Source organism: Halomonas sp. PA16-9, from assembly GCF_009728585.1.
GTDB classification, from domain to species: domain Bacteria; phylum Pseudomonadota; class Gammaproteobacteria; order Pseudomonadales; family Halomonadaceae; genus Vreelandella; species Vreelandella titanicae.
This window is the reverse complement of record NZ_CP040452.1, coordinates 173,015-403,700: the sequence shown is the minus strand read 5'-3', so window position 1 is coordinate 403,700 and position 230,686 is coordinate 173,015. Positions and strand designations below refer to the sequence as shown.

The window sequence follows — 230,686 nt, the reverse complement described above, 5'->3', positions numbered from 1 at the left end:
GGTTGAATGTTCAATTAATGAAAATTGGGATGAGTTTCGTTTAACATGTGTACCAATATTCATTTTAACTAAACGCTATTGTGGCACACTATCGTCGTACTCAAAGGTAGTATTAGGCTTCTGATGTTCATTGATGATACATGAAAGCCACAAGTAACCGGGTGCGGCATTGAGGGCGAGTAATGATCAATGACACGCTGCTGACAGCGGTGGAAGATGAGTTGCGTAGAGGGTCTTGGCGGTTACGTTTTGCTGATGAAGTGGAAGCAAGGTTTGAAGAAGATACTCAGCGCCAACGTAGCCGTAGCATGGTCATGGCAGGGTTGATATCGGCGATCATCTACTGCTTGTTTTTGATCAACGACCACAGCTTTCGACCGGATACTTTCGCCACCGCGCTAGCGTTAAGGGTGGGGTAATGCTGCCTTTTGGTATGCCAATTCTGTGGTGGGTTTACCGTGGTGTGTCTCCAGCCCAACGTGAAACGTTAATGGCGAGTACGGTGATCGTTGCTACGGTGATTTCATGTTTGATCTTGGTGGAATCCACCGTTCCTTACTCTTACCTGGATGTTTTCTCTTTCGGCCTTATTTTGCTGGTGGGTAATATTGTTTACTCACTACGGTTTAACTATGCCTGCGTCTCATCTGCCATTTGTATATTTATAATACTGCTTTTTGTTCTATCTTATGACCCCATGCCGCCAGAGGCGAAGCGGCTAGCAATATTTACTATTATCGCTCAGACGCTGTTTACGTTAGTGGCCAACTATCGCTTCGAGCAAAGCGAGCGAACCTCCTACTTGCATGTATTGAAAGAAAAGCTCCGCGCTGGCTATTACTTAAAAGATAACCAGGAACTGTCGCGCATGTCGGTGACTGATCCTTTAACCAATCTTGCCAACCGGCGCCAGTTCGATACGGTTTTTCCTGTGCGCTGGCAGGAAGCTACCGATAAAGGCCTTTGTTTAGGGCTAATGGTGATCGATATCGACCATTTCAAAGCTTACAACGACTACTATGGGCATCCTCAGGGTGACGAGTGCTTGCGCCAAGTCGCTACTGCCATGCAGGCCAATAGCCGTGATGCCGATTTAGTGGTGCGTTTTGGCGGTGAAGAGTTTGTAGTGCTAATAGCCAATGCATCGCCTGAGGCGGCAAAACCGGCGGCCGAGCGCATTCGGTGCAACGTGGAGGCCTTGGAAATTCCTAATCACGGTGTTTCGGCGCAAAGCGTTGTTACCGTTAGCGTTGGCGTTGCAGTACTCTACCCGAAAGTTAGCCTTGCCCCAGCCGAACTATTATCTCAGGCAGATGAAGCGCTTTATGAAGCCAAGCGGCAAGGCCGCAACCGTGTATGGGTGGCTAGTGCGATTGATTCATCATCTGGCGATAATGCTATTGATGGCTTAAGCGTATCAGCCTAATCGCGGAGATTAACGGGCCCTAGCCAAACACGTAAACGTTTGTGAGGAGAGAACTGTGGAGATTGATCAACATTACCGCGCGCTAAGCGTTGACACTCTATCCCAGCGGCTTGGTGATGTTGAGGCGGTGGTTAGACGCGTGGGCGGAGAACCCGCGAGCTGGGACATTCGCGAGGTGGGTGACGGCAACCTCAACCTAGTGTTTATCGTCTCCGGTGACGTGGGCAGTGTAGTGGTTAAGCAGGCGCTTCCCTATGTACGTATGGTTGGCGAGAGTTGGCCGCTGCCGGTCTATCGCGCCCACTTTGAGTACTACGCCTTGGTGCGTCAGGCCAAGCATGCACCGGGCATTGCCCCTGAAGTCTACTACTTCGACAAGCCCCAGGCGCTGTTTGTGATGGAGTATCTGTACCCCCACACTATCTTGCGCCGTAAGTTGATCAACGGTGAGCGAGTCGCTCGACTTGGCGAAACTATCGGCAAATTTTGCGCCCGCACGGCGTTTCGTGGCTCAGAGCTTTCGCTGAGTAGCCCAGAGAAAAAGGCGGACGTGGGGCTGTTTTCCGGCAATGTGGAGATTCCTGCCATCACCGAGTCACTGGTATTTACCGATCCTTATTACGGCGCTGAAATGAATCACCACACCCCGGAGCTTTCACCGGTGGTGGACGAATTGCGTCGTAACGCGCGTTTAAAGGCCAAAGTACAGCGGCTGTTGATGAAGTTCACTGCGAACACCGAAACCATGCTTCACGGTGATTTGCACTCCGGCTCGATTATGGCCACTGATACCGACGTGCGGGTCATTGATCCCGAGTTTTCCCAGTACGGGCCGATGGCTTTTGACCTGGGTATGGCGGTGGCCAACTTCCTGATGGCCTACTTCAGCCAGCCCGCTCACCGTCAAGAAGGTGAGCTTGATGAGTATCAGGCGTGGATCCTTGATGTGATCGAGGCGTGCTTTAGCCACTTTGATGCCGAGTTCCGCCACCTGTGGCAAACCGAGCGGACTGGCATTCTATTTCCCAAATCGCTGTTTGAAGAGCAGGGCAATAGCGCCGACGATGCTTGTGACGCGCTACTGGAAGAGATTCGCCTGGATGCGCTGGCCTACTGCGGCATCGAAATGCACCGCCGGGTTTTATCGCTGGCCCACAACGCCGATTTCGAAGAGATTGAAGACACCGCGCTGCGCGCCAAGCTTGAAGCGCGCAATGTGCTGATGGGCCAAACGCTGATTATGGAGCCGGAAGCCTATAGTGACCTTACCGCGCTGGTGGATTTAGCCAGGGCGTATAACCAGCAAGAGGTGCTGTAAGCGGTTTACAGGGGAGTTAGAACGAGCAGGCAGGGCCGGAACAAACCGTAGCGGGGGTCTTTCGCCATGGATGGCGAAAGTAGCGCCCAGGGATGGGTTTACAGCGCCCCCGCGTAGGTTTGTTCCGGCCCTGCCTAGGCTTACAGCAGAACTATTTAAAGCTGATCCAGGCGATCGAACTTCCCGGCGATATCGCTTTCGGTCCAGTGGGGTACCCAGCCTTCCACATTATCGAAGAAGCGCAGCGCAGTGAATTCTGGCGCAGGGCCCATATCGAACCAATGGGGCGTGTTGGTGGGTACGCTGATCAGGTCATTGCGGGTGCACAGCACCTGATACACCTTGTCATCGATGTGCAGACAAAATAGCCCTTGTCCTTTGACGAAGAAACGCACTTCATCTTCATGATGGCGGTGCTCGTTTAGGAACTTCTGCCGCATGGCGTCTTTGTCTGGGTGCGTGGGTACCATATGCAACACATCGACGGTTTGATAGCCGCCTATGGCTTTGACGCGGTCGATATCGTCTTGATAAAGCGCCAAAATATCTTCCTGGGTGGCGTCGTCGGAAATTTCGCCCGGCGCTGCCCACCGCTCAAACAGCACGCCCACCTTGTTTAGCTCAGCGGTAATCTGCTCGCCGTCGGTGGTGTCGATCAGGGCATCGTTAGGGTTCTGATCAGCAAAAACTTTCAGTTGCGACATCGTCGGTTCTCCTAAAGCGCAATTTCATCAAAGCGAGTAACGCAAGCATGGGTGTTGCCCGCCTGTGTGCCTTCGCGCACCAACTGCAGGGTTTGCATGCCTGCCTGTTTGGCGGCGTCCAGTTCTTCGACCACGTCCGACAAGAACAGCACCGCTGCTGGCGGCAGGTCAAGCTCGGTGACAATGCGATGGTAAGCGGCAGCCTCACGTTTATGACCAATATGGGTATCAAAGTAGCCGCTAAAGAGCGGGGTTAGGTCGCCCGCATCGCTATAGCCAAACAGCAGCTTCTGCGCCTGCACCGAGCCGGACGAGTAGACGTACAGCGCCTTGCCCGAGTCTTTCCACTGGCGCAGGGCAGGGGCTACATCGCTATAGAGATGGCCTTTAAAGTCGCCGCGCTGGTAGCCATCGGCCCACACCATACCTTGCAGTGCTTTCAGCGGAGTAACTTTTTGGTCAGTCTCGATCCAGTGCAGCAATTGGTCGATCACTGCCTCAAGGGGGCGTTAGGGGAGCCCATTTCGCTGCGTACGGCATCAATTTGCTCGGCAACTGCAGGTGTATCTGCATTCGCAAGTAGAAAGTCGGGCAGCTTGGCGTGGGCGTAGGGAAAAAGCACCTTATGGACGAAGTTAATGTCCGTGGTGGTGCCTTCAATATCGGTCACAATGGCGTGAACAGTTGAATTACTCATTTAAGACCACCGACTCTCTTCAAGAACACAGGCAAGTAAAAACTCAATCGCTTCCAGGTGGCGGCGGCAACTGGCAATGCTATCGCCCACGGCATATATGCCATGCCCCGCGACCAAAAAGCCCCAGGGCATCGGCCAGCCGCTGCGTACGTGCTCGGCCAGTTCTTCCATATCCTGGGAGTTGGGCACTACCGGCAAGCGGATGGTAGCCTCGTGGGTCACGTTGCCCGCTAAGGCTTTTTGCATTTCAAAGCCGCTGAGCTCTATGCCCTTAGGAAATCGCCGCGACAGCACCGTGCTGGCCACGGTGTGAGTGTGCAGCACGCAGTTAATCGATGCGTCTAAGCGATAGAGCGCGGCATGTAGATCGCTTTCTGCGCTAGGTTTCCCATCGCCGGATAGCACCTTGCCATCCAGGTTGCAGAGCAAGAGGTCATCGGCCTGAATGCGGGTTTTATCGCGGCCAGAAGCGGTGACAAGATAGCCCGCCTCGGTACGGGTGGAAAAATTACCTCCGGTGGCTGGCGTCCAGCCTTGCTGCGCCGCCCATGAAATGGCGGCCAGCAGTTCAGTTTGTAGCGTCATCATAGGATCTGCGTCGCCTCTTCTAGTGGCAGCCATTCTATATGATAAGCTTCGCGCCTGATAAGCCGCGCCGTTGTTACGCTAGTTAAGTGCTCAAGGAGTCCATCAATGCCCCACTTACAGTCACGCAGTTTACGGGTCTATGCCGACCACCTTGAGTATTTGGATCAAACCCAACTGCCCCAGGTGGAGCAGTGGGTGCGTTGTGACTCGCCAGAAGAGTGGCAGCATGCGGTGAAAACCCTGGCGATTCGCGGGGCGCCGCTGATTGGTTTGAGCGCCGCCTTTGTGCTGGCCCAATACGCCGCTCGCCATCCACAAAGTGATTGGCAGTTGGTAAGTGATCGCTTACGCGCCACACGCCCCACTGCAGTCAACTTAATGTACTGCCTGGATGCCATGGAAGCCTGCTTTGAGCAAGGCGCCAACGCCCTGGCCGAACGTGCCGCTGAGCTGTTTTCAGAAGACCGCGCGCTATGCCAACGCATGGCTGAGCGGGGTGCTGACTTGCTGAAAACGGGTGACCGTGTGCTGACCCACTGCAATACTGGCGCGCTGGCGACCGCCGGGGTGGGGACGGCCATTGGCGCGTTGGCAGTGGCCAAACAGCGCGGTGTAGAGCTGCATGTGTTTGTGGATGAAACCCGCCCGCTGCTGCAAGGCGGCCGCTTAACCGCCTGGGAAATGGCCGACCTGGGTATTCCCTACCAGCTAATTACCGACAGCATGGCCGCCAGTCTAATGGCAGCAGGGAAAGTCGACAAAGTGATGGTGGGCGCCGACCGTGTCTGCGCCAACGGCGACTTCGCCAATAAAGTGGGTACTTACATGCTGGCGGTGATCGCTCACTACCACCAGGTGCCGTTCTATGTGGTGGCTCCCTACACCACGGTTGATCCCGCTTGTGCCACTGGTGCGGACATTCCTATTGAACAGCGCGACCCCGCCGAGATCCGCGGCGTCACTGGTGCCTTTGGTGAGGTTACCTGGGCACCCGATAATGCACCGGTGTGGAACCCCGCCTTTGACGTCACTCCCGCCAAACTCGTGACGGCTTGGGTATTGGATACCGGTGTATTTGATGCCGCCGCCATTGCCCGGGGTGAACACTGCCAGGGCGGCGCTAACCCAATAGCGTTAACTCATAAACATGGCGGATATGCTGTTCATTCCAATCATTAGCACTGTTATTGAAAAAACAATCAGTGGGAAACGAGATAGAGATAATACGGTAGCTGGGTTGCCACGTGACGTTGCTTAGCGGGAATGTCATGCATGGCCCCAAGCAAGTGCTGCCTCTAAATGCTGGCGAACAGCGTAGAGGTCGGAGACTTGTCCGTTTAACAGACGTTCTATTGGTGTATGACCGGCAAAAAGAGGGTTGCGGTTGGCTCGCTGCAACCAACTGTTAGCCGCTTCTTTGTTGGGCAATAGTATATGCAGTGCTTTGTAGATGCCGAGAATCAACGACATCCGCTCTAGATGATTGGCATCCAGGCGGGCATTCTCTGGTGCTTGCTTCCAACGCCGATAGGTGGAATTAGGCACCCCTAGCAGCAGAGCGGCTTCGCTCTCTTTCAAACCCCATGCGTGTGAAATGTCGGGGTAGGTGCGCATCGCAGCAACCCCCATTTCGCAGCGTTTGTCGGCGGTTTTGTGCTGAACAGCCATATGTCTTCCTCATCACTTATATATAAATTACGTCAAGTGAGCGAGTTTTTAAATATCGATTATTTGAGCTGTTTGCCATGCAGTCGTCTGGAGAATTAATCAGATTTAACGAATCCTTGCCCTGTGATTGATTGCGTATTACAACTTTAACGAGTGTGCTTTGTCCTGGTGTTGTAATGGAACGATTGTTTGCGACAAGCGCCTATACCTATTAAGAATAATACAAATCCCGTTATCTGAATAAGAGATTACCTAGTTTCAGTAGACAATATGTTTTTCTATGCTTCTTAATTGATGTATTAACTTGAGGGTTCGGTCAGAAAATACGCTAATGCAATAAGTCCAAAAGCAGTACCTACTACTGAAGTGCCGAGCCATCCATAGTGAGCAAATGACCACCCTCCTAAGGCAGACCCTATAGCGCCGCCACAAAAGAACGTGGACATGTACAATCCATTCAAGCGACCTCGTATCTCTGGAGCCAAAGAAAAAATAATTCTTTGACCAAGTACTAAATTCGCTGATACGGCGAAATCAAGCACGATTCCAGCCACAACGAACAACGCCAGTGAAAGAGACGTACCCTGTGTGCTGATATGTGTCATGGCGAAGGCCGCGATGGCCATGATCATTGCTAATGCTGTCGCAGGTCTTGTCCAGCCGCGATCGGCTATCCGACCTGCGATAGGTGCTGCAATGGCACCAGCGACGCCCGCAAGAGCGAATAGTGCAATGCCTTTTTGACTTAATCCGAAGGTAGGGCTTGCCAGCAATAGCGGAGTAGTTGTCCAAAACAGGCTGAACGCGCCAAACATGCAAGCATGATATAGAGCCCTGCGGCGGAGGGTGGGTGTTGCTCGAACCAGTTGCAGCATGGACATCAGCATTTGCTGGTAACCAATTTTGGCTGTCACAGTCCGCTTAGGTAACGCTAGGTGCAAGGTTAGCATTAGGGCTAGCATGGCAACAAAAGATACTAAAAATACCGTCCGCCATGTCGCAAAGTGAGTGATCAAGCTCGCTACCGGCCTGGCTAACATGATACCTAGCATTAGCCCGCTCATTACATTGCCTACAACTTGGCCACGGGTAGCCTCTGGTGACAGGTGCGCTGCATAAGGTACGAGGATTTGAACGGTGACTGAGCCCAGACCTACAAGCAATGCGGCCGCCAGAAATGGTGTGGTTGAAGTGACTAGACCGGCTGCGAGTAGGCCAGCAGCACCAATAGCAAGAATGGTTATCGCCAGCCGGCGATTTTCAAATAGGTCAGCCAAGGGAACCACCAGCAATAGGCCTGCGCCATAGCCGATTTGCGTTAGTGTTACGATCAAGCCGGAGGACTGCTCCGACAGCCTAAGCTCCTGACTTATCGGGCCGACTAAGGGTTGTGCGTAGTAAATATTGGCGGCGATTAATCCACAGGCACAAGCAAGCAGCAGTGTCAGCCAAGGTGATATTTCATGCTCAGGGGCACTGGAAACTGCACTGAAATTTGATGAATTTTTAATTTGGGTCATTTTGTTTCCTAAATAGTTTTAAAAAAAGCCGTGCGTAATCACGGCTATATCAAATAGCAGACGCTATTTCAGTTCAGTTGAGAAGTTGCATCGCTGCATCAACCACCGCCATCATGTCTTCGCGCTTCTGCCCAGTTTTGCCCAGGACACGCATACCCTGGGCGAGAGATAGCATTAACCTTGCCGTTGTCTCAGCATCGACTTTTTTTGAGATTGATCCATCATTTTGCCCTTGAAGAATGATGTCCTTAAGACGTTTTTCTGATTTCCTTCGAGTGCGGGAAGATACCTTAGCGGCAATTTCTTCGTCTGTGCTGGCCAGCTCTACTGCCCCAACGATAACAAGACAGCCATACCGGCCCTCTGAGGCATGAGAGGACTCAGCGTAAAAAACTAACAGGCGGCGTAATTTCTCTCGCCCTGACTCCTCGCTGTTAATGATATCCAATAGTTTGGCACCACGCAGGGCCATGTATCGGTCTAGTGCAGCAGAAAACAAGTTGTGCTTATTCAGGAACGCTTTATAGATACTGCCGGATGACAGTTTAAGAGCGCCTGAAAGATCGGCAATCGACACCCCATTATAACCGTGCTTCCTGAAGTGCAGGATCGCGCGGTCTAATGCTTCGTCAATGTCAAACTCCCTGGGACGACCTCTGCCTCTAGAAGAATCGTTTATAGAAGACATTCCTGAAATATTATCTGATATGCTCATTTTTCGATATTAGGACATAAGTTCATCCAAACAAGTCCGAGTCTTTGAAAGCCTATCTAAAGAGGTTAGACGACCGAGTGGTGTCTTATATATCCACCTTGTCAAATCCGAAGCGCCCGATGCTCGCCTCTTTTCAGCTAGCTCCTTTACGAATTCCGGCCCGTAAAAAAGCCTGCACAAGTGGGTGCTAGAAGAGCCGGGCGGTGGCACTATTGCCCTCTCCGGCGCGCAGGTTTAGCTACTTTGCTCGGTTTCCTGATGCGCCAGAATGACATCCAGAAAGCCCTCGCCGTAATCCGCCAGCTTGCGCGCGCCGATGCCGGAATATGGCGCCTAGTGCCGCTAGGCTTTGGGGTTTCTGCTCGACCATTTCAGCCAGGGTGGCGTCGTGGAAGATAACATAGGCAGGCACGCCCTGTGCTTCGGCCAGTTCCCGACGGTGCTGTCGCAGGGCTTCCCACAGCGGGCCGTGGCCCTGCGGAGCAGAGGCTCTTTTGCTTCCTCGTCGAGCGGTTTTTGGCTTTGCTGGGTTTGTTGCTTGGCTTGCGCAGAGTGAGGTTCTGCTCGCCGCGCAGCACCGGTTTGGCATTGGCAGTGAGCTTGATGCCGCCGTGGCCCTCCATATCCACACTCAAAAAGCCGCTGGCAATCATCTGGCGAAAGAGCGCCTTCCATTCGTTGGCGGAGAGGTCTTTGCCTATGCCGTAGGTGCTGAGCCTTCGTGACCAAAGCGGGTGATGCGCTCGTTGCTTTTACCTAGCAGCACATCCACAAGGTAGGTCACGCCGAAGCGCTGCTCAGTGCGGTAGACACAGGAGAGCGCCTTTTGTGCCGCCACGGTGGCCTCCCAGGTCTCGGGCGGGGTCAGGCAGTTGTCGCAGTTGCCGCAGGGGGCGTCCAGATGATCGCCAAAGTAGTGCAACAGCGCCTGGCGGCGGCAGCTGATGATTTCACACAGCCCGAGCATGGCGTCGAGCTTCTGTTGTTCGATGCGCTTTTGATGGTCGGCGGCACTGGAGTCCTGCTGCATCTGGCGCAGCGTGATCACATCCTGAAGTCCATAGGCCATCCAGGCATCGGCGGGCAGGCCGTCACGCCCGGCGCGGCCGGTCTCTTGGTAGTAGGCTTCGATACTCTTGGGCAGATTGAGATGTGCCACAAAACGCACATCGGGCTTGTCGATGCCCATGCCAAAGGCGATGGTGGCCACTACCACCACGCCATCTTCACGCAGAAAGCGGGTCTGGTGGTGCTGGCGCTGCTCGGGGGAAGCCCCGCGTGGTAGGGCAGTGCCGTCAGCCCCTGGCGTTCCAGCCAGGCGGCGGTCTCCTCCACCTTGCGCCGGGAAAGGCAGTAGACGATACCCGCCTCGCCGTCGTGGTGCTCGCGAATAAAGCGCAGCAGCTGTTCCTTGGCGTTACCCTGATTTTCGGCGATATGGTAGCGAATGTTGGGCCGGTCAAAGCCGCTGTTGTAAAGTGCCGCCTCCTGGAGCTGCAGATGCTCCATGATATCGCCCCGGTGGGCACATCGGCAGTGGCGGTGAGGGCGATGCGGGGCACCTGGGGAAAGCGCTGATGAAGCTGGGAGAGCTGGCGATACTCGGGCGAAAATCGTGGCCCCACTGGGAGACGCAGTGGGCTTCATCAATGGCGAACAGCGCAATTTTGGTCTGCTCCAGCAGCATCTGCATACGCGCCGTGGCCAGCCGTTCCGGCGCGACATACAAAGATCCAACTCGCCCGCCCGCAGGCGGTTTTCCACATCGACCGCCTCGTGATAATCGAGGCTGGAGTTCAGGTAGGCCGCCTTGACCCCGTTCTGCTGAAGTGCCGCCACCTGATCCTGCATCAGCGCGATCAGCGGTGAGATCACAATCGCGGTGCCTTCGCGCAGTAGCGCTGGGATCTGATAGCACAGCGACTTGCCGCCGCCGGTGGGCATCAATACCAGCGCATCGCCACCAGCAATTACATGCTCAATGATAGCCTGCTGCGGGCCGCGAAAGCTGTCGTAGCCAAATACCTCCTGCAGCACCTTCAGGGCTGTTGGGTGGGCGTCGCCGTGCATCAATGCTCTCCTTATCTCGTGCTTGAGGAAGAATTGTCGCACGAAAACTCAAGGGATTTTGCCTAGCGAATCCCAGCGCGTAGATAACGACTGCACAAACTGGCGCTGGAAGAGCAAAATCTCTACCGAGTTGGTGACCTATAATGGCCGGATAAGGTTGTTCCAGTGGTGGCTGATCGAGACCGCCCGTAAGCAAGGTAGGTGGGCTTGGCAAGCGGTACATACACCTTCCACAAAATTTCCAGCCAGTACGAGAGGGAATCGCGCTCGCCAGCAGGCGAGCGCGCGGATAGCCAAGACTCAGGCCAGGAACTGGCTGCTCTCGACCAGTTCGCGATGCCGATGCTCTCCACCGTGACATAGAGGCCGTCCCGGGCGATGACCACGTCATTGTCCATCTGATTGGCGCTGCCGAGCAGATCTTCCTGATCCGCGAACAACTCACCCATGAACACCAACCAGTCCTGATCCCCCGCATGCTGGTTGAAGTCCTTGATCACGGCACTGCCTTGATACCCCTCGTCGAACATGAACAGGTCGTCGCCCACTCCTCCATAGAGTACATCGTTGCCGCCGCACAATCAAGGTATCGTCGCCCTCACCACCATAGAGTTGATCATCGCCCAGGCCGCCTACCAGCGTATCATCTCCCTCGCCGCCATGTAGCAAACTACCGCTCTCCAGCGCCGTTAGGGTGTCGTTTCCTACACCGCCGAAGGCCACTTTTCCAGTGAGTTCGTCGTCGCCAGCGCTGCCTTCTACATGCTCGCCATACTCCAGGTCTTGGCTGAATAGGCCGAATGGGTCGAAGCGTTCGTCCTCGAGTCCGCGCTCGCCGACACTGTAGCGCTGCTGGGTCAATGAAATGTCGAGTAGCGACAGGCCCTCGAACTCCACGTAACTGACATTGTCCACTTGCTTCAATCCAAGATCCTGCTTGGAATTGAGGAACAGCGTGCCGTCCGAGAGTTGATAGGCATACCAATCCGCCCCATCGCCTTTGAGGCGCAGAGTGTTGATCCCTGAGCCGCCATCGACGCGATCGGCACCGCTGGATAGCCGAATCAAGTCATCTCCCCACCAGTGTAGATGTAGTCGCTATTCTCACCGCTGCGAACCTTGTCAGCATGTTCGGTGCCAATTAGAAACGCGGGTTGGCCGAAATGGTTCGAGCTCGAGGTCGGCTTGTCCTCTACCCAGACTGTCGAGCGTGATAGCGCCGAGAGACTGGAAACAACCACCACGCTGTCACGGTCGGTGTATTCATAGAAGGGCGAATCAGCGATACGCTGAATGGCATCCGTGAATATGCCATCGATATGGGCATACCAGCTCACGGGAATGTTCAGCAGTGAGAAAGCTGGTAATGGCCACAATGGTGAACCATACATATCGTTGAACATACGACATTGTCCCCTCGACTCGTAAGAAGTGTTTGGGTGGGTCAGCAGTGGCCCTTCTTGTTCCTGCAGCGCCTCAAGAAAGGTATCCGCGTCTCCTGCTATTCGATGCACTGCATCATTCTCGTAGCCGAAGTTGTACACCACTTCCGGATCGTCATAGATCAGTGGCGACTCGTGACCGATATAGTTGGCCTCAGCGAAGAAGCCGTCGGCAACTCCTCGCGAAAGCGCGCCATAATGTTCACCATCCCGCCCCCCAGGCTGTAGCCGGTGATCAGTGTATCCTCAGCCTCCAGGCCGTTGGCCTGACTGTAATTCTTAAGCGCAACGAGCAGCGGCTCAAGGTTGGGTGCGATGGTGCCAGCATTGAGTTGCAGGTAGTCGACAATATCCACCGGCGAGTTGGTGCCGGTGTAGGTCAGCGATACCCGGGTCAGTTGCCCCTGCTCATCGAACTCGCCCAGCAGCTTGGCCTGGGGGCCAGTGGGCAGGGTACCGGTAATTGGACTCTCGATGATGTAGTGGCCGGCCCCATCGAGGGCGCTCGCGGGTAGGCCAAGCTCGGCCGGCGTCAGTTCCCGCCACCCCCCGGCAGTTCGGTATCTATCTCATTGGGGTAGGCACCATCGGGGAACAGGTCTGTGAATCCTTGTACTATTTCCCGAGTCTGCGGAATGCCAAGGGCGCCCGACAGGCTGGCGTAGGTGGCGAGCTTGTGGGATGTCAGCAGCAATTCGATGGATGCTTCACTGGTATAGTTTTTGTAGTCGAGCATTGCCATTAAGATACCTCCGTATCTCGTGCTATATGGTTGTTATTGTTGATCCATGATGCTGAAGTCACTGCATCTACGGGTGTGCCAAGGGCAACTCGAGGTATGAAATGACTGATTAAAACACTCGTATCATTCGAGTGTTTTAATAGCACAAGATATCCCCGTAGGAGGCAATGCGACATTAGTGGCGAGACCTTGGTCGAATGAGGCAGGCCACCTTACTGGGTAAGTTGTGGAGGGGCGGTAAAACAGGGAGTGCAAGGCGCCCCCATCCTTCGTTGTTGGCTTGCCGTCTTGAATAAGCGGGTTTACCTAATCCCCGCCCGTAAAAACGACTGCACAAACTGGCGCTGAAAGAGCAGGAAGGCGACCAGCAGCGGGGCGATACTGAGCAGTGTTGCGGCGCTGACGGTGGCCCAGTTAACCCCGGTTTCGGGCGCGGAGAAAACGCCTAGTCCTACCGTTAGCGGGCGGCTCTCTACCGAGTTGGTGACCACTAATGGCCAGATAAAGTTGTTCCAGTGGTGGCTAATCGAGACCAGCCCGTAAGCAAGGTAGGTAGGCTTGGCGAGCGGTACATACACCTTCCACAAAATTTCTAGCCAGTTGCAGCCTTCGATGCGGGCGGCGTCTTCCAGCTCACGAGGGATGGTTTTAAAGGTTTGGCGGAGCAGAAAAATACCCAAGGCGCTGGCCACATAGGGCAGGCCAATCCCGGTGATGGTGTTGATCAGCCCCAGCTCACTGGCAATACGATAGTTCTCGACAATCAGCACCTCGGGAACACAAAGAGCTGAATCAGCACCAGCATAAACAGAACGTTTTTGCCGGGAATCGGAAAGCGCGCAAAGGCAAACGCCGCCAGGTACAGACTACAAATTGACCGATCACCACCCCTGTCACCAGCGCAAAGGTGTTCAGGTAGTAGCGGGCAAAGGGCGCTTGAGACCAGGCGTTAGTGAAGTTCTCCAGCGTCAGCGGGCGAAGAGCTCAAAGTTCACCATAAACTCGCTGGGGTGAAAGGCAGCCCAAAAAGCATACAGCAGCGGAAAATCCAAATAATCGCCAGTAGCCACGCGGCCACTGTTTCCAGTGCTGGAATTGAGACGAAACGGGAGCGGGCGCATAGGTAGTGGTCGTATTCATTGATAGTGCGTCCTGCGATCTAAAATCGTGAACTTAAGCGTGGCCACTACCGCGAGCACCTGCAGAATAACCACCGTAATGGTGGCTGCCGTGGTGCGGTCAAAGAACGAGAACGCATTTTCGTAAACGTAGTAGAGCAGCAGGTTGGTGGCGTTGTTGGGCCCACCCTTGGTCAAGATAAATAGGTGATCCACGACCCGCACCGAGTTAATCAGCGCATTGATTAGCACAAACAGCGTGGTGGGCATGAGTAGCGGAAAGGTGACGCGCCAAAAGAAGCTCCAGCGACTAGTGCCTTCTAAGTCAGCCGCCTCTTTTAACTCGGGTGGCATGCTCTGTAGCGCCGCCAGGTAGAAGATCATAAAAAAGCCGGCTTCTTTCCACACCGACATCACGATCACCGAGCTTAACGCAACGCTTGGATCGCCCAGCCAGTTCACCCCGGACAAGCCCAGCATGCCGAGCAGTTTATTGAATAGGCCGATCTGCGGCGCGTAAAAAAACATCCAGATATTGGCCGCGGCGATCATGGGTAGAATCGTCGGCGTAAAGTAGGCCATGCGCACAAAGCCCCGCCCGCGAAGCTTGCCATTGACGAACAGCGCCATACCCAAGGCCAGCGCGATCGAGGTAGGAATCGTACCGACGGCGTAGATTAAGTTGTTACGGGCTACTTTCCAAAACGTCGTGTCATCGAACAACACCTGATAATTTTCAAGGCCTACGAATTCAGTGGGTGCACCGCGAAAGCCGGGTAAAAACAGGCTGTTAATGACCGTTGTTACGGTCGGTAAATAAGCAAAAGTCGTCAGCAGTACCGCAGCGGGCAGCAGCAGAAGCGCGCCGTAGAGCTGCATTTTGCGGTGGTTGGTGAATGACATAGAGACGTACCGCACGTTGGAAAAGCCGGGGCATGCCCCGGCGAAGAGTAAAATTCTAACGATTAGCGGGCGTAGCGGCGCAACACGCTGTCGGCCTCTTGCTGCGCCTGACTAAGCGCTTCTTGCGGCGTCATTTGACCGGTCAGCGCCGCTTGCACGGCGTTATCTAAGGCGCGGCGAATACGGCCACCTTGATAGGTGGAAAGCTCCGCCGTGCCGTGTTCAAGCTGGTCGCGGGCGACCGCGGCGGGTGGGAACTCTTCCACATAGCCTTGCAGCGCGTCGGTCTCATAAGCGGCGGGGCTAACGCCCATATAGCCAGTCTCAATCGACCAGGCAGCGGCGCGCTCAGGAGCGGTCATCCAGCGAATGAAGGTCATCGCCGCGCGCTGTTCTTCTTCCGTCGCATCTTTAAAAATGTAGAAGTTGCCGCCGCCGGTGGGGCTACCACGCTGGGTTTTCATCGGCAGCATGGCGACGCCAAAATCAAAATTGGCTTCGCTGCGTACGGCGGTCAGGTTGCCCGTGGTGTGCCACATCATTGCCGTGGACTCTTCAAGGAAGTTCTGGCGCAGGGTGCCCCACTCGATGGTGCCGTCGGGCATGGCATTGTGCTCGCTGGCCAGTGATACCCAGTACTCCAGCGCTTCAACCGCTGCGGGGTCGTCGAAGTAGACCTCGGTGCCATCTTCGCTCATTAGCCGGTGGCCGTTCTGAAAGGCAAAGGCTTGGAACATCCAGTAGGGGTAGCCAGTCGACGGCACCATCACGCCCCACTGCTCGCCGTTGGAGGCTTCGCGAACGGTCGCGGCCATCTCGGCCATCTCTTCCCAGTTTTCCGGGGTGTTTCGGGGTCTAGGCCAGCGGCTTCAAAGGCGTCTTTGTTCCAAAACAGTACGATGGTGGAGCGCTGGAAGGGGATGCCGTAGGTTTTGCCATCCAGTTGGCCATTTTCCATCAGCCCTGGATAGAAGCCATCGAGCCATTCGCGCTCTTCATCGGTTTCGACCAGGTCGTCAAAGGCGACGATGGCGTTCTGCTCAATCAGCTCGTACAGGTCGATGGAGAACATGACCGATAGTTGGGGCGTATCATCCGCTTCCATCGCCGACATGGCGCGCACGCGGGTGTCGTCGTAGTTGCCGGCGTAGATCGCTTCCACGTTGATATCGGGGTATTCGCTTTCAAACTCTTCCACCAGATTATCAACGACGTCGGTGAGTGCACCACCCACCGCGACCGGGTAATACATGGTCAGATCGACGCTATCCGCGTTTACCTGGGCGGCGCTTAACAAGCCCGCTGCCAGGGCGGTCATTGCAAAAGGGGTACGCAAACGCATAAGAGACTCCGCAAGTGTCAATACTGCTGTCAGTGTTGGAAAGAGCCCACCGCCGGTGGACGAGGAATGCTTCGAGATGAGCTGGGTAAGGGGGTCGGTGTCAGGTCGTCCCGCCGCAGGCCGTCGGCATCGAAAAGGTGTGTATTCTCTGAGGTCCAGTAGAGGCTGCATGGCTGGCCTGTCAGTGCCTGCTTACCGCTAAGCCGCACGCGTAGGGTGTGCGACCCCACCGCGACATAAGCAATGGTGTCCGCTCCCAGGTACTCTTCACTTAATACGTTAGCGGGCACGCCGGAACCGGGTGCGATTCGCAGCTCGATATCTTCCGGGCGGATTCCCAAGTGGCCACCAGCGGCTTCTATGGGAGCAACTGGCGTACTCGGTTCGCCTTCGATAACGGCACCCTGTTCACCTTTAACGAGTGGTAGCAAGTTCATCGCGGGGCTGCCAATAAAACTGGCGGCAAAGGCGCTAGCGGGGCGGTTATAGAGCTCGTCTGGGGTGCCGTCCTGCACGATTTTGCCGTGCTGCATCAGAATCACACGATCACCCATGCTCATGGCTTCAACCTGATCGTGGGTAACGTAGATAACCGTCATGTTTAGGCGGCTTTGTAGCGCTTTGATTTCCCGGCGCATGTCGCTGCGCAACCGAGCGTCCAGGTTGGATAGCGGTTCATCCATCAGGCAGATCGGGTGTTCGGAAATAACCGAGCGCGCCAAAGCAACCCGCTGGCGTTGGCCGCCGGAAAGCTGGGCAGGTTTGCGGTTCAGATAATCGGTTAAATCAACCAGTTCGGCCACTTTGGCTAGCCGCTCGCGCTGCTCGGCTTTGGGTACCTTGCGGCTGCGCAGGCCAAACACGATATTGTCAGCCACACTCAAATGCGGAAACAGCGCGTAGGACTGAAACACCATGCTCAGCCCACGGTCGCCGGGCGGCAGGCGTGTGACGTCGCGCTCGCCGATATGAATACGTCCGTTGCTGGCCTCTTCCAGGCCCGCGATCATGCGTAGCGTGGTGGATTTACCGCAGCCTGAAGGGCCGAGCAAAATGACAAATTGCCCAGGCGTGACGTCGAAGGAGATTTCATCGACGGCAGTGGTCGCGTCCCAACGTTTAGTGACGCGTTCCAGGCGAATACGCGATTGGTTTGACATAGCACACACATCACCGGCTGTTGGTTGTTATTGGTTCAGCTTGTGTTGAAGGTGTTGCCGTTTCATGACACTTACATGGATGGTTTATGACAGCCGCTGTGTCAAGCAGAAAATCACTTGGCGACTTTAATGCCATAGCGCTGCAACCGACGCACCACGCTGGATTGACTAATGCCCAGCCGCTTGGCAATGGCATAGGTGCTGGGGAGCGTGTTGCACAGCTCTTCAAGCGTTTCACGCTCCAGCCGCGCTAGGTACTGCTTGAGGGTTTCCTGGGGCTCGAGTGCTACTGCCGACGCTGCTGGCGAGGCGCTCGGCAAACTGGCTGGGTGCTGCTCGGCGTGAGGAAGCGCAGTAGGTACTTCGATTTGATCGGTGGGGCTGGAAAGCCAGGCTCTCTCTAGCCAGTTCTCCAGCTCGCGGACGTTACCCGGCCATTCGCCGCCCATCAGGGTCGACCAAACGCGGGTATCAAGGATTTTTTGCCGCCCATAGCGCTGGTTGAGCCGGTTTAAACACGCTTCAACCAGGTCGGGGATATCCTCCCGGCGGTCACGCAGCGGCGGCAGGGTGACCGGGATCACATTGAGGCGGTAGTAAAGATCCAGACGGAAAAGTCCGGCCTCTACTTGCTTGCCCAAATCCTGGTTGGTCGCCACGACCAAGCGAAAATTGACCTTGCGTGATCGGGTGTCACCCAGCCGGGTCAAGCTGCCGTCCTGAATCACCTTGAGCAGTTTGGTTTGCATCAACAGCGGCAGCTCGCCGATTTCATCCAAAAATAGCGTCCCACCCTCGGCCTGCTCTAACAGCCCGGCTTTGCCCTGGCGAGCGGCACCGCTGAAAGCGCCGGGCTGGTAGCCAAACATCTCGGATTCAAACAGATTCTCTGGAATCGCCGCACAGTTAACGTCAATAAAGGGGCCGTCACAGCGCTGGCTCCAGCGGTGTAGCTGCTTGGCAAAGGCGGTTTTACCCACACCTGATTCACCCAGCATCAGCACATTGGCATCCGAAGGGGCGACCCGCTTAAGCAGTAGCGCAATTTCACGCATCACGCTGCTACGTACCTGCAAATTGTCCAGGGCGTCATCCAACGCCTGCTCTTCCGCGTCTGGCGCTGCCTGACTGCGCTTTAAGTGTTCGCTAAAGCGTTTTTGTAGTAGGGCATATTCGTCCTGCAGTAACTGCAAGTCAGTTAAATCCCGCGAGCGGCTGATAATACGTTCCAGCTTGCCGTCGACGAACACCGGGTAGGCTTCAGCAATCACCCGGCGGCCCGTGCCGGTGACCTGCATAAGCTGTGCGGGCCGGCGGGTGCGCATCACTTCCATGGTGATGGAGGGCTTGAGAACCCCGGCCGCTTGTAGTTGCTGCACACTGCTGGAAAGCAGCTCTTCCCGTGAAACGCCGTAAACCGCTTCGGCTCCCGGGCTAATATCGACTATTTGTCCATCACCACTGACGATAAAGAAGTGGTCGTTTGCGGTCTCCACAATGGTTTGCAGCACGCGTTTATCTATTTCACTCATCGCAGCTGACTCCTCCGAGTGATTCATTTATGAATCTTTGATTCAATAATGAATTGAAAAGGCATTTGTTTGATTCATTTTTGCATCGTTTGGCCACTAATCCCACCACTTTATAGGCATCTTCGACTTGGCATGGTCTGTGCAGTGTCTTTAGAAGATTAGTGAAAAGAGCTAGGCCAATACCTACACCGTGCTCACCGCCAAAAATATAAGGAGATGTGTATGTCGGAGTTTAATCAGCCCCTGAGCGGAAACACCATGCCGCGCTTTGCAGGCCCTGCCACCATGATGCGCCTGCCTACCCAAGAGACAGCCGAGGGATTAGACGCTGCGTTCATTGGCATTCCCATGGATATCGGCACTTCAAACCGCCCCGGCACGCGGCTTGGGCCACGCCAGATTCGCGACGAGTCGCGTATGCTGCGCCCCTAAACATGGCGACCCGCGCAGCGCCCTTTGAAAGTCTGCAGGTGGCCGATATCGGCGACGTGCCTATCAACACCTTTCACCTGCCGAAAAGCGTCGACATCATCACCGCCTTTTACGATGGCGTACTGAAACATGACTGCATTCCGCTGACCCTGGGCGGTGAGCACACCCTAACGCTGCCTATCCTTCGCGCCATGGCCAAAAAACACGGCCCGGTGGGGTTGATTCATATCGATGCTCATGCCGATGTCAACGAGCACATGTTCGGTGAGCCAATTGCCCACGGTACGCCGTTTCGTCGTGCCCAGGAGGAGGGGTTGCTGGCCCATGGCAAGGTAGTGCAAATCGGCCTGCGCGGTACCGGCTATGCCGCTGAAGATTTTGACTGGTGTCGCGACCAGGGCTTTCGTGTCGTGCCCGCCGAAGAGTGCTGGTATCGCTCGCTAGCGCCCTTGATGGCCGAGGTGCGTGAGCAGATGGGCGATATTCCGGTGTACATCAGTTTCGACATCGACGGCCTGGATCCTTCTGTTGCCCCCGGCACCGGCACGGTGGAAATGGGCGGGCTGACCTCTAGCCAAGGATTGGAGCTGGTTCGCGGTGCCGCTGGGCTGAATATTGTCGGCGGCGACCTGGTGGAAGTGTCACCACCTTATGACCCCAGCGGCAACACCGCGCTGATGGGCGCCACGCTGCTGTATGAAATGCTTTGCGTACTGCCGGGCGTTAAACACAGCGAGTGACGCCGACCAAATAGCTAACAAAGAAATAGCGACTAAATAAAAAAGTACTGACCTAGCTACGCCGCCAGCCACCTCCAATAATCACTTCCAATGGGTGACCCCTATGTCGTATAGCAACGTTAAATCGGAACAGCCGACCTCGTCGGCACCGATACCCCGCGCGCACTTACTGAAATTTATCATTCCATCGCTAATTGGGGTGCTGCTGTTTCTCGTCCCTTTTCAAGTGGGCGATACCATTAACATCGGCATGGGCCTAATGGCCGATAGCCTGCAAACCTTGCTAGGCTCGGCGCTGCCAGCTATTGCGGTAGTGGTACTCTGCCTGTCGGTGGTAGCGACGATTTACGCCAAGCTAGCTAACCCTGCCTGGGCCAAAAAAGGCATGCTGCACGAAATGTTTCATGTCGGGCCAGTGTGGTTAGTGATGCGCGTTTTAGGCGCGCTGTTTGCTGTGATGACCTATTTTCAGTTTGGGCCAGAGTTCGTCACTGCGTCCTTTACCGGTGGGGTGATGCTCAATGATCTGGCGCCGGTACTATTAACGTTCTTCTTCTTTGCTGCGCTGCTGCTGCCGTTTCTAGTCGAGTTTGGCTTTATGGAGTTCATCGGCAGTATGGTACGTAAGCCGTTTCGGGTGATTTTTAATTTGCCGGGACGCAGCGCTATTGATGCCACCGCCTCATGGATGGGATCGGGCACCGTCGGTGTGCTGATCACCACTCAGCAGTACGAGCAGGGCTTCTATAACCGCCGCGAAGCCTCGGTCATTGCCACCAACTTCTCCGTGGTGTCGATTGCGTTTGCGCTGCTCGTCACCAGTTTTGTCGATATCAACCACCTGTTTGTGCAGTTCTACTTTACGGTGGTGGTTTCCGGGTGATCGCTGCAGTGATTGTGCCGCGCCTGCCGCCGCTGTCGCGCAAATCCAATGACTATTACGAGCCCGTGGGCTGCCAGTTGAGCGAAGAGCGCACTGAAAAAGTGGGTCTGTTCCGTTACAGCTTGATTCAGGCCACCAATCGCGCCGCTGGAGCTCCCGGGCCCCGTGAGCTGGCACGTTTGGCGCTCCTCAACGTGATGGATATTTTCCTTGGTCTACTTCCCTTGGTGTTTGCCATTGGCACGGTGGCGCTGATTCTGGCGGAATTTACTCCGCTGTTTACCTGGCTCTCTTACCCCATGGTACCGGTGCTAGAGCTGCTGCGGATTCCCGAGGCAGAAGCGGCGGCGCCCGCCACCCTGGTGGGCTTCGCCGATATGTTCCTGCCCGCGGTGCTGGCGACCAATATCGAAAGCGAACTCACCCGCTTTGTGATTGCCTGCCTGTCGCTCACCCAGTTGATCTACATGTCGGAAATCGGCGCACTGCTGCTCAAGTCGAAAATCCCCATCAAGCTCTGGGAGTTGGTCGCCATCTTCCTGCTGCGTACTGCCATTACGCTGCCGATCATTGCCTTCATGGCCCATACGTTTTTCTTCTAAGGGGCCTGCAATGAACGCTGATGCAACGAATACTGATGCAACGAGCAATCAAGCGGCCATGACCTGTGCCGAGTTATTGATCCGCCTACTGCGCGATACTTACGGGGTACGTGCCCTGTTCGGCATCCCGGGCGTGCATACGGTGGAGCTTTACCGCGGCCTGGAAGGCAGCGATGTGAGGCACGTTACGCCACGCCATGAGCAGGGCGCCGGGTTTATGGCCGACGGCTATGCCCGCGCCAGCGGCCAGCCGGGAGTGTGCCTGATTATCACCGGGCGGGGATGACCAATATAGCGACCGCCATGGGCCAGGCCCTGGCGGACTCGATCCCCATGCTGGTGATCTCCAGCGTTAACCGCCGCGACACCTTAGGGTTAGGCCAAGGGCGACTGCACGAGCTGCCCAGCCAGCAGCAGATGATCAGCGGCGTGGCGCGATTCAGCCACACGCTGTTGGACGCCAATGCACTACCCGAGGTGCTGGCCCAGGCCTTTGCCGTGTTCAACGGCGCGCGACCGGGACCGGTGCACATCGAAATCCCCATCGACCTGTTCAATGCACTGGTGAGCGTGCCGGTGAGTTGGCAGGCGCCTAGGCTCTATCGGGCCGCACCTGATCCAGAAGGACTTACCGAAGCCGCCCGTTTGTTACATGCAGCGAAACAGCCCCTGGTGCTATTAGGCGGTGGCTGCGTTTCAGCCCCAGAAGCAGCGCGAGCATTAGTAGAAAATCTTGATGCCCCCACGGTAACGACCATTAACGCCAAAGGGTTGCTAGGCCGCGACCATCCGCTGGATTTGGGTGCTAACGCGGCGTTGCCCGCAGTGCGTGAACTAGCCGCCAATGCCGATGTGATTCTGGCGGTGGGCACCGAGCTTGGCGAGACCGACTACGATGTGGTGTTTGATGGCGGCTTTCACCTTAACGGCACGCTGATTCGTATTGACCTCGACCCAGAGCAGTTGGTGCGCAATCAGCGCGTAACGCTGGGGCTAGTCGGCGATGCCGGGCGTAGCCTTGAACTTCTTCTTGGCTACTTCCCCGAGCCGCTATACCGCCACGGAAAGGCGCGAACCGCGGCCGTATTGAGCGCGCTGAGCCTTCACAACGACCCGCCCTTTAGCGACTTTGTGCCGCTGTATGCAACGCTTGCCGAGCATCTACCCGAGGCCATTCTGGTAGGCGATTCCACCGCGCCGGTGTATGCCGGTAACCACCTGGTCAGCCAGCCGGCCCCCAGGCGCTACTTCAATGCCTCTACCGGCTACGGCACCCTGGGCTATGGGCTACCGGCGGCACTGGGTGCACAGTTGGCGCGAGCGGATCTGCCGGTGGTGGCACTGGTGGGCGATGGCGGGGTGATGTTTACGCTCTCGGAAATCGCAACCGCCGTAGAAGAACGCCTGCCAGTGGTGATTGTGCTCTGGCACAACGCCGGTTACGAAGAGATTCGTCGCTATATGGATGCCAACGGTGTGGCGCGCCTGGGCGTAGATATTCAGGCACCCAACTTCCTCACCCTGGCCGAAGGCTTTGGCTGCCCCGGCGTGCTGGTAGAAAGCCCCGCCGAGTTTGCTAAGGCGCTCGCCAACCGGGAAACCAACGGGCCTCTATTGATCGAAATTGACGCTGCTGCCTGGCAGCGTGCGTGCGCATTTTCTGACTAGGATATTTCCATGCAGTCACTCAGCCAGCAACTTATCAATCAACAATTCATCGACAACCAGTGGGTGCCCTCGGCGGGCACCCGACTGCTCGACGTGATGAATCCTTACCGCGAAGAGCGGATTGCCCAGGTTACGGCAGGTGACGCCGCCGATGTCGACGCCGCCGTCAAAGCCGCAAAGCAGGCGCAGCCCGCCTGGCAGGCGCTGGACGGCAGCGCACGGGCAAAATACCTTGAGGGGTTTGCCGATGCACTGGAAGCCCGTCGGGAAGCGCTCATGGCGCTTTCGGCCACCAACAACGGCAAGCCGCTGGCAGAAGCAGGGATCGATCTGGACGATGCCATTGCCTGCTATCGCTACTACGCTGGGCAGGCCAGGGCGCTGGATGCCCGCCAGGGCGAATTGGTCAGCGTGGAAATGGAGGGCGTTGAAGCGCGCACTTATCACGACCCCGTGGGCGTCGTGGGGTTGATTGCACCGTGGAATTTTCCCGCTGGTGACCAGCGCCTGGAAGCTGGCGCCCGCCTTGGCGGCCGGTTGCACCGCGGTGCTCAAGCCCTCCGAAGTCACGCCGCTCCCCGAGCGGGTGCTGGCAGAAATAGCCCTGGAGATTGGTCTGCCTGCTGGGGTGCTCAACCTGCTCAACGGCGACGGTGAGGGCATCGGTGCACCACTAACCCACCATCCGGATGTGGATAAAATTTCCTTTACCGGCAGCAACCGCGTCGGTGAAGCGGTGATGCAAGCGGCAAGCGCCCGTACCGCCAGCGTCTCCCTGGAGTTGGGCGGAAAGTCTCCGATCCTGGTGATGGAAGATGCCGACCCCGAACAGGCCGCCGACTGGGTAATGGCGGGTATCTACTTCAACGCCGGGCAAATCTGCTCCGCAACTTCGCGTTTATTGGTGCACGAAAACGTGGCCGAAGCCCTTTATGCCGCGCTTGCCGAACGTATGGATGCGCTGACGCTGGGCGACCCGCTTGCTGAAGGTACCGATCTGGGGCCGTTAACCAGCGCCAAGCAGCGCGACGCCGTGCAGCGCTATTTGGATATTGCCGAACAGGAAGGGCTAGCGGCAGTGCGCGACAAGCGACACCGCACGCTGCCAGAGAAGGGCTACTTCCTTGCGCCTACACTCTACCGTGATGTGCCGCTAGAGAGCCGCCTGTGGCAGGAAGAGATTTTTGGCCCTGTGCTCTGCGGCCGCAGCGTGGCAAGTGAAGCCGAAGCCATCCAGCTTGCCAATGACAGCGTGTATGGATTGGCTGCTACGGTTATCAGCGGCGATCCAGAGCGGGCCAAGCGCATTGGCCGACAGCTCAAGGCGGGCAGCATCTGGTACAACAGCGAGCAGCTAGTGCTACCAGAAACCGGCTGGGGTGGCTTCAAGCGCAGCGGTATTGGGCGTGAACTAGGCCCTTGGGGGCTAAGTGCTTATCTGGAAGTGAAGCATGTGATTGGGCCTGGCTAACGCTTAGGCGTGAGCTTTAGGCATGAACTTATGGCATCGCATAACGCCGAGTCGATTTCCCGGCTTTTACCACCTGCCCCGACACATCATGGCCGATAAGGTCGGGAAGGGTGGCGGCGACTTCAAGCAGTGCATCCAGATCGACACCGGTATCGACGCCCATGGCTTCAAACATATGCACCAGGTCTTCGGTGCATACATTACCGCTAGCGCCGGGAGCGAAGGGGCAGCCACCCAGCCCACCTAGTGAGGCATCAAATCGGCTAATACCTGCTTGCCACGCCGCTAGGGCGTTGGCCAGCCCCATTCCGCGGGTGTTGTGGAAGTGCAGCGTGAACGGCGTTTCCGGCCAGCGCTCCAGTGCTGCTTCGCATAGGTATTTGACCTGGGCGGGGTTGGCCATGCCGGTGGTATCGCAGAGCGTGACGCCCTGAATGCCAAGGCCAATAAGCTTCTCAACCAGTTCCAGCACCCGCGCTGCGGGGATGTCGCCCTCAAACGGGCAGCCAAAGGCCGTGGATAGAGAAGCGTTGATAAACACGCCGCTACCCTGTGTCGCTTCTAAGATAGCCGCGAACTGCTCAAGGGATTGTTCCGGCGTCATGCGCAGGTTGGCCAGCCCGTGGCTGTTGCTAGCGGACATCACCAGATTGATTTCATCCACCTGGCAGGCAAGCGCCCGCTCGGTGCCCTTTACATTGGGCACCAGCACGGTGATATCGACCCCTTCCCGACGCTGAATGCCGGTTACTACGTCGGCGGCATCGCGTAGGTTGGGAATCGCTTTAGGTGAAGTGAACGAGGTTGCTTCGATGCGTCTTAGGCCAGTGGTGGAGAGCACATCGATCCAGCGGATTTTCTCTTCGGTGGGCACAAAGCGTGCCTCAATCTGCAGGCCATCACGGGGGGCGACTTCGTTGATTTCGATCTTAGTGGGGCATGGGCTTGGCTGGTTCATGATGCGTTCCTTAAATAATGCCCGCTTGGCGAAGCTTGGCGCGGGTTTCGTGGTCAATGCCCAGCTCATCCAAAACATCGTCGGTATGCTGGCCAAGCGTCGGGCCGCCGTCGCCGATTTGCCCAGGGGTAGCGCTCAGCTTGGGCAGTACGCCGGGTACTTTTAGCGGTTTACCGTTGGGGCGGGTAAAGGTTTGAATCATCTCCCGCGCCAAATAGTGGGGATCAAAGGCGATATCTTCCGCCGTGTAGGGGTAGCCTGCGGGCACACGGGCTTCATCCAGTGCCTGTAAAATGGCATCCCGTGGGCGCTCTTCCGTCCAGGACTGAATGGCGGCATCAATCATATCGGCTTGCTGGCTGCGCCCATCGTTGTGGGCCAGTGCCGGGTCGTTGGCGAGATCATCACGACCAATCACGCCCATTAAGCGTTTGAAAATGCTGTCGCCGTTACCGGCAATCAGCACGTAATCGCCACCCTGGCAGCGGTAGGCGTTTGAGGGGGTAATGCCGGGCAGGGCGCTGCCGCTAGGTTCGCGAACCTGGCCGCTGGCATCGAACTCCGGTAGCAGGCTCTCCATCATGGCAAATACCGACTCATATAGCGCGACGTCGATTTCTTGGCCCAGGCCGCTACGGTTGCGCTCCTGGAGCGCCAGTAGCGTGCCAATCACCGCGTAGAGCGCGGAAAGCGAGTCGCCGATGCTCACCCCCACGCGTACCGAAGGCTCTCCCGGCTGGCCGGTGAGGTAACGCAGCCCGCCCATGGCTTCGCCAATCACCCCAAAGCCGGGCTTGTCCCGGTAAGGCCCTGTCTGACCGTAGCCGGAAATATGCACCATGATCAGCCGTGGGTTGAGTTGGGAGAGCGCTTCCCAGCCTAGCCCCCAGTTATCTAAGGTGCCCGGGCGGAAGTTTTCCACCACTACATCGGCTTCGGCTGCGAGCTGGCGCACCAGGCCTTGCCCCTCTTCACTGCGCAAATCTAGCGCCACCGAGCGCTTGTTGCGGGTCTGAACGTGCCACCAGAGCGAGGTGCCCTCTTCAAGCATTCGCCATTTGCGAAGTGGATCACCGGTGCCCGGCGGTTCGATTTTAATCACGTCGGCACCGAATTCGCCCAGCAGTTTGGTGGCGAAAGGCCCCGCAATCAGTTGGCCAAGCTCAAGTACTTTTAAGCCCTGTAGCGGAAGCTGGCGCGCTTCGGAAGCATTCATTAAGGCTCTCTCTTATCATTGGATTATCACTATTAGCCAGCATGCGTGAGCTAAATAGGGGCGACAATTAGGCAATGGATAACAAAGGGTTCGTGGCTGGCGAAGGTGTGGGCTACCATAGGGAGCTTGCTTTCAAGGAGTTCGTAGGATGCGCCGCTTTGATTTTGTCACCCTTAAACTGTTTATCTCCGTGGCGGATGAGGGGCGTCTGACGGCGGCGGCGGAGCGTGAACACTTAGCTCTCGCCGCGGTGAGCAAACGCATAAGTGACCTGGAAACGTTGGTCGGCACCACGCTGCTCTATCGTCGCCCCAGAGGTGTAGAACTGACTCCCGCAGGTCAGGCGTTTTTGCATCATGCCCGACGTATTATGGATAACATTGAACGCCTGCAGGCCGAGCTCAGCGAGTATGGCGAAGGCGTCCGCGGCCATGTGCGTATCCACTCCAATACTTCGGCGATCATTGCCTTTCTTCCCCAGGATCTCAGCGCCTTCTCACGCCTCTACCCGGAAATCAAAATTGATCTTCAGGAGCGGGTCAGCAGCGAAATTATCGCTGCCGTTCGCGACGGGCTGACCGATATCGGTATCTTTGCTGGCCATGTAGCGGCGCCCGACCTTCAACAGCTCTCCTATCGACAAGATCGACTCGTGTTAATGACCCCTATCGATCATCCTTTGGCTGGGCGTGAAAGCATCGCTTTTAATGAAGCGCTGGCTTTCGATTTTATCGGCTTGCAGCAGGATGCCTCGCTGCAGTCGCTGTTGAACGAACAGGCTAACCTGGCGGGTAAAGCGTTGCGCATGCGCATTCAGGTACGCAGCTTCGATGCCATTTGCCGCATGATCCACCATGGTATGGGCGTTGGCGTACTGCCTGAGCAAACCATCTATCGTGATCTGGGGGACTTACAGCTTAAAAGTATCCCGCTTAGCGATCCGTGGGCTCAGCGCGAACTGGTGATTGGCATGCGGCGCTATGCCTCGCTGCATGTGACTGCCCGGCATTTGGTGGATCATCTTACCCAGAATGAGGATGACTAATAGCCTCTTTATGGCTTCGTACTTTGAGAAAGCTAAGCGCCACTTCCTAACCCTTCACTTGCCTAACACGTGCGAGATAGTAGGTTAATCACTGCCGTCAGGTGTTCATCTTTGGTCGTACAGCGGTGAGGGGCGAGGTTAAAAAGCCTGCTATAGCGGCGTTTCTAGCCATCGTATTTGACGAAGTCAGCCTTCTTAAACGTCGATTTGAGCCCATTGGCAGCTTGTTTCAATATCAAACAAGCATTACACCCAATAACGACAACCGTAGAGAGTCTATCCCATGCGGAAACAACTGCTTGCCACGCTGGCTACCCTAGGCATGCTAACGACGGCGCCGTTCGTCTTGGCGAATCCTATCGAAATCCAAGTTAACAACACCATGAGTGAGGGCGGTTCGGAAAGCGCAGCGGTGGAGCGCTTTGCTGAGTACTTAGAAGAACAGGCACCGGGTCGCTTCGATGTTCGTCCCTTCCTGGCGGGTTCATTGGGCGGCGAAAATGCCGTTTTGGAACTACTGAACCTTGGTCAAACCCAGCTCTCTATCACTGGCGGTAACTGGCGCCAGCAGTACGCGCCTGAATACGATGCCATTACTGTGCCCTTTGTGTTCTCAACCTGGGACGAAGTCGATGCCTATATGGAGAGCCCCTCCGGCCAGGCGCTGATTGAAAAGGCGGAGAGTCAGGGCGGCCTCAAATACTTCGGCACCCAGCACCGCGGCCCGCGCCACATGACCGCCAATAAAGCCATCGAAACGCCGGAAGATCTTGATGGTTTCCGCATGCGCCTTCCTGCGCTGCCAGTATGGATGGAAGTGTGGGAAGAGATCGGCGCCCAGGTCGTCAATGTGCCCGCTCCCGAAATTTACCTTGCCATGCAAACGGGGCAGGTTGATGGTCACGAGAACTCGCTCTCATCGCCCTATACCCGCCGCCTGTGGGAAGTGCAGGATCATCTCATCATGACCAGCCACGTGCAGTTCCCGTGGAACTGGGTGGCGAGTGCGCGCTGGTGGGAAGGTCTTGAAGCCGAGGATCAGGAACTGATCGAAGAGGCCATTCATGTGGCGCGTCAGCACGGTACCGAGCGTGAGCGCGAACTCGATGAGTACTACCTGGAAGCACTGCAGGACGAAGGCATGACGGTTATTGAGCCTGATATTGCCGCTTTCCGCGAAGCCGCATTACCGGCGATTGATCGTGTCATGGCCGAAATGGCCGACGGTGTTCGTGAAGATGCCCTGGGTAACCAGAGCGAGTAACACACCTTTGGCAAAAACAGCGGCGGCCCATTGGGCCGTCGCTGTTTTACAAGACAAGCCAGTTTTTCATGACAAATAAGTTTTCATAACCAAAAAAAGACGTCAGGGTAAGGAGTTCTGCTGTGGAAGACGCTGTAGCGCCCAGCCAAGGGCCGGATCGAATCGCTTTCTATACGCTGCGTGGTGTCATCCGCCTGTGCGATGGGGTAGGCGTGGCGTTAATGGCGGCCATCCTGCTATTGATCGTGGCGGCGGTCATTGCCCGCGACTTGTTGGGGCTGGGCATGCCCTGGACCGAAGAAGTAGCGTCTATGTTGGCCATCTACGCGATTGGCTTTGGCTCGCTATCGGCGTGGGTGCGCAGTGAACACCTGGTGGTCGATCTGTTTAGCCACAAGCTTTCCGGGCTGGGTAAGAATATTCAGTATCGGTTTACTGCACTGGTTTCCTGCGGTTTTTTTGCGCTTGCTGCTTGGGGGCATGGATCATGTCGGACATGAGCGCCAACAATAAAACCGTCTCGTTAAGTATCAGCTTCAGCTATCTCTATTACGGCATCTTTTTCAGCTTTGTGGGCATGGCGCTGATTGCCCTTTGGCAAACTTTGCGCGGCCCGGTGGCGTGGTTGGAAACGTCCCATGAAGAGGAGGCTTCTCAACCATGACCGAACTACTGATTTTCGTCGGTGGCCTGTTAGTACTGATGGCCATTGGTTTGCCTGTGGTGGTCGCCATTGGCGTGACCTCCTTTATCGCCCTGGTGGCTACTGGTACCGGTGGGCTGCCCGTTGAGTTACTGCCGCTGCGCATGGTGCAAACGCTCAATAACTTTACCCTGCTGGCGATACCGTTGTTTATTCTGGCCGCCAACATCATGAATATTGGCTCCACCACCACGCGTATTTTCGACTTCGCCACCGCGCTGGTGGGCTTTACCAAGGGCGGCCTGGGTCACGCGAATGTGGTGGCTAGCTCCATTTTTGCCACTATGTCGGGCACTGCCGTTGCCGATGCCGCAGGGCTTGGCAGCATTGAAATCAAAGCCATGAAAGAGCGTGGCTATGCGCTGGATTACTCCACCGGTGTTACCGCTGCTTCCAGCGTTATTGGGCCGATTCTGCCGCCCAGTATTGCCTTGGTTGTGTACGGCTGGTTAGCCAATGTGAGCATTGGCGGGCTGTTTATGGCGGGGCTACTGCCGGGTATTTTGATGGCGCTGCTGCTGATGGGGATGACCGTGCTACTGGCTGCCAGTGGCAAGGTAGTGATGCCCAAGCCCACACCCTTTGATGCCTGCGAAGTCGCCCGCACCGGTAGGCGTGCCATCTTGCCATTAATGATGCCGGCGATTATCGTCGGTGGTATTTGGGGTGGTTTCTTCACACCCACCGAGGCGGGTGCTATTGCCTCGCTCTACGCGGTAATTCTAGGCGGGCTGATCTACCGTGACTTGAACTGGCGAGACCTCTATAACGCTTTCCGCCGTACCCTGATGTTCAGTGCAGTGATCCTGCTGATTATTGCGGTCTCCAGCTTTTATGGCTGGATCCTGGTGCGTATGGGAATTCCTCAGGCGTTGGCGGGGCAGGTGGCCAGCATCGATATGCCAACGATCCTGCTGTTGCTCTGCTTTGCGCTGTTCTTCCTGCTTATCGGCTGCTTTATGTCGGTGATTGAAAGCATCCTGATTTTTACCCCGATTGTGGTTCCCGCGGCGCTAAGTGCCGGATTAGACCCCGTGCATTTCGGTATTGTGATGGTGATCACGCTTTCAGTAGGGGTTATTACCCCGCCCTTTGGCACCGTGTTGTTCCTGATGGTGGGCATCACACGGTTGCGCTACGGCCAGGTCGTCACAGCGATCATGCCGTTCTTACTGCCGATTATCGCTACCATTCTACTGCTCATCGCTGTGCCGGGGCTGGCTACTTGGCTGCCAGACGTTATGGGGTATTGATGAAAAGGAAAGCGAATGAAAATGCCGCACAACGCGTTTAAGCAGCAGCTGCTGGCGGGACAGCCCCAAACGGGGATTTGGCTCGGCTTGGCGAGCGCCTACACCGCGGAGATTGCCGCCACGGCAGGCTTTGACTGGCTGCTGCTTGATGCCGAGCATGCTCCCAACGATGTATCGAGCCTGCTTGCCCAACTACAGGTACTGGCCCCCTATGGTAGCCACCCGGTGGTGCGCCCGCCCACCGGGGATACGGTGCTGATCAAGCGCTACCTGGATATTGGCGTTCAGAACCTGTTAATCCCCATGGTGGAAACGGCTGAGCAGGCTGCCCAACTGGTGGCGGCCACACGCTATCCACCCCGCGGTAGTCGCGGCGTTGGTCATGTGCTGGCACGCGCCTCGCGCTGGGGGCAGGCAGAAGACTACCTCTCCCGCGCCGATGACGAAATCTGCCTAATGCTGCAGGTAGAGAGCCCCCAGGCACTTGCCAATCTGGAGGCAATCGCCGCAGTAGAAGGTGTCGATGGGGTGTTCATTGGCCCGGCGGATTTATCGGCCTCAATGGGGCACCTGGGCAACGCCAGTCATCCTGACGTCACCGCGGCGATTAACGATGCCATCACCACAATACGTGCGGCAGGAAAGGCCGCAGGTATCGTGACGGTGGATGAGCAGGCAGCCCGCGGCTATCTTGCTGCGGGCTGCACCTTTGTTGGGTGGGTATCGATGCCCTGCTCTATGCCAATGCCCTGCGCGGTCTGGCGGAGCGGTTCAGGCACGAATGAACAAAGCGTCGGGGTTACTCTACGGTAGGCAAGATCCTGCCTGGATTCATCAACCCCTTGGGGTCGAACAGCGCCTTAACGCCGCTGACCAGTTCCCGCTCAACAGGCGATAGCCGTGCCAGGTAGGGTGCCTGCTTGGTGCGGCCAATGCCGTGCTCGGCGCTGATGCTGCCGTTGAAACCGTCAAGTACCTCAAACAGCCGCTCCTCCAGGTCGTGCAGGTGGGCTTTCTTATCGCTATCCGTCATTGCCGTGGGCGGTAGAATGTTGAAGTGCAGATTGCCGTCGCCCACATGCCCGTAGGCAATAATTTCGCACTCGGGTGATGCTACCATCACCACCTCGCTTGCCCGGGTAACGAAGTCGGGTATCGCCGAGATGGGCACCGAGATATCGGTACGCAGGTGCTCACCGCGCCGCCGCTGGCCTTCCAGCATGCTTTCACGGAACTGCCATAGCTGGGCGGATTGGGTGTCGCTGGAAGCCAGCGCGCCATCCAGCACCAGCTCGCGCTCCATGCCGGTTTCCAGCAGCGCTTCCAACATCGAACCCAGATCCACTGGCCCCGTGGCCGCGACCTCCATCAGCACGTACCAGGGGTACGCGTCTTCAAGCGGGTCACGCAGCTCTGGCGTCGCTTCAATCGCCAGTTCGATACAGCGGCGAGGAATCAGCTCAAAAGCCGTCAGCAGGTCGCAGCACTCCCGGCGCGCCAGACCATACAGGTCGATGACCGCCTGGACGGAGGGTAGGCCCAGTAGAGCAGTCCGGTTCTGGGTAGTGCGTGGTGAAAGCTTTAACACTGCGCCCGTAACAATACCCAGCGTACCTTCACTACCCAGAAACAATTGCTGAAGGTCGTAACCGCGGTTGTCCTTGTGCAGCGCATTCAGGCTTTCCCAGACGCGCCCATCGGGCAGCACCACTTCAAGCCCCAGCACCAGCTCGCGCATCATGCCGTAGCGGAGTACGTTAAGTCCGCCCGCATTGGTGGCAATATTCCCACCAATCTGACAACTGCCTTGGGCGCCCAGCGAGAGCGGAAAGTCACAGTCATGATCAAAAGCCGCCAGCTTGACGTTCTCAAGGATGCAGCCAGCGTCTACGGTAATGGTGAAGTTAATCGGATCAATGGCACGCACGCTATTTAAGCGCTCAAGACTGATCACCAACTCCTGACCGTTGGCGGCGGGCAAGGCGCCCGCCACCAGACCGCTATGGCCGCCCTGGGGCGTCATCGCGATTCCTTGGGCGTAGCAGCGCTTTACCACCTCGCCGACTTCTTCCGTGTTAGCCGGACGGGCCACCGCCAGCGGTGTGCCCAGCGTATCCCCCGCCCAGTCGCTAACGTAGCGCGCTATGGCGTCTGGTTCGCGCAGCAGGCCTCGCTCGCCGAGCAGGCTGGTTAGCTCATTTAGAAAGGAGGTGGTGTCTGTCATTCATTCTCTTCCTGCCAGGCCGCGCCCTCGGGGAAGCGGTGCTGTACTTGGGATTCTGCGTGCATGGCGATACTGTAACCTGGCGCTTCAGGCACTTGGTAGCGGCCACGGTTGATGACTACCGGGTCGATAAAGTGTTCGTGCAAGTGATCCACATACTCAAGCACGCGACCTTCAAGGCTGCCGGATACCGCGATATAGTCGAACAGGGAGATATGCTGGGTGTACTCGCACAGCCCGACGCCACCGCCGTGGGGGCAAATCGGCACGCCGAACTTGGCGGCCATCAGCGTTACTAAAATCACTTCGTTAAGCCCGCCCAAACGTGCCGCATCGAGCTGGCAATAGTCGATGGCATCCGCCTGGAAGAACTGCTTGAACATCACTTTATTGTGACAGTGCTCGCCAGTGGCGACGCCGATAGGCGCAACCCGGTGGCGGATTTCGGCGTGGCCGAGAATGTCGTCAGGGCTGGTGGGCTCTTCTATCCATAGCGGGTCAAATTCGGCCAGCCGACGCATCTTGGTGATCGTCTCGTCGACTTCCCACACCTGGTTGGCGTCCATCATCAGCACGTTGTCCCAACCGATCTCTTCGCGTAGCAGCGCCGCTCGGCGGGCATCCTCTTCAATGTCGCCGCCAATCTTCTGTTTGAAATGAGTCCAGCCTTCAGCCAGCGCTTCACGCGCCAGACCGCGCACTTTCTCGTCGCTGTAACCCAGCCAGCCCGCTGAAGTAGTGTAGGGGGGTAGCCATCGTGGCGCATTTCGGCTTCGCGGGTTTCTTTGCCGGAGGCCTGACGGCGCAGCAGACAGATCGCTTCTTCCGGCGTTAGCGCGTCGGTGACGAAACGGAAATCAAGGCAGCGCACCAGCTGTTCCGGGGTCATATCCACCAGCAGCTTCCACACCGGCTTACCTTCGTTTTTCGCCCACATATCCCACACGGCGTTGACGATGGCGGCGGTGGCTAGGTGAATTGCGCCTTTATCGGGGCCAATCCAACGCAACTGGCTGTCGCCGGTAATTTCCCGCCAGAAGGTGCCCATATTGTCGGTAATAGAGGCCAGCGAGCGACCTTCAATCAGCGGCGCTAGTGAGTGCAAAGCGGTAACCACAATCTCGTTGCCGCGGCCAATGGTAAAAGTTAAGCCGTGCCCCTCGGGGCTGCTGTCATCGGTGTGCAGGATGACGTAGGCGGCGGAGTAGTCCGGCGCGGCATTCATGGCATCCGAGCCATCCAGAGAACGCGAGGTGGGAAAACGAATATCCTGGATCTCGACGCGAGTGATGGTTGTCATTGTGCGCTCCTAGGCTGTGATATGAGTGGCGTATTGATTGTTAGAATCAGCGGCGCGCTAAGTGGCGCATCAGTTCGCGAATACCGTAGGTCCAGGGCGGCAATTGATCGCTTCTGCCTACCTGGTTGACCAGGGCGCCCAGGGCGGGGGTGGCGATGGTGACGCGATCACCCTGATGATGGGTAAAACCCTGGCCTTCCCCGTCGCGATCCTGAATGGGAGAAAACATGGTGCCGAGGAACAGCATAAAACCATCCGGATATTGGTGGTGGTCGCCGATGGTTTGGCTTACCAAGTCCAGCGGGTCGCGGCTGATCTCGCGCATATCGCTCTCGCCCTGGAGCAAGAAGTCGTCATCCTCACCCTCAATGCGCAGCGATACCTGACAGTTGCGAACGCTGTCGATATCGAAGTGGTCATCAAACAGGCGAATGAAGGGACCAATGGAGCAGGAGGCGTTGTTATCTTTTGCCTTGCCGAGCAGCAGGGCGCTGCGCCCTTCCACATCGCGCAGGTTAACGTCGTTGCCCAGAGTCGCACCGCGCACCTGGCCGCGGCTGTCTACTGCCAGGACAATTTCCGGCTCGGGGTTATTCCATTGAGATGATGGGTGTAAACCTACCGGGGTGCCAAAACCTACCGAGGAGAGCGGCTGGGCTTTGGTAAATACCTCCGCGTCGGGGCCGATGCCAACTTCCATATATTGCGACCAGCCGCCGCGGGCCTGTAGCGCTTTTTTAAGCGACATCGCCTCTTCAGAACCCGGCGCAATCTTGGAAAGGTCGGTGCCGATCAGTGCCTGCAGGTCGTTGCGCAGCTCCACCGCTCGTGCAGGGTCGCCGCCCGCTTGCTCTTCGATCACTCGCTCTAACAAACTCACAGCGAAGGTGACGCCGCAGGCTTTAACGGCCTGAACATCGCAGGGGCTAGCAGGTAGGGCGCTTGTGGTAGGGGTAACTGAGAGTTTTCCAGCAGTGCCTCGACACTACCTAGGTTGGGGCCTTCCGCTCGCTGCACTACCGCTTGTAGGTCGTCGCGTTCCAGCAGGTCAGCCATGGTGGGCCCATAGGCGGTAATGTCGATCACCTGACCGTTGTTGACGGTCACTAGCGCGGGGCCAGGATGACTGCCCTCCAGCCAAACGCGGCCAACCAGCAGCGCGTTACCCAGGTCGGCGGGAAGTGTGTCCGTCGATGAAAGTGGATTCATGTACTTCTCCATTCGCTCTTAGAATTAGTTTTAATCGTTGGCAGTGGTAGGAGACTGGCGCTAAACACGCCATCGCCTATCATGTTATAGATGTCGCTTTGTATGACAGGTATGCCAGTTCATTGCTTACTTTAGCGCACCGCTCCATTTCGGGTCGATAGTTAAATCTATCTAGAGGACGACGGTTTCGCTAAGTGTGGCTCTCACAATAAAAGCAAAAGTGTTAAGGAGAATTTCATGTTAGACGAGTGGAACGGTAAGCGAGCACTTATCACCGGTGCTAGCCGTGGCATTGGCGCGGCGGTTGCGAAACAGCTGGGGGCGTTGGGAGCGCACGTAGCGGTGCACTATCACAACAGTGAAGCGCCCGCTGAAGCGGTGGCTAAGGCGATTCGAGATGCGGGTGGGGACGCCTTTACCGTTAAAGCAGACGTCAGCCACACCAGCGAGACCCAAAAACTCGTCGACGATGCCGCCGAGCGTCTGGGCGGTTTAGACCTGTTGATCAATAACGCGGGGGACATGATGGGCCGGGTTGGCTTAGATGAGATGGACGATGACCAATATGACCGGGTCATGGATCTCAATGTCCGTTCAGTGATTATGGCTAGTCGGGCGGCGCTACCGCATTTTCGTCGCGCAGGTGGCGGCAATATTATTCACACTACCTCGATTGCCGCACGTAATGGCGGCGGGGGAGGCGCTGGCCTATACGCCTCAGCAAAAGGTTTTGTGAGCACGATAACGCGAAATATGGCCAAGGAACTTGCCGGGGATAATATCCGCGTGAATGCTGTGGCCCCCGGTACGATTGCGACCGATTTTCATGAGCGCCACTCAAGCGATGCTCATCTAAACGCAGCTCGGGCATCGATTCCCATGGGGCGTTTGGGCACGGCGGAAGAGTGCGTGGGTGCGTACGTTTTTCTGGCGACCGATACGCTCAGTAGCTATGTCACTGGTCAAATCATTGAGGTCAACGGCGGGCAGTTAATGCCATGAATAGCTCCCCACGCTGTTATGAAATTGCGATCACCATGGGCGACCCTGCTGGCATCGGCCCTGAGATTATTTGCCGCGCGCTGAGTGCTATGTCCGCCACCGAACGTGCCACGGCGATGGTCATCGGTGACCCGGCTATTTATCGCCGTGCGGCGGCAAGTGTTGGTGTTGTGCTTGAGTTCGTGCCATTGGAGCAGGTAGAGAGCGATAAGGATTGTGTGGCGGTCGGTGTGGTCGAGGTGCCGAAAGGCGTTGAGATTGCTGATGGTCAAATTAGCGCCGGTGCGGGTGATATGGCGTTTCGCTGCGTTCATAAAGCCGTGGAATTGGTGCAGGCGGGGCGGGCGCAGGTGATTGTCACCGCCCCGCTGAACAAGGCGGCGTTGCATGAAGCCGGGCACCATTACGATGGCCACACCGGGATGCTGGCATCGCTGACCGGTGCGCCCTCGTCGTTTATGCTGCTGGCATCTGAGACGCTCTCGACGCTACATGTATCCACCCACGTGTCGCTACGTGATGCGATCGACCGAGTGACCCCTGAACGCATCATTGCCACCGTTGAAGCAGGACACGCGCACTTGCTCGCGTTGGGCATGAAGGCTCCGCGCATTGCCGTGGCAGGCCTTAATCCGCACTGCGGTGAAGGAGGGATTTTTGGCGACGAAGATAGTCGCTGTATCGCCCCAGCGGTGGAACGCTTGCGGGAACGGGGTTTTGATGTGAGCGGGCCGATCTCTGCGGATACGGTGTTTTACCGCGCTTCGAAAGGCGAGTTCGATTTGGTTATTGCCCAGTATCACGACCAGGGCCATATCCCCGTCAAACTGATTGCTTTTGATACCACGGTCAATGTCAGCCTTGGCTTGCCGCTTCAGCGCACCTCGGTGGATCACGGCACTGCCTTTGATATTGCCTGGCAGGGCAAAGCCGATGCCACCAACATGGGATCAGCGATTGCCTATGCGCGACGGTTAGCCAGTGGCGCCAAGGCATGAGCGGCTGCCGATTGGCGATTATTGCCGATGATCTTTCGGGCGCGCTGGACACTTCAGCACCCTTTGCCGCGCGAGGCGCAGATGTCCGCGTGGTGATTAGCCTGGAGGCATTAGCGACAACGCTAGAGGCATGGCAAGGTCAGTGGCCAGAGGTCATCGCCGTGAATACCCAGTCTCGCCATCTGCAATCTGAGGAGGCGGCGCTTCGGGTAAGCGAAGCAGTGCGTTTGCTCACGCGAGTCGCGCCGCAGGAGTGGTTCAAGAAAGTCGATTCAACCCTGCGTGGCCAAGTAGTCGCAGAGTGCACGGCACTGCGGGAAGCGCTTGGCTTTCCCCTGCTGCTGGCTCCCGCGGTACCGGCCCAGGGGCGAACAGTGCGTAATGCCGAAGTGTGGGTGGACGGCATTCCACTGGCTGATACCACCTACCAACAGGATGCCCTCTCAACGCCCCTGATCGGCCCCATTGATCAGGCATTTTCCGTCAGCGGACAACCGCTGCAGCGCTATCGCTCTGGTCAGGGCGTTCAACTCCCTAACGGGGACTGTATCGCCGATGCCCAAAGCGACGAGGAGCTTGCTGCGCTCTATCAGCTCGTGTCGAGTGCTGGCTGCCGCCGAGCAATGGCGGGGGCTGCGGGGCTGGCAACGGCTATCGCCCAGCGTTTTTTCGGGCGGCCTGATGCACCATTTCGAGCGTTGAATAGCGTAAATACAGTGCTTTATGCCATCGGTTCTAGAAGCCCTCGTGCTGCCGAACAGCTCCAACAGTTGCGACAATACGTGCCCGGTTTGGCCGTGATTAAAGCGTGTACCGAGCCCTCTGCTACACCTTGTAATAGTAGCCCGGCCTTAGGGACCTATGTGGTCGTGCCCGGAGAGAGTGAGGAATGCACGGCAAACCAAGTCGCCGAGTCGATGGCTTCCAAAGTGGCCGACCTTACGTCTGCCTGGCGGGACGATGATCCGTGTTTGCTATTTTTAACCGGCGGGGATATCGCCATGGCCGTATTGACCCAACTGGGGGTGAGTTATATCTCTGTCGAGACGGAGTGGTCACCCGGGGTGGCACTAGGGAGTATGGATGGCGATAGGCGAAAGCGAGTGATGACTAAAGCAGGTGGCTTTGGCGATCCTCAACTGCTGGTGCGCTTATACCATCAGTTCGCTCCACGGCTTGAATCATCATAGGCACTACTAAAATCGTTACCTGGATAGTTGCGCGATTGCGGGCAGCCAACTAAGTTTGAAGCTGGTGGTATGACACGTATATAGCACTATGATCGGTTACGTTGGTTGCCGCCGCTTAAAAAATAACCAAATACATCACAATAAATAGCAGCAAATCACACTATCCAACAACAAATCCAATGGTTGTGAGGAGTACACGATGAGTCACAAACGCCAACACTCGCTTAAGATGGCCCGCCTGCTGACCGCTACGCTTATCGCCGGTGGTCTCTCAGTGACCGGTGCTGTGCATGCGCAAGAAGAACTCACCTTTGCTCACGTCTATGAGACATCCGAGCCCTACCACGAGTGGGCACTGTGGGCGGCAGATGAAATCGAGGAGCGTACTGATGGCCGTTATTCGATCAGTGTCCACCCGGCGTCGTCACTGGGTAAGGAGTCGGACATCAACGAAGGCCTACAGCTTGGCACGGTTGATCTGATCTACACCGGCAACCAATTTGCCGGTCGTTTCTATGGCCCGGTGGGTATCGCTGGCGCGCCCTATATGTTCCGCGATTTTGACCATTGGCAGGCCTATGCCGATAGCGACCTGTTCAAAGAAATCGCCCAGGGCTACCAGGATGAAACCGGTAACGTACCGCTGGCCATGAACTACTACGGGCGTCGCCATGTAACCTCCAACAAACCGATCAATACGCCGGAGGACATGCAAGACCTGAAAATTCGTACGCCCAATGCGCCAATGTACATGATGTTCCCCGAAGCGGTGGGCGCCAACCCCACTCCGATCGCATTCTCCGAGGTTTATCTGGCGCTGCAGCAAGGTGTGGTGGATGCTCAAGAAAACCCACTGCCGACCATTCGCGCCAAAGCGTTTCATGAGGTGCAGGACTATATCAATCTGACCGGGCATATCACCGATTCGCTAATCACCATCGCCGGTGGCCCATTGTGGAATCGCCTCTCCGAGGAGGATCGTGAGGTTTTCCGTGAGGTCTACACCGAAGCCGGCGAGCGCATCACTCAAGATATCTTGAAATCCGAGGAAGAGCTGGTGGCTTGGTTCGAAGAGCAGGGTGTGACCGTCAACGAAGTCGATATAGAACCCTTCCGCGAAGCCACGATTCCTGCCCATAACGGTGAAGCGGCGACTTGGGATCAGGAAACCTATGATCGTCTGCAGGCTATCGGCCAGTAATCAGACTATCGGACGGTAATGCCGTGAGGCCTGAGTTTTCCAGAATCCGTACGTTTCCGGGATCGTTTTTTTCGTAGACCAAGACTCGCCCCGCCCAAGCCTCGGGTGGGGCGAAGCGGGAGCCTTCCATGAGCCAAACTGACTCTACTGACGAGACCAGCCTTGCAGGTCTCGACGATGATTCCTTCAACATTCACGACTATGCCCTGGAGGATTTCCTGACGCTTGGGATCTTCTGGCTACTGGCACTGGATGTCTTTATGCAGTTTTTCAGCCGCTATGTGCTGGGTAATTCCATCGCCTGGACGGAGGAGATGGCGCGCTATCTATTGGTTATGGTGGGCTTTATGGGCAGCACCATGGCCGTGCGAAAGGGATCGCATATCGCAGTGGAATTTTTCTATCGCTACATGCCGGGGTGGCTGGGGCGCGTGATGTCGACGCTGGTAGACCTGATCAATATTGCCTTCTTCGCCAGCATGGCCTGGATCACCTTCAAACTGGCTGATCGTACCAGTGCCATGATGACCTCGGTGGATATCCCTAAAAGCTGGCTTTACTACTTGGTGATGGTGGGCTTTATCATCATGCTGGTGAGAGGGGTGGAGGTGGCTATTCGTCACTGGCGCTCGGGCACCAGTGAACTGCTCAATACCCAATAACAACACGCCAACACGCTACTCTCTCGGAGATCACCCCAATGCCCAACATTCTGGCTGTGAGGCGCGGCGGTGCGATAGTACCGCCATTGGTCGCGGCTGTCGCGATACTCGGCTGTATCGCATTGGCCGCCACCCAGCACTATTTACTGTTCCTGTTTGCGGCGCTCTTTACCCTGCTGGTGATGGGGGTGCCGATCGCCATTAGTCTTGCCGGCTCGTGCCTGCTATATGTGCTGCTGACCGGCAGAGTACCCGATGTTGTCGTGATGCATCGCATGATCAACGGCGTCGACAGCTTTCCCCTGTTGGCGATTCCGTTTTTTATACTCGCCGGTAACCTAATGAACAATGGTGGTATTACCGTGCGGATATTTGACTTTGCCAAGGCATTGATGGGCTGGATGCGTGGCGGTCTGGGGCACGTCAATGTAGGCGCCAGCATTGTTTTTTCCGGCATGTCAGGAGCCGCAGTCGCCGATGCAGGGGGGCTAGGTACCATTGAAATCAAGGCCATGAAAGATGCCGGTTACGACGAGGAGTTCTCGGTGGGTATCACCGCGGCATCTTCGACCATTGGCCCGATTATTCCGCCGAGTCTGCCGATGGTTATCTACGGTGTAATGGCCTCGGTGTCGGTCGGCCAGTTGTTCGTCGCCGGCCTGGTACCGGGCCTGTTAATGGGGCTGGTACTCATGGTCATGATCACGATCATTTCACGGCGGCGCGGCTATACCCGCGATGCGGTGTTCTCGTTTCCGGTGCTTGGTCATACGTTCAAGCGCGCCTTCCTGTCACTCTTAACACCGGTCATCATCGTCGGCGGCATAATGTCGGGGGCCTTCACTCCTACCGAAGCGGCGATTGCTGCGGTGGTCTACGCCTTGGTGCTGGGGGGAGTGGTTTATCGTAGCCTGACCTGGCGCCGCCTGCTCAAGGTGAGCATGGAAACTATTGAAACCACTGCCGTGATCCTGCTGATCGTCGCTGGTGCCTCGATATTTGCCTGGATCCTGACCAGCAACCAAGTCACGCAGCATGTCGTGACCCTGCTCGGGCCATTTGCCGATAACCCCATAGCCACGCTGATCATCATCAACCTGGTGCTGATTCTGGTGGGCTGTTTTATGGAGACCATCGCGGCGATCACCATCCTGGTGCCGGTATTGTTGCCGGTGGCCATTACTGCGGGTGTCGATCCGGTGCACTTTGGCGTGATCATGGTGCTAAACCTGATGATCGGCTTGTTAACGCCGCCGGTAGGCATGGTGCTGTATGTACTGTCGCGAGTGTCCGGAATTTCCTTCGAGAAATGCATGCGTGGCACGCTGCCGTTCCTGGTGCCGCTGGTCATCGCATTGCTATTGGTTACCTTCATTCCAGCTATCTCGCTGTGGCTGCCAACACTGATTTATCGTTAAGCATTACCGGGGCTGGCCAATGGTCAGCCAGTAGCCCGACTGAAACCAGGAGCTATCGATTAATGAGAGATACGTCGTCAAATTTTCGCGTCGCTCGCGAAGACCTTGCCCGCTTCATGCAAGCCGTTCTGAAGGCGGCAGGTGCTGATCAGGCATCAGCAAACGCGGTCACTCGCGCGCTGATTACCGCCTCACGTATGGGCACCGACAGCCATGGCCTGCGTCTGCTGCCCCACTATCTGCAGGCGCTCAAGGGCGGGCGGATCAACGGCGCGCCCGACATGCAGTTCCACCAGCGCCTGGCGGCGACCGGTTTTCTGGATGCTGACGACGGGTTGGGGCACCTTGCAGGTTATACCGCCATGGAGCACGCCATGGCGATGGCCGAGACGGTGGGGATGGGCGCCGTCGCGGTGGGCAACTCGTCGCACTTCGGTGCGGCGGGGTGCTATGCGTTGGCAGCGGCTGAGCGCGGTTATCTCGGCATGGCGTTCTGCAATTCGGATCCTTTCGTGCTGTTGCATGAGGGCGCCAAACCCTTTCACGGTACCAACCCCATCGCCTTTGCGGCGCCGGTGGCGGGCGAGTCGCCTTACCTGCTGGATATGGCGACCAGCTCGGTGCCCTGGAATCGCGTGCAGCAGTACGGGGCGATTGGGCGTGAACTGCCAGACCAGGTCGCGGCGGATGCTGCCGGGCAGGTAAGCCGCGTTCCTGGTGAAGTGGCCGCACTGTTACCACTGGGTGGTAGCGGCTTCGGCTTCAAGGGCGCGGGGTTGGGTGGCATGGTTGAGGTTCTGAGTTCGATGCTGTCGGGTATGCAGCATGGCTTTAAGCTGCTGCCCATGGGTGGGCCAGACATGGCGACGCCACGCGGTGTAGGGCACTTCTTCCTGGTCATGCAACCGGATGCGTTTGTGGATGCAGGCACTTTTGCGCAAGGAATGGCCGAGTATCTAGCCGACCTACGCGCCCAGCCTGCTGCACCCAATACCCAGGTAATGGCACCTGGGGATCGCGAATGGCGCTGCCAGGCCCAGCGCGACGCCGAAGGCATTCCGCTCGATTCTGCCAATCAAATCGCCTATGCCGAGATTGCCGAGCAGTACCAAATAGCGCCGCTCTCTCGGCTGGTTTGAAGGATAATGACCAGAAATGCAGTAAAATGGCGGAAAATTCCAGGTTAACCAGGGGTGACTGCCTATGAGCAGATACCGGATCGAGCGTAAAACGCTATCGGAACAGGTCGCTGAGCAGCTTGAGGCGGAGATTCTCGAGGGGCGGCTGAGTGAAAACGATCAACTGCCTTCAGAGAGGGAGTTGATGGAGCAGTTTGGTGTTGGCAGACCCGCGGTGCGTGAAGCACTGTTCCACCTGCAACAGCTAGGACTTATCGCCATCAACAGCGGTACCCGCGCCAGGGTAATTCGTCCCACCGCTGAGGCGGTGATGGCCAGGCTTTCTGGGGTAACCCGACAGCTGCTTTCTAAGCCCGATGGTCAACAGTATTTCCAGGAAGCGCGGGCCATGTTCGAGATATCTTTGGCTCGCTACGCGGCGCGTAATGCCAGTGAAGAGGATCTAGCGAGGCTGCGCGATGCATTAGCGGATAATCGCGATGCAATAGGTGATGAAGCACGCTTTAAACGTTCTGATAATGACTTCCATGGCGTGTTGGCCAGCATTGGTCGTAACCCCATTTTCGATGCTATCCATGTGGCGCTCTCTGAGTGGTTGGACGATCGCCGCGCGCTGGTACTGCAACAGAAGGACGAAGACAAAGCGGCTACCGCTGCGCATACCGAAATCATCGCAGCGATAGAGTCTCGTGACCCAGATGCGGCCGAGGCAGCCATGCGGCGCCACCTCGACCGTCACTACGGCACCTATATGCAGCTTAAAAAGCGCCTCTCGGACGCTTCTTAATTCTCATGCTACCCAATTAATCCTGCCGCCTTTTTTATTCGGCGGCAGGGATGGGATCACTCGGTCATTGTCGATTCAGCAATCTCTTGGAATTCAGTCACGAGATCTTCGCCGATGCGTGGTGCCCACTCTTCGTAAACCGGCTGCACGGCTTCCTGGAAAGCGGCAATCTGCTCGTCATTAAGACGGGTAATTTGCATGCCGCGTTCTTCAAGCTGATCCCGTGCCCAGTCGTCGTACTCGCTGGAAAGCTGGATTTCGTAATCCGCTGCTTGCAGCGCGGCTTCCTGAACAAGTTCCTGATACTCTGGATCGAGGCGATCCCAGGTACGCTGAGAGATCATCTTGATGAAGGGCGTATAAACGTGACGGGTTTCGGAGCCGTAATCCTGCACCTCATAGAAGTTGGAGGTCAGGATGGTGCTCCAAGGGTTTTCCTGGCCATCGACAACGCCTTGTTCCATGGCGGAGAAGAGTTCACCAAATGCCATCGGGGTCGGGTTGGCGCCCAGCGCTTCCCAAATAGCCAGGTGCACTGGGTTCTCCATGGTGCGAATAGACAAGCCACGAACGTCCAGGCCCGCCACATCTTCTGGTGAAGCGACTTCACGAGCACTATTGGAGAGCTGGCGGAAGCCGTTTTCAGAGAATGCCAGGGCTTTTAGACCAGTGCCATCGAAGGCATCAAGCATCTCCTGGGCAGCATCGCTACGCATGGCCTTTATAGCCGCTTCCCGAGTAGGCAGTAGGAAAGGAAGGTCAAAGACTGCCAGCTCCTCGACATAACCTGTGGCGGGTGAAGAGGAAGGGTAGGTCATATCCAGCGTACCGGTTTGCAGCATTTCCATCATCTGCACGTCATCGCCAAGCTGGCTGTTGGGAAAGATATTAACGCTGATACGCCCTTCGCTGCGCTGGTCGAGAATATCCGCAAAGTATTGGCTAGAGATATATTGAGGCGAGCTTTCCGCCAAGCCCAATCCCATGCGCAGAGTGACGCTGCCGTGGTCACCCACGGTGCCGCCCTCTATCTCTGGCGGATCGGAAAGGTCAGGCGTTTGCGCGTAGGCAATGCCTGAGCTGAGCAGTGTAGCGCCGGTCATTAATAGGGTGCGTTTCCAAAGATGGTGCATAGTCGTCACTCTCCTGGCGTGCTGCAGGTCGCTACGCTAAGGGGATATTCCTAGCGAGCTGCAGCGTGGTTGATTGTTGTTGTGTGTAAGCGGCACTCGCTTATAGAGGTGTAAGTGCCGCTCCCTTAGGTGAATGTCTAACGTTTTTGGTATATGTTCAACATATACTTTTGTATGTATCGACGCCGCGGGTAAGAACGCGTACCGTCATGGCAACTCTTCCCTACATTTTAGGAAGCTTTCTTCATCGTTAGTGTTGGTGGGCAGTTTGAGTGCCTAAAGCGCGCCTGCCGACTTGTATATTTACTTTAGGCGTGGAGCGGAACCATGGCCAATTTTCAGCGAATAACTCCTGAGCAGTTGCGTTCACGCTACTGGTTCGATAACCCTGATCACCCCGGAACCACGGCGCTATGTATTGAGCGCTACCTCAATTACGGTATTACTCTGGATGAGCTGACCAGCGGTAAGCCGATCATTGGTATTTGCCAGTCGGGCTCTGATTTAACCCCGTGCAACCGCCACCACATTGACTTGGTCAAGCGGGTTAAAGACGGAATTCGCGCCGCAGGTGGCGTGCCGTTTGAATTTCCCATGCATCCTATTCATGAGAACGTGCGCCGACCCACTGCTGCGCTGGATCGGAACCTCGCTTACTTGGGCATCGTGGAAGTGCTCCATGGCTACCCGCTAGATGGCGTGGTATTGACCACCGGCTGTGATAAAACCACCCCGGCTGCGCTGATGGCCGCGGCAACGGTGAATATTCCGGCCATTGTGCTCTCCGGTGGTCCGATGCTTAACGGCTGGCGTGGCGCCGAGCGGGTGGGCTCAGGCACGATTATCTGGGAGCTTCGCAAGCGGCTGGCAGCTGGGGATATCGACTACGCAGAGTTCCTTTCCCGCGCCAGCGATTCAGCGCCTTCGATAGGCCACTGCAACACCATGGGCACCGCCTCTACCATGAATTCCATGGCGGAAGTCCTGGGCATGAGCCTGCCGGGGTCGGCGGTGATTCCTGCGCCCTATAAAGAGCGCGCAATGGTGGCCTACGACACGGGTACGCGGATTGTCGATATGGTGTGGGAAGACCTGCGCCCGCTGGATATTCTGACCCGGGAAGCGTTTGAGAACGCCATCGTGGCGTGCTCGGCACTGGGCGGTTCATCCAATGCGCCGGTACATATCAATGCGATTGCCCGCCATGCAGGCATTGAGCTGGATAACGATGACTGGCAGCGCCTGGGCCATGAAATTCCACTGCTGGCCAACGTAATGCCTGCCGGTGCTTTCCTGTGCGAAGAGTTCTACCGCGCCGGTGGTGTGCCCGCGATCCTCCATGAGCTACACACTGCCGGTAAGCTGCACGGCGAGGCGCTAACGGTCAATGGCCGCTCCATCGGCGATAATTTGCAGGGCCGTGAAACTCAAGACACTGACGTGATTTGTCGCTATAGCGACCCGTTGGTGGATCATGCGGGCTTCCTCAATCTCAAGGGCAATCTATTCGACTCGGCGCTGATGAAAACCAGCGTGATCTCGCGGGATTTCCGCGAACGCTTCCTGAATGACCCCAATGACCCGGAAGCCTTTGAGGGCAAGGTGGTGGTATTCGATGGCTCCGAGGATTACCACGCCCGCATTGATGATCCAGCGCTCAACATCGACGCTCGTACCATTCTGGTAATGCGCGGTGCTGGCCCGGTAGGCCACCCTGGCGGTGCCGAAGTGGTTAACATGCAGCCGCCGGAGGCGCTGATCAAACAGGGCATCGAATCGCTGCCGTGCCTGGGCGATGGTCGCCAGTCGGGTACTTCCGGCTCACCGTCGATTCTCAATGCCTCCCCGGAAGCCGCTACCGGGGGTGGCTTGGCGCTGCTGGAGAGTGGCGACCGTCTGCGGGTCGATCTCAAGCGCGGTGAGGTGCAGCTGCTGATCGAACCCAGTGAACTGGAAGCCCGCCGGGAGCGTTTAGCCCAGCAGGGCGGTTACCGCTACCCTGGCCACCAGACGCCCTGGCAGGAGATCCAGCGCAGCATGGTCGAACCGCTGGACCGCGGTATGACATTGGAACCCGCCACCAAGTACCGCGATGTGGCTCGCCAGCATCCGCCCAGGGATAATCACTGAAGAGGCGAATACTAAAGATGATTCGTTGGAGTACCTTATCGCATCGCCAGCAGGGACTACTATTGACCGCTGGCGGGGCGCTGATCATGGCCCCGGATGCCCTGCTGATTAAAGTGGCCGATCTGCCCGATGCCGAGATATTGATGTGGCGTGGCTTTCTTTCGGGCTTAGGTTTTCTACTGATCGCCCTGATGCGCTATGGCCGTGGCACGCTGGCAGCCTACCGTCGCTGCGGCTGGACGGGTATCGCCGTGGCGCTGCTGTTCAGCCTGACCACCTGCGGTTTCGTGCTGGGCAACCAGTACACCAAGGCGGGCAACGTACTGATGATACTGGCCAGTTCGCCGTTAATCGCTGCCGTGCTCTCCTGGATCATCCTCAAGGAGCGTCTGCCAAGGCGTACCTGGTTAGCGATATTGCTGTGCATGGTGGGTGTCGCCATGATCGCCCTCGATGACGCGGGCGCAGGTTCTTGGGTCGGAAACGCTTTCGCTTTGATGGCGGCAACGACCCTGGCGATTAACTTTACCCTCTGCCGTACGCGGCCGGGGGTGGATATGAGCCCGATGCTGGTGTTCAACGGCCTTATTGTGGGTAGCACCGCAGGGCTGTTTTGGCTGGCGGGCAGCGAACCAACCCTGCCTGCAGCCAACCAGCTTGCTGTCGTTATCCTGCTCTGCCTGATTATTGTGCCTTGCGGCGTGACGCTACTGCAGCGTGGGCCGCTCTATCTGCCCTCCGCCGAAGTGGGCCTGCTAATACTGCTGGAAGTGGTGATAGGCACGCTGTTGGCCTGGTGGATTCTGGCCGAACAGCCCGCGCCAATGGCCATGGTTGGCGGCGTTCTGGTGCTGGGCACACTGGGTGCTAAAGGCCTCTATGAACGGCGGCTGGAACTGAAACAGCGGGCGGGGCTCGATGCTACGCCGTCGATAACAGTCGACCGGTCAAGTACGGTATGATTGACAGGAATCGAAATAGGGCCTTATCGCAGTGACGTCATCTCCTAGTAAGCCAGTAGCTCGCCCCAGTATTGCCGAACATCTCGCCGAGGAGATCTTTGGTGGGCGCTATCACCCCGGTGACTTAGTACCCCGAGAAATGGATCTATGCGAACGCTTTGCGATCAATCGCTCAGCGGTGCGTAGCGATCTTCGCCAACTGGTCGATGCCGGGATTATTGAGCGGATTTCTGGTCATGGTTCCAAGGTGCGCGAATACTCAGAGTGGCATATTCTTGATGCCCAGGTGACTGACTGGCTGACCCGCTACGCTGCCCCCAACCCGGATATTCAGCGCGAGATTCTTGCCTTCCGTCTGGACGTTGAGCCCTATGTGGCGATGACCGCCGCCAAGCGGGCCAAGGCGCGTGATTTAGTCGCCATCGAAGAAGCCTTTGAAGGGCTAGGGCAGAATCTACGCAATGCCACCTGCGAAGAGGAGCGGCGGCTGCACAGTGAGTGTGATGTCGCTTTTCACGAGGCGATCTTCAAGGCGACCCACAATATTGTCTGGGCGCAGCTATCGCATATCCTGCGACCCTCCATCTACATGCTGATTTCCATGTCCAACGAGAACGCCCCAGATCCTGAAGAGAGCCTGGAGCGTCACCGTCAACTGATGGAGAGCATCCGGCTGCGCCGCCCCCGGGAGGCGTTTTTAGCGTCCCAAGCGGTGTTGGCAGGTACCGCCGCAGCGCTAGGGCTTGAGCACAGCGTTAGCTCATTAGGGCGCAGCGTTGAGCTGCCCCACACCACCCCCTGAACCCATTTTCAATGGTTAAAAACAAAGGCAAGCGTATGTCTGACTTCAACTCTGGCTTTAGCTCTGGCTTTAAGTTCGGCCTAGTGGGCGTGGGTAAAATTGTCCGAGACCAGCACCTTCCTGCCATAGCCGCCACCCCAAACTGCCATCTTGTCGCCACGGCGGATCCTCATGCCTCGCTGCCGGAACTACCCGCCTATCAAGACCTGGAAGCGATGCTAGACGCCCACCCTGAAATCACCGCCGTCTCAATCTGCACGCCGACGCACCTGCGCTACTCCCAGGCGCGGGCAGCGCTGATGCGTGGCAAGCACGTGCTGCTTGAGAAGCCGCCAGGGGCGACGTTAAGCGAAGTGGAGGATTTGATTGCCTGCGCTCAGAAGCAGGGCGTTAGCCTATTTGCCGCCTGGCATTCGCGGTTTGCCCCCGGCGTGGCTCAGGCCCAGCAGTGGTTAGCCGATCGCCAGGTTCAGCGGGTTGAGATCGAGTGGAAAGAGGACGTGCGGGTATGGCATCCAGGCCAGGCGTGGATCTGGCAGCCCGGTGGCATGGGGGTTTTTGACCCCGGTATTAACGCGCTGTCGATTGCGACTGAAATCCTGCCCCAACCGTTCTTTCTGCAACGGGCGCGGCTGCTGGTACCGAGTAACGCGCAAACTCCGATTGCGGCAAAGTTATCCTTTATTGATCCAGAAGGCGCGGCGATCGAGGCCGATTTCGACTTCCTCCAGAGCGGCCCGCCAACCTGGGATATGCATATCGACAGCGATGGCAACCGTCTGAGTCTCACCCAGGGCGGCTGTCGATTGGTCATCGACGATGAACTGATCATTGAAGAGGAGGAGCGCGAGTATCAAGGTTTATATGCGCGCTTTGCCGAGCTGATCGCCAACGGGCACAGCGAGGTGGATGTGGCCCCGCTGCGCCAGGTCGCCGATGCGTTTCTATACGGTCATCGTGAGGCTACCGAAGCGTTTATCGAGTGAAGGCTTTATCTGGAAATATGAGGTAGCCAAGAAGCTATCTTAGTGGCCTTAATCGGATACGATCTTATTGCGTTTTATACAGCTGTCATACGCTTGGGGAACGAAACTATCTTCCCCCACGTCGTCTCGAGCTAACGTAAGAAACTCGCAAAGCGGTGGCAGCATATGGGGGGCTAGCTGATAGGCGTTTAACGTTTCAGTCAGGTAGCGCATATCTTTTTCAGCATTACCAAGACTGAACTGTAACTTTGTGCACTCCTTCTGCAGTACCCACTCCATAACGGGAGCGAGCATCGCGCTGTTGGCTCCCCCTTGTGAGCAAATTTCCAGGAGTTTGTCTTGTGAAACGTCCATGCCAGCCGCCATAGTGGCCGCCTCACTGACTAGGGCAGCAGCCCCTAACGAGAGAAAATTATTAATCAGTTTCAGTTTATGCGCTGAACCAACCTTACCCACATGAAAGATGTTTTCTGCGAAACTTTCCATGACCGGCGTAATACGCGCCACTGTGGAGGCATCGCCACCCACCATGACATTTAGTCGTCCATCTCTGGCTTCACGAGGCGTGCGTGCTAAAGGCGCGTCAACGAGTACCCCCCCTTGATGTTCTACGTTTTTCGCAAGGCGCTCAGTTGATTCGGGATGAGCTGTAGAGCAGTCGACGATAATAAGCCCTTCGTGGCTTCCGGCCATTAAACCGTCAGCCCCGCTGACGATTTCGTTGACCTGTTCGGATGTCTTTACGCAGATAAAAACAATATCACTATTTCTTGCCATCTCTGCGGGAGTGCTAACTTCTGTCGCGCCTTCCTTGCATAGCGCTTCAAGGGGGGATCGATTCCTATGGGCCATCACCGTTAGCGGATAACCGTTACGTACGATATGTCGGCCATTTCCTTGCCCATTAAGCCGAGCCCAATGAATCCGATGCGTTCTTGTTTCATAGTCGCCTCTGATGAGTTGGTTCACCACACCTGAATATCGCCCACTAGACCTTTGCATGAGCGGCTGTTATTGCAGTGCCCGAGGGAAAGTAACCCCCAGACGTTCCGACCAATCGGCTAGAGCTTCGGGAACACCGTCTGGAAGAGGCACGCCCTCCTGCGCATAACGCTTATGGAGGGCAAGTCCGCGCTCGCCAGGAATCCGTACTGGAGGGCTACCTTCCGCAACAGGATTGTTACGGCAAGCATCCACCAAAGCGCCAGTTTCGCGTTTGAAGGCGTCAAGCCCACCAAAGGCTTCGGGATCCATGATCTGTACCATGACCGAGGCACCCCATTGTGCAGGCGCCTGCACACGGCCAAATCCAGCGAGCCCAGACGTTAAGGCTTCCACCATTAGCCCAGCGCATATCCCTTGTGGCCGTGGTCAAGCCCACCAATTGGCATGATGCTCCCCTTAGGCTCATCGAACAGCACGCTAGGTTGATCGGTCGCATTGCCCTGGTGATCCTTAAGCCACGGATACGGCAGTTGGCTGTTTTGTTTGTGAAGTCGGCCGACCATGCCATTAGTGGTAATGGATGTGCTGACATCTAACAGAACCGGGCCTGAAGCCGTCGGATAGCCCACAGCGATAGGGTTAGGGGTGTGGGTCGCTTGCAAACCGCCATACGGGGCAACCGACTTAGTCGCCGGATCGGATGATTCGATCACCACCACGAGGTCTTGATCAGTGGCACGTTTCAGATAGGCTGCCAAGCAGGCGATATGATTTGAGCATCGAATCACGACTGTCCCTGTGCCGCAGGAGCGAGCCATCAATTCGGCGGTTTCCATCGCTTTAATGATCAACCAGGGGCCGGGAAGATAACGACCATCCCATGTCTGCACGGCAGCGCGTTTGGAGATTACCTCATACTCACCTGACACAGGCATCCGGCCAGACTGAATCTCGCCAAGGTAAGGGGATAGTAGCTGAAGCCCGTGAGTCGTGTGTCCCATTAAATCGCCTTCGACGAGTATCTCGGCAACTGCTTGAGCCTTTTCTTCTTCGAGCCCGGCTGCCACAAGTAAAGCGGTGCTGAATTGAGTAATGTCCTGCACGTCGTAATGGTGGCTCATTGTATTTATTCTCCTAAATTTGTTGTTGTCAGGCTCTCTTAATCATTGCGCCGTCTGAGTTGATTGATTAAGGCGCTATGGTCTAACTCGCCATCCCCTTGATCGACGAGCTCTTCAAAAAGTGTGTTGACCAATGACGAAATCGGTAGCTTAAGATGTAGCGTGTCGGCAAAAGCCATCGCGGTCTGGGTATCTTTCAATTGCCATTTCGCTGGCCCACCCGGGGTAAAGTTTTCCTGAATCATACGCTGCCCGTGTATACGCAAAATGGTCGAGTCAGCAAACCCACCTTCAAGCGCACTGAGCATTCGCTCGGGGTTTGCCCCGCCCTGTTCTGCCAATAGTATGGCTTCTGCCACGGTAGCAATGGTGTTGGCCACAATCATTTGATTGGCGAGCTTAGCAAGTTCCCCGCTACCTGCAGGGCCAACATGAACGGGCCTGCCGAGAGATAAGAGAATGGGTTCTACTGCTTTAAAACTTACGGCATCGCCACCCACCATAATGGCCAGCGTGCCGTCGATCGCTCCCTGCTCACCGCCGGAAACCGGCGCATCAAGGTAATTAATCTGGCTCTTGGCGGCTTCTCCTGCTTGACGGCGAGCGGTTTCGACAGGTATTGAACTCATGACAATAAGTGTGGCGTCACGCTGCATGGCATTGAGTAGGCCGCTAGGGCCCAACAGCATTTCATCACACACAGGCCCAGAGCTAAGCATAACGATAACGACATCGCTTTCGGCAACGGCTTCTTCGGGCTTTTCTACGATGGTGGCACCCACCGACTCTAAACGGTTGGCTTTGCTTTTTGTTCGATTCCAGACAAGCACTTGGTGTCCTGCATGTGCCAAGCGTGCTGCCATCGGCGCACCCATAATGCCCGTGCCAATAAATCCGATAGTACGTGACGTTGTCATTATTAGTTCCTCTATCTAGATGAGCCATTGAAGAGAAGGGGCGGTGCGTTTCTATATCTCATGCAAGATTTCAGCTACGTTTCTCAGCTACGTTCCAGCGTGATGGGGCATCCACGTTCGTTATTTGGTTGTTAGCGCAGGTAAAGCGGTATATCGATATCACCTGATTCTCGGAAGTTAATCAGCCGGTCGAGTACCTTGGATTCTGAACGCTCTAAATGGGTTGCCAAGGCTTTGCCTGCTTGCGCAGGTTGTTGCAGGCGCATTTTTTCAAATATCCATAAATGTTCATCGAAGAAAGGATCTTGATCGGGAAGCTTTAATACTCGTCCAAGCAGGTGTTTACTGACTAATAAGATAGGATGCGTGCGCCGGAGCATATTCATGACCTCCTGGTTATCACCTAAACTAACGGCGGCATGATGGAGGTCATTTTCTAACTCATCCAGTAGCTCCCCCTTTATATCAGGATAGCTCTCAGCAGCGTGTTTGAGTTTGGTAATATAGCCTTTAATGGCACTTTCTGGCATATGTTTTGTGGATCGCGCAATCATATAAGGTTCTAATTGGCGACGTGCTTCATAAAGATTATGTAACCGCTGATCATTCAGAGGCACCACGCTCCAGCTATTATATTTAATCTTCTCGACTAAACCGATAGACTGTAAATAGAGCAAGATTTGGTGAGTGACTGTGCGGCTGACATTAAGCGTTTTGGAAAGCTGCAGCTCATTGAGTTCAAACGCACCCTTAATCGAACATAAAACGATGTCATGCTCAACGCTGTCGATATGCGCCCGCCAAGAAACGATACGGTCTACTTTTGGGGCATGGCCAAGTTGTTTGAAATCATGCTCACTGAGCGCACGTCGCACTACCTCACCTGGCGATGCGCCTACTAAATAGCCGCGCCCCTCAAAACGGCAGATATACTGCTCTTCGTGCAACCGGCTTAATGTTTGCCGAACGGGCGAGCGGCTAATACCAAACAGCTCCGCTATATTTCCCTCAAGCAGTACTAAACCGGGTTCAAGACGTTTCCCAACAATACTCTGCTTAAGAGCCGTGTAGAGTTGGTCGCGCAGCGTTTTTGTCATAGTCAGTTAATGGCTCTCTAATGGAAATTTAGGTGACGGCACCTACCAGCCAGGGAACGAATTCATTATTACCGTAACCCAATGATTCGCTGGCGCTCATATCACCTGAAGCGATGGCAATAATGCGCTCAAAAATCTGCTCTCCAACACTTTCTACACTGTCAGTGCCATCAACAATAACGCCACAGTTTATATCCATGTCTTCATGCATTTTCTCATACATGGAGGTATTCGTTGCGAGCTTAAGGCAGGGGGCGGGTTTGAAGCCTGAGACTGAACCTCGCCCAGTGGTAAAGCAGACTACGTTAGAACCGGAGGCGATTTGACCCGTGACCGAAATCGGGTCATAGCCAGGGCTATCCATAAAGTTAAAACCGCGCGTGGTCATCTTCTCAGCATACAGCAGCACGTCGTTAAGGCTCGACGTTCCGCCTTTAGCTACTGCGCCCAATGATTTCTCAAGGATAGTTGATAGCCCACCCGCTTTATTGCCTGGGGAAGGGTTGTTGTTTAGCTCAGCGCCATTTATCTCAGTGTAATGTTTCCACCAGGTAATCCGGTCGAGTAGTTTCTGGGCGACGTTCTCATTAATGGAGCGGTCTATCAGGAGGTTTTCAGCGCCATAGATTTCGGGGGTTTCGGCGAGTATAACGCTGCCACCATGTTGCACGATAAGGTCGGCGGCATGGCCCAAAGCTGGGTTCGCGGTAATACCTGAGTAGCCGTCTGACCCGCCACACTGCAATGCAACCACTAAGTGCTCAAGGGGCGCAGGTGCACGCTGCTGTTGGCCGTGTTGGGTGGCCATTTGCATGATGTGATCACAGGCCGTTTTGATGCTAGTGCGTGTCCCTCCCGCGTCTTGAATATTAAAGTAAGCCAGCCGCGAGGCATCTTCCAACCCCTTTCTTTTGACTAATGTTTTGACCTGGTTGGTCTCACAACCCAGGCCAATGATGAGTACAAAAGCAAAGTTGGGGTGCTGGGCATACCCTGCGATAACACGCTCAAGAAAGGCAAAACCTTCTGAGTCAGTATTCATGGCGCAACCAGAACCATGGGTAATGGCCACTACACCATCGAACCCCATTTGGCTTAATTCCCAGACTGATTGAGCGCGTCCGCAGCGGCTTTAGCCACCGTGGCAGAACAGTTCACGGTAGAGAGAATACCAATATAGTTACGCGTTCCCACGCTACCATCAGCCCGTTGGTAGCCTTGAAACGTCCGTGAATGGCTAACGGTGACGGTTTTTTGATGGGGCTGAAAATCTTCCAATGAAGAACTAAGTTCAATCATGGTGAGGTTGTGGGTGTGCACATGCTCACCAGGATTAATATCCCGTGCAGCCAGCCCAATCAGTTGGCCATATTTAAAAACGGCCTCACCATTTTTGATAGGCGTGAGCGCAACTTTATGCCCGCATCAATATTTTCTTGAGCAAGCGTGCCCTTTTTATCAATGGGTATATCTTTTGGAACTGCTTTTGAGGCAACGCCTACGTTATCCCGCGGATTGAGATGAATAATAACTGACGGGGAATTAATGAGATTCATCGTTTACCTCAAGCTGATTATTGGGCTTTTGTTGCAAGGGTCAGGCGCAAGCTTAAAAGCGATCATTGTGGGTGCACTCTAGCAAGCCGGCCGCGTACGTCGATTAGACTATTGTTCTATATAATGTTCATTGAGCGCAATGGTCATCTAGTCTAGATTGCTTTCATACACGCGGCGCACAAAGCTAATTGCCGATTGCGGCTCAGTTGGAAGGCCAGCTCACGATTACGCCGCAGATGGATGATGTGATTTGGATACGGCGCGGCCATCCATCGCTTCTTACGGCCTGTGTGTTACCAAGATCTCCCCATGGCCTTGCTGCCGGAGGCGCTGAAGGAGAGCAATCCCCTGAAGGTAATCCGCTTGGTGGATGGGCAGCGTGAACATGCCCATATTTGAGCCGCCGTTCACAGTTTTGCTAGGCGTTTTTTGTAAAGGCCTTGGCAGCTGCAAAATACATTACTAGACTGTTATCACGCAGTCATACTGTATGACACCTTGAGTGAAGAGATTGCTGGGTTCACGAGCAAAACAATAATGAGAAATGACAATGCCCCACATAATCAATTATTTAACAAAAATTCAGTTCGGTGAAAGCGCTATTGCTGAATTAGCCAATGAGCTGCAATTGCTGAAGATAAAACGACCGTTGTTTTGTGACTGATAAGGGGCTCAGTGCTACCCCTCTTATCACACACGTTATTGAGTCTGCTCAGCTTGATGATGGCGCATGTGTTTTCGATGATACGCCGTCCAACCCTACGGAAGTAGCGGTAGAGCAAGCGCTTACTTACCTGCGTGAAAGCAAATGTGATGGCATTATTGCCATTGGCGGTGGTTCCAGCATTGATTTAGCTAAAGCGGTCGCCTTACTTTTTAATCATCCTGGGCCGTTACGCCAATACGCTGCGATTGAAGGCGGCGTGACAAAAATTAAAGCCGATGTGCTGCCATTAATAGCAATACCGACAACGGCGGGAACCGGTAGTGAGGTGGGAAGAGCCTCATTGATTACCATGAAAGACAATCGCAAACTTGGCTTTCTTTCTCCTTATCTGATTCCTTCGGTCGCTATTTGTGATCCTCGTTTGACGCTAGGTCTACCACCTTTTTTGACTGCCGCCACGGGTATGGATGCGATTGCTCACTGCGTTGAAACCTTTTTAAGCCCCAAAGTGAATCCTCCGGCTGAAGCGATTGCTTTAGATGGGCTGACGCGCGCTAGCAAATATCTAGTAGAGGCAGTTGAAAACGGAGAAAACTTAACGGCTAGAAATGAAATGATGATGGCGGCCCTTGAAGGCGCCATGGCTTTTCAGAAGGGGCTGGGAGCGGTGCACTCCTTATCCCATGCATCAGGCGGCCTGCACGAGTTAAAACTTCATCACGGTACGCTCAATGCTGTGTTGATGCCGACTGTGCTTAGATTTAACCAGCCCGGCTGTGAGGAAAAGTTTGCTCGTCTCAAAGAGGCGATGGGCCTCAACCCTAGTGACGATTTAGCTGAAGCATTTGAAAAGCTCAATGTGAAATTGGGGATGCCTGCTGGCTTGAGCGAAATGGGCGTCATGGAAGAGCACTTGGATCAACTGGCTCAGTGGGCATTGGAAGATCATTCCACGGCGACCAATCCGCGCGCGCCCTCTAAGGCAGACTTTTATGACATGCTCAAAGAAGCTTTCTGATAAATAGAGTTCTGTCCACTTAATAGTCCGTAAAGGAGGTCTTTGACAAGAAAAACGTAAAGTAATAAAGCATGCAGTTCCAAAAATGATAATTAATTGTAAGCAATACATTACTAAAGGAAAATGAATATGATAATTACAAACCATTCCCTTAAAACTATTTTTGCTTCAAGTATAGCCGCAGCTGTTATGACAGCGTCTGGCTCTGCCCTTGCGGATTACCCCGAACGCCCCCTTACGTTGATTGTGCCTTGGGCTGCTGGTGGTGGCACTGATGCGACGGCGCGAACTATCGCCCGTGCTCTGGAAGAAGAGCTGGGGCAGAACGTCAATGTTGTCAACCGAACAGGGGGCAGTGGCGTTGTTGGTCATACCGCCATGATTAATGCTGAGCCGGATGGTTATACGATTGGCTTGGCTACTGGCGAAGTTAACATGATGCATTGGTTGGGTTTAACTAACCTTACGTATGAAGATTTTACGCCTATTGCTCAAATCAACTACGACTTTCCAGGCATACAGGTAGCAGCCGACTCTCCTTATGAAACCCTTGAAGAGCTCCTTGAAGCGATACGCTCTGAACCTAAAGGCACGTTTACTGCTTCGGGTACTGGCCAAGGCGGTGTGTGGCATCTAGCCTTTGCTGGCTTTTTGATGGATCAAGGTATTCCCGCCGACCAAGTGATTTGGATTCCTAGTGAAGGAGCAGCACCAGCGATGACTGAGCTGGTGTCTGGGGGGATTGATATCGTACCAAGCTCGGTGCCTGAAGCCCGCTCAATGATCGAGGCCGGTCGCGTTAAGAGCTTTGCGGTAATGTCTCCAGAGCGTATACCCAGCTTCCCTGATGTTCCCACCACTAATGAGTTAATCGGTAGTAGCTATCAAGTGGGCGAGTGGCGTGGAATTGCAGGGCCTAAAGGCATGGATCCAGAAGTAGTAGCAACACTTGAATCAGCACTAGAGACTGCTTACAACAGTGATACTTATCAAGGGTTTATGAGTCAGCAAGGTTTTGGTACCGAGTGGCGTAACGCGGAAGAGTTTGGCCAACTCATGGAAGATATGGATAGCGTATTCGGTGAAATTGTTGAACAAGTTGGCTTAGCTAACTGAGGAATGACAATGCGGGATTTTTTCGCCGGAATAGCGTTCGTTATTGCTGGGATTGTTACGATCATTACTGCCCAGCAGTTTCCTACTCTACCAAGCCTGCAGTATGGACCTTCGCTTTTCCCCTCCCTCATAGGGGGGGGATTTTGCCTCGGTGGGGCTGTACTTGCCTTGAATGCATTATGGCTTAGAAAAAAAGCTGTCGCGCAAGAAGCACACGGTAGTCCATCCCTAGCTGGCTCACTGCCTGAGAAAAAGAATTGGGCAATGTTGTTGCCACCAGTATCGATTGTCTTTTATATCCTGGCAAGCGACTACCTTGGTGCAATGTTGACGATAATGATCATTATGTTTTTGCTGATGTTATTAAGAAAACATCACCCTACATAGCATTGGCAACATCTCTAGCAGTGTCGTCAGCTATTTATTTTATCTTCTCGCGCTACTTGCTCGTTCCATTGCCGCAAGGTCTTCTATTAGGGGGTAGCCTGCCATGGATATCTTAATGAATGGGGTTGGGCTGGTTTTAAACTTTGAAACCTTGCTGGTTATTTTAGCGGCTTCACTGTTTGGTATATTTGTAGGTGCAGTCCCCGGCCTTACTGCGACAATGGCAGTAGCGCTATTAGTACCTTTAACTTTCTACATGGATACCATCCCGGCTATTGCTGCCATTGTAACGACATCGGCGATGGCGATCTTGCGGGTGATATTCCGGGTACCTATCTAAATATACCGGGCACGCCTGCATCGGCTGCTTATGTAGGGGAGTCCTACGCATTAGCGAAAAAAGGCAGGGCAAGAGAGGCCTTAGGTATTAATTTAGTATGTTCTGTTTTTGGCGGTATTTTTGGCACCATCGTTTTAATTGTTGTGGCTCAATCCCTTGCTGAGGTAGCGCTGCAGTTCAGTGCATTTGAGTACTTTTGGCTTGCGGTGCTCGGGTTAAGCTGTTCAATTTTTATTTCAGTTGGTTCTAGAACAAAAGCATTCCTCTCACTTCTTTTTGGCATTCTGCTTTCAACCGTAGGGCTTGATATGATGAGTGGTGCTCCACGTTTTACATTTGGAGTGCCCGACCTTATGGCCGGTATTAACTTTATACCCGTTATGATTGGTATGTTTGCTCTAAATGAACTGATGAGCTATTACGCTTCAAAATCTGAGAAGAAAACAATCAGTATCGTCGATAACGATAGTGTCTTCCACAATGTACCTGGGCATATTAAACGTTACTGGCGTAACATGATACGTGGTAGCTCAATCGGCACGTTGATTGGTGCACTGCCGGGCGCGGGTGCAGATATTGCGGCCTGGATCTCGTATGGTGTGGGAAAGGGTAGGTCAAAAGAGAGTGCCAAATATGGCACCGGTAATATAGAGGGCATCATGGATGCAAGCTCCGCTAATAATTCCGGTATCAGTGGTGCATGGGTGCCCGCTTTAGTCTTTGGGATTCCAGGTGACTCTATTACTGCCATCGTCATTGGCGTTTTATACATGAAAGGGATGAATCCTGGGCCCACTATTTTTATGGATGGGAGTGGATTGATCTATGCGCTGTTTATGGTGTTTATTTTAGCTAATTTGATGATGCTACCTATTGGCTATATGGCTATCCGACTTTCAAAGTTTTTCATCCTAACACCCAGCCGGGTACTAATGCCCATAATATTATGCTTTTGCATTGTGGGGGCTTTCGCTATCAATAATAGCGTTGTGGATATTTGGTTAATGCTTATTGTAGGGCTAGTGGCTTATGTATTGGCTGTGAATGACTTTCCAATGGCGCCAGCCATTCTTGGGTTAGTGTTGGGTTCCGTTGTTGAGAATAATTTCATGAGCGCAATGTTGCGTACCGGTGGTGACTTAACGAGCTTCTTTGCAAGACCAATCAGTGCGGGGCTTGGCATTGCGGTGATTTTACTATGGTGCTCACCGCTTTTGATTAAAGCTTATCGCTATCAGCAGCATAAATCAGGAAGTGTATTAGGGCCTGTTGACGTTTCATCGCGAACCGCGTTGCCCCACAAAGCACGTCAGACAAGGCGCAAAACGCTGGGAAGGGTGGTTCCCTTTTCAAGTTTTGCAACGCCGTATGGCGCGCTTTGTGGGCAACCCGAAGGGCTGGGCCCGTTTTTATCCGCGGCGGCGTTAGTCGTCGTTCATTTGGAACCACCAAACGTCTCTCCTCCTGCCTTGCCGCGAATAAAAACGGGCTCCAGCGCGGCCGCGAGTGAAACGTCAACAGGCCCTAGTCTGTCAGTTACTATGAAATAAGCGCAGCGAGGCAAATATGGCCTCGCTGCGCTAGTTCGTAAGTCTGTTTTATAAGACTATCGTGAAGCCATCGCTGGCTTTATTACGTTATTCACGCTTGCCATCGACCAGGCGCGATACTCCTGCAGGATTGCCATCACGAATAGCGTCGGGCAGTAGCCCTTCCGGCAGCGCCTGATAGCACACTGGGCGCAGGAAGCGGAAAATCGCAGCGCTACCTACTGAGGTCGTGCGTGAATCCGAGGTGGCAGGATAAGGGCCGCCATGCACCATGGCGTGGCACACTTCTACACCCGTCGGCCAGCCGTTGGCCAGGATACGTCCGGCCTTGCGCTCCAGCGTCGGCAGCAGTTGCTTGGCAGTCGCCAAGTCACCGTCATCCATCTGCAGCGTAATGGTGAGCTGGCCTTCTAACTGAGCCGCAACGCGGGCCACTTCCTGGGTGTCAGCACAGGCGATCACCAATGAAGTCGAACCGAACACCTCTTCCTGTAACGCGGGGTCGCTCAGAAACGCCTCGGCTTGGGTAACGAACAGCCCGGCCTGGCAGGGGTGAGCTGTCTCACCTGCCTGGCCGCGTGCCACCTCGGTCACCTTGGCGTGGCTGGCGAGTCGGCCTACGCCCTGTTGGTAGGCATCATGGATACCCGGCGTCAGCATGGTCTGGGCAGCACTGCCCTTAACTGCTTCACCGGCCGCCGCAACAAAGGCGTCCAGTTCAGGGCCCTGAACCGCAATGACTAGCCCCGGGTTGGTGCAGAACTGCCCGGCACCCATGTTGAGTGAACCGACAAATCCCTCCGCAATCGCTTTACCGCGTGCCTTGAGGGCTTCCGGAAGTAGAAACACCGGGTTAATGGAGCTCATCTCGGCGTAAACCGGGATCGGCTGCGGCCGCGCCTGGGCGGTAGCCATGAGCGCCGTGCCGCCGTTACGTGAACCGGTAAAGCCTACTGCCTGGATGCGAGGGTCGGCAACCAGCGCCTGACCGATTTCGCGGCCCGAGCCAAACAGCAGCGAGAAAACGCCCTCAGGGAGTTCGCACTTGGCAACGGCGCGTTGAATGGCGCGACCTACCAGCTCAGAAGTGCCGGGGTGGGCAGAGTGGCCCTTGACCACTACCGGGCAGCCGGCGGCCAGTGCGGAGGCGGTATCGCCACCGGCAACGCTAAAGGCGAGCGGGAAGTTGCTGGCGCCAAACACTGCCACCGGGCCCAGGCCGATATGGCGCTGACGCAGGTCGGCGCGGGGCAGCGGCTGACGATCGGGCATGGCCGGATCGATACGTACATCCAGCCATTCACCTGCGCGCACTACCGAGGCGAACAGCCGCAACTGGCCACAGGTACGTCCACGTTCGCCCTCTAAACGCGGGCGGGGCAGGCCGGTTTCGGCCATGGCACGTTCGATCAGCTCATCGCCGATCCCTTCGATCTCGGCGGCAATGGCTTCAAGAAAGCTGGCCCGCGCCTCTAAGGAGGTCTCGCAATAGCTATCGAAAGCCGCCTCGGCTAATGCGCAGGCCTGTTCGACCTCGGTCTTGCTGCCGCCGGGGTAGGCGGGCGCCAGCGTTTCGCCGGTGGCGGGATTTACCGCATGAATGTCAGCCTGTTGGCCGCTAATGGCCTGCTGACCGATCAGTAGTTTACCTTCCAGAGTCATACTTCCTCCTGCTGGGGTGGTTAGAGTACGTTAAAGCGACTTTACGCTGATGGGCGGTGCGTCTGCTTCCACCCGTAGAGGGTTGCGCAGGGCGCGACCAAACTCATTGATTTTGATCTCGAAGCGATCGCCCTCGCGCACCTTGATGCCGTCGGCGAAGCTCAGTGTCGCGGTACCGAAAAAGTGCACATGCACATCGCCGGGGCGGCGGAAGCCCGGGTATTTAAAGTGGTGATATTCCAGGTTGGCCAGGCTATGGGCCATGTTGGCCTCGCCGGTGAGAAAGGGCTTCTCCCACACTGTTTCACCACTGCGATGAATAGCGCTGGTGCCTTCCAGATGATCAGGTAGTTCGCCGATCAACAGTTCGGGACCAAAGCTGCAGGCGCGTAGCTTGGAGTGAGCTAACCACAAGTAGTTGAAGCGCTCGGTCACGTGATCAGAAAATTCGTTACCGAGGGCGTAGCCGACCCGCCAGGGCTGGCCGTCATCACCAATCACATAGAGGCCCGCCAACTCAGGCTCCTCGCCTGCATCTTCGGCGAAGGCGGGGGATGGAATCTCCGCTTCTGGCGCCACCACGCACTGGCCATCGCCCTTGTAGAACCACTCCGGCTGTGCACCTACCTGGCCTGCATCGGGTTTGCCGCCCTCCACGCCCAGCTTGAACATGCGCATGGAGTCGGTCATATCCTCCTCCGCGGCCTGGGCTTTGGCATGCATTGCCGAGCGGGTATCGGCACTTCCCAGGTGGGTAAGGCCGGTGCCGGTGACCAGGCAGTGGGCCGGGTCGGTATGGGTCAGCGGGGGTAGCAACTGTTTAGTGTCGACCAGCGCTTGATAATCCAGGCGTGTGTCGGTCAATGCTTCCGTCAGCATGTCGCTAAGTGGCTTGCCGGCGGCAATGGCCCGATTGGCCAGGGTGTAGGTGTCGCAGTCGAGCAGTCTGACCTGCTCTTCGCTTTCGACCAGGGCGGCGCGAACCTGGCCCTGGTGGTCACACTGAATCAGTCGCATGGCGGTCTCCTTATGCAGAGTCAGTCAATAGTGTAGCGGTCATCATAGTGGCCAAATGGCCAGTTGCGGCCACATCAATAGCGCCGCGAGTACGCACAGCTGAATGGCCATAAAGGGTAGTACGGACAGGTAAATATCCTTGAGGCTGATATCCGGCGGTGCCACGCTTTTAAGGTAGAAGGCGGCGGGCCCAAAGGGTGGCGACAGGAACGATACCTGCATATTCACGGCGAATAGAATGCCGAACCAGATCGGATCGAAACCGAGCTGAATAACGATGGGTAGAAAGATCGGCAGAGCCAGCATGGCGATCCCGATCCAGTCTAGGAATAGCCCCAGCACGAGCATAATCGCCATCATCACCAGAATGATCACAATGGGCGCTACATCGAGTCCCAGGATCAAGCTCGAAACAAAACGGTTGCCTCCCATTAAATTATAGACGCCCACCAGGGCGGCGGCGCCGATGCCGATCCAGATGATCATGCCGCAGGTATTCATGGTCTGCCCAAGGCTATGGTGCAGCATACCCGGGGTGAATTCGCCGCGAACAATAGTGGCGAGCAGTACACCGAAAACACCCATGGCCGCGGCTTCGGTGACCGAGGCGATACCACCGTAGATAGTGCCCAGCACTAAAAAAGCGATCAGCCCTGGTAACAGAATGGCCTTGACCGCGTCCAGCTTAGTGGCGAAAGGGTTATCCTGGGTATCTCTATCTAACGGCGGGCCCAGTGCGGGATTTCTCAGGCAGCGCACCAGCACATAGGCAATGTAGCAACCCATCAAAATCACCGCTGGCGTCACGGCTGCGGCGAACAGGTCAGCAATCGATACGCTGGCGATCAGACCGTAGATAATCAGCACGATTGAGGGCGGCATCATGGTGCCCAGGGCGCCCCGGCACACACCACCCCAATAGAGAGGTGTTTGTCGTAGCCCAGGCGGAGCATTTGGGGCAGCGCCAGAATCCCAAGCAGCACGATCTCACCACCGATAATGCCCGAAAGAGCGGCCAGGAAGAACGCTACCACGATGGTCTGCACCGCCACGCCACCTGGCAGGCGACCGGCGAAGACGCGCATGGCGTTGAACAGGTCTTTGGCGATTCCGGAGCGATCCAGCAGTGATGCCATCAACACGAACATGGGCACCGCCACCAGCGAATACTCGGTGATAAACCCATAAACGCGGCTGGTGACCAGGGGCAGCGCCGCCTCGCCGAACCAGCCGAAGGTGAACGCCATCGCTACCAAGCCGGTGATAAACGCCAGCGGCAGACCGGTGACCAGTAGCGCGAAAATGGCCCCGACCATGAGGATCGTTGCGGTTGAAATATCCATCAGCGCGCCTCCTCGATGTTGGCAGCGGGTTTCGCTTTAATCGATTCCCACAGATGCAGGCAGGCCTGTAGCGTCATCAACACCAGAGCAAACAGAATCATGCCCTTGACCATAGCGGGAAAGGGCGGATTCCAAGAGGTGCCGGAGCGCTCCAGCGACCACTCACCGAGCGGGTTATGCGAAGCTCCCCAGAACATATGAAAGGCGGCATAGCTCATCGTCAGGCAGAAAATCAGAGTGAGCAGGTCGTTGAAACGATCCATCCAGCATTTCAACCTGGGCCCGGCGCTGTCGTAAAGCACCTTGACGCGGATATGGCTATTGCGCGCCATGGCCGCTGGGCCGCCCAGTACAAAGATAACGGCGATCAGAAACACGACGGTTTCGTGTACCCAGGAGGTGGGGTTGTTGAAACCGTAGCGCATAAAGACTTCGACGACGCTGATGCCCATCGCGACCAGCACGAGCCAGGAAACGGCACGGCCGCCCCGTGCAATTAAGCGGTCTAAAGCATTACGTTCGGGAGACACCTCCTCCACCGTTTCGAGGATCTCGGGGAGATCCTGGGTATTCGGCGAAGGAGTTTGATTGTCAGGCGTTTTTTGGGACATGGCGCGACTCTACGCGCAGCGCTCGGGTGTTTGCCCGAGCGCTGCGTTGGTTAGATTAATGAGGCCGGTTGTGAGCAGAGAGTTGAGAGCACAGAGTTAGAGCAGATTGCGCGAGCGCAAAAAGGCGGTCGCCGAGTCATAAATCTTCTGAGTCATCTCATTTTCACCCGCCCACTCTTGCCACTCCTGCTCAGCCGCGGTGCGGAATTTCTGACGCTCTTCTTCGGGCAAGTTGAAGGGGTGAACGTCTGGGTCATCCTGAAGCCGCTGCAGGGTCTCAATATCCTGCTCCTTGAGGCGGGCAATCAGGTCGTAGGCCATGCCATCAAAGGCGGTATTGAGGGTCGTCTGTAGCTCCTCGGGCAAGCCATCCCAGATGTCTTTATTGATCGACACAGCGATCATGGGCATGGAGTGAAAGCCAGGGTAGAGCGGGTAGGGGCGAAAGCGTGCAGACCCATGGCGTCGTTATTCGAGAGCACCGTGGAGTCTGCGGCGTCGATTACGCCTTTTTCCAGGCCGGTATACACCTCAGAGCCCGGCAGATTAACGGGTGTGGCGCCAATGCGCTCGAAGATGTTGTACACCATGCCTTGAGGGGCACGGATTTTTAGCCCTTCAAAGTCAGCGATGGATTCGATGGGCACCGTGGAGGGTACCGACTCCAACGGAAAGGTCGCTGCGCTGATCAAATGGGCGCCATAGGGTTCGACCAGTTCGTTGTAAAGCTCTTCACCGCCGCCGTATTTCATGTACTCCAGGAAATCGTAGGGGTTCTGCCAAGCACCAACAAGATTGCCGAGCATACCAAAAGCCGGATCCTGGCCAGAGAAGTAGCTGGGGTCGGTCATATGACCCTGCAGAATCCCTGAGCTAACGGCGGTCAATGTCTCAGTAGGGCCAACCACGGAATTAATCGGCATTACCTCGATTTCAACACGGCCATCGGTCATTGCCGTAATTCGCTCGGCCCACTCTTGTTTGATCTTAAAGCTGGGTTCGCCCGAGGTTTCTGACGCCTGAAATTTCCATTCGTACTCGGCTGCCTGGGCCGCAGAGAGGCCCAGCAGTAGCACGGAACCAGTGAGTAGCGAGCTGTATTTCGATTTGAGCATAGCACTATTCCTCAAGTTTTTTGTTGTGGAGAGCGTGGTGGTTAACGCTGTAATGCAACGGGCCAATGACCCACGTGGGAGGGTAATGTTGAACATTAAGAGCAATTGTTCAACATATACTTTTGTATGGTCGACTAGATTGACGGGGTAGTTTAGTGTCTTGCGCATTCGGCACCCACTCTCGACGCCAACTCTCAGGTCGTCAGCCGTCACCGAACTAAAACAAGGAGTTAACCTCATGGCCAACGTCAACGTCCGCTGCGCAGTGCTGAATGGTTTGGCACGGCTGATAAGAACGGTTTTATGTACCGCAGTTGGATGAAAAACCAGGGCATTCCCGACCATGAGTTTCAGGGCAAACCGATCATCGGGATCTGCAACACCTGGTCGGAGCTCACACCTTGCAATGCGCACTTTCGTAAGTTGGCGGAGCACGTGAAGCAGGGCGTGCTGGAGGCGGGTGGCTACCCGGTGGAGTTTCCGGTGTTCTCCAACGGCGAATCCAACCTACGGCCTACCGCGATGTTTACCCGCAACCTGGCCAGCATGGACGTGGAGGAAGCGATTCGCGGTAATCCCATCGATGCGGTGGTGCTGCTGGTGGGCTGCGACAAAACCACCCCGGCGCTACTGATGGGTGCGGCAAGCTGCGACATTCCCACCATCGTGGTCACCGGCGGGCCAATGCTCAACGGCAAGCACAAAGGTAAGGATATTGGCTCCGGCACCGTGGTCTGGAAGCTCTCCGAGCAGGTCAAGGCGGGTGAGATTTCACTCCACGACTTTATGGCCGCCGAAGCGGGCATGTCCCGTTCTGCGGGCACCTGCAACACCATGGGCACCGCCTCCACCATGGCCTGCATGGCGGAATCCCTGGGCACCTCGCTACCCCACAATGCGGCGATCCCTGCGGTAGACTCTCGCCGCTACGTGCTGGCACACCTTTCGGGTAACCGGATTGTCGAGATGGTCAACGAAGACCTGCGGCTCTCCAAGATCCTTACCAAGGAAGCTTTCGACAACGCCATCCGTACCAACGCCGCCATTGGCGGCTCCACCAATGCGGTGATTCACCTCAAGGCGATTGCCGGACGGATTGGTGTGGATCTGACCCTGGACGACTGGAGCCGAGTGGGGCGCGGCACGCCCACGGTGGTCGATCTACAGCCCTCGGGGCGGTTCTTGATGGAGGAGTTCTACTACGCCGGTGGCCTGCCCGCGGTGCTTAGACGCCTGGGCGAGGCCAACCGGCTGCCCTTCAAGGACGCCTTGACCGTCAACGGCAAAACCCTGTGGGAGAACGTCCAGGATGCCCCGCTGTACAACGACGAAGTGATTCGCCCGCTGGATAATCCGCTCACCGCGGACGGCGGCATCTGCGTGGTGCGCGGCAACCTCGCCCCTAATGGCGCGGTGTTAAAGCCCTCGGCAGCCACGGCCGAACTCATGCAGCACCGCGGTCGTGCGGTAGTGTTCGAGGACTTCGATGACTACAAGGCGCGCATCAACGACCCGGACTTGGACGTGGAAGCCAATGACATACTGGTCATGAAGCACTGCGGCCCCCGGGGTTATCACGGCATGGCCGAGGTGGGCAATATGGGCCTGCCGCCCAAGATCCTCGCCCAAGGCATCACCGATATGGTGCGTATTTCGGATGCCCGCATGAGCGGCACCGCCTACGGCACCGTGGTACTGCACGTAGCGCCCGAAGCCGCTGCCGGTGGCCCGCTGGCAGCGGTACGCAACGGTGACTGGATCGAGCTCGACTGCGCAAGTGGCCGGCTGCATCTGGAACTCAGCGACGAAGAACTGGCCTCGCGCCTGGCCGAAAGTGACCCCACCGCCGCCTCAACGCTGATTGCCAGCCAGGGCGGGTACCGCCAGCTGTATATCGAGCGGGTGCTCCAGGCGGACGAAGGCTGCGACTTTGACTTCCTGGTGGGTTGCCGCGGGTCTGACGTGCCGCGGCACTCGCATTAATTGGACTGAGCAATCACTTCCCGCAGAGTGCTCATTAATGCGGCGGCACCGGGGGAGAGTCGCTGGTGGCGTAAGCTCACCAGCCCATAGGGCTGAACGCTTAGCGCCTCGCTAAATGGCAGTAGATGAAAACGCTGCGGTGGGCAGAGCAGGTCAGCGGCTTCCCGTGTAGTCACCGTGATGGTATCGGATTTGTCGACGAGGGCCAGCGACAGCAGCAGGTCAGCGGTATCGACGATCTGGCGGGGCGGCGCGACCTGATGGTGCAGAAATAGGCTATCCACCCGCTGGCGCATCAACGCGCCAGCGGGCTGCAGCGACCAAGGGAAGCACGCCATATCAGCAAGGCTCAGCGTTTGTTTATCGGCTAATGGATGCCCTTGGCGGCACACAAAGCAGAGTTCCTCCTCGCCAATCTCCTCGAAGACAAAGCGCTCGGCATCGACGCCTGCGGGTATGCGAGTAATCGCGAAATCCAGTTCGCCTTCCAGTAGGCGTGGTACCAGCACTTTGCTGACATCCACATCTACGCTGATTTTTAGCCCTGGCCGGTCGCGGTGCACCCGTTCGATGGCGCTGGTGAGCAGCGTAACCGCTGGCGCCATTACCGTGCCGACGGCTACCGTGCCGGCACTGCCCTCGCCGAGAGCGTTTAGCTCCTCACCGGTGTGGCGTAGCGCTGAGAGCATGCTGTGGGCGTGGCGAATCATAATTTCGCCATACCAGTTAGGCGTTAGCCCACGGGGGTGGCGATCGAACAGCCGAATACCCAGGTTGGCTTCCAGGTCGCTGAGCAGTTTTGAGGCGGCGGGCTGGCTCATATTGAGCTGAGCCGCCGCGCGGTGCAGGTTGCGCTGCTCGTCCAGGGCTAAAAATAGCTGAAAATGACGCAACTTTAGTCGCACGTCTAAAAACCAGTTTTCGCCGAGAATGCCCATGGCATAAGCCTCGTGTTGTTATTGATACTTAGAAGTATATCGATAGTGAGGCATTTGTATATTGGTTGGTTATGCCAGACATGGCTACTGTAGTGTCTGTATCGGTCATGATGAACTGTGGTAACTCACTGAGTTTTCTGACCAAGCCTAACAACAATAATTTAGCAACAAAGTATGCCTCCAGGAGGAAGCTCATGCCTCTCATGTACAGCCAACGATTAAGAAATGGTTCACCTCTTCTGCTCGGTGCAATTGCCGCGGTACTTTTGGCAAACACCGCACAAGCCCAGAGCAGTTCTGAAGCCAACGCGGGCAGCAGCGTCGGCAGTGGTATCCAAACATCGGTGTTTGGCCATCTACCCGATGGTCGCCTGGTGGATGTCTATCAACTTACCAACGCCAATGGTATTGAGCTGCGGGTGACCAATTACGGTGGCATCATTCTGTCGCTGAAAACCCCTGATATGGACGGTAAGTTTGACGATATAGCGCTGGGCTTTGACTCTTTGGAAGCCTACCTCTCCGGTGAGTACCGTCAGGCCAATCCTTACTTCGGTGCCATTATTGGTCGTTACGGCAACCGTATTGCGGGTGGGCAATTCTCCCTCGATGGAGAAACCTATTCATTGGCTACCAACGATGGCAGCAACCATCTGCACGGCGGCGACCAGGGATTTGATAAAGTGCTATGGCAGGCCGAACCATTCGAGAGTGACGCAGGCAATGGATTGGTACTGCGCTATACCAGCGAGGATGGCGAAGAGGGCTACCCGGTAAGTTGGAGAGCGAAGTTACCTATACGCTGACCGATAATGACGAGCTGATGGTGGATTATCGGGCGGTAAACGATAAAGCCACCCGATTAACCTAACCCAGCACAGCTACTTCAACCTAAAGGGTGAGGGTAGCGACACCATTCTCGATCATCAGTTGATGATCAATGCCCCTGAGTTTACCCCGGTCAATGACACCTTGATTCCAACCGGTGAGATCCGCTCGGTGGAGGGCACGCCGTTCGACTTTACCCAGGCGACGCCGATCGGTGAACGGATCGAGCAGGAGAACGAGCAGCTTGCCTTTGGTGGCGGTTATGACCACAACTTTGTACTTGCCCGCGATAACGCTGCATCAGATGAGCTGGTCTTGGCTGCCAAAGTATGGGAACCCAGAAGCGGACGCCTGGTGGAAATCACCACCACCGAACCCGCGATCCAATTCTATTCCGGCAACTTCCTTAACGGCGACCTGACCGGCAAGCAGGGCCAGGCCTACGGGCACCGCTCCGGCTTTGCGCTGGAAACTCAGCACTACCCTGACTCTCCCAATCAAGAGGCGTTTCCCAGCACGATCCTAGAGCCGGGCGAGACTTATCGCTCACGCACGGTCTATCGCTTTTCCGCGCAGCAAGACCTGGGCTCGTAATCTCGATTCATCATTACTATTACCAACCGTCCGTGGTTAGTAATCAAAAATATCAATAAAAACAACGCTAAAAATAGCAGGAGTACAACAATGAAATTGACGACAACATTTACCCGTTTAGCACTTGGTAGCGCAATTATGCTGGCCTCACTAGGGTCAGTACAGGCCCAGGAAGACGAGGTGAAGATTGGCTTTATCGTTAAAAAGCCGGAGCAGGCGTGGTTCATTAACGAACAGGAGGCGGCTACTGAAGTAGGCGAAGAGCTCGGCTTCGAAGTGGTACGCCTTGGCGGCGAAGATGGCCAAGAGGTGCTTAGCGCTATTGATAACCTCTACTCCCAAGGCGCTGAAGGGTTCGTAATCTGCCCGCCAGACGTACGCTTGGGGCCAGCGATTATGAACCGTGCTAACCAGTACGGCATGAAAGTAGTCACTGTGGATGACCAGTTTGTTAACTCAAGCGGTGAGCCCATGGAGGGCGTGCCGCACCTGGGTATGTCGGGCACCAAAATTGGGCGTCAGGTGGGCGAAGCCATTAACGCCGAAATGGAAGCGCGCGGCTGGAACCCCGAAGAGGTAGCCGCGCTGCGGATCACCAACAACGAACTGCCGACCGCCGTTGAGCGTACCGACGGCGCCACCGAGGCGCTGATAGCCGCGGGATTCCCAGAAGATAATATTTTCGACGCGCCTCAGCAGAGCACCGATACCAGTGGGGCTTTCTCTGCCGCCTCTCCGGTGCTTTCCCAGCGCGGCGATTATGAGCACTGGGTGATCTATGCCCTTAACGAAGAGAGCGTGCTCGGCGGTGTTAGGGCGACCGAGCAGTATGGCTTAGCGCCGGAAGATGTGATCGGCGTGGGTATCAATGGCTCCGGCGCCGCCTTTGCCGAGTTTTCCCGGGATAACCCCACTGGCTTTCACGGCACGGTAGCGGTCAGTTCCACCATGCACGGCCGCCAGACCGCCGAAGACCTCTACCGCTGGATTAGCGAGGATCAAGAGCCCCAGGCCAACACTGAAACCTCCGGCACGTTAATGACGCGCGACAACTGGGAAGAAGTGCGCGCAGCGCTCGGTCTATAAAGCGCTTGATTGGCAATGAAAGAGGCCTGTAACGGGCTCGCTGTTACAGGCCATCTGTGGAGTATTCATGCATGTCTGATGCTTATTTACGGTTCGACGGGATTAGCGTGGTGTTCCCCGGGTGCGCGCGCTGGATGGGGTGAGCTTTGCCGCCCACGCCGGTCAAGTGCATGCGCTAATGGGTGAGAACGGCGCGGGTAAATCCACCCTGCTCAAGGTGCTCAGTGGCGTTAACCGGGCAGCCGAAGGCGCGCTATGGATCGATGGCCAGCGCCACGTATTCAGCAACGCCCGGGAGGCGCTGCGGGAAGGCATCGCGATTATCTACCAGGAGTTGACGCTCTCGCCCAATATGTCGGTGGCCGAGAATCTGCTGCTGGGCCAACTGCCCACACGGCAGGGGTTTGTTAACCGCCGCGAGTTAAAACAAAAAGCCCTGGCGATTCTGGCTGATCTTGGCGAGGGGGAGATTCACCCCTCGACCAAGGTGCGCGAGCTCTCCATCGGCCAGCAGCAGATGATCGAGATTGGCCGTGCGCTGCTGCGAGACGCCAAGGTTATCGCGTTCGATGAGCCCACCAGTAGTCTCTCTATTCAGGAGATTCGCCAGCTAAAACGTATCGTCCAACGACTGCGTGATGAAGGCGGGTGGTGCTCTACGTGACGCATCGCATGGAGGAGGTGTTTGAGATGTGCGATGCGGTCACCATCTTCCGCGATGGCCAGCATATCCGCACCCATGAGGATATGTCGGCACTCAATCACGACCTGTTAGTGAGTGAAATGGTCGGCCGGGATATCGACGATGTTTACGGCTACCGCCCGCGCACACAGGGCGATGTGGTCTTGAACGTGGAAGGAATCCACGGGCGCGGCCTCAAGGCGCCGGTGAGTTTCTCCGTCAAACGCGGGGAAGTCTTCGGGCTGTTTGGTCTGGTGGGCGCGGGGCGCAGCGAACTGCTGAGGCTGATCTGCGGGGTCGAATCGCCCAAGGCCGGCAGCGTACAGTTCAACGGTGAATCGCGACGTTTTAAAAGCCCTGGCGAGGCGATACGCGCCGGTATTGCCATGTGTCCAGAGGATCGTAAATCCCAGGGTATTTTCCCGGTGGCCAGCGTGGCTGACAACCTCAATATCAGCTGCCGGCGCTTTTTCAAACGCTGGGGCATGTTTCGCCACCCCGGCCGTGAGCGGCGCAATGCCGAGTCGTATATCCAGCAACTCAGTGTCAAGACACCGGGGCCACGTACGCCGATCGGCAAACTTTCCGGCGGCAACCAGCAGAAGGTGATTCTAGCCCGCTGGCTTGCCGAGGAGATTGATCTGTTTGTGATGGACGAGCCGACCCGAGGCATCGACGTCGGCGCACGGCGGGATATTTACTCGCTACTTTACGATTTGGCCGAACAGGGCAAAAGCGTGGTGGTGATTTCCAGTGACCTGGCAGAAGTCAGCTCCATCTGTGACCGCATCGCGGTGATGCGCGACGGTGAACTGGTGGACATAGTGCCGCGGGAATCGGCTACGCCGGAACGCCTGCTGGGCTTGGCGCTACCTGCCTAAGTGTCAGCTTTTTTTAAGGTTTTCAAGATATTCGTTCTTAAGAGAACAAGTTCAGGACAACAACCATGACAACTAATAATGCAACCCAAGGCGAGACTGCGCCTGCCCGCCCGGCGGGCCGGCAGGGGCTGATCAAGCCACTGCGCACGCTGCTGGATACCTCAGGGCTGATTGCAATTTTCTTGCTGCTGTTTGTGGCCCTGGCGGTACTCATCCCGGACTTTCTGACCGGCCGCAACATGGTTGGGCTACTGCTCTCGATTACCCTGATCGGCAGTTTGGCCACCACCATGATGCTGGTGCTGGCACTGGGTGAGGTGGATCTCTCGGTGGCCTCTACGGTGGCCTTTGCGGGGGTGGTCGCAGCGGTGGTGACTTCCAGTACCGGTAGCGTGTTTATCGGCGTGATCGGTGGCATTGTCGCTGGGGGCGCGGTGGGCGCTTTTAACGGCCTGGTAATTGCCAAGTTCGGTATTAACTCGCTGATTGCCACCCTGGCAGCAATGGAGTTTGTACGCGGGCTGGCCTATATCACCTCCGGCGGCGACGCGGTAATGATCACCGTGCCGGGTTTCTTTGACCTGGGCAGTGCCTCGTTCCTCGGCCTAACCCTGCCGGTCTGGACCATGCTGGCCTGTTTCGTGATCTTTGGTGTGGTGCTCAACATGACCGCTTTCGGGCGCAATGTGCTGGCCACCGGGGGAAACTCGGAAGCCGCCGCGCTTGCCGGGGTTAATGTTCGCCGCCTCAAGATTATTGTTTTCGGCCTCCAGGGCGTAGTGGCGGGTGTCGTCGGTGTACTGCTAGCTTCACGCATGGGGCTGGGCGACCCCAATACCTCCATGGGCCTGGAACTGGCGGTGATTTCCGCCTGTGTGCTGGGCGGTGTGGCGCTATCCGGCGGCGTTGCCACCATTACCGGTGTGGTGGTCGGTGTACTGATCATGGGTTGTGTCCAGAACGCCATGGGGCTGCTCAACGTCCCCACCTTTTACCAGTACCTGGTGCGTGGCGCGATTCTGCTGCTGGCGGTGATGTTTGACCGCTGGAAACAGACCCGTCGTCAGCGGGCCTGACGCTTAAGCCGTTACCCCTTTATTAGTTGGTCACTTTTTTTCCGGTTTGTACGGAGGCTTTGTTATGTCTGATCGTCAGCGCCCATTACGCTCTGCCCAGTGGTTCGGCACCGCCGATAAAAACGGCTTTATGTACCGCAGTTGGATGAAGAATCAGGGCATTCCTGACCATGAGTTTCAGGGCAAACCGATCATCGGTATCTGCAACACCTGGTCGGAGCTCACTCCTTGCAATGCGCACTTTCGTAAGTTGGCGGAGCACGTGAAGCAGGGCGTGCTGGAGGCGGGTGGCTACCCGGTGGAGTTCCGGTGTTCTCCAACGGCGAATCCAACCTGCGCCCCACCGCGATGTTTACCCGCAACCTGGCCAGCATGGACGTGGAGGAAGCGATTCGCGGTAATCCCATCGATGCGGTGGTGCTGCTGGTGGGCTGCGACAAAACCACCCCGGCGCTACTGATGGGTGCGGCAAGCTGCGACATTCCCACCATCGTGGTCACCGGCGGGCCAATGCTCAACGGCAAGCACAAAGGTAAGGATATTGGCTCCGGCACCGTGGTCTGGAAGCTCTCCGAGCAGGTCAAGGCGGGTGAGATTTCACTCCACGACTTTATGGCCGCCGAAGCGGGCATGTCCCGTTCTGCGGGCACCTGCAACACCATGGGCACCGCCTCCACCATGGCCTGCATGGCGGAATCCCTGGGCACCTCGCTACCCCACAATGCGGCGATCCCTGCGGTAGACTCTCGCCGCTACGTGCTGGCACACCTTTCGGGTAACCGGATTGTCGAGATGGTCAACGAAGACCTGCGGCTCTCCAAGATCCTTACCAAGGAAGCTTTCGACAACGCCATCCGTACCAACGCCGCCATTGGCGGCTCCACCAATGCGGTGATTCACCTCAAGGCGATTGCCGGACGGATTGGTGTGGATCTGACCCTGGACGACTGGAGCCGAGTGGGGCGCGGCACGCCCACGGTGGTCGATCTACAGCCCTCGGGGCGGTTCTTGATGGAGGAGTTCTACTACGCCGGTGGCCTGCCCGCGGTGCTTAGACGCCTGGGCGAGGCCAACCGGCTGCCCTTCAAGGACGCCTTGACCGTCAACGGCAAAACCCTGTGGGAGAACGTCCAGGATGCCCCGCTGTACAACGACGAAGTGATTCGCCCGCTGGATAATCCGCTCACCGCGGACGGCGGCATCTGCGTGGTGCGCGGCAACCTCGCCCCTAATGGCGCGGTGTTAAAGCCCTCGGCAGCCACGGCCGAACTCATGCAGCACCGAGGTCGTGCGGTGGTGTTCGAGGACTTCGACGACTACAAGGCGCGCATCAACGACCCGGACTTGGACGTGGAAGCCAATGACATTCTGGTCATGAAGCACTGCGGCCCACGTGGTTATCACGGCATGGCGGAGGTGGGCAATATGGGCCTGCCGCCCAAGATCCTCGCCCAGGGCATTACCGACATGGTGCGCATCTCCGACGCCCGCATGAGCGGTACCGCCTACGGCACCGTGGTACTGCACGTGGCACCCGAAGCCGCCGCCGGTGGCCCGTTGGCCGCGGTACGCAACGGCGACTGGATCGAGCTCGACTGCGAAAGTGGCCGGCTGCATCTGGAACTCAGCGACGAAGAACTGGCCTCGCGCCTGGCCGAAAGTGACCCCACTGCCGCCTCAACGCTGATTGCCAGCCAGGGCGGCTACCGCCAGCTGTATATCGAGCGGGTGCTCCAGGCGGACGAAGGTTGCGACTTTGACTTCCTGGTGGGTTGCCGCGGTTCTGATGTGCCGCGGCACTCGCATTGATCGCTTTCCCGGCGCTAGCGGATCGCAACCCACCCCAATCTGGCTAAGCTTCGCGGGCGGTTTGGCTATCTAACAGCGTCTGGGCATCGGTAGCGTTTAGCGCCATGGTGATGCCTCCCATGCAGGTCATGTCGCGATCCCAGGCGCAGTGTTCGATGCGGGTAGTGCCCATCAGTTCGGCCACCAGGGCATCGTCAATGGCGGTGTGCATGGCGGCTTGCATGGCGTCAAAGCCGCGCACGCCGGAGCCGGTAATCAGCACTAGATCGGGGTTAAAGAGCGCCATCACATTGGCAATGCCGAACCCCAACGCCCGCCCAGCCTCGGCGTAAATACGCTGGGCTGTCGGGTCGCCTTTTAATGCCAACTGTGTCAGCGCCTGCATCTGCTGCTCTGAGGGGTGTGCGCTGTCGCCGGAGGGAAGCGCTAAATGATCCGCGGCGGCGCGATAGAGCGCATAATCGCTAGTGTAAGCTTCAATGCAGCCCCGTCGCCCGCAGGCGCACAGGGCGCCATCGGGTTGGTATTTGCTGTGCCCAAACTCCGCCGCTGAGCCATTGGCACCTAGAAAGGGCACGCCGTTAATCAATACCGACATGCCGATACCGTAGCCCAGCATAATGACCACCAAGTTGGGGCAGTCTGCATAGGCGGGCTGTGCCGCTAGAACGCTGGCGATGCAGTTGGCATCGTTTTCCAGCAGTACGCTGCAGTGAAAACGCTCCGCTAATCGCGTCGATATCGGTGCATTACGAAAGCTTAAAGCGGGGGACCAGATAATCGTACCGCTTTGCGACGAGACTACCCCTGCACTGCCAAACAGATCCCCGCCAATCGTTGAAATCCCTTTAGCTGTTGCGCGCAAACAGTGCTGATCTTCTCTTCCAGCAGCGCTTCCAGGTCGTCGGCGCTCAGCGTCAGGGTGGGCACCGCGTGGTGCTCGCTATGGCGCACCTGGCCCGAAAAATCGCCCACCACCAACTGGATCTCATTGATCGATAGCTTGATACACACCACGCAGGCGGCATTAGGGTCGAGTTCAATCAAGGTTTTTGGTCGGCCACGCCCGGTGGGGCGGGGTGTTTCGGGTGGCCGTTCCGTGATCAACCCCTGCTGGAGTAGTTCGGCGCTGATCGAGGTGACGGTGGCAGAGCTAATGCCATTGAGTGCGCCCAGGTCGATGCGTGCCACCGATCCTTGGTCACGCAGAGTGCGTATCACCGCCAGGGTGTTGTCGAGGCGGCTAGTGTCAGTCGACGGAAGGGCCATAGGGTCGCCGTTATAGTTCGTGTTGAAAAAAGCGGTATTGCACATTGCTAAGCGCTCTCATCGTGGGGTGTGAGCGCAATTGTCAAAATACGACCTAAGTTGCATATGCAAATATTTATTTTAGCACCTAAAGTAAATCAAGCATCAATCTAAATCAATCGATGTTGATAAGCCCCCAACACAATAACAACAGACTTCATCAGGTGGCCTCATGCTGTTATCAGCGCGCAAACTCTGCCGCTCGTTTGGCGAAAACCAAGTGTTATTCGACGTTGATCTCGACCTGCAGGTGGGTGAAGTGCACGCCCTGCTGGGTGAGAACGGCGCCGGTAAATCGACCCTGGTAAAAATCCTGGCCGGTTACCTTCGACCCACCTCGGGCGAGGTGGTGGTGGACGGCAGCCAACGACACTACCGCTCCAGCGGTGAGGCGGAGGCCGACGGCGTGGTGATGATTCACCAGGAGTTGGCACTGGCGGAACAGCTCAGCGTAGAGGAGAACATCTTCCTGGGCCGCGAACTGCGCCGCGGAGTGTTTCTGGATCGACGAGCCATGCGGGAACGTAGCCGGACGGCACTGTTGGAACTCGAAACCGACGTTGATCCACGCGCTCGAGTGAAAGACCTCAGCACCTCTGATCAGCAGATGGTGGAAATTGCCAAGGCGATCACCCGGGATGTGCGCGTGCTGATTATGGACGAACCCACCGCCACGCTGACCGAAAACGAAGTATCGGTGCTGTTCGCACTCATCGACCGTTTGCGCCAACGTGGTGTGGCGATTCTGTATATCTCCCACAAGCTGCGTGAAATTGAGCAGATTGCCGACCGCGTGACGGTATTGCGTGACGGCCATTTGGTCGATAGCGGCTCCATGACTGGACGCAGCAAGGAAGAGTTGGCACGGCTGATGGTGGGGCGTGAGATCACTGAAATGTACCCACCGCGTACGCATCTCCCCTCCGATGCGCCGGTGGTGCTGGAAGCGCGGGATATGGTGGTGCCCGGGGCCGTTAAACAGGCCAGCTTTACCCTGCGCCAGGGGGAAGTGTTGGGGTTTGGTGGCATCGTGGGCGCTGGCCGAACCGCGCTGATTGAAGCCGTGCTGGGTCTGCGCAGTAAAAGCGCCGGTCAGGTGCTACGCAATGGTCAACCGGTGGTATTGCGACACCTGCGCGATGCGGTGCACCAACGAATTGCTTATCTCACCGAGGATCGCAAGGGCAAAGGCTTGGTGCTCAATATGGATCTGCGCTCCAACGTTACGTTACTCAATTTACGCGCTCACTGCCATCCGCTTATTGACCGCCGCCGTGAAGAGCAGGCCTTTCAACAGGCCATCCAGCGCTTTGATATCCGCCTGCGGACGGCAGCGCGCACCGCTGCCGAACTCTCCGGCGGTAACCAGCAGAAGCTGCTGCTCGCCAAGGTGATGTCCATTGCCCCTGAAGTCGTGATTATCAACGAACCGACCCGGGGCATCGATGTGGGAACCAAGCACCAGATCTATCACTTTATCCATGAATTAACGACGAGGCGGGCTGCTCGGTGATATTGATCTCTTCAGAAATGGGCGAGCTGATCGGCCTTTCTCACCGGGTGGCAGTAATGTGCGCCGGAGAACTCACCGGGGTGCTTGAAGGCGAGCAAATTAACGAACATGAAATCATGCAGTACGCATCCGGCATTAAAGGAGTAGAGGTCGATGAGCAGCGTCATGGCTAATAACAAAACGACTAATAAAGCAGCTAACAAAGTGACCAAGCAAAAAGGCTTCGCCATAGACCTGAAAACCTGGGGGCCCTTTGTAGCACTGGTGGTTCTGGCGCTACTGGGCGTGCTGATTAATCCGGCTTTTTTGGGGCTGGATAATCTCTCTAACATGCTCACCCGCAGTGCCTTTATCGGCATTATTGCCATCGGCGCCACCTTCGTGATTACCGCCGGCGGGTTGGATCTTTCGGTAGGGGCAATGGCGGCCTTTATTGCCGGGGTGATGATTATTTTGATGAACAGCCTCGTCGAGCAGTTTGGCGCCGGGCTGACCACCGTGCTGTTCGGCGTGGGTGCCTCGCTGCTGCTGGGGCTGTGCGCTGGCTTTATCAACGGCATGGTGACTACCAAAGGCAAAATTGAGGCGTTTATTGTCACCCTCGGCACCATGGGGATTTACCGCTCACTGGTCACGTACCTCGCCGATGGCGGCACCCTCACCCTGGACTGGGCAGTGCGTGATATCTACCGGCCGGTGTATTACGGCAGCTTCCTGGGCATCACCATTCCGGTCTGGGTGTTTCTATTTGTCGCCATTGTTGGCTACATCCTGCTCAACTACACCCGCTTCGGGCGCTACTGCTTTGCCATCGGCTCCAATGAAAAAGTCGCTGAATACAGCGCTATTCACGTCGATCGCATCAAAACGATGACCTACATGCTGCAAGGGGTGTGCGTGTCGTTGGCGACGATTATCTATGTGCCCCGGCTGGGCTCTGCATCGGGTGCCACCGGGGTGCTCTGGGAGTTAGAGGCGATTGCCGCGGTCATCATCGGCGGCACCATGCTCAAGGGTGGGCATGGGCGCATCTGGGGCACGGTGGTGGGCGCCATCATGCTTACCATGATTGGCAATATTCTCAACTTGACCGATGCCATTTCCAACTATCTCAACGGGACGGTGCAGGGGATCATCATCATTGTGGCGGTCTACCTGCAGCGTGCCTCGTGGAGGAAAACAGGACCATAAACTCACTAGCCATCAGCGCAACAACAACAGCTACAAGTAGCTCGCAACACAGCAAGTACAAACAGCAAAACAATTACAAACACGAAAGGAGCACCACTATGCGAATCATCAAAACAGCCGTGGCGGCCTGCGTCACTGCCGCAGCAATAGGCCTTTCCGGCGCCGCCGTGGCCCAGGAATACACCATCGGCGTATCCATTCCCGCCGCCACCCATGGCTGGACAGGCGGGGTTAACTACCATGCCGAAGAGGCCAAAAAACGCCTTGAGGAGCTCTATCCCGACATTGAGATCACCATCTCCACCGCGGGTACGGCCGGCGAGCAGGCCAATGATCTTGAAGACTTGGTGTCGCTGCGCAACATCGATGCGCTGGTGGTACTGCCATTTGAATCTGGCCCGCTGACCGATCCGGTACGCCGGGTTAAAGAGTCTGGGGTGTTTGTCACCGTGGTGGACCGTGGGCTTAATCAAGAAGGCATCGAAGATCTCTACGTGGCAGGCAACAATCATGAGTTAGGCCGCGTGTCCGGCGAGTACATCCGCGAGCGCCTTGATGGCGAAGGTGACATTGTCGTGCTGCGCGGTATTCCCACGGTGATCGACGATGAGCGGGTGCAAGGCTTCCAAGAAGCGATCGAAGGCTCCGAGGTCAACATCCTCGATATGCAGCATGCCAACTGGAACCGCGACGATGGCTTTGAAGTGATGCAGGACTATCTATCGCGCTTCGACAATATCGACGCCGTCTGGGCCCAGGATGACGATATCGCGCTGGGTGTCATTGAAGCGGTACGCCAAGCGGATCGTGAAGACGAGCTGTTTATCGTCGGCGGGGCGGGCATGAAGGACATTATCAAACGGGTGATGGACGGCGATGAGCTGGTGCCAGTGGACGTGTTGTATCCACCTGCCATGATCGCCACCGCCATGGACCTGACCGTACAACACTTTGTCTCCAATGGCCCAGTATTGGGTGAGTACATTCTAGGCTCGCCGCTGATTACCCAGGAGAATGCCGAGCAGTACTACTTCCCCGATTCGCCGTTCTGACCGCGTATTGATTGCGTAGTGATTAATAGGCGCGGGTAAAAGCACCACTCCTTCCCGCGCCTACCCAAGCACTTAATCCAAACGATATTGAGAGAGTCCTATGAAAACAATCAAAGGGCCAGCGCTCTTTCTCGCCCAGTTCGCCGGTGACGAAGCCCCTTTTAATAGCCTCGACAGTATTGCTGCTTGGGCGGCGGGGCTTGGGTATCAGGGCGTGCAGATTCCCAGCTGGGATGCACGCATGATCGATCTCAAACGTGCTGCCGAGAGCCGCACCTACTGCGATGAGATCAAAGGCACACTGGCCGAACACGGCTTGGCGCTCACCGAACTCTCCACCCATCTTCAGGGCCAGTTGGTCGCCGTGCATCCCGTTTATGACGAGATGTTCGACGGCTTCGCGGTGCCCGAAGTGCGCGGAAATCCCAAGGCGCGCCAGGCCTGGGCGGTTGATCAACTAAAGCTGGCCGCCAAGGCATCGCAAAATCTCGGCCTCACCGACCACGGCACCTTTTCCGGGTCGCTGGCGTGGCCGTTCATCTATCCCTGGCCCCAGCGTCCGGCGGGTTTGGTCGAGACGGCGTTCGACGAGTTGGCGAATCGCTGGCGGCCGATTCTGGATGCATTTGATGAAGCGGGCGTGAACCTCTGCTACGAGATTCATCCCGGCGAAGACCTGCACGACGGCATCACCTTTGAGATGTTCCTTGAGCGGGTCGGTAACCACCCCCTGCCACATCCTTTACGACCCTAGCCACCTGATCCTGCAGCAGCTCGACTACCGCGGCTTTCTGGACGTGTATCGCGACCATATTCAGATGTTTCACGTTAAGGACGCCGAGTTTAACCCCAGCCCCAAGCAGGGCGTTTACTCAGGCTATCAGTCATGGACAGAGCGCGCGGGGCGCTTTCGCTCCCTGGGCGATGGCCAAATCGACTTCAAGTCGATCTTTTCCTGGATGGCGGCCAACGACTACCACGGCTGGGCGGTGCTGGAGTGGGAGTGCTGCTTGAAGCATCCGGAAGTCGGCGCCCGTGAAGGCGCAGCCTTTATTCGCGACCACATTATTGAGGTCACCGAGCGGGCGTTTGATGACTTCGCTGACGGCGGCTCCGACGAGGCCGCCAATCGCCGCATTTTGGGTCTTAATTAACCAAAGGGAGGGCAATACGACATGAGCAATCAACACGACACGCCGCGTCGGCTGCGCCTGGGCATGGTCGGCGGTGGCCAAGGAGCGTTTATCGGCGGGGTGCACCGCATCGCCGCGCGGTTGGATGACCATTTCGAACTGGTTGCCGGGGCCTTTGCCTCTGACCCTGATCGCAGCCGGGCCGCCGCCGCGGAGCTGCACGTTGACGCCGAACGCGCTTACCCCGACTACCAGACCATGGCCGAAGCGGAGCAGCAGCGGCCGGATGGCATCGATGTGGTCGCCATTGTGACCCCCAACCATGTTCACTTCGACGTAGCGCGCACCTTTTTAGAAGCGGGTTTTCACGTCATCTGCGACAAGCCGATGACGATCACCCTGGACGAGGCGCAAACCCTCGCCGAGCTGGTGGAACGGACGGGGCTGTTCTTCGGTTTAACCCATAACTACTCCGGCTACTCGCTGGTACGCCAGGCGCGTGAAATGGTCGCCAACGGTGAGCTGGGTGACCTTCGCGTCGTCCAGGTGGAGTACCCGCAAGATTGGCTCTCCACCCGCCTGGAAGAGAGCGGCGTCAAGCAAGCTGAGTGGCGCACCGATCCCAAACGCAGCGGCCCGGCAGGTTGTTTGGGTGATATCGGCACTCACGCCTACCACCTGGCGCGCTATGTGACCGGCCTGCAACTGGAGTCACTCGCCGCCGATATGCACACCTTTGTCGAAGGGCGAGCGTTGGATGACAACGTACATATGCTGCTGCGCTTCAAGGGCGGCGCGCGGGGCATGCTGTGGTCTAGCCAAGTCGCGCCGGGCAACGAAAACGGTCTGCAGCTCCGCGTTTATGGCAGCAAGGGTGGCCTTGCCTGGCGCCAGGAAACGCCCAATCAGCTAGTGCATTCGCCACTGGGAGAGCCGCCACGGATATTGACCCGCAACGGCCCTGGCCTGGGCGAAGCTGCCATGGCGGCTGCACGCATTCCACCGGGGCATCCGGAAGGCTATCTCGAAGCCTTTGCCCAGCTCTATCGCGATTTCGCTGTGCAAATTCACGCCCATCAACGGGGTGAGCGCGCTGAGGCGCTGGCGTTGCAAACCCCGGGAGTCGCCGACGGTGTCGATGGTCTTACGTTTATTACCCGCGCGCTGGCCTCGTCCGCTGCCGGTGGGCAGTGGGTGGATATTTAAAACGCGGTTAAAGCACGCCTAAAAGAGAAAGGTGGGAAACAATATGAATCAGCACTCAGCGCGCTATACAAGCCTTGAACAGCGTGTGGTCTTTATTACCGGCGGCGGCAGCGGCATTGGCGCCTCGCTTACCCGAGCCTTTCACCTTCAGGGCGCGCGGGTGGTGTTCGTCGATATTAACGATGAGGCCAGCGAAGCGCTGGTCGAAGAGCTCCGCGCCGAGACCGGCGAGGCACCGCACTACCACCACTGCGACATTCGCGATGTGGCCAGCCTACAGCAGGTTATCGCCGAGACCGGCCAGCACCTCGGGCCAATCCATACCCTGGTCAACAATGCTGCCAGCGATGATCGTCACGCCTGGCAGGATGTGGATGTTGCTTATTGGGATGAACGTATGTCGCTCAACCTGCGGCCGATGTTCTTTGCTGCCCAGGCAGCGGCAAAACAGATGATGCAAACGGGCGGTGGCTCGATCATTAATTTTGGCTCGGTCAGCGTGCAGATGGCGTTAGGCGGTTTGCCCGCTTATGTGACTGCCAAAGCGGCCGTGCACGGTTTGACCCGCAGCCTGGCCCGGGAACTGGGCGAGCACAATATTCGCGTTAATACACTGGTGCCCGGCTCGGTGATGACCGAGCGGCAGCTCGAAAAGTGGATTAGCCCCGGCGACGAAGTCGCCATTCAACAACGCCAGTGCCTAAAAATGCGCCTTGAACCCCAGCATATCGCCCCCGCGGTGCTGTTTTTAGCCAGTGCCGAAAGCCAGGCCATCACCGCTCAGGAGTTGGCGGTAGACGCGGGCTGGGCTTGATGGATGATTCAACAGCAAGCTTTAAAATAACATTAGGAGAATTTCATGCACGTATCTAACAAATACAACGTGCCCTGTTCACGCCCTCGTCACTTAGCGCTGGTTGTTGCCGCTGTTGCTGCTTTGGGGTCAGTAACCGCAGCCGCCGATACCACGGTGACGGTGCTAAGGATTGAAAGCAGTAGCGCTGAAAAACGCTACTACGAGGAAGTGGTTGCCGCCTATGAGGCGGAGCACCCCGACGTTAATGTCGAGTTCGAATACCTTGCCAACGAGGCGTACAAAACGCGCCTGCCCACTATGCTGCAGTCCAGCCAGCGCCCGGATATCTATTACACCTGGGGCGGTGAGGGGTTGCGCGATCAGGTGGATGCGGGGTTTGTCCGCGACCTGAGCGAGCCGATGCGCGATGGCTGGCAGGATATCTACCCAGAATCTGCAGTACGCGCCTTCACCCTGGATGATCGTGTCTATGGCGCGCCGCTCTACGCCACGGTGGTGGGTATCTGGGCGAACACTGCCCTGACAGAAAAGGCGGGAGTTGATGCGCAAGCGATCAAGACCTGGGAGGATTTTGAAAACGCCGTGATGGCGCTGCGGGAAGAGGGCATAACGCCGCTGGTGGTCGGTGGCCAGGATGGCTGGCCGCTGCACTTCTATTGGGGCTCTTTAGTCACCCGCCTAGCCGGTGGCGAGGGCATTGAAGCGGCCAAAAGTGGTGAAAACGGCGGCTTTGAAGGCGAGCCCTTTGTACGCGCTGGCGAGATGCTGCAGTCGCTGGTTGAGCTTGACCCATTTCAACCCGGCTTTATGGCCACTTCCTACGAGCGTGCCAGCGGCATGTTTGGCGATGGCGAGGCCGCCTTCCACGTGATGGGCGACTGGGATTATCTTCCTTCCAAGCAGCGCTCAGTGAGTGGCGAGGGCGTCCCGGATGACGACTTGCTGTTTGTCCCTTTTCCAGAGGTCGAAGGTGGTGAGGGCAACGCACAGAGTTTTGGCGGGATGAACGGTTTTGCTGTCACCCGTGATGCGCCCGATGAAGCGGTCGACTTCCTGCGTTTTCTGCTCAATGCCGACAACCAGCGTAAAGCTGCCGCGACAGGCATCTTTGTGCCGGTTGCCGAGGGCTCAGCGGAAGCCCTTGAAACGCCCTATGCCCGCCGCGTTGCAGAAATTCTTGATGAGTCTGAGTTTCATCAGGTGTTTCTGGATCAAGCACTGGGTACGTCTGTCGGTGCGACGATTAATGATATCAGCGGAGATTTAGCGCAAGGCGTCGTGACGCCCGAAGAGGCCGCTGCCCGGGTCGAAGAAGCCTGGCAGTTTAGATGATCCGCCCGCTAAAAGAGCACGCGCGATACCGCCCGTGCTCGTCCACGCTCTGGCTCGGAGTTTGCCATGACCACGCTTGACCGAACCGCCGTGCCGCGGAGAGGGAATGCTGACCGGGTGAAGAAAGGCTTGGTGAGCGGTAAATTCACCGCGCTATTAATCCTGCTTCCACCGGCGTTAATCCTTTTTTCGCTGTTCGTCATTCTGCCGCTAGCGGATGCCGTCTATTACAGCGGTTTCTCCTGGAATGGCTACGGTGCGCCCAGTGACTTTGTCGGCGCGCAAAATTATCAGCGCCTGCTCGATCACTCGGTGTTTCATACCGCGCTATGGAATACCGCCAAACTGATACTGGTATCGCTACTGATTCAGATGCCCCTGGCGCTGGGGTTAGCACTGTTGGTGTACCGTAAAACGCCCACCAACACCCTGTTTAGGCTGGTATTTTTCCTGCCCTACATCTTGGCGGAGGTGGCCGCGGGGCTCATTTGGAGCTTTGTTTTTGACGGCGACTACGGCATTACCAGTTCGCTGTTGCATGCTATGGGCCAGGAGTCGGTGTATGTGTTGGCCGATCACCAGTGGGCGTTTCCGGCGATTATGACCGTGATCGTTTGGAAGTACTTTGGCTTCCATATGATGATCTACATTGCCGCCCTGCAGGGCGTGCCCAAGGATCTGGTTGAAGCCGCCAAGCTTGAAGGGGCTAAACCCCGCCAAGTGGCGCTTTTTGTACAAATCCCGCTGATTAAGCATGCCATCGTGGTGAGTGGTTTCTTTGCCATTATCGGTTCGCTACAGATCTTCGACATTATCATCCCGATGACCAACGGCGGCCCCTCTAACTCGACCCACACCATCGTTACCTACCTGTACAGCTTCGGTCTCTCACGGCTCAATATTGGCTTTGGTAGCGCCGCTGCGGTAGTGCTGTTTGTGCTCGCTATCGGAATCGCCTTCTTCTACCAACGCACCACCGGCAAGGGGAGTAAGGCATGAAAAGTATCACTACCCGTAACACCCTGCGCGTGATCATTCTGATCGTGGTAGCCAGCGTGGTGATCGGCCCCCTGTTAGCGGCGTTTTTCGGTGGCTTCAAGGGGAATTCAGAGCTGCGTACCAATCCGCTGTGGCTGCCTGATAGTTGGGATGCCGGCAATTACATCGGCATCCTGCTGGACGGCAATTTCTGGCGCTATTTGGGTAACTCTTTTTTCATCTCGTTAATGACGGTGTTTTTAACCCTGGTGGTGGGGGCCGCAGCGGCTTATGTGTTTTCGCAGATCCGCTTCTTCGGCGCCAAGATGATCCTCTCCTACCTGCTGCTCGGCCTGATGTTTCCCTTCGCGGCGGCCATTTTGCCGCTGTTTATCAAGGTGCGGGATTTGGGCCTGCTGGATACCTATTGGGCGGTGATTCTGCCCCAGATGGCATTTGGTTTGTCGCTAGCCATCCTGCTCTTTAAGGCCTTCTTCGACCAGCTGCCTAAAGAGCTGTTTGAAGCGGCCTATGTGGATGGGTGCAGCTATTTGCGCTTCTTCTGGTCGTTCACGCTGCCGCTCTCGACCCCCATTCTGGCCACCGTGGGCGTGTTTGTGTTTGTGCAGAGCTGGAATAACTTTCTGCTGCCGTTGGTGGTGTTAAACGACCGCTCTATCTACACCTGGCCACTGGGCATGATGCAGTTCCAAGGGGAGTACCTGACCCAGTGGAACATGATTCTGGCCTTCGTGACCTTGACCATCATTCCGGCGGTTATTTTCTTTCTCGCCGCCCAGAAGTACATCGTGGCTGGCCTGACCGGCGGCTCGGTTAAGGGATAAAGGAGGATCCATAATGAACGATGTTATCCATAACCCTATTCTGGCCGGGTTCAATCCTGACCCCTCTATTTGTCGGGTAGGCGACGACTATTACTTGGCCACATCGACCTTTGAGTGGTACCCAGGCGTTCAGATTCATCACTCCCGCGATTTGGCTAACTGGACGCTGGTCACACGGCCCTTGAGCCGTGCCAGCCAACTAGATATGCGCGGCAATCCGGACTCATGCGGAATCTGGGCGCCCTGCTTAAGCTACGCCGACGGGCTGTTCTGGCTGGTTTATACCGACATGAAACGTTATGAGGGGAACTTCAAGGATGGACATAATTACGTGGTGACAGCGCCGCGTATCGAGGGGCCCTGGAGCGATCCGGTCTACCTGAATTCAAGTGGCTTTGACCCTTCACTGTTTCACGATTCCGATGGCCGAAAGTGGTTGATCAACCTGCAGTGGGATTATCGCCAGCGCGAAGGGCGGGATCGTTTCGGCGGAATAGTGCTGCAACAGTACGATCCTGAGCAACGCCGCTTGGTGGGCGATATCACCAATATTTTCGCCGGTACCGAAATGAAGCTTACAGAAGGTTCGCATCTCTACTGGCGCGATGGTTGGTACCACCTCTTGGTGGCCGAGGGCGGCACGGGTTACCAGCATGCGGTGACCATGGCGCGTTCCAAAACGCTGACAGGCCCTTACGAGGTACATCCCAACAATCCACTTCTGACGAGTCGAGATGATCCTGAAAACCCGCTACAGCGGGCTGGCCATGCAGACTTGGTCGACTCCCCTGAAGGTGACACTTATCTGGTGCATTTATGCAGTAGACCTCTGACAGGCACCCGGCTATCGCCGATGGGGCGCGAGACCGCTATTCAGCGCGTGGAGTGGGGCGAAGATGGCTGGCTACGGCTCGCTGATGAGGGCAATGTACCAGCGTTAGAGGTGGCGATGAGTGGGGTGACGCAGAAGCTGCCTGCTCATGCAGAGCACTACGATTTCAAATCAGCAACGCTGCCCGATGCGTTTCAGTGGCTGCGTACCCCCTATCCGGAACGGCTGTTTTCGCTCACTGAACGGCCTGGCTACTTACGTCTTTTTGGCCGTGAATCGGTAGGTTCCTGGTTTGAGCAGGCGCTAGTGGCGCGCCGTCAGGACAGCATCCACTGCAGTGCCGAAACGACACTCACCTTTGAACCCGAGGATATTCAGCAGTTTGCCGGGCTTATCGCCTACTACAACCGCTTCAAGTTCCATTATTTAGCGGTGACCTTGAACGATGCAGGCGACAAGGTGCTTAGCATTATCAGTTGCCTGGATGATTGGCCGAACGGCAACTTGAGTATCGCCGAACAAGGCATCCGCATTGAACCTGATGCCACGATTCGGCTTGGGCTGGATATCCATGCCCGCGAGCTGCGCTTTCGCTATGCCCAGGGAGATCAGCCCTGGCAATCGATTGGTCCTGCGTTAGATGCTGGCCTGCTTTCCGACGAAGGCAGTGGTCGTGCCCACGGCTATTTCACCGGCAATTTTTTAGGCATGGCCGCCCACGACATTAGTGGACGCGGCACCCCCGCCGATTTCCAGGCGTTTTGCTATCGCCGCGCCCCTCTTTCAGAGACGAGATAAGCTCATGGCTGAAGTAACACTACGCGACATCGAAAAGACGTTTCATGGCAAAACCACGGTAATCCCTGATTTAAATCTGCATATCGAAGATGGCTCTTTCACCGTGCTGGTTGGACCTTCTGGCTGCGGAAAATCCACTTTGCTGCGCATGATTGCGGGCCTGGAGACCGTGACTCAGGGCACGATCACTATCGGCGGGGAAGACGTTACCACTGCCGAGCCGAGTGACCGGGACATTGCCATGGTTTTCCAGTCCTACGCGCTTTACCCGCACATGACGGTCGCTCGCAATATCGACTTCGGCATGCGGCTGGCAAAAGTGCCCAGCAAAGAACGGGAAGCCAAAGTGGCCGAGGCCGCGCGCTTGCTCAATCTTGAGGATCTGCTCGAGCGTAAACCTGCTGAGCTCTCTGGGGGGCAGCGCCAGCGGGTGGCCATTGGCCGTGCCATTGTGCGCAGCCCCGGCGTATTTCTGTTCGACGAGCCGCTCTCTAATCTGGACGCTTCGTTACGCAACCGCATGCGTGTCGAGTTGGCCGAACTGCATCAACGGCTCGATACCACCATGGTGTATGTCACCCACGATCAGGTCGAGGCGATGACCCTGGCCGACTGCATTGTGGTGATGAACGCCGGGAAGATTGAGCAAATGGGCAAGCCCATGGCGCTTTATCAACGCCCCGAAACGCTGTTTGTAGCTGGTTTTATTGGCTCGCCGAAAATGAATTTGATCGAAGGTGACCTAGCGGCGGCTTACGGTGCCACCACTCTAGGCATACGGCCCGAGCATCTAGAGGTGAGCCGCGAGAAAGGCGAGTGGAAAGGACGTGTGCGATTCATCGAGAAGCTGGGTGCTGACGCTTTCGCCTATATAGATAGCGAGCAGACCGGCTCGCTTACCGTCCGCCTCTCTGGCGATGTCGATCTTAGCCATGGCGATACGCTTTTTATCACTCCCCAGCAGGCCCAGCTCCACGCGTTTGATGCCGATGGAAAGCGGTTGCCTGATGGCGCGTTGCAGCAACCTTCAAACAATCACGAGAGCACCCTATATCACTGACGGTTTTCAATTTTTCCAACTACCAATACGTAAAACAACGCTCAATAACAAATCCAAGGAGCTAGATAATGACAACACAAAGAACGCTAAGCCGCTCATCGTATATCTTGGTGATCTGTTGTATTGCCGCCATCGGCGGTTTCCTGTTTGGTTTCGACAGTGGCGTGATCAACGGCACTGTGGATGGCCTACAGGCCTCTTTTAACTCCGATAGCGCAGGCACGGGCTTTAATGTGGCGTCGATGCTACTGGGCTGCGCGATCGGTGCTTTCTTTGCGGGTCGCCTGGCGGATCGCTTTGGCCGCCGTACGTTGTTGATCGTGGCCGCTGTGTTCTTCCTGATTAGTGCCTGGGGCTCCGGCGTTGCCGGTAGTTCTATGGAGTTTGTGATATATCGCATTCTCGGTGGGCTTGCCGTAGGCGCCGCCAGTGTCATGACCCCGGCTTATATCAGTGAGGTAGCACCATCGGCCTACCGAGGACGCCTAGCCACTATTCAACAGGTGGCGATTATTTCTGGCCTTTTTATGGCATTTTTGAGTAATTATGTCTTGGCCTATGTAGCGGGCTCGGCCATGTCAGAACTATGGTTTGGCTTCGCGACCTGGCGTTGGATGTTCTGGATTGAACTGATACCGGCTGCCGTTTTCCTGGTGGCATTGCTGTTTATTCCTGAAAGCCCGCGCTACTTGATCAGCACCGGTAAGCAGGGCGAAGCCCGCCGTGTGCTTGGGTTAGTAATGCCTGAGCGTGATGTCAGCAGCAAAATTGATGAAATTAATACCACTCTGGATCAAGATCACAAGCCACGGTTGAAAGATGTGATCAACCGTTCCACGGGCAAGATACATGGCATCGTCTGGGTGGGTATTGGCTTGGCGGTTTTCCAGCAGTTGGTGGCATTAACGTCGTTTTCTACTATGGCGCAGTGCTATGGCAGTCAGTGGGTTTCTCCGAAGGCGATGCGCTACTCATCAATGTGATCTCTGGCGCCGTGAGTATTGGTGCCTGCCTGCTCGCCATTGCGCTGATCGACAAAATTGGACGCAAACCGCTGCTTTGGGGTGGTTCGGTTGGCATGGCGGGGACACTGGCGTGCCTCTCCTATGCGTTTTCTACAGCGACGATGGTGGATGGCAGCCTACAGTTATCGAGTGATATGGGCGTATTTGCGCTGCTGTGCGCCAACCTTTATGTGCTGTTTTTTAACGCCTCGGGGGCCGGTGATGTGGGTCATGCTGGGTGAAATGTTCCCCAATCAAATGCGCGGCTCGGGGCTGGCGATTGCCGGTCTTTTCCAATGGCTAGCCAACTTCGGTATCACCATGACCTTCCCTATCATGCTGGCGTCTATCGGGCTGTTTGGCGCTTATGGGTTTTATGCGATCAGTGCCGTTGCCTCTGTCTTCTTTGTTATCTACTTCGTCAAAGAGACGCGCGGGAAAGAGCTCGAAGAAATGGCTTACGAGTAAGTCACTTTCACTTTGTTGCCCCGATTGCATGATTAACCGGGGATCATGTGTCTATTTTAAACAGTATAAGGCTAGTTTTTATTAATAAAATCAAAGGGTTGGTGTGTGTTTAAAACATATAAGCAATTGTTTAACAATGCTTTTTGTTAACGATTGGCACAGGCTGGCACGGGCACTGCAATGCAGTAGGTAAGAGTGGAACAGGTAGGACGACCTGACACTCTTACCCATTAAACCCAGTGCGATGCTCGCACCGATGTTTAAGTAGCAACGTTTGATAGGAGCAGTATCATGATGAAGACGGAATCTCTCAAGAAACTTGGCATCCTAGGTGTATCATTTGGCCTGATGGCCAGCCCACTTGCGTTTGCTCAAGTGGACAGCAGTGACGAGTACGAAGAACCGACCCCGCAAGAAGAAACGACGCAGGATGATCAAGGTACCTACAATAGCTACGACACTGAGCAAGATAAAGGTTCGGATGTAGGCACTGAGTATGAAGAGGAAGAGCAAGAATTCACTTACGAAGAAGAGGAAGAGGAGCAAGAAGTACCCGCCACCGATGAAGAGGAGGATGATTCCGGCTGGTAATTGCAATCTTTAAGGAATAACTTTTCTCGGGCTTAAGGATGAGTCGACGGATGCCCCGCCAACTGCGGGGCATCTTTGTGTGTGGCCGTTAACAGTATCAACCAAAGCGCACGATATAATTTCGCGCTAAGGTGTTAAGCATCGGCGCGCTTAACAATTTGAGAACGCTACCCACAAGGATGTCTCGATGCCCCTGAACTGGTCGCCCCTAAAATGGACAGACAAGCCCCAACTGCCCAAGGCCGAGGGCCGCATAGCGGCGATTGACCTAGCCCGTGGTATCGCCATCGGCTTGATGATTATTAGCCATTCAGTCAGTGGGTTAGTCGGCATTCGAAATGTACCCGATTGGGGGATGGTGCCGGTTCATTTGCTGACTAAATTCTCCTCTTCGCTGTTTATTGTGGTGTTTGGCATTGCCCTGGCGGTGGCGTTTCTGTCCCACACTCAAAGCGATGACTGGCCTAAGCGCCGGTTAAAGCTATGGCTGCGCGCTGTAGAAGTGTGGTTCTGGTACAAAGCGCTCCTTGTCATTGAGATGCTGCCGTTCTACTCGCCCAGCGAGATCGTCGATGCGTTGCTCTATGGCCGATTTGCCATTTGGGTCGAAATCTTAGGCTTCTACGCCATAGCGCTGCTTTGGGTGCCGTTGATTCTGCCGCTCTGGGCGCGGGCGCCGCTCTGGAGTCGGCTTGCCACCATTGGCGTATTAACAGCACTGACTATTTGGCTGCAAAGCCTTACGTTTGGCGGCAACGATATTCTGAAGGCGCTGCTGGTAGATCATGAAGACCATTACACCTGGGGGCAGATCAGTCGCACGCCGTTGATTTTGGTGGGCCTACTCATCGGCGAAGCGTTGCTGCGCTGCTACTTCGACTCCGCCAAACGGCGCCGCTTAGTACTCACTCTGTTGAGCCTGGGTGCGATGATGGTGGCGGGGTTTTATGCGTTGGCGTTTATCAGTGGCGATGTACATGCGGCGATGCTGGCGGTGGCCAACAATGTCGGCAAACACCCGCCAGGGCTTGAGTTTATGCTGTTTAGCTTGGGTGGTGCACTAGTGCTGTTAGCCCTCGCTTTAGCCGGTGGCGCCAAAGCCGCGAAGGCACTTTTGCCGCTGACGATGGTCGGTTCAGATGCCCTTAAAGCGTTTATTTTCCATATTGTGATGATCTTTTTAGTGCTGCGCTTTTTGTGGGAAGGCGAGGGAATGTACACCTATCCACAGGCGCTTGGCGTAGGCGGGCTGTTAATACTTGGCGCTGCGGGGTGGATTTGGTTGACCCGTTGGATGGCTAACCACCGCTAAAAGCGATTAATAACTGCTGGAGTTATGATTTGCGACACTGGATACAACGTGGGCTGGTGGCAGTAGCGCTGATTATAGCGCTCCCTGCTCATGCAGATGAGTACGATACAAATTGGTACGATGCTCATTGGTACTATGAAGTCGATAAAAAGAGCGCCTGGCAGGGCGATTTAACCGCGCGCTTGAAGGCTATCGAAGACATCTTTGAGGGACGGCTGGTGTTTATGTACAAAACCTCGCCAGTGGTGAAGCGTTTTCATGGCGCGCCGATGACTCTTGGTATTTAGCCTCGCTGATTAAAATACCGGTGGCAGCGCAGGTGCTTGCAGAGCGCCAGATGGGTACGCTGACGTTGGATGATCGGTTAACGCTTGCGCGTAGTGACTTTGTCGATGGCGCGGGCCCCACTAATTGGCACGACCCTGGCACGCCTATCTCTATCCGTTACTTGATGGAGCAGATGATTACCGTCAGCGATAACACCGCCACCGATATGCTGATTGACCGCGTGGGGCTGGCGGTAGTTAACGCACGCGCCCGTGCGATGATTGCCGCAAGCGGTGGTAACCCTGATGAGATAGGCCCTATCTCTAAACTGGTCGGCGTACGCCAAGGCGTTTACGGTGAACTCCACCCTGACGCTCGGGAGCTTGGCGGGATGGATTTTATCGCCCTGCGTCAGCACTCGGTGAGTCAGCGCGGGCAGGCGTTAGCCCGTTCTAGACGTTAGTACGGCATCCTTCACCCAGCCTGATTACGACCATGCGTTGATGCTTACGAAGCAGTGGTGAAAACGTGGGCCACCCTAAGCGCCTTTGGCGACCTGCTCGCCAGCCTGCACCCTGTTCAACAGGGCAGTTCCATGAATGATTTAAATGACGAGCAGCGGCAAACGCTGTTGGCGGTTATGCAGCGAACCGTTCCGGCAAAAACAGCGTCTTAAGGCGGGTATGGGAAGCGGTATAAGCTTCGCTCATAAACCGGCACTCAGCAGCGGCGTAGCTGCGATGCCGGTATAGCCGAGCGCACTAACGCGGATACGGCACACAAGGGCCCTGGGTGATTGTCACCTGTACTCGCGGGCCAGAGTCGGTAAGCGATCACGAACACGCCTTGGCCCGTGGGCGAAGCATTGCGTTATAGCGGAGCCCTGGGTAAGCCGTGGTAAACTACCGCCCCGATGACCCCTCAGAACATCATTAGTTAGGAGTAACCTATGACACGCGCCAGCGCCCGCCACATTTTGGTCAGCAGCGAAGGCAGTGCCTAGCACTCAAAGAAGAATTCAAAATGGCCGCGACTTTGCTGAAGTCGCTAAAGAGCACCTCCTGCTGCCCTCCAGCCGTCAAGGCGGCGACCTGGCAGCTTTGGCCCGGCCAGATGGTGCCCGAGTTCGATAAAGTCGTCTTTACGACGAAGTAGGCCAAGTACACGGCCCAGTGAAAACCCAGTTTGGTTACCATCTACTGGAAATTACCGAACGCACTTAACTTTTCCTAACCAAACGCTCTTAATTGCGCCTAAAAGGCCGTCAAGCGTTGCGGTCATTCGACCGCAACGTGAGGAGTACGCCTTGAACGACCCGATTATTACTATTAACGGCCTGAACAAAACCTACGAGGGTGGCTTTCAGGCGTTAACCCATATCGATTTAACCATCCAGCGCGGCGAGATATTTGCCCTGCTTGGCCCCAATGGGGCAGGTAAAACCACGTTGATTAGCGTGGTCTGCGGCTTGGTTAACCCCACCGCTGGTCATGTGTTGGTAGACGGGTTCGATAATATTACCCACTACCGCCAAGCCCGGGAGCGCATTGGGCTAGTGCCCCAAGAGCTGACCAACGAAGCGTTTGAAAACCGTCTGGGAACACCGTCAGTTTCAGCCGTGGTCTGTTTGGCAACGCGCCCAATCCTGCGCATATCGAAAAAGTGCTTAAGTCGCTGGCGCTTTGGGATAAGCGCAACAACCGGCTCATGACGCTCTCTCGGCGGTATGAAGCGCCGTGTGCTAATCGCCAAAGCGCTTTCCCACGAGCCGCGCATACTGTTTTTGGATGAGCCCACCGCTGGGGTCGACGTTGAACTGCGCCGGGATATGTGGGAAGTGGTGCGCCAGCTACGCGATAACGGCGTGACGATTATTTTGACGACCCACTACATCGAAGAAGCCGAAGAGATGGCCGACCGCATCGGCGTTATCAATCGCGGTGAGCTGGTGCTGGTGGAAGAAAAAGCGGCGTTAATGAGCAAACTGGGCAGCAAACAGCTAACCCTGAACCTGCACAGCCCGCTGGCAGAGATACCTGCAAACCTGCAGCGCTTGAGCTAAGCCTGGCCGCTGAAGGGTATGAGCTGATCTACACCTATGACGGTAGCCAGGAAGAGGACGGTCACGCTATTTCAGAGCTGTTGACCGCACTTGAGCGAGAGGTGTCACCTTTAAAGATCTGAATACTCGGCAAAGCTCGCTTGAAGATATTTTTGTTGATTTGGTTAAGGAGCGAGCATGAACCTGCATCCCGTTCGCGCTATTTATATGGCGGAAATGGCGCGCACGCGCCGCACGCTGCTGCAAAGTATTGTCTCGCGGTCATCTCCACGTCGCTTTACTTCGTCGTCTTTGGTGCCGCAATTGGCTCGCGCATCAGTGAGGTCAACGGGGTTAGCTACGGCGCCTTTATTGTGCCGGGCTGATTATGCTAATGCTGCTCACCCAGAGCGTCTCAAACGCCTCTTTCGGCATCTTCTTTCCGAAATTTTCCGGCAGTATTTACGAGCTGCTGTCGGCGCCTATCTCGCATTTAGAGATTGTGATCGGCTACGTGGGGGCGGCGGCCTCGAAATCGATTCTGCTGGGGGCGATTATTTTGGCGACCTCGGGCTTGTTTGTACCGTTGGAAATCGCCCCCCGTTTTGGATGTTGTTCTTTCTGGTGCTGACGGCTGTCACCTTTAGCCTGCTGGGTTTTATCATCGGCATTTGGGCCGATGGCTTTGACCGACTGCAGCTGGTGCCTGTTAGTGATCACCCGCTGACCTTTTTTGGCGGCAGCTTCTACTCCATTGATATGCTGCCGCCGTTTTGGCAAACCATTACCCTGGCAAACCCCGTGGTGTATCTGGTGAGCGGCTTTCGCTGGAGCTTTTACGGTATCAGCGATGTAAGCCTTGCCGCGAGTGGTGGCATGATTGCCCTCTTTCTCGCGGCTTGCCTGGTCGCCATTGGCTGGATTTTCCGAACTGGTTACCGCCTCAAACCCTGACTCTTTTTTTAACCCTGGAAGCTAGTAGACCTTTATGCACTACTGCAAAGTATTGTGCACCGCTCGATCCGACGCTTGACGGTGAGCGCCTAACCCTAACCGCTGCGCCTCAATCAGAGCAGGCAGCGCCAGTGACGATTCGGTGATGGCGAGCCTAGTGGGGTGCCTCAATGACACCTACAACACCAAGCCCAAAGGCTGGGGGCGCTTTGTCGAAGAGGGCGAACAGGCAGGGCCGCTTGCCATGTGGCTGCGCGACTATTTTGCTGGCGATAAAAGCTTTGCTGAGCTTTCTGTTGCACTGGCTGAACGGCTCGCCAAGCAGCTTCAGGAGCAGTTATCAGTAAGTGGTTACTTAGTGTTCAGCCACCAGCGCCAGGGTGATACTGAAACACTGTTGATGGCATTGGTGCACCAGCGCGAAGGGATTGGCATTAATGATGACCACCATGCCGTACCCGCGGCCCAGCTCAACACCAGCCAGCTTACCCTGGCAGCGCGTATCAACCTTACCCAATGGCAGAGCGAGTCACCGAATGCCCAGTATGTCTCGTTCCTAAAAGATCGCGGCGGTAAAAAACTCGCTGAGGGTTTGGTGGCATTGCTGGGTATGGAAGAGGGCGTCGATGCCCCGGCCGAAACCCGCACGTTGCTGAAAGCGTTTAGCGACTACGTCGAGAAAGAGGATTACGACGACGAGGTGAGCCGAGAAAAAACCGACACGCTGGTGGACTACGCCAATGAACAGCTTCGCCGTGGCGAGCCAATGACCTTGGAAGAGCTTTCTGGGCTGGTGGACGAACAGCAGCCGAAAGCCTTTTACGACCATATTCGCAACGCCGATTACGGGCTCTCGCCGGAAATCCCCCCCGATAAGCGCACCTTGAGCCAGTTCCGCCGCTTTACCGGCCGAGCGGGTGGTGTTTCGATTAGCTTTGATTCGCACCTGCTGGGCTCAAGTATCGAGTACGACGCCACCCAGGATCGCCTGATTATCAAGCAAGTGCCCAAGCAGTTAAGAGAGCAGCTTACCAAGAAGGATTGAGGTAAGGGCATCCTCGTCAGTAGAGCTCTTTTTTGTTGACGTGCAGATAGCATGAAGGGGTATCGCGCTAGCTAGGCGTCACTGTGCTAGCATTTGAGTAGTGGAATAGGAGTTTGCATGAGTGAAGCGGATACCTCCCAGCCTGCTGACCACGACAGTCCTTGGAAAATGGCGCTTGATGGGTACTTCCAGGAATTTTTGGATCTGCTGTTCCCAGCCATTCATGAACAAGTGGATTGGTCGAAAGGCTTTAGCTTTCTCGATAAGGAGTTACAGCAGATCACAGCGGATGCCAACAGTGGCAGGCGTTACGCCGATAAGTTGATCAAGGTCTATGCACAGGATGGCAGCGAGACTTGGGTTCTGATCCATGTTGAGGTGCAGGGGGAGCCGGAGGAAGCTTTTGCTGAGCGAATGTACACCTATCAGTACCGGCTACGTGACCGCTACGGGGTGGATGTGGTGAGCTTGGCGGTGCTGGCGGATATCCGCGATAGCTTCCGGCCCGCCACTTTCCGCTATCAGCGCTGGGGATGCGAGCTGACCTTTACCTTCCCCACGGCTAAACTGATGGATTGGGAAGCAAACTGGACTAAGTTGGAAGCAAGCGATAACGTCTTTGCGCTGGTGGTCATGGCCCAGGTCTACGCCAAGAGATTGAAGGACGGTGCAACGCGTAAGGATGTCAAGATTGCTCTCATTCGGCTGCTGTATGAACGAGGCTACAGCCGTGAACAGATTGTGCGGTTGTTCAATATCATCGACTGGATGCTCCAACTGCCGAGAGCTCTGGAGTCTGAGTTTGTCCAGGCGGTCTACGCCATACAGGAGGAAAAACACATGCCTTATGTCAACACTGTTGAGCGCTTTGAGCGAGAAAAAGAGCGTCAAGAAGGGCGTCAAGAAGGGCGTCATGAAGGAGTGGAAGGTACGTTGCGTAAGCAAATCGCCTTGAAGTTTGGTGAGATGCCCGATTGGGCAGATCAGCGCCTGACATTGGCTTCAGACACGCAGCTAGACGAGTGGGTAGTACAGATTCTGACGGCAGATAGCTTGGAAACTCTGCTTAATAAGCAATAACCTGCTAGTCAGTATCCTCACTCATCGCACTAAAGAGGGCAGCCCTGAGGCTGCCCTATGTGTATCCGTTTAATAATGGTTTTTCACTCAGTGATACTCATTTGGGTATGCCCTAAGCGCTTCCGCAACTCGTACTTAATAGTTACCCAATATCTATGAATGCACTTCAAGGCTTAAGTACGGTCAGAAGTCGGAAGCTATAAATGGAGAGTAAAATGCTGAACGCCATTAGTGATTTCTTCCAGCGCTCGCTGGCGCAACCCGAGCAGCGCGAAAATCAAACGCTTACCCTGGAACTGGCCACCGCGGCACTGCTGTGTGAAATCGTCCGCGCCGATTACGACACCACCGATGAAGAGCTTGCCGCGCTGCGCCTTATGCTGACCGAGCGCTACCAGCTCAGCGCAAGCGATGTGGAAGAGCTGATGACGTTGGCACAAACAGAAGTGGATGAGGCCGTCGACCATTACCAGTTTGTTAGCCTGATCAAAGAGCACTATAACTACGACCAGCGCTGTGAGCTGGTCGCGCAAATGTGGCAGCTGGCCTGGGCCGACGGCAGCGTTGACCCGCTTGAAGAGCACCGTATTCGTCGCTTGGCGGATTTACTGTATGTTAGCCATAGCGATTTTATCCGTACCAAACTGCACGTAGAGGAGCGCAATAAACCCGATGCATAACCGCAACGAAGACTCGAATTTAATGGATCTAATTAGCTCGATTGAGCGTATGGAGCAGGATGCTTCGCGGGTCAGCGTTGACGATGTTGTTCACGCCGTTGGACGGCGCTCGTTTGGGCCGCTGCTGCTAGTTGCCGGTCTGATTACGCTCACTCCGATCATTGGCGATATACCCGGCATGCCGACCTTAATGGCCGCATTGGTATTGCTGGTTTCCGTGCAGTTGCTAGCGGGAAGTGAGGCGTTTTGGTTGCCCCGTTGGTTGCTAAAACGCTCTCTCTCCGTCAAAAGTTTGATAAAGGCATTCAACTGATGAAAAAGCCTGCCCGCTGGATAGATGGACTATTGCGGGTGCGGTTACCCTGGCTGACGGGCTACATCGGTATCCGGGTAACTGCCTTGATGTGTTTATTGATTGCCTTGGCCATGCCACCGATGGAGTTTATTCCCTTTTCGGCCAACGGGGCGGGGCTTGCGCTTACCCTGCTGGGGTTAGGCTTGGTTGCCCGTGATGGTATCGCGCTACTGCTGGGGTTCGTGTTGTTCGTCGCCACCTGTGTATTGATCACGATGAGTCTGATATAGCAACGTTATATAACAACTTTTATATAACAACAGGAGTATGCCATGACTGATCCGGTTTCAACGCCACCGCCTAACCCGTCTGAAAATCAGGGGCGCTGGGAGCGACGCATTGAAACGGCGCTGTGGAATTCGCGCTTTTTGGTTATGCTGGCGGTCGTGCCCAGCTTATTGGGTTCATTGATGCTGTTTATCGTCGGTACCGTGGATATTTTCAAGGTAGTCGCTGATGTGATGGGATACTACCTATTGGGTGGCACCCAGGACATTCACGATAGCCTGGTGCCCGATATCATCATTGCGGTGGACATCTATCTGATTGCCATCGTATTGCTGATTTTCGGCTTAGGCGTTTACCGACTGTTTGTCTCCCGCATTGACCAAGCCGAAGCGAGTAATCTGCGCCACCCGTTTAACGTCGCTTCATTAGACCAACTGAAAGATAAAATCGCCCGGGTGGTGATTCTAGCGGTGATCATTGAGTTTTTCCGTGCCGTGGTGGATATCCGTTTTGCCACGCCCCTGGAAGCTATCTACTTAGCGCTTTCAGTGCTGGCACTGGCAGCCGCGCTCTACCTGATGAGCCTAGGCCACAAAGGCGAGTAAGCGCTCCCACGACCTGGCTGTGCTACTCATCATTTTCAGCTAACAAACCGTCTACCAGCCTGTTCAACCGCTGCTGGAACTGCCCGCCCGGCGAGGGTGGGTTAGGGTCTGAGGTGATCACTACGGTCATCTCACGCTCTGGAATAACGTAAAGTGCCTGGCCGCCGTAGCCACGTCCGTAGTACACGTCTTCGCCTGCCAACTGCGTAATAAACCAACCGTAGCCGTATCCGTCGCCAGTCCAGCGCGATGTACCGCGCGGTTGCCATGATTCTTCCACCCAACCCTCCGGCAGAACGCGCTGCTTGTCTCCTGCCTCATTAACCACGATGCCATCATTCCGATACAGCTCGCCCACCTCTATCAGTGCTCGCGGCGAGAGCTGCATATCATTGCCGCCAAAGTAGATCCCTTGGGGGTCGCGTAGCCAGGGGCGAATGGTGATATTAAGCGGATCACCCAATAGGCGCTGGGCAAGGGCATGGGTCGTCTCGCCGCTGGCGTGGGTGAGCGCGGCGGAAAGTAGATGGCTGGTGCCGGTGGAGTAGAGCATCTGCCCACCCGGCTCATCCACGAATGGGCGCGTCATCGCATCGTTCACCCAGTTGGCGCTGGCCACCCAGGCGCCATAGTTGCTGCCAGAAGTGCGCTCAAGCCCAGCCTGCTGGGCGAGCAGGTGCGCCACGGTGATATCCCCAACTTGTGGATCAATACCGCGCGGTAGATGCTCGCCAAACAGCGCCACCATAGGCTGTTCAGCGGATTCAATGATGCCCGCTTCAATCGCCGCACCAGTAATGGCAGCCAGCACCGTTTTGGACAGCGACTTAATATTGGTAGGCGACGCCACCCCTGGCCCACCTTGGTGAAGCTCGTGGATAATCTCACCGTTGTAGGCCACTACCACGCTGTGTACGCGGTTGAGCTGGCGGGTTTGCCGGTCTAGCGTCTGGAGTGCGTTTGCCGAAGGTTCATTAGCGGCTGCATAGGCGGTGGGTAACAACGAAGTAACAACAAACGAAACAAGCAAAGCAGTAGCGCGCATCGCAACACCTTCGGTATAAGTGGCAAAGGTTCGAGGTTTAGAAGTCGCAGAGGTTCCACAGCAGATAACCGCTAGAAGTAAGGCCAGGTAGTACTTTCTGAGTCTGGAGCCAAGTGCCTATGTCTTAAAAGATCACATTTGATCTTTTATAATCATTTTTAGTGTATAATGGATTATAAATGAGCCATTATTTAGAGGTTTCTATGGCCCTGACTCACTCTCTACTGGCTCCTGGTGAACTGTCCCAGCAGGTCGCTGCCAATGCACGAGAAGCGCGACTGGCGCAGAACCTTTCCCGTAGAACCTTGGCGCAGATGGCGGGTATTTCTGAGTCCACCATTAAACGATTCGAATCCAGTGGGCAAATAACTCTCGATGGTCTAGTGCTCATTGCCACAGCGCTGGGCGCCACACGCCAAATTGCCGAGCTATTCGAGCAGGAACACCCCGTCTCACTTGAAGAGATCAAGCAGACGGGGCGTACCCGGGGGCGAAAATGAAGCGTATCAACAGCGTAGAGGTACTGTTAGCGGGTAATCCTGTGGGGGAGCTGGTCGCTAGCCGACAGGGCATCTACTTTGCCTACCACCCTCATTGGGTGGCGGAAGGCTTCAATTTGTCGCCTCTGAACATGGGTTTTACTACCCAACCACAGAAGGCGCCGGATCCACTTCTTTTTGCTGGTCTACCGGGAGCATTTGCTGACTCGCTGCCTGATGGCTGGGGAATGCTGCTATCACGATGACCACGCTAAGAACTTCACTTTTTTGTATGACCAAGGTCGATGGACACTAGCTCCGGCTTATGACCTGACTTATGCCCCTGTCCGGGGCTACGCAGATGACCATACAACATCTTTCAGTGGGGCAGGTCTGGCTACCCGTAAAAAGCTCAAGCAGGTTTGTGCTTCCTTCAGCTACTTAAACCCGGATCTCTATATTGAGCAAACCCTTGATGCTCTATCCGAATGGTCATTCCTTTGCCGAGAATTAGAAATCGATGCCAAGCAGCAGAAAATAATTCAACGAGCATTCGATGAGAACAGCCAGCGTCTCGGATAACGCTATCTATGCGGCTAAGCTAATGCAGTCTTTTCGAAGAGGGAGATGCAGCCACATTACGCAAAAGCAGAAAAAGCCTGCTAGGATGGGTGTGTTGGCTCATGGGTAAGCAAGCCTTTGATTTCTCTAAAACGCAATAAGCAAGGAGCGCCCTATGCGTAATATTATCTACATTATTGGTCTGATCGTGGTTGTGCTGTTCATTCTGTCGATGCTAGGCCTGCGCTAAGCGATATAGAACATAGACTCTATAGAGCTAGGCTTTAGCAAATAAGCCCGCGCAACAAAAACCGCCCGAAGCGCTTGCTTGTGGGCGGTTTTTTATAAGGGCTTTTCGTCGCTCAGTGTGGAATTAACTCTGCCAGCATGAGTGTAACTCCCGTGGGAGGGAGCTTCAGCTCGCGAATGTTTGGGCTATTAGCAGGATGAAGTCAAAGGGATGCCTGCGGCACTCTTCGTCGAAGTGTCGAACCACCGAAGTGTCGGACCACGCTGAAGCAGCCTCCCACAACAGATAGCTGGCTTAGTGGTTGCGATCTGAACCGTGAGATAAAAAATAGCCAACCAATCTTAAATCCACATCAGATAACGAATAGCCTTTATAAGTCTCTTATACGATCTTCTGATCAGCAATGCGTGGCAGCAGCAGATGTTAAGCGCAATCAGCAGCCCCCTGACCGAACATATCAAACATAATTTCACGACCAAGACGGGTCAAAACAAAGCGACCATACTCATTGAAAGTGGCTGCTTCACTGGCTTCCATGACCTTCTGACAGGTTGCCCAGGTGGGCGCTGCGGCACAAAGTGTGAGCAATTCACGGTGCGCTAAACCGCGTTGGGGCAAGGTAATGGTTTCAAGCACATGGCCATTGTCGTAGAGCAGCTCAGCGGCAATCGATAAACACTGACGAAGGCTTCGTTGAACGTTCGCGGTAGTCGACAGCCCATTTGACGATAGGACTGAGCGTTCTTTTGTCGGCTCGGGCGTCATAAATTCTGAAGGCATAAGTCCCGGAGTCATTGCATGTTCTCCTGCAGTCAGCACCAAGTTGTGCTCGTTGCAGCGCATTATAAACCAAGGTCGATGTTAGACCAAGGTCTATAATTTAGAGGGAGTCTCCCACTATTGAACTCATCAACGGTAGGTCAATGTGCTACGCTCGCTACCATATATTTTAGCGAGTTAATAAGTCATGCATATCAGTGTATTCGGAACCGGTTATGTCGGCCTTGTCGCAGGCGCCTGCTTAGCCGATGTTGGTCATCAAGTCACCTGTATGGATGTTAATGCTGAGCGAATTGATCAGCTTAAGGGCGGAGAGGTGCCGATATTTGAGCCAGGGCTAAGCACTATCGTTGCCCACAACGTGGCGGCTGGCCGTTTACGCTTTACTGCTGACGCTGCCCAGGCGGTAGCCGATGGCGAACTGCTGTTTATTGCCGTGGGAACGCCGCCCGACGAAGATGGCAGTGCCGACCTACGCTATGTACTAGAGGTGGCGCGCACGATTGGCCAGCATATGGATAGCTATAAGCTGGTGATTGATAAGTCTACCGTGCCGGTGGGCACTGCAGAAAAAGTCCACGCTGCTATCAGCGATGTGCTCGAACAACGCGGTGTATCGCTCGCGTTCGATGTGTGTTCGAACCCTGAGTTTATGAAGGAGGGGGCAGCGATAGATGACTTTACCCGTGGCGCGCGGATTATCGTCGGTACAGAAAGCGAGCGGGTGAAAGCGCATATGCAAGAGTGCTACGCCCCCTACAACCGCAACCACGAAAAGTTGATGTTTATGAGCGTGCGGGCTGCCGAGCTAACCAAATACGCCGCCAATGCCATGCTCGCCACCAAAATCAGCTTTATGAACGAGATCGCCAATCTTGCCGAACGGCTCGAGGTGGATGTCGAAGACGTACGCCGAGGGATTGGCAGCGACCCACGTATTGGCTATCACTTCATCTACCCTGGCTGTGGTTACGGCGGCTCTTGCTTCCCCAAAGATGTCCAGGCATTAGAGCGGGCAGCGCGTCAGCTAGGCTATACGCCGGAACTGCTCAGCGCCGTCGAATCGGTTAATTTGCGTCAAAAGCAAACCCTGTTCACAAAACTGCAAGACAACCTAGGCAGTCTAAGTGGCAAGACTATTGCTGTTTGGGGCTTGGCCTTTAAACCCAACACAGACGATATGCGCGAAGCCCCTAGCCGCACGTTAATGGAAGCACTCTGGCAAGCGGGCGCTAAGGTGCAGGCGTTCGACCCTGAAGCCATGACAGAGTGCCGCCGCATTTATGGCGAGCGGGATGACCTAATGCTGGCAGGAGATCGGATTCAGGCTGTTAAAGGTGCCGATGCTTTGGTTATCTGCACCGAGTGGAAAGAGTTTCGCAGTGTCGATTTTGATTGGCTAGCCGACCAGCTGGCTGAAAAAGTCGTCATTGATGGGCGTAACTTGTACACGCCAAGTGCTGTTGAAGAAGCGGGGCTGCGTTACATAGGGGTGGGGCGGAAAAGCCACGATTAGGCAGCGAGCGAAAAAAAGGTTTAAGTTTAATGTTAAATGGTCGATAGTTATTAACTACTAGGATGATAAATTACTTCACGAGCAGTGTAATCAGTAGCGTGATGACGTTATAAAAGAGGACGGTAAAGTATGGCTTCCATTTCATCACTTGGTATTGGCTCAGGCTTGGATCTCAACGGTTTATTAGATCAGTTGAAAGAGGCCGAGGAAGAGAAGCTTGTGCCGATTCTTGAGCGGCAGGAAACCCAGAAGACCAAGATTTCCGCCTATGGGCAGTTGCAAAGTGCGCTTTCAACGTTTCAAGACGCCGCGGATGCACTGAACGACAGTACGCTTTATGAAAGCCTTTCTACCAACGTAGATGGCGAAGCAATTACGGCCACAGCAGACGGTGAAGCGCAGCCAGGTAGCTATAACGTTACCGTTGACACGCTAGCGACGCGTGGCACGCTTGCCTCAGACGGGGTGGCCGCCGCCGATGAGGCAATTACAGCGGCTGACCAAAAATTAACCTTAAACTTTGCCGATGGCTCCACCCAAGAGATCGATATTGCGTCAGGCAGTACTCTAGAAGATATTCGCGATACGATTAACGCCACTGAAGGTTCGGGCGTTAATGCCACTATCGTGAATGACGGCACCAATTTCCGTCTAGCATTAAGTTCCAGCGAAACCGGCGCAGATGCTTCAATTGATAACTTCAGTTTTGACGGTGCTGCCCCTTTTGCTGCAGATACCGCTAATACGCTGCAAAGTGGTACTGACGCAGCGCTTACCGTTAACGGCATTGATATCACCAGCTCCACTAACCAGGTTGAAGGCGCTATCCAGGGCGTAACGCTGAACCTTCAAGAAGAGGGCGAGAGCACTGTTAAAGTAGAGCAGGATACGCTGAAGGTTCGCGAAGCCGTAACGGGTTTTGTGAATGCTTACAACGATCTTAAAGACAAAATTGGCGATCTAACCAGCTTCAACTCCGAAACTGGCGAGGCCGGTGGGCTGTTGGGTGACAGTACGGTACGTACCGTTGAGTCTCGCTTGCGTAGTGTTCTGGGTGGGGCTGTTGAGGGCGAACTCTCTATCCTTAGTGATATCGGCATTTCGCACAAATACGATACCGGGCTTGGGTATAGCAAGCTTGAAGTCGACGCAGATAAACTAGACGATGCCATCGCCAATAACCAAGATGCGCTTTCAACCTTCTTTGCAGGCGATACGGATGAGGCGGGCATGGCGGGGCAAATTAATACAGCAGTCGAACAATTGCTTAGCTCTAACGGTCGAGTGTCAGGGGCGATTAGCGGGGCGGAAAATCTCAACAAATCGCTCGTAGAGCAATATACCCGTATGGAGCAATCAATTGAGCAGACGATGTCTCGTTATCGCAGCCAGTTTGGTCAACTGGATGGCATGATTGCGCAAATGAACCAGACGAGCAGCTACCTCACTCAGCAGTTCGATGCTCTAGATGCTCAGCTTGGACGTGACTGATACGGCAAGCTAGACATTGATGCACCTAGCGCCTGCGTTAAGCATGCGTTTTCATTGGTAAAAATAAAATAGCTAAGTTAGCGAAAGAAAAAGCGCTAAAGTTGCCCTCTTTTCAGTCGATAAGGTTATTATCATATTTTTTGTGCTAGCACTGTTCTGCAAGCACACTCTACTGGTTTAGCCTTTTGCACTGAGGAACCCCTGCATGGCGACGATAACCTCCCTTGGTGTTGGTTCGGGTCTTGACCTGACTGGACTGCTGGATCAACTACAAGAAGCCGAGCGTGGCAAGCTTGTTCCTATTACCCGCCAAAAAGAACAACAGGCTGAAAAGATCTCCGCCTATGGTCAACTGCAAACCGCGCTTAATGGGTTTCAAGATGCTTTGGCGAAAATTAACGACCCCAAACTCTATCAAAGCCTTTCCGCCAACGTGCGGGGAGATGCGATTAAAGCTACTACCACGGCGGATGCGTTGCCGGGTAGCTACCGTGTGGAAGTCAGACAACTGGCGACTTCAGGCACGCTTGCTTCCGGCCGGGTAAACGAGAAAGATCAGATTCTTGACTTGCAAGGCGCTACTAAGCTCAAGCTAACCTTTGGCAGTGGTGACTCAGTGGATATTGCCATCGCTGCCGATAGCACGCTCAACAGCATTCGTGATGCAATCAACGCCGATAAAGCGTCAGGCGTAAATGCCACCATCATCAATGATGGTTCAGGGTACCGCTTAGCGCTTAGTTCCAAAGCCACGGGTACAGACGCCTCTATTGATAGTTTTAGTTTTGTCGACGCTGCAGGTACTGTCGTAACCGGCCCATTCGCTGAAGCAACAGAGGTAGGTGCCAAGCGCCAGGGGCAAGATGCGGCGCTAACCGTTAATGGTATAGCGATTAGCAGTGCTAAGAACCAAATCGAAGGCGCTATTCAAGGTGTAACGCTCAACCTTACTGAACTGAGTATCGCGGAAGGTGAAACGGCCTCCAGCACGGTAAATATCGAGCGAGATACGCTAAAACAGCGTGAAGCGATTAACGGCTTTGTCAAAGCGTTTAATGATTTAAAAGGCACTATCGGCACATTGACAGCATTTAATGCAGAAAATGATACCGTGGGTAAGCTCTTAGGTGACAGCGCCGTGCGCACCATCGAGACACGCCTGCGTAGCGCACTGACCAGCGGGGTAGAAGGAGGCGAGTTATCCACCCTTAGCCAGCTCGGTATTTCATTACAGCGTGACGGTACGCTAAAAGTGGATGACGCTAAACTTAGCGATCTGGTAGCGAATAACCCACAAGCGCTAAGCGCCTTCTTTGCCGGTGATGCAAGGGAAGGAGGCTTAGCAGGTAAGCTAGGGACATCTATTGAACAGATGCTGGGCGCTAATGGAGTTCTTAAAGGTGCTATTACCGGTGCAGAAAACCGGGTAAAAAGCCTGGACACCCGGTATGAGCGCATGGAAAAAAACATTGAAGGTACTATTGCCCGTTACCGCAGCCAGTTCAGTCAGTTGGATGTGATGGTTGCACAAATGAACAGCATGAGCTCTTACCTCACCCAGCAATTTGATGCATTGGATGCTCAGCTAGGCCGCAAAAAGTAGAGCCATCTCAGCAGGCATTGTCATTGTGGGAAGCAGCTTTAGCTCGCGACGAGTTCTGCTTCCAGCTGGACTGGTGCAATTGTGGGAGGTAGCTTTAGCTCGCGACCAAAGCGCGGTGTCATCGAAACTCAGTAAGCAATCTCATACTCCCCACGGCCACCCCGCCGAAGCATGAAAATCTTCACTATTCAGTTACCAACGTTTACATCTTTTTTTACCACTTCCCCTAAAGAAACCCCTCGCGCTGCCGTTAATTAATACAACGGCACAAACAGTGGCCGAAAGCGGGCCTCAGGGCCAGTGTCCAAAGCAAGGAGAATCACCCCATGTCAGTGATCAATACCAACATCACATCAATGATTGGCCAATCTAACCTGAACAAGAGCCAAAATTCGCTTCAGACAAGCATGGAAAGGCTTTCTTCAGGTCTGCGCATCAACAGCGCCAAGGATGATGCCGCCGGTCAGGCCATCGCCAACCGCATGTCTTCCCAGATCACCGGCCTTGCACAGGCTCAGCGTAACGCCAATGACGGTATCTCAGTGGCGCAAACTGCTGAAGGTGCTCTTAACCAAGTGAACGATAACTTGCAGCGTGTGCGTGAACTGACTGTTCAAGCCAGAACGGAACTAACTCTTCTAATGACTTAGTGTCGATCCAGGCTGAAATTGATCAGCGCCTGACCGAGATTAACCGTATCTCTGAACAGACTGACTTCAACGGCGTTAAAGTACTACAGCAAGACAATAATCTGAATATTCAGGTGGGCGCTAACGATAATGAGTCTATCAGTGTAGGACTCCAAAAGATTGATGCTACCTCATTAGGCTTGAACACATTCACTGTTAGCGGTGATAAAGCTGCAACTCTTGAAGATATGGTCAAGGAGTTTGGTGCTTCGGGTACATCGAACTTCACGGTTGATGTATACGATGCAGCTGGTGCCGTAACTACTGGGTCTGCCGCCGAAGTAGATGTTGTTAGTGGCACTGTTACTGATGGTACTAACCCACTATACGTTAGCCAAACTACTGGTCGTATTACCAGTGCAGCTAGCAATACTGGCGCTACGGGGGCTGCTGGCGATACACAGTCACTTGCTTTCGCCTCTTCTTTTGCTGGTGTGGATCAAGGTGAAAGCAAGACGATTGGTGGAGCAGTTTGGACACGTGAAACAGCTGGCAGTGATGCCAATGGTAATGGCATCTACACCGCTACCATTGAAGGAAAAGAAGTCAAGGTTGAAGTTGTAAGCTCTACCGCTCCTGCTGGTACCGGTGCAGAAGTCAATGTTACGCAAGGTAGTCTCTTTATGGATGAGTCTACCTTTGCAGCCGCAACCACTAAGTTCACGACTTTCGGTACCAATGAGAAAGCGCGTGAGATTGACTTGGAAACTGCCGGTGCCAACTATACTGGCGCTACATTAAATGTTGGCTCAGATGTATTTGGTGTAGATGCTGGTGGTACAGTAACTGCCACTACTATTGATGCCGGTTCTCCTCTGAATGGTGAAATTGCTGCTAACGACGTGATTTACGTTAAAAATGCAGGTCAAGCTAATCAACAACTTATTTCACAAGATAATGCTGTTGAAGCCTCGCGTGATCCTTTAGAAAAGCTAGATGCCGCTCTAGGCAAGGTTGATGCATTGCGCTCTGATTTGGGTGCTATTCAGAACCGTTTTGAGTCTGCGATCACTAACCTGAATACTAATGAGACTAACCTTTCTTCTGCTCGTTCACGTATCGAAGATGCTGACTATGCGGTAGAAGTAGCTAACATGACTCGTGCACAGATCCTGCAGCAGGCCGGTACTTCTGTACTGGCACAGGCCAACCAGATCCCGCAGAACGTTCTGTCTCTGCTGGGTTAATCTAAGGCTTAGTCACGATAAAGCTTTCGCTATATCGCTAAGTAGCACAGCTGAACCGGCTCCCTTTGGGGCCGGTTTTTATTAGGGATTGGCTATGAAAAATGATGAATATCAACAGGTAATTGATAAGTTACAGCTCTTAATTTCTGAAACTCAGACTACGCTAAAACGCTTTGAAGAAACCGGCATGGATACACATATGCAAGATGACTACGACAAGTTGCTTGATGTTTTGGATGCGGCTATTAAGCAACAGCGAGAACATACGCAGGGCATGTTAGTGAGCTGATTTTTTCCAATACGTATTTTTATGCAGTGCTGTCTTACCCGCGCTTTGAGCCGCCAGGGCAAAATACTCCAATCACAAGAAGTGCAATTGTGACTGCATCTATATTCAAAATATGAATAAAAAACATCTTTATTATTCTTTTGTGCGTGTTTTCTCTTGGGAGTATGATAGCAACCATCAAAGCCGTATTTTATATGGCTATTCGGATCGTCGGGATATCGACTAACGAGGAATCAGACCCATGCCACTACCACGCAAGCTTAATAGCACCCTGGCTGCGCTTTCACTAAGCATTGTAAGCGGTTTGTTCGCCGCGACCGCCCAGGCCGATACACTCCGGGTGGGTATGTCCGGTGGTTACTTCCCCTTTACCTTTGTTGAGCAGGATGTGCTTAAGGGTTTTGAAGTTGATGTCATGAATGCCGTGGGTGAGATCACCGGTGATGACATTGAGTTTGTCACCGCGAGCTTCTCGGGCCTGGCGGGGATGCTTGAATCTGGCCGTATCGATACCATTGCCAATCAGATCACCATTACCCCAGAGCGCGAAGCGAAGTATGTGTTCACTTCGCCTTACGTGTATGACGGTGCTCAGGTCGTCGTCAAGGCAGGTAATGATACTATTCATGGTGTTGAGGATTTGTCCGGCAAAAGCGTGGCCGTCAACCTGGGCTCGAACTACGAGCAGTTATTGCGTGAGCAGCCGAACGCCGATGAAATCGACATTCGCACCTATGAGTCCAATATCGAGCAGGATGTGGCATTGGGTCGGGTAGAAGCCTTTGTGATGGATCGTGTTAGTGCTACGCAGGTCATTAAAGAGAAAGGCCTGCCGTTAGAGCTGGCGGGCCAGCCTTTCTCGACCATTGAGAACGCATTGCCGTTCCGTGATGATGAAGCGGGCCGTGAGCAGCGCGACCGTGTCGATGCAGCGCTGAGTGAGTTGCGTGAGAATGGTGAGCTGCGTGAGATATCGGAAAAGTGGTTTAATACTGATATCACCCAGCCCTAAACGCTGAATTGATCCGTTCAACGCGGCCGTGGCATTGCCACGGCCGTTTGCTTATAAGCGATTTAGCCTATGTTTAATTATCATGCTTAACCTCGAATACATGTGGGGGCTGCTGCCGGTTCTGCTGCGCTACTTGCCGCTCACCCTTCAAATGGCAACGATTGCCATGTTCTTTGCGCTGATTCTGGCGTGCCTGCTGGCGGTAGTTCGCGTATCAAAAGTGCCATTCTTGAACGGCTTCTCGCTGCTGTTTATCTCGTTTTTTCGAGGTACGCCGCTGCTGGTTCAGCTGTTTCTTTTCTACTATGGCTTGCCGCAGTTGATCAGCGCGTTAATCTCAATTACCGGCGTTACCGCCGCCGTGCTAGGCCTGACGCTGCACTTCTCTGCCTATATGGCCGAATCCATTCGTGCGGCGATTGTCGGGATTGATCGCAGCCAGACTGAAGCCGCGCTTTCCATCGGGATGACCCAGTCGCAACTGATGCGCCGCATCATTCTGCCCCAGGCAACCCGCGTGGCAACGCCGACGCTGATGAACTATTTCATCGATATGATTAAAGCGACCTCGTTGGCCTTTACGCTGGGCGTGACCGAGCTTATGGGGGCCACGCAAAAAGAGGCTGCGGGCAGCTTCCTCTATTTAGAAGCATTCCTGCTGGTGGCGCTGATTTATTGGGTGATAGTTGAAGTACTTTCCTGGGGGCAGCGCCGGTTAGAAATTTATCTGAATAAGGCCTACCAACGATGATTTCGCTGCAAGGCATTACCAAGCGTTTTAGTGGCCATACGGTGTTTCAAGATATCAACTTGAGCCTTGCCCAGGGTGAGATCATTGTGATCATTGGGCCTTCTGGTACAGGTAAGTCGACGTTGCTGCGCTGTATCAACTTTCTTGAACGCCCTGATGCAGGCCGTTTGCAGGTGGGTGATTTGAGCGTTGATACCCAGCGTGCCAGCCGGGCAGATATCCTGGCATTGCGCCGGCGTACCGCCTTTGTATTTCAGAACTACGGCCTGTTCGCCAACAAAACCGCGCTGGAGAATATCAGCGAGGGGATGATCGTGGTGGACAAACTGCCGAAGGCTAAGGCCCATGCACGGGCAAGAGAGATCCTTGAGCGCATCGGTCTGGCAGACAAAGCAGATGCTTATCCCGCTTCTCTCTCCGGCGGTCAGCAGCAGCGGGTGGGTATTGGCCGTGCCATGGCCGCCAACGCCGACGTGATTCTTTTTGACGAGCCCACCTCTTCACTTGACCCTCAATGGGTAGAGGAAGTATTGAGCCTGATGAAACAGTTAGCGGTAGAGCGCCAGACGATGATCGTGGTCACCCACGAGATGCAGTTCGCCCGGGAAGTAGCGGATCGGGTTGTCTTCATGGACGAGGGCGGCATCGTCGAGGAAGCGCCTCCTGAAGAGTTGTTCACTGCACCCAAAGATGAGCGAACGCGCCATTTCTTGCGCAAAATTTTAGCGCCCGGGGCAGGCTGTGCCTTAAATGCTGAATACAGTTACTGTCCGCGGTGCACCGCTAAGAAAAATGCCTGTTTTGCACTTTGCCTGTTTTGCACTTTTTACATTAACGTGACTTCAAAGCTATCGGCAGTAACCACAGGGGTCTTGGCATGTCGTGGGCCTTCTTGGATTTCCACTAAGCCATAATCGCCCATCTTTTTAATGGTGCGACTCAAACTTTCTTTTCGACGCCCGGTTATCTCAGCAAGCTCCCCTAATGATTGCGGCTTGCAGCGCCGAATCGTTTTGAGAAGTTCAAGGTTTTTCGTGTTTAACAGACGAGACATGGACTCGACACTATCAAACCATACCTTAGGCTCATCAGGAGCAGGTTTATAGAAACCTTTGGCAATTGAGATTGTGCGCTCACGGAATTCATCACGGTTCATGATGCCGATCTTGACGGTTGTCATATTCCTTCCTCTCGGAGTATTTCGTCGACATGCTTCCAAAAGTCTTCAATCAAGTGAGCCGCAGAATCAAAGAAGTAATCACTGACAACGCTGCGATAATGGCGGTGATCCCACTCTTCGCGTCGTCCCGCAAACTTTCTGCGTTTGATTTTTGGAGCATGTGCGTTGTCAAAGCCAAGTAGCCGTGTCCCGCTCTTATGATGCAAGGTCAAGCTATATTTTATTCCATGGGGGATGTTCGGTGTTGCCTTGACTCGCCGCACCTCAAACTTGACCCAAAAATCACCTTGGATGCCGTACTGAGTTCCATCGAGCGCTAATAAAGTATCTAGCCCTTGATCATCCATACGCTCCTTCCCTATTTCATAGATAAAATATAGTAGGGTTGATTGTAGATGTCAATGGTTGGGTGTGGAGTTGCGCCTATCTACGAGCCGGGCTTGAGCTGCTATCAGGCACTCTGGACACGAACATGCTGGGTCGATTTGCAATACGCGCTGGCGATTTTGGACTGGTGGCACGCCCGTGCTGCACTTGTTGGTTGAGTTCAGGCCATTGGGCCCAGCAAACATCCGCAAGCGGGGTGTCTCATCCATTAGGTAACCTTGAGCTTCATTCCTATGGGAGCTTTATGCTTAGGAGGTGCTTTCTTCAGAACCTGCGTAGCGCTAGTGACCATGTTTATTCTGTGCACTATATCGAAGTACCCATAATTGGCAATTACAGCAGTGTTTTGGCTGTGCAAGCTGTACCTTCGAGCACGTAATCCTGCTACGCCGCGTTAACAACCACTTGATTACGGCCATTATCTTTAGCCTGATATAACCCTATATCGGCGCGTTTCAGGGCAGGCTTAAGTGCTTTTTCGTTGTCTAGAATAGTCGTTACCCCTAGCGAAGCAGTCAGCCAAAGTGCCTGTTCGGCGTGCTCAGCTGTGACGTTAATGGGGGTAACTGCCGTTGTTCTACGTATTCGCTCGGCCACCTGTTCCGCTTGAGAAAGCGAGGTATTGGGAAGCAAAATAGCAAACTCTTCGCCGCCCACTCGGCATAGCAAGTCTTCCTGTCGAAGCAGTTTGGTTACTATTTTGGTGAAGTTTTTCAGTACGTCATCGCCTGCGTCATGTCCGTACGTATCGTTAATGTGCTTAAAGTGGTCAATATCAATGGCGATGAGCGCGATTGGGAAATTTTGCCTTCGCGCCCGGGATATTTCAGTCGTTGCTTGGGCCTGTAAATAGCGTCGATTGAAGACCCCCGTTAAGGGGTCGGTCATGGCTTGGGCGCGTAGTTTCTCTTCTAGCTCTTTGCGCTCGGTAAGGTCAAAGACGGTAGCGCGCGAATGCACAAACTGACCATTGCGGCAGAAGGCTGAGGCTTGAATCATGACGTGACGCTGCTCGCCGTTTCGGGTTAGCAGGCTGCATTCAGCGCTACTGGGTTGATTTTGTTTAACGTTTGCGAAAGCTTTATCAAACTGATCGCGGGTTTCTGGCGTGATCAATTCTCGGTAAGTGATGTGACCAATAACTTCTTCACCGGTGTAGCCTAGCCAAGCGAGCTCGGTGCGGTTCATTTTGATCACTCGCCCTGTGGTATCGAGCGAGTGGTAGCCACAGGGGGCGTTTTCATAAAGATCGCTGACTTCATGAGCGTGGCGCTGAGCCGCCCTACGTAGCTGGCGCTGACGCTGGCTGCTGAGAGCCCAGAATATTCCAAAGGCGACGGCGACACCGTAGGTCAACAGTAGAAACCAGAGCACGGTGGTCTCTTCTTCTATTAAGGATCGCCAAGTAGGTAGTGGTAATGTCACGCCCAGCTTCCAAGGGTAGTAAGCGTTTTCGCTGAAAACAGTACCCGCTAGGCTACGGTAGCGCTGAGTGCGTATATCTTCAGTCTGAAAGCGTAATAGCTGACCATCGACCTTGGCATGACCTGTGTTGCGCTGCTGCATGGCTTGCCAATAGAGAGGAGAAAGGGCGGCAAAATCGCTGCCAAAGCTCGTCGTATTTAATGGCGGGAGGCCTTCATCGAGCAGCCATCGTCCTTGGGCGTCGATTAAAATCGCATTGGCATCTTGGTCAAGCAACATGGCCTGACGTAGGGCGCTGGTAAGGTAATCCCAATTGAGGCTCAAAAGCACCACGCCACGGCGTTCCCCCATGGCATCAAAAACGGGTGTCGACACATTGACCACAGGAATCACGTCGCGACCCATTAGCTCGAATTGGAGGTTACGGCCCGGTGGCGAGATATAAAGATCGCGTGGCTGCAGTGAAGAGGCTCCTTTGAAATAGTCGGTATAGGCATGATGATTGGCATTCACGCGGGGCCCCGTTTGAATACTTTTAGGTGCACGGAGTACTTCGCTGCCATGATTATCAATGAGTACCAGCTTGGTATAGCGAGGGTTGTGGCTGATCAACGTGTTTAGAAAGGTTGAAAGTTGCGATAAGTCGCTAAGCGAATAAGGCTGGGCTGATATCGACGAGTTGTCCTGTGCTACCAGGTACCGCCTTAACGCAGGCATTTCGGCAATCGCCAGCGCGTAATTTAGGCTTTCATTAATATCGCGGGTTAGTGCCTCCTGGCCAGCTTTCAATAAGGCATCTGCTTCGGTATGCAGGCTATCTAGTCGGGACTCCATATGGACATGGAGCACAGGCAGCAACGTTGTCGATACGAGTATCAACGGTATGCAAATGGCTAGTAGTAAGCGAGTGTGTAAACGCCGCAATGACACTGACATGTTTCCTTTGAGTAGGTCTGCGCTGGGCAGCCTGCTTTTAAAGTTATACGTTGTACTTGTAAAGGCGTAGCTAGCAAGCTCGCCAAGTGCGTGATAGACTACGCCATCCTCTCAGACAAGTCCCGTGAGCGGGCAGCTTATTTCGACTGCCTGCTACACACTTTGGTAGGGTGATACGCCTGCCAAATCAATTGGTTGTTGCGGAAACGTCGTGCTGTGGCAGCACAGCAGACGAACACATATTTAATTTCGTTGCCGTTTTGTCGGCAACCTTTATTCTCCAAGGAGATACCCTGTGGCGAACAGCAAGCAAGCTCGCAAGCGCGCCCGCCAGGCCGAGAACCGTCGCGTCCTGAAATCCAGCCAGCGCAGCATGGTCCGCACCTACATCAAGCGTGTAGTGAAAGCGATCAGCACCGGCGACCACGCTAAGGCAATGGAAGAGTTCAAGGCAATGCAACCGGTCGTTGACCGTATTGCAGACAAAGACGTGCTGTCTAAGAAGAAAGCAGCTCGCCTGAAGAGCCGTTTGAACAAGCGTATTAAGGCACTGGCGGCGTAAGCCGGCAGGCGCCATAAAAAAACCGGCTGCGGCCGGTTTTTTTGTGTCTGGATGATTTTTCTAGATGATTTTTCTGGATAGCTTATGACAGCGAAGAAAGCGCCCAACACATCTCCAAGCACCACAGTCGTGCGTCGCGGGCTAATGCGCTCGGGGCTTGTAGTCAGTGCCATGACCATGCTGTCGAGAGTGATGGGGCTGGCGCGTGATGTGGTTATCGCTACCTTCTTAGGGGCAGGGGATGGCGCCGATGCGTTTTTCGTGGCGTTTAAGATCCCTAACTTTCTGCGCCGTCTGTTTGCTGAAGGGGCGTTTAACCAAGCCTTTGTACCCGTGCTTTCGGAGTACTCCACCCAGCGAAGTCGGGAGGAAATACGCGCGCTGCTGAATGCCACTGCCGGTAGCTTAACGGCGGTGCTGGCGCTAATTACCGCCGTGGCGATGCTCTGTGCGCCGTGGCTGATTTGGGTATTTGCCCCTGGGTTTGGCAGTGATCCGGAAAAATTGGCGCTGACCGCCGATATGCTGCGCTTAACGTTTCCCTATTTACTGTTGATTTCGCTCACCGCGTTTTCCGGTAGCGTGCTGAATACCTGGAACCGCTTTGCGGTTCCCGCGTTTACCCCAGTGCTGCTTAACCTTTCGCTGATTGGGGCGGCGCTGTTTTTAATGCCGCTAATGGAAGAGCCCGCCATGGCGTTGGCCTGGGGCGTGTTGATCGCCGGGGCGGCACAGTTGGTTTTTCAGGTGCCGTTTTTACTGCGCTTGGGGTTGATGCCCACACCCTGGCCTAATTTTGCTCATGAGGGCGTGCGACGCATACTGATACTCATGGGGCCTGCGCTGTTTGGGGTATCGGTATCGCAAATTAACCTGCTGCTGGATACCGTTTTGGCATCATTGCTGGCGGCGGGCAGCGTGTCGTGGCTTTACTACTCGGATCGCTTAGTGGAACTGCCGCTGGGCGTGTTTGGGGTGGCCATTGGGACGGTGATTTTACCGGCACTTTCTAAACGCCATGCTGACCAGTCCAAGGAGCACTTTGCTGCGATGCTTGATTGGGCGATCCGTATTGTATTGCTGTTAGGCTTGCCCGCGGCACTGGCGCTGGCGGTGCTGGCCGAGCCGCTGTTAATCACGCTGTTTCATTACGGAGCGATGACCGACAACGACATACAGATGGCGGCCATGAGTCTGCGTGCTTATGCCTTTGGCTTGGTAGCCTTTATGCTGATCAAAGTATTGGCACCGGGATTTTTTGCTCGCCAAGACACCAAAACCCCGGTGAAGGTAGGCATTATCGCCATGGTCGCTAATATGGTGTTTAACCTACTGCTGATTTGGCCGCTGGCCCATGCCGGATTGGCGTTAGCCACCGCGCTTTCTGCGTTCCTGAACGCGGGCCTGTTGGGTTACTTACTGCATAAGCAGGGAGTGTTGGTCTTTCAGCCGGGCTGGAAGCGCTATTCGGTGCAGTTACTAGGTGGCAGCGGGCTAATGTGCGCGGCCCTCTATTTTATTGCGCCCGACTGGCAGGCTTGGCTCGCGTTTGGCCTTTGGCAACGGATAAGCTGGGTCACCGGGCTAGTGATACTGGGCGGCTCGCTGTACTTTGCGTGGCTGGCGGCACTGGGTTTGCGCGTTCGTCATTTAAAAATGCACTCATAACACTGCATCCTGGGGTGTGGGTTCGTTATAATCAGAGGCTTTATGTCCTCCAACGGCTGAGGTGCCATGCGCGTCATTCGAGGTCTGCACAACTTGAGAGCGGCTCATCGTGGCTGCGCTGCCACCATCGGTAATTTTGATGGGGTGCATCGCGGCCATCAAGCCATCCTGCAGCAGTGCCGAGAGCATGCGGCGCGCTGGAGTGTGCCGTTAACAGTGGTGGTGTTCGAGCCCCAGCCGCGTGAATTTTTTGCCGGTGATCAAGCACCACCGCGTTTAACCCGGCTACGCGAGAAAGTACGGCTGCTCCGCGATTTTGGCGCTGAACAGGTTCTCTGCTTGCCGTTTAACGATGCGCTGCGCAGCCTTACCGGGCGTGAGTTTATCGATCAGGTGTTGATTGATGGGCTAGGCGTCAAGCATCTGGTAGTGGGCGATGATTTTCGCTTCGGCTGCGACCGCCGCGGCGATTTTGCCCTGCTGGCGGAGGTCGGGAGCGAACAGGGGTTTGGCGTAGAGCACACGCGTACTTTTACCGTGGATGACGAGCGGGTTTCCAGTTCGCGGGTGCGTACGCTGCTTGCCAGCGGCAATTTTTCTGCCGCTGCGCGTTTGCTGGGCCGCGCCTATTCGTTACATGGCCGAGTGGTGCGCGACCAGCAGTTGGGGCGCACCATTGGTGTACCGACTGCCAATTTGCCACTGATGCCCCAGCCATTAACGCTGCGTGGGGTTTATGCGGTGGTGGCTGAGCTTGAAAATGGCGAGCGCTACCCAGCAGTGGCGAATGTGGGCTTCCGCCCTACGGTGGGTTCGGAACGGCCAACGCTGGAGGTGCACCTGCTGGATTTTAAAGGTGATCTCTACGGCCAACGCATGACGGTGTTTCCCTGCGCGCGCCTGCGGGGCGAGGTGAAGTTTGACAACCTTGAGGCACTTAAAGCGCAAATTGAACGTGACCAGGCCCGCGCTCGCCACTATTTAACGGCGGCAATAGGTGGGCAAAATAGCGCTGACCAAGAGAACGCTGAACAGGACTATTCGCTTCCGCTGGCCTCGGCCCCGCTTGGGCGTGAGGCCATGTCTTCAAGTGCAATGTCTTCAAATGCGGTGTCTTCAAACACGATTCCTTCTGATTCTTCTTCGGCGGATGATGCCGCCGATGCTAACAACGGCTGACCAGACCATGGATTATAAGCACACGCTGAATTTGCCTGAAACTGATTTCCCCATGCGCGGCATGCTGCCAAAGCAGGAGCCAGGGCGGGTTTCCCAGTGGCAGGATATGAACATTTACCAGCGCCTGCGGGAAGCGCGCGCGGGCGCGCCGCTGTTTGTGCTGCACGATGGCCCTCCCTACGCCAACGGCAGTATTCATATTGGTCACGCCGTTAATAAAATCCTTAAAGATATTATCGTTAAATCGAAGAATTTAGCCGGCTTTGATGCGCCATATGTGCCCGGCTGGGACTGCCACGGCTTGCCTATTGAGCACAAAGTAGAAACCACTCACGGCAAGAACCTGGCCCCGGAACACGCCCGTGAGCTTTGCCGTGAATACGCTGGCGCCCAAGTTGAAACACAACTGGCCGACTTTGTTCGTTTGGGCATTATTGGCGATTGGGATCACCCATACCGCACTATGGATTTCGCCAACGAAGCGAGCGAGATTCGTGCCTTGGCCGAGATGGTCGACGCGGGTTACGTGTTTAAAGGTTTGAAGCCGGTCAACTGGTGCTTTGACTGTGGTTCGGCGCTGGCGGAAGCCGAAGTCGAGTACGCTGATAAGAAATCCGACGCCATCGACGTCGCTTTCCCGGTAGAAGATGCCGACAAGCTCGCCGCCGCCTTTGGCTTAAGCGAACTGGCCAAGCCTGCGGCAGTGGTGATCTGGACTACCACGCCGTGGACCATTCCGGCCAACCAGGCGCTCAACGTTCACCCTGAGTTCACCTATGCACTGGTCGATACTGGCGAGCGTTTGCTGCTGCTGGCGGAAGAGTTGGTGGAGAGCTGCCTGGAGCGCTTTGGCCTGCAAGGCAAGGTAATTGCTACGACCCAGGGCAAAAACCTCGACCTGATCAATTTCCGTCACCCATTCTACGATCGGCTCTCGCCAGTCTACCTGGCAGAGTACGTCGAGTCTGAGGTGGGTAGCACCGGTATCGTTCACTCCGCGCCCTCTTACGGTATGGATGACTTTATCACCTGCCGCGAGCATGGCATGGAGTTTGATGACATGCTCAACCCGGTGCAGGGAAATGGCGTTTACGTTGACGACCTGCCGTTCTTCGGCGGCCAGATGATTTGGAAGGCCAACCCGCATATCGTCGAAAAACTGCGCGAAGTGGGTGCGCTGATGGCGCATATCCCGATCAAGCATAGCTACATGCATTGCTGGCGCCACAAAACGCCGGTGATCTACCGTGCCACGGCGCAGTGGTTTGTGGGAATGGACATCAAAGGCAAAGATGGCAAAACCCTGCGTGAACGTGCCCTTGAAGGTATCGAAGCCACGGCGTTTACGCCTGCCTGGGGCCAGGCGCGCCTGCACAGCATGATCGCCAACCGCCCGGATTGGTGTATCTCGCGCCAGCGTAACTGGGGCGTGCCGATCCCGTTCTTCCTACACAAGCAAACCGGTGAGCTGCATCCGCGCACCGTTGGGTTGATGGAAGAGGCGGCCAAGCGCGTTGAGCTGGAAGGCATCGATGCCTGGTTCAAACTCGACCCGGCAGAGCTGCTGGGTGCCGAAGCGGCGGATTACGATAAAGTCACCGATACCCTGGATGTCTGGTTCGACTCTGGCACCACCCACCGCCACGTACTTCGCGGTTCGCACCCCCATGGCCACGAAAGCGGCCCGCGGGCGGACCTCTACCTGGAAGGCTCCGACCAGCACCGTGGTTGGTTCCACTCATCGCTGCTCACCGGTTCAGCGATTGATGGCCATCCGCCGTATCGTCAGCTGCTGACCCACGGCTTTACCGTCGATTCCCAGGGCCGCAAGCAGTCCAAGTCGCTGGGCAATGTGGTCGCGCCCCAGGAAGTGATGGACAAGCTGGGCGGCGATATTCTGCGCCTGTGGGTCGCCTCCACCGACTACTCTGGCGAAATGGCTGTTTCTGACGAAATTTTGAAACGCACCTCTGATGTGTATCGGCGGATTCGTAACACCGCTCGCTTCCTGCTGTCGAACCTTAACGGGTTTGATCCAGAGAAAAACCAGGTAGCGTTTGACGATATGCTGGCACTGGATCAGTGGGTGGTGGATCGTGCCCACCAATTGCAGGCGCGGATCGAAAAAGCCTACGAAGAGTACCGCTTCCTGGATGTTTACCAACAGGTGCATGGTTTCTGCGCCCGGGAACTGGGTGGCTTCTATCTGGATGTGATTAAAGACCGCCAGTACACCACGCAAACCGATTCGTTGGCGCGGCGCAGTGCACAAACCGCGCTCTATCACGTGGTGGAAGCGCTGAGTCGTTGGATTGCGCCGATTCTCTCCTTTACCGCTGAGGAGATTCACGAAAACATCCCCGGTAAGCGCGGCGACAGCGTGCTGCTGGAGACTTACTACACTAACCTTGGCAGCCTGGAAGAAAATGCTGAACTGGGTCGTGCTTTCTGGGAGCAAGTGCTGGAAGTCAAGCACTCGGTCAACAAGTGTCTTGAAGATGCCCGTAATGCCAAAGTCATTAAAGGCAGCTTGGCAGCTGAAGTCACGCTGTATGTCAGCGATGACCTGCAGGCGACTCTGGCTAAACTGGGTGATGAACTTCGCTTTGTGATGCTAACTAGCGAAGTCACGCTGAAGCCCTTGTCTTCTGCAAGTGAGACTGATGCAGGCGATGCAGAAGCGACGGAACTTGATAGCCTGAAAGTCTCAGTCAAAGCCAGCGACAACACCAAGTGCGAGCGCTGCTGGCACCATCGCCCGGATGTCGGCACTCACGCTGATCATCCGGATCTATGTGGTCGCTGTATCAGCAACCTCCCCGAAGGCAGTGGTGAGATTCGCCACTATGCGTAAAGATAAAAGCATGCCTAATGAACAGCAGGCACCTAAGGATACAAACGCACGGCCGACGATGCAGCGGCCACTGCGCTGGCTGTGGCTGGCTGTGGCAGTAGTTGCCTTGGATTTGATCACCAAATACGTGGCCAGCAGTCAGTTAGGCTACGCCCAACCGGTCGAAGTACTGCCGTTCTTTAACCTGACGCTACTGCACAACACTGGTGCGGCGTTCAGCTTTTTAGCCACACATCCTGGCTGGCAGCGCTGGTTCTTTGCGTTGATTGCCGTAGGTGCCAGCGTAGCGTTGACGGTGTGGCTTTCACGCATCAAACACGATGAAAAGTTATTGGCGATAGCGCTGCCGCTGATTATTGGCGGGGCGCTGGGGAATCTCTACGACCGCCTGGTGCATGGCTATGTGGTCGACTTTTTATCGTTTCACGTCGCTGGGTGGTACTACCCGGCGTTTAACGTGGCGGATATAGCGATTACCCTGGGGGCGGTCGCTTTAATCTGGGAATCCATTATGGGCGAGCGGCGGCGCAAAAAAGCGGCCAAGACTTCCCATTAATCGAACGTTGAGAACTGCAATGAGCGACTATCTGATCGATGAAGGCATGGAGGTGACGCTACACTTCACCTTAAAGCTGGAAGATGGCACTTTGGTGGACTCCACCAAAGACAAAGCACCGGCTACCTTCGAGTTTGGCGACGGAAATTTGCCGCCCGGTTTTGAGCATCCGATTAAAGGCTTGGCTGCGGGGCAGGAGGGTACCTTTCAGATAACCCCTGAGCATGCATTCGGCCAGCACAACCCGCAAAATATTCAAACCCTGAAGCGGGCAGATTTTGGCGATGAAGCCCCGGAAATTGGTATGGTAATGTCGTTTGCCGATAAAGCGGGAACGGAATTGCCAGGTGTGGTCAAAACCATTGACGGTGATCGTATCGAGGTGGATTTCAATCACCCGTTAGCAGGCCGCACGCTCACCTTTGAGGTCGAAGTGCTCGACGTCAAACCGGTGACAACGCATTAATTCACTAAGCGATGCCGCTTACGCATCAAGGCGCTACTATGCAAACGACGCAAGCACAGCCCATACAGATCAAGTTAGCCAATCCGCGTGGTTTTTGTGCCGGTGTGGATCGCGCGATTGATATCGTTAATCGCGCGTTGGATGTGTTTGGCCCGCCGATTTACGTGCGCCATGAGGTTGTGCATAATCGCTTTGTGGTCGAAACGCTGCGCGCTCGTGGGGCAGTGTTTGTTGAAGAACTGGATGAAGTGCCGGACGATGTCATCGTCATTTTCTCCGCCCATGGCGTTTCCCGTGCGGTGCAAGCCGATGCTGAGCGGCGGGGCTTGAAGGTATTCGACGCCACCTGCCCGCTGGTCACCAAAGTGCACTTGGAAGTATTGCGCTACGCCAAGCGTGGTCAAGAGTGCATTCTCATTGGTCATGAAGGCCATCCGGAAGTTGAAGGCACTATGGGGCGTTATGACACCTCCCACGGTGGGCGTATCTACTTGGTAGAGGATGAAGAAGACGTCGCTAAGCTGGAGGTGAATGATCCCTCAAAGCTGGCCTTCGTGACCCAAACTACGCTGTCGATGGATGATACCGCTAAGGTGATCGACGCGCTGCGCGATAAGTTTGCCGAGATTCAGGGGCCACGCAATGACGATATTTGCTACGCCACGCAGAACCGTCAGGATGCAGTACGTGAGCTAGCGTCCCAGAGCGATCTATTGCTGGTGGTGGGCAGCCCCAATAGCTCCAACTCTAACCGCTTGCGAGAACTTTCTGAGCGCATGGGCACGCCCGCCTACTTGATCGATAACGCTGACCAGATCGACCCCAAGTGGCTTGAGAACGTAGCGCGTGTAGGCGTCACCGCAGGCGCCAGTGCCCCTGAAGTATTGGTGAAAGGTGTGATTGCCAAGTTGCAGACTATGGGGGCTGCATTACCTGAAGAGCTACAGGGCCGCGAGGAGACCATTACTTTCTCTATGCCAAAGGAGTTGCGTGAAAAGGTGATCGCCAGCAGCTAACCATAGGCCTCGCAATGCAATGCGTATTAGTTTGCGACATACTAAAACGGTATGAGCCCACTAATACAGGAGCGAAGCCGCGTGTCTTATACCTCTCATCTTTCGACTGGCCATTCTTTACTGAATGGCCAGCGCGGCTTCACCCTCATTGAATTGATGATTGTGCTGGTGATCATCGGCATCGTCGCCTCCATTGCCTACCCCAGCTATACCCGCTACGTGCAAAAATCAGTGCGAACCGACGCCCATGCAGGCCTTATGCAAGCCGCTTCAGAGCTTGAGCACTGTTACACGCGCTCTTACAGCTATAGCGATTGCACCATCAGTGAGTTATCCCCCGAAAAAAATTATGAGATTGCTGAGAGTATTAACGGTGACGGCTTCCTACTGACTGCGAGCACCGTTCAAGATGATGGCTGTGAAGAGGATATAACCTTAAGTTCGAGTGGCGAAAGGTTACCCAATGCCTGTTGGTGAGTTAAGGCGACAACGCTTTCAAAGTTTGGGCGACGCTGACACTTCCAACTGCCCTGACTCTCCCTGCGAAATGACGCTAAACCTCACCCATGGAAGTGCTTCAGCTCCTTCTGTAACGCTGGTGCATAGCACAATGGGCAGCATTCGCAGGAAGGAGAGTGAATCATGAACTCTCAGCGCGGCTTTAGCTTATTAGAAGCGCTAATCGCACTGGTGGTTCTCTCGATTGGCCTGATCGGCGTTGCCGCCATGCAGCTTAAAGCACTGCAAAGTGCCAATGCAGGCTACCAGCGTTCGGTGGCAAGTGTTGCGGCTGTGGATGCTCAGGAGCGGCTTTGGGCTCAGCTAGCCACGCTCGAAACAGGCCAGACCTGTGAGGATGTCGACATCTCCGGCGTGCAGAGTGCATGGAAGGAGCATTGGTTTCAAAATAGTGGTGCGACACCACTACGGCGAGCCTCTTCTTCCCAAAGCCGGATTGCAAAAGGTGACAGTGGAAGTGATTGTCGCATTGACGTGACTGTGGCCTTGGGCGAGAACAATGACGATCAATTTAGCTACTTCTTTCTTCTTCCCAAGGTCGAGAGCTCACCATGAGGCAGCGTCAACAGGGCTTTACACTGGTGGAGTTGATGGTGGCGTTGGCGATCGGCACGGTCATTATCCTTGGGGCTGGCCAACTGTTTCTAACGACCTTTCAGACCTTTCAAAATGTTGACAAGGTAAGCCGTAAGCAAGAGAACCTGATTTTTATTGCCCAGAGGCTTACCAGTGAAATTCGTCAAAGCGGGCCGGGTCGCTATACGTTACGGTGTGAACAGAGTCAGGATGCCTGTAGCTGTACGGTGGCGGATCAGGAAGAGAATGGGCAGCCGCTGGTAAGTTTTCTGAAAGATGTACCGAATCATGATTCGCCAAGCCAGTGTAATGAGGACGAGCACGTGTTAGGCGAACTTGTGCCGGGTGATGCGCCGCTTTACCGGGTGGAACTGCCCTTAGAGAACAATGGTGAGGCGATTGTATTTCATGTCATGGAGCGACAGGGCATATATACCAGCTTCTTTGATACTCCTACCAGCCAGAAGGGGAAGGGCGATGCAGTGATTGCGGGAGGTGCCGTGAGCGGGGCGGAAAATATCCTGGTAAGTGAATCAACGGTTAACTCAAATTTAGATCCATCGATTATCCCTTCTCCGCAATCAAGCGACTCGCATGATTACTACACAGGCTATATCAATAACATTAAAAATCTGGACGGCGTGATTGCTACCTGTACCGAAAACGAAATCATGTTTTCATCGGCAAGGTCTTTTATTGCGATGGAAATATAAATAAGTTAAACGTGACTGAACTTAGTGGAAAGGTGGTCGTAGTAGAGCAAGACATTTCAATACAGCAGAATGATAACTCCTCAGTCACTGATGTCGCCATTGTCGCTGGTGGCGAAATTAATTTTAATGGCAATAATACCAATGCACTGTTTCGAGGACTTATCTGGGGAGCGGGTAGTGTCAATTTAAGCATGTCTGGCGTTGAGTTTGTTGGTAGTGTTATCTCCAATGGCTCTGTTGTATTCAATAATGTCAATAGTATTAATGCTGACCTGAGTGTTTGGGAGTTACTGTCAGTATATGGTTATGAGTTCTCTATGCGTCAAGCATTAGAGGATTTGTCGGCAAATATCGATTTTGGTGACGACTGATGACTCTGCAAAATCGTCAGAAAGGCGCTGCATTGGTCATCGTCATGGCGCTGCTAGCCGGGGCTCTGCTATTGGGGACTGCCGGCATGCAGTCAGCAATCATAAATGAGCATTTGGCAGGTAACTACCGGATAGTGGCGCAAGCCAATATGAATGCAGAGTCGGCTTACGCAAAAGCGGTTGAGGAGAATCTCGAAACAATAAACTGGGGTAGTGAGTCTTATGACCAAAATTATATTGAAAAGATGAATTGGGAGAGTATCAAAGGGCTTGGGCAGGTCGTAGATCAGTGTGAGGGGGAGGCCTTCCTGTGTTTTTATTTTCCTTTGCTTGTTGATGGAGAAAAGTGCTTCGTCGCGTTTGGAGCTGTAGATGATGATCAGGAAGAGCCACTTGCCTTTAGTGACCCCTATTTTCTTTTCATCGATTGAGCACTGCTTTCAGAATGATAACGGCATAATGCTCTTGTAAATCCTCATCACTCTCTGCGGATATTGTAAAACCAAATTCTGCCTGTCGCATCCCCAGGTTCATACAAGTATCATACGACAATGTACGTTCAATGATGAGCCTAAAAACCATGAGCCAGACCGCAAAAACCCGCGTCCTCACCGGTATCAACACCACCGGCACGCCCCATTTGGGCAATTATGTGGGCGCTATCAAGCCCGCCATTGAGGCAAGCCAGGATCCAACCGTGCAGTCGTTCTATTTTCTGGCCGACTATCACTCCCTAATCAAGTGCCAAGACCCCAAGCGGGTGCAGCAGTCTCGCCTGGAGATTGCCGCGACTTGGCTTGCGCTAGGGCTGGATACCGATAACGCCATTTTCTATCGCCAGTCTGATATTGGCGAAATTCCCGAGCTGATGTGGATGCTCTCCTGCGTATGTGCCAAAGGTTTGATGAATCGCGCCCATGCTTACAAAGCAGCGGTGGCTGAAAACGAAGAGGCAGAAAACCAAGACCCTGATAAAGGCATTACGATGGGCCTTTTTGGTTACCCCGTGCTGATGGCGGCGGATATTTTAATGTTTAACGCCAACAAGGTGCCGGTAGGGCGCGATCAGATTCAGCATATTGAAATGGCGCGCGATATCGCCGGGCGCTTTAACCATCTTTATAAAGGGCAGCACTTTACCCTCCCTGAGGCCGTGGTAGACGACAAAGTACAGCTGTTGAATGGCTTGGATGGGCGCAAGATGTCCAAAAGCTACGATAATACGATCCCGCTCTTTTCCGCTGAGAAAAAACTGCAGAAGCTGGTACGTAAGATTAAGACCAACTCGCTGGAGCCCGGTGAGCCGAAAGATCCAGACACCTGCACGCTGTTTCAAATCTACTCCGCTTTTGCGACACCTGAAGAGACCGCTAGTCTACGTGAGCAGTACGTGAACGGTATTGGCTGGGGCGCGGCTAAGGATCAAGTGTTTGAGTACTTGAATGCACACTTGAGCGCGCCGCGTGAACGCTATAATGCGCTGATGGAAGACCCGGCCCACATTGAGACTGTGTTGCAAAAAGGCGCCGAACGGGCGCGGGAAGAAGCTGTTGTAACGATGGATCGTCTCCGTTCAACGGTAGGTTTGGGGCGGTTTGTTTAATCCCAGAGCCTTGACGCAATACCAATAGCGAAACACCTGCAGCAATAGAGCAGAAACGACGAAGCCCCTTCCAAGTGGAAGGGGCTTCGCTTGTTTCAGGCCTTGTTTTTCAGGCCAGGGCTAGGCTATTAGCAACAGCTTAACCTTCGATCGGGGCGCGCCAGTCGTCGGAACCAGAGGTGCCAGCAACAGTGTGTTCCCAATCAATTTTACGGTAAGCCAGTGACACGTCCATCAACTGGGTGAATTCAGACTTGGTGATGTCTTGGGCGTGTGGCATACGCAGGTTGATGTCAACGATAGTGGCATCGGTCAGCGTGGTAGTGAAGAAGTGCTCCTGCTTACCTTCAACAGAGGTGCGGTACCACTTCAGCTCAACGTTGGGCAGCATTTCACCAGACGCTAGTGCGTTGTACATCAGCGGTACTGATTTGTTCAGGGCAACGGTAAAGATAAAGGGCTTGTGTGCACGCTGGCCGGATGGCTGACCAGACTGCGGATCAGTGGGTACGGTAACGACATGCTTAAATTCTTGTACCAGCATTTGGTCTTCATGGCCCTCAACGTAGATGTTACCTACGGAGTCAGGGTAAAAGCGCCTGCTGTGATGTTGCCCTGAGTTTGGCCTTCGATGCTGATATAACATGGTGTTGGCATGGTCTGCTCCTTGACTGAAAAATTAAAGAAATGTCACGTGGACGAAGACAATAGAGCAACTTCAGGGCCAAGTTTTTAAATTTGTTATATATCAATGTGTTATGTTCTTTCTGTGTAGGGCGCTCCTTTCTGTGGGGCAAAAGTTGCCTGTGCTGGGCAAGATATTGCCTGGCAGGGCAAGAACTTGCTTGCTTGCTCGTTACATCTACAAGTGCTTAGTAACGCTGGGTTGCATCTACCGTTACCTTGCTTTATGACTAAGCCTTTCTTGGAATTTTAAGCAGAAATAGGGCCATGGGAGCAATATTTTTGCCGCTAAAAATGACGGCGCTGCCCATTTAAGCACCTCTCTTGTATGAATTTTGCTCTCCGTTTTGTAAGAAATCACTGACAGTTTTTGTAAGAGATCTCTTACAAATGCGGTTTTTAAGAATTATTTTTAATTAGCTTCTTTTATTGTGCTGCTAAAATTCGCGAAAAAGGTCCTAAAACACGTCTTCTTGAAAGCCTTCTTCTCTCAGATTGTCGCAATACCTGCTTAGAGCCATTTGGTACTTTCGGTGTAAATCCGGTACTTTCCCGCAATTAATAAGCATTCTTCTTTGAATCGAAAATGTTCTAATTTTTACGGGCGAAAACCATGGCTAAGCAAGGAACGGTCGCGCCGAAAGAGCGCATCAATATCAAGTATGTACCCGCTACAGGTGATCAGCAGGCCGAGACTGAACTGCCGTTGAAATTATTGGTGGTCGGTGACTTCAAGGGAGGCGAGGAAGATACCTCCATTGAGGAGCGTGAAGCTGTTTCTGTTGATAAGAATAACTTCCAGTCTGTTATGCGCGAAGCGAACCTTGGCTTGCAGGCTGCGGTTCCCAATCGGTTGCAAGAAGAGGGTGAAGCAAGCGATTTGGCCGTCAATTTGGAATTTAAATCACTCCATGATTTTGCGCCCGACAGTATCGCTCGGCAGGTGCCGGAGCTGCGTAAGCTAGTCGAATTAAGGGAGGCGTTGGTGGCATTGAAGGGGCCGCTGGGCAACGTACCTGCTTTTCGTGATCGTTTGCAGAAGCTACTCGAAAGTGACGAAACGCGTCAGCAGCTGTTGGCGGAGCTAGAGCTGCTTGATTCTGACCCTAATCGTAACGATTAAGCATTCTTATTTTCGTGCTAGTCCGTAACCGGATTGTATTCGAGGCATCTCTATGAGTGATACGGCGCAAAAGAAAAGCCAAACGGTGGAAGCCCTGGAAGAGGTTTCTTTACTTGACCAAGTGATGGCGCAGACGCGTATGGCGCCAGCGGATGAGGGCTACGACGTTGCCAAGCAAGGCGTTGCCGCTTTTATTTCCGAACTGTTAAGCGGCGAGAACGCTGCCCCGCAGGTTAATAAAGCCGTTGTAGATAGCATGATCGTTGAACTTGACCGGAAAATTAGTCGGCAAGTTGATGAGATTCTTCACGACAATAGCTTTCAGCAGCTGGAGTCTGCGTGGCGTGGCTTGAAGCTGTTGGTCGACCGCACCGATTTCCGCGAAAACATTAAGCTTGATGTGCTTCACGCCACCAAAGAAGAACTGCTGGATGACTTTGAGTTTGCCCCGGAAATTACCCAAAGCGGGCTCTACCAACACGTTTATGCTGGCGGGTATGGTCAGTTTGGCGGTGAGCCGGTAGCAGGGATTATCGGGCATTATGATTTCACCCCCTCGACCCCTGATATGAAACTACTGCAGCACACGGCTGCTGTAGGGGCGATGGCCCATGCGCCGTTCCTGTCAGCGGTGGCGCCTTCCTTCTTCGGCATCGATAGCTTTGAAGAGCTGCCCAATATCAAAGATTTTAAAGCCATCTTTGAAGGGCCCAAGTACGCGCGCTGGCGTAGTCTGCGCGAGTCAGAAGACGCGCGCTATTTAGGTCTGACGGCGCCTCGTTTCTTGCTGCGGATGCCCTACGACCCGGTCGAAAACCCCATCAAGACATTTAACTATCGTGAAACCGTCAGCGAAGATCACGACCATTATCTTTGGGGTAATACGGCGTACCTGCTGGCCGAGCGCTTGACTGACAGCTTTGCAAAATACCGCTGGTGCCCGAACATTATTGGCCCTCAAAGCGGCGGTGCGGTTGAAAACCTGCCTGTCCATACCTACGAAGCGCTAGGCCAGTTGCAGGCTAAAATCCCCACAGAGGTGCTGGTAACGGATCGCCGCGAGTTCGAGATGGCCGAAGAAGGCTTTATTTCGTTAACGATGCGTAAGGGCAGCGATAACGCTGCTTTCTTCTCGGCTAACTCCGTACAAAAGCCCAAGGTATTTCCGAACACGCCCGAAGGCAAAGACGCTGAGACCAACTACAAGCTGGGTACTCAACTGCCGTATATGTTCATCATCAACCGCCTGGCTCACTACATTAAAGTGCTCCAGCGTGAACAGATCGGTTCATGGAAAGAGCGTCAAGACCTTGAGCGTGAGCTGAATACCTGGATCCGCCAATACGTGGCCGACCAAGAGAACCCGCCCTCCGATGTACGCAGCCGCCGCCCGCTGCGTGCCGCCTCTATTCAGGTGTCGGATGTCGAAGGCGATCCGGGTTGGTACCAGGTGTCTATGTCGGTGCGCCCGCACTTTAAGTACATGGGTGCCAACTTTGAGCTGTCGTTAGTCGGGCGTCTCGACAAGGAATAAGGGAACCTCTCCATCATGGCTATTAACCATGGCAGCCTGCTAGGTAGCCGTCTGTTTGAGCGTCTTGCGATGCCTGAACAGCCGTTAGCGCATGGGGAGGATGAGAGGCTGGCGGAAACTGTTGAGTCGATCAAACGACACTTAGTGGAGTTGCTCAACAGTCATCCGGGCAATAGCGCCTGTGAGCCTGAGTTGGGGTTGCTGGACTTCAATGATGCAACGATCGGCGTGCTGGATTTAGAGCTGAATATCCAGCGCGCCATTCGGCAATGCATCGAACGCTTTGAGCCGCGGGTTCAGCACGTTGAAGTTGAGTCATTACCCAATAATGGCGATCCCTTACAACTGCATTTTCAAGTACATGCCACCGTAGCGTTAGGGCGAGATAACGCCCACGCCACGATCGACTTATTGCTCAATAATAAGCGCTATCAGTGTCTTAACTGATAGGCTTGCGAGGCCCGAATGCTAAATCGCTATTACCGGGACGAGCTCAATTTTCTGAAGCGCCAAGGGCGAGAATTTGCGGAGGGCAACCCCGGCCTGAGTCGCTTCTTGTCAGAGCGCAGTACCGATCCTGATGTTGAACGTCTATTAGAAGGCTTTGCCTTTCTAACTGGCCGTATGCGCGAAAAAGTGGAGGATGAGTTCCCCGAACTTACCCATTCGCTGATCAGCATGCTATGGCCGAACTACTTGCGCCCGGTGCCTAGCATGACCGTGGTGCAATTTACCCCTACGTGGCATGCGCTGAGTACCCATCAGCTCCTGGAGCGGGGTACGGAATTAGCTAGTAAGCCAGTGGATGGCACTACCTGCATGTTCCGCACTTGTCATGACGTGACGCTCTATCCGCTCGAACATGCGGGGGTTGAGGCACGCCATACACGCGATGCCTCCATTGTTGAGTTGGCGCTTGATGTACATAGTGATCAGCCCCTCAGCGCGATGGGGATTGATACATTGCGTCTGCACCTGGGTGGAGACGCTTATACAGCGCGCACGCTTTACCTGTGGATGAGCCACTACCTAGCGCGCGTAGAGCTGGAAATTGATGGCAAACGGCTGCCTCTGCCCAAGCAGTTGCTGCAGCCGGTTGGTTTTGATCGCCATCATGCACTACTGCCCTACCCGAGGAATGTGTATCAAGGGTATCGGATACTGCAGGAATACTTGTGTTTTCCAGAGGCTTTCCATTTCTTTGATGTAACAGCCCTGAGCCAACACTTGCCGGCCATTCCCGCAGACAAAATTATTTTGCGCCTAGAGTTTGAGCGTACGTTACCGACCGACGCACGGGTGAGAGACGAGCATTTCGCTCTGTATTGCTCGCCGGCGATCAACCTGTTCTCTCACACGATGCAGAGCCTGTTGATGTCAGCGGGGAGCGCAGTGAATACCGCATTCACCCCAATAGTCGATCTCCCGGCCACTATGAAATTTTTAGCGTCGATAAGGTGGAAGGCTGGTTAGAGAACGAGACCGGTAAAGGGCGCGGTACGCCGCGTGAGTACGTGCCTTTTGAAAGCTTTCAACACCAAGTCAAGAGAGACCGTGGCAACGATGCCTCCTACTACCGTCTTCGCGTGCGCGACAGCTTGCGCGGGGATGGATTTGATCACGACATCTCCTTTGTGCGTGGCGATGAGCGCAGCTACATCGGCATGTCCGAAACCGTCTCGCTCGGATTGACGTGTAGTAACCGAGAGCTGCCTGAGCGTTTGACGGTAGGCGATATTTGCTACTCAACGGAAGAGAGCCCCTCTTATGCCATGTTTCAAAATATCACCCGCCCCACGCCAGTGTTGCGCCCCACGCTGGACGGCAGCTTGCTATGGACACTGATTTCTAACCTATCGCTTAACTACTTATCGCTACTGGAGCGTGATGCGCTGTGTTCTGTGCTGCGTGCTTACGATTTCCGTGCCTTGGTCGATAGGCAGGCCGAGCGAGTGGCTCAAAAACGGCTGGCAGGCATTGTTAGCATTGAAACCCAGCCCATTGATCGGCTGAAAAGAGGGCTGCCCATTCGTGGTCTGCGTTCGGTCATGACGCTAGATCAAGATGCCTTTGGCGACGAAGGGAGTCTGTATTTATTTGGCAGTGTGCTGGCGCGGTTCTTCTCCTTGTACGCCAGCATCAACTCGTTTCATGAGCTGCATGTTATTAACCGTCAAAATCACGAGCGCTACAAATGGACCTTACAGTCGGGGCAACAGCCTCTGATGTAGCGCTTGCCCCTTTGATGGCAAAGGCGCGGCGTTACGATTTTTATCAGCTAGTAGAGCTTCTGCACCGTCATCATGGCGATGACCTAGAGTGCGCTCAGCGAGGCGCGCCCGCTTTTGAGCGCGTGCGCTATAGCGCTTCAGCGTCACTAGGCTTTCCCAGCAGTGATGTGCTCTCACTGGCTTTTCAGCCTGAGGGCCATTATGAGCTGGAAGTTAGCTTCTTGGGTCTGCAGGGGTCTCAGTCGCCGCTGCCCAGCTATTACCTTGAAACCTTGGCACATGAGGCAGCCCACCACGACGGTGTTGCAGGCGATTTCCTGGATTTTTTCAATAATCGCTTACTGGCGTTAGTGCACCGCAGTTGGCGTAAATATCGCCACTACATCCGCTATCAGGATGGTGCTAGCGATGGATTTTCGGCGGCCATTTTTGCTTTGGTGGGGTTGGCGGACAGTGACCTGCGCGTTGAGACGCCTATTAACTGGAGCAAGATGCTGGCTTATGCCGGTTTGCTGGCAGGCCGTTCGCGTTCACCCGAGGTCGTCTGCAGCATCGTAGGGCACTGCTTTGACCTTGATGATGTGCAGATTGAAGAGTGGGTACATCGCTGGGTTCAGATTCCGATGGATCAACGCAGCCGAAGCGGTATGGCAGCAATGACGTTAGGCAGCGATGTAGTGGCCGGTGAGCGCGTTGCTGATGTTAACGGCAAATTTGTGCTGGGTTTATTTGGTCTTACTTTGGAGCGTTTTCGCGACTTCCTACCCGATGGTAGGGAGCATGCCCCATTGCGCACCTTGGTTGAGTTTGTGCTGCGCGAGCCGTTGGCCTACGACCTAGAGCTAGAGCTGTTACCCAGCGCCGTAAAGCCGATGCGGTTAGGCGATGCTGGCACCTGCCAGCTCGGCTGGACCACCTTTGTTAATCCCGAGTCCGGCAGCGCCTCAAAACGCCGCCGAGTGCGTATTCAGATGACAGGTTAAACAATGAACGCCAACCCAATTTCCGCTGTAACGCTGGTCATTGCCAATAGTGAGCGTCTAGAAGGCCGTTCGACAAGTAGTCATGTCTTTCATGAAGTCGGCGGCACCCTAGGCTGCTCAACCGATGATGACTGGTTATTGCACGATCACGCCGGCCGAATTCGCCCGCAGCATGCCCAAGTGAGCAAAATTGACGGCAAGTTCTGCCTGATTGATAGCAGCGGGCACACCTTTATCAATCGCGCCACCCTACCGATTGGGCGAAACCGTAAGGTCGCTTTGAGCGAGGGCGATGAAGTACTCGTCGGCGAGTACCGTCTTAAAGTGCATTTGGGTGATCGGCAGAGTACTCAACCCGGTGCTCAACCTCTGGCCTCGTTAGTCAATGAAGAGCAGGAGGCGGTAGATGCGTATGGCCGCCCGTTGGTTCAAGAAGACCAGCCGCTACGTGCGGAAGCCGCAAAAAAAGAAGATCCCATGGAGGCTCTTGGCGGGGTAGCGCGTGGAGAGGGGCACGAAGACCCAATGGCCGCTCTCGACCCTCGTGCTGCCAATGCTCAGCTTTCCGAATCCATTGAAGAGATGCCTGAGTTGCTTGGCTCCGAGCGGCGCGTTGAAGGAAGTGTGGGGCGTGACCAGCAAGAGCGGCGCGAAGGCGCTGTTCGCATGCCCGCGATCAAACGCAAGCTAGGCAGCCATTCACCGGACAGCTATTCACCAAGCGGTTATTCACCAAGTAGTCATTCGCCAAACGGCTATACAGCAGGCAACCAGACAGAGAGGAGCAGTAGCATGGATGAGCGGGCAATAGATGACCTCGAACGTTCCGTTGGCGAGCAGTTAGAGGATCGCTGGCAAAAGCCTAGTGGCCGTTCCCTTGGCCATGTGGGGGCCGACCCGCTATTAAGGGGGTTGGATATCGACATTCCCTTCCGTGATAGCGAAGAGCAGCAGGCGTTTCTTGAAGAAGCGGGCCATACGTTACGGGCTGCTATTAATGGCTTACGTGCTCTGCAGCAAACCCAAAACGATAGCAAATACCCCCTCCGGGATCGTCGTTTACAGCCTATCGAAGATAATCCCCTGCGCCTTGGCCAGGCGTACGAGGCCACTGTCGAGACGATGTTTTCGGCCCAGCGCAGCCCGGTTCACCTTTCGGCGCCCGAAGCAGTGGGGGAGTGCCTGCGTCATCAAGGCCATCACCAAGCGGCAGTTGAGGAAGCCATTGAGTACGCCCTAACCGCTATTTTGGATGCCTTTTCACCTGAAGCGCTGCTCAAACGTTTCCATGCTTATCGGGGGGCAGGCACCCGCATTGAAGATGAAAACAGCTGGGCCTGGGAAATGTACCGCCACTACTACCACGAGCTTAACTCAGGCCGCCAGCTAGGTTTCCAAAAACTGTTCTGGGAGGTTTTCGAGCAGGCGTATGACCAGTCTGTTCGTCGCCAGCAGCGGGAGGGCGCATGAGCAAGGCCAAGAGCCTCGGGCTTGTTGGGGTGCTTTTAGTGCTGCTGTCAATCACGGGCTGTGCCTCGACCCGTGAAGCAGCCGGTAAAGCCTGGGAAGTCATGCTAGACCCCTCGATACCGGTTGGCTATCCAGAAGATCAGCCCACGCTGGTCGATTTAAGCATGGTCGCAGAGCCCGATGTGAACCCAAACATCGATGGCGAGGGGACGCCGCTGCGCTTTCAAATTTTGCAGCTTAAAGATGACTCCATGCTAATGGCGGCTGACATGGATCAGTTAAGTGAGGATATGGAGGCGGCATTGGGCACGAACTATCTGACCCATGACGACTTCACCTTGCTACCTGGCCAGTGGAAATTCTACGAACCCTTCGCCATTGAAGAGGACACGCGCTATATCGGTTTGATTGCGTTCTACGCTGAGCCAAACGAGGCGGAGTGGAAGAAAGTCGTCAAAGTGAAGGCCAGTTCAGAGAATTATCACTTGCTGGTTCATCTGCGCAACAGTGAAGTAGAACTAAGGAAGGAAGAGTGATGGCCAGTCGCAATCGCGTGGTATGGAGTGAAGGGCTATTTATCAAGCCGCAGCACTTTCAACAGCAGCGCAGCCTTGAAGGGTTGATTGATACGCGGCTTAAAGGGGTTAGTCACTATCTGTACGGATTTTTGACCCTGGAGTTGAACAACGAGTTTTTAAGCTTTGGCCGGATTGCGATTAGCCGGGCGAGTGGCGAGTGCGTCATGCCCGATGGCGTTGCTTTCCAATTGCCTGAGGATGATTTAGAGCCTTCTGCACTGGAAGTTGTTGATGCGGGCATTACTAACCAGGTGGTCTATTTAGGCTTGCCGCTAGCCACGGATAGCGTCGGGGAAGTGCGCTGGCCCGATGACGAACTGCCCGCACGTTATCGCCTTTCGCCGCGCAGCGTGCGCGACCTGCACTCCCGCGACGGTGATATGGCCGACCTGGATGTGGCGCGCGTTTCACCGCGCTTGTTGTTAGAGCAAGAAGACCGCAGTGGTTATGCCTGCTTGGCCGTTACGCGCATTCTAGAGCGTCGCCCCGACGGCAGCTTGGTACTGGATGAGCAATTTATCCCCACCTTAATGAACGTGCAAGCAGCGCCAAGCCTGCAGCGGTTTGTGGGTGAGATGGCGGGTTTGATGCGAGAACGGGCGCGTAATATTGCTCAGCGGCTGTCGACGCCCAATCAGGCAGGGGTGGCCGACGTAACGGATTTCATGCTGCTGCAGCTACTGAACCGTGCTCAGCCGCGTTTTCAGCATCTGGCGCGTTTAGGGCAAGTTCACCCAGAACGGCTTTACGACACCATGCACGAAATAGCTTGTGAGTTGGTGACGTTTACCGATGAGTCGCGTTTGCCGCCTGAGTGCCCTGCTTATGACCATGAGCATCCCGAGCGCGGATTCCGGCCCTTGATGCAGATGATGCGCCAAGCGCTCTCCACCGTGCTTGAACCCCGCGCGATCGCCATTCAGATACAGACACGGAAATTCGGCCTACTGGTGGCGCCGCTTTCGGATACCAGCCTGTTCGAAACAGCCGAGTTCATTTTGGCAGTGCGCGCCGATATGCCTAGCGAGCGCCTGCGTAAGCAGTTTCTACAGCAAACCAAAGTGGCCAGCGTCGAGCGTATTCGCGACCTTATTAGTCTGCAATTACCGGGTGTGCCCTTGGAGCCGTTACCGGTGGCCCCTCGTGAGTTGCCTTATCACGCGGGCTATACCTATTTCCAACTCAGCCGACAAAGCGAAGCCTGGGGAATGCTGGATGGTGCAAGCGGTTTTGCCTTCCACGTGGCGGGCGAATTTCCCGGGTTGGAGATGCAGTTTTGGGCGATCAGGAGTTAAGCCATGCAAGATATTGCCACGCATCAAGATGACGCCAAAAACGACTACCCGATGGGTGAGCCGGTTCGCCATGAAGATCAAATAAAAGACAGCGGCGTTGAGCAGTTGGTGCATAGCCATGCCCAGCACCTGAATGCTGACGAGGACTACTGGTTTCGGCTGCGCGGGCACAACTTAAACCCGCTGGTCGATGCATCGAGCAGCCTGCTGGGCATGGCGGTGCGCGTCCGACAGGTGGACGGCGCTGATGATCTCGAGCGCTTATATCGTCAGGTAGTGGACGAAATTGCCTCTATCGAAATTGAGCTAACCGAACAGGGGTATGACCGCCCGACACTGCTCGCCTACCGCTATGTGCTTTGCTCGTTTATCGATGAAACCGTGATGGGCATGCCCTGGGGGAGGCAGAGCGTGTGGGCTGAGCACTCGCTGCTAGCGAGGTTTCATAACGAGACCTGGGGTGGCGAAAAAGTTTTCTCTATCCTCGCGCGGCTGCAGCAAGAGCCTCATCGCTATCGCGACATGCTGGCCTTTATCTATTTGTGCCTGTGCCTTGGGTTTGAGGGGCGTTACCGGGTGAAAACCCATGGTCGTGAAGAGTACGACCAGATTGTACGCGCGCTGGGCGATCAACTGGCGTCCCTTGATGAGCCGCCAGATGAGATGCTGACCCAGCCACTTAGGCATGTGGTGAAAGGGCGTGGCAAAGGGATGCACGAGGGGTTACCGCTGTGGGCCATCTTTGCCCTGTTCGGCGTTACGTTGGTGGGTATTTATTTGGGGCTTTCTTGGTCGCTGGATCAGCAGGCTGAGCAAGTCAGAGCTTTACTCGATCAGATTTATCGTTAGGAGATAGCATGCTTAGGGTAGAGCTACCGGCGCTTATTAGTCGGCTGAATGGAATTTCTCGTCATGGCCTCGAGCAGGCCGCCGTGCTGTGCGCAGAGCAGCAAGCACCGGAGGTGACCACCGGGCACCTGCTGCTGGCGCTGGTCGACCAGCCGCTATGTGATGTGCGCTTACTGCTGGAAACGCTTGATATTGATGTCGAGGAGCTGCGCGCACGAATGGCTGAGGAGAGCCGTCCGCCTCGTGATCTTGAGGTGTCGACACCCAGCTTTTCGCCGTTATTGGTAGAGCTGCTGCAGGACGCGTGGTTACTGGCAGCCACCGAGTATGGACATCAAGCGCTTCGCAGCGGCGTGCTTTTCACGGCGCTACTGCACAACGCCCCGCGCTATTTAGGTCCGAAGAGCACGGCGCTACTGGAAGATATCAATCGCGAAAATCTACGCCGCCACTTGGAGCGTCTTACGGCCGATTCAGCCGAAGCACCTCGGGAGGGTGCCGACGCTAAACAACGCCAGGCTGCTCATCCTGCTGGCGATGACAGCGCACTCGCCCGTTTTGCTACCTCGCTGACCGAACAGGCGCGCAAGGGTGAGCTTGACCCTGTGCTGGGGCGTGACCCGGAAATCGACCAAATGCTCGATATCCTGGGGCGTCGGCGCAAAAACAACCCCATTGTGATTGGCGATGCCGGGGTGGGTAAAAGTGCTGTGGTAGAAGGTTTAGCAGCACGCATTGTGGCGGGACAAGTACCCGCTGCGCTGGCAGGTGTTGAGTTGCTGACCCTTGATCTAGGTGCGCTACAAGCCGGTGCCGCGGTGAAAGGCGAGTTTGAAAAGCGCCTTAAAGCGGTGATTGACGAAGTCAAAAACGCCCCTCGTCCCACGCTGCTATTTATAGATGAAGCGCACACGCTGATCGGTGCTGGTAACCAGGAAGGCGGCGGTGACGCGGCCAACTTGCTCAAGCCCGCCCTGGCCCGGGGCGAGTTGCGTACTATCGCCGCCACTACCTGGCGTGAGTACAAAAAGTACTTTGAAAAAGACCCGGCGCTGTCGCGACGCTTCCAGCCCATTGCGCTTTCCGAGCCAAGCGTTGAGCAAGCGCTGGTCATCCTGCGCGGTTTGCGGGATGTGTATGAGCGCGCCCACGGCGTGCTGATCGGCGACAGCGGCCTGCGTGCTGCCGCTGCGCTTTCTGCCCGTTACCTGGCCGGACGGCAACTGCCTGACAAAGCCATTGATGTGCTGGATACCGCCTGTACCCGATTGGCGCAGGCTCTGGATACCCCGCCCCGCAAGCTAAGCCACTTACAGAGTGAACATATCGCCGCGCTGCGTGAGCGCGATCAGGTCGAGCGTGAACGTCTGCTGGGGCGCGAACCGGATAGTGAACGCCACCACGACTTAACCGAACGCTTAGCCAAGCTGGAAGAGGAGTTGGCAAGCCTGGAAGCCGCCTGGCAAGCGCAGCGCGAATGCGTCGATGCCATTGTGGCGCTACACCGCCAACTGCTAGAGGCAACGGATAATGATGCCGTTGATCAACTTCCCGAGGGCGTGCATCAAGAACTCGCCGAACGGGAGCAGCAGCTGGCCCAACTGCAAGAGACGTTTGCGCTGGTTAATCCCAGCGTTGAAGAGGCGCAAATTGCCCAGGTGATTGGCGACTGGACCGGCGTACCGGTCGAGCGTATGACCAGCGACGAGCTAACCCGCCTCACCGAACTGCCGACCCATCTGGATGCGCTAATCCAGGGGCAGGGCAGTGCGATTGAGCGTATCCATCGCCACTTGCTAACCGCGCGTGCGGATCTCCGTCGCCCGGGGCGGCCATTGGGCGCATTTCTGCTGGTAGGCCCCAGCGGCGTGGGTAAAACCGAAACCGTGGTGCAAATTGCCGACCAGCTGTATGGCGGTCGTCAGTTTCTTACCACGATCAATATGTCGGAATACCAAGAGAAGCACACGGTTTCACGTCTGATTGGTTCGCCGCCGGGGTATGTCGGGTTTGGCGAGGGCGGGCTACTCACCGAAGCGATCCGTCAGCGCCCTTATTCGGTGGTGCTGCTGGACGAAGTCGAAAAAGCCCATCCCGATGTGCTTAACCTCTTCTACCAGGCGTTTGATAAAGGCGAACTGGCCGACGGGGAAGGGCGCGTTATCGATTGCAAAAACGTGCTGTTCTTCCTGACCTCTAACCTGGGCTACGAAGCCATCGTTAGCTATGGCGATGACCCAGCAGCGCTGGATGCCGCGCTCTACCCGGTGCTGGCTGAGTTCTTTAAACCGGCGCTATTAGCGCGTATGGAAGTGGTGCCTTACTTGCCGCTGGACGGCGATACCCTGCGTGACATCGTCAAGGCCAAGCTGGATACCTTGGCAACACGCATCCGTGAGCGCCATCGCCATGCCGAGGTGGTGCTGGATGACAGCCTGGCCGAGGCAATTTGTAAACGTGCGACGCGGAGTGAAAACGGCGCACGCATGCTGGAGTCGGTGATCGACGGTGAACTGCTGCCGCCGCTTTCCCGTGCCCTGCTTGAGCGTATGGCACGGCGCGAGAACGTTAGCCGGGTAGTGTTGGGCACGGATGCCGACAGCGGTGTCTTTACTGCGGAGGTGGCATAGCGCCATGCAGGTAAAGGCTCTTGACCAGCGCAATGCTAGCGAAGCGCAGCCTTTAGCTGGGCTGGCGGCTATGCCCATGGCGCTTGCGTTGGTTGAAAGTACCACACCACGGAGCTGCGCTTACGCAGTCGGCAACTGCTGGGTAATAGCCTGGGCTTGGCGTGGGTGGAGTGCCTCTATCTAGACAGCAGCGGCCGCTGGGTGGGCCGTGATAATAGTGAGGCGCGCTTCAACTGTGATGAGTTTAGTCACCCCTACGCCCATGCCATCCGCAGCGGTAAACCGGTGACACTGGGCGTGGGGGAAGCGCGTACCCGGCTTGATCATCCCGGTTTTCAAGCCCAAATAGCCTCCCTCAGTGGCGACTTGCGGCTACACGTGAGGCCGTTACGACTCCAGGACAGTTCGCGGGAGTGGCTAGGCGTGCTGGCCTTCGTCACGGAAGCGGCAACCTTGACGAACCTCATGGAGTGTAGCGATTTTGTCGCTTTTGAGGCCCTGCTGTGTCGGTTGTGGTCGCGCCTGGCAAGCAGTCAGGGAGAGCGTCAGAAATCAGCGGTATTGCGTGACTCGTTAGCCAAGCTCAACGACAACACCCGGCGCCAGGGGTTAGCGGCCAAGCTTGCGAGTGATTTGCTGGGTAACTCCATCGCCATGCAAGAGCTTCGGCAGCAGGTGATTCGTGCGGCCGAAACCAATTTAGCAGTGCTGCTCCAGGGCGAAACCGGTACCGGCAAAGACCTCGTGGCGAGAGCGATTCACCGTTTCTCGGCGCGCGCCAAGGCGCCGTTCATGGCGATTAACTGTGCCGCGATCCCCGAATCGCTGCTGGAGTCGGAGCTGTTCGGCCACTCCAAAGGGGCGTTTTCAGGCGCTGATCAAGCCAGGGAAGGGCTCATCGCCCAAGCCGACGGCGGTACGCTGTTTCTGGATGAAATCGGCGATATGCCGCTAGCGCTGCAAGCCAAACTGCTCAGGGTGCTGGAGAGCGGCCGCTATCGCCCCTTAGGGTCGAATGAAGAACGCTGTGCAGACCTGCGTCTTATTGCGGCTACCCATCAGCCGCTACGCGAGCAGATCAAACAGCAGCGGTTTCGCGCTGACCTCTATTATCGCTTAGGCCAGTTCCCGCTTTCGCTGCCTTCGCTGTCGGCACGGCGTGAAGACATCGCCTTTCTGGCCGAGCACTTTGTTGCTGATTTCTGTGTACGGGAAGAACGCAGTGAGATGGGCATCACACCCGCCGCGTTGCGGCAGCTAAAAGAGCGTGATTACCCCGGCAACGTGCGTGAGCTCAAAAACTTGATCGATTATGCCTGCGCCATGACCCCCGCCGGTGGCGATATTGAAGCCTTGCTCCTGCCCAGCGATACCGCCAGTGGCGCTGATTCAGCGACACCAGAAACCAGCGGCACGCTGAATAAGATCCATGATCTGCGCCAAGCGGTTCGTGATTATGAAGCGCAATTGATTAGCCAGCGATTGCTTTACTACGGCGGGAATCGTGCCCTTGCAGCAGAGAGCCTGGGAATACCCAAGCGAACGCTCTCCCACAAATGCCAATTGCTAGAACTGGATGCTAAATGAAAGTGACATTCGTAAGTTGCCGATGGCAGCACAGGCTATTGATTTGCCTCTGGCTACTAAGCATGAGCAGCGCACTACAAGCAGAGGATAGCGCAGTTGTATTGGAACAGGCGCATCAGTGTGGCCAAGAAAGCTCGCGTTTGGATCGCCTGGGGTGCTACGACAATCTGTTCCTGGACGAGCAGAGCACACCGAGTGATAGCGCTGAACTGCCGCCACTTTGGCACGCAGTTGTCAGCCAAGAAGAGAAACGCAATCCCGATGACTTTGGCCTGATAGTGAGCGCCGAGGGAAGCCAGGTATTAATGACGGTGCCCGCACGGGGCACAACGCCTCCGCGGCCCGTATTAGTACTGGCCTGCGAGAAGTTAATTACCCGCTTCCAGGTGCACCTGCCCAATGCCTTGGATACGCCCCGCGTGTCGTTGCGGGTCGTCGCGGATGGGCGTGATGTCTCTCAACAGTGGAGAGTGCGCGATGATGGCCACGTGGTAAGCGGTGGGCGCGGCCTGCCCGCCATTGAAACGCTGCGGCAATTATTGAGCGCCAACGAGCTTGTGTTGAGTAGCGACGCAGGGGCTCTGGACGGGCTGCGTTTTGATGTATCAGGACTGCGTCAGCAAATTCAACCGCTTCGCAGCGCCTGTCGCTGGTAGTGGGTATAGGAGTTCGTGATGCGTATAACGGCGGATAGTCACCTTGAACCCCTGCTAGCGCCTCTGCCTGCCAATGAGCAGGGTGAGGAGATCGGCGTTGTGCTGGAGGACAGCGCCGACTACCTGCGCCTTGAGGCTGAAATGATGAAGGTCGGCTCATTGCAGCACCAAGACGTCGATTGGGACACGGCAGAAGCATTAGCAATCACTATGCTCAGCCATAAGGGCAAAGACCTAAAGGTGTTGGGACACTTGCTGCACTGCCTGCAGCATGAAGGCAATGGCGTGCGTTTCGCGCTTTCCCTAAGGCTGCTGGCCGGTTGTCTTGAAGCCTGGTGGGCGTTGGCATACCCCTTCAATGGCGCACGTGGGGCTAAGTTGCGGCCCAGGCTGTTCCAGCAATTTACCCAACGCACGCTGAAGCTTGCCGCGGGCCTCGACTTTCATAATGCCGAGGATGAGTTTCTGGCCTGCCGCCACTCGTTGGAAAAACTGCAAACGTTAGCCGCGGACAAGCAGTTGCCCGCTGACTCACTTGACGAGCTGATGCGCCTGCTGGATGAAAAGCAGCCTAATCAAAACCGTGCTGCATCGGCCTCTCAAGGCGGCGACGCTTCCGGTAGCGATGCACGGACGGCCGCGTCTTCTTCCTCCAGCAGTGCTGAAAAGGTTGAGCAGCCCGGTGGGGCAAAAGTCCCCGAACTGCGTCTGGAGGCGGGCAATGAGCGCGCCAACCGCCAGTCTCTGCTCAAAATGGCCGATTTTCTAAACGAGCAAAACCCGGGCGAGCCGCTGGCATACCGCTTGCGTCGCTATGCCATCTGGAGCGCCATCCAGGCGTTACCTGCTGCAAGGGAAGGGGGGCGTACCGAGTTAGCCCCTGTGGCTGCTGACCGTGTGGCGGATTATCGAGAGGCGCTTTCCCGGGGCGGTGACGAAGCGCTTTGGCAGCGCATAGAGAAAAGCGTTGCGGTCAGCCCCTACTGGCTAGAAGGACACCGCTTGAGTGCCGAGCTGGCCAAGCGCCTAGGGCGGCCGCGCTGCGCTGAGGCTATTCGTGATGAGTCGGTGCGGTTCGTGGAAAGGCTCCCCGGTATTGAGTCGTTAACGTTTAACGATGGCTCGCCTTTTTTAGATAAAGAAACGCAGCAGTGGCTGTATAGCGGCGCGGGCAGCGGCGCAAATGACGGCGCCGGTGGCGGTGAAGCATGGCACGCGGGGTTAGAGGAAGCGCGTAGCTATATGGGGAGTGAAGGGTTAGGGCCTGCCCTGCAGGTGCTTGACCAGGGGTTAGCGTCGGCACGCTCCTTGCGCGAGAGCACGTACTGGCGCTTGGCCAGCGCTGATTTGCTGCAGGAGGCGGGGCTAGAAACGCTCGCCCAGCAGCACTACAGCACGCTGCACCAAACTGTTAATGAACTTGATTTAGAGCAGTGGGAACCAGCGCTGGTTTCGCGGCTTCAGGCATCGCTTAGGACATGACAACGATGATCGACTTTATCACTAGGGACGAGGATTAAAGGCTCATGTGGGGAACATTGAAATCAAAGCTGAGCCGCTGGGTGCCCGGCTTTTCACGTGCACAGAGCACTCACAATCGCGCCAAAGCGCAAGCTAACAGAGTCAAGGGGTTAGGGCGGCTTTCCATGGCCATGTGGGGCGTATTAATCGTGCTCCTATTAGTGGCCATCTGGTGGTTAGGGCCTAGCTGGGAGGTACGAGACAGTTACCCATTAGGCCCCTGGGTCAATCGGTTACTGGCCACCTTGGCGCTGGTAACGTTAGTGGCGCTGATTTGGGGCGTTCGGCTTTCCCGTCGACTGCGCGAAGCCGATGAGCTCGCGCAGGATATGGAGTCGCAGCAGTCAGACCCTATTCAGGAGAGTATCGACCAGCAGGAAACCTCGCTGAACAACGTATTATCCGAAATCATTGATAGCGTTGGCAGTGGGGACAGCAGCCGCTATCGCCTTCCCTGGTATTTGGTCATGGGGGTCGAAAACGCGGGCAAAACCAGCTTGGTCAACCGCTCTGGGCAAAACTTTGCGCTGTCCAATGTCATGAAAGCCTCTGGCATCAGCAGCAAGAAAAACCGCTTTGGTTTTGACTGGTGGATTGGCGATAAAGCGATACTCATCGACCCTGATGGCGAGTTATTGACCCAAGGCGCACTGGAAACTGGCGAGCCTGACGAACTGAATAGCCGCCTATGGGATCACTTCACCGAGTGGCTAGAGCGTAACCGCCCACGCCGCCCGCTGGACGGCGTTGTGCTGGTGTTGGATCTAGCCCGTCTTAGCCACGCCCAGGTAGCCGTTCGTAAAGCGTACGCGACGCTGTTACGTAGCCGCCTGCGCGAGTTGATGGAGCGCCACGGCAGCCGGTTACCGGTTTACGTCACCTTCAGCAAAATGGATTTGCTGCACGGTTTTGACGATTTCTTCCGCCATTACTCCCGTGCTGCACGGCGGGCGCCGTTAGGCTTTACCTTCTCGGCTAAATCCATTGATACACCGGGACAGTGGGAAGAAGAGTTCGCCGCCGCTTACGACAACATGCTGGAACGCCTTAACCGCGCAATGCCCACCATGCTGGCAGAGTGCCGCGACCGGGAAGAACGGGAGTCGGTGTTTCGCTTTGTGCGCCAGCTAGCAGGGCTGCGCGATGTGCTGCTCGGCTTCCTCAACGAAGCGCTCTCCAGCGACCGCTTTTCCACCGCGGCGATTGTACGCGGCACGTATTTCACCTCGGTTTATCAGCAGGGGGTGCCTGAAGATCCTTTCGTGGATGCTGCGGCACGCCGTTATGGCATGTCCGAAAGCGTTCAGCCTGCGCACCGTGCGACGCGCAGCGCGCTGTATTTCACTGAAGAACTGTTTGAGAAAGTCATTTATCCAGAAGCGGGGCTGGCCGGTGATAACGCCAAAGTCGCCCATCGCCGACAGCGTATTCGCCAAGCATGCATTGTTGGCTGCATGTTAGTGGCTGCGGTAATGATCGGTGGGTGGAGCCATTTCTACCAGAAAAACGCGACCTCGCTTTCCACCGTCGAGCATCGGGCGGAAACTTTCCTGGCCACTCACCCGGAAGAGTTCCAGAGCGACGACCCAACGGGCTACGAAATGCTGGCGCCGTTGGATCGCCTACGCGATGCGATGCAAACCTTCGAGGGCTACCGTACACACACACCTTTCCTTGCTGATATGGGGCTTTATCAAGGCCACATTATTGGTGGCCAGTTAGAGAATGCTTACCTCGCCATGTTGGAGTACCAATTCCTGCCGGCGTTGATGGTGGGCATCATGGATGACATGAACCGCGAAGAAGAGGGCAGTAACGCCAAGCTGGCGCTGCTGCGCATTTTGCGCATGATGTCTGACGCCAGCGGCCGCCAGCCCGAACGCGTACACGACTTTATGGCGCAGCGTTGGCAGTCGGATTTCCCCCAGCGTGGTGAAATCCAAGACCGCTTACTGGCTCATTTAGATTACGCCCTGCAGCACAGCGATTTGGAAAGCCGGGTTGCCGCTGGTAATCGGCGCGCTGAATATGCCATGGCGCCACTACGCGGCAGCTTAGTCGCCGCGATTGACGACCTATCACGCCTGCCGATGGATGAGCGGGTCTACGCCACCATGAAAGCTGACAGTAGCCGTCGCGGAGACCCTCTCGACCTGCGCCGTCAGGTGGGGTCGATGTTCAACACGGTGTTTATGGCGCGTAACGATGAGCCCTCGTATGTGCAACTGCCGTATCTGGTTACCCGGGGTGGCTTCGAAAATCACTTCCTGCAACAGCTTGATAGGGCAACCGAGCTAGCGCTTATCGACTTGTGGGTATTGGATCAGCGCGAAGACATCAACTTCAGCAACGCTGACCGTCAGCAACTGCAAAATGCCCTGCGTGACTATTATGTCAGTGACTATCGCGTGAGTTGGCGTGATGCCCTGCGCAACACCCAGCTTGTGCCCCTGCCGGACATTCATCAGGCAGCGGTGGTCGCCGATGCGCTGGTCAGCGCAGAGCGCCCGTTAGACCGTCTGTTAGCAGCGGTCGAGCAGAATACCCGTCTCTATCCGGAACTGCCTGAAGATGACGAGGAAGCCCGTGAAGCGCTACAGCGCTCACCGCGCTATCAGCTTGCCCACGATATCGAGCAGCAGTTTACCGCGATTAACAAGCTCTCCACCGCCCAAGAGGGTGACCCCTCCTCGTTGGAAGAGATCAAATCGGCGGTAACGGAGCTGCGTGATTACCTGCTAGAGATAGACGAGGCCAGCGACCCAGGGCGTGCCGCTTTTATCGGCGCGCGTGACCGCTTATCGCTGCGCGGTGATGACCCCATTTATCGCCTGCAGCGTATAGCTGACAGCTCGCCCGAGCCTGTCGCAAGCATGTTGAAAAGCCTGGCGGATCAAAGCTGGCAGCTCATCATGGCAAGCGCTATCAGCCACCTGGAAAATATCTGGATAGATGAGGTGGTGGCTCCCTATCAAGAGCGTTTAGCCGGGCGCTATCCGCTGGTGCCCAGTGCAAGCCGGGATGCTTCGCTAAGCGACTTTGAAGCCTTCTTTGCTCCTGAAGGTATCCTCGACAACTTCTATCAGGATAACTTGCAGCCCTTTATCGAAGGTGCGCCTGAGCAACTGGTGGATACCCAGGGTAATTCGCTACTGCGTGAAAGCGTGTTTGCCGCCGTGTCACAGGCGGAACAAATTCGCCGTGCCTATTTTGGCCCTGATGGTGCGCTAGACGTCGAGTTCGCTCTTGAGCCGATCAGCTTAAGCCCCGACAAGCGGCGCAGTGTGATCAGTGCCGATGGCCAGCTCATTGATTACACTCACAGCGCCAGTAGTCGGGTCTCCATGATTTGGCCAAATACGTTGCGTGGCGGCACGGATAGCCGCATCACCATGGTGCCCAGCCAGGTAAATCACTCGCCGCGGAGTATAACCCGCGATGGCGCCTGGGCTTGGTTCCGGCTGTTGGAAGAGGCAAACATCACCAGCGTTAATGAGCGTGAGTTAGAGCTACGTTTCAACGTGGACGGGGGCGCTATGCGTTATCGCCTATTTACCGATAGCGCCCCCAACCCCTTTACCCGTTCGCCCGCCGCAGGCTTCCAGTTACCGTCGGCACTCTATGCAGAACGAGGGCCCTATGCTGACGAAACTTAAGCAGTGGCTCTCCCCCTCAGCTAGCACGACCCATGACCACCCAGGTGGTCATGTGGATAGCGGCCCTGATGTTAATGGCCAAGCATCTTCCCGCGCGCTTGAAAGCGCCCGCGAAGGGGATATCGATAGTTTTATCGAAGCCGTCCAGCGTGCCGATGCAAAAGGGCATTCGCCCTGGGTACTGCGTGACAAGGCCTACCTGGATACGCTGCGCCGTGCTCTGGAATTTACCTTGCATCGCCAGGTGTGGTTGCAGCGCGAGCAAGAGCACGTTGAGCACTGGCAGGGGCGTTTACTCGCCCTGCGCCATGGGGATGGCCCGCCCCTGGGCATGGTGTTGGCGTGCCGACCCGATGACGAAGCCGCCTGGCAACTGCGTTTCTTCTTTATTAGCCAGGAATGGAAAGGCAGTGGCCATGGTGCACGTTTGCTGACCGCTGCCCGGCTGAGTTTAAGCGGTGTGCCGCTACAAACGCGGCTACCACTGGGTTGCCACACGGCGATTCAAAGCCTGGAAGCGGCGGGGTTTCAGCGCATGTACGTCGATGCTTTTGAGGTGGCGAGCTACGAAGCGCCAGCAAAATGGGATGAGTAAGGCAGCGGCAGCCAAGGCTTTTAAGCGCCGATTGTGAAGCGCTGCTGATAGCCACAACTGCCGTCACCCTGTCTAGAAAAACAGCAGCGGAGGAACAGTAATGGGACGAAAAAAGGTAGTGGCTGGTCGCTTAATCATCACGCTGGACGATAAGCCGGTTGCGCTGACCAATCATGCAGTTTTCTGCGGCGGTATTTTAATCGGCAGTGGCCGCGAAGAGGGGGCTTACAATGGCTGATAATACGGGTCTTCAGTTTACCTTGACCCTTCCCGGGGCTACTGACACGGCGGTGGTGAGCTTTACCCATCGCGAAGCGCTGTCGGAGACGTTTGCGCTCACCGTTGAGTTCGCCAGCCGCACCCACGACCTGTCGCCCAGCGACTGTTTGGATCAAAATGCCACGCTCACCATTTGGCAGGATGGCGAGCCGCTGCGCCGAGTCCATGGCATTATCGCTGAGCTGCATCGCGGCGATCGCGGGCACAGGCGCAGCTTTTATCGGGTGGAAATTCGCCCCGCCCTGTGGCGACTATCGCTACGGCATAACTCTCGTATCTTTCAAGACACCATCCCTCATGATGCAATCAAAACGTTAGCCAGCGAGCGTGGCCTCACCGATATCGAGTTTGCCACTACGCGCACACCGCCCAGCCGTGAGTTCTTGGTTCAGTACCGTGAGACCGACCTGGCCTTTATCGAGCGCTTGGCCGCCGAAGAGGGCTGCTTTTATTTCCATGAGTTTGAGAACGCTGAAGGCGGGGCTCATCAGTTGGTGTTTGCCGATGCCACGGTGGTACTGCCTAACATCGGCGAGCGTACCTACCACGGCCGCGCCGGTGGCACGCCGCCCCGACGTCACTTGCGCAAGTTACGCCAGGTCAGTCGGGTACGCCCCGCCTCGGCCACACTCAAGGATTACAGCTTCAAGAACCCGCCTTACGCTCAGCTACACGAACACCAGGCCCCCAATCTAGGGGAGCACGCTCAGCGAGAGGATTACGAACACTACGACTACCCAGGGCGCTATAAGAAGGACGCCTCCGGCAAGCCGTTTACCCGCCACCGGCTAGAATCGCTACGTGCCGACGCCACCACCGCCGAAGCGGAAAGCGACCTCCCCGAACTCGCCCCCGGTACCTGCTTTACTCTCACCGACCACGATATCGATAGCCTCAACCGTGCTTGGCAGGTGGTATCGGTGGTGCACCACGGCGAGCAACCTCAGGCGCTAGAAGAGGATGGCATGCGCGGGGGGGTAGTGGGGCCAGCTCAGCGCAAGCAGGCGAGCTGATGACCCGCTACCACAATGAAGTGGTGATCATGCCCCGGGATCAGACCTTCCGCCCGGTGCCCAACCCCAAACCCCGGGTCGATGGCCCCCAGGTGGCCTTTGTAGTCGGGCCAGCGGGCGAAGAGATCTACTGCGACAAATATGGCCGGGTCAAAGTACAGTTTCCTTGGGATCGCTACTCCGCCTCTAACGAAACCGCCAGCTGCTGGGTGCGCGTTGCCCAGGGCTGGGCAGGCGGCGGTTATGGCAGCATGGCGATCCCCAGGATCGGGCATGAGGTCATTTTGTCGTTCTTGGAGGGAGACCCAGATCAGCCGCTCATCACGGGGCGCACCTACCACGCGGTTAACCGGCCGCCTTATCCGCTCCCTGCCTACAAAACCCGCACGGTCATCCGCACCCAAAGCCACAAGGCGGAGGGCTTTAACGAGCTGCGCTTTGAAGACGAAGCGGGCGAAGAGCAAATTTGGGTGCACGCCCAGAAAGACCTCGATCTGCTAACCCTTAACGACCGCACCGAGGACATCAAGCGCGATAGCACCCTGCACGTCTTTCGTGATCGCACCACCGACATCGACCGCGACGAAACCCGCACTGTCCACCGCCATGAAGTCCACACGGTGCATGGCAACGAGACCCATACCGTCGACGGTAACGAAACCTTTACCGTGCACAAGAACCGTCGCAAAACGGTGGATGGCAACGAAACCGACCGCATCGGCAAAAACTGGTCGAGCAAAGTCGGTAAGAACAAAACCGAAACCGTTGGCAAGGCGTACCTGCAGAACGTCGGCATGGGCCGCATGGAAAACGTCGGCCTGGGCTACAGCCTCAACGTCGGGGCGATAATGAATACCCTGGTCGGGCTCAGCAAGAGCACCCAGGTGGGGCTTAACCACTCGCTCAATGTCGGGCGCAACATCACCCTCAAGGCCGGTAACCAGCTCACCCTGCAGGTAGGCAACAGCCGGCTGGTGCTCACTGAGGACGCCATCTACCTGGATGCGGGTGAGATCCACGTCAAGGCGGGCACCAAGGTGCATGTCGACGGCCCCGATGACGTACTGCTCAACACCGGCACGGCCCAACCCGCACCGGGAAGTGCCGAGGAAAGCGATGGCCCTGAACCAAGCGACGCTAAGTCGCCGGGGTGGTAGTACATGGCGCAAGTGATTAATCCAACGTCGTTCCCCCATGCGCTGTATCGCAAGCTCGGCCCGGGCGACCAAGAGTATGATGTGGTGGTGGTCCGCGCCACCTACCGCTTCACCGAAGACAACTGGCCGCTGTTCGAGTCCAGCCACCAGCAGCCGATTCGCTGGCAGCCCACGCTTGAGGGCGATAGCGACAACCTGTATGCCCAGGTCATCACCGATGACCGCGACGTGCTGCTCGGCAAACTGAGCACCGAAGTGCACGTGCATGGCACCCTGCGCTCGCCCACCGGGCAACCGCGCAGCACCTGGCAGGTGCGGGTACAGGTAGGCCCGTTGGACAAACGCCTGATCGTGCGTGGGCCACGGGAGTTCCGCTGGCAACTGCTCGGTGGCTGGCGGGTCACTGACCCCACGCCGGTGAGTGAAGTCCCGCTGGACTACCGCTACGCCTTCGGCGGCCACTACAGCCTGCCCGACGGGGACGCCCTTGCTAACACGCTCTACTACCCCGACAACCCCGCTGGGCGGGGCTGGTTGCCATCACGTGCTGACTATAAGCGGGTGTCCAGCGAGGTCGCCCGGTACCTAAAACCTGACCTTAACGCTGTGACACGGCTACCCGCCCCCCAACTGGAAGACCCGGATTGGCTGGTCACCTCACCCTTCGACCGCCCGGCCCCGGCAGGCTTTGGCCCCATCGCCCCCTGGTGGGAGCCCCGGGTCAGTTATCAAGGCACCTTCGACAACCACTGGAAAACCCAGCGGTTGCCCTACTGGCCCGAAGACTTCGACTATCGCTTTCACCACAGCGCCCCGGCGGATCTGGTCGCGCCTGACTACCTGCGCGGTGACGAACTGATGATCCTCACCAACTCCTGCCCAATAGCCGCGCGATCATGGTGGGAGACCGCCAACGCTTTCGCCACCGCACCCGGCTACCGGGCATCGCCCTGCAGGCTCTCACCGAACACGCCAGTGGCCAGCGGGGCAATACCCTGTTGGCGCTGGACACGGTGGGTATCGACCTGGATCGTGAAGACGTCACCCTCACCTGGCGGGCACTGTTCCCGCTCGATGACCCACTCAAGCAGGTACGCATCCGGCGCACACGGCTGGCAGCGACCTCATCCACCGGAGGAGCGCGCCATGTCGGATAACGCGCACGAGCTAGCCCCCATGTGTGTGACACCTGACGGACTGTGCGAAGAGGGCGACGGCCCACCCGGTGCTGACAGCAGCACACCGCGCGATACCCAGGGAGAGTCACCCCAAGGCGAAACCCTTAGCGGCCAAGCCCGTCACGCCGGTAATGCGGAGGCCCGATGGAGAGCGTTGACCAGCTTTCCTGATTTTTGTCAGGTGGGTGACAAGATCGTGGGTTTTGACTCCTCGGGACCGCTTGGCAACCCGGTGAACTACTCGCCTAACGTGATCACCGCCGGGCAGCGCACCTACCGGGTCGGCGATTTATGCCAAGGCACCGAGGGCAACGCCGGATCGGGGGTGGGCTCTGGCACCTCCCAGGGCAGCGGCCACGTGCTGTTCATGACCGGGCACGACAACGTCAAAGCCAACGGCCTGCCTGTCGTTCGCGACGGCAGCGAATGCACGATCAACTGCAACGCCGCCGGGGCAGGCGGCGCCAAGGGCTATGTCCACACCAACACCGAGAGCGTCAACAGCCAGGCCGAAGAGAGCAGCGAGGCGCTCAGCGAGGCTGAACTGTTTCAGCAACAAGGCGAAGCCAACCTAGAACGCGTGGGCGAGCTACGCGACGCCCTGCACGATAACCCCAACGGCAAAACCGCTGCCGAGGCTGAAGCGCTCTATGCGGAGGTTCAGCAATTAGCCAGCGAGACCCGAGCTCAACAAGACGCCCTTATGGATGCGCTAAGGGAAGGGCGCATCAGCGGTAACGACTATATCGAGAGTAGTTTTGAGGTCGACGAGGCTGCTAATCGTGCCGCCGATATGCAGCAAGAAGCCGAGCGCCAAGTGCGTTATACCTCAGAAAGTGGTCGCAACATCCGAGCAGCGGGGGTGTTTGTGGCCGAAGCCGCTACACCGTATGGCATCGTTGTGGATATACAAGACACAATGGCATTGTGGGGCGAAGGTAGATTACTCGCCGCGTCGGGCATGACCCTGCTGACGGCTGCCTCGGTTATTCCGGGGGTAGGGCTTTTACGTAAGGCGGATGACGTCGTGGACATTGCCCGGAATACTGATAGGACAGGAGATGCGGCGGGAAGTGCCAATCGCAGTGGGACGCCAGGAGACAACGAAGGGGTGCAGATTAGCGCAAAGCAAGGAGGGAAGATTGTTCACCGGTTTGATAATGTTACGGATTTCAATCGGGCGGCTAACAATCCTCTACCAAATGCGCGTTATGAATATGGTACGTATGCTTGGGAAACTGATAATCTGGGCCGAGTCACGGAAGCTTCCGGAACAGTCCGGTTGGATGCGCTGGATGGCCGAGCAGGCACGGACGGCATTAGCACTAGTGTTATTGGAAAGGAAGGACAGCCAGGAGATGTAGGCTTTCACCTTATTGGTGATCAGTTCGGTGGGCCTACAAATAGATTGAATGTGGTGCCGGGTAATGGGGCACGAGTAAATCCCAATGGTCCGCCGAATTTGAACCAGGGCCAATATGGGAAATTTGAGCGCTCTATGAAGCGAGCTGCCCAAGATCCAGTGAATGTTGGGAAGAATGTGGAAGTCAGGATTTCGCCTCAGTATAACCCCAATAATAGTACAAATAGGCCTGATGAGTTTGAAGCTTCATACCGTGTTGATGGAGAGCGCTGGAAAACGTTTGTATTTGAAAATAAACAAGGTGGATAAAGAAAGGAGTAAGTAAATGTCTATAGAATTTCAGAAAAATGTTGTTCAAGAGGTGGCAGGCTTAGTTGGGCCAGGATGGGAGAAGATAACTGTAAATATTGAAATTGATGATGTTGAAGGAGAAATAGTGGTAAGCCCAGAGGCTGATGTTTGGTATGACGGAAGTGCCGATGAACTTCGATTAGATATAGTGGCTCGAAATTCTTTTAAAAAGCTTCGTGAGGTTATGGCCCAGAACGATAAGGAAAATCGTGCCTGGACGATTTGCGATCTTGAAATTCAGAATGATGGACAATTCAAATTTAAGTTCTCATATGATGAACCGCCTAGATTGGCTACTTTGAAGGAATGACAAAGAGAGCTCTTAATATTCTGTGCCAGCGGTAGTGTTCAGAATTCTGTGTCAGCTAGCTCACAGGTAGATATGATCGTCTAGTTCCGCTGGCAACTGCTCGGTGGCTGGCGGGTCACTGACCCCACGCCGGTGAGTGAAGTCCCGCTGGACTACCGCTACGCCTTCGGCGGCCACTACAGCCTGCCCGACGGGGACGCCCTTGCTAACACGCTCTACTACCCCGACAACCCCGCCGGGCGCGGCTGGTTGCCATCACGCGCTGACTATAAGCGGGTATCCAGCGAGGTTGCCAGGTACCTAAAACCCGATCTCAACGCCGTCACGCAGTTGCCTGCACCTCAACTGGAAGACCCGGACTGGCTGGTCACCTCACCCTTTGATCGTCCGGCTCCGGCAGGCTTTGGGCCCATCGCCCCCTGGTGGGAGCCCCGGGTGAGTTATCAAGGTACCTTCGACGAGTACTGGAAAACCCAGCGGTTGCCCTACTGGCCCGAAGACTTCGACTATCGCTTTCACCACAGCGCCCCGGCGGATCTGGTCGCCCCCGACTACCTGCGCGGCGACGAACTGATGATCCTCACCAACTGCTTAGCCAATAGCCAGGCGATTATGGTGGGAGACCGCCAACGCTTTCGCCACCGCACCCGGCTACCGGGCATCGCCCTGCAGGCTCTCACCGAACACGCCAGTGGCCAGCGCGGCAATACCCCACTGGCCCTCGACAGCGTGGTGATCGACCTGGATCACGAAGACGTTAGCCTCACCTGGCGGGCACTGTTTCCGCTCGATGACCCGCTCAAGCAGGTACGCATCCGGCGCACACCGCTGGCGGCGTTATCATCTACCGGAGGGGCACGCCATGTCGGATGACAGCAACACGCCACCAGACGCCCAGGGGCAAGCCCGTAACGGCCAGGCCCGCCACGCCGGTAATGCGGAGGCCCGCTGGAGAGCGTTGACCAGCTACCCTGATTTTTGTCAGGTGGGCGATAAAATCGTGGGTTTCGATTCCGAGGCGACGCTCGGCAACCCTGTGAACTACTCGCCCAACGTGATCACCGCCGGGCAGCGCACCTACCGGGTCGGCGATTTGTGCCAAGGCACCGAGGGCAACGACGGCTCGGGGGTGGGCTCCGGCACCTCCCAAGGCAGTGGTCACGTGCTGTTCTTGACCGGACAGGACAACGTCAAAGCCAACGGCCAACCGGTTGTCCATGACGGCAGCGAATGCACGATCAACTGCAACGCCGCCGGGGTAGGCGGCGCCAAGGGCTATGTCCACACCAACACCGAGACCGTCAACAGCCAGCCCGAAGAGACCAGCGAGTCACTCAGCGTGGCCGAGCAATTACAGCAAGAGGCACAAGCCAACCTGGAACGCGTAGGCGAACTACGAGAGGCTTTGAACGACAACCCCACAGGCAAAACCTCGGAACAAGCCCTGGCGTTGCGGGCGCAGGTAGAGGAGCTTTCCCAGACGGTGGAGCACCAGCAGCAAGCGATGATGGAGGCCTCTCGCAACGGCACCCTCACGGATGATGAGCTGCATGATTTGATAGACTACATCAATGAAGCTACCGCCAGTGTTGGAGAGTTGCGAGAGAACGTTGGACGGCAGACCGCGCGTGCCAATGGCAAAGGGACATGGGTTGATTTTCTTATTGGTTTTAACCCCGTTATAGCGGGAGCACAGCTGCTTGAAGGAGTGGGAGATGGCATCAGGTCAGGCCAATACGGCCAGGCCATTTTGCCTGTGTTACTTGATGCTACGCCCATCGGGCGCTCTCTCGGTTCCTTTGTTAACAAGGTGTTTGGCGGTTTCAAAAAGCCCAAGAGGGTTGACAGAGATTCGTCTAGTAGCACTGACGACACCTCGACTAAGGCGGATGTGCCACCACCGGCGCCTGAGGAAGGGGGGGCAGATTGCGGGGCGAGGAAAAACTGGGCAAGGAGGGGATATTGATGTTCCAGTTAAAACCCCTACTCTGACTCTAAGAGAAGGCCTAAGTACGGTAAGGGTCAGGTTGAAGATGTATGGGAGAACGCGAAGCAACCTGACGGAAATATCTATGATCCGAATACAGGTGAGTTACTAGAATGGGACACTTCGAAGTCAAGGGCTGGTCAGTGGGATATGGGGCATAAGCCTGGTCACGAATATCGAAAACTACACAAGGACTACATGGATGATAAGATCACGAAGGAAGAGTTCATGACGTTTTATAGAGACCCAAATAATTATCAGCCGGAATCTCCTAGTGCAAACCGGAGCCGTAAGTACGAGGTCGACTAAATATGAGTATTGAAGATGTTTTTCAGGCGATCCGATTAAAGAACTACCAAGACTATCTTCGTTTAATTGATGGCGTTGATGTAAACGCAGAAAACGAAGATGGACAAACACTGCTTCATGAGGCTGCTGCTTACAATAGCCTTGAGTGCGCCCGGGACCTAATTTCCAGAGGAGCGGATGTAGATAGCCAGGATCCGAAGGAAATGGTTCCCTTACACTATGCTGCTGCCAATGGAGCGTTTGAGGTTGCCGAGATTTTAGCTGAAGGTGGGGCAAACTTTTCTATCAGTGATAAGTACGGAAATGAGCCTTTGTGGACAGCGGTTTTTAATGCCAGAGGGAACTATAAAACAGTCGATCTATTTGTAAGGCACGGCGCAAACCCCAACCATAAAAATGATAGTGGAAAGTCCCCGTTTGATTTCGCCAAGCAAATTAAAGATTTCGGATTGATCACAATGCTTGAGAATGAGTAGTATCAAAGACGAGCCTCCAAGGCAGATTGAGGATATACTTCGAGGTGACTACCCGGAGCTTTTCGATCGTCACAACCTTCAGGCTTTCGGACTGTTGACGTCTGAAATATGAGCCTGTGAACCAAGTTCTGTAACTGCCTATGAGTAATGTATTCAAAAGCCTGTATCATGCAGACCGGTAGTGTTCAGAATTCTGTGTCAGCCGTTCGTCCCGTCTGAATTCAGACCGATTCTAACGAAGCCGTTGGATACGCGTGGTTCAAGGCTGGGCGGGCGGCGGCTACGGCAGCATCGCGATCCCCAGGGGCGGCCTGACCCAGATCAGTCGCTGATCACCGGGCACACCTTTTATGCGGTGAACACGCCACCTTAACCGCTACCGGCCAACAAAACCCGCATGGTGATCCGCACCCAGAGCCATAAAAGCAAAGGCTTTAACGAACTGCGCTTTGAAGATGCCACCGGCGAGGAGCAGGCTGGCTCCTCGTCCAAAAAGACCTCGACCTACTGGCCCTCAACGACCGCAGCGAAGAGGTCAAGTGCGATAATTATACCTGGCATAGGGGGACAGCACTACATCATCTAGATAATGTGACAATACAGTTTATTCCTACAAAGTTGCACGGAAATATACCGCATATAGGATCTGCATAAGATCTTAGAGGAGGGTTTTAATGTACAGTGAAATTTTAAGGAACCTTGGGGCAAGGGCATTGAAAGATGATTCAATTGAGCAATGTTCTTATGAGCAAGTATGCTCAGAGCTCGATATCAGACTACCAGATGATTATGTGTTGCTGTTAAATGATTATAATGGCTCAATTGTTTTTGATAATGGGACTATGTTTAAGCCAAAACAAAAAACTCCGATTGATTCAGAAGATGGCTTTCAGTCATTGGAGATTCTTTATGGTTTAAGTGGAAAGAATAATTTAATAAAGAAAAATGTGATGTATAAAGATCAGATTCCGGCTGGTTTTGTAACAATTGGTGAATCTATTGGAGGCAGTCAGATATGCGTGTCAAGCGCTGGCGGTGGTATTTATTTTTGGTTTCATGAGGCTGAAACTGATGATGGCTCTCTATTTGTAGTGTCGGATAGTCTCAATAGCTTTATTAATTCACTGATAATTGACGACATGCAAGGTAAAAATAAAAGAGAAGTGGATGATTCAGGCTCATTTTTAGATTTTTAATCGTGATGGATGGGAGTTTTAAATGAGTGTTAATCTACAGGGTAATGTAGTTCAGGAGGTCTTGCTTTTAGTACCTCACAAGTGGGATAAAATTCAGCTGAATATTGAAATTGATGATATTGAAGGTGAATTAGTCATTAGCCCGAAGGGAAAGTATTTATTGGTGATGAATTGTATGAGTTACGCTTAGGAGTTGATACCACTAATGCTTTTAAAGAACTCCGCAAGGTTATGGCTCAGAACGATAGGGAAAGCCGAGCCTGGACTATCTGCGACCTTGATGTTCAAAATGATGGCCAATACGATTTTAAGTTCTCATATGATGAACCACCTAGGTTGGCTACTTTGAAAAATTGATAATAAAGGCTCTTCGTCGGTAGTGTCAGAATTCTGTGTCAGCTCATGAATCCAGGGTATAACGGTTTGTAATTGGCGGGAATTGCACCCTGCTCTCGCCCACAGGCCAGCCGCGCAGCACCTGGCAGGTGCGGGTGCAGGTGGGCTCTGTGGACAAACGCCTGATCGTGCGCGGGCCACGGGAGTTCCGCTGGCAGCTGCTCGGCGGCTGGCGGGTTACTGACCCCACTCCGGTGAGCGAAGTCCCGCTGAACTACCGCTATGCCTTCGGTGGGCACTACAGCCTGCCCGACGGGGACACCCTCACCAACACGCTCTACTACCGCGACAACCCCGCTGGGCGGGGCTGGTTGCCATCACGCGCTGACTATAAGCGGGTGTCCAGCGAGGTTGCCCGGTATTTAAAACCCGACCTTAACGCCGTCACACGGCTACCCGCTCCCCAGCTTGAAGATCCCGATGCCCTGGTCACCTCACCCTTTGATCGTCCGGCTCCGGCAGGCTTTGGGTCCATTGCCCCTTGGTGGGAGCCCCGGGTCAGTTATCAAGGCACCTTCGACGAGCACTGGAAAACCCAGCGTTTGCCCTACTGGCCTGACTTGAGGATGCCACCGGCGAGGAGCAAATTTGGCTCCATGCCCAAAAAGATTTCGACTGCGGTGAAACCCATACCGTGCATGACAACGATACCTACTGCATGGGCAAAGATTGAATAAAGTCGACAATAATCAAACCGAAATGGGGCAGTCTGTACCTAAAAAAGGTTGGTCACAAACTATTCAAGTAAATCGTTAGACGCTTTAGTGGCTTCTCTACTCGAAGGTTGGTATTGCTTGCCCCTCGCACCATGGTTGTCGATATATAGATATTGCCACTTCAAACCGTCCATGGCTAAGGCAAAGTGGATTTTACTTGAGATTATAGAAAAATTAGTGTATTTAAAAAATTGTGGCGAAGTATTATGAGGATGCTAGTGGGTGAGTGTGGTAAGATTCGCTATCACCATTTTTGGATCAATGAAGAGAGGGATCGAAATGACTGAGAGGGACTTACCTTACCCCAACAAGCCAGTAGGTGTAGGTAGGTGGTTGGTTGATGTTTTATATATGGGTTGTATGCATCATTCTTCCATTTATCTTTGTGGTCAAAATTCTAGAGTTTTTAAGAGAACAGGATGTTGTTGAAAATGCTGATTGGTTTAATTATTTTTAGAAACTGTGCCTTACACTTCTTTTTTTGTGTTTTGCCATTTATGCATGGTAGTTGTTTTATATGCGAGTAATAAGAAAGTTACGCGTTACATCGTCGTGTTGCTAATATGGCTTTCCGGCCCTTTGTTGAACGCTAGCCTTCTTGCCTTCTGTGTTGTGACTATGCCACCTGAAGCTGGGGAGTATTTCCTTGCGATGAGAATCCCACCTTCCATTTTTAATCTGGTATGGTCAGTTATCTGGACTCTTTATTTTTTACGCTCTAAGAGAGTGGCTAACACCTATTGGCGAGATGAAAAGGCTATAAAGAATTCGGCAGCTTAAGCGGCGTCGTAGTACGGGTAAAACGATCATGCTGAACTAAGCCTCGGAGTTTGCTGACCACGAGGCTGTTACAAAGGCGGTTAGCGCCTCTGTTTATTTCTTGATCCTTGTTACTCAGGCCCTTGTGGGAGTCATGAGATCAAGAAAATGAGTGGTTTGTATAGAAATCCAACAAATAGTCTGAGAAGATAAGTAGAATTAAGATCAGTGCAGGGATTGCATGCCATGCCTCACCTTATTGCTATATCACTTCTGAGTCTCACCCTTTTCTTATGCTCCTCACCCGCATTAGCCCAGCCGATGAATGAAGCGCTTAGCGCTTATACTGACGATCAAGTTAATGCAGGTTTTGATCAGCTTGTCGCACGCGCTAAGCAAGGTGATTCGGAGTCACAGTATCAGCTTGGTGCTATGTATCGTCACGGCGATGGCGTATCCAAAAATACTAACAAAGCCATCACGTGGCTTAGACTCGCGACAAAACAGGGGCATCCTGACGCCCAATTTATGCTGGCAGGGATGTATTACTTAGGCATTGGGCTCCCTCAAAGCTCTAGTGACGCGGCCGAGCTATATTTTCTCGCCGCTGAACAGGGTGTTCCCGATGCACAGTATAACTTAGGTGTTATGTATCGCGATGGCGAAGGCGTAGTACAGGATTTTAGTAAAGCCATCGAGTGGTTTCAGTTAGCCGCCGACCAAGAAGTGGTTGATGCCTATAATAACTTAGCCTGGCTTTACTATCGGGGCGAAGGCGTTACTCAAAGCATGAGTGACGCCTTAAGGCTATTTAATCTTGCGGCTGAGAACGGCCATATGGGCGCTCAAAACCAACTGGGGTATATGTATGCCAATGGCGAGGGCGTTACCCAGAATGAGGATACCGCGACTGAGTGGTATCGCCGGGCCGCAGAACAAGGGGATGCCGATGCGCAGTTTAGAGTGGGCTACCGGTACGATACCGGCCTGGGCGTTGCTCAAAATAGCCGCAAGGCGTTGGGTTGGTATCGCCAGGCTGCTGAGCAAGGCCATATTTCTGCCCAGTTCAACACGGGCATCATGTACCGAGACGGAGAAGGCGTTGAGCAAGACGCGCGAGCAGCGGCAGACTGGTTTCGGCTGGCCGCCGAGCAGGGCGATGCTGATGCACAGTTTGAATTAGGCTATATGTATGATTTTGGTGCAGGTATTCCCCCAAACCCAGAAAAAGCGATGATGTGGTACCGTCGCGCCGCAGAGCAGGGTGACGTCATGGCTCAATTCAACCTGGGGGCTATGTACCGTTACAACCCAGGCGTTGAACGAGACGATCATGAAGCGGCGCACTGGTACCGTCTTGCCGCCGAACAGGGAGATACTGATGCTCAAACCATGCTAGGCGCTATGTACCAGTTTGGTGAAGGCGTGCCTATTAACCGCGTACTCGCCCTGCAGTGGTATCAACAAGCGGCCATTCAGGGCAATGCTATGGCCCAATACAATTTAGGCAGTATGTACCTTCGCGGCGAAAGCATTCCCGAGAGCCGGAGCGACGCCATTCGCTGGTTTGATCTTGCCGCCCGCCAAGGGGAACCGAATGCCCAGTTTACGCTTACTCTCATTTACGTCGAATCACTAGGGCTTTTAGCAGGTGGCTAGCTCGTAATTAGTTCACTTATTATCTGCAATCAAGAAGACAATTAGGCTACGACTAAGCTCTGTCTTACACCAAGGACAAAATATGCGACTACTTATTGCCATCTTGCTGTTTCTTACTTGTGCGGTCTTTACACTCGCGACTCCTAATGGTTATGTTAGCTACGAGGGATTGATTGTAGATATTATCTTAACGGCTATTTTAATCCCATCATTGATGGCGCTTCCTTTCTGCCTACCCAAATCTGGTAGAAACGTTAGGCGTTTCCTCAAAGCATATAATATCGCCGTGCTTGTTGTTATTTTATTTCAAGTTAAAGACCTTCCTGTTGGTAAAGAAAAAGCCATCGCTTCCACAGAGGATGCCAATAACTCTGAAGTGATCAGTAGCGACGCAACAAAAAAATTACCAATGGCGAGTTCGCTATATCCGTTCCACTTACCTGGGCCATTTATGCGCCCAGCGGGAAAGACTATATTTTAAGAACAAAGAGTGAAACAGGTGAGTTAGAAATGTTCATTGGTTTCGATCAGAATGATGCCTCTCTTACCTTAGAAGAGTACGGTTTATTGCTTGAAAGCAGTTTCCAATATCATGTGCCGGGCGATATTTTTGTATCGACCTCGGCCAATTGCGGAGTAAAAGACATCGAGTGTCTTTATCAAGTCGTAAACATTGTAGATGGCGATCAAGAAACATCTACCCTCGTTGCTTCTTTAGCCGCTCCTAATGGGCACTATAGAATAATGATAAACACCTTTACTGCGTCGTGGGAGGAACAGAGCGCCACAATATTCAAAGTACTGCATTCTTTTAGGTTGCTATAGCAGGGTGATTCTTGCGCTAGACTGGTGCGTTGCTCCATCATCCATATATTCCCCAAAGATATAACTACCTTTAAATAAAGAATTTCCCGCGCTCTACAGCTATCGTTAGGCTTATAACTATTGTCCATGTCTACCAAAAGCGCCTGTTTGTTAACAGGCGCTTTTGGTGCTGCAAAAGGTGAATGTATGTCTACAACGACGGTTGCTGCGCCGCAGAGCTATCGCGTGCCGCTGATAGCCACAGCGGCGATTGTGCTGGGTGCGTTGCTTATTGGGGTTGTCTTTGACGCCAACATTGGCCTGTTGATGATTGTCGGCGGGCTATTTGGCATGGTGCTGTATCACGCTGCCTTTGGTTTTACCTCAGCGTGGCGGGTATTTATTACTGAGCGGCGCGGGCGTGGCCTGCGTGCCCAGATGGTGATGCTGGCGATTGCTGTGGTGCTGTTTTTCCCTGCCTTGGGGGCGGGTTCCCTGTTTGGCAACGAGGTGTCGGGCTTTGTGGCGCCCATTGGTATTTCTGTGTTGGTAGGGGCGTTCCTGTTCGGTGTGGGCATGCAGTTAGGCGGCGGCTGTGCCTCTGGCACGCTGTTTACCGCAGGCGGTGGTAACGCGCGCATGCTGATCACTCTGGTGTTCTTTATTGTCGGCTCGGTGATTGGCTCGGCGCATTTTGCCTGGTGGCAGAGCTTACCGGCCTTTCAACCGGTATCGCTGGTTAACGTCGCCGGGGTCAGTGGGGGGATCGCTATTAGCCTGGTGCTGTTTGCGGCTATTGCGGCGTTTACCTGGGTGATGGAGAAGCGTCGTCACGGTCAGTTAGAGCAGGCGCCCATGGTCGATAAGCATGGGTATGCGCGTTGGTTAACTGGGCCTTGGCCGTTAGTGGCGGGCGCGGTGGCGTTGGCGTTGCTCAACTTTGCCACCTTGGCACTGGCAGGCCGCCCTTGGGGAATTACCTCTGCGTTTGCGCTGTGGGGTGCTAAAGGCTTTGAACTGGTGGGCGGCGATGTCAGCCAGTGGGGCTATTGGCAGTCCCCTGGTAACGCAGCGGCCCTTGAAGCCAGCGTATGGAGCGACATCACTACGGTAATGAATGTCGGCATTATGCTGGGCGCGCTGGCTGCCGCCAGCTTGGCGGGTCGCTTTGCACCTAACTTCAGAATCCCGCTGAAATCTATCTTGGCCGCGGTCATCGGCGGCATCTTGCTAGGTTATGGCGCGCGCTTAGCGTTTGGTTGCAATATTGGCGCTTACTTCAGCGGTATTGCCTCTGGCAGCCTTCACGGTTGGGTGTGGTTGGTAGCGGCGTTTGCGGGCAACATGTTTGGCGTTAAGCTGCGGCCATTCTTCTTCGCTGGCGTGGAGGGGCGCAAACCCACCGCTAAAACTTGCTAGGGCATCGTTAGATCACTAGTTAATCGCGCCATCACGCCTCGGTTTAGGCTTCCTAAACCGAGGCGTTTTTTTATCAACATGGTCGCTCTCTTCCACCTTTGTCGCAGGAGCATGTTACATTACGCTCAAACGCCGCAAACGCCCGATGTTGCTGCATTGCAGCAGTGATTGACATAAAAAAGAGAGTGCTTATGACTACCGAGAGTAGACGCCCCCTATACCTTCCTTACGCCGGTCCTTCTTTGCTCGAAATGCCGCTATTGAACAAAGGCAGCGCGTTTACTCAGCAGGAGCGCTTGGCGTTTAACCTGATTGGTTTGCTGCCGCAGAAGGTAGAAACCATTGAGGATCAGCTAGAGCGGGTCTACCGCCAGTACCAACAATGCCATAGCGACCTCGAAAAGCACATCCACCTGCGCGCCATTCAAGACGACAACGAAACACTCTATTTCCGTATGGTTTCCCAGCATCTTGAAGAGATGCTGCCGATTATTTACACCCCTACGGTGGGGCAGGCGTGTCAGGAATTTTCCAACATTTACCGTAACCACCGCGGCCTGTTTATTAGCTATCCTGACCGCGAACATATGGATGATATTCTGCGTAGCGCCACCAAAGATAACGTCAAAGTGATCGTAGTGACGGATGGTGAGCGCATTCTAGGCCTCGGCGACCAGGGCATCGGGGGCATGGGTATCCCGATTGGTAAACTGGCGTTGTATACCGCCTGTGGCGGTATTAGCCCCGCCTACACGCTGCCGATCATGATTGATGTGGGCACTAACAACAAAGCACTGCTGGATGATCCCATGTACATGGGCTGGCGCCACGAGCGGGTAGGGCAGGAAGAGTACGATGCTTTCATGGCGGAATTTATCGCTGCTGTGAAGCGCCGCTGGCCTAACGTACTGCTGCAGTTTGAAGACTTTGCCCAGGCCAATGCGGTGCCGCTGCTAGAGCGCTACCGCAACGAGCTTTGCTGCTTCAACGACGATGTGCAGGGGACTGCTTCTGTGGTAGTGGGTACGCTAATGGCGGCTTGTCAGGCCCGGGAAGAGACCATTGCCCAGCAGCGTGTGGTGTTTGTGGGCGGCGGTTCGGCGGGGTGTGGAATCGCCGAGCAAGTGGTCGTAGCGATGGAAGCGGAGGGCTTGACCGAAAGCGAGGCCCGGTCGCGCATTTACATTGTCGATCGCGAAGGCTTGATGACCAGCGATCAAGAGTGGCAGCGCGACTTCCAGCGCCGTTTAGCCCACGACCCTTCGCTAGTCGCCGAGTGGAATGGCCAGGGTCTGGAAGAGACGATCGCTCAGATCAAACCAACAGTGTTGATCGGTGTCTGCGGCCAGCGCGGTATCTTCACCGAGCAGGTGGTGCGCACCATGCACGCGGGCTGTGAGCACCCAGTCATCATGCCGCTGTCTAACCCTACTTCCCAGGCAGAGGCCGTGCCAGAGGATGTTATTCGCTGGACCGATGGCCAAGCTTTGGTCGCCACGGGTAGCCCCTTTGCGCCGGTAGTTTATAACGGCCGCACTTACCCGATTGCCCAATGCAACAACGCCTATATCTTCCCAGGTATCGGTTTAGGGGTGATTGCTGCCAGTGCCAATCGCGTCACCGACGAGATGCTGATGAGTGCCTCGCGTGCGCTGGCCCGTGAAGCGCCGCTGGTTAAAGAGGGCAAGGGTGCTTTGCTGCCGCCGCTATCGCGTATTCGCGATATCAGCAAGTCGATTGCTTTTGAAGTGGCTGCCCAGGCACAGCAGAATGGCGTGGCACTGAAAACCAGTGGTACGACGCTACGGGAACTGATTGAAAAGGCGTCCTGGTCGCCAGATTATCGCACCTATCGCCGTCGCGCTTTTTAATCACTCGGCTAAAAAAAGCCCCCACCGAGGTGGGGGCATGCAAGCATTGGTAGGTTTTACCCTTTTAGGCTGCGCCGATCATCTTGCGCAACACGTAGTGAAGGATACCACCGTGACGGTAGTAAGCCAGCTCGTTTACCGTATCAATTCGGCACTTGGCATCAACGCTACGTTCCCCGTCGGCATTTTTGATCACGATTTTGACCGTGCCACCTGGCGTCAGGTCGCTTAATCCGGCAATCGAAATCTCTTCATCGCCGGTTAACCCCAACGTTTTACGGCTTTCGCCTTCGGCAAACTGCAGCGGTACAACGCCCATGCCGATCAGGTTAGAGCGGTGGATGCGCTCGAAGGATTCGGCAATCACCGCGCGAACGCCCAGCAAACGGGTGCCTTTGGCCGCCCAATCCCGTGAGGAGCCGGTGCCGTACTCTTTACCGGCGATCACGACGAGCGGTTTGCCTTCCTCTTTGTACTTCATGGCCGCATCGTAAATGGCCATCTGCTCGCCGCTGGGTACGTGGCGTGTTTCACCGCCGACCACACCGTCGAGCATCTCGTTTTTGATCCGCACGTTGGCGAAGGTGCCGCGCATCATGACTTCATGGTTACCCCGGCGTGAGCCGTAGGAGTTGAAGTCGACCGGCCTGACGCCGTGTTCTTGCAGATAGCGCCCGGCGGGGCTGTCAGGCTTGATGGCACCGGCAGGGGAGATATGGTCGGTGGTCACCGAATCACCCAGCATGGCAAGCACGCGGGCACTGTGCACATCTTCGATGGCATCCGGCTCGCGGCCCATGCCTTCAAAGAAGGGCGGGTGCTGAATGTAGGTGGATTCAGGCCACTGATAGACCTTGCTTTCTGACACGTCGATGGCTTTCCAGACATCGTCACCCTCAAACACTGCGCCGTATTCTTTACGGAACATGGCGGTGTTGACCTGCTCGACGGCGCTGGCAATCTCGGCCTGACTGGGCCAGATATCTTTGAGGTAGACCGGGTCGCCGTTGCTATCTTTGCCCAACGGCGCCTGGGTAAGGTCAAGCTGGACATTACCCGCCAGGGCGTAAGCCACCACCAGGGGCGGCGAGGCCAGCCAGTTGGTTTTGACCAACGGGTGTACACGGCCCTCAAAGTTACGGTTACCGGAGAGCACCGAGGCCACGGCAAGATCGCCGCTGTTGATCGCTTTTTCGATCTCATCAGGCAGCGGGCCGGAGTTACCGATACAGGTGGTGCAGCCGTAGCCGACGAGGTTGAAGCCCAGTGCATCCAAGTCATCGTTTAATTCAGCGGCTTCCAGATAATCGGTGACCACTTTGGAACCTGGTGCTAAGGAGGTTTTCACCAGGGCTTCGTGGTTAACCCCTTTTCACGCGCTTTACGTGCCAGCAGCCCAGCGGCCATCATCACGCTGGGGTTGGAGGTGTTGGTGCACGAGGTAATCGCCGCAATCACCACCGCCCCGGGGTCAAGGCTGAAATCATGGTCATCAAGCGTAACGGCCTGGCTGGTGTCATGCTCGAAGCTGCGCCTCACCCCCACGGCGGTTTGGCCGCCTTCAGAAGAGAGTTCCCCCTTTGCGTTGGCATCCGCGTTGACGTCTTCCTGCATGAACTTGTCAAAGGCCGCCGCCATGTCTTTCAGCGCCACGCGATCCTGAGGACGTTTGGGGCCGGCCAGGCTGGCCTCTACCTCGGTCATGTCCAGTGCTAGGGCGTCGGTGAAGATCGGCTCGTCATTAGGTTCACGCCACAGCCCTTGGGCCTTGCTATAGGCTTCCACCAGGGCGACTTGCTCATCTTCACGCCCCGTCAGGCGCATATAGTTCAGGGTTTCTTCATCCACTGGGAAGAAACCACAGGTAGCACCATACTCGGGGGCCATATTGGCGATCGTGGCACGATCCGCCAGCGGCAGGTCTTTCAAACCATCGCCGTAGAACTCGACAAATTTACCCACCACGCCTTTTTTACGCAGCATCTCGGTAACGGTGAGTACCAGGTCAGTGGCGGTAATACCTTCGCGTAGCTTGCCGGTTAATTTAAAGCCAATCACTTCGGGGATCAGCATCGACACCGGCTGACCGAGCATGGCCGCTTCGGCTTCAATACCGCCCACGCCCCAGCCAAGCACGCCCAGGCCGTTGATCATGGTGGTGTGAGAGTCAGTGCCCACGAGGGTGTCGGGGTAGGCAAAGGTCTTGCCGTCTTCGTCCTTCGTCCATACCGTTCTGCCTAGGTACTCCAGGTTGACCTGGTGACAAATACCGGTACCGGGGGGAACGACGCTAAAGTTATCAAACGCCTGCTGGCCCCAGCGCAGAAACTCATAGCGCTCGCGGTTGCGCTGCATTTCGATATCGACGTTCTCTTGAAATGCAGCCGGGTTGCCGAACTTATCGACCATTACCGAGTGGTCGATAACGAGATCGACGGGGGAAAGCGGGTTGATCTTCGCCGGGTCTTCGCCCAGCTTTTCTACTGCGGCGCGCATGGAGGCTAAATCCACCACACCGGGCACGCCGGTAAAGTCCTGCATGAGTACCCGCGCCGGGCGGTAGCCGATTTCGCGGCTGGATTTGCCCTCGGCCTGCCAGTCGACCAGGGCCTGCATATCTTCCTGATCTACGCTTTCGTCGTCGGCGAAGCGCAGCTGGTTTTCGAGTAGAATCTTGAGCGTCTTGGGTAGCCGGTCAATGCTGCCCAGGGTCTCGGCCGCGTGGGGCAGGCTGTAGTAGTGATAGGTTTTACTACCAACCTCTAGGGTGTTTAGCGTATCGGGTATCTTGCTCATATCTCTCTCCTCTGGTTGCTGAGCGCAGCGCTCAGCATGACGGTCACGATCTTTCTTTAGTATAGATTTCCCCCCAGTATGGCGTTGATTTAGTAATAACACATGGGTCTTTGCACAGAGGCTTTCAAGGTTTCTTCGCCTAATAGCGTAGATGAAACCTTGCAATAGCTTGTACTTGGCACCATTTCAGGCAGACTCTGTGGCTAATTTTTTCAAAGCTATTAACACAGCTAGCGACAAAGCTATCAGTCAGATATTTACAAGGTGGTGTCATGGAAACTCGTCATGAGCGTTTGATTATTCTTGGATCCGGTCCCGCAGGCTATACGGCTGCCGTCTATGCTGCTCGGGCCAACCTGAAGCCGCTGCTAATTACCGGTATTCAGGCGGGTGGCCAACTGACCACCACAACCGATGTGGATAACTGGCCCGGCGACGCTCAAGGCGTACAGGGGCCGGAGTTGATGGAGCGCATGAAGCAGCACGCCGAACGTTTCAATACAGAGGTGCTGTTTGATCACATCAATGAGGTTAGCTTAAGCGAAAAACCGTTTACCTTAAAAGGCGATAGCGGTATTTATACTTGCGATGCGTTGATCGTGGCCACCGGCGCGAGTGCCCGTTACCTGGGTCTGCCCACTGAGCAGCAGTTTATGGGCCAAGGGGTGTCGGCCTGCGCTACCTGCGACGGGTTTTTCTACCGCAATCAGGAAGTCATTGTGGTTGGCGGCGGCAATACCGCCGTGGAAGAGGCGCTCTATCTCTAACATCGCTTCCAAAGTGACCCTGGTACACCGCCGTGACACACTGCGGGCGGAAAAAATCCTCCAAGATAAGCTTTTCGAGAAAGCTGAGGCGGGCAAAATCGTTCTTGAGTGGTTCCAGGAAGTCGAAGAAGTGCTCGGCGATAACTCCGGTGTTACAGGTGTTCGGGTTAAATCCACTAAAGATGGTTCAAGCAAAGAGATCCATGCGCCTGGACTGTTTATTGCCATTGGCCATAGCCCCAACACAGGGATCTTTGCAGGTCAGCTGGACATGAACGGCGGTTATATCAAAGTGCACTCAGGCCTTGAAGGGAATGCAACCGCGACCAGCGTACCGGGCGTATTTGCCTGCGGCGACGTGATGGATCACATTTATCGTCAAGCAATCACTTCAGCTGGCAGCGGCTGCATGGCAGCGCTGGATGCCGAGCGCTATTTAGACGGTATTGCTTAAAACCATTGTCACAACGCCGTGAATGAGTTGAAGCGCCTAATGATTAACAGTCGATAGGCGCTTCATCAATCCTTAGCCGCCCTAATTGGCTAAGTACCAGCTTTTTACCCTTAGAGCCCACGGCGCCGCTGGTTGAGCAAATAGCAAAACTGCCGTTATAACCGCTGGTATAGCCCAGCGGGCTGTAACGGATGCGCGACCAGCCCCGGTTGTAGGTCACTTGTGTGCCTTGTTGCGCGGGCACAATGCGCAAAATGTCTTCTTCAGTGATGCTATCGGTTTTATTGCCCCACAATCATAAGCTCTCCACCCCAGTCATTAGCGCAAGCCTCACGGTTCTGCGAGGCTGGGCAAAGCGTCAGCTGGCGGCGTTGGCTAATCGCTGTATTACGCGCGAACGAAAACGCACTCTGGAATCGATTGACCTCGCTAGTCTGTGCGGTACGCTCCCCCAATGCTTGAAAATTGGGTAGCCCCCAGGCGGCGATGATTCCAACCAACAGCAGGGTGATCAGTAGCTCGAGCAGTGTAAACCCGTTTTCAGGTGTGGTGTGCGTCTTGATATGGAAACTGCTCATCGCCTCTCCTCACTTGACCTTGTTATCGCCCGCGCTATGCTCACTCTCCTTTACCAGTAGCGAACATATCGTCGTTAATAGGTCATCCTAGGCGGCGCTACGCTTTTTTTATGTAAGCCAAAACGGACAATTTTGTGAGCGATTTCTTAATTATTGGCGGCGGCGTGATCGGTATGATGACAGCGCTGCAGTTAGCCGATGCCGGTCACCAGGTCACACTGGTTGATCGTGGTGAGTGCGGTAAAGAGGCATCCTGGGCGGGCGGTGGTATCGTTTCGCCGCTCTATCCCTGGCGCTACGACTCTGCGGTATCGCAACTTTCCCGCTGGTCGGAAGGCGTTTACCCCTCTTTAGCCCTGCGCTTATTGGAAGAGACCGGTATTGACCCCGAATATCGTCAAAAAGGGCTGCTCTACCTAAATGTGGACGATGCCGACCAAGCGCTGCAATGGGCACGCCAGCTGGGGAAACCGCTAGAGCGGGTAGGGGCAGACTTTGTTCACGCTAAAGAACCTGGTGTGGCAATGGCTGACGATAGCGCGCTATGGATGCCGACGCTGGGCAGTGTGCGCAATCCGCGTTTAGCCAAGGCGTTGAAGGCGCGGTTAGCGGCGATGCCCCAGGTAACGCTGAAAGAGCAGTGCGAGGTCAGTGGTTTTATTCAACAGGGTGGCAAAGTAGAGGGCATCGTTGAAGGCGTGGTGACGTCTCAGGGGCCGATAACGGCTGAACGCATTATTGTTTGCGGCGGCGCTTGGGCTGCGCAGCTCTTGTCGCAGTTGAATGTGCAGTTGCCGGTAAGACCCGTTAAAGGTCAGATGATCGCTTACCAAACACCCAAAGGGTTGTTGCAGCGCGTGGTGTTAAAAGATGGACGCTATATTATTCCGCGTGCAGATGGCTTGCTATTGGTCGGTTCTACGCTGGAAGAGGTGGGTTTTGACAAGCGCACCGATGAGGCGGCATTGGCGTCGCTAAAACAGAGTGCTGAAGCTATTCTGCCCGCTTTGGCAACGTACCCGGTAGCGCACCAGTGGGCCGGCCTGCGGCCTGGATCCCCAACGGGCATTCCCTTTATCGGCGCGCTGCCTGAATGGAGTAACGTCTTCGTCAATGCCGGGCACTATCGCAACGGCTTGGTGCTGGCGCCTGCTTCGACCCATTTACTGGTGGATCAACTGCTGGGGCGCGAGCCACTAATTGACCCCGCGCCTTACCAACTTACGCCAGAGCGGCTAATACAGGCTTAAGGTGTGCCGTCTTTATCCTGCTGCTCCTGCAGGTAGCGGTCGCGATGGGCGCTGGAGCAGAACCACTGCTCCTGGTCACGCAGTGCTTCGTCTTCAGGAACGTGGACCTCACACCAGCGGCAGCGCACCATTTTGCCACCCTCGTGGCGGTTGACTTTTTTATGCTGCGCTTCATGCTCAAGCTTACGTTGCCGGTATATGCCGTATAGCTTTAAACCGGCATAGAATATAACGGCGAAGATAATCAGCCGAATGATCAAGAGGTTCATCCTTTTGTGTCTCCCAAAGTGGGAATCTAGGCACAAGGCGTTAGGATAGACCCGCAGCCTTTGCCAGTTGGCGGCCCTTGCGGGACAATACGACTATGTTGGTGTAACCCTATTTTAAAGATTCTCAAGAGATTTTGACGCCCATGCAAGACTTAACGCTGGTAATGGCCCAACTCGATCCTCTGGTCGGGGATATTCCCGGCAATGCCGCACGCGCGATTGAAGCAGTGCGCGAAGCGCGGATTGAGCATGGGGCGGATATTGTTGTCTTTCCAGAGCTTTTTTTGTCAGGCTACCCACCGGAAGACCTGCTGCGCCCTCAATGGAAACCCGCCTGCGTGAAGCTCGCGCGCTAATGGCATCGAAGGTCGCCAGTGATGTGTTGGTGATCATTGGCTATCCCGGCGTGCGGGAAGGTCGCTGTTACAACTTGGCGGGCCTACTTTACAACGGCCAGTGGGAAGCTGAGTACGCCAAGCAGGCGCTGCCTAACTACCAAGTGTTCGATGAGCAGCGCTATTTCACGCCCGGCACTGAAACGCTGGTGTATGAGCATAAAGGCGCCAAACTGGGCATCGTGATCTGCGAAGACCTATGGGATGGCGTGCCGGTTAAGGCCGCCGCGCAAGCGGGCGCTGAGGTGCTGGTTTCCTTGCACGCCTCTCCTTATCACCAGGACAAGCCCGCGGAACGGTTGCGCCTGTTGGAGAAACACGCCCAGGATACGCAGCTTCCAATTGTGTATGTGAACACCATCGGTGGCCAAGATGAACTGGTCTTTGATGGCGGCTCTTGCTGTGTTAACGCCAGCGGTGAGCTGCAGGTGCTGGCACCGTATTGGCAGGCGGGCCTGATGCCAGTTCAGTTTTTGCAAACCAGCGCGACGGTCTGGGAACCCCAAGCCGGAGAGGTTGACCCCGAGGTAGAACCGGAAGAGAGCCTTTACTGTGCGTTAGTTACCGGGGTGCGCGATTACGTCAACAAGAGCGGTTTTGAGGGCGTGGTGTTGGGGCTTTCCGGCGGTATCGACTCAGCGCTTTCGCTGGCGATTGCGGTTGACGCACTGGGCCCTCAACGGGTGCAGGCGGTGATGATGCCGTACCACTACACCGCGGATATCTCCAAGCAGGATGCTGCAGAACAGGCCAAAATGCTCGGCGTCCACTATGAGATCATGCCGATCGAGCCCATGGTAGAAGCCTTTATGGGCACGCTGGCAGAGAGCTTCGCGGGAACTGAGCGAGATACCACCGAAGAGAACCTACAGTCCCGCTGTCGCGGCGTACTGCTGATGGCGATCTCCAATAAAAAAGGCTTGATGGTACTGACGACTGGTAACAAGAGCGAAATGGCGGTGGGCTACGCCACGCTGTATGGCGATATGGTGGGCGGTTTTAATGCCATCAAAGACGTGTATAAAACCTGGGTGTATCGCTTGGCTCGCTGGCGCAATACGCAATCACCTGCGATCCCCGAGCGGGTCATTGAGCGCCCACCCAGTGCGGAGCTGGCGCCGGATCAGCAGGATAGCGACTCTTTACCCGATTACGACGTGCTCGACGCTATCCTATTAAGCTATATCGAAGGCGACATGAGCGCTGAAGCGATCATCGCTGGTGGCTTTGACGCTGAAGACGTCTATAAAGTGGTGAAGCTGGTTGACCGCTGCGAGTATAAGCGCCGCCAGGCGCCCATTGGTGTCCGGGTGACGCCTCGGGGCTTTGGTCGCGACCGCCGCTATCCGATCGTCAATGGTTGGCAGCCCGGTGAGTAAGCCTTTATGACGGGGACTACCTCCGTATTAGGCGAGCATTGGTGGTGCAGCCAAACTGCGCTGTATCATCTCTGCAGCGGATACCGGCTTGCAAAAATAATATCCTTGGAAGGCATGACACTGGTGTTCGTTTAGGTGGCGCCAGTGTTCTTGGTTTTCGACACCTTCGGCGATAACCTGCAACCCGAGCGAACGCCCCATGGCAATAATGGTTTGTACGATGGCCTTATCGTCCGTGTCTTTATGCAGGTTGCGCACAAACGATTGATCGATTTTGATTTGATCTAAAGGGAGCCGTTTGAGGTACTGCAGCGACGAGTAGCCAGTGCCGAAATCGTCCAAGGAAAAGCTAACTCCCAGCGCTTTCAGCCGGTGCATGCGGGCAATGATGTCATCTATTTCGCCAATCATAGTACTTTCTGTCAGCTCCAGCTTTAGCCGGTGGGCCGGAGCACCGCTTTTGGTTAGCACGCCGCAAACGGTGTCCACGAAGTCGGGCTGTTGAAACTGTTTGGCGCTGACGTTGACTGCTAATGTTAGATGCTGCGTGTTTTCGTCATTTGCCCAGATGACTAACTGTTCACAGGCTGTTTCGAGTACCCAGTTGCCAATCGGCATGATTAGACCCGTTTCCTCAGCTAGGGGGATAAAAGTACCCGGCGAGACAAACCCATGACGCGGGTGTTGCCAGCGGATCAATGCTTCTGCGCCAATCGCCCGCCCAAGGCTGTCTACCTGCATTTGATAGACGAGTATAAATTCATCTCGCTCAATAGCCAGCCGCATATCATGCTCTAACTCAATGCGGGCTTCTAAATCGGCTTGTACCTTTGGGTCGTAAAAACGAATGTTATTGGGGCCTGATTTTTGGGCTAAGTGAACGGCAGCGTTGGTATATTGAAACAAGTTGTCGACCGTGTGCTGTGGCCCGTTAAACAGTGCAATACCCATGCTCAAACTAAGAAAATGTTCTTGCCCTTCTAGCTGGAAAGGCTGATTGAGTTTGTGCTGTATCTGTTCGGCCAATGCCTCGGCTTTTTCGGCCGCTTTTAGGTGTTCTCCAGCCAGGCCGTCTAATATGACCATGAACTCATCGCCGCCAAGGCGGCCAATGGTGGCGCCTTCGACTTGTAGGTCGGTAAGGCGCTGGGCAATAAGCTTGAGGAGGTTATCGCCCACGCGATGGCCGCTGCTATCGTTGATGCGCTTGAAGTTATCCATCCCCAGATACACTAGCGCGCCAAATGTGCTGGCCTGTTGGTTGGTATCCAACGAATGCTGTAGATGCTCTTTCATCAAGCGCCAGTTAGGTAGTTTAGTTAGCGTATCGTAATAGGCGAGCCGGTGAATCTTTTGCTCGGCTTCACGGCGCTGCTGCTCGGAATCCTTGAGCGCGATCAATGCGGTGGCAATCCGCTTCAAGGGGCCGCTATGCTGCTGTCTCATCTGCTCAATAGCGTGGAAGTCCGGCAACGGCTGTCGGCGCTTAGAAAGCGATAAAATAGCGTCTCCCACTACCATCAACCGTTTATTGATGCGCCAGGAAGCAAAAAATGCTGCGCTGATAAGCACACCCATCATGGCAATGCCCAGCCAGATGGTGGTGCTATGAGAGCGTGTAAGTGCATCAAATGAAAGGTCATGACGCTCCTTGGCACGCAGGGTTAAGGCTTCGAATATTTGCTGGGAGAATAGCGTAAAGGTGTTGAAGTGGTTTTGCGCTTCTTTGAGGAAGAGGGCGGGGTCGCCCAGTTCTCGTGCTGCTGACTCATTGGCCATACTGACAAAACGCTGATATTGCCGGAACGCACTTTGAAGGGCGCCGGTACTGTCCTGGCTTAAGTCGATAAGCAGGGGGGAGGTCGCCAGGGTGTCCACGCTTTGGCCGATCTGGTTAAGCTCTTGCGCAATCTGACTGTAGGCCGTATAGCGTTGCGAAGTACTTAGCTTTGTTACTTCAGTGTCGATCAATAAAGCAGTGATACGTTGGTGTAAGTCGCTAAGCTGGCGATCAAAGGTCGCCATTTGAACCAAAGTGTCTAAATCATTGGTCTGTAAAAGGTTGCTTTGCTGCGACTGTTCTTCCAGCACCTTCATGGCGATTGTCAGCATCAGCAGGGCAGGTAGTACCACCATTAAAATAGGTAACAAAAAAACCATTAAAAGGCTTTGGGTGGATTTCATTACAACCTCGGGCAAGGCAATAAAGAACGGCTCCTAACCCTTAGGAGCCATTTCTCTCTACACTATAAACGGCCAAAATCGTTATTAGTTTAGAAGTTTTCCCACTTAGGTTCGCTTGGCTGAGGTTTCGCAGCCGCGAGTGTAGGTTTGTTAGTGCCTGGAATGCGTGCTGGTGCAGGTGCCAATGCAGTGTGCTGCGGCTGTGCATTTTGAAGGGTCTTCGGCAGCTTGAAGACTTCCATGGCATGCAGTAGAGAGTGAGCATTCTGACGTAGGTTATTGGCGGAGGTGGCGCTCTCTTGTACGAGTGCGGCGTTCTGCTGAGTGACTTGATCCATCTCGGTCACCGCCCGGCCCACTTCTTGTACACCGGTACTCTGCTCAGCACTGGCGTAACTAATCTCCTTCATGATACTGGTTACCCGCTCGATAGCCGCGACAATCTCTTCAGTCGATTTACTGGCTTCTTCAGCGCGCTCATTGCCGTGGTTTACCCGCTCAAGGTTGCTGGAAATCAGAGCGTTAATTTCGCGTGCCGCATCGGCACTGCGCTGGGCGAGCCTGCGTACCTCTTCCGCGACTACTGCGAACCCCCGGCCGTGCTCGCCTGCACGGGCGGCTTCGACCGAGGCGTTAAGCGCCAGAATGTTGGTTTGGAAAGCAATTGCATCGATAGTGGAGATGATACCGGCAATTTCCTGTGAGCTTTTGTTGAGATCATTCATGGTAGCAACGACCTGACTAACCGCTTCACCACCTTGCTTGGCTGTACTGGACGCGCTGGTAGCCTGTTGGCTGGCCTGCTCGGAATTATCAGCATTCAGTTTTACCGTGCTGTTGAGTTGCTCCATTGCCGAGGCCGTTTCCGCTAGTGCACTTGCCTGCTGCTCGGTGCGTGAAGAGAGGTCGTTATTGCCTTCAGCAATTTGCTCGCTGTTGCTGGCCACCGCCTCCGCTGAGGCGCGCACCTGGGTCACAATGGTTTGTAGCTGATGCGCCATCGCGACCTGTGACGCCATGATGCTGCGGGTGTCGCCCTTCTTAAGCTGCCCATGACTGGTTAGCTCGCCGCGGCCAATCGCTTCCGCAAACGCTTTGACTTCGTGGGGCTCTGCGCCCAGTTCACGCAGTAGCTGGCGGGATAAAAACACTGCAATCAAGCCGCCAACCAGTAAAGCGAACAGTGTTAGCCCCAGCATCTGCATCTGGAAGCCGGAGGCGGTATCGCGGGCTGTTGCCGTGGTGGTGTCGTTCAGTGCTTGCTGAAGCTCGATAAACTGATTAATGCGATTAAGCCACTCGGCGTAAGCAGGCCCCGCTTCTTCGAGTAACAGTGTCTGTGCATCGGCAAATTGATCCTTTTGGCGAAACTCCATGACTTGCTGGGTGAGTGACAGGGTTGTGGCGGCTTGGGCGTCAATGCTGTCTAGAATGTTTCGCTCTTCTTGACCGCTGGGGTACTCGCTAGACACTTGATGTTCGCCTTCGGATGCCGTCACGTAGTCACTGCTTAGGCGCTCCATTTCACTGCGTAAAGCATCTAACCGAGTATCGTCTTGGGTGAGTACCACATCGCGCAGGGCAATGGCTCTATCATGCACGCTGCCGCGCATATCTACTGCAAACCCAAGCTTGGTACCGTTAACATCATTAATGGTCGTTAAGTCGCGATCAATTTGATTGACTTGGTAAATACCTACGGCTGTTAGCAAAACCAACAGCCCGAGTAAGGCAGAAAAACCGAGCGTTAAACGCGTGCTTATTTTGGTGTTGCTGGAACCGGCGTTAAGAAGTGGCATTGATTGCTCCCTTAGGCGCCGTTAAGACGCTTTATCATGTAAGACGAGCTAATTATACCCCGTTGTACAATATTTGTATAGAAAATAGTGTTATCTGTATAATATCACCATCCTGTTTGTATTTTCCCCTTTAAAGTTATTCGCTTACTGTTCTTTTTGAATAAAAAAACCACGCCGAGGCGTGGTTTGGTAGGTAAGTGTTGTACAGCTTTTAGCGATTGAAAGCTCGCAATGGTTTAATCATTTTGACCTAAATGCTTGGGAACAAAGCGGCTGCCCTGCAATTGCTCATGATCAGGCGCGTTCTCGCGCAGTACTGCGAGGACTTCATTGGCGCGGTCATCCATGTCTAGGCCTTGATAGCCTTCCACCATGGTGGCTAGGGCATCCCGGGTAGCGTTCGACTCTGGGTAGTTTTCGATTACCCAGCGGCCGCGTTCAACCGCTGCTAGATAAGCGCCGCGGCGCAGGTAGTAATCGGCAACGTGCAGTTCATGGCGGGCCATCAACTCACGTAAGTAGACGATACGCTGCTGGGCATCAGCAGCGTATTCACTCTGCGGATAACGCTGAATCAGCTCGCGGAAGTCATTGTAGGCATCACGGGAAGCGCCCAAATCACGCTTGGAAATATCAATCAGGCGTAGGCGCTCCAGGCTGAAGCGGCCTGCTTGCCAGGCGGAAAGACCACGCAGGTAGTACGCGTAATCCACCTGGGGATGGTCAGGATGAAGGCGAATAAAGCGGCTAGCCGCTGCCCGGGCTTCTTCCCAATCGCTGTTTTCATAGTAGGCATAGATCAGCTCGAGCTGTGCTTGCTCAGCATGGACACCAAACGGGTAGCGGGTATCGAGTGCTTCTAAACGCTCTATCGCAATCGGGTAGCGGTTGCTGTCGAGGGCTGTGCGGGCCAGCTCATAGAGCTCACGCTCCTGAACCCCAGCAAATTCATCGTCCTCTTCTTCACTTGTATCGTTACTCGCACAGCCCGCTAGAAGGGCAAGGCTTAGGGCTAGAGCACCAAAGCGGTTGGCAGCTGAAATAACGCGCATCATCATCCTCGTTGCAAACAAGCCTCGATCACCAAAAAGCGACGATGGCCATAAGTAGAAATGGTAGAATAGGTCGCAGTCCGCCCACTATAAAACACCTCGGCTCAAAACGCAGGCTTAGCGACGTTTCGTCGGGTGTCGTCACAGCTTATTTTTCCATGTCGGGGCTGGGGTTTTTGCGTCTAAAAGAGGTTTTTCATGTCTCGAACAGTTGAAGACACGCAGCGCGTGCCCGCTACGTTGGCCGGTGCGCGATTAGACCAAGCGGCGGCTGAGTTGTTCAGCGATTACTCCCGCGAACGCTTAAAAGCGTGGATTAACGCTGGTGAGTTGACGGTGGACGGCGCGCAAGCCAAGCCGAAAGCCAAGCTGCATGGCCATGAAGTGTTGGCGCTTCAGGCCACCATCGAAGACGATACGCGCTTTGAAGCCCAGGACATTGCGCTGGATATCGTTTACGAAGACGACACGGTGATGGTCATCAACAAAGCTGCCGGTATGGTGGTGCATCCTGCCGCAGGCAACCCGGATGGCACACTATTGAATGCACTACTGCATCACCAGCCGTCGCTTGCCGAAGTGCCCCGGGCTGGCATTGTTCACCGTTTGGATAAAGATACGACCGGTTTGATGATGGTAGCGAAAACGCTGCCCGCCCAAACGGCTCTGGTTGAACAGTTGCAGGCGCGCAGTGTGTCGCGTCAGTACGATGCTGTGGTGATTGGTAAGCCGGTGTCGGGTAGTACCATTGACGCACCCATTGGTCGTCACCCTAAAGACCGTAAACGCCAGGCCGTGACGGCTTCGGGTAAACCTGCCATTACCCATTTTCGCGTGGTTGAGCGCTTCCGTGCTCACACTCATGTGCGCTGTAAGTTGGAAACGGGACGTACCCACCAAATTCGCGTGCACATGGCCCATGCTCGCTATCCGTTAATTGGTGACCCCATGTATGGTGGTCGTGCCAAATTACCACCGGGGGCTGCTGAGCCGCTGAAAGAGATCCTGCGTGAGTTCCCTCGTCAGGCCCTTCACGCGCGTAAGTTGATTTTCAAACATCCGGTAAGCGGCGAAACATTAACGTTTCAGGCAGACCTCCCTGATGATTTGTTAATGTTGTTGGATTACCTGCGCGAAGATAATGAGACTATGCGATGAGCGATGCCATTAATTTACGGCCAACGCTTTTAGTGCCCGACTGGCCAGCGCCGACCAACGTGCGTGCCTTTGTGACGACCCGTGAGTCGGGGCCTAGCCAGGGTGATTTTGCCGCTTTCAATACCGCCTCCCATGTCGGCGATAATGCTGACCATGTGGCGTTGTGTCGTCGTTTGCTGCAAAAGGAAATTGGCGATGAGCGGCCTCTGTTGTGGCTGAACCAGACCCACGGCGCCCGTGTGCAGCAGTGTTATCAGCCCGAGGCTGCCGACGCGGATGCAGCCCTTGCGACCTCCAATGAGTACGCCTGCGTCGTACTGACGGCAGACTGCCTGCCGGTGATGTTCTGCAATCGAGCGGGTACCCAGGTGGCGGTTGCTCATGCCGGTTGGCGCGGTTTGGCGGGCGGTGTGCTGGAAGCAACCATTGCCGCGATGAACACTGACCCAGACGATATTCTGGTGTGGTTAGGGCCTGCTATCTCCAACGCTCAATTTGAGGTTGGCCCTGAGGTTTACGGCGCCTTTGTTGCCGTTCACCCGGATACCGCTGACGCCTTTGACCATAGCCCTTACCGGTTGGGGCATTATATGGCCGACTTATACCGGCTGGCGCGCTTTCGGTTAGAGGCACTGGGCGTCAATCACATAAGCGGCGGCCACTTCTGTACTGCCTGCGAGTCGCGCTTCTACTCCTTCCGTCGTGATGGTGGCAAAACCGGGCGAATGGCAAGCGTGATCTGGATCAATTAATGTGAATTAAAGCTTCCATAAGTCAGCGGTTTACACTGCCACCTCTTGAAAAGCATGGAACTGACGCCATTTAACTTGTCAAGCTAATAGTGATTTAGCACGTCTAATGACACGTTATCGGGTCACGCGGTGCGTCCAAACGCACGGCTACCCCAGGAGGAATTCCATGCGTTTTGATAAATTTACCGCCAAGCTTCAAAGTGCGATTGCCGAAGCGCAGTCGCTGGCCGTTGGCCGCGGTCATAATCAGCTAGACCCAGCGCACTTGCTGCTGGCCCTGCTTGACACCAAAGACACCGGTATTAAAGCCCTGATTGAAAAAGCCGAGGGCAATCCTTCGCGTCTGCGCGATGGTTGGTGCAGCAGTTGGATAACCTACCCAAGGGGGCAGTTCGACGGCGAAGTGCAGCCATCGCGGGACTTCATCAAGCTTTTTAACTTAACCGATCGCGAAGCGCAGAAGCGCGGTGATCAGTTTATCGCCAGTGAACTCGTTCTATTGGCAGCGCTGGAAATGAATTCAGCGATTACCAAGCTGCTTAAAGACGGGGGATTAACCGTAAATCTCTTGAAGCCGCCATTAATAGCCTGCGTGGCGGTGCTACCGTCGACGATGCCAACGCCGAAGATCAGCGCGAAGCGCTCAATAAATACACCATGGATCTTACCCAGCGCGCGCTGGATGGCAAGCTCGACCCGGTGATCGGCCGCGACGACGAAATTCGCCGTACCATTCAAGTGCTGCAGCGGCGTACCAAGAACAACCCGGTGTTAATCGGTGAGCCGGGGGTGGGTAAAACCGCCATTGTCGAGGGGTTGGCCCAGCGCATCGTTAACGGCGAAGTGCCGGAAGGCTTAAAAGAGAAGCGCGTGCTCTCGCTGGATATGGGCTCGCTATTGGCGGGTGCCAAATTCCGTGGCGAGTTTGAAGAGCGCTTGAAAGCGGTACTTAAGGAGCTTTCCCAGGAAGAAGGCCGGGTGATCCTGTTTATTGACGAGCTGCACACCATGGTCGGCGCAGGCAAAGCCGAAGGTGCGATGGACGCGGGCAATATGCTCAAGCCCGCCTTGGCCCGCGGCGAGCTGCACTGCGTGGGTGCGACCACCCTTGATGAGTACCGCAAGTACATTGAGAAAGACGCCGCCTTGGAGCGCCGCTTCCAGAAAGTGCTGGTTGATGAGCCTTCTGAAGAGGACACCGTGGCGATCCTGCGCGGCTTGAAAGAGCGCTACGAAGTGCACCACGGCGTGGATATTACCGACTCGGCGATTATTGCCGCAGCCAAGCTCTCGACCCGCTATATCACTGATCGTCAGTTGCCCGATAAGGCCATTGACCTGATCGACGAAGCCGCCTCGCGGATTCGTATGGAGCTGGACTCCAAGCCAGAGGCGATGGATCGCCTTGATCGCCGTCTGATCCAGCTCAAAATGGAGCGTGAGGCGCTTAAGAAAGAGACCGACGAGGCCACCAAAAAACGCCTGGAGGCACTCAATACCCAGATTCACGAGCTAGAGCGCGAATACGCGGATCTTGATGAAATCTGGAAAGCTGAGAAAGCCAGTATTCAAGGGGCTGCTCAGTTTAAAGCTGAGCTTGAGCAGGCACGCATTGACCTTGAACAGGCCCGTCGTCAGGGCGACTTGGGTCGGATGTCGGAAATTCAGTATGGCAAGATTCCAGAGCTGGAGAAGAAAATTGCCGAAAGCGGGGAAGGTGAAGCGGATACCTCAAGCCATCAGCTGCTGCGCTCTAATGTCACCGAAGAGGAGATCGCCGAGGTGGTTTCCCGCTGGACGGGCATTCCGGTCTCCAAAATGCTGGAAGGCGAGCGCGATAAGCTCCTGCGTATGGAAGAGGCGTTGCACCAGCGGGTGATTGGCCAGGATGAGGCCGTTGAGGCGGTGGCCAATGCGGTACGCCGCTCCAGGGCCGGGCTTTCTGACCCTAATCGCCCCAACGGTTCGTTTCTGTTCCTCGGCCCCACCGGGGTGGGTAAAACCGAACTGTGTAAGTCGCTGGCGAACTTCCTGTTCGATACCGAAGAGGCGATGGTGCGTATCGATATGTCGGAGTTTATGGAGAAGCACTCCGTGGCCCGCTTGATCGGTGCGCCTCCTGGCTACGTCGGCTACGAAGAGGGTGGTTACCTAACCGAAGCCGTACGCCGCAAGCCTTATTCGGTGCTGCTGCTGGATGAGGTGGAGAAAGCCCACCCGGATGTCTTCAATATCCTGCTGCAGGTATTGGAAGACGGCCGCTTAACCGATGGCCAGGGCCGCACGGTGGATTTCCGCAACACAGTGATCGTGATGACCTCCAACATGGGCTCGGACATTATCCAGCGGATGGGGGGGGATGATAGCGATTATGAGGTAATGAAAAATATGGTCATGGAGGTGGTGGGCAACCACTTCCGGCCTGAACTCATCAACCGCATCGATGAAGTGGTGGTGTTCCACGCCCTGGGCCAAGAGCAGATTCAGGCCATTGCCGGTATTCAGCTTGAGCGTTTGAAAGTGCGCCTTGCCGAACACGACCTGAAACTTGAGGTCAGCCCAGAGGCCATGGCGCAACTGGCGGTGGTGGGCTTCGACCCCGTGTACGGGGCGCGGCCACTCAAGCGGGCGATTCAGAGCCGTATCGAGAACCCGCTGGCGCAAGATCTGCTGGGTGGCAAATTTGCCCCTGGTGATACCATCCATATCAACGCAGAAGAGGGTAAGTTGGTGTTTAGCTCATAATTGAGCCGTCACTTCGGCTAATTGAGTAGGTAAAAAGCCTCGCTTTGCTGGCGAGGCTTTTTTTTGGCTTCTCTTAGGGAGAGGTTATCAGACGTTAACTCGGGCGCCTGATAGATGAACCCTGCGTAGTTTGACGTCGTTACCTACCAAGTGTTTTTGCAGTTCTTCAAGAGAAACATTGCGTGTTTCCGGCATCAGGATCAGCACGAATACTAATTGCAGCAACATCATGATGGCGAAGAAGGCGAACACCGGGCCACCACTAAAAGTGCCCAGTACCCAAGGCATGACCAGGGTAATCAAAGCTGCGAAGACCCAGTGGATTGAGCTGCCAAAGGATTGACCGCGAGCACGCACATGGTTGGGGAACACCTCTGCAATGAAGACCCAGATCACCGCCCCCTGACTGATAGCATGGGCAGCAATAAACAGGGCCAGTAGCAGCGGCACCTCGATACCGCCCAGGGAATCGGTAAAGAAGGCACGTGAGATCAGAATTAATGACAACAGGTACCCTGCGGAACCGATGAACAGGAGTGTGCGCCGTCCGAACCGGTCGATCAGCGACATCCCGATCATGGTGAAGACCAGATTGACTAAACCAATGCCCGCGGTGGACAGCAGTGCCGCTTGGCTGCCGAGCTGAGCGGCCTCAAGCACGCGTGGCGCGTAGTAGATGATGAAGTTGATGCCCGATAACTGATTGAAGAAGGCGATCAGAAAGGCAAGTAGGATCGGCAGCCGATAGCGGCGAGAGAAGAAGCGTGCATTAGCGGAGCGCTCCTCGTTCTCGGCGGCTCGCATGGTGGCAATTTCCGCATCAACATCCACGTCTGGGTCGATCATCCGCAGCACGCGACTTGCTTCTTTGACGTCATTGCGCTTGAGGATGAGCCAGCGTGGGCTACGCGGAACACGGGTAATCATCAGAGTATAAATCAGAGCCGGAATGGCCTCGATGCCCAGCATCCAGCGCCAGGCGATATCCCCGTCTATCATACTGCCGATGACATAGTTGGAAACGAACGCCATGAGGATACCGAAGACGATATTGAACTGGTACATGGCCACCAGTACACCCGATGTCGAGGTGGGGCAATCTCGGAAATATAAATCGGGGCGGCGACCGAAGAGACGCCCACACCAATGCCACCGATGAGGCGGAAGAGGGCGAAGACCCAGGGGTCGGTGGCCACGGCGGATCCTATCGCCGATACCAAGTACAGAACACCAATCAACAGCAGAGTCATGCGCCGACCGAGGTGGTCGGTAGGCCAGTTACCGAAGATGGCGCCAAGTACAGTGCCCCATAAAGCCATCGACATGATCAACAGACCATGCTGCAGGTCACTGAGGCCCCAGAGTGTTTGAATGGGCTTGTCGGCCCCAGAAATTACTGCCGTATCAAAGCCGAACAGGAAGCCGGCTAGTGCCACGGTAATGGACCATTGCACAATGCGTGACATGAGCTTTTCCTCGCGCTACTTGTTGCTGTAGTAGGTCAGTTGGCTGACCCTTCGTTGTTTGATGAATCGATTCACCTAATGAGCGCTAACCATCTCCAAGTAGGCTGAATTTAGAAAGCCTATGAGAAGCAAGGAAATGCTGGCGATGTTTCCTCGGAAGTGCACTTCCAGACAGTGCTGTAAATGTCAGAAGTAAAATTTAGATGAATCGTGTCACCTAAAATATTACATCAGTCACACAGGCGATATGCGAATTTCTCGGCTTAGACATTGGTCTCGTGCGTCGAGAATCGTATTTGGATTACCGCAACTCTGAGCCGAAAAGGGGCTCATGGGCGCATTCAGCGAGCAATGGCGGTTGACAGGGTGGGGCTGCTAATGGAATCTTGTCAGTTCCTGATTTGCGGGCGCGGATCCAACGGGCAACCCCTAATTCCCGCGCGAAGGGTAGGCGAGAGCCTCTACCCGCCGAAGGACTTCCGGGCTTGGGCTAACCGCCCAACCTGGCCAACGCCCCGACACGGCGAACTGCCGTGTAAGGGAGTGGGTGATTTATGTCGACATAAGGCACCCGTTCCCGACAAGAGTGCAGGCCCTAACCGGGCCATCTGCCAGGGTTTGGCATCAGGTGCCGGCAAGGGCCGGCAGCGGCATACCGCCGCACTCGACACCGCAGGATGTCCTGCGGATCGCACTCGAGACCTCCAGGGGAGAAATACAGTGGAACTGCTTTCCGGCGCAGATATGATCGCCCGCTTCTTGCAAGATGAGGGCATCGAATACATTTATGGTTACCCCGGCGGTGCAGCGCTGCATATTTACGATGCACTCTTCCGCCAGGACAAAGTGAAGCACATTCTGGTGCGTCACGAACAAGCGGCTACCCACGCCGCCGATGGCTATGCCCGTGCATCAGGCAAACCCGGCTGCGTACTGGTTACCTCAGGCCCCGGTGCCACCAACGCCGTCACCGGCATCGCCACCGCCTACATGGACTCCATTCCCATGGTAGTGTTGTGTGGCCAGGTGGCAAGTCATCTGATCGGTGAAGACGCCTTCCAGGAAACCGATATCGTCGGCGTGACGCGGCCCATCGTGAAGCACAGCTTCTCGATTCGTCACCCGTCTGAAATCCCGGAAGTGCTCAAAAAGGCGTTTTATTTAGCCGCCACAGGGCGTCCGGGCCCGGTGGTGGTCGATATCCCAAAAGATATGACGGCTCCCACCGAGCGTTATGAGTACATCTATCCAAAAAAGGTCAAGATGCGCTCGTACAACCCCGTCACGCGTGGCCACACGGGGCAGATCAAAAAAGCCGTGGAGATGATACTCAAAGCCAAGCGCCCGGTGTTCTATACCGGTGGTGGCGTGGTCACGGGCAAAGCCAGCGAAGGCCTGACCGACCTGGTCAAGCAGCTGGGCTACCCGATTACCACCACGCTGATGGGCATTGGCGCGTATCCTCAAAGTGACCGGCAGTGTTTGGGTTGGCTGGGCATGCATGGTTCTTATGAGTCGAACATGGCCATGCACCACGCCGACCTGATTATTGCCATTGGGGCGCGCTTTGACGACCGCGTGACCAACAGCACATCGAAGTTCTGTCCCACAGCAAAGATCATTCACGTCGACGTTGATCCGAGCTCGATCTCTAAAACGGTGCGTGCCGATGTACCTATCGTGGGCCCGGCCTCCAGCGTTATCAATGAGATGATCAGTTTGGTGCAGGGGCATAAAATTGCCCATCCTGAAGCACTGACTGAGTGGTGGGAAAAGATTGATGGCTGGCGTGCCGACCGTGAAGGCAAGCTTTATGAGCCTTCCAAGGTGGGTGAAGCGCTTAAGCCACAGGAAGTTATTGAAGCGCTTTGTCGGGTAACCCGAGGCGAAGCCTACGTGACTACCGATGTTGGTCAGCACCAGATGTTCGCAGCGCAGTACTACAAGTTTGATAAACCCAACCGACTGATCACCTCAGGTGGTTTGGGCACCATGGGCTTTGGTTTCCCCGCCGCCATGGGTATCAAGCAGAACTACCCGGATGATGACGTAGTGTGCGTCACCGGTGAAGGTAGCTTCCAGATGATGATGCAGGAGCTCTCCACCTGTAAGCAGTACGGGGTGGGCGTTAAGATCGTCAACCTTAACAATGCGTCGTTGGGTATGGTACGTCAGTGGCAGGACTTGAATTACAAGTCACGCCACGCGCACTCCTATATGGAGTCGCTGCCGGACTTCCATATGCTGATTGAGGCGTATGGGTTTACCGCCATTACCGTCAATACCCTTGATGAGTTGGAGCCTGCGCTGGAACGTGCCTTTGCTGATAAGCACGAGCTGGTCTTTCTTGACGTGAAGGTCGACCCTTTTGAGCACGTCTATCCGATGCAGGTGCCGTTAGGTGCCATGCGCGACATGCTGCTGTCTAAAACGGAGCGTACCTGATGCGTCATATCATCTCGATTCTGTTAGAAAACGAACCGGGTGCGCTGTCACGTGTAGTCGGGTTGTTCTCCCAGCGTAACTTCAACATCGAAACGCTAAACGTGGCGCCTACGGAAGACCCGTCGCTCTCGCGTTTAACGGTCACTACCATCGGCGACGACCGGGTGATTGAACAGATCACCAAGCACCTCAATAAGCTGATCGATGTGGTTAAGCTGGTGGATCTCACCGAAGGCAACCATATCGAGCGTGAGCTGATGTTGGTTAAAGTGAAAGCGCTAGGCGCGGCCCGCGATGAAGTGAAGCGCACGGTGGATATCTTCCGCGCGCAGATCGTCGACGTAACGCCAAGCCTGTATACCGTGCAGATCACCGGCGATGCGGGCAAGCTCGATGCTTTCCTTCAGGCCATGGCGCCGGTAGGTATTCTTGAGGTCGCCCGTACTGGGGTCTCGGGTATTGCCCGGGGCGATAAGGTGTTGTCGCTTTAAGCACGAAAGTACTTAGCCTTTACAGTCAGCACTTAAATGTAAACATAAGCGTCGCTTCTTTCCCGGAGCGGCGCTTTTTAGTTATTAACCTGTTAGCGCTCGCTGATGCAGACCGCGCAGGGCATCAATGCAGCAATTGGCTGGCTGAGTGGCACTCACCGTGTAGAATGAAAGCGACTACGGTTCCCGTGACTTCTCTTTTAATGGATGAAAACTATGACACAGGACGCTCGCGACCAAGAGCACTCAAACTCTGATCAGTCAAACCCAGGCCAGCCAGACTCGGCTCCGTCTGATAAAGCTGAGCAGCCAGACAGTGCTCATCAGTCAGAAGTGGGCGACAATGAAGATTTGGCGGCTGCCTTCTTGCGTGAAACCGAAGTAGTCGAAGAGGCCGTAGAGGACGGTAAAAAGATTCGCCGTCGAGGCATCTATTTGCTGCCCAACCTATTTACCACTTCGGCGCTTTTTGCCGGTTTTTTTGCAGTAGTGGCAGGCATTAATGGTGAGTTTACCTCGGCTGCCGTTGCGATCTTTATTGCCATGGTACTGGATGGCCTGGATGGCCGCGTCGCCCGTATGACCAATACGCAAAGTGAATTCGGCGCTGAGTACGACAGCTTGGCTGACATGGTCTCCTTTGGTATGGCGCCCGCTTTAGTTGCCTTTACCTGGATTCTTCAGGACATCGGTAAGACGGGGTGGGTAGTGGCCTTTCTCTATGTTGCCTGCGCGGCGCTTCGCCTTGCGCGCTTTAACGTACAAATTGGTAGTGTTGATAAAAAGTGGTTTATCGGTTTGCCGAGCCCTTCTGCAGCCGCGCTAGTGGCGGCCAGTGTATGGACGTTCCATAGCTTTGATGCTGATGCCTTTGGTTTCAAACTATTGATGTTAGTAGTAGTAGCTGCGGCGGGTGTGTTGATGGTGAGTAATATCCGTTACTACAGCTTCAAGGATCTCGATTTTAAAAAGCCGGTACCTTTTGTTGTGCTGCTAGCCATAGTGCTGGCGTTTGTGTTGATCTCGGTCGAGCCTTCAGTGATGCTGTTATTGCTGTTTGGTACCTACGTGGCTTCAGGCCCTGTATTAGCCGTTATGCGTAAGGCTAAAACGAGTAGATAGTACTTTTCTCCACTTTTTTGACAGTTATTTCAAAACAGCCCTTGCCAACCCGTCAGCGAATCCGTAAAGTACGCATCCGCTGCCGGGGACGCCAAGCGTTACCAGCGGTGAATAAGGTGTAAAAGCCTTGGTTTGTCAGGAGGTTAGAGCAGGTTGTGTCGCTCGCCTCACTCGCTAAAAAACAGCGATTGACAACCACCAGGAAATGCGTAGAATACGCCTTCCTCGCTGAGGCAAGCCAGTCAACGGCAGCCCGTTGCTTTCACAGCAATCAAGCAGCGAAACAGCTCTTTAACAATTTGATCAGGTAATTCATGTGGGCGCTTGCTGATGTTGGTGGCAAATCACCAAATATCAAGGCAAGCGGTCATGAGAACGACAGTTTTAAACGAAAGTTTTTAAACAACAGTTGAATGAATTCGTTTGAACCTTGAGCCAAGTTTGATCGCTTTGTCCTTCGGGTGGCGTAAGGAACATAGATCTTAAACTGAAGAGTTTGATCATGGCTCAGATTGAACGCTGGCGGCAGGCCTAACACATGCAAGTCGAGCGGTAACAGATCTAGCTTGCTAGATGCTGACGAGCGGCGGACGGGTGAGTAATGCATAGGAATCTGCCCGATAGTGGGGGATAACCTGGGGAAACCCAGGCTAATACCGCATACGTCCTACGGGAGAAAGGGGGCTTCGGCTCCCGCTATTGGATGAGCCTATGTCGGATTAGCTAGTTGGTAAGGTAATGGCTTACCAAGGCAACGATCCGTAGCTGGTCTGAGAGGATGATCAGCCACATCGGGACTGAGACACGGCCCGAACTCCTACGGGAGGCAGCAGTGGGGAATATTGGACAATGGGGGCAACCCTGATCCAGCCATGCCGCGTGTGTGAAGAAGGCCCTCGGGTTGTAAAGCACTTTCAGCGAGGAAGAACGCCTATCGGTTAATACCCGGTAGGAAAGACATCACTCGCAGAAGAAGCACCGGCTAACTCCGTGCCAGCAGCCGCGGTAATACGGAGGGTGCAAGCGTTAATCGGAATTACTGGGCGTAAAGCGCGCGTAGGTGGCTTGATAAGCCGGTTGTGAAAGCCCCGGGCTCAACCTGGGAACGGCATCCGGAACTGTCAGGCTAGAGTGCAGGAGAGGAAGGTAGAATTCCCGGTGTAGCGGTGAAATGCGTAGAGATCGGGAGGAATACCAGTGGCGAAGGCGGCCTTCTGGACTGACACTGACACTGAGGTGCGAAAGCGTGGGTAGCAAACAGGATTAGATACCCTGGTAGTCCACGCCGTAAACGATGTCGACCAGCCGTTGGGTGCCTAGAGCACTTTGTGGCGAAGTTAACGCGATAAGTCGACCGCCTGGGGAGTACGGCCGCAAGGTTAAAACTCAAATGAATTGACGGGGGCCCGCACAAGCGGTGGAGCATGTGGTTTAATTCGATGCAACGCGAAGAACCTTACCTACCCTTGACATCTACAGAAGCCGGAAGAGATTCTGGTGTGCCTTCGGGAACTGTAAGACAGGTGCTGCATGGCTGTCGTCAGCTCGTGTTGTGAAATGTTGGGTTAAGTCCCGTAACGAGCGCAACCCTTGTCCTTATTTGCCAGCGAGTAATGTCGGGAACTCTAAGGAGACTGCCGGTGACAAACCGGAGGAAGGTGGGGACGACGTCAAGTCATCATGGCCCTTACGGGTAGGGCTACACACGTGCTACAATGGCCGGTACAAAGGGCTGCGAGCTCGCGAGAGTCAGCGAATCCCTTAAAGCCGGTCTCAGTCCGGATCGGAGTCTGCAACTCGACTCCGTGAAGTCGGAATCGCTAGTAATCGTGAATCAGAATGTCACGGTGAATACGTTCCCGGGCCTTGTACACACCGCCCGTCACACCATGGGAGTGGACTGCACCAGAAGTGGTTAGCCTAACGCAAGAGGGCGATCACCACGGTGTGGTTCATGACTGGGGTGAAGTCGTAACAAGGTAGCCGTAGGGGAACCTGCGGCTGGATCACCTCCTTAAACGATGCGTCACAGTCAGTAAGCGTCCACAATGAATTACCTGATCAGAATACTGTTGATACGCAGTGATAAGTGGCTCTGTTTTTTTCACGTTAAAAAGAAAAAATAGCTTTTAAGGTCTTAAAGGTCTTTTTTTTTTTAATATGAAAGAACGCTTATCACTGCTTATAGCAGTCGCTCTTTAACAATGTATATCATGCTGACAAGAACACTTCGCAAGAAGTGGTCTTAAATTGTGATACGTCTCAAGCGTATCCGGCAAAATGAAACGTGATCATTGCGAGATCCAGACTCCTTCGGGTTATAGGGTCAAGCAATGAAGCGCACACGGTGGATGCCTAGGCAGCCAGAGGCGATGAAAGACGTGGTAGCCTGCGATAAGGTCGGTGAGGTGGCAACAACCTGTGACCCGGGCATTCTGAATGGGGAAACCCACTCATCATAAGATGAGTATCGTGCACTGAATACATAGGTGTACGAGGCGAACCAGGGGAACTGAAACATCTAAGTACCCTGAGGAAAAGAAATCAACCGAGATTCCCCTAGTAGCGGCGAGCGAACGGGGACCAGCCCTTAAGCATGAGACTGATTAGGCGAACACGCTGGGAAGCGTGGCCGTAGCGGGTGATAGCCCCGTAGTCGAAAATCTGATCATGTGAAATCGAGTAGGTCGGGGCACGAGAAACCTTGACTGAAGACGGGGGGACCATCCTCCAAGGCTAAATACTCCTGGCTGACCGATAGTGAACCAGTACCGTGAGGGAAAGGCGAAAAGAACCCCGGAGAGGGGAGTGAAATAGATCCTGAAACCGTGTGCGTACAAGCAGTAGGAGCAGACTTGTTCTGTGACTGCGTACCTTTTGTATAATGGGTCAGCGACTTATATTCAGTGGCGAGGTTAACCGTATAGGGGAGCCGTAGGGAAACCGAGTCTTAACTGGGCGACACAGTCGCTGGATATAGACCCGAAACCGAGCGATCTATCCATGAGCAGGGTGAAGATTGAGTAACATCAATTGGAGGCCCGAACCAGGATCTGTTGAAAAAGATTTGGATGACTTGTGGATCGGAGTGAAAGGCTAATCAAGCTCGGAGATAGCTGGTTCTCCTCGAAAGCTATTTAGGTAGCGCCTCACGTAGTACCGCCGGGGGTAGAGCACTGTTTCGGCTAGGGGGTCATCCCGACTTACCAACCCGAGGCAAACTCCGAATACCGGTGAGTAGAGCGTGGGAGACACACGGCGGGTGCTAACGTCCGTCGTGAAAAGGGAAACAACCCAGACCGTCAGCTAAGGTCCCGAAATCCTGGTTAAGTGGGAAACGATGTGGGAAGGCTCAGACAGCTAGGAGGTTGGCTTAGAAGCAGCCATCCTTTAAAGAAAGCGTAATAGCTCACTAGTCGAGTCGGCCTGCGCGGAAGATGTAACGGGGCTAAACCAGGTACCGAAGCTACGGGTTCATTCTTAGGAATGAGCGGTAGAGGAGCGTCGTGTAAGCCAATGAAGGTGAATTGAGAAGTTCGCTGGAGGTATCACGAGTGCGAATGCTGACATGAGTAACGATAAAGGGAGTGAAAAACTCCCTCGCCGGAAGACCAAGGGTTTCTGTTCGACGCTAATCGGAGCAGAGTGAGTCGGCCCCTAAGGCGAGGCCGAAAGGCGTAGTCGATGGGAAACGGGTCAATATTCCCGTACCGGACATGGTTGCGATGGGGGGACGAAGAAGGCTAGGTGAGCCAGGCGTTGGTAGTCCTGGTGAAAGTGAGTAGGCCGAGACCTTAGGTAAATCCGGGGTCTTAAAGCCGAGACACGAGACGAACTGACCACGGTCAGGAAGTCACTGATGCCACGCTTCCAGGAAAAGCCTCTAAGCTTCAGATCATGTGCGACCGTACCCCAAACCGACACAGGTGGTCAGGGTGAGAATCCCAAGGCGCTTGAGAGAACTCGGGTGAAGGAACTAGGCAAAATGGTGCCGTAACTTCGGGAGAAGGCACGCCGGCATAGGGTGAAGAGACTTGCTCTCCTAGCCCGAACCGGTCGAAGATACCAGGTGGCTGCAACTGTTTATTAAAAACACAGCACTCTGCTAACGCGCAAGCGGACGTATAGGGTGTGACGCCTGCCCGGTGCCGGAAGGTTAAATGATGGTGTTAGCCGCAAGGCGAAGCTCTTGATTGAAGCCCCGGTAAACGGCGGCCGTAACTATAACGGTCCTAAGGTAGCGAAATTCCTTGTCGGGTAAGTTCCGACCTGCACGAATGGCGTAATGATGGCCACGCTGTCTCCACCCGAGACTCAGTGAAATTGAAATCGCCGTGAAGATGCGGTGTACCCGCGGCTAGACGGAAAGACCCCGTGAACCTTTACTATAGCTTCACACTGGACGCTGATGTTGCCTGTGTAGGATAGCTGGGAGGCTTTGAACTCTGGACGCCAGTTCGGAGGGAGCCAACCTTGAAATACCAGCCTGGCATCATTGGCGTTCTCACTCAGGTCCGTTATCCGGATCGAGGACAGTGTGTGGTGGGTAGTTTGACTGGGGCGGTCTCCTCCTAAAGAGTAACGGAGGAGCACGAAGGTACCCTCAGCACGGTCGGACATCGTGCATTGAGTGCAAGAGCATAAGGGTGCTTGACTGCGAGACAGACACGTCGAGCAGGTGCGAAAGCAGGTTCTAGTGATCCGGTGGTTCTGTATGGAAGGGCCATCGCTCAACGGATAAAAGGTACTCCGGGGATAACAGGCTGATACCGCCCAAGAGTTCACATCGACGGCGGTGTTTGGCACCTCGATGTCGGCTCATCACATCCTGGGGCTGAAGTCGGTCCCAAGGGTATGGCTGTTCGCCATTTAAAGTGGTACGCGAGCTGGGTTTAGAACGTCGTGAGACAGTTCGGTCCCTATCTGCCGTGGGCGTTGGATGTTTGAGAAGGGCTGCTCCTAGTACGAGAGGACCGGAGTGGACGACCCTCTGGTGTTCCGGTTGTCACGCCAGTGGCATTGCCGGGTAGCTATGGTCGGACGGGATAACCGCTGAAAGCATCTAAGCGGGAAGCCCCCTTCAAGATGAGACATCCCTGAGGCCTAGAGCCTCCTGAAGGGCCCAGCGAGACCAGCTGGTTGATAGGCACGGTGTGGAAGCGCTGCAAGGCGTTGAGCTAACGTGTACTAATGGCCCGTGAGGCTTGACCCTATAACACCCAAGGGGTCTGGTCGTAATGATGACGAACATTAAACGCCGGATACGCAGCGTGTGGCCCAAGCGACATAACGCCAGGGCGGCAGGCGATGAGACGATCACAAGATAGCAAAAACGCTAGTCAGCATGATGTACATTAACAGTTACGCCTGACGACCATAGCACGCGTGAACCACCTGATCCCTTGCCGAACTCAGAAGTGAAACCGCTTAGCGCCGATGGTAGTGTGGGGTCTCCCCATGCGAGAGTAGGTCATCGTCAGGCACTTATTTGAAAAATCCCCCAGGGCTGATGCCTTGGGGGATTTTTTTTTGCGTGTGGGAGAGGTTATGAGGGGTAAATAGTAAAGTGTGAGGGGTAAAGGGTGTGAGCTGCCAGCAAGGCTCTCCTTACCCCTCACCCTTTACTAGAGAAGCGTCTCTAACGCTTCAATCAGGCTATTCATCTCATCATCGGTGCCGATGGTGATGCGTAGGAAGTTGTTGAGATCTGAGGTGTTAAAATGGCGCACCAGAATGCCCCGCTCGCGTAGGCCAGCAAATAGCTGCGCGCCTTCGTGGTCAGGGTGCTGGGCGAGCACAAAGTTAGCCTTAGAGGGCAATACTTCAAATCCCAACGCTTCAAGGCGCCGGTGAGTGCGTTCACGGGTGGTGATAACACGCTCGCGGCAAGCTTCAAAATGCTCGACATCTTTGAGTGCGGCGATGCCTACTAAGCTTGCCAAACTATCCACTGGAAAAGAGTTAAAGGAGTCTTTTACCCGCAACAGGCCATCGATCAACTCCTCTGAGCCCACCGCATAGCCTAGCCGCAAGCCTGCCAAACTGCGTGATTTAGAAAACGTACCGGTGACGAGAAGGTTAGGGTAGCGATCAATCAGCGAAACAGCACTCTCTGCGCCGAAATCGACATACGCCTCGTCCACCAGCACTACTCGATCAGTGACGCGCTTTAGCAGCGCCTCGATAGCCGCAAGCGAATGCGCGTGGCCAGTAGGAGCGTTGGGGTTAGCGAAAATAACGCCGCTACGGTTAGCATCAGCCGCAAGAGCATCAATATCGACTTCCCACTGCTTATTGAGCGGATGCTTTCGCAGCTCAACGCCATAAAGATTGGCGTACACGGGGTAGAAGCTATAGGTGATCGTGGGTACGTCTAGTGGTGCGCCATGGCGGAAAAATGCCTGAAAGGCAAACGCTAGCACCTCATCGGAACCATTACCGACAAACACTTGGCTACTCGCTACCTGAAACGTCTCCGCTAACGCTTCACGCAGCGCTGCAGAGGTTGGGTCAGGGTAGAGGCGTAGATGATCGGTCGCGTAGTCACGCAGTGCCTCACCGACACCTGGCGCAGGTGGGTAAGGGTTTTCATTGGTATTGAGCTTTACAAGCTGCTCGCGTGGCTGCTCGCCGGGCACGTAAGGCGTAAGTTCGCGAACGGCCGGACTCCAGTATTGGCTCATGTGGGTAACCTGATTATCCTAGCAAGGTACACCATGGTCGCTTGAAGGCTAACTAAGCGCAAGCATTCGCATCACTAGGGGTGTGCGTCGCACCTTGTAGCGGTTATGCTGTCATAAGTGCGCGTAAATAAATGTGATGTCCAACACGAGATTAAGGAGACACTCTATGCAACTTAAGAGTTTGCTGGCCGGTTCGGCCATGTTGGCACTGCTGGCTGGCTGTGCAAGCAGCCCCATGGAGCAGCAGCAAGAAGAGGCAGCTGCCGCACAGCAAAATTACCAAGGTTCATTACCTTGCCGCAATTGCGATGGTATCGATCTGGATGTCACGATGGTGGGTGAAGAGATGAGCGCGGCTGAAGAGCGTACCTTCACACTGAACGCTTCTTACCGTAACCACCCTCAAACACCGCCGGATGAAAACTACGCGGGTAACTGGGAAGTGCTAACCGGTACGCCTTCCGATCCGGACGCCACTGTTTACGAACTGACGCCAGATGGCGATGGTCAAATCTACTACTTCATGCGTATTGATGAGAGCACGTTGGAGTTGATTGACCCAGAGCGTCGCCGCTTTGAAAATGGTGAAATGCTGCAGCTAAAGCGTCAATAAGACGTTAGCCAGTAGTACAAAAGGCGGCCACTGGCCGCCTTTTGTGTTTGCTGGCACTCATGAATATAAAGTACGCGACAGTAAGTGATGAATACTAGCGGCAGCCAAGCGTAAGTTGCCACTTAGTGACAGCAACAGTAGGAGTGTAATGGCAGTGGCCAAAGCCAAAAGCGCCTTTGTGTGTACCGAGTGCGGTGCCGAATACCGTAAATGGCAGGGACAATGTAGCAGTTGCCACGAGTGGAACACGCTCAGTGAAGTGCACTTGGCGAGCGCCCGCCCTGGTGGCGGCGCAGCCCCCGGTCGATCTGGCTACGCGGGAGATCTGTCCCGTGAAGTGATCGACCTGGGCAATGTGGATCTTAGTGAAGTGCCGCGTATGAGCTCGACGTTCGCGGAGTTTGATCGCGTGCTAGGCGGAGGGTTGGTGCCCGGGTCAGCGGTTCTGTTGGGTGGTAATCCTGGGGCGGGCAAATCGACCCTGCTGCTGCAAACGGCCTGCAAGTTGGCCCAGCAGCGGCGTATCCTCTATGTGACCGGTGAGGAGTCACTCTCCCAGGTAGCGATGCGTGCGCACCGCCTACAGTTGCCCACCAATGGTTTGAAAATGCTGGCCGAGACCAGTGTAGAAACTATTCTGGCGGTGTCTGAGCGGGAGAAGCCAGAGATTCTGGTGATTGACTCCATCCAAACCATGCATCTGGAAGATATCAGTTCTGCACCCGGTGGCGTTGCCCAGGTGCGCGAGTCAGCCGCGGCGCTAACGCGCTTCGCCAAAAAGACTAATACGGTTTTGCTACTGGTAGGCCACGTCACTAAGGACGGTTCGCTGGCGGGCCCTAAAGTGCTTGAGCATATGATTGATGCCTCGCTGCTATTAGAGGGGGGCGCCGACTCACGCTTTCGTACCCTGCGAGGGCAGAAAAACCGTTTTGGCGCCGTCAACGAGCTAGGTGTTTTCGCCATGCTTGAACAGGGCCTTAAAGAAGTTAAAAACCCCAGCGCAATCTTTCTTTCTCGCCAGGAGGAGCAGGCGCCAGGTAGTTTAGTCATGGTGGTCTGGGAAGGCACACGGCCGATTCTGGTGGAGGTACAGGCGCTGGTGGATGAGTCCGCGCTGGGTAACCCTCGCCGTGTCGCCGTCGGCGTTGATCAAAACCGCCTGGCTATGCTGCTGGCAGTACTTAATCGCCACGGTGGATTGTTTACCGGTGACCAGGATGTGTTCTTGAATGTCGTCGGCGGTGTCAAAGTGCTCGAAACCAGCGCCGACTTGGCGGTGTTGCTAGCCGTGGTTTCTAGCCTGCAAAATCGCGCGCTACCCAAAGAGCTAGTGGTGTTTGGTGAGGTTGGGCTATCGGGCGAGATACGCCCGGTGCCCAGTGGTCAAGAACGCATTGCCGAAGCGGCCAAGCACGGTTTTCTCCGCGCCATTGTACCGCGCGCTAACGCACCCAAGCAGGCGCCTAAGGGTATGGAAGTGATCGCTGTTGATAAACTCAGCGATGCGCTGGACGCCCTGTAGCCTGGACGATACTGGGTTAAACTGATGATATTCCCCAAGTGCCAAGGAGAGACACGATGAGTTCGATTCGCTTGACCCAATATAGCCACGGCGCGGGCTGTGGCTGCAAAATCGCCCCAGACGTGCTGGATGGCATTCTTGCCAAGGCGGGGCCAGCGGCGGGCCATAAGCGGCTTATCGTCGGCAATCAGGGACGCGAAGATGCGGCTGTCTACGATCTGGGCGATGGGCGGGGCATGATTGCCACCACGGACTTCTTTATGCCCATTGTCGACGACCCCTTCGATTTTGGCCGTATCGCGGCGACCAATGCCATCAGCGATGTTTACGCCATGGGCGGCACGCCGGTGATGGCGTTAGGTATTCTCGGTTGGCCGCTGGATAAACTCAGCGCTGAAGTGGCGGGGGACGTAATGGCCGGCGCCCAGGCGGTGTGTCGCGAATTAGGCGTTGCCCTGGCGGGCGGTCACTCTATTGATGCGCCCGAGCCGATTTTCGGACTCGCGGTAAATGGCTTAGTCGACCTGGATAAGCTCAAGCTAAACAGCACCGCCAAACCGGGTGATCTACTGTTTTTAACCAAGCCGTTAGGCGTAGGCATGCTAACCACAGCAGAGAAACGTGGCTTGCTGGAAATGGGCCACCATGGTCTTGCCCGTGAAACGATGCTCAAGCCCAATAGTATTGGTGTGAAGCTTGCCAATGTAAAAGGGGTGAATGCCATGACTGATGTTACTGGTTTTGGCTTGGCGGGCCACCTTGCTGAAATGTGCCAGGCCAGTAACGTCATGGCCCAGATTGATTTCCGTAAGTTGCCTCGTCTGGCCGAGGCAGAGTCCTACCGCCGCCAAGGCGCTGTGCCTGGTGGTACGCTGCGCAATCGTGATGCGCTGGGGGAGAGCCTGCCGGCCATGGATGAAGCCCACTGGCAGTGGTTATGTGACCCCCAGACTTCCGGCGGCCTGCTGCTCAGCGTTGACCCCGCCTGGGAGGATGACGTTGAGCGTATTGGTCGCGAATTCGGCCTGTCGTTACAGTCATTCGGCGTCATGAAGGCGCGCCAGGGTAAAGCCTCCATCGAGGTGGTCGGGTGATACTGGCCACAACTCCAGCCACCACACCGGCGGTATTGGGTTTAATTAGAGAAGAGCGACCGCTAATAGATGTGCGCGCCCCGGTGGAGTTTGCCCAGGGCGCGCTGCCCGGTGCCGTCAATTTGCCCTTAATGGTCGATGACGAGCGTCATCAGGTGGGCATTGCTTATAAGAAGCATGGTCAAGCCGCGGCGATTGAGCTAGGTGAGCGTTTAGTCAGCGGCGAGGTCAAGCAGGCTCGGGTCGCAGCGTGGCAGAAGTACTTAGCCGAATACCCAGATGCATTGATTTACTGCTTTCGCGGTGGACTGCGCTCGCAAATTGCTCAGCAGTGGCTGGAAGAGGCCGGTATCTCCAGGCCACGGCTGGAGGGTGGCTGGAAGGCTATGCGCCAAGCGCTCTGTGAGCGCATTGATACGGCCGCGCTTCAGCCAATGCTGGTTGTTGCCGGGCTCACCGGGTGTGCAAAAACAGCGCTGATTAATCAGCTCGATAATGGCGTCGACCTGGAAGCTTATGCGCACCACAAAGGTTCTGCTTTTGGACGCAGACCTGAAGAGCCTGCTACTCAAATCAACTTTGAGCATGCGCTGGCCAAGCGGCTAATCGGGCTGATGGAAGGGCTGGTCATCGAAGATGAGTCCCGTCAGATTGGCAACGCCAATATTCCCTTGAACTTCTGGCGGGCGCAGCAGCAAGCGCCGCGGGTGCGTATCGAAATGCCGCTGGATTGGCGCCTTGCTCAGATTCAGCAGGACTATATTATCGACCTGGAGCAGGCCTATGCCGCTCGTCATGGGGCCTACCAGGGCTGGCAATTAATGCAGGCGCAGTTAAGTAATTCCCTTATCCGACTAGGAAAACGCTTGGGTAACGCGCGCCTTCAGCGCTTACAGCGGCTGCAGGCGCTGGCATTCAAAGAGCATGCCCAGGGCAACCCCCAATCCCATGAAGCCTGGCTTGCGCCGCTGCTCACCGAGTACTACGACCCGCTCTACCGCTACCATTTAGAGAAGCAGCGCGACGCTGCGCCGCCAGAGATTCATGTGGGCGATTGGGATAGCTGCCTAGAGGCCGCCAGGCAGTGGAACCGCTGACGGCCTTATAGCTTGTACTGTTACGCTGCTTTAAGCCACTGGGTCATCAGTCGGTCGAGCTGTGGCGCGAGGTGAATAAAGCGGTTGGGGTCTTCTAATATTTGGGCCGCATCCTGAACATAGCGGGTAGTGGAAGGTGACGCTTCAGGCCACTCGGCTGTGCCCAGTAGCTGTTTCACGCTAGCCGCAGTGGCTTCCAGGTGGCACAGCAGGCCGATGACACGACCTCTGTCCCAGGCAAACCCTTGCAGCGGTGCTGCTTCGCTACCGCCTAGGGGCAGCGCATCGTCGGGTAGGCTGAAGACATAGCGATGCCACATAAAAGCGCTGAATGTATCGGGTAAATCCAGCGAGCTCTCCGGCGCTAGAGTGACCGTATGCCAGCCTGTTTCAGTATAAGTGCCAGGTGCCACCACTGAGCCCAGCGCCTGGGCTATCCAGTGGGCGCCTACGCCAATACCCAGCAGCGGTTTTTGGCCATCCAGATAGCGGTTGATGAGTTTATCTTCGGCTTTAAACCACGCCGGTGGTTGGCTGAGTAGCTCCTCTGGGCCATCCAGTATAATCAGTGCATCAGACTCGTTTGGGCGGGGGGTTAGCTCGCCTGCGTAGAGATGAAAAACGGTGTAACTATGACCCATACTGGTTAGCCAATCGGTTAACCGGGCGGGGCCATGGTCAGGGCCGTGCTGTAGCAGATGAATATGCATGGTAATCTCCTCGCCGGCCGTACAATCATTTAAGCGCTGGGGAACCGCCCCAAGCGTATAGAGACGATAACGTACCCGCTACTTTTCACCAATATCCCACGTCAAGCGATCCAGGAAATCAGTATGGTGTCGAAACCCCAGGGCTTTTACCAACGGTTACAAGAACTCCCGTTACCTGCCCAGCAAGCCTTTATGGCGGCGCTGTGCGAGCGTTTGTTGCCAAACTATATGCTTTATGAGCAAACCACCGGCCACGGCGATAGCCATACGCTAGGTACCGTGCTGAGTTTGGTCTGGGAGCGGCTTAATGTGCCCAATGCCAGTATCGACTTTGCCCGCCAAGCGGAAAAGTTAGCTGAGTGTGAGCCGCCCGAAGAGGATGACAGCTTTGGTGCCCGGCGCGCCCTGGATGCAGTGGTGTCGGTCTCAGCGCTGCTGGACACCCTGCAAGGCGACTCCCCAGAGGCCGTGCTGGATGTTAGCCGTACATCCCGAGCGGGCGTACGCGCCTTTATAGAGCTCACTGAAGGCGAGGTGGACGCGCAGAAGCTAGCGCTGATTATTCGCGACCATCCGTTGATGGACGACGAAAACGATTTTCAGGATGCCGTCTTGGAAGCCGTCAGCGAATCACTGGATAAGGCGTCGCTGAAAGAAGTGCGTGAATTAGGTCGCAATGGTGGCATCAGCAATCTGGGGTTATCGCTAGACGACGTTGAGGAGTAGCGACTAAAAGCGCACCCCTGCGGTTATCATCATGCCTGCGGTACCAAACACAATCAGATCAGATTCGAACCGGCCCCATTGCACCCCGATACTGGGGAGTGCGGCCGGGGCAACTTCCAAGTGATTGAGCGGAATTTTGTCGCGATACTCGCCTTTATAGCCGCGCAAGAGTCCACCGGTTAGTTTGGCGCGCACGTTTAACCCCTGATCGGTTTGCCAAAGAGGGAACTCCCGCCCCGCGTAGAAGTACCAGGAGGGCTGATCGAAGGAGTTTTTGAACCAAGCCCCGCCGCTAACCAGTGATTCGGATTATGCAGTTCAATGCTAACCAGGTCTTGTTGGTTAGTGTGTTCCGGGTCGGGGCTGAAGTGGCGGGTATAAAGGCTGGTTTGCACCAGGGTGTGATCCCACTCCAACGACGGTGGCCAATCAGGTAGCGTGAAGGCAGTAGCAGGCGTGCTTAATAGCAGGCCTGCGAGCCATCCCATCCATGGGTGTAAACGAAACATTCGAAGCTCCTGGTTGATAGAGGGCATTTTAAAGCCGCATTTCGATACCGCGTTCGGCCATATAGCGCTTAGCTTCAGGGATGGTGTATTCGCCAAAATGGAAAATACTGGCGGCCAGCACTGCATCGGCACCACCTTTGAGTACGCCATCCACCAGGTGATCCAGGTTGCCCACACCGCCTGAGGCTATCACCGGAACGCTCACCGCTTCGGAAATCGCGTGGGTCACGCCCAGGTCAAAGCCAATCTTGGTGCCGTCGCGATCCATGCTGGTGAGCAGTAGTTCGCCCGCCCCGAACTCAACCATCTTCTTCGCCCATTCAACGGCGTCAAGGCCTGTTGGGCGGCGGCCGCCGTGAGTGAAAATCTCCCAACGGGGCGTTTCTCCCTCTTTAGAGACCCGTTTAGCGTCAATCGCCACCACAATGCACTGGCTACCAAAACGCTCGGCGGCTTCGCGAACAAACTCAGGGTTAGTGACCGCTGCGGTGTTGATCGATACTTTGTCCGCTCCGGCGTTCAGCATAGTGCGAATGTCGTCACAGCTGCGAATGCCGCCGCCGACGGTTAGCGGAATAAACACTTCGCCAGCAATGCGTTCAACCATCTCCACCGTCGTGTCGCGGTCTTCGTGGCTAGCGGTAATGTCGAGAAAGGTGATTTCATCGGCGCCCTGCTGGTTATAGCGCTGGGCAATCTCCACCGGATCACCGGCATCGCGAATACCGACAAAATTAACGCCTTTGACCACGCGCCCGGCGTCTACGTCCAGGCAGGGGATAATGCGTTTGGTAAGGCTCATGAACTCCCGTCAGTTGGTCGCTTAGCCGCTGAGCTTCGGCAACATCCAGGCTGCCTTCGTAAATTGCCCGACCGGTAATAGCGCCCAGGATACCGCTATCAGCAACCTCGCAGAGTGCTTTGATATCGTCCAGGTTGGTCACTCCACCGGAGGCAATCACCGGCAAACCGCCTTTGCGGGCAAGCGCCGCGGTGGCTTCCACATTGACGCCTTGCATCATGCCGTCGCGGGCAATGTCGGTGTAGACAATGCTGGAGACGCCGTCGTTGGCGAAACGCTTGGCAAGCTCAGTGGCTTTTACCGTGGAGACCTCTGCCCAGCCGTCGGTGGCGACATAGCCATCTTTGGCATCAAGTCCAACGATCACATGGCCGGGAAAAGCGCGGCACATCTCGCCCACAAAAGCGGGTTCTTTAACTGCCTTGGTGCCGATAATCACATAAGAGACACCGGCGCTTAAGTAGTGCTCGATGGTTTCCGCACTGCGAATGCCGCCACCAATTTGAATCGGCAGATCCGGGTAAGCGCGGGCGATAGCCGTCACGGCGTCACCGTTCACTGGTTTGCCTTCAAAGGCGCCGTTCAAATCTACCAGGTGCAGGCGACGGGCGCCTGCTTCTACCCAGCGCGCCGCCATGGCCACCGGGTCATCGCCGTAAGACGTCGCGTCTTCCATGCGGCCCTGCTTCAATCGAACACACTGGCCGTCTTTGAGATCAATAGCGGGAATTACCAACATACAAAATCCTCTCAGGGCGTCCAGGTGACAAAGTTTTCAAGCAGGCGAAGGCCCGCGCGAGAGCTTTTTTCGGGGTGAAACTGCACCGCGAAGGTCGCGTCACGGCCAATGGCCACATGGGCGGTTACCTTGCCGTATTGGGTCGTACCAAATACTTGTGCATCTTCATCGGCATTAACGTAGTAGCTATGCACGAAGTAGAAGTGTTCGCGATTATCAATACCTGCCCAGAGTGGGTGTTCATGGTGCTGCTCTACCACGTTCCAGCCCATGTGCGGTACTTTCAAGCGCTGCTCGTGGACGTCGCGCATATCGCCAGGAAACGATTTACACTGCCTTTAAAGAACCCCAGGCACTCTACGCCGCCATTCTCTTCGCTGCGCTCCAGTAGCATCTGCTGACCCACGCAGATACCCAGCAGCGGTTTGGCCTGGCGGGTTAAGATATCCTCCACCAGCCCGCGTAATTCGGTGCGCTCAAGTTCGCCAACGCAGTCACGAATGGCCCCTTGGCCCGGTAGCACTAAACGCGTTGCGCCGAGGATACGGCGCGGGTCGCGGGTAATGACGACATTCTCATGGGTCACATGCTCCAGCGCTTTGGCTACAGAATGAAGATTGCCCATTCCATAGTCGATCACAGCAATGGTCATGAAGCGCTCCTTGTGGAGGTAGACAAAATGTGGCTAGCAGCATAGTCCGTCATATAGCCCGTCATATGGCGCAGCATTACAAGCTCCCCTTGGTGGAGGGCATTTGGCCTGCCATGCGCGGGTCTTCCATCACGGCCATGCGAAGTGCTCTGCCAAAGGCCTTGAAGATCGTTTCCGCCTGATGGTGAGCATTAAAGCCTTTGATGTTGTCGATATGCAGCGTCACGCGGGCGTGATTGACAAAGCCTTGGAAAAACTCCCAGAACAACTGAGTGTCCAGGCTACCGATAGTGTCGCGGGTGAATTCAACATCCATAAACAGACCTGGCCGACCGGAAAAGTCGATCACTACCCGGGAGAGTGCTTCATCAAGAGGAACATAGGCGTGACCATAACGGTAAATACCGCGTTTATCGCCAATTGCTTCAAAAAAAGCTTGGCCTAGCGTAATACCCAGGTCTTCTACGGTATGGTGGTCGTCAATATGCAGGTCGCCAGTGGCATTGATGTCGAGATCGATCATCCCGTGGCGAGCAACTTGATCAAGCATATGATCCAGGAACGGAACGCCGGTTTGGCAGCTAAGATGGCCTTCGCCGTCGAGATTGACGCTGACCTTGATCTGCGTTTCGTTGGTGTCACGGCTAACCGTGGCAATACGCGCTGACATGTTGCATCTCCTGCGCTGAAGCGCACTCTGAGGGATGGCTGGTGGCGATCATCAACTTACCACTGATTTGATCGGCCTGTGGCGAAGCGACCATTATAGTGAATCGGCGCCCTCATCCGCTACAATGCGCGAAATGTAGCCGCAATCAATTGCGGCAGAAATAGCAGCCAGGCTGCTTTGGCGAAGAGGATTTCACCATGCCGGTGACACTGCACCATGTCGACCAGGCCCGTTGGGAAGCCGATGAGCAGGTGCGCCTTGATCTTATGCGCATCTATCAGGATGCGCCCCAAGAGCGTATGCCCACCCCAACGGTTGAGCCATTTATTGAGCAACATTTTGCAGGCCAGCACTTTTTTGCCTGTGCACTCTTCAACGATCGGCTGCTGGGGGCCGTCGCCGTTCAGGAGGGCGCAGACCGGGCGTGGTGGCTATCTGAGCTCTGCGTGCGCAAAACCACCCGTCGCCGTGGCGTCGGTTCGCGCTTGATGGCGCTGCTTGGCGAGCAAGCCAAGCAGGAAGGCCGTGTCCTGCGCATTGAAACGTCCACTTTACCACTGGCCGACCGCGTGCTGCTCTCCAAGCTAGGTTACCGGCCAATGGCCAATCCAGAAACGCCGGCAGCGGGTATGCCCGCCACCAGTGATTTTGTTGAGTTAGACCCACAAGGGAAAGGGTAATGAACAGCTATTACGTATCTTGCTGGCAGCAGTCGGCATTCTCGCCATCGTTGCGGTCGCCGCCGTGGTCTACGTGACCACCTTTCTGGATCCAGAAGACTTCAAGCCCCGTTTAACTGCTGTCGTGGAGGAGCAAACGGGACTCAACTTGGCGTTGGAAGGCCCGATTACCTGGTCATTCTACCCGCGTATCGGCGTCAGTGTAGAGAAAGCCCGCGCCTGGTTGCCCGAGCAGGCTGAAGAGAGCGCTGCCTTTGCGGCTATTGACCGCGCCGAGGTGAGCGTGGCATTCGGCCCGCTACTGCGCGGGGAAATTGCCGTTGACGGCCTAACCCTGGACGGTATGCGCCTTAACTTAGAGCGCGATGAACAGGGTGAGGGTAACTGGGAGCCCTTGTTAGAGCGCCTTTCTGAGCACAATGAAAGCGCGGCTGAAACGGTGCTGGCGCCCGCCAGTGCTGGCCCCAATGCGGATGCAGGTAGCTTGGCCGTGGTGTTGAGTATTGCCAGCGTTGAAGTGAAAAACGCCGACATTCGCTTCCGCGATGCGCAAACCCAAGCACTGTGGCGTATGCAGCAACTGAATATCTCGGGTAGTAACGTTAACCCGCTGCGCGCCTTTCCGCTGAAGGCTATGTTCACACTGACCAAGCATAACCGGCTCGATGCCGAGGTATTGGAGCGTGCCCCTGATCTGACCAGCGATATCAATCTTGAAACACGCGTGCGGCTTGGGTTGGCAGATAAGCTTTTCGCCCTGGAAAATATGGCACTGACCACTCGAACCACCAAGGGTACCGAGAGCGAGCCACAGCAGCTGAGTTTGAAGGCCGCCGAGTTGGTTGCCCGTATGGGCGAGCAGCAGCTCACCATTAAAGAGGGGCTGCTCGAAACGGGCCTGCGTAAGGCGGATAACTGGCAGGGCAGCTTGGCGTTGGCGCTCGCCTTTGGCCTGGAGGGCGACTGGCAGGCACAAACGGCGCAGTTGAAAGACTTGCAGCTTACCGGGCCGGATGGCCTAAGGGTGAGCGGCCACCTTAATATTGAGCAGTTGCGCGATGCCCCCCGTTATCGTGGTCAGCTAACCGCTGCCCCCTTTACGCTACGCCCCTGGCTTGCCCGTGCTGGCGTTACCCTAACCACCGCAGGCGAGGCTGCGCTCAGCGATGTAGCCATGACCAGTCCTATCGAAGGTGATGCCGAGCAATTCTCTTTGCCTAGCCTCTCGTTGGTCGTCGACGACAGCACCTTTACCGGCGAGCTGACGGCGGCGCTGAATGGCTCACGCCTGGCGTTCGATTTAGCCGGTGACCAACTAGACCTTGATCGCTATCTTCCCGGTGAGGCCACCGCCAAACAGGCGAGTCGCGGCTTGCTACGCAAAGCCTTTGCTCAGGAAAACAACACATTAGTGCCGCAATCGTTGCTCAGCGGGCTGGCGTTAGAGGGCGACCTGAGCGTGGATACGCTTATTTTTGCGGGCCTGACCTTCAACAATCCACGCTTGCAACTGCGTGGTGACGACGGCGTTCATCGGCTAACGGCGTTTGAGTCGGGCTTCTATGAGGGTGAACTCAGCGCTACCGGCCAGGTTGATGCTACGGATTCCATCCTTGAGTGGGCGCTATCGCCGACTATTAACAACGTTCAGGTGGCGCCGTTGATTGAAGCGATCAGTGAAAAAGAGGAGGCATCACCACTGCGCGGTCGCTTTAATTTAACCGGGGATGTCACCAGTCAGGGCAATACCCGTGAAGCGCTTATCGGCAACCTCAATGGCGCGCTTAATGCTCGTCTAAACGAAGGCGCCATTTTAAATACCAACATTTCCAAGCAAATGTGTGAACTGGTTGCCCAGTTAGAGGGGCAGGGCACTTTGCGGGATTGGCACACCGATACTCGCTTTGAGCGTTTTGATGCTACCTTCCAAATCAGTAACGGCTTAGTGGAGAGTGACGACCTGCTGATCACCCTGCCCGGCATCGATGTGCGTGGAGAAGGAGAACTGGATCTTGCAAGCTTGAACTTTGATACCCGTGCGAATGCCCGCTTGGTCGACACCGCCGACGCGGCCTGTGAAGTTAACCCGCGACTGGAACAACTGCCGCTGCCCGTACGCTGTGAAGGTAATCTTGGCGATGAACGCACCGAGTGGTGCCGGTTCGACCGTGAGATGTTCCAGACCGCCGTGGTTGACCTGCTGCGTAACGAGGCGGGTGATCGTGTTAATGAAGAGCTGGAGGAGCGTCTAGGCGACTCTTTAGATGAGTTGGATGAACGCCTTGGCGAAGGTGCTGCTCAAGAACTTCGTGATGGTCTACGCAGCCTGTTTAACTGAGCATTGACGCAGGGATGTGAAGTGACGCATTTATCGAAACAGTAAGTGCTGCGCCGGCCTAAACGCCGGCGCTTTTTTATTGGCACTGGTGTATACCCATTGCTGTTTCATATACCCATTTCTGTTTAAGGAACGTGCATGGCAGATATGCCCACGCCGCGGCTAGCGGCAAACGAATTCCAACAGCGCTTACTGGATTGGTTTGACCGCTACGGCCGTCACGACTTACCGTGGCAGTCGCCGCGTAGTGCCTACCGCGTGTGGGTGTCGGAAATCATGCTGCAGCAAACCCAGGTTGCCACCGTTATCGGCTATTTTGAGCGTTTCATGGCGCGCTTTCCTACCTTGGAGAGTCTCGCCAAGGCCCCACAGGATGAAGTGCTGCACCTCTGGACGGGCCTTGGTTACTATGCCCGTGCGCGCAACTTGCATAAAGCTGCCCAGGTTGCGTTAGTGGAGCACAATGGCGAGCTGCCGACGGAAAGTATCGACTCATTAGTCGCTTTGCCTGGTATTGGCCGCTCCACCGCTGGCGCTATCATTGCGCAAAGCACGGGGCAGCGTGCGGCTATTTTAGATGGCAATGTAAAGCGCTCGCTCACTCGTTTGCATGCGCTGCCCGGTTGGCCGGGTAAGCCAGATGTGGAGAGAAAGCTGTGGTCGCTGGCGGAGTACTACACCCCAACAGAGCGCCTGGCGGATTACACCCAGGCGATGATGGATTTTGGCGCTACGCTATGTAAACGCAGCAAACCAGACTGCCTGAGCTGCCCATTTAACGATGTCTGTTTGGCCTACGCCCAAGGCGAACCAAAGCGCTACCCGGAATCCAAACCCAAAAAGGCGCTTCCCACACGACAAACGATCATGCTGATGCTGCGTGACCCGGAAGGCCGGATATGGCTCGAGAAACGCCCTCCCAGCGGTCTGTGGGGCGGGTTATGGAGTTTGCCGCAGTTTGAGAAGCACAGCGAGCTCAACGACTGGCTTGAAGACAACGCTGTGAACCCTAAACGGGGAACTACATCGCCTAGCTTTTACCACACCTTCAGCCATTTTCGCTTAGAGATTACCCCGCAGCCGGTGAGCTGCGATAGGCTGGGCGGTGTTCGTGAAAGCGGCGTATGGTACGACGTTAACCGTCCGCCTGAACTGGGCCTTGCTGCTCCCGTTAAAGCGCTGCTCAGCCAGCTAACGCCCTTTAGCCTCAATCCGACACCAGGGCACGCTTAAGCGTTTGCTAGCTGATTGGATGAGATCATTGAATGAAGTCGCAGAACCAGGAGCACGTTATGAGCAATACCGTTTTTGCCGCAAGTACCAAAAAGAGTTGGAAGCACTGCCATTCCCACCTTTGCCGGGTAAGCAGGGGCAGGAGATTCAGGCCACCGTTTCCAAGCCCGCTTGGGAAGCCTGGCAGGCGTTGCAAACCCGCCTGATCAATGAAAAGCACCTCAACATGCTCGACCCCGAATCCCGTGCGTATCTAATGGAGCAGATGCAGCGCTTCCTGGACAACCAGGAAACCGACCAAGCCGAAGGCTATGTGCCGCCTAAGCAGGTATGAGCAGCAGGCATGAATAGCAGGGCATGAAGAGAGCGGTTGTTCGTTCTGAGCATAGGGGGATTGATCGAGCAACTGACTTGTAATCAGTGGCTCTAGGTATGGGTGTATCGAAGGCCGAGCCAGAGATGGCGTAGGAAAAAAGACTTCTAAGCATCGGTATCGCAAGAAAGTTTCACAAAGGTGTTGACGGAAAGCGGCGTTTTTAGTTTAATACGCACCGTTGGCAGCGGCCAGATAGCTCAGTTGGTAGAGCAGGGATTGAAAATCCCCGTGTCGGCGGTTCGATTCCGTCTCTGGCCACCACACTGCTGGGGTATCGCCAAGTGGTAAGGCACCGCTTTTTGGTAGCGGCATTCCCAGGTTCGAATCCTGGTACCCCAGCCATTGCCAACAAGATTTCTTGTTGATTGCAGAGCCTAACAGCGAAGCAATCAAGTTCTCAAGAAAACGTGAAGCGCCGACATAGCTCAGTTGGTAGAGCAACTGACTTGTAATCAGTAGGTCCCGGGTTCGACTCCTGGTGTCGGCACCACTGAAAAGTGGTTAAAAGCTAAACGTTAGAGAATTAGATTAAGCCGTCCGAAAGGGCGGCTTTTTCGTGTGTGTCTACGATATCTGTATTTATAAAGTTTCCATGTCGTTGATTGAGTAAAGTAGTGAGCATAAAGTATGTTTTGGGCTCACTCGTGGACTGAATTTTGCTAGTGAGCTAATACGTAATTTCTATTTAGCTTGGCATTTCAGGGGGAATCTCGATGATTCCACTTCATGATTACTTAGCATTTCTCTCCATCGTTACGCTCATCGTAGTCTCCCAGGAGCCAATCTGTTCCTGCTGCTTCAGGCGACGCCGGTGCAAGGCCGTGTTACGGGGGTGTTGATGACCCTGGGCTTCTGTGCAGCGATCATATCTCATGCCACGTTGGCGCTCATTGGTGTTGGGGCACTTGTAGCCGCCTCTGTCACGTTATTCACTATTATAAAATTCGTGGGTGCTGCATATCTTATTTGGCTCGGCGTTAAGGCACTGCGAGTAGCACTAACGAAAACGCCCCTCGCGTCGCAGGCGAAAGATTGTCAAATATTGCCGAGGATAAGCCAAAGACAGGCCTTTGTACGGGGCTATCTCACCAATATTCTCAACCCCAAGCCCGCTATCTTCTACGTTGCGGCCTTTCCCCAGTTCCTGAGTGCCGGTGGAACGGACTACTGGCTGGGAGGGCTCGGGTTGGGGGTCAGCCATGCCCTGATCGCTTTGTTCTTCTACGGTATGGTCGTCGTCACATTGCATAGAGTCGCTGAGTGGTTAAGGAAACCAAGGGTATGGAAGTCGATCCAAGGCATCTCTGGTTTAGTCTTTCTTCTGATCGGCGGTCGCCTCTTGATTTCGCGCTCCCCGGCCTGATTCTTCTAGGCTTGGTGAGTTTAAAATGCGTCCTTTAGATGCGCTCTTTGTGATTAATAAAGATGCACCGCCTCGAAGACCGCCAATGGTTCACTGTTATCGCTCGACAGTACAAGCATTGCGCCATCCACGCTCCATGCTGTTACCTGCTTGAGTGTGGCTAGAAAATCTTGCTCAGTTTTCATTTGGGACGGTGGGCAGGCCATTTTAGTGCTGGCGATTTGCCCAAACTCTATGCGCTCGTTTTCCACACGGTAGCTGCCCATCAGGGTGTTACAGCCGGTAGCGCCGGCTAAGCGAGAAGCCTCTTGATGAAGAACCAAATGTGCTTCACGGAAATTCTCATGGGTGACGACCGGTGCGCCATCAAGCGTTACCAGCTTCCAGTAGGTGTTGATCAACGGTTCATTAGGGCGATGCGCTGTCTCGTGGGTATCCATTGTTGCTGAAGAACACCCAGCGGTTATTAATAGCGCGCTGATAAATCCATAAATCGGTAGCTGCCTTTTCAAAGTATGATTCCCCATTCAGTTAGATAAAAAGATGAGCAACATTAACCGCAAACATTGTGGCTTGGAGTGAGCTTTTTAGGTGACTTATTGCCTAAAAAGCCACTGTTCAATTTTTTTCACGTAACCTACGTTATCAAACCAGAAATCATGCCTTGCGAGGAAATTTTAGTGGTATAGGCTACTCCCAGCACGATGTTAGAATCGTGCTGTTTTATTTATATGTACGCTAATCTTATACGTGCAATATGTTCGATCTGAAACCTAATCATACAAGGAGTGGATTAGATGACAGTCAAAAGCACACCACTAAATGCTGTAACCGCCCATAAGCAATATAGCGAAATGGCCGATACACCTAACGTTCACACTACTCAGGTTCAGTGCCAACAGGTACAGGATGCCTACCCGTCGCGCTTAGCCACACCCCCTGCACAGACCTGGCTGCCGCGCCAAGATGCGGTCGTTAAGGGCCGCCAGCTTTCTGGCCCGTTAAGCCAGGCGCAGCTTGATGAGTTTGAACGTAAAGGGTTTCTGTTTATTCCCAACCTCATTGAAGGCGCAGAGCTTGAGGAGCTGCGTCAGGAAATGAAGGCGCTGATGAGTAACGATAAGTATCTCAATCAAGACTTCAGCGTCACTGAGCCAGAGAGCCAGGAAATCCGCTCGCTATTTGCGGTGCACTTCCTCTCTGAGCGGTTGGGAAAGCTGGCCAGCGATGAGCGTGTCGCGGGCGCTGCTCGTCAAATCATAGGCGACGACCCTATGTGCATCAGTCGCGTATTAACTATAAGCCTGGATTTGCCGGTAAGGGCTTTAACTGGCACTCCGACTTTGAGACGTGGCACGCGGAAGATGGCATGCCTGCGATGCACGCGGTTAGCGCATCGCTGATCTTAACTGACAACCATGAGTTCAATGGTCCGTTGATGCTGATCCCCGGTTCGCACAAAAAGTTTGTACCGTGCGTGGGGGAAACACCGGAGGATAACCACAAAAGCTCGCTGAAAGCGCAGGAAGTGGGCGTGCCAAGCCCAGAGGCACTTACCGAGCTAGTGGCTGAACACGGTATTGAAGCGCCAAAAGGCAAGGCGGGTGGTTTGCTGCTGTTCGATTGCAATACGCTGCATGCTTCTAACGCCAACCTGTCGCCTGACCCGCGTAGCAACGTGTTCTTCGTGTTTAACCGCCAGGATAACCGTTGCCGGGCGCCTTATGCGGCGGCCAAGCGACGGCCTGATTTCCTGGCTCATAGCCCTGGTCAACAGGCTCAGCAATATCGCTAACGTGTAGTGGGGAAACAAATTCATGGCCGAAGGGTGTGGAACCTTCGTATAGGTGGGGTAAACTGTTGCGCCTGTCGTTGCGAAAGCGGCACGCATAATGAGAAGGAGAATACCCGCCATGCGTTTTTGTTCCACAGTTTACCGATGGCCAGGAGTTTCCCCACCCGCTGGGCAAGGTTGTCTGCATCGGCCGTAATTATGCCGACCATGCGAAAGAGCTGGATAATCCAGTTCCCACTGAGCCGCTGCTGTTCATAAAGCCATCGACCAGCGTTGTGGATCTAACCAAACCGTTGGATCCGCCGTTTTCACGCGGTGATGTGCATTATGAAGCCGAGCTTGCGCTGTTAGTGGGTGAAACGTTAACCCACGCCACCCTGGATGAGGCCGAGCGTGCGATTGTCGGTATCGGGTTGGCGATGGATTTAACGCTGCGTGATGTACAGACGAAGCTAAAAGAGAAAGGGCATCCCTGGGAAATTGCTAAAGCTTTTGATGGCGCTTGCCCGCTTTCGTCGTTTCTGCCGCTAAGCCGTGTTCCCAACTGGAACGCGCTGGCTTTCACGCTTGAGATTGATGGTGAAGAGCGCCAGCACGGTGAAGGCTCTGATATGATCTTCGCCATACCAACCTTGGTAGCCGAAATGAGCCGTCACTTCACTCTAGAGCCGGGCGATGTGATTTTGACCGGCACGCCATCAGGCGTTGGAGAGCTGGTTCGCGGTTCATCACTGCGTTTAACATTGACCGGTGGTTTGGTAGTTGAAACCAGCGTAGTCGAGTAGCGAAAAAAGCAGAGTATTGCTGGACAGTGTTGGATCGTGAAGAAGCACCACCCAAAAATCAGGGTGGCGCTTCTGTTTGGCGTAACCCAATACGTGCCATTCAGTACGGGCTATTCAAGACTGGTTTTCAAGATAGGTTATTCAAGATAGGTATAGCCTTCCAGACCTTCGCTTAAGCTCGCCGCAAAGCGCGCTTGCTCGTCGGCAGTAAAGCCGCTGGCGGCTAGCTGGTCGGTGAGCTTCTGCTTGAGCACATTGGCATTGAAGTTGACGTAGGCAAGCACCTGGGCCACCGAGTCCCCGGCCAGCGGGTTAGATAGTGTCCACTCGCCGTCGGCATTGAGCGCAGCATCAACGGAGTCGGTGTCGCCAAACAGGTTGTGTAGATCGCCAAGAATTTCCTGATAGGCGCCCACTAGAAAGAACCCTAGCCAGCGTTCATCGTCTGAAGCCCACTCGGGAAGCGGTAGGGTGCTCTCGACCCCCTGGCCGTCGACGTAGCTGTCGATGCGGCCGTCGGAGTCGCAGGTGATATCCTGAATCACTGCCCCCGGGTGGGCGCTTGATCCAGCCCGCTAAGGGGCAGTACCGGAAATATCTGCTCGATGCCCCAAACATCAGGCACCGACTGGAATAGCGAGAAGTTGACGAACAGTTTATCGGCGAGTTTCTCCGCCAGTTCATCCATGATTTCGCGATGGGCACGGTTACGAGTATCCAACTGAGTGCGCAGCCGTGTGCAGGCAGCCATATACACCCGCTCACCTTCAGCGCGGGCGGTAATGTTACTCAAACCCATCACAAAACGTTCCTGCAGTTCGCTAACCGCTTGAAGCAGATCGTGCCACGCTTCCACCAGCATGCGCGGCTCTTGGGCGGTCGCTAACTGCTCGAACACCCGCCACAGCAGCTCTACTTGGGCATCTTCTTGGCTCTCGCCTGCCGAATGCCGTTCAGGCGGCGTGTCGTCGATGCGCTCTTCGCCAATCACGTTAGTGATCAGCACCGCGTGGTGGGCAGTTAGCGCACGGCCGGATTCGCTAATGAGATGAGGCTGTGGCAGGTTCGCCTCTTGGCAGAGCTGGGCAAAGGCGCTGACGACGTTGCGGGCGTATTCACGCATCGAATAGTTAGCTGAGCAGAAGCTGCGCGAGCGAGTGCCTTCGTAATCGATACCCAGGCCGCCGCCTACATCGACGGTGTCAATCGGTGCACCCAACTGCATCAGGTTCTGGTAGAAGCGCGCGCACTCACGCAGACCGCGCTGAATATCGCGAATATTGGCGATCTGGGAACCCAGGTGGAAGTGCACCAGCTGCAGACTTTTCAGTGCCTCCTCGCGACGCAGAGTGTCTACCACCTCGAGAATTTGGCTGGCGGTGAGGCCGAACTTAGACTTTTCACCGCCGGTATTCTGCCATTTGCCCTTACCACACCGAGGCAAGGGCGGGCGCGCAGGCCAATACGCGGGGTAACATCCAGTTCTCGCGCCTCTTCCAAAATCAACTGCAGCTCGGAGAGCTTTTCGACCACCAAATAGACCTTGTGCCCGAGTTTTTCACCCAGCAGCGCCAAGCGCACATACTCGCGGTCTTTGTAACCGTTGCAGACGATCAGCGAGGAGCCGCCGTCAGACAAAGCCAGCACTGCCAGCAACTCGGGCTTGCTGCCGCGCTTCCAGACCCACACGGCCGTTGCCGCGCTCGCGGTGGCCAGAATCTCTTCGACTACTCTGCGCTGCTGGTTCACTTTAATCGGGTAAACGGCGGTGTAGCCGCCCTGGTAGTCGCAGTCGCTCATGGCGGCATCAAAAGCGCCACACAGCTGCTCCACCCGGTCGTGAAGAATATCGCTAAAGCGGTACCAGCACAGGCAGCCGCAGCCCAGCGCTCTGCAACTGGCGAACCAAGCCGCTCAGCGGTAGCGCCGGGCCTTCCGCATCACTACCCAGCGGCCGCACCAGGGCCTGACCTTGATCATCCACGTCGAAGTAACCACTACCCCATTGATCGATATTCCAGGTGCGCCGTGCGCGAAGGGCAGGGCTAGTCGTCGCCATCACACTCATGCAGAAACCTCAGGTAGCGGCAATGCACCGTGGGCAATGCGCGCAGTTAATATGGTTCGAAAACGTTCGGGGTCGTGAGGCGTCAAATCGTGGGCCGGGGGATCAACATAGACCACAGCAGGCGTGACAGCCAGTAGCGCAGCGCCGTCATGCGCAGCATGGTGGGCCACAGTTCCCGTTCATCCCGCCGTTAACGGCCGGCGCGTCAGGTAGGCGCTCAACAGCGTATTGTAGCGCTCAGCGTTGAGAGTGCCATCGTCGTTGGAGGCCCAGTCGTTGATCACAATCGCCAGATCAAACAGGAGATCCCCAGTGCAGCCATTATAAAAGTCGATAATACCGCCAAGCTGGTCACCCTCAAACAGGGTGTTGTCACGAAACAGATCACCGTGCAGGGCGCCTTGGGGCAGCTCACCGTGTCGCATAAAGGCGCTCTCGAAATCGTCGACTTCATCCTTCATCAACGTTTGATCCGCGGGGCTTAGGTAACTCAATACTTTATGGTGCATCACCTGCAGCCAGTTGAGATCCCGCGGGTTGGGGCGGTGGCCGGGAAACGCTTTGACACCACGTGCAGGTGACCCAAAGTATCGCCTAAGGCATGGCACTGGGCTACATTGGGCGCCTCGGGATGGCGGCCAGGCAGGCGCGGGAATAGCAACGCCGGCTTGCCCCTCCAGGCTATGCAGCGCGATACCTTCGCGGTCATGAATGGTGCCGGGCACCGGTAAGCGGTGCTCGTCCAAATAGTCCAGCAGTTCGACAAAGAACGGCAGTTCTGCGTGTTCGCCCTGTTCGAACAGGGTTAATACCAGTTGCGGCGGTCGGTAGTCACAAAAAAAGTCGAATTTTCGGTGCCGTTTCGCGACTCCCTTAAGGGAAACAAAACTGCCCACATCAAATTTTTCTAAAAACGCGGCGACCTGTGCGTCGCTAAGCGGAGTAAATACAGCCATGAGAGTCTCGCCCAGGTTGCTAAAGCCCATTATTGTAGCGGCTTGGTCGCTCAGTTGGCAGCGTTGTTGTGATAAAGAGTCGAGTTTGGCTCTACAGGCTGCCTGTGCAACGCGTATCATGTGAGGCACTCTTATTGGCAATTCTTTTTAAGCAATCTTATTTAACAATGGAACTTGGTTATGGCTCGCGCTCCGATCGTCCTCGTCGATGGCTCTTCCTATCTGTACCCGTGCCTTTCATGCGCTGCCGCCGCTAACGACCTCCAATGGTCAGCCAACGGGCGCGGTGAAAGGCGTGTTAAACATGCTCAAACGGCTGATTAAGGATTATCCCGAAAGCCCCATGGCGGTGGTGTTTGACGCGCCGGGCAAAACCTTCCGTGATGAGCTGTACAGCGACTATAAAGCGCACCGCCCGCCGATGCCCGATGACCTACGCAGCCAGATCGCTCCGCTGCACGCCTGCGTGAAGGCGCTGGGCCTGCCGCTGCTTTGCGTTGACGGCGTAGAGGCGGACGATGTGATTGGCACCCTGGCCCATCACGCCACCCAGGCGGGCCGCGATGCAGTGATCTCCACCGGCGATAAGGATATGGCGCAACTGGTTAATGCCCATATCACCCTGGTGAACACCATGAAGGATGAAAACCCTGGATGAGGCGGGCGTAGAAGAAAAATTCGGCCTGCCGCCCGCATTGATTATCGATTTTCTCGCTCTGATGGGTGACAAGGTCGATAACATTCCCGGTGTGCCCGGCGTGGGTGAGAAGACCGCTATTGGCCTGCTGCAAGGCATGGGCGGTGGGCTGGAGACCATTTATGGCGACTTAGAACGAGTGAAAACGCTCACTTTCCGGGGCGCCAAAACTCTGCCCAAGAAGCTTGAAGAGCATCGCGATCAGGCGTTTCTCTCCTATCAGCTGGCCACCATTAAAGTCGACTGCGAGTTGCCGGTGGGCTTGGATGATTTGGATATTGCCCATCCGGATCGCGAAGCGCTGGTCACCCTGTATAAAGAGATGGAATTCCGCCAGTGGCTGGGCGAGCTGCTGGAAGGCAAAGACGAAGGCGTGGATGACGTTAAAGGCGGCGAGCCTGCGCCCGTAAGCGCTGAAGAAGGTGGTAGCGAGTCCGAGGGGGCGAGCACTTCTGTGCAAGCCTCTGTTCGTGAAGATCAGGTCATCCTCGAACAGGCAGACTTCGAGCGCTGGCTGGATCGGCTGCAAAACGCCGAGCGCTTCTGTTTCGATCTGGAAACCACCAGCCTTAATTACATGGATGCGGAAATTGTTGGCGTTGGCTTGTCGCTGGAAGTGGGTGAGGCGGCCTATATTCCGCTTGCCCACGACTATCTGGATGCTCCACAGCAGCTTGACCGCAAGGCGGTCCTGGCGGCGCTAAAACCGCTGCTGGAAGACCCGACCAAAACCAAGATTGGTCAAAACCTCAAGTACGATATTTCGGTGCTAGCCAACTATGCGATTTCCGTGGCAGGCCCTTTTGCCGACACCATGCTGGCCTCCTATGTGCTCAACTCCACCGCCACCCGCCACGATATGGATTCGCTGGCGCTCAAGTATCTGGGTGAAAAGACCATCACCTTTGAAGAGATTGCCGGTAAGGGCGCCAAGCAGTTGACGTTTAATCAGATTGCCCTGGAGCAGGCTGCGCCTTACGCCTGTGAAGATGTCGATATCACACTAAGGCTGCAGCAAACGCTTCGCCCCATGGTCGAAAACGAAGGGCGCCTGGCGGAAGTGCTGGATCATATCGAGCTGCCGCTGATCAAAGTGCTCTCGCGCATCGAGCGCAACGGTGTCGCCGTGGATGCTGAGCTACTGCACAAACAGAGCCAACAGTTAGAGCAGCGCATTGGCGAATTAGAACGCGAGGCGTTTGAACTGGCCGGGCGCGAATTTAATCTCGGCTCACCCAAGCAGTTAGGGCAGATTCTGTTTGAAGAGCAGAAAATTCCGGTGCTCAAGAAAACCCCTAAAGGCGCACCTTCTACCGCGGAAGGTGTGCTGGAAGAGTTGGCGCTGGATTACCCGCTGCCCAAGGTGATTATGCAGCACCGGGGGCTGGCCAAGCTGAAGTCCACCTACACCGATAAGCTACCGCGTCTGCTCAATAAAGCCACTGGCCGGGTACACACCAGCTATCATCAGGCGGTCACTGCGACCGGGCGACTGTCGTCGTCGGATCCCAACTTACAAAACATTCCCATCCGTACCGAAGAGGGGCGCAAAATTCGTCAGGCATTTATTGCCCGCCCTGGCTACCGTATTGTCGCCGCCGATTACTCGCAAATTGAGCTGCGCATTATGGCGCATTTATCTGAAGATAAAGGGCTGCTGGAAGCGTTTGCCGAAGGGCGTGATATTCACACCGCCACGGCGGCAGAAGTCTTCGGCACCTCTCTTGAGAAGGTCTCTGGCGATCAGCGCCGCAGCGCCAAAGCGATTAACTTCGGCTTGATCTACGGCATGAGTGCCTGGGGGTTGTCGCGTCAGTTGCATATCGAGCGCAACCAGGCGCAAACCTACATTGATCGTTACTTTGACCGCTATCCCGGCGTGGCCCGCTATATGGAGCGTATTCGCTCCCAGGCAGCTGAAGATGGCTTTGTCGAAACCGTGCTGGGTCGGCGGCTCTACCTACCGGAAATTCAGTCGCAAAACCGCAACCGCCGCCAAGGCGCTGAGCGCACCGCGATTAACGCGCCGATGCAGGGCACTGCCGCCGATATTATCAAGCAGGCGATGATCAATGTGGATGCGTGGCTAGCGGAAGGCGAGTTCGATGCGCTGATGGTGATGCAGGTGCACGATGAACTGGTGTTTGAAGTCGCCGAGAAGCAGGTCGAGGCCTTTATCGAGCAGGTACAAAAGCGTATGCAGGGCGCAGCTGAGCTAAAAGTACCGCTGATTGTAGAAGCGGAGAGCGGTGCCAATTGGGATGAGGCGCACTAATGCCTACTACCAACACCGCAAGCCTCGTTCGTTTACGCCTGCGTCTCTGAATGAGGAAGGGGGTGGATGGCATATTGTCGCAACAGTGCAATGCTTAAGTAAGGAATTGATCAAGATCAAATTGTTGGCTCGGGTGGAGGAATAGCCTATACACATCGCTTTGCCTGGGTTAGCACCTGTCTGTGGTTTCCCGGTGGGGCGAAAGGTGTGTTTAAGCTATCCATCGGGAGTCACTCATGGACATTGTTGAATTATCCAGGTTGCAGTTCGCCTTTACGGCGATGGTGCATTTCCTGTTTGTACCCTTAACGCTAGGGCTGTCGATACTTCTGGCGATCATGGAGTCGGTCTATGTCATGACCGGTAAAACCATTTATCGTCAGATGACCAAATTCTGGGGCAAGCTGTTTGGTATTAACTTTGCGTTAGGGGTAACGACCGGTATCGCCATGGAGTTCCAGTTCGGCACTAACTGGTCGTACTACTCTCACTATGTCGGCGATATTTTCGGAGCGCCCCTGGCGATAGAAGCCTTGATGGCGTTCTTCCTTGAGTCGACGCTGGTCGGGCTATTCTTCTTCGGCTGGGATCGCCTGTCAAAAGAGAAGCACCTGGCGGTTACCTGGCTCATGGCCTTGGCGACCAATATGTCAGCCCTGTGGATTCTGGTAGCCAATGGCTGGATGCAGCACCCCGTAGGGTCGGAGCTCAACCTAGCCACCATGCGTATGGAGTTGGTCAGCTTTGCAGAGGTGCTGCTCAACCCCGTCGCCCAAGTCAAATTTGTGCATACCGTGTCAGCGGGGTACGTCACCGGGGCGATTTTCGTGTTGGCGATTTCAAGCTGGTACCTGCTCAAGGGGCGTGAGATTGCCTTTGCGCGGCGCAGCTTTGCGATTGCTTCTGCCTTCGGGTTGGCCAGCGCGCTATCGGTCATTGTACTGGGCGATGAGTCTGGCTATGAGCTGGGGGATGTGCAGAAGGTCAAGCTGGCCGCCATCGAAGCAGAGTGGCAAACCCATCCCGCACCTGCGGCTTTCACGCTATTTGGGCTCCCCAACGAGGCGGAACAGCACACCGACTTTGCCATCCGCATACCTGGTGTGATGGGCTTGATCGCCACGCGCTCGCTGAATACCGAAGTGATGGGTATTCGAGAGCTTAAGGAAGAGCACCGCGAGCGCATCGTCAATGGCCAGGAGGCTTACGCTCTCATGCAGCGCCTGCGCAGTGATGAAGAGCGCGAAGGGGATATGGCTCGGTTCGAGGAAGTACGCAGCGATCTTGGTTATGGGCTACTGCTCAGTGCCTATAGCGACGATGTAGCCAATGCGACCACAGCCGAAATTGATCAAGCCGTTGAAGCGTCGATTCCCAAGGTTTGGCCGCTTTTCTGGTCTTTTCGGGCCATGGTCGCCGCGGGCTTTAGCATGCTGTTGCTGTTTGCGCTGGCCTTCTGGCATAGCGTACGTCGTCAGCCAGAGAAGTCCCGGTGGCTACTTCGCTTCGCGCTGTTCAGCCTACCGCTGCCTTGGATTGCCTGTGAGGCGGGCTGGTTCGTGGCCGAATATGGGCGTCAGCCGTGGGCAATCGGCGAGATACTGCCGGTTCACTTGGCCATTTCCAGCCTGACGGCTGAGCAGGTGCTGTTTACCCTGATTTCTATTGGCGTCCTCTACACCACCTTCGTCATCATCGAAATGTGGCTGATGCAACACTTTGCCCGCAAAGGGCCCTCCGGTAGCGGTTATCTGGATGATGACGCTGAGTCTGACTATCCAATTTCAACCCCAGCACGGGAGGCATGATGATGGACTACGAAACCCTTAGGTTTGTCTGGTGGGTGCTGATCGGCGTGCTATTGGTGGGCTTCGCGGTCACCGATGGTTTTGATATGGGCGTTGCCGCCTTGCTCAACGTGGTCGGGCGCGGCGATGAGGAGCGCCGGGTGATGATCAACTCCATGGCGCCTCATTGGGACGGTAATCAGGTCTGGCTGGTCACCGCAGGGGGCGCACTGTTTGCTGCTTGGCCTCCGGTTTACGCAACAGCCTTCAATGGCTTCTATCTCGCCTTGATGCTGACGCTATTTGCGCTTTTTCTTCGCCCCCTGGCGTTCGATTATCGCTCCAAGTTGGAAAATCCCACATGGCGCCGTCGTTGGGATTGGGGGTTGACGATCGGCTCCGCCGTTCCCGCGCTGATCTTTGGTGTCGCTTTTGGCAATCTCTTGCAAGGCGTCCCCTTCCAGTTCGATGACTATCTGCGCCTGGAGTATCAGGGCGGCTTGCTGGGCCTATTGAACCCCTTTGCGCTATTGGCCGGGCTGTTGAGCCTGCTGATGTTCGTCACTCACGGAGCGGCTTGGTTGCAGCTTAAAACCGAGGGCGAACTGCGCAGCCGTAGTGCGGCCATCGGCAGCCTGACAGCACTGATATGCGCGGCACTGTTCGTGCTGGGTGGGGTGTGGCTGCTCCTGGGCGTTGATGGCTACCAAGTGACTAGCGTAATCGACACCCAAGGGTACAACGATACTACCGGTAAAATCGTGGCGGTCAGTGCTGGCGGCTGGATGACCAACTACAGCCGCTTCCCGCTGTTGTGGCTACTGCCAATACTGGGCGTCTTAGGTTTTGTGCTCTGCGCGCTGACCATGAAGCTGGGACGCCATGCGCTGGCATTTACCAGTTCGGCTGTCGCCATGGCGATGGTGGTGGTCACAACGGGCGTTACGATGTTTCCCTTCGTGATGCCGTCGTCGCTGAACCCCAACCATAGTCTGACCATGTGGGATGCCACGGCGAGCGAGTTGACGCTCAAGATCATGTTTGTGGTGGTGTGTGTTTTCGTGCCGTTGGTGCTGCTGTATACCGCCTGGAGTTACTGGGTCATGCGTGGACGCCTGAACGAGCAGTTTATTCGTGATAACGACAAAGCGCTTTACTGAGGAGGGTATCGTATGTGGTATTTCGCCTGGATTTTGGGTGTCACGCTGGCGGCCACCGTCAGCATTCTTAACGCCATGTGGCTTGAAGTGAATGGCTATGAAGGCGAATCCGAGCATGAGCGGAGCGACTGAAGCCAATGACCCGCGGCAGCGGCTGAACCGCTGCCTTGCCCCACAACGCTGGTGGTTGCGGGGCGCCACGCTGCTAGCGATGATCGGCGTGGTATTGCTGATTGCCCAGAGTTGGCTGTTGGCCACTATTTTTCACCATTGGTTACTGCTTTGGCAGGGTAGGGAGTCGCCGGGCCATCCGACGGTTTGGCTAGCAGGGCTGGCCATTTGCATGGTGCTACGCCCTTTTCTCCGCTGGCCGGGAATGGCTGTCTCGTCAGGCCAGCCTGCGTGCTCGTGACGCCTTACGCAGCCAGTTATTAACGCAGCTTGGCCACCTTGGGCCGGTTAGGCGCCAATTTGGCAGTGATGGCGCCTTGGCCACTCAGGTGCTGGAGCAGGTGGATGCCTTGGACGGCTACGTTAGCCGCTATCGGGTACAGAGCTTGCTGGCGGTACTAGTGCCCTGCCTGATAGCGGCGGTGGTAGCGTTTTATAGCCCGCTGGCCGCGGGATTGATGCTAATGACCGCGCCGTTGGTGCCACTATTTATGATCCTGGTGGGACGTGCTGCTGCGGGTGCCAGTCAGCAGCAGTTCGTCGCCCTGGCGCGTATGGGGGGCCGCTTCCTCGACCTGGTTCGTGGGATGGCGACGCTACAGCGCATGGGAGCAACTGACCAAGCAGAGACCAAGGTCGCCCAGGCGAGTGACGCCTACCGTGGGCGTACTATGCGGGTGCTTAGACTTGCCTTTCTATCCAGCGCGGTGCTGGAGTTTTTTGCCGCGTTGGCGATTGCCTTGGTGGCGCTTTATCTTGGCTTAGGGCTGCTTGGCCTGTTGCCCTGGGCGAAAGCAGAGGTGCCGGTGCCCTATCAGGGGGCACTGTTTATTTTACTGCTGGCGCCCGAGTTCTATGCGCCGCTTCGCCAATTGGGCACAGACTATCATGCCCGTGCGGAAGCAATCGGTGCCATGCAGGCGTTGACGCCTCTGCTGGAAGCTGGCACCTGGCAGCCTCAAGAGGCACCGCTACCCCCAGCAGCGATAAACGTCGAGTCTTTCACCGTGGAGTGTAACGAGCTGAGTGTTCGGGGTGAAGGCGGTCGACTTCGCCTGGCGCCGCTTAACCTCACGCTGGCTGCGGGAGAAAGGGTATTGGTACAGGGCGAAAGCGGAGTGGGCAAGTCGAGCCTTTTGCATGCGTTGTTGGGATTTAGCGCTTACCAGGGCAGCCTGAAGGCGAAGGGTTGCGAACTTGCCCAGTGGCCCCGCACCACCTGGCAACGCCAGCTTGGCTACCTCAGCCAGCAACCACCGATCCAGTCCGGCAGCATTGCAGATAACCTGCGTTTGGCGGCCCCGGATAAAACAGATCAAGAGCTTATTGAGGTTCTGACCCTGGTTGGCCTGTGGCCGATTCTGCTTCGCGGTAATGGGCTTGCCACGCAGCTGGGCGAGCGCGGACAGGGACTCTCCGGTGGCCAGCTGCAACGTTTGGGATTGGCGCAGTTGCTGCTTCGTGATGCAGCGCTATGGCTATTCGATGAGCCCACGGCCCACCTTGATCCGGATGCTGCCTGGCAACTCAATGCATTGATCGGAAAGCTTAGCCGCGGGCGTAGCGTGCTTATCGTCAGTCACGAGTCGGCGGGCCTGGAGTGGGTCGATCGGCAAATTGAGCTGTCATCGAAAGAGGTCATGACATGCTGCGATTAAACAAGACCCCCTCTGTAGAACAACCCTCCCACTATCCGGCTGCGTGATTTGCTGTTGCTTCGGCGTGGCGGCTGGTCGCTGGCGTTCTTGCTAGGCGCCGCCACGCTGCTGGCTGTGATTGGCTTGCTGGCTATCTCGGGTTGGTTTATTACCGCGGCGGCGGTTGCCGGTACGATGACGGCGACCGCCTTCGGTTTCGACTATTTTCGCCCCGCAGCGCTGATTCGTCTGTGCGCCATTGTGCGCACGGCCGGGCGCTACGGTGAACGCCTAGCGTCCCATGATGCCGCGCTAGGGTTGCTGAAGGATCTGCGTTGTCGATTGTTCATGGCATTGGGGAAAAAGCCATTACTGCAGGCGGCTTCCAGTCCTTCTCACCACGGCACGGCCAACGCTATGCATCGCCTTGTGACCGATATAGACCAGCTTGATCAGGTGGTATTACGGGCGCTCCTGCCCTGGGGCTGGGCCGGGCTAATGGTGGTGGTTGTCATGGCAGGGCTTTACTGGCTCAGTGGCACCCTGATGTGGGCTGCTTTGCCGGGAGTGCTGTTAGCCTGGCTGGGGTTGCCGTTACTGGCGTTATGGCGTGGTATTGATCAGGCACGCCAGAGTGCCGAACTTGCTGAGCGTCGTCGGGTGGCACTGATTGAGCCCTTGGCAGCCATTACCTCATTAGTGCTGTGGGGGCGATGGCCAGAGATGGCCCAACGAGTGAAAAAATGGGACGCCGACTACTTGGCGCATCAGGAGCGCCAGCAACTGCTTGCCAGCCTGACCACCGCGTTGCAGCAGGTGGCGCTGGGAGCTGCCATCGTTAGTGTGCTATGGCAGGCAGAAGCACTGTTAGCGGCCAGCCATTTGACGGTGCCAATGCTGTTAGCCGCCGTCTTGGCGATCCTGGCATTAGGGGAAATATTGGCACCACTGACCCATAGTTTTCTTGCCTTGGGCGCGAGCCTTGCCGCACGGAGTCGCCTCAATGCCCTGTCGGAAGGGGCGCCGAGGGCGCTAGCCGCTATTGAGGAGGTTGAAATCACACCGCCCAGCTGGCAACTAAATGTCAGCCAATTAACAGCACGCCTGCCTGGAGCACTGGTGGGGCCGCAACGTATCAACCTGGCGTTGAAGAGCGGTGAAATACTCTGTTTACGTGGCCCCTCGGGGTGTGGCAAATCGACCTTGTTGCAGGTATTGGCCGGCGAGTTGCTGCCGCTGTCCGGGGAGTGTTGCCTTAATGGTTATCCCATTGAGCAGTGGTCAATGCACAACGCCGTCGGCTATCTGCCCCAACAGTGGGATTTGTTTGACATGAGTCTGGCGGAAAATCTACGCCTTGGTGCCCGTCATGCCGGTGATAGTGAGCTGTGGAGCGTTCTTGATGATTTGGCGCTAGGCACCTGGGCGCGAGGGTTCCCCAGGGGCTTGAGACACCTTGGGCGAGTATGGAGCAGCCGTCTCTGGAGGTCAGGCGAGACGTATCGCCCTGGGGCGGGTGCTGCTGGCGCGACGGCCCATTCTGCTGCTCGACGAGCCGTTAGCCGGGCTTGACGCGGTAACTCGGCGTCATGTCGTCACCAGCCTTGTGCGCCGCGCACAGCATGGGATTCTGGTTATTTCCAGCCACGTGCCATTAGAGCTGCCTGAAAGTCAGGTGCGTACCCTCTATATGCAGGAAGATGGTCGTCCCGGCGCTTTCCGCCAGTGCCAGCATGTTTAGAAGCGCTATAACGCAAAACACCCGCAGCTGCGGGTGTTTCTAGCCTCTACTTAGGTGGTTTTTGCCTAGCGAGGTTCTTCCTTCAATGCGGGCAGGGGGCTTAACGCCAGCCGACGCGATCAAAAATGCGGATCGCTTCAGGGTTGTTTTCACCTAGCACGCTGATGTTCACGTCATCCGTTTTGAAGTTGCCCCAGGATTCCAGCACCGGGTCTTTCTTGATGCCGTCAACTACCGGGAACTCATTGTTGCCGGAGGCGAAAATTTCCTGAGCAGTGTCGGAAGACAGGTATTCGAGGAAGCGAATGGCGTTTTCGCGGTTAGGCGCACCTTCCACCACACCGGCTCCGCCAACGTTCACGTGAGTGCCGCGGTCATCCTGGTTGGGGAAAATAATACCCACTTTGCGAGCCGCTTCACGCTCGGCGTCGTCGTCGGATTTTAGCAGGCGAACATAGTAGTAGTGGTTAGCCACAGCGATGTCACACTCGCCGCTGGCCACGCCCAGAATCTGGTCGGTATCGCCACTTCCGGATCCCGCGCCATGTTATTGACCACGCCTTGGGCCCACTCTTCAGCACCCTCTTCACCGTGGTGCTCGATCATTGCGGCCAGCAGCGACTGGTTGTAAATGTTGTTGGAAGAGCGAATGCACACCTTGCCTTCAAACTGCGGGTCGGCAAGGTCTTCGTAGCTAGTGATCTGGCTCGGATCGAAGTTTTCACGGTTATAGAAAATAACCCGTGCGCGCTGACTAAAACCGAACCACAGGCCGTCAGGGTGGCGCATGGCTTCGGGCAGGCGCTCGTTGAGAACGTCCGACTCGACGCTTTGGAAGATGCCTTCATCTTCAGCGCGCCAGAGGCGGCCAGCATCGACGGTGAGCATGATGTCTGCAGGGCTGGCCACACCTTCGCGCTGAATGCGCTCGATCAGCTGATCGGAGTCGCCTTCAAGGATGTTGACTTCGATGCCTGTCTCTTCGGTGAACGCATCGTAGAGGCGCTCGTCAGAGTCGTAGTGGCGTGCGGAGTAAAGGTTGAGCTCGTCTGCCACGACCTGACCGGCAAACGTAGCGCCCACCATCATCGCTGCCATCGGAGCAACAAAGCGTACGGTTTTCATCAAGCACATCCTTATTTATTGAATGATAATAAGTTACATTATTAACATTGTTATTGAAGCGTTTCGTATGCCTTCAGTCAAGAGCAAATGCCTACCCAAAAGGTGGTACGTGCATATCGGGGCAATTAAAAATAGAATGCAAACAACTTTCAAATGTACTGAATCCGCGTTTAGTCTTTTAGAGGTGCGGTTTGCTCACCTGGAAAGTGCTATTCAGACAGTGCTAATTAATAGCGGTGATTTATGACGGCAACTCTAAAGGTAACTGAAAGAAGGGCTGCTGAGGAAGCGCCCGGCTCTTCGGCGTTAACCCTGCGTAATGTACGCCACGCTTATGATGGCCATACGGTCGTAAAAGGGGTGGATTTAAGCGTTGCTCCAGGCGAGGTGGTCTGCCTATTGGGGCCCTCTGGTTGTGGCAAAACAACGCTGCTGCGTATCGCTGCGGGCCTTGAAGTACTGCAAGAGGGCAGCGTTTACTTGGAGGATATTTATATTGCAGGCCCGGGTCAGCGTCACGTGCCGCCGGAGAAACGCAATGTCGGGCTGGCGTTTCAAGACTCGGCACTTTTCCCCCACTTAACCGTTTTGGAAAATGTCACCTTTGGGCTTAAACATTTAGCTTCTCGCGAGCGTCGGGAGCGGGCGGCCAAACTGCTTGAGCAGTTGGGTATGGCTGCGTATATCGATGTTTACCCGCATATGCTTTCAGGGGGGCAGCAGCAGCGGGTGGCCTGGCACGGGCGCTGGCGCCATCTCCGCGCTTAATGCTGTTGGATGAACCGTTTTCAAGCCTTGATGCGCGGCTGCGAGACCGAATCCGCGACGATACGCTGCACGTGCTTAAAAAAGTCGGCGCGGCGACGTTGCTGGTGACCCATGACCCCGAAGAGGCCATGTTTATGGCCGATCGCATCGCGCTAATGCGGGATGGCCGGATCGTGCAAACGGGAACGCCGCGAGAGCTTTACTGTTCACCTCAAGACCCTTTTGTCGTGACCTTTTTTGGCGACGTCAATGAACTACAGGGCAAGGTGCATAACGGCGCGGTTAACACGCCGTGGGGCGGGTGCCGGCCGGTGGGCTAGCGGAAGGCAGCGACGCCCAGGTCATGATTCGCCCTGAGGCGCTGCGTATTGTTGAGCGTGAACTGCCTGCGGATGAGCACCGCCATAGCCATGTGGTAATGGCGAAGCTGCTGGGGCGCACCAGCCTGCTACACCTGTGTGCCCATGGTAAACGGCCTTGAGGCCCACCTGCACGCCCGCGTACCTGGGGTGTTTTTACCCGCGGAGGGGCAGCCGGTGGATATTCACCTCGACCTTTCACAGGTATTTGTTTTTCCCCTTGTGGCCTAGCAATTAGTGCTTGGCATTTAGCTTTTACGACTGAGCGCCGGGACGTGAGCGGCGCATGGCCATGCTAAGCAGAATGACCGGCAGGATGCCCACTACCACAATTGCCAATGACGAGGTCGATGCTTCGGCCAATCGCTCGTCAGAGGCGAGATTATGCGCCCGCACGGCCAGGGTGTCGAAGTTGAAGGGGCGCAATAATCGTCGCGGGCAGTTCCTTCATGACGTCAACGAAGACTAAAATTCCCGCCGCCAACAGGCTGCTGCGCATCATTGGTGTATGAATGTGGCGCAGCGTGCCCCCTGCCGTTTGACCCAGGGTGCGCGAGGCGGCGTCCATGCTGGGGGTTACTTTGCCTAAGCTCGCCTCAACGGCATTGAACGAGACAGCTAGAAAACGCACGACATAGGCGTATAACAAAATAAACGCCGACCCACTGAAGACCAGGCCAACGATGTAGCCATAGTGATTATTCAGCCAGGTGTTGAGGGCGTTATCCAACCAGGCAAACGGAATCAGAATACCCACCGCGACTACCGAACCGGGAATCGCGTAGCCCATAGAG

The 230,686-nt window shown here is 55.3% G+C and carries 166 protein-coding genes, 3 tRNA genes, 3 rRNA genes and 49 pseudogenes (1 of these 221 only partly in view); 155 read left to right on the top strand and 66 right to left on the bottom strand.

Translation table 11 applies throughout. From position 1 onward, the window contains the following. Positions 1-182: 182 nt before the first annotated feature. From FDY98_RS28550 to mtnK, 3 genes are read left to right on the top strand one after another with little or no spacing between them, the layout of a single operon-like run. Positions 183-419 (top strand): hypothetical protein, encoded by a 237-nt coding sequence (locus FDY98_RS28550; protein WP_340147043.1) that lies wholly within the window; start codon positions 183-185, stop codon positions 417-419. After that, entirely contained in the window at positions 419-1,426 is a 1,008-nt protein-coding gene (locus FDY98_RS18290) for a diguanylate cyclase (RefSeq protein WP_340147042.1), read from the top strand. The genes FDY98_RS28550 and FDY98_RS18290 overlap by 1 nt, the downstream gene beginning before the upstream one ends. Positions 1,427-1,481: 55 nt before the next feature. Continuing rightward, a complete protein-coding gene (mtnK, locus tag FDY98_RS18285; protein ID WP_027956994.1) occupies positions 1,482-2,744 on the top strand; it encodes an S-methyl-5-thioribose kinase in 1,263 nt (420 codons plus the stop codon). Between the two features lie 155 nt (positions 2,745-2,899). On the opposite strand, the gene FDY98_RS18280 is transcribed toward mtnK, so the two are convergent. From FDY98_RS18280 to mtnB, 3 genes and pseudogenes are all read right to left on the bottom strand, one after another. Next, positions 2,900-3,448 (bottom strand): 1,2-dihydroxy-3-keto-5-methylthiopentene dioxygenase, encoded by a 549-nt coding sequence (locus FDY98_RS18280; RefSeq protein WP_027956993.1) that lies wholly within the window; start codon positions 3,446-3,448, stop codon positions 2,900-2,902. A gap of 11 nt (positions 3,449-3,459) precedes the next feature. Further along, positions 3,460-4,145 (bottom strand): annotated as a pseudogene (gene mtnC, locus FDY98_RS18275) (acireductone synthase). After that, positions 4,146-4,733, bottom strand: coding sequence for a methylthioribulose 1-phosphate dehydratase (mtnB, locus tag FDY98_RS18270; protein ID WP_027956991.1), 588 nt, complete (start codon positions 4,731-4,733; stop codon positions 4,146-4,148). A gap of 105 nt (positions 4,734-4,838) precedes the next feature. On the opposite strand from mtnB, the gene mtnA reads away from it, so the two are divergent. Then, complete coding sequence (mtnA, locus tag FDY98_RS18265) at positions 4,839-5,912, top strand: S-methyl-5-thioribose-1-phosphate isomerase (RefSeq protein ID WP_340147041.1); 1,074 nt, start codon at positions 4,839-4,841, stop codon at positions 5,910-5,912. An 87-nt stretch (positions 5,913-5,999) separates the two neighbouring features. On the opposite strand, the gene FDY98_RS18260 is transcribed toward mtnA, so the two are convergent. The 14 genes and pseudogenes from FDY98_RS18260 to FDY98_RS18195 all read right to left on the bottom strand — a co-directional run bounded on the left by FDY98_RS18260 (position 6,000) and on the right by FDY98_RS18195 (position 18,945). Next, entirely contained in the window at positions 6,000-6,401 is a 402-nt protein-coding gene (locus tag FDY98_RS18260) for an MbcA/ParS/Xre antitoxin family protein (RefSeq protein WP_027956989.1), read from the bottom strand. Between the two features lie 299 nt (positions 6,402-6,700). Next, positions 6,701-7,921: an MFS transporter gene (locus FDY98_RS18255; RefSeq protein WP_027956988.1), complete on the bottom strand. Its 1,221-nt coding sequence runs from the start codon at positions 7,919-7,921 to the stop codon at positions 6,701-6,703. 73 nt (positions 7,922-7,994) lie between these two features. Then, the gene (locus FDY98_RS18250) at positions 7,995-8,609 is read right to left on the bottom strand and encodes a TetR/AcrR family transcriptional regulator (RefSeq protein ID WP_155706267.1); all 615 of its coding nucleotides are present in this window, start codon (positions 8,607-8,609) and stop codon (positions 7,995-7,997) included. A gap of 261 nt (positions 8,610-8,870) precedes the next feature. Then, positions 8,871-10,706, bottom strand: a pseudogene (recQ, locus tag FDY98_RS18245) (DNA helicase RecQ). Positions 10,707-10,768: 62 nt separating this feature from the next. Beyond that, a pseudogene (locus FDY98_RS18240) lies at positions 10,769-10,954 on the bottom strand (carbohydrate ABC transporter permease); the annotation flags it as partial. A 193-nt stretch (positions 10,955-11,147) separates the two neighbouring features. Beyond that, entirely contained in the window at positions 11,148-11,774 is a 627-nt protein-coding gene (locus FDY98_RS18235; protein WP_155706073.1) for a calcium-binding protein, read from the bottom strand. Continuing rightward, the gene (locus tag FDY98_RS18230) at positions 11,771-12,220 is read right to left on the bottom strand and encodes a hypothetical protein (protein ID WP_155706072.1); all 450 of its coding nucleotides are present in this window, start codon (positions 12,218-12,220) and stop codon (positions 11,771-11,773) included. Before FDY98_RS18230 ends, FDY98_RS18235 begins: the two co-directional genes overlap by 4 nt. Positions 12,221-12,270: 50 nt before the next feature. After that, positions 12,271-12,504 (bottom strand): hypothetical protein, encoded by a 234-nt coding sequence (locus tag FDY98_RS18225; RefSeq protein WP_155706071.1) that lies wholly within the window; start codon positions 12,502-12,504, stop codon positions 12,271-12,273. A gap of 176 nt (positions 12,505-12,680) precedes the next feature. Further along, entirely contained in the window at positions 12,681-12,890 is a 210-nt protein-coding gene (locus FDY98_RS18220; RefSeq protein ID WP_155706069.1) for a hypothetical protein, read from the bottom strand. A 302-nt stretch (positions 12,891-13,192) separates the two neighbouring features. Continuing rightward, positions 13,193-13,986 (bottom strand): annotated as a pseudogene (locus FDY98_RS18215) (carbohydrate ABC transporter permease). Between the two features lie 40 nt (positions 13,987-14,026). Next, entirely contained in the window at positions 14,027-14,911 is an 885-nt protein-coding gene (locus tag FDY98_RS18210) for a carbohydrate ABC transporter permease (protein WP_155706067.1), read from the bottom strand. A 62-nt stretch (positions 14,912-14,973) separates the two neighbouring features. Then, a pseudogene (locus tag FDY98_RS18205) lies at positions 14,974-16,253 on the bottom strand (ABC transporter substrate-binding protein). A 29-nt stretch (positions 16,254-16,282) separates the two neighbouring features. Further along, a complete protein-coding gene (locus tag FDY98_RS18200; protein WP_027956981.1) occupies positions 16,283-17,413 on the bottom strand; it encodes an ABC transporter ATP-binding protein in 1,131 nt (376 codons plus the stop codon). Between the two features lie 113 nt (positions 17,414-17,526). Next, positions 17,527-18,945 carry a sigma-54 interaction domain-containing protein gene (locus tag FDY98_RS18195; protein WP_027956980.1) on the bottom strand — a complete coding sequence of 473 codons (1,419 nt, stop codon included), beginning with the start codon at positions 18,943-18,945 and terminating at the stop codon, positions 17,527-17,529. 222 nt (positions 18,946-19,167) lie between these two features. On the opposite strand from FDY98_RS18195, the pseudogene speB reads away from it, so the two are divergent. The 4 pseudogenes from speB (at position 19,168) to FDY98_RS18175 (ending at position 24,741) form a co-directional block, all read left to right on the top strand. After that, a pseudogene (gene speB / locus FDY98_RS18190) lies at positions 19,168-20,117 on the top strand (agmatinase). 103 nt (positions 20,118-20,220) lie between these two features. After that, positions 20,221-21,602, top strand: a pseudogene (locus FDY98_RS18185) (YjiH family protein). 58 nt (positions 21,603-21,660) lie between these two features. After that, a pseudogene (locus FDY98_RS18180) lies at positions 21,661-23,270 on the top strand (5-guanidino-2-oxopentanoate decarboxylase). A gap of 9 nt (positions 23,271-23,279) precedes the next feature. Continuing rightward, a pseudogene (locus FDY98_RS18175) lies at positions 23,280-24,741 on the top strand (aldehyde dehydrogenase family protein). A gap of 28 nt (positions 24,742-24,769) precedes the next feature. Here FDY98_RS18175 and FDY98_RS18170 read toward each other — a convergent pair. Continuing rightward, positions 24,770-25,699 carry a hydroxymethylglutaryl-CoA lyase gene (locus FDY98_RS18170; RefSeq protein WP_027956976.1) on the bottom strand — a complete coding sequence of 310 codons (930 nt, stop codon included), beginning with the start codon at positions 25,697-25,699 and terminating at the stop codon, positions 24,770-24,772. Between the two features lie 10 nt (positions 25,700-25,709). Further along, positions 25,710-26,915 carry a CaiB/BaiF CoA transferase family protein gene (locus tag FDY98_RS18165; protein ID WP_027956975.1) on the bottom strand — a complete coding sequence of 402 codons (1,206 nt, stop codon included), beginning with the start codon at positions 26,913-26,915 and terminating at the stop codon, positions 25,710-25,712. Between the two features lie 148 nt (positions 26,916-27,063). Between FDY98_RS18165 and FDY98_RS18160 the strand changes: the two genes are divergently transcribed. The 5 genes and pseudogenes from FDY98_RS18160 to hpaI all read left to right on the top strand — a co-directional run bounded on the left by FDY98_RS18160 (position 27,064) and on the right by hpaI (position 31,965). After that, positions 27,064-27,960 carry a LysR family transcriptional regulator gene (locus FDY98_RS18160; protein WP_027956974.1) on the top strand — a complete coding sequence of 299 codons (897 nt, stop codon included), beginning with the start codon at positions 27,064-27,066 and terminating at the stop codon, positions 27,958-27,960. Between the two features lie 283 nt (positions 27,961-28,243). After that, a complete protein-coding gene (locus tag FDY98_RS18155) occupies positions 28,244-29,224 on the top strand; it encodes a TRAP transporter substrate-binding protein (protein ID WP_009287485.1) in 981 nt (326 codons plus the stop codon). Positions 29,225-29,346: 122 nt separating this feature from the next. Continuing rightward, positions 29,347-29,888: pseudogene (locus FDY98_RS18150) on the top strand (TRAP transporter small permease). Next, positions 29,885-31,180, top strand: coding sequence for a TRAP transporter large permease (locus FDY98_RS18145; protein ID WP_009287487.1), 1,296 nt, complete (start codon positions 29,885-29,887; stop codon positions 31,178-31,180). The pseudogene FDY98_RS18150 and the gene FDY98_RS18145 overlap by 4 nt, the downstream one beginning before the upstream one ends. 15 nt (positions 31,181-31,195) lie before the next feature. Beyond that, positions 31,196-31,965 (top strand): annotated as a pseudogene (gene hpaI / locus FDY98_RS18140) (4-hydroxy-2-oxoheptanedioate aldolase). 14 nt (positions 31,966-31,979) lie between these two features. Here hpaI and FDY98_RS18135 read toward each other — a convergent pair. From FDY98_RS18135 to FDY98_RS18125, 3 genes and pseudogenes are all read right to left on the bottom strand, one after another. Continuing rightward, positions 31,980-33,404: an FAD-binding oxidoreductase gene (locus FDY98_RS18135; RefSeq protein ID WP_027956971.1), complete on the bottom strand. Its 1,425-nt coding sequence runs from the start codon at positions 33,402-33,404 to the stop codon at positions 31,980-31,982. Further along, positions 33,401-34,704, bottom strand: a pseudogene (locus FDY98_RS18130) (L-fuconate dehydratase). The gene FDY98_RS18135 and the pseudogene FDY98_RS18130 overlap by 4 nt, the downstream one beginning before the upstream one ends. Before the next feature lie 46 nt (positions 34,705-34,750). Continuing rightward, a pseudogene (locus tag FDY98_RS18125) lies at positions 34,751-35,913 on the bottom strand (fumarylacetoacetate hydrolase family protein). A 237-nt stretch (positions 35,914-36,150) separates the two neighbouring features. On the opposite strand from FDY98_RS18125, the gene FDY98_RS18120 reads away from it, so the two are divergent. From FDY98_RS18120 to nanR, 8 genes are all read left to right on the top strand, one after another. Beyond that, positions 36,151-36,915 (top strand): SDR family NAD(P)-dependent oxidoreductase, encoded by a 765-nt coding sequence (locus tag FDY98_RS18120; RefSeq protein WP_027956968.1) that lies wholly within the window; start codon positions 36,151-36,153, stop codon positions 36,913-36,915. Further along, positions 36,912-37,913 carry a 4-hydroxythreonine-4-phosphate dehydrogenase PdxA gene (gene pdxA, locus FDY98_RS18115; RefSeq protein WP_009287491.1) on the top strand — a complete coding sequence of 334 codons (1,002 nt, stop codon included), beginning with the start codon at positions 36,912-36,914 and terminating at the stop codon, positions 37,911-37,913. Before FDY98_RS18120 ends, pdxA begins: the two co-directional genes overlap by 4 nt. Beyond that, positions 37,910-39,103, top strand: coding sequence for a four-carbon acid sugar kinase family protein (locus FDY98_RS18110; protein ID WP_009287492.1), 1,194 nt, complete (start codon positions 37,910-37,912; stop codon positions 39,101-39,103). The genes pdxA and FDY98_RS18110 overlap by 4 nt, the downstream gene beginning before the upstream one ends. 199 nt (positions 39,104-39,302) lie before the next feature. Continuing rightward, entirely contained in the window at positions 39,303-40,304 is a 1,002-nt protein-coding gene (locus tag FDY98_RS18105) for a sialic acid TRAP transporter substrate-binding protein SiaP (protein WP_009287493.1), read from the top strand. Between the two features lie 128 nt (positions 40,305-40,432). After that, positions 40,433-40,966 carry a TRAP transporter small permease gene (locus FDY98_RS18100; protein ID WP_009287494.1) on the top strand — a complete coding sequence of 178 codons (534 nt, stop codon included), beginning with the start codon at positions 40,433-40,435 and terminating at the stop codon, positions 40,964-40,966. Between the two features lie 38 nt (positions 40,967-41,004). Further along, positions 41,005-42,384 (top strand): TRAP transporter large permease, encoded by a 1,380-nt coding sequence (locus tag FDY98_RS18095; RefSeq protein ID WP_027956967.1) that lies wholly within the window; start codon positions 41,005-41,007, stop codon positions 42,382-42,384. Between the two features lie 62 nt (positions 42,385-42,446). Beyond that, positions 42,447-43,523: an Ldh family oxidoreductase gene (locus FDY98_RS18090; RefSeq protein WP_027956966.1), complete on the top strand. Its 1,077-nt coding sequence runs from the start codon at positions 42,447-42,449 to the stop codon at positions 43,521-43,523. 64 nt (positions 43,524-43,587) lie between these two features. Further along, the gene (gene nanR / locus FDY98_RS18085) at positions 43,588-44,310 is read left to right on the top strand and encodes a transcriptional regulator NanR (RefSeq protein ID WP_022521913.1); all 723 of its coding nucleotides are present in this window, start codon (positions 43,588-43,590) and stop codon (positions 44,308-44,310) included. Positions 44,311-44,366: 56 nt separating this feature from the next. Here nanR and FDY98_RS18080 read toward each other — a convergent pair whose 3' ends face one another. Continuing rightward, the gene (locus tag FDY98_RS18080) at positions 44,367-45,443 is read right to left on the bottom strand and encodes a TRAP transporter substrate-binding protein (protein WP_022521914.1); all 1,077 of its coding nucleotides are present in this window, start codon (positions 45,441-45,443) and stop codon (positions 44,367-44,369) included. 327 nt (positions 45,444-45,770) lie between these two features. On the opposite strand from FDY98_RS18080, the gene FDY98_RS18075 reads away from it, so the two are divergent. The 4 genes from FDY98_RS18075 to FDY98_RS18060 are packed head-to-tail and all read left to right on the top strand — an operon-like array spanning position 45,771 to position 50,323. After that, entirely contained in the window at positions 45,771-47,573 is a 1,803-nt protein-coding gene (locus FDY98_RS18075; RefSeq protein ID WP_009287496.1) for an IlvD/Edd family dehydratase, read from the top strand. A 17-nt stretch (positions 47,574-47,590) separates the two neighbouring features. After that, on the top strand, positions 47,591-48,535 hold the full coding sequence (locus tag FDY98_RS18070) for a DMT family transporter (protein ID WP_027956965.1): 945 nt from the start codon (positions 47,591-47,593) through the stop codon (positions 48,533-48,535). 31 nt (positions 48,536-48,566) lie between these two features. Further along, positions 48,567-49,337 (top strand): FadR/GntR family transcriptional regulator, encoded by a 771-nt coding sequence (locus FDY98_RS18065; RefSeq protein ID WP_027956964.1) that lies wholly within the window; start codon positions 48,567-48,569, stop codon positions 49,335-49,337. 35 nt (positions 49,338-49,372) lie between these two features. After that, the gene (locus tag FDY98_RS18060; RefSeq protein WP_051052052.1) at positions 49,373-50,323 is read left to right on the top strand and encodes a Gfo/Idh/MocA family protein; all 951 of its coding nucleotides are present in this window, start codon (positions 49,373-49,375) and stop codon (positions 50,321-50,323) included. A 48-nt stretch (positions 50,324-50,371) separates the two neighbouring features. Here the strand turns inward: FDY98_RS18060 and FDY98_RS18055 are convergent, their stop codons facing one another. From FDY98_RS18055 to FDY98_RS18035, 5 genes and pseudogenes are all read right to left on the bottom strand, one after another. Then, complete coding sequence (locus FDY98_RS18055; protein ID WP_340147040.1) at positions 50,372-51,292, bottom strand: NAD(P)-dependent oxidoreductase; 921 nt, start codon at positions 51,290-51,292, stop codon at positions 50,372-50,374. 42 nt (positions 51,293-51,334) lie between these two features. Then, positions 51,335-52,389: pseudogene (locus FDY98_RS18050) on the bottom strand (Ldh family oxidoreductase). 38 nt (positions 52,390-52,427) lie between these two features. Next, entirely contained in the window at positions 52,428-53,306 is an 879-nt protein-coding gene (locus FDY98_RS18045; RefSeq protein ID WP_009287500.1) for an NAD(P)-dependent oxidoreductase, read from the bottom strand. Between the two features lie 131 nt (positions 53,307-53,437). Further along, entirely contained in the window at positions 53,438-54,403 is a 966-nt protein-coding gene (locus FDY98_RS18040) for a GntR family transcriptional regulator (RefSeq protein WP_009287501.1), read from the bottom strand. A 28-nt stretch (positions 54,404-54,431) separates the two neighbouring features. Next, positions 54,432-55,959, bottom strand: a pseudogene (locus tag FDY98_RS18035) (UxaA family hydrolase). 550 nt (positions 55,960-56,509) lie between these two features. On the opposite strand from FDY98_RS18035, the pseudogene FDY98_RS18030 reads away from it, so the two are divergent. The 4 genes and pseudogenes from FDY98_RS18030 to FDY98_RS18015 form a co-directional block, all read left to right on the top strand. Further along, a pseudogene (locus FDY98_RS18030) lies at positions 56,510-57,644 on the top strand (iron-containing alcohol dehydrogenase). 189 nt (positions 57,645-57,833) lie between these two features. After that, complete coding sequence (locus tag FDY98_RS18025) at positions 57,834-58,760, top strand: tripartite tricarboxylate transporter substrate binding protein (RefSeq protein WP_197029746.1); 927 nt, start codon at positions 57,834-57,836, stop codon at positions 58,758-58,760. A 9-nt stretch (positions 58,761-58,769) separates the two neighbouring features. Continuing rightward, positions 58,770-59,147, top strand: a complete 378-nt coding sequence (locus FDY98_RS18020) for a tripartite tricarboxylate transporter TctB family protein (RefSeq protein WP_340147039.1) — start codon at positions 58,770-58,772, stop codon at positions 59,145-59,147. A 103-nt stretch (positions 59,148-59,250) separates the two neighbouring features. Next, positions 59,251-60,719 (top strand): annotated as a pseudogene (locus tag FDY98_RS18015) (tripartite tricarboxylate transporter permease); the annotation flags it as partial. A 405-nt stretch (positions 60,720-61,124) separates the two neighbouring features. Here the strand turns inward: FDY98_RS18015 and FDY98_RS18010 are convergent. The 5 genes and pseudogenes from FDY98_RS18010 to FDY98_RS17990 all read right to left on the bottom strand — a co-directional run bounded on the left by FDY98_RS18010 (position 61,125) and on the right by FDY98_RS17990 (position 66,785). After that, complete coding sequence (locus tag FDY98_RS18010) at positions 61,125-62,699, bottom strand: aldehyde dehydrogenase (NADP(+)) (protein ID WP_009287505.1); 1,575 nt, start codon at positions 62,697-62,699, stop codon at positions 61,125-61,127. A gap of 30 nt (positions 62,700-62,729) precedes the next feature. Beyond that, entirely contained in the window at positions 62,730-63,716 is a 987-nt protein-coding gene (gene araD1, locus FDY98_RS18005) for an AraD1 family protein (RefSeq protein ID WP_009287506.1), read from the bottom strand. Positions 63,717-63,758: 42 nt separating this feature from the next. Beyond that, positions 63,759-65,059: pseudogene (locus FDY98_RS18000) on the bottom strand (TRAP transporter large permease). Further along, positions 65,059-65,670: a TRAP transporter small permease subunit gene (locus FDY98_RS17995; RefSeq protein WP_009287508.1), complete on the bottom strand. Its 612-nt coding sequence runs from the start codon at positions 65,668-65,670 to the stop codon at positions 65,059-65,061. Before FDY98_RS17995 ends, FDY98_RS18000 begins: the two are co-directional and overlap by 1 nt. Before the next feature lie 96 nt (positions 65,671-65,766). Next, a pseudogene (locus FDY98_RS17990) lies at positions 65,767-66,785 on the bottom strand (TRAP transporter substrate-binding protein). 258 nt (positions 66,786-67,043) lie between these two features. Between FDY98_RS17990 and FDY98_RS17985 the strand changes: the two are divergent. Then, positions 67,044-68,768, top strand: coding sequence for an IlvD/Edd family dehydratase (locus FDY98_RS17985; protein ID WP_155706066.1), 1,725 nt, complete (start codon positions 67,044-67,046; stop codon positions 68,766-68,768). Here FDY98_RS17985 and FDY98_RS17980 read toward each other — a convergent pair. Then, the gene (locus tag FDY98_RS17980) at positions 68,765-69,706 is read right to left on the bottom strand and encodes a LysR substrate-binding domain-containing protein (protein ID WP_022521930.1); all 942 of its coding nucleotides are present in this window, start codon (positions 69,704-69,706) and stop codon (positions 68,765-68,767) included. The genes FDY98_RS17985 and FDY98_RS17980 overlap by 4 nt on opposite strands. A 203-nt stretch (positions 69,707-69,909) precedes the next feature. On the opposite strand from FDY98_RS17980, the pseudogene FDY98_RS17975 reads away from it, so the two are divergent. The 5 genes and pseudogenes from FDY98_RS17975 (at position 69,910) to FDY98_RS17955 (ending at position 76,662) form a co-directional block, all read left to right on the top strand. Further along, positions 69,910-71,128: pseudogene (locus FDY98_RS17975) on the top strand (aldose epimerase family protein). Positions 71,129-71,218: 90 nt separating this feature from the next. Further along, positions 71,219-72,214, top strand: a complete 996-nt coding sequence (locus FDY98_RS17970; RefSeq protein ID WP_009287511.1) for an arabinose ABC transporter substrate-binding protein — start codon at positions 71,219-71,221, stop codon at positions 72,212-72,214. A 71-nt stretch (positions 72,215-72,285) separates the two neighbouring features. Beyond that, positions 72,286-73,777: pseudogene (gene araG / locus FDY98_RS17965) on the top strand (L-arabinose ABC transporter ATP-binding protein AraG). A 65-nt stretch (positions 73,778-73,842) separates the two neighbouring features. Further along, positions 73,843-74,853: an L-arabinose ABC transporter permease AraH gene (araH, locus tag FDY98_RS17960; protein WP_009287512.1), complete on the top strand. Its 1,011-nt coding sequence runs from the start codon at positions 73,843-73,845 to the stop codon at positions 74,851-74,853. Between the two features lie 64 nt (positions 74,854-74,917). Then, positions 74,918-76,662, top strand: a pseudogene (locus tag FDY98_RS17955) (IlvD/Edd family dehydratase). 43 nt (positions 76,663-76,705) lie between these two features. Here the strand turns inward: FDY98_RS17955 and FDY98_RS17950 are convergent. Then, positions 76,706-77,527, bottom strand: a complete 822-nt coding sequence (locus tag FDY98_RS17950) for an ROK family protein (protein ID WP_340147038.1) — start codon at positions 77,525-77,527, stop codon at positions 76,706-76,708. Beyond that, entirely contained in the window at positions 77,464-77,931 is a 468-nt protein-coding gene (locus FDY98_RS28545) for a hypothetical protein (protein WP_340147037.1), read from the bottom strand. Before FDY98_RS28545 ends, FDY98_RS17950 begins: the two co-directional genes overlap by 64 nt. A 211-nt stretch (positions 77,932-78,142) precedes the next feature. Between FDY98_RS28545 and FDY98_RS17945 the strand changes: the two are divergent. The 26 genes and pseudogenes from FDY98_RS17945 to FDY98_RS17840 all read left to right on the top strand — a co-directional run bounded on the left by FDY98_RS17945 (position 78,143) and on the right by FDY98_RS17840 (position 101,357). Next, positions 78,143-79,656, top strand: a pseudogene (locus FDY98_RS17945) (sugar ABC transporter ATP-binding protein). Then, a complete protein-coding gene (locus FDY98_RS17940) occupies positions 79,649-80,674 on the top strand; it encodes an ABC transporter permease (protein ID WP_027956954.1) in 1,026 nt (341 codons plus the stop codon). The pseudogene FDY98_RS17945 and the gene FDY98_RS17940 overlap by 8 nt, the downstream one beginning before the upstream one ends. 98 nt (positions 80,675-80,772) lie before the next feature. Further along, positions 80,773-81,726, top strand: coding sequence for an ABC transporter substrate-binding protein (locus FDY98_RS17935; RefSeq protein ID WP_027956953.1), 954 nt, complete (start codon positions 80,773-80,775; stop codon positions 81,724-81,726). 100 nt (positions 81,727-81,826) lie between these two features. After that, positions 81,827-82,880 (top strand): annotated as a pseudogene (locus FDY98_RS17930) (sugar phosphate isomerase/epimerase family protein). Between the two features lie 21 nt (positions 82,881-82,901). Continuing rightward, positions 82,902-84,065 carry a Gfo/Idh/MocA family protein gene (locus tag FDY98_RS17925; protein WP_027956951.1) on the top strand — a complete coding sequence of 388 codons (1,164 nt, stop codon included), beginning with the start codon at positions 82,902-82,904 and terminating at the stop codon, positions 84,063-84,065. A 43-nt stretch (positions 84,066-84,108) separates the two neighbouring features. After that, entirely contained in the window at positions 84,109-84,879 is a 771-nt protein-coding gene (locus FDY98_RS17920; RefSeq protein ID WP_022521945.1) for an SDR family NAD(P)-dependent oxidoreductase, read from the top strand. Between the two features lie 45 nt (positions 84,880-84,924). Continuing rightward, entirely contained in the window at positions 84,925-86,214 is a 1,290-nt protein-coding gene (locus FDY98_RS17915) for an ABC transporter substrate-binding protein (RefSeq protein ID WP_051430517.1), read from the top strand. A 66-nt stretch (positions 86,215-86,280) separates the two neighbouring features. Further along, positions 86,281-87,213: a carbohydrate ABC transporter permease gene (locus FDY98_RS17910; RefSeq protein WP_022521947.1), complete on the top strand. Its 933-nt coding sequence runs from the start codon at positions 86,281-86,283 to the stop codon at positions 87,211-87,213. Continuing rightward, on the top strand, positions 87,210-88,037 hold the full coding sequence (locus tag FDY98_RS17905; protein ID WP_155706064.1) for a carbohydrate ABC transporter permease: 828 nt from the start codon (positions 87,210-87,212) through the stop codon (positions 88,035-88,037). The genes FDY98_RS17910 and FDY98_RS17905 overlap by 4 nt, the downstream gene beginning before the upstream one ends. A 13-nt stretch (positions 88,038-88,050) precedes the next feature. Further along, positions 88,051-89,667, top strand: a complete 1,617-nt coding sequence (locus FDY98_RS17900) for a glycoside hydrolase family 43 protein (protein ID WP_155706062.1) — start codon at positions 88,051-88,053, stop codon at positions 89,665-89,667. A gap of 4 nt (positions 89,668-89,671) precedes the next feature. After that, complete coding sequence (locus FDY98_RS17895) at positions 89,672-90,727, top strand: ABC transporter ATP-binding protein (RefSeq protein WP_155706061.1); 1,056 nt, start codon at positions 89,672-89,674, stop codon at positions 90,725-90,727. A 68-nt stretch (positions 90,728-90,795) separates the two neighbouring features. Beyond that, a pseudogene (locus tag FDY98_RS17890) lies at positions 90,796-92,199 on the top strand (sugar porter family MFS transporter). 291 nt (positions 92,200-92,490) lie between these two features. After that, positions 92,491-92,790 carry a hypothetical protein gene (locus tag FDY98_RS17885; protein ID WP_414727629.1) on the top strand — a complete coding sequence of 100 codons (300 nt, stop codon included), beginning with the start codon at positions 92,491-92,493 and terminating at the stop codon, positions 92,788-92,790. Positions 92,791-92,977: 187 nt separating this feature from the next. Then, positions 92,978-94,102, top strand: coding sequence for a heparan-alpha-glucosaminide N-acetyltransferase domain-containing protein (locus tag FDY98_RS17880; RefSeq protein WP_155706059.1), 1,125 nt, complete (start codon positions 92,978-92,980; stop codon positions 94,100-94,102). Positions 94,103-94,131: 29 nt separating this feature from the next. Then, positions 94,132-94,389 (top strand): hypothetical protein, encoded by a 258-nt coding sequence (locus FDY98_RS28530; RefSeq protein WP_340147034.1) that lies wholly within the window; start codon positions 94,132-94,134, stop codon positions 94,387-94,389. After that, positions 94,380-94,832: pseudogene (locus FDY98_RS28525) on the top strand (serine hydrolase); the annotation flags it as partial. The gene FDY98_RS28530 and the pseudogene FDY98_RS28525, both read left to right, overlap by 10 nt. Positions 94,833-94,889: 57 nt before the next feature. Continuing rightward, positions 94,890-95,045 carry a hypothetical protein gene (locus tag FDY98_RS28520; RefSeq protein WP_340147033.1) on the top strand — a complete coding sequence of 52 codons (156 nt, stop codon included), beginning with the start codon at positions 94,890-94,892 and terminating at the stop codon, positions 95,043-95,045. 273 nt (positions 95,046-95,318) lie between these two features. Then, positions 95,319-95,592, top strand: a pseudogene (locus tag FDY98_RS28515) (peptidylprolyl isomerase). Between the two features lie 83 nt (positions 95,593-95,675). Further along, a pseudogene (locus tag FDY98_RS29685) lies at positions 95,676-96,110 on the top strand (ATP-binding cassette domain-containing protein); the annotation flags it as partial. Continuing rightward, positions 96,096-96,431, top strand: a complete 336-nt coding sequence (locus FDY98_RS29680; RefSeq protein ID WP_442907996.1) for an AAA family ATPase — start codon at positions 96,096-96,098, stop codon at positions 96,429-96,431. The pseudogene FDY98_RS29685 and the gene FDY98_RS29680, both read left to right, overlap by 15 nt. A 177-nt stretch (positions 96,432-96,608) precedes the next feature. Beyond that, positions 96,609-97,364, top strand: a pseudogene (locus tag FDY98_RS17865) (ABC transporter permease). 157 nt (positions 97,365-97,521) lie between these two features. Next, a complete protein-coding gene (locus FDY98_RS17860; protein ID WP_340147032.1) occupies positions 97,522-98,409 on the top strand; it encodes a nucleoid-associated protein in 888 nt (295 codons plus the stop codon). A 117-nt stretch (positions 98,410-98,526) separates the two neighbouring features. After that, on the top strand, positions 98,527-99,489 hold the full coding sequence (locus tag FDY98_RS17855; protein ID WP_155706057.1) for a hypothetical protein: 963 nt from the start codon (positions 98,527-98,529) through the stop codon (positions 99,487-99,489). 215 nt (positions 99,490-99,704) lie between these two features. After that, positions 99,705-100,169 carry a tellurite resistance TerB family protein gene (locus FDY98_RS17850; protein WP_138799404.1) on the top strand — a complete coding sequence of 155 codons (465 nt, stop codon included), beginning with the start codon at positions 99,705-99,707 and terminating at the stop codon, positions 100,167-100,169. Beyond that, positions 100,162-100,754: pseudogene (locus FDY98_RS17845) on the top strand (exopolysaccharide biosynthesis protein). The gene FDY98_RS17850 and the pseudogene FDY98_RS17845 overlap by 8 nt, the downstream one beginning before the upstream one ends. Before the next feature lie 42 nt (positions 100,755-100,796). Next, complete coding sequence (locus tag FDY98_RS17840; RefSeq protein ID WP_155706055.1) at positions 100,797-101,357, top strand: YqhA family protein; 561 nt, start codon at positions 100,797-100,799, stop codon at positions 101,355-101,357. A gap of 22 nt (positions 101,358-101,379) precedes the next feature. Here FDY98_RS17840 and FDY98_RS17835 read toward each other — a convergent pair whose 3' ends face one another. Next, positions 101,380-102,402, bottom strand: coding sequence for a serine hydrolase domain-containing protein (locus tag FDY98_RS17835; RefSeq protein ID WP_155706053.1), 1,023 nt, complete (start codon positions 102,400-102,402; stop codon positions 101,380-101,382). Positions 102,403-102,605: 203 nt separating this feature from the next. Here FDY98_RS17835 and FDY98_RS17830 point away from each other — a divergent pair, with 203 nt between their 5' ends. Together FDY98_RS17830 and FDY98_RS17825 are read left to right on the top strand one after the other, a co-directional pair. Beyond that, positions 102,606-102,902: a helix-turn-helix domain-containing protein gene (locus FDY98_RS17830; protein ID WP_155706264.1), complete on the top strand. Its 297-nt coding sequence runs from the start codon at positions 102,606-102,608 to the stop codon at positions 102,900-102,902. Further along, positions 102,899-103,463: pseudogene (locus FDY98_RS17825) on the top strand (HipA domain-containing protein). The gene FDY98_RS17830 and the pseudogene FDY98_RS17825 overlap by 4 nt, the downstream one beginning before the upstream one ends. Before the next feature lie 652 nt (positions 103,464-104,115). On the opposite strand, the gene FDY98_RS17820 reads toward FDY98_RS17825, so the two are convergent. Continuing rightward, positions 104,116-104,487 (bottom strand): hypothetical protein, encoded by a 372-nt coding sequence (locus FDY98_RS17820; protein WP_442907990.1) that lies wholly within the window; start codon positions 104,485-104,487, stop codon positions 104,116-104,118. Positions 104,488-104,659: 172 nt separating this feature from the next. Between FDY98_RS17820 and FDY98_RS17815 the strand changes: the two genes are divergently transcribed. From FDY98_RS17815 to FDY98_RS17780, 8 genes and pseudogenes are all read left to right on the top strand, one after another. After that, positions 104,660-105,988, top strand: coding sequence for a UDP-glucose dehydrogenase family protein (locus tag FDY98_RS17815; protein ID WP_155706051.1), 1,329 nt, complete (start codon positions 104,660-104,662; stop codon positions 105,986-105,988). Positions 105,989-106,117: 129 nt separating this feature from the next. Beyond that, positions 106,118-107,479 carry a flagellar filament capping protein FliD gene (fliD, locus tag FDY98_RS17810; RefSeq protein WP_155706049.1) on the top strand — a complete coding sequence of 454 codons (1,362 nt, stop codon included), beginning with the start codon at positions 106,118-106,120 and terminating at the stop codon, positions 107,477-107,479. 205 nt (positions 107,480-107,684) lie between these two features. Then, complete coding sequence (fliD, locus tag FDY98_RS17805) at positions 107,685-109,082, top strand: flagellar filament capping protein FliD (protein WP_155706047.1); 1,398 nt, start codon at positions 107,685-107,687, stop codon at positions 109,080-109,082. 326 nt (positions 109,083-109,408) lie between these two features. Continuing rightward, positions 109,409-110,958: pseudogene (locus FDY98_RS17800) on the top strand (flagellin N-terminal helical domain-containing protein). Between the two features lie 94 nt (positions 110,959-111,052). Beyond that, positions 111,053-111,247, top strand: a complete 195-nt coding sequence (locus FDY98_RS17795) for a hypothetical protein (protein WP_155706046.1) — start codon at positions 111,053-111,055, stop codon at positions 111,245-111,247. A 241-nt stretch (positions 111,248-111,488) separates the two neighbouring features. Beyond that, complete coding sequence (locus tag FDY98_RS17790) at positions 111,489-112,259, top strand: amino acid ABC transporter substrate-binding protein (protein WP_155706044.1); 771 nt, start codon at positions 111,489-111,491, stop codon at positions 112,257-112,259. An 82-nt stretch (positions 112,260-112,341) separates the two neighbouring features. Beyond that, positions 112,342-113,010 (top strand): amino acid ABC transporter permease, encoded by a 669-nt coding sequence (locus tag FDY98_RS17785; RefSeq protein ID WP_155706042.1) that lies wholly within the window; start codon positions 112,342-112,344, stop codon positions 113,008-113,010. Continuing rightward, positions 113,007-113,738: pseudogene (locus tag FDY98_RS17780) on the top strand (amino acid ABC transporter ATP-binding protein); the annotation flags it as partial. The gene FDY98_RS17785 and the pseudogene FDY98_RS17780, both read left to right, overlap by 4 nt. Positions 113,739-113,836: 98 nt before the next feature. Here the strand turns inward: FDY98_RS17780 and FDY98_RS17775 are convergent. The 3 genes from FDY98_RS17775 to FDY98_RS17765 all read right to left on the bottom strand — a co-directional run bounded on the left by FDY98_RS17775 (position 113,837) and on the right by FDY98_RS17765 (position 116,938). Next, on the bottom strand, positions 113,837-114,190 hold the full coding sequence (locus FDY98_RS17775; RefSeq protein WP_022521973.1) for an HVO_A0114 family putative DNA-binding protein: 354 nt from the start codon (positions 114,188-114,190) through the stop codon (positions 113,837-113,839). Further along, positions 114,187-114,537, bottom strand: a complete 351-nt coding sequence (locus tag FDY98_RS17770) for a toxin-antitoxin system TumE family protein (RefSeq protein ID WP_155706041.1) — start codon at positions 114,535-114,537, stop codon at positions 114,187-114,189. Before FDY98_RS17770 ends, FDY98_RS17775 begins: the two co-directional genes overlap by 4 nt. Positions 114,538-114,961: 424 nt before the next feature. Next, entirely contained in the window at positions 114,962-116,938 is a 1,977-nt protein-coding gene (locus FDY98_RS17765) for a sensor domain-containing diguanylate cyclase (protein ID WP_155706039.1), read from the bottom strand. Positions 116,939-117,233: 295 nt separating this feature from the next. Here FDY98_RS17765 and rpsT point away from each other — a divergent pair, with 295 nt between their 5' ends. The 13 genes from rpsT (at position 117,234) to FDY98_RS17700 (ending at position 129,021) form a co-directional block, all read left to right on the top strand. After that, the gene (gene rpsT, locus FDY98_RS17760) at positions 117,234-117,500 is read left to right on the top strand and encodes a 30S ribosomal protein S20 (protein WP_008959243.1); all 267 of its coding nucleotides are present in this window, start codon (positions 117,234-117,236) and stop codon (positions 117,498-117,500) included. 84 nt (positions 117,501-117,584) lie between these two features. Next, positions 117,585-119,168: a murein biosynthesis integral membrane protein MurJ gene (gene murJ, locus FDY98_RS17755; RefSeq protein ID WP_196518306.1), complete on the top strand. Its 1,584-nt coding sequence runs from the start codon at positions 117,585-117,587 to the stop codon at positions 119,166-119,168. Between the two features lie 66 nt (positions 119,169-119,234). After that, positions 119,235-120,347: a bifunctional riboflavin kinase/FAD synthetase gene (gene ribF, locus FDY98_RS17750; protein WP_155706038.1), complete on the top strand. Its 1,113-nt coding sequence runs from the start codon at positions 119,235-119,237 to the stop codon at positions 120,345-120,347. Beyond that, positions 120,331-123,201 (top strand): isoleucine--tRNA ligase, encoded by a 2,871-nt coding sequence (gene ileS, locus FDY98_RS17745; RefSeq protein ID WP_035538132.1) that lies wholly within the window; start codon positions 120,331-120,333, stop codon positions 123,199-123,201. The genes ribF and ileS overlap by 17 nt, the downstream gene beginning before the upstream one ends. Positions 123,202-123,211: 10 nt before the next feature. Next, complete coding sequence (gene lspA, locus FDY98_RS17740; protein WP_027956922.1) at positions 123,212-123,757, top strand: signal peptidase II; 546 nt, start codon at positions 123,212-123,214, stop codon at positions 123,755-123,757. A 19-nt stretch (positions 123,758-123,776) separates the two neighbouring features. Next, the gene (gene fkpB / locus FDY98_RS17735; RefSeq protein ID WP_022521982.1) at positions 123,777-124,223 is read left to right on the top strand and encodes an FKBP-type peptidyl-prolyl cis-trans isomerase; all 447 of its coding nucleotides are present in this window, start codon (positions 123,777-123,779) and stop codon (positions 124,221-124,223) included. A gap of 11 nt (positions 124,224-124,234) precedes the next feature. Then, positions 124,235-125,239: a 4-hydroxy-3-methylbut-2-enyl diphosphate reductase gene (gene ispH / locus FDY98_RS17730; protein WP_089691641.1), complete on the top strand. Its 1,005-nt coding sequence runs from the start codon at positions 124,235-124,237 to the stop codon at positions 125,237-125,239. Between the two features lie 81 nt (positions 125,240-125,320). Next, complete coding sequence (locus FDY98_RS17725; RefSeq protein ID WP_340147031.1) at positions 125,321-125,716, top strand: type IV pilin protein; 396 nt, start codon at positions 125,321-125,323, stop codon at positions 125,714-125,716. 165 nt (positions 125,717-125,881) lie between these two features. Further along, positions 125,882-126,313, top strand: coding sequence for a type IV pilus modification protein PilV (gene pilV / locus FDY98_RS17720; RefSeq protein ID WP_155706035.1), 432 nt, complete (start codon positions 125,882-125,884; stop codon positions 126,311-126,313). Continuing rightward, positions 126,310-127,047 (top strand): PilW family protein, encoded by a 738-nt coding sequence (locus FDY98_RS17715; protein ID WP_155706034.1) that lies wholly within the window; start codon positions 126,310-126,312, stop codon positions 127,045-127,047. The genes pilV and FDY98_RS17715 overlap by 4 nt, the downstream gene beginning before the upstream one ends. An 11-nt stretch (positions 127,048-127,058) precedes the next feature. Then, positions 127,059-127,418, top strand: coding sequence for a hypothetical protein (locus FDY98_RS17710; protein ID WP_155706032.1), 360 nt, complete (start codon positions 127,059-127,061; stop codon positions 127,416-127,418). Beyond that, positions 127,418-127,849: a hypothetical protein gene (locus FDY98_RS17705; protein WP_155706030.1), complete on the top strand. Its 432-nt coding sequence runs from the start codon at positions 127,418-127,420 to the stop codon at positions 127,847-127,849. Before FDY98_RS17710 ends, FDY98_RS17705 begins: the two co-directional genes overlap by 1 nt. 149 nt (positions 127,850-127,998) lie before the next feature. Then, the gene (locus FDY98_RS17700; RefSeq protein ID WP_155706029.1) at positions 127,999-129,021 is read left to right on the top strand and encodes a tryptophan--tRNA ligase; all 1,023 of its coding nucleotides are present in this window, start codon (positions 127,999-128,001) and stop codon (positions 129,019-129,021) included. A gap of 139 nt (positions 129,022-129,160) precedes the next feature. Here FDY98_RS17700 and FDY98_RS17695 read toward each other — a convergent pair. Further along, positions 129,161-129,678 (bottom strand): annotated as a pseudogene (locus tag FDY98_RS17695) (Hcp family type VI secretion system effector). A gap of 640 nt (positions 129,679-130,318) precedes the next feature. Between FDY98_RS17695 and tssB the strand changes: the two are divergent. The 35 genes and pseudogenes from tssB to FDY98_RS17530 all read left to right on the top strand — a co-directional run bounded on the left by tssB (position 130,319) and on the right by FDY98_RS17530 (position 167,656). Next, positions 130,319-130,828, top strand: coding sequence for a type VI secretion system contractile sheath small subunit (tssB, locus tag FDY98_RS17690; protein ID WP_009287535.1), 510 nt, complete (start codon positions 130,319-130,321; stop codon positions 130,826-130,828). Between the two features lie 52 nt (positions 130,829-130,880). Continuing rightward, positions 130,881-132,362 carry a type VI secretion system contractile sheath large subunit gene (tssC, locus tag FDY98_RS17685; RefSeq protein WP_027956917.1) on the top strand — a complete coding sequence of 494 codons (1,482 nt, stop codon included), beginning with the start codon at positions 130,881-130,883 and terminating at the stop codon, positions 132,360-132,362. A gap of 15 nt (positions 132,363-132,377) precedes the next feature. Further along, on the top strand, positions 132,378-132,809 hold the full coding sequence (gene tssE, locus FDY98_RS17680; protein WP_022521991.1) for a type VI secretion system baseplate subunit TssE: 432 nt from the start codon (positions 132,378-132,380) through the stop codon (positions 132,807-132,809). A gap of 18 nt (positions 132,810-132,827) precedes the next feature. Continuing rightward, positions 132,828-134,593: pseudogene (gene tssF, locus FDY98_RS17675) on the top strand (type VI secretion system baseplate subunit TssF). Beyond that, on the top strand, positions 134,557-135,576 hold the full coding sequence (gene tssG / locus FDY98_RS17670; protein WP_027956916.1) for a type VI secretion system baseplate subunit TssG: 1,020 nt from the start codon (positions 134,557-134,559) through the stop codon (positions 135,574-135,576). The pseudogene tssF and the gene tssG overlap by 37 nt, the downstream one beginning before the upstream one ends. 3 nt (positions 135,577-135,579) lie before the next feature. Beyond that, positions 135,580-137,046 (top strand): type VI secretion system-associated FHA domain protein TagH, encoded by a 1,467-nt coding sequence (tagH, locus tag FDY98_RS17665; protein ID WP_155706026.1) that lies wholly within the window; start codon positions 135,580-135,582, stop codon positions 137,044-137,046. After that, the gene (gene tssJ / locus FDY98_RS17660; protein WP_009287538.1) at positions 137,043-137,582 is read left to right on the top strand and encodes a type VI secretion system lipoprotein TssJ; all 540 of its coding nucleotides are present in this window, start codon (positions 137,043-137,045) and stop codon (positions 137,580-137,582) included. Before tagH ends, tssJ begins: the two co-directional genes overlap by 4 nt. Beyond that, positions 137,582-138,919 (top strand): type VI secretion system baseplate subunit TssK, encoded by a 1,338-nt coding sequence (gene tssK, locus FDY98_RS17655; protein ID WP_155706025.1) that lies wholly within the window; start codon positions 137,582-137,584, stop codon positions 138,917-138,919. Before tssJ ends, tssK begins: the two co-directional genes overlap by 1 nt. A gap of 3 nt (positions 138,920-138,922) precedes the next feature. Beyond that, complete coding sequence (icmH, locus tag FDY98_RS17650) at positions 138,923-139,768, top strand: type IVB secretion system protein IcmH/DotU (protein ID WP_009287540.1); 846 nt, start codon at positions 138,923-138,925, stop codon at positions 139,766-139,768. A gap of 8 nt (positions 139,769-139,776) precedes the next feature. Further along, positions 139,777-142,398 carry a type VI secretion system ATPase TssH gene (gene tssH / locus FDY98_RS17645; protein WP_155706024.1) on the top strand — a complete coding sequence of 874 codons (2,622 nt, stop codon included), beginning with the start codon at positions 139,777-139,779 and terminating at the stop codon, positions 142,396-142,398. Positions 142,399-142,402: 4 nt separating this feature from the next. Next, positions 142,403-143,985 (top strand): annotated as a pseudogene (locus FDY98_RS17640) (sigma-54 interaction domain-containing protein). A gap of 62 nt (positions 143,986-144,047) precedes the next feature. Further along, on the top strand, positions 144,048-144,641 hold the full coding sequence (gene vasI / locus FDY98_RS17635; protein ID WP_230805836.1) for a type VI secretion system-associated protein VasI: 594 nt from the start codon (positions 144,048-144,050) through the stop codon (positions 144,639-144,641). Positions 144,642-144,659: 18 nt separating this feature from the next. Next, positions 144,660-146,123, top strand: coding sequence for a type VI secretion system protein TssA (gene tssA, locus FDY98_RS17630; protein ID WP_051430513.1), 1,464 nt, complete (start codon positions 144,660-144,662; stop codon positions 146,121-146,123). A gap of 44 nt (positions 146,124-146,167) precedes the next feature. Next, entirely contained in the window at positions 146,168-149,818 is a 3,651-nt protein-coding gene (tssM, locus tag FDY98_RS17625; protein WP_027956909.1) for a type VI secretion system membrane subunit TssM, read from the top strand. Further along, positions 149,802-150,413 (top strand): GNAT family N-acetyltransferase, encoded by a 612-nt coding sequence (locus FDY98_RS17620; protein ID WP_035538127.1) that lies wholly within the window; start codon positions 149,802-149,804, stop codon positions 150,411-150,413. The genes tssM and FDY98_RS17620 overlap by 17 nt, the downstream gene beginning before the upstream one ends. 100 nt (positions 150,414-150,513) lie before the next feature. Then, positions 150,514-150,651 (top strand): hypothetical protein, encoded by a 138-nt coding sequence (locus tag FDY98_RS17615; protein ID WP_155706023.1) that lies wholly within the window; start codon positions 150,514-150,516, stop codon positions 150,649-150,651. Continuing rightward, positions 150,644-151,705 carry a type VI secretion system tip protein TssI/VgrG gene (gene tssI, locus FDY98_RS28510; protein ID WP_340147029.1) on the top strand — a complete coding sequence of 354 codons (1,062 nt, stop codon included), beginning with the start codon at positions 150,644-150,646 and terminating at the stop codon, positions 151,703-151,705. Before FDY98_RS17615 ends, tssI begins: the two co-directional genes overlap by 8 nt. Further along, entirely contained in the window at positions 151,705-152,862 is a 1,158-nt protein-coding gene (locus FDY98_RS28505; RefSeq protein WP_340147028.1) for a type VI secretion system Vgr family protein, read from the top strand. Before tssI ends, FDY98_RS28505 begins: the two co-directional genes overlap by 1 nt. Positions 152,863-152,865: 3 nt before the next feature. After that, positions 152,866-155,712, top strand: coding sequence for a DUF2169 domain-containing protein (locus tag FDY98_RS17605; protein WP_155706022.1), 2,847 nt, complete (start codon positions 152,866-152,868; stop codon positions 155,710-155,712). A gap of 16 nt (positions 155,713-155,728) precedes the next feature. After that, the gene (locus FDY98_RS17600; protein ID WP_027956904.1) at positions 155,729-156,064 is read left to right on the top strand and encodes an immunity protein YezG family protein; all 336 of its coding nucleotides are present in this window, start codon (positions 155,729-155,731) and stop codon (positions 156,062-156,064) included. Between the two features lie 96 nt (positions 156,065-156,160). Next, positions 156,161-156,937, top strand: a complete 777-nt coding sequence (locus tag FDY98_RS17595; protein ID WP_081742585.1) for a DUF2169 family type VI secretion system accessory protein — start codon at positions 156,161-156,163, stop codon at positions 156,935-156,937. Next, positions 156,927-158,030, top strand: coding sequence for a hypothetical protein (locus FDY98_RS17590; RefSeq protein WP_027956902.1), 1,104 nt, complete (start codon positions 156,927-156,929; stop codon positions 158,028-158,030). The genes FDY98_RS17595 and FDY98_RS17590 overlap by 11 nt, the downstream gene beginning before the upstream one ends. Positions 158,031-158,132: 102 nt before the next feature. Further along, a complete protein-coding gene (locus tag FDY98_RS17585; RefSeq protein WP_081742584.1) occupies positions 158,133-158,360 on the top strand; it encodes an HNH/ENDO VII family nuclease in 228 nt (75 codons plus the stop codon). A 2-nt stretch (positions 158,361-158,362) separates the two neighbouring features. Further along, positions 158,363-158,836: an ankyrin repeat domain-containing protein gene (locus FDY98_RS17580; RefSeq protein WP_027956901.1), complete on the top strand. Its 474-nt coding sequence runs from the start codon at positions 158,363-158,365 to the stop codon at positions 158,834-158,836. 507 nt (positions 158,837-159,343) lie between these two features. Beyond that, the gene (locus tag FDY98_RS29675) at positions 159,344-159,490 is read left to right on the top strand and encodes an HNH endonuclease (RefSeq protein WP_081742590.1); all 147 of its coding nucleotides are present in this window, start codon (positions 159,344-159,346) and stop codon (positions 159,488-159,490) included. A 20-nt stretch (positions 159,491-159,510) separates the two neighbouring features. Beyond that, complete coding sequence (locus FDY98_RS17570) at positions 159,511-160,032, top strand: SMI1/KNR4 family protein (RefSeq protein ID WP_027956900.1); 522 nt, start codon at positions 159,511-159,513, stop codon at positions 160,030-160,032. 22 nt (positions 160,033-160,054) lie between these two features. Next, entirely contained in the window at positions 160,055-160,222 is a 168-nt protein-coding gene (locus FDY98_RS26320) for a hypothetical protein (RefSeq protein ID WP_196518303.1), read from the top strand. Next, positions 160,204-160,389 carry an immunity protein YezG family protein gene (locus tag FDY98_RS29670; protein ID WP_155706021.1) on the top strand — a complete coding sequence of 62 codons (186 nt, stop codon included), beginning with the start codon at positions 160,204-160,206 and terminating at the stop codon, positions 160,387-160,389. Before FDY98_RS26320 ends, FDY98_RS29670 begins: the two co-directional genes overlap by 19 nt. A gap of 71 nt (positions 160,390-160,460) precedes the next feature. Beyond that, positions 160,461-161,105: a DUF2169 domain-containing protein gene (locus FDY98_RS17560; protein ID WP_081742583.1), complete on the top strand. Its 645-nt coding sequence runs from the start codon at positions 160,461-160,463 to the stop codon at positions 161,103-161,105. A gap of 501 nt (positions 161,106-161,606) precedes the next feature. Continuing rightward, positions 161,607-161,924: a DUF2569 family protein gene (locus FDY98_RS29665; RefSeq protein ID WP_442907989.1), complete on the top strand. Its 318-nt coding sequence runs from the start codon at positions 161,607-161,609 to the stop codon at positions 161,922-161,924. Positions 161,925-162,149: 225 nt separating this feature from the next. Then, positions 162,150-163,562: an SEL1-like repeat protein gene (locus tag FDY98_RS17550; RefSeq protein ID WP_051430511.1), complete on the top strand. Its 1,413-nt coding sequence runs from the start codon at positions 162,150-162,152 to the stop codon at positions 163,560-163,562. 82 nt (positions 163,563-163,644) lie between these two features. Beyond that, complete coding sequence (locus FDY98_RS17545; protein ID WP_155706019.1) at positions 163,645-164,043, top strand: hypothetical protein; 399 nt, start codon at positions 163,645-163,647, stop codon at positions 164,041-164,043. A gap of 29 nt (positions 164,044-164,072) precedes the next feature. Next, positions 164,073-164,387 carry a hypothetical protein gene (locus FDY98_RS17540; RefSeq protein ID WP_155706018.1) on the top strand — a complete coding sequence of 105 codons (315 nt, stop codon included), beginning with the start codon at positions 164,073-164,075 and terminating at the stop codon, positions 164,385-164,387. A 186-nt stretch (positions 164,388-164,573) separates the two neighbouring features. Beyond that, positions 164,574-165,785, top strand: a complete 1,212-nt coding sequence (locus FDY98_RS17535; RefSeq protein WP_027956895.1) for a YeeE/YedE family protein — start codon at positions 164,574-164,576, stop codon at positions 165,783-165,785. A 191-nt stretch (positions 165,786-165,976) separates the two neighbouring features. Then, entirely contained in the window at positions 165,977-167,656 is a 1,680-nt protein-coding gene (locus FDY98_RS17530; protein ID WP_022522010.1) for an NAD-dependent malic enzyme, read from the top strand. 64 nt (positions 167,657-167,720) lie between these two features. On the opposite strand, the pseudogene acnA reads toward FDY98_RS17530, so the two are convergent. Further along, positions 167,721-170,452, bottom strand: a pseudogene (acnA, locus tag FDY98_RS17525) (aconitate hydratase AcnA). Between the two features lie 272 nt (positions 170,453-170,724). Between acnA and trxB the strand changes: the two are divergent. Further along, positions 170,725-171,673 (top strand): annotated as a pseudogene (gene trxB, locus FDY98_RS17520) (thioredoxin-disulfide reductase). 43 nt (positions 171,674-171,716) lie between these two features. Here the strand turns inward: trxB and FDY98_RS28500 are convergent. Next, a complete protein-coding gene (locus FDY98_RS28500) occupies positions 171,717-171,968 on the bottom strand; it encodes a hypothetical protein (RefSeq protein WP_340147027.1) in 252 nt (83 codons plus the stop codon). Then, positions 171,955-172,251 (bottom strand): pilus assembly FimT family protein, encoded by a 297-nt coding sequence (locus tag FDY98_RS28495; RefSeq protein ID WP_340147026.1) that lies wholly within the window; start codon positions 172,249-172,251, stop codon positions 171,955-171,957. The genes FDY98_RS28500 and FDY98_RS28495 overlap by 14 nt, the downstream gene beginning before the upstream one ends. 134 nt (positions 172,252-172,385) lie before the next feature. Here FDY98_RS28495 and thiO point away from each other — a divergent pair, with 134 nt between their 5' ends. Beyond that, on the top strand, positions 172,386-173,501 hold the full coding sequence (gene thiO / locus FDY98_RS17510) for a glycine oxidase ThiO (RefSeq protein ID WP_027956892.1): 1,116 nt from the start codon (positions 172,386-172,388) through the stop codon (positions 173,499-173,501). Here thiO and FDY98_RS17505 read toward each other — a convergent pair. Further along, entirely contained in the window at positions 173,498-173,770 is a 273-nt protein-coding gene (locus FDY98_RS17505) for a PP0621 family protein (RefSeq protein WP_022522015.1), read from the bottom strand. The genes thiO and FDY98_RS17505 overlap by 4 nt on opposite strands. Before the next feature lie 143 nt (positions 173,771-173,913). Between FDY98_RS17505 and FDY98_RS17500 the strand changes: the two are divergent. Next, positions 173,914-175,544 (top strand): annotated as a pseudogene (locus tag FDY98_RS17500) (NAD+ synthase). Between the two features lie 27 nt (positions 175,545-175,571). Here the strand turns inward: FDY98_RS17500 and FDY98_RS17495 are convergent. From FDY98_RS17495 to FDY98_RS17485, 3 genes are all read right to left on the bottom strand, one after another. After that, positions 175,572-177,728: a putative bifunctional diguanylate cyclase/phosphodiesterase gene (locus FDY98_RS17495; RefSeq protein ID WP_035538118.1), complete on the bottom strand. Its 2,157-nt coding sequence runs from the start codon at positions 177,726-177,728 to the stop codon at positions 175,572-175,574. 89 nt (positions 177,729-177,817) lie between these two features. After that, positions 177,818-179,527, bottom strand: coding sequence for a methyl-accepting chemotaxis protein (locus FDY98_RS17490; RefSeq protein ID WP_027956889.1), 1,710 nt, complete (start codon positions 179,525-179,527; stop codon positions 177,818-177,820). Positions 179,528-179,763: 236 nt separating this feature from the next. Then, complete coding sequence (locus FDY98_RS17485) at positions 179,764-180,579, bottom strand: outer membrane protein assembly factor BamD (RefSeq protein WP_022522020.1); 816 nt, start codon at positions 180,577-180,579, stop codon at positions 179,764-179,766. A gap of 198 nt (positions 180,580-180,777) precedes the next feature. On the opposite strand from FDY98_RS17485, the gene rluD reads away from it, so the two are divergent. The 3 genes and pseudogenes from rluD (at position 180,778) to clpB (ending at position 185,234) form a co-directional block, all read left to right on the top strand. Then, positions 180,778-181,737, top strand: a complete 960-nt coding sequence (rluD, locus tag FDY98_RS17480) for a 23S rRNA pseudouridine(1911/1915/1917) synthase RluD (protein WP_009287556.1) — start codon at positions 180,778-180,780, stop codon at positions 181,735-181,737. Further along, positions 181,734-182,489, top strand: coding sequence for a peptidoglycan editing factor PgeF (gene pgeF, locus FDY98_RS17475; RefSeq protein ID WP_009287557.1), 756 nt, complete (start codon positions 181,734-181,736; stop codon positions 182,487-182,489). The genes rluD and pgeF overlap by 4 nt, the downstream gene beginning before the upstream one ends. Positions 182,490-182,655: 166 nt before the next feature. Beyond that, positions 182,656-185,234, top strand: a pseudogene (clpB, locus tag FDY98_RS17470) (ATP-dependent chaperone ClpB). An 87-nt stretch (positions 185,235-185,321) separates the two neighbouring features. On the opposite strand, the pseudogene FDY98_RS17465 reads toward clpB, so the two are convergent. After that, positions 185,322-186,700, bottom strand: a pseudogene (locus tag FDY98_RS17465) (sugar porter family MFS transporter). Positions 186,701-187,420: 720 nt separating this feature from the next. Here FDY98_RS17465 and FDY98_RS17460 point away from each other — a divergent pair. The 6 genes from FDY98_RS17460 (at position 187,421) to rrf (ending at position 196,240) form a co-directional block, all read left to right on the top strand. Further along, entirely contained in the window at positions 187,421-189,145 is a 1,725-nt protein-coding gene (locus tag FDY98_RS17460; protein WP_027956886.1) for an acetolactate synthase 3 large subunit, read from the top strand. Then, positions 189,145-189,636, top strand: coding sequence for an acetolactate synthase small subunit (gene ilvN, locus FDY98_RS17455; protein ID WP_009287561.1), 492 nt, complete (start codon positions 189,145-189,147; stop codon positions 189,634-189,636). Before FDY98_RS17460 ends, ilvN begins: the two co-directional genes overlap by 1 nt. A 216-nt stretch (positions 189,637-189,852) precedes the next feature. Then, the gene (gene pssA / locus FDY98_RS17450) at positions 189,853-190,758 is read left to right on the top strand and encodes a CDP-diacylglycerol--serine O-phosphatidyltransferase (RefSeq protein ID WP_035538112.1); all 906 of its coding nucleotides are present in this window, start codon (positions 189,853-189,855) and stop codon (positions 190,756-190,758) included. 484 nt (positions 190,759-191,242) lie between these two features. Further along, positions 191,243-192,775, top strand: a 16S ribosomal RNA gene (locus FDY98_RS17445). Positions 192,776-193,082: 307 nt separating this feature from the next. Further along, positions 193,083-195,970 (top strand): 23S ribosomal RNA (locus FDY98_RS17440). A gap of 154 nt (positions 195,971-196,124) precedes the next feature. Next, positions 196,125-196,240, top strand: a 5S ribosomal RNA gene (rrf, locus tag FDY98_RS17435). The 16S, 23S and 5S rRNA genes sit together here, the layout of an rRNA operon. A 142-nt stretch (positions 196,241-196,382) precedes the next feature. Here rrf and hisC read toward each other — a convergent pair. Then, a complete protein-coding gene (gene hisC / locus FDY98_RS17430) occupies positions 196,383-197,441 on the bottom strand; it encodes a histidinol-phosphate transaminase (protein WP_027958875.1) in 1,059 nt (352 codons plus the stop codon). Positions 197,442-197,607: 166 nt separating this feature from the next. Between hisC and FDY98_RS17425 the strand changes: the two genes are divergently transcribed. From FDY98_RS17425 to mnmH, 4 genes are all read left to right on the top strand, one after another. Next, entirely contained in the window at positions 197,608-198,054 is a 447-nt protein-coding gene (locus FDY98_RS17425; protein WP_022522027.1) for a copper resistance protein NlpE N-terminal domain-containing protein, read from the top strand. Between the two features lie 154 nt (positions 198,055-198,208). After that, positions 198,209-199,579, top strand: a complete 1,371-nt coding sequence (gene radA, locus FDY98_RS17420) for a DNA repair protein RadA (RefSeq protein WP_027958874.1) — start codon at positions 198,209-198,211, stop codon at positions 199,577-199,579. A 56-nt stretch (positions 199,580-199,635) separates the two neighbouring features. Then, positions 199,636-200,673, top strand: coding sequence for a selenide, water dikinase SelD (gene selD / locus FDY98_RS17415; RefSeq protein ID WP_027958873.1), 1,038 nt, complete (start codon positions 199,636-199,638; stop codon positions 200,671-200,673). Continuing rightward, positions 200,670-201,770, top strand: a complete 1,101-nt coding sequence (mnmH, locus tag FDY98_RS17410) for a tRNA 2-selenouridine(34) synthase MnmH (protein WP_027958872.1) — start codon at positions 200,670-200,672, stop codon at positions 201,768-201,770. Before selD ends, mnmH begins: the two co-directional genes overlap by 4 nt. A gap of 20 nt (positions 201,771-201,790) precedes the next feature. On the opposite strand, the gene FDY98_RS17405 is transcribed toward mnmH, so the two are convergent. Further along, on the bottom strand, positions 201,791-202,480 hold the full coding sequence (locus FDY98_RS17405) for a type 1 glutamine amidotransferase (protein ID WP_027958871.1): 690 nt from the start codon (positions 202,478-202,480) through the stop codon (positions 201,791-201,793). Between the two features lie 123 nt (positions 202,481-202,603). Between FDY98_RS17405 and FDY98_RS17400 the strand changes: the two genes are divergently transcribed. Next, positions 202,604-203,206, top strand: a complete 603-nt coding sequence (locus FDY98_RS17400) for a YjaG family protein (RefSeq protein ID WP_027958870.1) — start codon at positions 202,604-202,606, stop codon at positions 203,204-203,206. A gap of 3 nt (positions 203,207-203,209) precedes the next feature. Here the strand turns inward: FDY98_RS17400 and FDY98_RS29660 are convergent. The 5 genes and pseudogenes from FDY98_RS29660 to hisB all read right to left on the bottom strand — a co-directional run bounded on the left by FDY98_RS29660 (position 203,210) and on the right by hisB (position 206,578). Then, a pseudogene (locus FDY98_RS29660) lies at positions 203,210-203,715 on the bottom strand (hypothetical protein). A 28-nt stretch (positions 203,716-203,743) separates the two neighbouring features. Beyond that, positions 203,744-204,517 (bottom strand): imidazole glycerol phosphate synthase subunit HisF, encoded by a 774-nt coding sequence (gene hisF / locus FDY98_RS17390; RefSeq protein WP_008957631.1) that lies wholly within the window; start codon positions 204,515-204,517, stop codon positions 203,744-203,746. After that, positions 204,450-205,256 (bottom strand): 1-(5-phosphoribosyl)-5-[(5-phosphoribosylamino)methylideneamino]imidazole-4-carboxamide isomerase, encoded by an 807-nt coding sequence (hisA, locus tag FDY98_RS17385; protein ID WP_340147023.1) that lies wholly within the window; start codon positions 205,254-205,256, stop codon positions 204,450-204,452. Before hisA ends, hisF begins: the two co-directional genes overlap by 68 nt. A gap of 11 nt (positions 205,257-205,267) precedes the next feature. After that, positions 205,268-205,908 (bottom strand): annotated as a pseudogene (gene hisH, locus FDY98_RS17380) (imidazole glycerol phosphate synthase subunit HisH). 76 nt (positions 205,909-205,984) lie between these two features. Continuing rightward, positions 205,985-206,578 carry an imidazoleglycerol-phosphate dehydratase HisB gene (gene hisB, locus FDY98_RS17375; protein ID WP_027958866.1) on the bottom strand — a complete coding sequence of 198 codons (594 nt, stop codon included), beginning with the start codon at positions 206,576-206,578 and terminating at the stop codon, positions 205,985-205,987. A gap of 197 nt (positions 206,579-206,775) precedes the next feature. Between hisB and FDY98_RS17370 the strand changes: the two genes are divergently transcribed. The 8 genes from FDY98_RS17370 to FDY98_RS17335 all read left to right on the top strand — a co-directional run bounded on the left by FDY98_RS17370 (position 206,776) and on the right by FDY98_RS17335 (position 212,568). Further along, positions 206,776-207,258, top strand: coding sequence for a GNAT family N-acetyltransferase (locus FDY98_RS17370; RefSeq protein WP_009288590.1), 483 nt, complete (start codon positions 206,776-206,778; stop codon positions 207,256-207,258). 19 nt (positions 207,259-207,277) lie between these two features. Beyond that, positions 207,278-209,596: an AsmA family protein gene (locus FDY98_RS17365; RefSeq protein WP_340147022.1), complete on the top strand. Its 2,319-nt coding sequence runs from the start codon at positions 207,278-207,280 to the stop codon at positions 209,594-209,596. 138 nt (positions 209,597-209,734) lie between these two features. Further along, positions 209,735-210,829 (top strand): A/G-specific adenine glycosylase, encoded by a 1,095-nt coding sequence (gene mutY, locus FDY98_RS17360; RefSeq protein ID WP_027958864.1) that lies wholly within the window; start codon positions 209,735-209,737, stop codon positions 210,827-210,829. A gap of 19 nt (positions 210,830-210,848) precedes the next feature. Then, on the top strand, positions 210,849-211,163 hold the full coding sequence (locus FDY98_RS17355; protein WP_155706016.1) for an oxidative damage protection protein: 315 nt from the start codon (positions 210,849-210,851) through the stop codon (positions 211,161-211,163). A 228-nt stretch (positions 211,164-211,391) separates the two neighbouring features. Next, a tRNA-Phe gene (locus FDY98_RS17350) sits at positions 211,392-211,466 on the top strand. A 6-nt stretch (positions 211,467-211,472) separates the two neighbouring features. Next, a tRNA-Gln gene (locus FDY98_RS17345) sits at positions 211,473-211,547 on the top strand. A 72-nt stretch (positions 211,548-211,619) separates the two neighbouring features. Then, a tRNA-Thr gene (locus tag FDY98_RS17340) sits at positions 211,620-211,695 on the top strand. Between the two features lie 321 nt (positions 211,696-212,016). Then, on the top strand, positions 212,017-212,568 hold the full coding sequence (locus FDY98_RS17335; RefSeq protein WP_340147021.1) for a LysE family translocator: 552 nt from the start codon (positions 212,017-212,019) through the stop codon (positions 212,566-212,568). Between the two features lie 53 nt (positions 212,569-212,621). Here the strand turns inward: FDY98_RS17335 and FDY98_RS17330 are convergent, their stop codons facing one another. Then, entirely contained in the window at positions 212,622-213,008 is a 387-nt protein-coding gene (locus FDY98_RS17330; RefSeq protein ID WP_051430534.1) for an META domain-containing protein, read from the bottom strand. A 357-nt stretch (positions 213,009-213,365) separates the two neighbouring features. Here FDY98_RS17330 and thpD point away from each other — a divergent pair. Together thpD and FDY98_RS17320 are read left to right on the top strand one after the other, a co-directional pair. Continuing rightward, positions 213,366-214,363 (top strand): annotated as a pseudogene (thpD, locus tag FDY98_RS17325) (ectoine hydroxylase). A 125-nt stretch (positions 214,364-214,488) separates the two neighbouring features. Continuing rightward, a pseudogene (locus FDY98_RS17320) lies at positions 214,489-215,148 on the top strand (fumarylacetoacetate hydrolase family protein); the annotation flags it as partial. Between the two features lie 137 nt (positions 215,149-215,285). Here the strand turns inward: FDY98_RS17320 and FDY98_RS28480 are convergent. The 6 genes from FDY98_RS28480 to FDY98_RS17305 are packed head-to-tail and all read right to left on the bottom strand — an operon-like array spanning position 215,286 to position 218,172. Further along, on the bottom strand, positions 215,286-215,693 hold the full coding sequence (locus FDY98_RS28480; protein ID WP_340147020.1) for a hypothetical protein: 408 nt from the start codon (positions 215,691-215,693) through the stop codon (positions 215,286-215,288). After that, positions 215,690-216,592 carry a biosynthetic arginine decarboxylase gene (gene speA / locus FDY98_RS28475; RefSeq protein WP_340147019.1) on the bottom strand — a complete coding sequence of 301 codons (903 nt, stop codon included), beginning with the start codon at positions 216,590-216,592 and terminating at the stop codon, positions 215,690-215,692. Before speA ends, FDY98_RS28480 begins: the two co-directional genes overlap by 4 nt. After that, positions 216,502-216,948, bottom strand: coding sequence for a hypothetical protein (locus tag FDY98_RS28470; protein WP_340147018.1), 447 nt, complete (start codon positions 216,946-216,948; stop codon positions 216,502-216,504). The genes speA and FDY98_RS28470 overlap by 91 nt, the downstream gene beginning before the upstream one ends. A gap of 52 nt (positions 216,949-217,000) precedes the next feature. After that, the gene (locus tag FDY98_RS28465; protein ID WP_340147017.1) at positions 217,001-217,216 is read right to left on the bottom strand and encodes a hypothetical protein; all 216 of its coding nucleotides are present in this window, start codon (positions 217,214-217,216) and stop codon (positions 217,001-217,003) included. Then, complete coding sequence (locus tag FDY98_RS17310) at positions 217,213-217,386, bottom strand: hypothetical protein (protein ID WP_155706013.1); 174 nt, start codon at positions 217,384-217,386, stop codon at positions 217,213-217,215. The genes FDY98_RS28465 and FDY98_RS17310 overlap by 4 nt, the downstream gene beginning before the upstream one ends. A 9-nt stretch (positions 217,387-217,395) precedes the next feature. Then, on the bottom strand, positions 217,396-218,172 hold the full coding sequence (locus FDY98_RS17305) for a phosphotransferase (RefSeq protein WP_196518301.1): 777 nt from the start codon (positions 218,170-218,172) through the stop codon (positions 217,396-217,398). Positions 218,173-218,352: 180 nt separating this feature from the next. Here FDY98_RS17305 and polA point away from each other — a divergent pair. The 8 genes and pseudogenes from polA to FDY98_RS28455 all read left to right on the top strand — a co-directional run bounded on the left by polA (position 218,353) and on the right by FDY98_RS28455 (position 227,640). Next, positions 218,353-221,144, top strand: a pseudogene (gene polA, locus FDY98_RS17300) (DNA polymerase I). A 236-nt stretch (positions 221,145-221,380) separates the two neighbouring features. Next, entirely contained in the window at positions 221,381-222,952 is a 1,572-nt protein-coding gene (locus tag FDY98_RS17295) for a cytochrome ubiquinol oxidase subunit I (RefSeq protein ID WP_035538401.1), read from the top strand. Further along, positions 222,952-224,091 carry a cytochrome d ubiquinol oxidase subunit II gene (gene cydB / locus FDY98_RS17290; RefSeq protein ID WP_027958856.1) on the top strand — a complete coding sequence of 380 codons (1,140 nt, stop codon included), beginning with the start codon at positions 222,952-222,954 and terminating at the stop codon, positions 224,089-224,091. The genes FDY98_RS17295 and cydB overlap by 1 nt, the downstream gene beginning before the upstream one ends. 12 nt (positions 224,092-224,103) lie before the next feature. Next, complete coding sequence (gene cydX / locus FDY98_RS17285) at positions 224,104-224,223, top strand: cytochrome bd-I oxidase subunit CydX (RefSeq protein WP_051052215.1); 120 nt, start codon at positions 224,104-224,106, stop codon at positions 224,221-224,223. Further along, positions 224,207-224,503: a hypothetical protein gene (locus FDY98_RS28460; RefSeq protein ID WP_340147016.1), complete on the top strand. Its 297-nt coding sequence runs from the start codon at positions 224,207-224,209 to the stop codon at positions 224,501-224,503. Before cydX ends, FDY98_RS28460 begins: the two co-directional genes overlap by 17 nt. Then, a complete protein-coding gene (cydD, locus tag FDY98_RS17280; protein ID WP_340147108.1) occupies positions 224,472-225,920 on the top strand; it encodes a thiol reductant ABC exporter subunit CydD in 1,449 nt (482 codons plus the stop codon). Before FDY98_RS28460 ends, cydD begins: the two co-directional genes overlap by 32 nt. Positions 225,921-225,968: 48 nt before the next feature. Continuing rightward, the gene (locus tag FDY98_RS17275) at positions 225,969-227,471 is read left to right on the top strand and encodes an amino acid ABC transporter ATP-binding/permease protein (RefSeq protein WP_340147015.1); all 1,503 of its coding nucleotides are present in this window, start codon (positions 225,969-225,971) and stop codon (positions 227,469-227,471) included. Next, entirely contained in the window at positions 227,356-227,640 is a 285-nt protein-coding gene (locus FDY98_RS28455) for an ABC transporter ATP-binding protein (RefSeq protein WP_340147014.1), read from the top strand. The genes FDY98_RS17275 and FDY98_RS28455 overlap by 116 nt, the downstream gene beginning before the upstream one ends. 100 nt (positions 227,641-227,740) lie before the next feature. On the opposite strand, the pseudogene FDY98_RS17270 reads toward FDY98_RS28455, so the two are convergent. Further along, positions 227,741-228,765, bottom strand: a pseudogene (locus FDY98_RS17270) (Fe(3+) ABC transporter substrate-binding protein). 243 nt (positions 228,766-229,008) lie between these two features. On the opposite strand from FDY98_RS17270, the pseudogene FDY98_RS17265 reads away from it, so the two are divergent. Beyond that, positions 229,009-230,123: pseudogene (locus FDY98_RS17265) on the top strand (ABC transporter ATP-binding protein). A 24-nt stretch (positions 230,124-230,147) separates the two neighbouring features. On the opposite strand, the pseudogene FDY98_RS17260 reads toward FDY98_RS17265, so the two are convergent. Beyond that, positions 230,148-230,686: pseudogene (locus tag FDY98_RS17260) on the bottom strand (ABC transporter permease); it runs 1,145 nt beyond the window's last position.

What these genes read in the sequence shown, in the direction of transcription:
- FDY98_RS28550 (WP_340147043.1), top strand. Translation starts at nt 183, where the DNA reads ATGATCAATGACACGCTGCTGACAGCGGTGGAAGATGAGTTGCGTAGA.
- FDY98_RS18290 (WP_340147042.1), top strand. Translation starts at nt 419, where the DNA reads ATGCTGCCTTTTGGTATGCCAATTCTGTGGTGGGTTTACCGTGGTGTG.
- FDY98_RS18280 (WP_027956993.1), bottom strand. Translation starts at nt 3,448, where the DNA reads ATGTCGCAACTGAAAGTTTTTGCTGATCAGAACCCTAACGATGCCCTG.
- mtnB (WP_027956991.1), bottom strand. Translation starts at nt 4,733, where the DNA reads ATGATGACGCTACAAACTGAACTGCTGGCCGCCATTTCATGGGCGGCG.
- mtnA (WP_340147041.1), top strand. Translation starts at nt 4,839, where the DNA reads ATGCCCCACTTACAGTCACGCAGTTTACGGGTCTATGCCGACCACCTT.
- FDY98_RS18260 (WP_027956989.1), bottom strand. Translation starts at nt 6,401, where the DNA reads ATGGCTGTTCAGCACAAAACCGCCGACAAACGCTGCGAAATGGGGGTT.
- FDY98_RS18255 (WP_027956988.1), bottom strand. Translation starts at nt 7,921, where the DNA reads ATGACCCAAATTAAAAATTCATCAAATTTCAGTGCAGTTTCCAGTGCC.
- FDY98_RS18250 (WP_155706267.1), bottom strand. Translation starts at nt 8,609, where the DNA reads ATGTCTTCTATAAACGATTCTTCTAGAGGCAGAGGTCGTCCCAGGGAG.
- FDY98_RS18220 (WP_155706069.1), bottom strand. Translation starts at nt 12,890, where the DNA reads ATGGCAATGCTCGACTACAAAAACTATACCAGTGAAGCATCCATCGAA.
- FDY98_RS18210 (WP_155706067.1), bottom strand. Translation starts at nt 14,911, where the DNA reads ATGTCATTCACCAACCACCGCAAAATGCAGCTCTACGGCGCGCTTCTG.
- FDY98_RS18200 (WP_027956981.1), bottom strand. Translation starts at nt 17,413, where the DNA reads ATGTCAAACCAATCGCGTATTCGCCTGGAACGCGTCACTAAACGTTGG.
- FDY98_RS18195 (WP_027956980.1), bottom strand. Translation starts at nt 18,945, where the DNA reads ATGAGTGAAATAGATAAACGCGTGCTGCAAACCATTGTGGAGACCGCA.
- FDY98_RS18170 (WP_027956976.1), bottom strand. Translation starts at nt 25,699, where the DNA reads ATGAACCAGCCAAGCCCATGCCCCACTAAGATCGAAATCAACGAAGTC.
- FDY98_RS18165 (WP_027956975.1), bottom strand. Translation starts at nt 26,915, where the DNA reads ATGAATGCTTCCGAAGCGCGCCAGCTTCCGCTACAGGGCTTAAAAGTA.
- FDY98_RS18160 (WP_027956974.1), top strand. Translation starts at nt 27,064, where the DNA reads ATGCGCCGCTTTGATTTTGTCACCCTTAAACTGTTTATCTCCGTGGCG.
- FDY98_RS18155 (WP_009287485.1), top strand. Translation starts at nt 28,244, where the DNA reads ATGCGGAAACAACTGCTTGCCACGCTGGCTACCCTAGGCATGCTAACG.
- FDY98_RS18145 (WP_009287487.1), top strand. Translation starts at nt 29,885, where the DNA reads ATGACCGAACTACTGATTTTCGTCGGTGGCCTGTTAGTACTGATGGCC.
- FDY98_RS18135 (WP_027956971.1), bottom strand. Translation starts at nt 33,404, where the DNA reads ATGACAGACACCACCTCCTTTCTAAATGAGCTAACCAGCCTGCTCGGC.
- FDY98_RS18120 (WP_027956968.1), top strand. Translation starts at nt 36,151, where the DNA reads ATGTTAGACGAGTGGAACGGTAAGCGAGCACTTATCACCGGTGCTAGC.
- pdxA (WP_009287491.1), top strand. Translation starts at nt 36,912, where the DNA reads ATGAATAGCTCCCCACGCTGTTATGAAATTGCGATCACCATGGGCGAC.
- FDY98_RS18110 (WP_009287492.1), top strand. Translation starts at nt 37,910, where the DNA reads ATGAGCGGCTGCCGATTGGCGATTATTGCCGATGATCTTTCGGGCGCG.
- FDY98_RS18105 (WP_009287493.1), top strand. Translation starts at nt 39,303, where the DNA reads ATGAGTCACAAACGCCAACACTCGCTTAAGATGGCCCGCCTGCTGACC.
- FDY98_RS18100 (WP_009287494.1), top strand. Translation starts at nt 40,433, where the DNA reads ATGAGCCAAACTGACTCTACTGACGAGACCAGCCTTGCAGGTCTCGAC.
- FDY98_RS18095 (WP_027956967.1), top strand. Translation starts at nt 41,005, where the DNA reads ATGCCCAACATTCTGGCTGTGAGGCGCGGCGGTGCGATAGTACCGCCA.
- FDY98_RS18090 (WP_027956966.1), top strand. Translation starts at nt 42,447, where the DNA reads ATGAGAGATACGTCGTCAAATTTTCGCGTCGCTCGCGAAGACCTTGCC.
- nanR (WP_022521913.1), top strand. Translation starts at nt 43,588, where the DNA reads ATGAGCAGATACCGGATCGAGCGTAAAACGCTATCGGAACAGGTCGCT.
- FDY98_RS18080 (WP_022521914.1), bottom strand. Translation starts at nt 45,443, where the DNA reads ATGCACCATCTTTGGAAACGCACCCTATTAATGACCGGCGCTACACTG.
- FDY98_RS18075 (WP_009287496.1), top strand. Translation starts at nt 45,771, where the DNA reads ATGGCCAATTTTCAGCGAATAACTCCTGAGCAGTTGCGTTCACGCTAC.
- FDY98_RS18070 (WP_027956965.1), top strand. Translation starts at nt 47,591, where the DNA reads ATGATTCGTTGGAGTACCTTATCGCATCGCCAGCAGGGACTACTATTG.
- FDY98_RS18060 (WP_051052052.1), top strand. Translation starts at nt 49,373, where the DNA reads ATGTCTGACTTCAACTCTGGCTTTAGCTCTGGCTTTAAGTTCGGCCTA.
- FDY98_RS18045 (WP_009287500.1), bottom strand. Translation starts at nt 53,306, where the DNA reads ATGACAACGTCACGTACTATCGGATTTATTGGCACGGGCATTATGGGT.
- FDY98_RS18040 (WP_009287501.1), bottom strand. Translation starts at nt 54,403, where the DNA reads ATGACAAAAACGCTGCGCGACCAACTCTACACGGCTCTTAAGCAGAGT.
- FDY98_RS18025 (WP_197029746.1), top strand. Translation starts at nt 57,834, where the DNA reads ATGACAGCGTCTGGCTCTGCCCTTGCGGATTACCCCGAACGCCCCCTT.
- FDY98_RS18020 (WP_340147039.1), top strand. Translation starts at nt 58,770, where the DNA reads ATGCGGGATTTTTTCGCCGGAATAGCGTTCGTTATTGCTGGGATTGTT.
- FDY98_RS18010 (WP_009287505.1), bottom strand. Translation starts at nt 62,699, where the DNA reads ATGACTCTGGAAGGTAAACTACTGATCGGTCAGCAGGCCATTAGCGGC.
- araD1 (WP_009287506.1), bottom strand. Translation starts at nt 63,716, where the DNA reads ATGCGACTGATTCAGTGTGACCACCAGGGCCAGGTTCGCGCCGCCCTG.
- FDY98_RS17995 (WP_009287508.1), bottom strand. Translation starts at nt 65,670, where the DNA reads ATGTCCCAAAAAACGCCTGACAATCAAACTCCTTCGCCGAATACCCAG.
- FDY98_RS17980 (WP_022521930.1), bottom strand. Translation starts at nt 69,706, where the DNA reads ATGGGCATTCTCGGCGAAAACTGGTTTTTAGACGTGCGACTAAAGTTG.
- FDY98_RS17970 (WP_009287511.1), top strand. Translation starts at nt 71,219, where the DNA reads ATGAAATTGACGACAACATTTACCCGTTTAGCACTTGGTAGCGCAATT.
- araH (WP_009287512.1), top strand. Translation starts at nt 73,843, where the DNA reads ATGACAACTAATAATGCAACCCAAGGCGAGACTGCGCCTGCCCGCCCG.
- FDY98_RS28545 (WP_340147037.1), bottom strand. Translation starts at nt 77,931, where the DNA reads ATGGCCCTTCCGTCGACTGACACTAGCCGCCTCGACAACACCCTGGCG.
- FDY98_RS17940 (WP_027956954.1), top strand. Translation starts at nt 79,649, where the DNA reads ATGGCTAATAACAAAACGACTAATAAAGCAGCTAACAAAGTGACCAAG.
- FDY98_RS17935 (WP_027956953.1), top strand. Translation starts at nt 80,773, where the DNA reads ATGCGAATCATCAAAACAGCCGTGGCGGCCTGCGTCACTGCCGCAGCA.
- FDY98_RS17925 (WP_027956951.1), top strand. Translation starts at nt 82,902, where the DNA reads ATGAGCAATCAACACGACACGCCGCGTCGGCTGCGCCTGGGCATGGTC.
- FDY98_RS17920 (WP_022521945.1), top strand. Translation starts at nt 84,109, where the DNA reads ATGAATCAGCACTCAGCGCGCTATACAAGCCTTGAACAGCGTGTGGTC.
- FDY98_RS17915 (WP_051430517.1), top strand. Translation starts at nt 84,925, where the DNA reads ATGCACGTATCTAACAAATACAACGTGCCCTGTTCACGCCCTCGTCAC.
- FDY98_RS17910 (WP_022521947.1), top strand. Translation starts at nt 86,281, where the DNA reads ATGACCACGCTTGACCGAACCGCCGTGCCGCGGAGAGGGAATGCTGAC.
- FDY98_RS17905 (WP_155706064.1), top strand. Translation starts at nt 87,210, where the DNA reads ATGAAAAGTATCACTACCCGTAACACCCTGCGCGTGATCATTCTGATC.
- FDY98_RS17900 (WP_155706062.1), top strand. Translation starts at nt 88,051, where the DNA reads ATGAACGATGTTATCCATAACCCTATTCTGGCCGGGTTCAATCCTGAC.
- FDY98_RS17895 (WP_155706061.1), top strand. Translation starts at nt 89,672, where the DNA reads ATGGCTGAAGTAACACTACGCGACATCGAAAAGACGTTTCATGGCAAA.
- FDY98_RS17885 (WP_414727629.1), top strand. Translation starts at nt 92,491, where the DNA reads ATGATGAAGACGGAATCTCTCAAGAAACTTGGCATCCTAGGTGTATCA.
- FDY98_RS17880 (WP_155706059.1), top strand. Translation starts at nt 92,978, where the DNA reads ATGCCCCTGAACTGGTCGCCCCTAAAATGGACAGACAAGCCCCAACTG.
- FDY98_RS29680 (WP_442907996.1), top strand. Translation starts at nt 96,096, where the DNA reads ATGAAGCGCCGTGTGCTAATCGCCAAAGCGCTTTCCCACGAGCCGCGC.
- FDY98_RS17855 (WP_155706057.1), top strand. Translation starts at nt 98,527, where the DNA reads ATGAGTGAAGCGGATACCTCCCAGCCTGCTGACCACGACAGTCCTTGG.
- FDY98_RS17850 (WP_138799404.1), top strand. Translation starts at nt 99,705, where the DNA reads ATGCTGAACGCCATTAGTGATTTCTTCCAGCGCTCGCTGGCGCAACCC.
- FDY98_RS17840 (WP_155706055.1), top strand. Translation starts at nt 100,797, where the DNA reads ATGACTGATCCGGTTTCAACGCCACCGCCTAACCCGTCTGAAAATCAG.
- FDY98_RS17835 (WP_155706053.1), bottom strand. Translation starts at nt 102,402, where the DNA reads ATGCGCGCTACTGCTTTGCTTGTTTCGTTTGTTGTTACTTCGTTGTTA.
- FDY98_RS17830 (WP_155706264.1), top strand. Translation starts at nt 102,606, where the DNA reads ATGGCCCTGACTCACTCTCTACTGGCTCCTGGTGAACTGTCCCAGCAG.
- FDY98_RS17820 (WP_442907990.1), bottom strand. Translation starts at nt 104,487, where the DNA reads ATGACTCCGGGACTTATGCCTTCAGAATTTATGACGCCCGAGCCGACA.
- FDY98_RS17815 (WP_155706051.1), top strand. Translation starts at nt 104,660, where the DNA reads ATGCATATCAGTGTATTCGGAACCGGTTATGTCGGCCTTGTCGCAGGC.
- fliD (WP_155706049.1), top strand. Translation starts at nt 106,118, where the DNA reads ATGGCTTCCATTTCATCACTTGGTATTGGCTCAGGCTTGGATCTCAAC.
- fliD (WP_155706047.1), top strand. Translation starts at nt 107,685, where the DNA reads ATGGCGACGATAACCTCCCTTGGTGTTGGTTCGGGTCTTGACCTGACT.
- FDY98_RS17795 (WP_155706046.1), top strand. Translation starts at nt 111,053, where the DNA reads ATGAAAAATGATGAATATCAACAGGTAATTGATAAGTTACAGCTCTTA.
- FDY98_RS17790 (WP_155706044.1), top strand. Translation starts at nt 111,489, where the DNA reads ATGCCACTACCACGCAAGCTTAATAGCACCCTGGCTGCGCTTTCACTA.
- FDY98_RS17785 (WP_155706042.1), top strand. Translation starts at nt 112,342, where the DNA reads ATGCTTAACCTCGAATACATGTGGGGGCTGCTGCCGGTTCTGCTGCGC.
- FDY98_RS17775 (WP_022521973.1), bottom strand. Translation starts at nt 114,190, where the DNA reads ATGACAACCGTCAAGATCGGCATCATGAACCGTGATGAATTCCGTGAG.
- FDY98_RS17770 (WP_155706041.1), bottom strand. Translation starts at nt 114,537, where the DNA reads ATGGATGATCAAGGGCTAGATACTTTATTAGCGCTCGATGGAACTCAG.
- FDY98_RS17765 (WP_155706039.1), bottom strand. Translation starts at nt 116,938, where the DNA reads ATGTCAGTGTCATTGCGGCGTTTACACACTCGCTTACTACTAGCCATT.
- murJ (WP_196518306.1), top strand. Translation starts at nt 117,585, where the DNA reads ATGACAGCGAAGAAAGCGCCCAACACATCTCCAAGCACCACAGTCGTG.
- ribF (WP_155706038.1), top strand. Translation starts at nt 119,235, where the DNA reads ATGCGCGTCATTCGAGGTCTGCACAACTTGAGAGCGGCTCATCGTGGC.
- ileS (WP_035538132.1), top strand. Translation starts at nt 120,331, where the DNA reads ATGCTAACAACGGCTGACCAGACCATGGATTATAAGCACACGCTGAAT.
- lspA (WP_027956922.1), top strand. Translation starts at nt 123,212, where the DNA reads ATGCCTAATGAACAGCAGGCACCTAAGGATACAAACGCACGGCCGACG.
- fkpB (WP_022521982.1), top strand. Translation starts at nt 123,777, where the DNA reads ATGAGCGACTATCTGATCGATGAAGGCATGGAGGTGACGCTACACTTC.
- ispH (WP_089691641.1), top strand. Translation starts at nt 124,235, where the DNA reads ATGCCGCTTACGCATCAAGGCGCTACTATGCAAACGACGCAAGCACAG.
- pilV (WP_155706035.1), top strand. Translation starts at nt 125,882, where the DNA reads ATGAACTCTCAGCGCGGCTTTAGCTTATTAGAAGCGCTAATCGCACTG.
- FDY98_RS17715 (WP_155706034.1), top strand. Translation starts at nt 126,310, where the DNA reads ATGAGGCAGCGTCAACAGGGCTTTACACTGGTGGAGTTGATGGTGGCG.
- FDY98_RS17705 (WP_155706030.1), top strand. Translation starts at nt 127,418, where the DNA reads ATGACTCTGCAAAATCGTCAGAAAGGCGCTGCATTGGTCATCGTCATG.
- FDY98_RS17700 (WP_155706029.1), top strand. Translation starts at nt 127,999, where the DNA reads ATGAGCCAGACCGCAAAAACCCGCGTCCTCACCGGTATCAACACCACC.
- tssB (WP_009287535.1), top strand. Translation starts at nt 130,319, where the DNA reads ATGGCTAAGCAAGGAACGGTCGCGCCGAAAGAGCGCATCAATATCAAG.
- tssC (WP_027956917.1), top strand. Translation starts at nt 130,881, where the DNA reads ATGAGTGATACGGCGCAAAAGAAAAGCCAAACGGTGGAAGCCCTGGAA.
- tssE (WP_022521991.1), top strand. Translation starts at nt 132,378, where the DNA reads ATGGCTATTAACCATGGCAGCCTGCTAGGTAGCCGTCTGTTTGAGCGT.
- tssG (WP_027956916.1), top strand. Translation starts at nt 134,557, where the DNA reads ATGGACCTTACAGTCGGGGCAACAGCCTCTGATGTAGCGCTTGCCCCT.
- tagH (WP_155706026.1), top strand. Translation starts at nt 135,580, where the DNA reads ATGAACGCCAACCCAATTTCCGCTGTAACGCTGGTCATTGCCAATAGT.
- tssJ (WP_009287538.1), top strand. Translation starts at nt 137,043, where the DNA reads ATGAGCAAGGCCAAGAGCCTCGGGCTTGTTGGGGTGCTTTTAGTGCTG.
- tssK (WP_155706025.1), top strand. Translation starts at nt 137,582, where the DNA reads ATGGCCAGTCGCAATCGCGTGGTATGGAGTGAAGGGCTATTTATCAAG.
- icmH (WP_009287540.1), top strand. Translation starts at nt 138,923, where the DNA reads ATGCAAGATATTGCCACGCATCAAGATGACGCCAAAAACGACTACCCG.
- tssH (WP_155706024.1), top strand. Translation starts at nt 139,777, where the DNA reads ATGCTTAGGGTAGAGCTACCGGCGCTTATTAGTCGGCTGAATGGAATT.
- vasI (WP_230805836.1), top strand. Translation starts at nt 144,048, where the DNA reads ATGAGCAGCGCACTACAAGCAGAGGATAGCGCAGTTGTATTGGAACAG.
- tssA (WP_051430513.1), top strand. Translation starts at nt 144,660, where the DNA reads ATGCGTATAACGGCGGATAGTCACCTTGAACCCCTGCTAGCGCCTCTG.
- tssM (WP_027956909.1), top strand. Translation starts at nt 146,168, where the DNA reads ATGTGGGGAACATTGAAATCAAAGCTGAGCCGCTGGGTGCCCGGCTTT.
- FDY98_RS17620 (WP_035538127.1), top strand. Translation starts at nt 149,802, where the DNA reads ATGCTGACGAAACTTAAGCAGTGGCTCTCCCCCTCAGCTAGCACGACC.
- FDY98_RS17615 (WP_155706023.1), top strand. Translation starts at nt 150,514, where the DNA reads ATGGGACGAAAAAAGGTAGTGGCTGGTCGCTTAATCATCACGCTGGAC.
- tssI (WP_340147029.1), top strand. Translation starts at nt 150,644, where the DNA reads ATGGCTGATAATACGGGTCTTCAGTTTACCTTGACCCTTCCCGGGGCT.
- FDY98_RS28505 (WP_340147028.1), top strand. Translation starts at nt 151,705, where the DNA reads ATGACCCGCTACCACAATGAAGTGGTGATCATGCCCCGGGATCAGACC.
- FDY98_RS17605 (WP_155706022.1), top strand. Translation starts at nt 152,866, where the DNA reads ATGGCGCAAGTGATTAATCCAACGTCGTTCCCCCATGCGCTGTATCGC.
- FDY98_RS17600 (WP_027956904.1), top strand. Translation starts at nt 155,729, where the DNA reads ATGTCTATAGAATTTCAGAAAAATGTTGTTCAAGAGGTGGCAGGCTTA.
- FDY98_RS17590 (WP_027956902.1), top strand. Translation starts at nt 156,927, where the DNA reads ATGTCGGATGACAGCAACACGCCACCAGACGCCCAGGGGCAAGCCCGT.
- FDY98_RS17580 (WP_027956901.1), top strand. Translation starts at nt 158,363, where the DNA reads ATGAGTATTGAAGATGTTTTTCAGGCGATCCGATTAAAGAACTACCAA.
- FDY98_RS17570 (WP_027956900.1), top strand. Translation starts at nt 159,511, where the DNA reads ATGTACAGTGAAATTTTAAGGAACCTTGGGGCAAGGGCATTGAAAGAT.
- FDY98_RS26320 (WP_196518303.1), top strand. Translation starts at nt 160,055, where the DNA reads ATGAGTGTTAATCTACAGGGTAATGTAGTTCAGGAGGTCTTGCTTTTA.
- FDY98_RS17550 (WP_051430511.1), top strand. Translation starts at nt 162,150, where the DNA reads ATGCCTCACCTTATTGCTATATCACTTCTGAGTCTCACCCTTTTCTTA.
- FDY98_RS17545 (WP_155706019.1), top strand. Translation starts at nt 163,645, where the DNA reads ATGCGACTACTTATTGCCATCTTGCTGTTTCTTACTTGTGCGGTCTTT.
- FDY98_RS17540 (WP_155706018.1), top strand. Translation starts at nt 164,073, where the DNA reads ATGTTCATTGGTTTCGATCAGAATGATGCCTCTCTTACCTTAGAAGAG.
- FDY98_RS17535 (WP_027956895.1), top strand. Translation starts at nt 164,574, where the DNA reads ATGTCTACAACGACGGTTGCTGCGCCGCAGAGCTATCGCGTGCCGCTG.
- FDY98_RS17530 (WP_022522010.1), top strand. Translation starts at nt 165,977, where the DNA reads ATGACTACCGAGAGTAGACGCCCCCTATACCTTCCTTACGCCGGTCCT.
- FDY98_RS28495 (WP_340147026.1), bottom strand. Translation starts at nt 172,251, where the DNA reads ATGAGCAGTTTCCATATCAAGACGCACACCACACCTGAAAACGGGTTT.
- FDY98_RS17505 (WP_022522015.1), bottom strand. Translation starts at nt 173,770, where the DNA reads ATGAACCTCTTGATCATTCGGCTGATTATCTTCGCCGTTATATTCTAT.
- FDY98_RS17495 (WP_035538118.1), bottom strand. Translation starts at nt 177,728, where the DNA reads ATGAAATCCACCCAAAGCCTTTTAATGGTTTTTTTGTTACCTATTTTA.
- FDY98_RS17490 (WP_027956889.1), bottom strand. Translation starts at nt 179,527, where the DNA reads ATGCCACTTCTTAACGCCGGTTCCAGCAACACCAAAATAAGCACGCGT.
- FDY98_RS17485 (WP_022522020.1), bottom strand. Translation starts at nt 180,579, where the DNA reads ATGCGCGTTATTTCAGCTGCCAACCGCTTTGGTGCTCTAGCCCTAAGC.
- rluD (WP_009287556.1), top strand. Translation starts at nt 180,778, where the DNA reads ATGTCTCGAACAGTTGAAGACACGCAGCGCGTGCCCGCTACGTTGGCC.
- pgeF (WP_009287557.1), top strand. Translation starts at nt 181,734, where the DNA reads ATGAGCGATGCCATTAATTTACGGCCAACGCTTTTAGTGCCCGACTGG.
- ilvN (WP_009287561.1), top strand. Translation starts at nt 189,145, where the DNA reads ATGCGTCATATCATCTCGATTCTGTTAGAAAACGAACCGGGTGCGCTG.
- pssA (WP_035538112.1), top strand. Translation starts at nt 189,853, where the DNA reads ATGACACAGGACGCTCGCGACCAAGAGCACTCAAACTCTGATCAGTCA.
- hisC (WP_027958875.1), bottom strand. Translation starts at nt 197,441, where the DNA reads ATGAGCCAATACTGGAGTCCGGCCGTTCGCGAACTTACGCCTTACGTG.
- FDY98_RS17425 (WP_022522027.1), top strand. Translation starts at nt 197,608, where the DNA reads ATGCAACTTAAGAGTTTGCTGGCCGGTTCGGCCATGTTGGCACTGCTG.
- selD (WP_027958873.1), top strand. Translation starts at nt 199,636, where the DNA reads ATGAGTTCGATTCGCTTGACCCAATATAGCCACGGCGCGGGCTGTGGC.
- FDY98_RS17405 (WP_027958871.1), bottom strand. Translation starts at nt 202,480, where the DNA reads ATGCATATTCATCTGCTACAGCACGGCCCTGACCATGGCCCCGCCCGG.
- FDY98_RS17400 (WP_027958870.1), top strand. Translation starts at nt 202,604, where the DNA reads ATGGTGTCGAAACCCCAGGGCTTTTACCAACGGTTACAAGAACTCCCG.
- hisF (WP_008957631.1), bottom strand. Translation starts at nt 204,517, where the DNA reads ATGAGCCTTACCAAACGCATTATCCCCTGCCTGGACGTAGACGCCGGG.
- hisA (WP_340147023.1), bottom strand. Translation starts at nt 205,256, where the DNA reads ATGTTGGTAATTCCCGCTATTGATCTCAAAGACGGCCAGTGTGTTCGA.
- hisB (WP_027958866.1), bottom strand. Translation starts at nt 206,578, where the DNA reads ATGTCAGCGCGTATTGCCACGGTTAGCCGTGACACCAACGAAACGCAG.
- FDY98_RS17370 (WP_009288590.1), top strand. Translation starts at nt 206,776, where the DNA reads ATGCCGGTGACACTGCACCATGTCGACCAGGCCCGTTGGGAAGCCGAT.
- mutY (WP_027958864.1), top strand. Translation starts at nt 209,735, where the DNA reads ATGGCAGATATGCCCACGCCGCGGCTAGCGGCAAACGAATTCCAACAG.
- FDY98_RS17355 (WP_155706016.1), top strand. Translation starts at nt 210,849, where the DNA reads ATGAGATCATTGAATGAAGTCGCAGAACCAGGAGCACGTTATGAGCAA.
- FDY98_RS17330 (WP_051430534.1), bottom strand. Translation starts at nt 213,008, where the DNA reads ATGGATACCCACGAGACAGCGCATCGCCCTAATGAACCGTTGATCAAC.
- FDY98_RS28470 (WP_340147018.1), bottom strand. Translation starts at nt 216,948, where the DNA reads ATGAGCGACTGCGACTACCAGGGCGGCTACACCGCCGTTTACCCGATT.
- FDY98_RS28465 (WP_340147017.1), bottom strand. Translation starts at nt 217,216, where the DNA reads ATGAGTGTGATGGCGACGACTAGCCCTGCCCTTCGCGCACGGCGCACC.
- FDY98_RS17305 (WP_196518301.1), bottom strand. Translation starts at nt 218,172, where the DNA reads ATGGCTGTATTTACTCCGCTTAGCGACGCACAGGTCGCCGCGTTTTTA.
- FDY98_RS17295 (WP_035538401.1), top strand. Translation starts at nt 221,381, where the DNA reads ATGGACATTGTTGAATTATCCAGGTTGCAGTTCGCCTTTACGGCGATG.
- cydB (WP_027958856.1), top strand. Translation starts at nt 222,952, where the DNA reads ATGATGGACTACGAAACCCTTAGGTTTGTCTGGTGGGTGCTGATCGGC.
- cydX (WP_051052215.1), top strand. Translation starts at nt 224,104, where the DNA reads ATGTGGTATTTCGCCTGGATTTTGGGTGTCACGCTGGCGGCCACCGTC.
- FDY98_RS28460 (WP_340147016.1), top strand. Translation starts at nt 224,207, where the DNA reads ATGAGCGGAGCGACTGAAGCCAATGACCCGCGGCAGCGGCTGAACCGC.